The organism is Micromonospora sp. NPDC048909, from assembly GCF_040649635.1.
Classification (GTDB): domain Bacteria; phylum Actinomycetota; class Actinomycetes; order Mycobacteriales; family Micromonosporaceae; genus Micromonospora.
The window spans coordinates 55,514-284,304 of the sequence record NZ_JBEZFU010000006.1 but is presented as its reverse complement, the minus strand read 5'-3'; the positions used below and the strand labels follow the sequence as shown (position 1 = coordinate 284,304).

Sequence of the window (228,791 nt, the reverse complement as noted above, 5' to 3'; positions counted from 1 at the left end):
CCGACCTCCTCGCTGATGACCTGACCACCGGTGAGGATGGCGATGTCGGTGAGCATGGCCTTGCGGCGGTCACCGAAGCCGGGCGCCTTGACGGCGACCGACTTGAAGGTGCCACGGACCTTGTTGACCACCAGGGTGGCCAGGGCCTCGCCCTCCAGGTCCTCGGCGATGATCAGCAGCGGCTTGCCCGACTGCATGACCTTCTCCAGGATCGGAAGCAGGTCCTTCACCGACGAGATCTTGCTGTTGACGATCAGGATGTACGGGTCGTCGAAGACGGCCTCCATACGCTCCGGGTCGGTCATGAAGTACGCGGAGATGTAGCCCTTGTCGAAGCGCATACCCTCGGTGAGCTCAAGCTCCAGGCCGAAGGTGTTGCTCTCCTCGACGGTGATGACGCCTTCCTTGCCGACCTTGTCCATCGCCTCGGCGATGATCTCGCCGACGCTGGTGTCACCGGCCGAGATGGAGGCGGTGGAAGCGATCTGCTCCTTGGTCTCCACGTCCTTGGCGAGCTTCAGCAGCTCCTCCGAGACGCTGGCCACGGCGGCCTCGATGCCCCGCTTCAGGGCCATCGGGTTGGCGCCGGCGGCCACGTTGCGCAGGCCCTCACGAACCAGGGCCTGGGCCAGGACGGTCGCCGTCGTCGTGCCGTCACCGGCCACGTCGTCGGTCTTCTTGGCGACCTCCTTGACCAGCTCAGCGCCGATCTTCTCGTACGGGTCCTCGAGCTCGATCTCCTTGGCGATGCTCACACCATCGTTGGTGATGGTGGGGGCACCCCACTTCTTCTCGAGCACGACGTTGCGGCCCCTGGGGCCGAGGGTCACCTTTACGGCGTCGGCGAGCTGGTTCATGCCCCGCTCGAGGCCGCGGCGCGCCTCTTCGTCGAACGCGATCATCTTGGCCATACGGCGTTGTCCTCCTGGACACTCACGGGCCACCCGAGTGTGTGTCCCGGATGGGCCGCCTGGTGTACGCACCTTGGGGCGCCGTCGTCGTGGTGACGACGGCTCTCCTCGGCCGGGCCGGATAGCCCGCGACGACCGGCCACGTGCCCCACCGGCGGCTTGTCCCGCCGGCGTGGCCATGGCCCCACCGCCCCGACCTTTGGCACTCACAGTACGCGAGTGCCAATGACTTGTTTAGCACTCTCCCATGCCGAGTGCAAGCACGAACGCCACGGTCAGCCGAGCTCCGCGGCCAGTCCGGCGCTGTTCACCGGCCGCTCATGGACCCGCTGCTCGGCATACGTCACCAACAGCCCCACCAGCTGCACCAGGTGGGCGGGGAGGGCCAGCACCGCGGTGACGGCGATCACCGCCACCACGCCGATCGCGGACCCCGGCGCGGCGAGCGGATCGGTGCCGAACGGGGCGGTGCCGACCCCCTCGATCACACTGGCGACCACGGTGCAGACGATCACCACGGCGACGACCAGGGCCACCCGCCCCAGCAACAGCCCCAACCGGTCGTGGAACATCCGGAACGACCGGCCGATCGGGTTGTGCCGCTCGAAGAGGTAGACCGGCCCGGCCATGCTCAGCGCGAAGGCGAGGTAGATGCCGGGCAGGATGCAGAAGCAGACGCCCAGGCCGACGATCACGCTGATCAGCAGCGTCCAGCCCCAGAGCCCGAGCGCCCGGCGCAGGCCGTAGCGCAGCGCGTCGGCCAGGTTGACCGGCTCGCCGGCCGCCTGCCGGGTGATCACCCACGTCCCGGCGGCCCAGCCCAGGGCCTGCACCAACCCGATCACCAGGCTGCCGCCGACCAGCACCAGGAAGATGGTGGCCAGGTCGGTGAAGAAGGTGTCGGGCAGCGCGGCCGGGTCCTCGACGGTGGACGTCTCCCACTTCGCCGTCGGGTCCAGCCCGAGGGAGAGCACCGACAGCACCGCGGCCGGCAGCACCTGGGTGAGCAGCAGGATGGGCAGCAGCAGTCGCCAGCCGCGCCGCGCCGCCCCCACGCACCGGTCGAACCAGCCGCTCAGCCCGACGCCGGGCGGGGTGACCAGCGGGTCGGCCGGATCGAAGCCCGGTGGGCACCAGCCGGCCGGTGGACCCGGATACCAGGGCTGCCCGCCGTACGGCCCGGCGCCGAGCGGGTAGCCGCCGGTGGGCGGGAGGACCCAGCCCTGCGGCGCGCCCGGCGGCGGCTCCCAGGGAGGCGGCACGCGCGGATCCCAGCCGGCCGGCGCGGGGCCGCCGGGCGCGGTCGCGCTCGGATCCCACCCGGCCCTCGGCGGGCCGCTGGTGGTGGGCACGGCCGGATCCCAGCCCGGCGGCGGGCCCCAGCCGGACGCCGCAGTCGGGTCCGAGCCGGGCTGGACGCCTGGAGCGCCGGTGGGCGGGGCTCCGGCGGGACCGGGCACGGCCGGGTCAGCACCGGGCGCGGGCGTGGCCAGGTCAGCGCCCGGTACGGGCCTGAGCGGGTCAGCGCCCGGTGCGGGCGTGGCCGGGTCGGGCTCGCCGGGACGGGACGGGTTGTCGCCGCCCGAATGCGGACCGGACGGGTCGGGCTGGCCCGGGGGTGGGGCGGCCGGGGGCGGCTGGTCGGACATGAACCCTCCTCAGCGACGGCTGGAACGGTTCACGATCTTCCAGGGTCGGGCCCCGTGGCGCAGCCCCGGCCGGCACCGGCCGATGGTCCGGACAGGCGGAGCCCGCTCAGGCGATGACGCGCACCCGCTCAGCCTGGGGGCCCTTCTGCCCCTGGGCGATCTCGAACTCCACCCGCTGGCCGTCGTCGAGCGCCTTGTAGCCGTCCATCTCGATCGCGGAGAAATGAACGAAGACGTCCTGCCCGCCGTCGACGGCGATGAAGCCGTAGCCCTTTTCGGAGTTGAACCACTTCACGGTGCCCTGTGCCACGGTGCACTTCCTCACTCTGCGCGACGTTGCCTACCCGCGCCGCCGGGCACGGCCGGGCGCGCGGCAACCACCTTTTCCGCGATCGGCGACGGCCGCTGAAGAGGTGACCGAAATCGCACGCTACACGAGGAGTGACGGCGGCGCACGACCACAAAACAGGACATATCGCACCCGATGTCGGGCCGTCCGGCCATCGGCCGCCATCATTGTGGTAGGTATGCGGTCATGATGACCGCTCCGGCCCGACCGAGCCCGCGGCAGGCGGAGATCCGCCGGGTCCGACCGGCGGACGCCGCCCGGATGCGGGCCCTGCGGCTGGAGATGCTCGCCGACGCGCCGCTGGCCTTCCTGGAGACCGTGGCCGACGCGGCAGCCCGCCCGCACGCCGAGTACGCCGCCCGGATCGCGTACACGTCGGCCGGCTCGGAGACCGCGCAGTTCATCGCCGACCCGGGCGGCCGCCTGGTCGGGCACGCCGGTGGCACGGTCACCCCTATCGAACCCGGACTGACCGTCATCTACGCGGTCTACGTGACCCCGACCTGGCGGGGCAACGGGCTGCTCGCCGAACTGGTCGACGCGGTGGCCGCCTGGTCACGGGAGTGCGGCCGGCCGGAGCTGATGCTCGAGGTGGTGGTCGGCAACGACCGCGCCTACCGGGCGTACCAGCGGCTCGGATTCGTCGACACCGGCGTCCGGGTGCCGCACCCGACCATCCCGGCGCTGACCGAACTCCAGATGCGCCGCCCCGCCTGAGGGCGTCGCACCCACCTTCCCCCAGCGCCACCTGGACGTGGTGGCCTCCCACCGCCTGGGAGGCCACCACGTCCGGCTTCGCAGCATGATCAAGACCGGGCGGGGCCGGGGACGCTAGGCGTGCCGGCGGCTCTGCACGATCCGGAACCGGTTCGCCACGTAGGCGCCGTCGGTGAGCGCGGCGTTGGCGGCCGGGTTGGCGCCACTGCCGTGGAAGTCGGAGAAGGCCGCCGACTGGTTCACGAAGACCCCGCCGGTCAGGTTGCAGGAGAGGTGCACGCCGACCTCGACCGCCACCTTCTCGGCCGCGTCCAGCACCGCCTCGTCGGTGGAGTAGACGCCCGCGGTGAGCGCGCCCTTCTCACCCACGGTCCTGCGCATGATCTCCAGGCTGTGCGCGGTGGAGTCGGTGGCGATGGCGAACGAGATCGGCCCGAACCACTCCCGGCCGTAGGTCGCGGTGTCGTCCGCGGCGAGCTTCACGATGGTCGGCGTCCGCACCACGGCGTCGGCGAAGGCCGGGTGCTCGACCGTACGCGACTCCAGCAGCGCCTCGCCGACCTTGGTGACCTCGTCGAGGCGCTCCAGCACCCCGTCGTTGACGACGGCCCCGGTCAGCTCGACGCCCCGCGCGGGGTCGGCGGTGAGCTTGCCGACCGCGGCGGCGATCCCGCCGGCCACCTCGTCGAAGCTCTTGTGCCCCTGGTCGGTCTCGATGCCGCCGGCGGGGATCAGGATGTTCTGCGAGGTGGTGCACATCTGGCCGCTGTAGAGCGTCAGCGTGAAGCCGAGGTTGCGGCACAGGCCGGCGAAGTCGTCGGTGGAGTCGATCACCACCGTGTTCAGGCCGGCCTTCTCGGTGTAGACGGCCGCCTGCCGGGCGTTCGCCTCCAGCCAGTCGCCGTACTCGGTGGAGCCGGTGAAGTCGACGATCTTGACGCTCGGGTGCAGGGCCAGCGTCGAGGCGAGCTTCTCGCCCGGCGCCTCGGCGGCCAGCAGGATCAGGTTGGGGTCGAAGCCAGCCTCGGCGAGCACCTCACGGGCGTACTTGACGGTGACGGCCAGCGGCAGCACGGCGCGCGGGTGCGGCTTGACGATCACGGGGTTGCCGGTGACCAGCGAGGCGAAGAGCCCCGGGTAGGAGTTCCAGGTCGGGAAGGTGTTGCAGCCGATCACCAGGGCCACCCCGCGCGGCACCACGTGGAACGTCTTGGTCATCCGCAGCGGGTCACCCTTGCCGGCCGCCTTCTCCCAACCGGCCGTACCCGGGTGCCGGGTCATCTCGGCGTACGCGTAGGCGAGCGCCTCCAGCGCCCGGTCCAGCGCGTGCGCTCCGCCGGCCTGGAAGGCCATCACGAAGGCCTGGCCGCTGGTGAACTGCACCGCGTTGGCCAGCTCGAAGATGTGCTTGTGCAACCGGTCGAGGATCTCCAGGCAGACCCCGACCCGGGCCTGCGGGCCGGCGTCGCGCCAGGCCGGCAGGGCGGCGCTCGCGGCGGCCACCAGCTCGTCGGCCTCGGCATGCGGGTAGCGCACGGCCAGCTCCACCCCGAACGGGCTCGCCTCGGTGGCGACCCGGTCGCCGGCGCCCGGCTGGTCGAGCGGGAAGTCGCCGCGCAGGTACGCCTCGAAGGCGGCCTTGCCGTCGGCGGCGGCGGTCTCGCCGTACACCCGGGGGCTGGGCGACTCCGGGTAGGCGGACCAGTACCCACGCTCCGTGATCGCGGTCAGCGCACGGGTCAGGGTGTCGGCGTGCCTGTCGTACAGGGGGTGCGGGGTCTCCGTCATGCCCGCCATCATGCAACAGGACGCACCAAAATCAGTAGGGGCGTGTCACAACTCGGATCGTCTTCCCCCGCTCCTGCACCGGAATGACCGGACCGGGTCCGGGTAACCGCGCGGCCTGCGGAAGGAGGGAGCGGCCACGGTTGGGAACCACCGAGATCCGGGTGCACGGGGTCGCCGACCGCGGTCCCGAGGCGACGCTGGACCGGCCGATCGTCAGCCGGGTCGCGGGCGACCGGAACGCCGGCTTCTACCGGGTGCATCCTGGCCTCGGCGATCCGCGGGATGCCGCCGGCGCCACGCTGGAGGCGTACCGCTGGAGCAGGCTGGCCGGGGGAACGGCGACCCGGACCTTCTCGCTGGTCCTGCTCCTGCCCTTCATGCTCGCCAACACCGCCATCTGGATGCTGCCGCCGGGCCGCCGCACGGAACCGGCCGGCAAGGCGATCTGCCGGCTGCTCGCCGCGACCCTCACCGCGATGTACGTGCTGTCGATCGTGGGGGTGGCCGTCGACCTGGTCGCCTGGCAGTGCGCGGCGTACCCGCGCTGCCTGGAGGGCCGTCGGGAGATCTCCTGGCTGGGTGGCCTGCCGCCCGGGCAACGCCTGGCGCTGCTCGCCCTGCTGCCGCTCCTCGCGATCGCGCTGGTCCGGTGGCTCGGCGGCCGCACCTGGCAACTCCCCGAGGACGCCGGTGCGGGACCGGCGGCCCTGGGCGCCGAGCGGCTCGCCGACCCGGCCTTCTGGGACAACCGGGTGCTGCTGCTCCGGCTCCGCGCGCTGCACGTGGCGATCGCGTTGGCCACGCTCGACCTGGCCCTGCTCCGGGCCCTCGCCCCGCACGACCGCGGGTTCCCGGGCTACGCGCTGCTCGCCGCGTCCGCCGGCCTGCTCGCCGCCGCGCTGGTACTCCTCTGCCTGTCCCAGCTCGAACGGCAGGGTGGCGGCCGGTGGGCGCCGCGCACCGTCCGGCTGGTGGGTCGGGGCGCGGCCGTGGTGACCGGGCTGACCCTGGTGTACGCCGCCCTGCCGCGGGCACCCTGGTCCGCCGTCGGTGGCCTGCCGGCGTACGACAGGCTGGTGGCCCTGCTGTTCGCCGTCCAGATGTTCCTGCTGCTGGCGCTGACGGCCCTCGTCCTGGTCCGGGGGCCGGTGCGGGGTCGCTCGGCGCTGCTCGGTCTCGCCGCTCCGCTCGTGATCTCGGTCGCGATCGGGCTGGCCGTGTCGTACTCGTCGGGACTGAACTACGGCATCGCCGAGTACCTGGACCGGGGTTCCAGCCCCACCCCGGCTCGCCCCCTGCCGGAGGGCGCCCCGCCGCTCTCCCCGCCGGTCGCGTTTCGCTGGGCGGCCCTGGGCGTCTCGGCCGCGCTGCTGTTCGCCGGCACGGTGGCCGTGGTGGCACGTCTCTACCAGCGGTCACGGCACCGACGGGTGGCGGAGGAGATCGTCCGCCAGGAGTTTCCGGAGACACCACGAGCGGCTCCGGAACGGGCGCGGGCGGTGCGCGACAAGCTCATCCGGGCCCGGATCGCGGACCGTCTCGGCCCGCTGCTCCTGGCGACGTACGCGTTGCTGTTCGTGCTGGGTCTGGGAGCCGCCGGGTTGTCGATGTGGCATGAGGGTCCGGAGGACGTGGCCCACCTGCTGGGCGGGCCACCGCTGGCCCGCCCGGTGATCTTCGTGACCGATCTGGGCGGCCTGGTCATCGGGCTGATCGCGCTGTTCCTGTTCGGGGCGGGGCTGTTCGCGTATCGGTCGCCCGCCATGCGGGTGGTCGGTGTGCTCTGGGAGCTGGCCACGTTCTGGCCGCGCGCGGCACACCCGCTGGCCGCACCCTGCTACGCCGAGCGCGTGGTGCCGGACCTCACCCGCCGGATCACCCACCTCACCACCGGCGGGGACCGCGTGGTGCTCTCCGGGCAGAGCCACGGCAGCGTGCTCGCCGCGGCGACCATCCTCCAGCTGCCGGCGGCCGCCCGCGCCCGCGTGGCGCTGTTGACCTACGGCACCCCGCTCGGGCGGCTCTACAGCCGGGTCTTCCCTGCCTACCTCGGGACCGACGTGCTGAGGGAGGTGGGTGACCGGCTGGATTGGCGGTGGCTCAACCTGTGGCGGTGGACCGACCCGATCGGCGGGCCGATCTTCGGTACGGACGCCCGGACTCCCGACGGCGCCGCGCACGTGGATCGCCGGGTGCGCGATCCGGCGGGGCTGCTGATCCCACCCGGGGACACCGTCCCGCCGAAGATCAGTGGGCACAGGTTCGTCCCGGACGACGACTTCCACCGGGCGGTGGGGGAACTGGTACGGCGGCTGGACCCGCCGGGTCACGGCGACGGCGGACCGGCGGTCAGATCGTGAGCTGCCAGTCGGTCCAGCCGTCCACCGGGCGGAAGCCGAGCTGCTCGTTGATGACGATCATGTGGCTGTTCTCCGCCGCGTTGAAGGTGTCGATGGCCCGGACCGCCGGCTCGTGTGCGAGCAGATGGCGCAGGTTCTCGATCTTGGTGAGCAGACCGAGCCGGTGACCACGGTGCGCCGGGTCGACGATGGTGATCTGCTGGAACGCGTGCCAGTCGGCGGAGGCGCCGAGGTCGAGCAGGGTCCAGGCGACCAGTTTGCCGGACTCGTCGTGCTGCGCCGCGACGTGGTACTGCCGCCGTCCGCGTGCCGCCAGCGCCCGCTCGGTGCCCCGGATCCGCTCGGCGTCGACCTGCTCGGCCTCCCATTCCAGGTCGCCGAGGGGCGCGTCGATCGACAGCCGGCCGTCGAGGTAGGCGATGTCGGCGACGTACTCCTCGGGGACGAGGCCGTGCCAGCGGACCGTGCGGTAGCCGGCGGCGTGCGCCCGGGCGTCGGCGAGCAGCACGTCCAGCGCGCCCTGGTCGACCCGCGTGGGGTCGAGCCGGCGGCGGATCTCGACGAGCGCCGGCTGTGCCCCCAGCGCGGCGGCGAACGCGGCGCCGGCCGCCGAACGGGCCGGCCCACCGGGCAGCTCCATGACCGCCATCCCGATGACCCGCTTGCGGCTTTGCTCGCGCAGCAGCCGCAGGCAGTGCTCGTGCAGCGCCCGGCCGACTCCCCGCCGCCGGTGCTCCGGATGGACCACCAGCTCGACGGTGGCGTTCTCGGTGTTGTCCAGCTGCGGCAGGTCCAGCGCCAGGTAGCCGGCGGGCACGCCGTCCAGCCGGGCCAGCGCCCAGAGCGTGACGGTGCCCGGCATCGGGTGGGTCAGCATGGCCTCGAAGCGCTGGCGACAGAACGGCGGGAAGTCGGGCAGGTCGGCGTCGTTCGCCGCCGCCCCGACCCGGTAGGCCTCGTCGATCGCGGCCGGGTCGGCGGCGTCGAACGGCGCGATCGTGATGCTCATGCCGGAAGGGTGCGCCCTGGGAACGCGATCGGGCCAGCGAATTTTCGCTGGCCCGATCGGACGTTGGTCGGGAGGGACACTCGCACAACGCCTCCGGCGTTGGGTCGCAAGAACTTCAAAAGTCTTCGGCGAAATGCCCTCCCGCACGGAGCATCTTGCGCCGTCCGGTTCCTGCCGTCAAGTCCTTAGCGGCGGGTTTTCCGCACCCAGAGCGAAAAGCCGGTTACCCGGCGGATCGGCCTGATCCCCCGTCCGGGCGATCCGCCGCCTCCTCCGCCCGGACGATCCGCTCGATCCTGGATCTCCCCGACCAGCGGCGGGTCAGCCGAGCAGGCCGGCGTCGCGGGCGGCGCGCAGGGACGGGCGGATCCGATGGGTGGGGCCGACCTCGCCGGCGACCGCGTCGATGGTCTTCAGTCCCTCACCGGTGTTGAAGACCACGGTCTCCGCGGCCGGGTCGAGCTTGCCCGACTCGACCAGCTTGCGGAGCACCGCCACGGTGACCCCACCGGCGGTCTCCGCGAAGACGCCGGTGGTGCGAGCCAGCAGGCGGATGCCGGCGCGGATCTCGTCGTCGTCGACGTACTCCATCCAGCCCCCGGTACGGCGCACCGCCTCCAGCGCGTAGAGGCCGGCCGCCGGGTCGCCGATGTTCAGCGACTTGGCGATGCCGGTCGGCTTGACCGGGACGATCGTGTCGGTGTCGGCGTGCAGCGCGGTGGCGATCGGATTGCAGCCGGCCGACTGGGCGCCGAAGACCTTCCAGCCGCCGGCCGGCGCCTCGACCAGCCCGACCTCGACCAGCTCCGAGAACGCCTTGTCAATCTTGGTGAGCAGCTCGCCGCTGGCCATCGGGATGACCACCTGGGCGGGGATGCGCCAGCCGAGCTGCTCGGCCACCTCGTAGCCCAGGGTCTTGGAGCCCTCGGCGTAGTAGGGGCGCACGTTGACGTTGACGAACGCGGTGTCCTCGAACTCGTCGGTCTCCACCAGCTCGCCGCAGAGCCGGTTCACGTCGTCGTAGGAGCCGTCGATGGCGACCAGCTCGCCGCCGTAGACGGCGGTCGTGACCACCTTGCCCTGCTCCAGGTCGCTGGGGATGAAGACCACCGAGGGCACCCCGGCGCGGGCCGCGTGCGCGGCCACCGAGTTGGCCAGGTTGCCCGTGGAGGCACAGGCGTACCGGGTGAAGCCGAGCGCCCGGGCGGCGGTGAGCGCCACCGAGACGACCCGGTCCTTGAACGAGTGGGTGGGGTTGGCGCTGTCGTCCTTCACCCAGAGCGGGGCGGTGATGCCCAGCTCGGCGGCGAGGTGCGGGGCGGCGACCAGCGGGGTGAGCCCGGGGTTCAGGGTGACCCGGGTGGCCGGATCCTGACCGGCGGGCAGCAGCGCCGCGTAGCGCCAGATGTTGTCCGGGCCGGCCTCGATCTGCTCGCGGGTGACGGTGGCCAGCGCGGTGGCGTCGTAGTCGACCTCCAGCGGCCCGAAACACTCGTAACAGGCGTGCTGGGCGGCGAGCGGGTAGCGGGCCTCACAGGCCCGACAGACCAGGGCGCGGGCGGGGCTGGCGGTGGTGTCGATACCGGGGGCGGCGAGCGTCGACGTCATGTCGAAGATTCCTCTCATCTTTCCCCGCATCGCACGGTGCGGCGGGGACGGAATTGGCACCTGCCCCGCGGGTCGCTCAGCGATGAGCGCGCGGGGTGGTTGCCGGGGCGTCTTCGGGCCGTATCCCTCAGCCCCTCTGGATGAGGTATGCAGTTGTGCGATCGAGTCTACGGCCGGGCCGCCGGCCGTCCAGCCCGTCGTCCCACGGTGTGAGCCGCCGTCACACCCGGTGGGCGCCGGGCTGACCGTTCTCCACCACGAACTTCGCGAGCGTCGACTCTGCCGCGTTCTGCCGGCCGACCGTGTCCACCATCCGCAGCCGGCGGTCTAGCGCGCGACCATCGCCACCGGGTCGACCACCGCGACGGGGTCCGAGACCGCCGCCGGCCGGTCGGCGGGCGGTGTGGCCCGTACCCGGGCCCGGGTGACCAGGTTGGCCGCGACCAGGGACGCGATGGTCAGCGCCGCGCCGGCCAGCTCGAACGGGCCGGGTCGGTAGCCGCGGGCGATCTGCACCACGAACGTGGTCACCGGCACGAGGTTCATGAAGAGCGCGGCGTTCGCAGAGCCGAGCCGCTGCACGCCGGTGTTCCAGGCCAGCACCGCGATCACCGCGGCCACGATCACGGCGTACGCCAACTGCGGCGCGACCGCGACGAGGTCCGCGCCGGTCGGCGCGTGCTGCCACCCGGCGAGGTCGGCGACGGCGCTCGCGGCGAGCATGAAGAGCGTGCCGGCGAGCGCGGTCAGCGTGGTGTAGCGCAGCGGTGACCACGCGCCGAACCGGCCGGCCCCGTGCGTGTAGATCGCCCAACCGACGACCGCGCCGATCATCATGAGACCGCCGAGACCGAACTGACCGAGCCCGGCGAGGCTGCCGCGGGTGATCACCAGGCCGACACCGAGGAGCGCGACCAGGGAGAGGGCCAGCAGGGCGGGCCGTGGGCGTACGCCGTCGCGGACCCAGCGGACCAGCTGGGTGACCAGCGGCGTGGTGGCCACGAAGAGGGAGATCTGCTGCGGCGCGGCGTGCTCCAACGCCAGGTTGGTGAGCAGGTTGAAGCCGGCGAAGCCGACCACGCCGAGCACCGCCACCTCGACACCCCGGCCGCCGGAGCGCAGCCCGGCCACGCCCTCGCGGAGCAGCAGCAGGGCGAGCAGGATCACGGCGGCGAAGAGGTAGCGGGCGGTGGTCAGGTTGAGCGGGTCGACCCGGGTCAGCGCGCTGGCCAGGACGGGGAACATCACTCCCCAGCTCAGCACGGCGAGCAGCGGGAAGGCGGCGGCGCGAGAGCGCATGCTCAGCTCCTATGTTCGAGTATCTTCGAACCAACGATCCCGACCCTAGGAGCTTGTTCGAATATTGTCGAACAAGGGTTACACTGCTCACATGGAGCTGCACGAACCCGAGTTGCGCGAGGTGCCGGTCACCGCGGTGCTGGGGGCGCTCGCCGACGACGTACGCCTACAGATCGTGCGGGCGCTCGCCGAGGGCGGCGAGCAGGCCTGCGGCAGCTTCGAGTTCGGCGTCTCCAAGGCCACCCGCAGCCATCACCTGAAGGTGCTGCGCGAGGCCGGCCTGACCCGCACCCGGGCCGCCGGCACCAGCCGCTACGTCCGCCTGCGCCGCGACGAACTGGACCGCCTCTACCCCGGCCTGCTCGACGCCGTCCTCACCCGCGGCGTCGCACCCGACGAGCGGGCCTGAACCGGTCCGCCGCAGGCCGCAACCCGTGCCGGCGGTTGGCCCGCGAGTCCTGTCGACCTGCCCCATATCTGGGCCGGTCCATATCTGGGGCAGTTCGACAGCGTGCGACCGGACCACCGGCCGCACCCGGACGGATACCGGCCGGCTGATCTTGGGAGGATGCAGCGGTGAGACCCCGACCGGCACACCTTCGTCTCCTGCTCGCTGGCCTGCCGCTCGTCGGGGCCGTGCTGCTCGGCGCCTGCATGCCGGGGAGCGGACCGGCCAGCCGGGCCGCGGAGACCTCGCCCGCGCCGACGCCCGATGCGGCCGGCCGGTGCCCGGAGTCGGGCGTCCTGATCACCTCCACCGGGTCGGACGCCGCGATGGGCCTGCGGGCGCTCGGCCTGGATCTGACGAACTGCGGCAGCACGCCCTACCTGCTCAAGGGCTATCCGGTGCTGCGTGTGCTGGACGAGCAGCGGGCAGCGATCCCGCTCCGGACGGTCGCCGGCGCCCGGGAGATCACCACCGGCTTCGACGCGCCACCCGGGCAGCTGACCCTCAACCCGGGTGAGCGGGCCCACGCCACCGTGCTCTGGCGCAACACCGTCACCGACTCGACGGTCGACGCCAGCGACGGCGAGTACCTGGAGGTCGCGCCCGCCGCCGGCCAGCCCGCCCAGTCCGTCGACCCAGACGGCCCGATCGACCTGGGCAACACCGGCCGGATCGGGGTCAGCGCCTGGAAGGCCGCCGAGCCGACCACACCGGCGCAGCCACCGGCCCCGACCGCGCCGAGCGGAGCGCCCTCGATCGCCGCGACGCCGGACAGCCGGCTATGAGGTCACGTCCTTGCGGGTGAAGCGCCAGTAGGCCAACGCCCAGAACAGGGTCGCGTAGCTCACCGCCGAAATGGTGCCGCGGACCACGTCGTCGGTCTGCACCGGCGTGGAGAGCAGGCCCAGCCAGGCGGTGCTGAAATGGGTGGGCAGGAAGGCGCGCACCGCGCCGAGCGCGGTGATCTGGTCCAGGATGCTGGAGAGGATCCAGAGCAGCACCGCACCGCCGACCGCGCCGAGCGCGGCGTCCGTGGTGACCGAGAGCAGGAACGCCAGGCCGGCCACGACCAGCAGGACGATCGCCAGGTAGCCGAGCACGGCCAGCAGGCGCAGCAGCCCCTCCCCCGCCGGCAGCTCGGCGGCGACCGTGCTGCGCAGCGGCGACCAGCCATAGCGCAACGTCCCGGCGAGCAGCGCGGTGCCGGCGAGCAGCAGCAGCGCCAACCCCGAGTACGCGAGCGCGACCAGCAGCTTCACCGTGAGCAGCCGAGCCCGGGGCACCGGCACGGCGAGCAGATAGCGCAGGCTGCCCCAGCTCGCCTCGCTGGCCACCGTGTCGCCGAAGAAGAGCGCCACCACCACGACCAGCAGGAACGACGCCGAGACGAAGATGGTGAAGAGGGTGAAGTTCAGCCCGCCCGAGGTGGCGAGCTCGATCAGGCTGCCGAACTCGCCGCCGCCGTTGTCGTCGTCGTTCGAGTTGAACTGGAACGCGATCAGGATGATCAACGGCAGCAGCACCATGAACCCGAGCGCCAGCTGGGTACGCCGCCGGGCCGCCTGCCGACGGAACTCCGCGGCGAACGGCAGCGTCGCCGACGGCCGGTAGCCCGACGCCGCGCCCACCATGGAAGTCCCCATCACCGGTCCCCGCTTCCCCGAGAGGTCTCGCCCACCAGGGCGAGGAACGCGTCCTCCAGGCGGCGCCGCGGCACCACCCGGTCCACTCCGATCCCGGCCCGGACCAGCTCGGCCACCACCTCGCTGCGCGCGGTGCCGTTGGTGTCCACCACCAGTTGGCCATCGCCCTCCGGCAGCACCCGGACCCCGGCCAGTCGGCTCAGCACGTCCCGCGCCGCAACCGGGTCGGTGACGTCGAAGAGCACGCTCGGCGACTCGCCGACGATCTCCTCGACCGGCCCGGAGGCCACGATCCGCCCCTTGTTCACCACCACGGCGTGGGTGCAGGCCTGCTCCACCTCGGCCAGCAGGTGGCTGGAGACCAGCACCGCCCGGCCGTCGGTGGCGTACCGCTGGAGCACCCGGCGCATCTCGGCGATCTGCGGCGGGTCGAGACCGTCGGTCGGCTCGTCGAGCACCAGCAGCTCGGGCAGGCCGAGCATGGCCTGGGCGATGGCGAGCCGCTGCTTCATGCCGTGGCTGTAGGTCTTGATCTTCCGGTGCACCGAGTCGCCCAGACCGGCGATCTCCAGCGCCTCGTCGAAGTGCGCGTCGGCCAGCGGCCGCCCGGTGGCCGACCAGTACGCCCGCAGGTTCTCCAGGCCGCTCAGGTGCGGCAGGAAGCCGGGCCCCTCGACCAGCGCGCCGATCCGGGAGAGCACCGGCGAGCCGGGCACCAGTCGGTGGCCGAAGACGTAGATCTCGCCCGCGGTGGGCTGGGTGAGCCCCATCAGCACGCGCAGCGTGGTGGTCTTGCCGGCGCCGTTCGGGCCGAGCAGGCCGACCACCTGGCCGGGATGCACCTCGAAGTCCACGTTGGAGACCGCGACGAAGCCGTCCGCGTACTCCTTGCGAAGTTGGCGCACGGCGAGCGGGACGTCCGCGTACGCCGGATGCACGGAGCTGTCCTGGCGGCGGTGCCGGCGGCGGACCACGGCGACGACCACGACGAGCCCGACCACGATCGCGGCGAGCAGCCCGACCAGCACCCAGCGCCAGACGGCGGCCGCGGTGGGGATCGGGTCGCCGGCCACGGTGGGCAGGGCGACCGGCGCGTCACCGGCCGCCACGGTGTAGACGGTCGGCTCGGCCGGCGAGGTGTACGACTGGTCCGACGTGGCCACCACCACCCGCAGCCGATGCCCGGCCTCGACCCGGCGGACGATCGCCGGCAGGGTCACCGTCACCGGCTGGGCGTCGGCGATCCGGGTCGGCAGGCCGGTGAGACGCACCGGGGCGACCAGACCGTTCGGCAGGGTGGCCGCGCCGTTCGGGTCCACGTCGTAGAGCTTCACGAAGAGCACCGCCTCGCCGGTCGGCGACGCGGCACGGACCGACACGGTCGGCGCTCCGACCACGTCCACCGCCTCCGCCAGCGGCGCAGACTCGAACCGGGCGTGCTGGCCGGGCACGTCCCCGGCCACCCCGTCGAGCAGCGAGGAGAGCGCGCCGGCGAAGGGCACCGAGGAGATGGCCGCCGGGTTGCCGTTCGGCGGGTTCGCGATCTGCTGCTCCGGCCCGGTCACCGCGACAGTTGTGCGGTCGTCCCCGCCGGTGCCCGGGTAGTCGGTGGTCCGGTAGCCGGTGGCCACCAGGCCGCGGTCCAGCGCGTCGAAGCCGGCGATCCGCGACCAGGTGAAGTCGTCGCCGGGGGCCGCCCCCTCGCCCTTGACGTAGTGGTCCAGCCACTGCACGGTCAGGAACCGCACCCGGTCGGAATCGGTCTTCGGCCCCTCGCCGCCGTCGTGGCCGCCGGTGAACCAGGCGACCCGGACCGGGGTGCCGGTGGCCGCGATGCCCCGCGCGTTGGCGTCCGCCTCGGTGAGCGGGAAGAGGGTGTCCGCCTCCCCCTGCACCAGCAGGGTGGGCGCCGTGATCCGGTCGAGCACCCCGGCGGGGCTGGACCGGCTCAGCAGGTCGACGGCGGCCTGGTCGGCCCGCCCGGTGGTGGCGATCCGCAGGTACGCGGCGCAGACGTCGGCGGCGAACCGGCCGCAGGACGGATCCGCGGCGCCCGTCGGCGCGCGTCCCGGGCCGGTGCCCGGGCCCTCGCCGGGGCCGGGGCTGGGCGGCCCGGCGGACGCCGGGGCCCCCTGCGGCTGGGCCGCGGTCACCCCGGAGAGCCCGGCCGGCCCCGAACCGACGTTGCCCCCGCCGCCGAAGAACAGGCCGGCCCAGCCCTTCTTGAACACGCCCGCGGTGGCCGGGCCGCCGGTGCTCTCCGGCAGGAAGCTCCGGGCCAGGTCGTTCCACGTGATCATCGGGACGATCGCGTCGACCCGCTTGTCCTGCGCGGCGAGCAGCAGGGCGAGCCCGCCGCCGTACGAGCCTCCGACCACGCCGACCTGCGGATCCCCGTCGGCGTCGGCGCGGATCTCCGGGCGGGCGGCGAGCCAGTCCAGCAGCCGAGAAGCGTCGCGCACCTCGTAGTCGGGGTGGTCCAGGTGGATCTCGCCGCCGCTGCGGCCGAAGCCACGCGCGGTCCAGGTGAGCACGGCGTACCCGCGGCCGGCGAACTCCTCGGCGTCGGCGCGCACCGACTCCTTCGTACCGCCGAAGCCATGCGCCAGCAGCACCGCGGGGACCTGGTGCCCGGCCGAGGCGTCCGCCGGCAGGTAGAGCGTGGTGTCCAGGTCGACCGGCTGCTGGCCGTCCGGTCCGGATCGCACGGTCAGCACGGCGGCCTCGGTACGAACCTCGGGCCCGTTTGGCCGTACCGCCCAGACCACGGCGGCGACCAGCAGCACGGCAACGGCCGCCAACGCGACGGCGCGACGGCCGGTGGGGAGGGCACGCCGCATCCGGGCGACCGACAACGGCGATCTCATGCGGCACACGCTACGGGCCGGATCCTGAGCGTTGGCTGAGATCCGCCGTACGTCCGTCCGGTTGCTCCGACCGGCGTCCGGAGCGGTGCGACCGCCCATGATCCAACGGATCTCAGCGGGACGAATTCGGATCCCGTGAATTCCGAACATCCACAGTAAATCGGCTTCGATCCATGCATGTCACTCCGTCGGGCGGTACCCACCGTGCCGACGAGACGGACGAACAGTGACATCGCTCGAAGTGACGCATAGCTGACCGATCGTCGGCGGGATCGCGAGCAGGCCATTCGGTTACTTTTCCGGTCCGGTACATGGGACTGCTCCGGCCACCCCGGGCCCGACCCCGCCACCACCACCCCTCCCCGTTCCTCGCCGCAGGAGACAGACCATGACCGTCCCCGCGCCACGAGCCCGTCGCCGGTCGGCCGGCCGCGTGTTGCCGCTGCTGCTCGTCGTGGCGCTGCTGGCGCCGATGAGCGTGCTGTTCCAGCAGACCTGGCGGCTCACCGACGACGACCGGAGTCTGGCCGTCCGGGAACGACTCGGGATCGAGTACCTGCAGGCGCTCGGCCCGGTCACCGCCGCCCTGGTCGACGCCCAGTCCGCCGCGGTCGCCGGCCGGCCGGCGTCCGGCGCGGCACTGACCGGCGCGGTCGAACGGGCCGCCACGGTGGACGCCCGGATCGGTCCCGAGCTGCGCAGCCAGGAGCGTTGGGCCGGGCTGCGGGCCAAGCTGGAGGCGCTGCGCGACCGGAGTCCCACCGACCCCGAGGCCGCCTTCGCGGCGTACGGCGAGGTCACCGACCTGCTGCTGGACCTGCACCGCAAGGTCCGGGAAAGCTCCGGGCTGGTCCGCGACCCGGAGGCCGACTCGTTCTTCCTCCAGGACGCCGCCGGTCGGGAACTGCCGGCGGCGATGGTCGCGGCCGGCCGGCTCGCCGACCTCGCCACGCTCGCCACCCGCCGGGACGCCGACGACCGGAGCCGGACGCTGGCCGAGTTGGCCGCGCTGCGGGTGGGCGCGCTCGCGCCCGCCGGCGAACTGGTCGACGACCTGCGCGCGGCGGTGGACAGCTCGGAGAGCACCGACCTGGGCGGCACCGTGCTGACCCCGCTGGACACCTATCAGCGGGCCGTCGAGGCGCTGGCCGCCGCCTCCGGCCCCACCAGCACCGGCGTGATCGATCCGGCGCCGGTCGCCGGCGCCCGGCTCAACGCGCACGCCGCCGCCGAGCAGCTCCAGCCGGTCATCCTGGCGGAACTCGATGCGCTGCTCACCGACCGGGTCGACGGGATGGACCGGGACCGGTGGCTGCTGATCGGGGCGGCCGGGCTGGCCGTCCTCCTGCTGGCCGTGCTCGCCGGGGTGCTGCTCGCCGCCGCCCGTCGGGCGCGGCGGCGGGCCGTCGAGGCACGCCGGGCGCGACTGGCGGACGTGGAGCCCGCGGGCCCACCCTGGCCGCCCCGGCCCGGACCGGGCGGACCGCCGAGCGAGGAGCCGTGGCCGGCGCAGGTGACCGGTCAGGGCGGCGACCCGGAGGCCGCGCGGCGGGGACCGGTCGATGCTGCTCGCTAGGCTCCGGATCCGCGGCAAGCTCGCGCTGCTCGTGGTCATCCCGCTGATCAGCATGGTCGGCCTCGCCGTCCCGGTGGTCCTGGACCGGGTGGCCGTCGCGCAACGGGCCGGCGACATCGCCGACCGGGTCCGGCTCGCCAGCCGGATCGGCACGCTGGTGCAGGACCTCCAGCAGGAGCGGATCCTCTCGGTCGGCCTGCTGCTCGGTCAGGTGAGCCGGGCCGAACTGGTGCGCAAGGCGGCCACGGTGGACGACCGGGTGGCGGACCTGCGGGCCGGTGGGAACGAGCCGCTGCCGACGCGGGTCGCCGACGCGCTCACCGGCGTACGCGCACTGACCGACGTGCGCACCGCGGTGCTGGCCGGCACGGCGAACCCGGGCCAGGTGATGGACGCGTACGGGCCGGTCGACCTGGCGTTGATCGACTCGCTGCGGTTGGCGTTCAGCGTGGACACCGACACCGCCGCCGGTCGTCAGGTGCTGGCCCTGGACGCGCTGCTCCGCGCCGACGAGGGGCTGGGCAGCTGCGCCACCCTGATCGTGCTGGTGAAGGCGACCGACGACCAGACGGTCGACGCCGGCTTCGTCGCCTGCATGGCCGCCCTCCGGGTGGACAGCGTGCGGTTCCGCAGCCTGATCACCGCTGAGCAGCGCGAACTCACCGAGCTGAACGACGCCGCGGTGGCCGCTCGGACCAGCGCGGACTTCCTCAGCACCGGCGCGGTCAACCCGACCGGCGCGATCCGCAACGTGCCGTTGGCGGCCCTCTTCCCGTCGGCCCGCTCGATGATCACCCTCGGTCAGTTCATCGAGAAGAAGATCGTGGCGGACGTGCTCGCCGAGGTGACCGGCGAGCAGCGGCGGGCGCTCACCGCCGCATACCTGGTCGCCGGCGTGCCCGCGCTGATCCTGGCGGTGGTGCTGCTGCTCAGCGCGGCGGTGGCCCGGACGGTCGCCCGCCCGCTGACCCGGCTCACCCGCTCGGCCGACCGGGTCGCCCGGGTCGCCGAGGCCGAGCTGGTCCGGGTCGCCGACGACGAGTCGGAGAGCGCGCCGCCGGTCCGGCTCGATCCGGTCGACGTCCGGGCCCGGGACGAGATCGGCGACCTGGCCCGGGCGTTCGAGCGGGTGCAGACCACCGCGGCCCGGCTGGTCGAACGGCAGGTGGCCGGGCGGCGCAACGTCGCGCAGATGTTCGGCCATGTGGGCCGGCGGACGCAGAACCTGGTCGGCCGGCAGATCGCCCTGATCGACCGGCTGGAACAGCGGGAGACCGACCCGGGCCGGCTGGAGGACCTGTACCGGCTCGACCACGTCTCCAGCCGGTTGCGGCGCAACGCCGGCAGCCTGGTGGTGCTCTCCGGCTCGCCCGGCGCGGACGCGTACGTGGCGCCGGTGCCGCTGGCCGACGTGGTCCGCCTGGCGCTCGGCGAGATCGAGGACTACACCCGGGTGGACGTGCGGGTGCCGGCGGAGCTCGCGGCGGCGCCGGCGACCGTCGGCGACCTGGTCCTGGCGCTGGCCGAGCTGATGGAGAACGCCACTGTCTTCTCACCGCCGCACACCCGCGTGGTGGTGAGCGCCGAGCGGACCGGCGCCGGCGCCCGGATCACGGTGACCGACCAGGGCATCGGCATGACGCAGGAGCGGCTGGCCGAGGAGAACGCCCGGCTGACCCGCCGGGAACGGCTGGACCTCGCCCCGACCGAGGTGCTCGGGCTCTTCGTGGTGGGCCGACTGGCCCGGCGGCACGGGTGGGCGGTGAACCTCGCCCCGACCAGCGGCGGCGGGGTGACCGCCCGGCTGGAGGTCCCGCAGACCTCGCTGGTGCTCCGGCGCACCGAGCGGTCCGGCGCGACGGTGGCCCGGGCCACCGTCCCGGCCCGGGAACGCCGAGCCACAAGCCCGGCGGGCAGTCCCCCGGCGGCGCTACCGGCGGAGCAGCCGCCACCGTCCGGAGTCGACCCGGGCGTGCTGACCCGGGCCGCCCGGAGCATGGCGTCCGGCGAGTCGTGGGACGCCTTCGGCGCCGGCGCGGAGCCGACGCCCGCCGGTGCCATCGCGTACCTGGAGATCACCGCGCCGACCGACGCCGTGCCGGCATCCCCGCCGACGACGGGTCCGGTGCCGACGGGTCCGGTGCCGACGCCGCCGGCCGGCACCACCCCGGCCGGCCTGCCGCGCCGGCCGGTCGGACCCGCCGCCGGTGGCCGGCCGACGGTCGCCGGGGCGGGCATCCGGCAGCGGGTGCCGGGAACGAACCTGACGCCGAGCCGCCCGCCGGGCGCGCCGGCGCCCGGCGCCGAGGCCGATCCGGCCGAGGTTCGCGCCCTGGTCGAGGCGGTCGAGTCCGGGGTACGCCGGGCCGAGCTGAGCCAGCCGGGGCCCGGCCCCCGGCTCGACCCGGACGTCCTGCCGGAGCGGCCGCGGCTGAACCGGCGGGTGCCCGGAGCGAACCTCGCCAACTCGCCGGCCCGGCAGCCGGTCAGCCCGCACCCGGGCGACCCGGCCGAGGTCCGCGACCTCATCACCGAGTTCGAGGCGGGCGTCGCCCGGGCGCTGCGCGAAGTCAGTCCAGACCGTCGCAACGAAGAGGGATCAACACGGTGACCAGTTCCTTTCTGCACGACAACGTCGACCAGCCGTCCAGCCCCGCCCCCACCGGGGACCTCAGCCCCGAGGCCCGCACGTTCAACTGGCTGCTGGACTCCTTCACCTCGAGCACCGCCGGCGTGCTGGAGGCGATCGCGGTCTCCTCGGACGGGCTGCTGATGGCCATGTCCGCGATCCGGGACCGGTCGAATGCCGAGCGGCTCGCCGCGGTGGTCTCCGGCATGACCAGCCTGGCCGGCGGCGCCGCCAGCTGGTACGCGCTGGGCGGGGTGAACCGGGTGATCGTCGACATGGCCGACGGGTACCTGCTGATCAGCGCGATCAGCAGCGGTTCGGTACTCGGTGTGGTCGCCGACCGGTCGGCCAACCTGGGCACGGTCGCGTACGAGATGACCCTCTTCGCCGGGCGTGCCGGCGCCGCGCTCACCCCGCGACTCATCGCCGAGCTGAAGAACGCCGCCCAGCAATGACCGCCGAGGTCGCCGGTGCGGGGCCGGACCCGGAACCAGGGGTCCGCATCCGCCCCTACCTGCACGAACCGCCCGCACCGGGTTTGCGCACGCCGGCGGCCGACCCGCACCCCGGGGAGGACGGACCGGCCGGCCCCCGCCCGTTCGTGCTGACCGCCGGACGGGTGGACGGCACGGACCCGGCGATCAGCCTGGAGACCCAGGTGACCGCCGCCGCGGAGGTCTGGTCGGGCGCACCGGTCGCCCTGCTGGCACCGGAGCTCCAGGCGATCATCGCCCTCTGCGACGAACCGATCTCCGTGGCGGAGATCTCGGCCCGGACCCGGCTGCACTTCGGCGTCACCCGGGTCCTGGTCGGCGACCTGCGCGCCGCCGGCCACCTCGAGGTGCACCTCGAACACCGCGACGGCGCCTCCGATCCCGATCTGATCCTGCGAGTGATTGATGGACTCCGTGCGATCTCCTGAATGGCCGGTCGCCCCGCTCGGCGGGCTCGCCGCGAACAGCGCCGCCACCCGGTACGGCATGCCGGGCGGCGCCGGGGCGGCGGCGGCGCGCCCCGTGCACCCGCCGACCCCACCACCGCCCTACCGCCCGACCGACACGACGGACGCGTCAGCGGGGGCGCGCTCCGAGGCCGCGCCGGGGGCGCGCCGGACCGGGCGGGTCGACGCCCCGCCGGTGCCGGTCAAGATCCTCATCGCCGGTGGGTTCGGGGTCGGCAAGACCACCACGGTCGGTGCGATCTCCGAGATCGCACCGCTCACCACCGAGGCGGTGATGACCAGCGCCGGGATCGGCATCGACGACCCCGGGGCGCGCTCGGCGAAGACCACCACCACGGTGGCGATGGACTTCGGCTGCGTCACCATCGACCGCAGCCTGAAGCTCTACCTCTTCGGCACGCCGGGGCAGTCGCGGTTCGGCTTCATGTGGGACGACCTGGCCCGGGGTGCGCTCGGCGCGCTGGTGGTGGTGGACAGCTCCCGGCTGGACGACTGTTATCCGGCGATCGACTACTTCGAGCAGGCGGGGTTGCCCTTCGTGGTCGGGGTCAACGCCTTCGACGGACGGCTGGCGCTGGATCTCGACTCGATCCGGTGGGCGCTGGCGATCGGCGACCACGTGCCGCTGGTGCAGTTCGACGCCCGGGACCGTCTCTCGGTGCGGGACGCCCTGCTGGTCGTCCTGGACCGGGCGCTGGCGCGGGCCACCCGGAACAGGGAGGCCTGAACTCCTCGGCGGTCAGACCCGTTTCCTCGAAGGGGTGGTCGTGATGAGAGATGGGTTGGACGAGACACTGGCCCGGATGGCCCGGCGCGAGGACGCGCTGCGCCGGCGAGCCGCCGAGCCGACCGGGTCCCCCGGCCGGGAGGCGGGCGCGCACCGGCTGGAGAGCGACGCAGCCGTGGACGACGACCCGGTCCAGGAGGTCGCCGAGGCGCTGCGCCGGGTGGTGGCCGGGCATCCCGGGCTGGCGGTGAGCGTCCAGGTGGAGCTGGGCGGGCGGACGTACCCGCTGCGGGTCGCCTGGACCGGCGGCGAGGTGACCGTCGGCGCGGAGCCGGGCCTGCCCCCGCCGGCCTGGCCGATGTCGGTCAAGACCGTGCCCGGGTGGGCGCCCGGCCAGCGCGGCCCAGCCCCGGACCCGGCGGCCCGGCTGGCGGAGCTGATCCGCCGCGACCCGTCGCTGCTCAGCGACCACGACCAGCAGCGCTGACCGGACGGCGCGGGCGGCCGGAGGCTAGGGTCGGGCGGTGGCGCACCCCGAGTTGACCCTGACCGCGAGCCTGCGGCCGGCGGCGCTGGACGCCCGCCGTGGCGTCGTCCGGCTGCATCCGGAGGTGCTCACCGCGCTGGGGCTGCGCCCCGGCGACCCGGTCCGGCTGGCCGGCCGGCGGGTGACCGCCGGCATCGTGGCGGCGGCCGAGTCGGGCGCGAGCACCGCGCTGCTCTACGCCGACGACCTGGTGCTGGGCAACCTCGGCGTCCGCGACGGTGGTCAGGTGACGGTGAGCCCGGTTCCGGTGGTCGCGGCCAGCCGGGTCACCCTGGCCGGGCCGGTGGAGATCGTCGCGGCGGTGAGTCCGGAGATGCTCCGGCTGGCACTGCTCGGCAAGGTGGTCACCGCCGGCGACGACGTCTCCCTGCTGCCCCAGGACGTGCTGCCGGACGCCTCGGTCCGCAGCCTGGTCGAGGCGGCCCGGCGCAGCCTGGCGAACACGGTCGGCTACGCCTGGACCAGCACCCTGCTCACGGTGGTCGGTGCGGAGCCGGCCGGCGGGGCGCTGGTCACCATGGACACCCTGGTCGGCTGGGAGCACGGGCCGGTCACCCACGGCGCCGCGGCCGGGGTCGGCCCGACGGGCGCGGGCACCGGTTCCGGCGGCACCCTCACCCGGGCCGCACGCCGCAACGGTGGCGTCAGGGCGACGGCCGCCGACGCCGGCGCGGTCGAGGCGGCCGTGCCGGCGGATGCGCCGGCCGTCGACGAGCTGCCCGGGCTGCGGACCCAGGCCGAGGAGCTGACCGAACTGCTCGACCTGGGCTTCCACCACCGGGAGGTGCTGGGCCGGCTCGGCACCAGGGTCTCGCTCGGCGTCCTGATCGCCGGGCCGGCCGGCTCCGGAAAGTCGGCCCTGGTACGCGCGGTCTCCGCGCAGGTCGGTGCCCGGGTCTGCGCCCTCTGGGCGCCGGAGGTGGCGTCGCTGACCAACCAGGCCGCCGCGGAGCGGCTGCACGCGGCCGGCGCCGCGGTCCGGGACAACGGCCCGGCGGTGCTGCTGGTCACCGACGTCGAGGCGCTCGCGCCGGCGGACGGACCGGGCCCGGTGGCCACCGTCTTCCGCCAGCTGCTGGCCGAGACGGTGCAGGCCGGAGCGGCGGTGATCTGCACCACCGGTCGGCCGGAGGCGGTCGATCCGGCGCTGCGCGCCCCGGACCTGCTCTCCCTGCGGATCAGCATCCCACTGCCCGACCCGGCGCTGCGCCGGGACCAGCTGACCGTGCTCACCCGTCAGGTTCCGCTCGCCGAGGACGTCCGGCTCGACGAGATCTCCGGCCGGACCCCGGGGTTCGTCGCCGCCGACCTGGCCGCGCTGGTCCGCGAGGCCGGGGTACGGGCGGCGCTGCGGCAGAAGTCCGCCGAGAACCCGACCGTGGCGATGGCCGACTTCACGGCCGCGCTGGAGGTGGTCCGGCCGACCACGATGGCCGCGTCCACGCTGGAGCTGGCCACGGTGACCCTCGACGACGTGGGCGACCTGACCGAGGTGAAGCAGACGCTGACCGAGTCGGTGCTCTGGCCGCTGACCTACCCGGACACCTTCGCGCGGCTCGGCGTGCAGCCGCCGCGCGGGGTGCTGCTCTACGGCCCGCCCGGCTGCGGAAAGACCTACCTGGTCACCGCGCTGGCCGGCTCGGGGCGGGCGAACGTGCTCTCGGTGAAGGGCGCCGAGCTGCTCTCCAAGTGGGTCGGCGAGAGCGAACGCGCGGTCCGCGAGCTGTTCCGCCGGGCCCGCGAGGCCGCCCCCACCCTGATCTTCCTCGACGAGGTGGACGCCCTCGCGCCGGTCCGTGGCCAGGCCTCCGACGGCGGTACGACCGACCGGGTGGTCGCCGCGCTGCTCACCGAGCTCGACGGGGTGGAGGCGCTGCGCAACGTGGTGGTGGTCGGCGCGACCAACCGGCCTGACCTGGTCGACCCGGCGTTGCTGCGGCCGGGACGGCTGGAGCGGTTGGTCTACGTGCCGCCGCCGGACGCGGCGGCCCGGGCCGAGATCCTGCGGGCCGCCGCCCGCAACGTGCCGCTGGCGCCGGACGTGGACCTGCCCGGGCTCGGCGGCGAGCTGGACGGCTTCTCGGCGGCGGACTGCGCGGCGCTGGTCCGGGAGGCGGCGCTGGCCGCGATGCGCGAGTCGCTGACCGCCTCCACGGTCACCGCCGCCCACGTCACGGCGGCCCGCCAACGGGTCCGCCCCTCCCTCGACCCGGCCCAGGTAGCCTGGCTCGCCGCCTACGCCCAGGCCCGCCAGCCCTGACCCCTGCCCCTACCCGCGACCCCCGGTTGATCATGAAGTTACTGCCCGCCGGACGGCGTGTCGCTGGCAATAAGTCATGATCAACGGGACGAGCCCGGAGTGCGGGGTCAGTCGGTGGGTAGGAGGGGGCCGAGGGGACCGAGGTCGAGGTTCAGGTCCTCCGGGGCCAGGCCGAAGTGCTCGCGCAACCCGACCATCTGCTCCTCCAGCGCCATCAGCGTCACGCCGATCCGCTCGATCTGCTCCTCGGTGAGGTCGCCCAACTCGACCCGGCGCAGCGCTTGGCGCTCCATCAGCTGGCGGAGCAGCTCGACCACGGTGAGCACCAGGCTGGCCAGTCCCCGCTCGACGGAGTCGCGGTCCACCGTGAGCCGCCGGTCCAGCGGGGTCACCTGGGGCGGACGCCACTCTGGCGCGTCCAGCGCGGCGGCCAGCTCGGCCGCCTCGTCCCGGCCGGCTCCAGCTGCCCCGTCCCGGCCGGACCCCGCTACCTCGTCCGGGGCGGTCATGCGAGGTCCACGACCGGCTCGATCGGCGCGCCCGCCGACGGCAGGTCGCCCGGCTCGGGTGGGGCGAGCGCACCGACCGAGGCGATCAGGGCACGCAGCGAGATGCGCACCAGGTCCACGTCGGCGATGGCGAGGGTGATGTCGCCGCTGACCACCACGCCGGTGGCCAGCACCCGGTCGAGCAGGTCGACCAGGGCGACCGGCCGATAGGCCAGCGGATCGTCCGCGCTGTTCGGGGCGAGCGAGGTGGTCATCGTGCCGACCGCCGCGCCCGGCCGGTCACGCCGGCTCCCGCACGGTCAGCGCCGGCTCCGCCGACCGTTCCGCCACGAAGGAGTACGGCGGCCACGGGCCGGTCAGCTCCAGCCGCAGCTCGGGATGACGTGTGCCGAGCGCCTCCACCAGCCCGGCGAAGCCGGCCAGCGCCCCCGCGTCCACCAGGTACGCGCCGTTGAGCGCCATGGCGGTGGGTGCCCCGGAGAGCCGGCGATCCTGCGGCGCGTGTCGCCGGGCGGCCACCGCGTGCCGGGCGAGCGCCTCGTGCACCGCCGCCGCGGCGGAGTCGGCGGCCCGCTGCCCGTCCTCGCGGGCGGTGAGCTGGGCCCGGCGTCGACGCAGGTACGCCGCGCCGGCCCCACCCGGGCCGGCGGTCTGCTCGGCCCGGGGCGTCGCGCCCGGCACGACGTACCCCTTGACGCCCCACTCTCCGCGGCCACTGAGCCGGTCGAGCAGGGTGACCAGTTCGGCGCGGCGCTCGGTGAGCGAGGCGGCGACCCGCACGTCGTCGTGGTGCACGGTGGCCAGCCGGGCCGGCACCACGGCGCCGCTGCGGGTCAGGGCGTCGACCACCCGGTGGTGTGCCCGGGCCGCGCGTTCCAGCCAGACCAGATCCTCCAGGTTGCGACGCAGCGCCTCCTCGCCGTACTCGGTCAGCGGCACGTCGCTCACCACAGCCACCAGGCCCGCCGCCCGGACCGGACGGACCGGCTCGCCGGCCATCCCGGTGATCGCGCCCAGCAGTCCCAGATCGGTCTCCCGGACCACGCCGTGCAGCCAGCGGCCGGCGTCCCCGCCGGTACGCCCCGGCGGGCCGGCCGCGTCAACCGTCGAACTCATCCCACTCCTCCCGTCCCGTGTCCCGTCGCTGCGCCCGGGCGGCGACCCGGGGACGGCGTTCTGCCTCGACCTGCTCCGGATCGCGGGGGCCGGGCTCCACCGGTGGGCGGGCCCGGGAGCTGAGCCACGGATCGTGCTCCCACCAGTCGATGCCGATCTGCCGGGCGGTGTCGACCGAGGCGATGACCAGTCGCAGCTTCAGCGTCAGCAGCTCGATGTCGAGCAGGCTCACCCGGATGTCGCCGGCGATCACGATCCCCCGGTCGAGCACCCGTTCCAGGATGTCGCCGAGATTGGCCGGCTCATGTCCGGCCGGCAGCACCTGGCCGGAGTTCTGCACTACCGACGGGACACTCGTCATCTCAGCCCACCTCACCCTTCCCTCGCTGGTAGCGCCGCACCCGCCGGTAGCCGAGCAGCACACCGTCGAGGTCGAGTTCCACCTCGTAGAGGCCGAGCAGATCGGTCGACGCGGGGATCCGCCGGTCCTCGACCACTTCCACACCGACCACCCAACCGTCCTGGACCGCCCGCAGCGAGGTGGTGCCGACCGGTTCCCGGCCGGTCAGCTCGACGACCTGGCGCAGCCCCTCACGGGCCGCCTCGGCCGCCGACAAGGGCTCGACGTACTCCTCGTCGTCGGCCCAGTCGTCCTCCGGCTCGGGTTCACGCCGGCGTGTCCGGTCGCCGTCGCCGCGGATCAGATCCGTCATCGCGTACACCTCCTCCTGCTTCGCCGCGCCGCCCTCGCCCACCGGACCGCCCGTTCCGCTCCGCGTCCGGCCGTGCGGTCCGAGACCGGTCCCGTGGCTCGTCGCCACGCCGCCGGACCACCGCCCCGCGCCGCGTCCCGGCCCCGGCACGCCCGGTGCCTCCCGCCGGGCCGTCGTTCCGGGCCGGCCCGGCGTCGGCCGTGGCCGGTCCCGGTTCGGGCGAGCCGGTGGTGGCCGCCGGGCGGGCGGTACCGCCGGTCAGCCGGGCCAGCACCTGCTGCTGCCGCTGGTCCCGCTCCTCGGCGGTCAGCTCGCCCGCGGCGGCCGCCGCGTCCAACGCTTCCAGTTCCCGGCGGATGTTGGCCGGGTTGTACAGCTGCGACTCCGCCTCCCGGGCGATCACCTTGACCACCGCGGTCAGGCCGCGGACCGGGGCGTACGGCAGGGTCAGCAGCGTCCCGAGGATGTCCATCCGCCTCAGCCCGCCAGCTCGTGGGCGCTGACGAAGTCGTACGGGGCGAGCGGGCCGAGCAGCCGCATCCGGGCCAGCCCGCGGCGCTGCTCGGCGAACTCCTCGACGGTGTCCACGAACTGGTCCTCCCGGTCGGCGTCGACCAGGAAGGCGGCGTTCACCGCGTCCAGTTCGTTGCTCGGCTGCCGGGGCAGGCTCGACACGGCGAACGGCTTCAGCCGGTCGAGCAGTTCCCGGTTCTCCGCCTCCCGGCGCAGCTCCACCGCCTGGCTGATCATCTCGCCGAGCCGGATGCGCTGTTCCCGGCTCACCTCCTCCGGGCGGCCGCGTACCTGGTCGGCCAGGTCGGCGGCGGCCGGGTTCTGCTCCAGCACCGCAGCGATCAGCGCCGGCTCGTCGTAGCGACCGTGCACGACGTACTGGACCAACCCCTCCAGCTCGTCGAGGGCGGAGGCGAAGCGGTCGTGGTGCGCGTCCAGCAAGTCGCCGACCGCGTCCTCCCCGGTGACCACGGTGCCGAAGCGCACCGGCAGCACCGGGGCCACCGGGGCGGTCCCGTCGAGCAGGGCCTGGTAGGCGGTGAGGTCCGCAGGCCTGCCGAGCGCCGCCTCCAGCGGTACCTCGCTGACCAGGGCGGCCACGTCGCCGCGCCGGACGACGGTCACCTCGCCCGGCGGGTCGCCGACCCCGGAGGCATCCGGGGTCGGCTCCACGTCGGACGGCACGATGCCGTAGATGAACAATCCTGTCGTGTCGGCCATCTCAGCGCTCCTCGTCCCGACGGCGACGCCGGGGTCGGTCCCGGTCCCGCTCGCGGTCCGCGCCGAGGTCGCCGACGGCGTCGCGGACAGCGCCGCCGAGCGCCCCGACGGTCTTGCCGAGCCCGGACACCGCCTTTCCGGCGCCGAGCGCCCCGGATGCCCCCTCGACGAGGTCGGGTAGCCCCTTCTGCTTCCGGGGGGTGATGTCGAGCCGGTCCACCGCCTCGGCGAACCGCAGGTACGTCTCGACGCTCGCCACCACCACCCGAGCGTTGATCTCCAGCAGCTGGATCCCGACCACCGCGACGGAGACCTGGGCGTCGATCACCACGCCCTTGTCGAGCACGGTCTCCACCACGTCGGCCAGGCCCGACGACGACCCACTGCGCTCCAGCGCACTGCCGGCCGAACCGCCGGTGGTTGCCACGGTCATTCGTCCCGCTCCTCTCGACGACGACGTACCACCGGACGGCGCGGCGGTTCCGGCGTCCGCCGGGGCCGCGGCTCCGGCTCCTCGGTGGCACGCGGGCGACGGGCCCGCTCCGCGACCCGCCGGCGCGCCGGGCGGGGCTCCTCCGGAGCTTCCGGCTCCTCGGGCTCCTCCTCGTACGCCTCGTCGTACTCGTCCTCGTACTCGTACTCCTCGTCCGCCGGGCGGCGGCGGGCCGGCCGCCGGCGGGCCACCGGTCGGGCCCGCTCCCGGCGCGGCTGCTCCTCGGCCTGCTCCTCCTCGGCGGGCTCCTCCTCGGCGCGTTGCCTGCCGCCGCCGGGCGCCCGTCGCTCCTGCTCCTCGGGTTCCCGCCGGGCGCTCTCCTGCTCCTCCCGGACCGCGGTGTCGTGGTCCCGGACGACCTTTGAGTCCTCGATCTCACCGCGCCAGCCCTGCACCGAGTCCGGGTCGAGGACGGTCTGCGTCATCACGTGCCGGACGAAGTGCTTGAGCTCCAACCGGACCCGTCGCCCCTGAGCCCGCCAGAGGTTCCCGGTGTGCTCGAAGAGGCCCTGCGGGTGGTACTCGAGCACGACCAGGATCCGGGTCAGGTCGCCGGTCACCTCATGGAAGCTGACCGTGCCGTCGACCGAGCCCTTCTCGCCCTTGGAACGCCAGTGGATGAGCCGGTCCGGGATCTGCCGGACGATGGTCGACTCCCAGCTGCGGTGCGACCAGAAGATCTGCGCCTTCCAGTTCAGCTTCTCGTCGGACTGGGTGTCGACGTTCTCGACCTTCTTCATGAAGCTCGGGAAGTCGCCGAACTGGGTCCACTGGTTGTAGGCGACCCGGATCGGCACGCCGACCTCGATCGTCTCGACGATGTTGGTCACCTTGAGCTTCCGGCCGCCGCCGGCGCCCCCCTTTCGCCTGCCGAGCGCCGACATCACCTTCTCCTTGCTGCCGGCCACCCCGGCATGGAACATCGCTTTCACCGGGGAGTCGCCCTCGGCCAGTCGCTGCGCGCCGGTGGCGGCGGCGATCAGTCCGGGGCCACCGCCCTGCTTGGCGTACTCGCCGAGCCGGCCGGTCGCACCGGTCATCCGTTCGGTCACCGCCGCGACGGCCCGCTCACCGAGCGCTCCGGCGAGGCTCTTCACGTCGTCGGCGAGCTGGCCACGAAGCTTGTCGACCAGTTCCCGTGATCCCGCGCTGGAAGCCACGGTCACCGCCCCCGCCGCTGGCCGGCGGGCTCACCCGCGTCCGCCCGCGAGGACCGCTCGGCCTCGCCGTCGGAGTGGGGGCCGCCCGTCACCTGCTCGGTGATGTCGACGGTGCGGCGGCGCAACGAGTCCGCCGACCCGCGCAGCTTGCCGCTGAGCGCGTCGATCCCGTTGCCGGCCGCGGCCGTCGCCGCCGCCTTGCCCGCCACGGCGAGCGGGCCACCGAGGCGGCCGAGGTGGGCCAGGTGGGGGGACGACTGCAACAGGTCCGTGCCCCGCTGCCACAACCCGCCCGGCTCCCGGCTGGCCCGGCCGGCGGCAACCGCGGCGGCCAGGGCGAGTGCGGTACGCAGTTTGCGGCGTCGACCCACCAGGTAGCCGACGCCCACTGCCAGTCCAATTCGTGTTCCGCTGTTCATCAGTTCTCCTTCGCTCCCCCGCGGTCCGGACGCCTGCTGCGGTCGGGGCCGAAAGAGGGCCCGTCGATCGACGCGAGCGGGACCTTCAATCAGGCGTCCCGTAATGGCGGACCCGGCGGGCAGTACCCAGCGGCATAGCCGCGAAACCGCATTCACAATTTCCGGGGAAAGCGCGGACAGACGAATTCAGAAAGGCAGCGCCGGACGAGACAAACGGGACACGAAAGCACGTAACCGCAGTTCGGTCGCGGTGGGGAGAGAGCAGGAAAGAAAGCGCTAACCGGATCAGCGGGCGGGCGGCGTCGAATCCAGACAGATTTCCGCGCGCACCTTGTCGCCGTCCTCACGCAATTTGGCGCCGCTTTTTTCCAGCACCGAGAGGGCACCAGCGTTGTCCCGGGTGGTCTCCGCCACCACGGCGTGCATGCCGGCCGCGGCCGCCTCGTTGAGCAGTTCCCGCAGCGCGGCGCCGCCGATGCCCTGGCCGCGCGCCGACCGACCGAGCCACATCCCGGTCTCCACCGTGCCCGGCTCGTCGCAGCGGGTCATCCGGACCATGCCGACCACCTCGCCGCCGGCCAGGATCGCGTACATCTGGGTCCGGGTCGGGCCGGTCAGCCCGCCGAAGCTGGCCCGGTGGTATTCGCGGAAGGCCTCCCGGCGGGCGAGCGACCAACCGGCCGGGGCCTCCACCGGGGGCATCACGTCACCCGGCTCCGCCTCCGCGGCCGCTACGGAGAGCAACGGCTCGAGGTTCCGCTCGTCCACCGGCTCCAACCGGACCGTACCCGCCACGTGCCGCAGTCTGCCGGCCCTACCGGGAGAAGTCCACCCCATCCAGCGGTGACTGGCGGTCCGTCGACAGGTACCGGCCGGTCGGGCGGCGTGGGGGCCGCCTCACGCTCCGCTGTCGTGCGGGTCGAACTCGCAGAGCACCACCGAGGCGTCGTCCGAGCGCTTGTGCCGGCGCAGCCGATCCGGCAGGTCGCGCTCCGCGGTCCGGACCCGGTCGATCAGCGCGCCCGGCCCCTCCGTGGTCACCACGTCCAGCAGCCCAGCCCAGTCGACCAGCCCGAACTCCTCGACCGCGCTGGACGCGCCGTCGGAGAGCAGCAGTGCCCGGCGCAGCGCGCCCGGCCCGCGCACCGGCACCGAACCGGCCACCGCGTGGTACGCCGCGTCCGGGTCGGCGGCGGCCACCCAGTAACCGTGGGTCTGGTTCATCCACTCCCGCTGCACCGTCACAGCCTGCCTGAACCGGGTGGCCCGGTCGGCGGTCCCCGCCGGCAGCAACGAGGCAGTGCTTCGCAGCTCGGCCATCGCGGTGTCGAGGCGGTCGTCGGCGACGACGGTGACCTGACCGCCGGCGTCCAACACCAGAGGGCTGTCGCAGAGCACCAGGTAGTCGACCTGGTCACCGCCCTCGCGGAGCAGGCAGACCGTGCTCGACGGGGTGCCCGGATGATCCAGGTCGCACTGGCCGCCGTGGTCGGCCCGCACCCCGAGGATGGCCGCCGCGAGGTTGCTCATCAGGTTCGCCGCCGGGCGGGCCGCCTCGGCCAGCCCGATCCGGGCGGCGAGGTGCCGGACGTACCACTCCGGACCGTGCACGCAGCCGGTGTCGAAGCCCGCCGGAACGGTGGCGCCGTCCAGCACGCCGACCAGCGGGCCGAACCGGAAGACCACGTCCTCGTTCACGTCCCGCCCGGGTGCCGGGGCAGAGGCGGAGCGGACCCGCATCAGCGGAGCCCGCCCCACCGCCCGTACCGGCTCAGCGGTGCCGGAGCTCACCGACAGCCTCCTGCGCCTGCCCGCTCACCTGCTGGGCGGCGGACCGGCCCTGGCTTCCGACGTTGGCCGCACCCTTCACGGCGGTGGAACCCACCGACCGGGCTGCCTGCTGCGCCGGCTCGCGCATGTTGTCGCGAAGCTCGTGGCCGGCCCGGCTGGCCATCCCGCGCAGCTCGTCGGAGTGCTGGTTGACCATGCCCTTGGCCTGCCCGGCCCACTGCTGCTCCTGGCGGCTGGGCGGGATCAGCGCGGAGACCAGCAGCCCGGCGCCGAAGGCGATGATCCCCGCGGCCAACGGGTTGCCCTGCATCTGCTGCTGGGACTGCTGCCCCAGCGAGCGCGCCTCGTCGCGCACCGAACCGGCGGCGTGCGACATGCGCTGGCCGGCCTCGTTGCCCGCGTGCTGCACAGAGCCGGTGGCCTGGGACATCCGCTGCCCGGCCCGGTCGGTCATCTGTCCGGCCCTGTCGCTCATATGTCCTGAGGTACCCATCACCTTCTCCTTAGCCCGGGCAAGCGTCCCACGGGCCTGCCCAACGCGGTCACCGGCGATCCTCCGCGGGTTGACCTTGTCGGTCAGCGCGTCGACGTCACTGCTCAACTCGCTCCGGGTGTACTCGATCTGTTGTCGGATCCGATCCGAATCACTCGACATCGTCTGCTCCCTCGCGGCTCGGGGTCACCGGCCCCGCATCGCGTCCGGTATCTGCCGTGCGGTCTGCTGAGTCCTGGGCAGCACGCCCTTGAACTCACGCAGCCTGTTCCGCCCGGTCACGGCCAGGATCGCCGTGACCACGGCCCAGAAAGCCGCCACGATCAGCGCGGCCCAGCCCTGGTCCATCACGTTGGACAGACCCCACCAGGCGGCGTAGGAGACGAACAGCACGGTCAGGAACCCGGCCAGCGCCGCGCCACCGAACATGCCGCCGGCCTTGCCGGCCTGGGTCGCCTCCTCGCGCAGTTCCGTCTTGGCGAGTTGGATCTCCTGACGGAACAACGTGGACATGTTGCGACTCACGTCACCCATCAGGTCGCCGACCGACTGGGTGCGTTCCTTCTCCGGGGCGCTCACGGTGCCACCCCACCGGGGATGTCCGGGCCTCGCCGGCCGTCGGGCGACACGTTCCGCGCCCGGGCCGTGCCGGAGTAGGGCCCTTCCGCGGTGTACGGCGCCTCGGCCGTCCGCTCGCCGGGGCCGGCCGCCATCCGCTGGCCCTGCTGCCCCATCTGGCGCTGGTTCATCTGGGCGCCGGGGTGCTTACCGTTCCCGGTGGCCATGTTCCGGGTGAACCGTCCGAACAGCAGACCGGCCACCGCCGCACCGGCGAGGAACCTGCCCGGGTGCTGGCGAGCGTAGTCGCGCACGTCGCTCAGCATCTCGCCTGGCTCGCGTTCGTCGAGCCATCCGGCGGCCCGCTGTGCGGCGCCCGCCGCCCGACGGACGGCCTCACCGGTCAGGGCGGAGTCACTGCGGTCGGCCACCGAGCCGAGCTCGGTACCGAGGCTCCGCAGCCCGTCCGCCGCCCGGTGCTGCTGGGACCGGGCCTGCTCGCGCAGCTGCGAGGCAGCTTCGCCGGTCAGGTGCCGGGCCTGGTCGCGCGCCTGATCGGCCACCTGCCGGCCCTGTTCGGCCGCGACGTGACCCACCTGGCCACCGGCCTGTGCGGTCTGGTGCCCGACCCGGGAGGCCTGCTCACGGGCCTGCTCGGTGCCAGTCGGCGGTCTGCTCTGGTTGATCGCCGTCATCGTGCACTCCCTTCCTCAGCCCCAAGCCACGGGGTGGCCCGGGACGCCATCCGCCTACCCGCCCGGTCCCGCGACATTCGTTCGTCGCGGACCGGCGGTGCCATTCGGTGAGACCGGATCCGACCAGGCAACGCGCCTCTGACCAGCCGGGCGTCGGCGGATGGCACGGGACGACCGGCGGCGACACGGGACGAGGCCGCCGACTGTCGCCGTGGACGGCAGACCCGCCAGTGGCGGCGACACCGGACGAGGCTGCCGAGTGAGGCCGGGGGCGGCAGACCCGCCGACGGCGGCGACATCGGAAGGACCGGGCACGGGTGTGCCGGACAGCGCGGATGCGGCGCGACACCAGGACCGGTCGGGCGGCCTGCGCGGCCCTCGGACGGGGCTCTAGCGGCGGCGGTTGCGGGCGCGGGAGGAACGCAGCCGGCGTAGCCGGCCGATCAGCACCGGCTCGGCGGAGAGCGCGGCCGGGTTGTCGAGCAGTCCGTTGAGCAGTTGGTAGTAGCGGGTGGCAGAAAGGCCGAAGGCGTCCCGGATGGCCTGTTCCTTCGCGCCGGCGTGCCGCCACCACTGCTGCTCGAAGGCGAGGATCGCCTGTTCCCGCTCGGTCAACCCGGCGGCGGTGGCTGCCGGCGCGGCATCGGCCGGCGCGGCATCGCCTGAGACCGCCCGCCGAGCGTCGTCGACCTCGGCCGGGACGGTCTCCTGGGCCGGCACCGAACGGGGCGGCGGGACGGGGGCCGCGCCGGGCCGGGCGTTGCCGGCCGCGCCCAGCACCGGCGTCGCATCCGACGCGTCGGTGGGTGGCTCGGCGGCGGCCGGGGCGGCGTCGGCAGGCTGCATGGCGCTCCTCGGGCGAGCGGCCGGCACCGCGACGCCGACCGGGGGGACCCCAGCCTAACCAGGGCGGACGCCGGCCGCATCTGTCGTCGCGGCCGGCGCCCCGCCGGTCAGGAGATGTCGCGTCGGCGCATCGCCCAGAGGGCCCCGCCGAGGATCACCGCGACCCCGACCACCAGCATCACCGAGGACTGCTGCCAGGTGATGTCGAAGGTCTCCGGCTTGCATTCACCGGTGAAGGTGGCGTTGCAGGCTTCCCAGTTCTCCAGGGTCACCTTCTTCTGCATCCAGGCCGCCGCGTACGTGGGCAGCAGCCACGCCTCGACGAACGGAATCCGGGCCATGCTCAGCAGAATGCCGAGCCCGAACTGGCCGACCACCAGCAGCGCCACCACGCCGCCGAGGGCCATCGCGGTGTGCCGGCCCAGCGAGGCCAGCGCGAAGCCGATGGTGGTGGCGGCGAGCACCAGCACCAGCCCGCGCAGCCCGGTCAGGGCGAGCGACTGCCAGACACCGGAGGTCACCTTCTCGGTGCTGCCCCGGAACAGGGCGACCAGCCAGAACCCGCCGTACCAGAGCAGCCCGGCCGAGACCGTCAGCGCGAATGCCCCGGTGAGCAGCGCGGCCAGCTTGCTGAGCAGCACGGTGAGCCGCTTCGGCCGCCAGAGCAGCAGGTTCATCATTCCGCCGCTGCTCCACTCGGCGCCGATGAAGGACGCGCCGACGACGAAGCCGACCAGCCCCAGGATCGCCGCGAACGGGATCAGCATCTCGCCGAAGCTCTTCCGGAAGTCGAACGTCGACGGCAGGAACCACTCGGCCTCGAACGCCTCGCGGGGCGGGGCCGTGATCATGTCGCACTGCGGCGGGAACCGGTTGCCGTCCTTCGTGCCGGCCGCCTCGGCCTGCTCGCACGCCGCACGTTCCTGCTCGGTGTAGCGCACCTGATCCTGGTACTGCTGCTCGGCCTGGCGCTCCGCGCGGGCGTGCGCGGCGGCGTCGATCTTCTGGTTGCTGAAGAACATCCCGACCACCACCGCCGCCAGCACCAGCAGGCCGAGCAGCGTCATGTAGCGGGTGAAGCGCCGCTTGGCCAGCCGGCGCAGCTCCGTACGGTAGAGGCTCACGCGCCCCACCCCCCTCCGGCGGCACCGGACTGCTCCGGCCCACCGACCTTCGTGGACTGGTCGACCTGCCGGTGCTGGCCGGGGACCGGCGCGGTGGAGGTCAGCTCGAGGAAGACGCTCTCCAGGTCGACGGCGATCGGTGCCAGCTCGCTGACGTAGAGGCCCTGCTCGGCGAGGAGTCGGGTGACCGTGGCCGGCTTGTCGACACCGCCGAGCATCAGGTGGTCCGGCTGCCCGGTGACCCGGATCCCGGCCCGGGTGAGCGCCTCGGTGGCCGCGGGCAGGTCGGTCACCGCTTCGAGGCGTACCCGCACCGCGCCGGACGAGTGCTGGGCGAGCACCTCGTCGACCGGGCCGAAGGCGACCCGGCGGCCCAGCGAGATGATGGTGACCGAATCGCAGATGAGCTGGATCTCGCCGAGGATGTGGCTGGAGAGCACCACGGTCATCCCGGACTCGGAGAGGTTGCGCATCAGGGTGCGCATCTCCCGGATGCCGCCGGGGTCGAGACCGTTGGCCGGCTCGTCGAGGATCAGCAGCTTCGGGTTCTTGAGCAGGGCCGAGGCGACGGCGAGCCGCTGCTTCATGCCGAGCGAGTAGGTCTTGACCCGCTCGCCGGCGCGGTCGCGCAGCCCGACCAGCTCGAGCACCTCGTCGACCCGGGTGGCCGGCACCTCGCCCGCGGAGGCCAGCAGGGACAGCGTGTCCCGGGCGGTGAAGTGCGGGAAGAACTGCGGGCTCTCCACGATCGCGCCGACCTGACCGGCGACGGTCGGCAGCGCCGCGGGCACCTCGTGCCCGAGGATGCTCATCCGACCGCCGTTCGGCCGGATCAGGCCGAGCAGCGTACGCAGGGTGGTCGTCTTGCCGGACCCGTTGGGGCCGAGGAAGCCGTGCACCTGCCCCGCGTTGACCCGCATGTCGAAGCCGTCCAACGCGTTGCGGGTACCGCGCCGACGACTCTTGTACGTCTTACGTAGACCTTCGATCTCCAGGACAGCTGGCAAGCTGCACCTCCCCCGATGGGTTGGCATGACAGGCGACACCATACGCGGTATGCACGGCCATGCAATACCGGGTATGCAATGACGCGCCGAAAAACCCGATCGGGGGTCATCCGATCACGCTGCGCGACCGGCCGGGCCGGCCCGGGGAGCGGGAGCGAGGTGCGGTGGGGCGACTCAGGCGCAGACGACGTGCACACCGGCCGCGCGGAACCCCTCGACCACGTCGGGGTCGGCGCCGGAGTCGGTCACCAGGATCTCCACCCGGTCCACCGGGCAGATCCGGGCGAACGCGTGACCGCCCAGCTTGGACGAGTCGGCGATGATCACTACGCGCTTCGCCCGAGCCACCATGAGGTTGTTCATCGCCGCCTCACCCTCGTGGTGCGCGGCCGCGCCGAGCTGCGGGTCGATCGCGTCCACGCCGAGCAGGGCGATGTCCAGGGTGACCTCACGCAGCAGCGCGCCGCCGAGCGGGCCGACCAGCTCGAAGGACTTCGGCCGGACCACCCCGCCGGCCACCACCACCTTCATCCGGGACCGGACCAGCAGCTCGTTGGCGATGTTCAGCGCGTTGGTCACCACGGTCAGCTGGGCGCCCTCGGCGTTGGTGTTCAGATCCGGCCGGACGGCCAGCGCCCGGGCCACCTCGGTGCTGGTGGTGCCGCCGTTCAGGCCGACCACCGTGCCCGGCGACACCAGCGCGGCGGCAGCCGCGCCGATGCGCTGCTTCTCCGCCGAGTGCTTGGCGGTCTTGTAGCGCAGTGGCAGGTCGTAGGAGACGCCGTTGGCCACCGCGCCACCCCGGGTACGGGTGATCATCTGCTGCTGGGCCAGCTGGTCGAAGTCGCGCCGGATGGTCGCCTGGGAGACGTCCAGCCGCTCGGCGGCCTCCTCGACGCTGACCCGACCACTGTCGGTCAGCATCTCGAGCAGGGCATTCCATCTGGCGTAGCGGTCCACCGTGGGGGCCCTCCCAGCGACTGCACGATCGGTGATTGATTGCGTGCACAGTAGTGCGCGAAACTAGGAGGGCGCAAAACACCGGTCTGCGCGAACGGGCAGCCGGTTGCCACGACCACCCCCGTTCGCGCAGAATGACGCGCGAAAGACGGGTATAACGAGCCGTATTGCGCACGGCCGCCTCGTGCGAGGAGTTGTGATGGCGTACGTCGACGCGGAGATCGCGAGTCAGCCCGACTGCTGGCGGGAGGCCGCGAAGCTCGCCACCGGCGGGCACCCCGGCCTACCCGCCCCCGGCGAGCGGGTCGCCGTCGTCGGCTGCGGCACGTCGTGGTTCATGGCGATGGCGTACGCGGCGCTGCGGGAGCAGGCCGGGCAGGGTGAGACCGACGCCTTCCAGGCCTCCGAGTTCCCCGCCGGGCGGCGCTACGACCGGCTGATCGCGATCAGCCGCTCCGGCACCACCACCGAGGTGGTGGAGCTGATCGAGGCGCTGCGTGGCCAGCTGCCGACCACCGTGCTCGCCGGCGACCCGGGTTCGCCCGCGGTGCAGCTCGCCGACGCCGCGGTGACCATGCCCTTCGCCGACGAACGCTCGGTGGTGCAGACCCGCTTCGCCACCACCGCGCTGGCCCTGCTCCGCGCCCACCTGGGCGAGAACGTCGGCGCGCTGGCCGCCGACGCCGAGGTCGCGGTCCGCGCCCCGCTGCCGATCGACCCGGGCCTGATCGAGCAGGTCACCTTCCTCGGTCGCGGTTGGACGATCGGACTGGCCCAGGAGGCCGCGCTGAAGTGCCGGGAGGCCGCCACCTTCTGGGCCGAGGCGTACCCGGCGATGGACTACCGGCACGGCCCGATCTCGATCGCCGCACCGGGCCGGCTGGTCTGGGCGTTCGGCGCGCTGCCCGACGGGCTGCCGGAGGACGTCGCCGCCACCGGCGCCGCCTTCGTACACAGCCGCACCCACGGCTGCCGCACCGTGCTCGGCAGTTGGGCGGCCGGGCGGAATCCGGTGGACCCGATGGCCGACCTGATCCTGGCCCAGCGGTTCGCGGTCGCCCTCGCCACCAGCCGGGGCCTCGACCCGGACGCGCCCCGACACCTGACCCGCTCCGTGGTGCTCGCGTGAGTGAGCGTCAGTGAGCGAACCATCGACTCAGCACGACGGTGCCTCATGGCGGCACGGAGCGCAGCTGAGTGCCGGCATGAGTGACGGCGACGGCGACGTCGTCGTCGCGCTGGACGTCGGCGGTACCGGCATGAAGTGCGCCCTGGTCCGTCCGGACGGCCGCACCGTGCACACCGAACGACACCCGACAGGCGCCGACCGCGGGCCCGCGGCGGTGGTCGACACCATCCTGGAGATCGCCGAAGGGTTGGCCGGCAAGGCCCGCGCCGACGGTCGCACCCCGGTCGCGCTCGGCGTCGCCGTGCCCGGCGTGGTCGACGAGGGGCGCGGCGTCGCCGTCTGGTCGGCCAACATCGGCTTCCGGGACGTACCGCTGCGGGACCTCGCGGTGGCCCGGCTCGGCCTGCCCACGGCGCTCGGCCACGACGTGCGGGTGGGCGGTCTTGCCGAGGCTCGGCTCGGCGCCGGCCGGGGCGCCGGGCACGTGCTCTTCGTCGCGATCGGCACCGGCATCGCGGCCGCGCACGTGGTCGACGGCTCGGCCAGCGTCGGCGCGCACGGCGCCGCCGGCGAGATCGGCCACATCCTGGTGCGCCCGGACGGCCCGCGCTGCGGCTGCGGGCGACCCGGCTGCCTGGAGGCGATCGCCTCGGCCGCCGCGGTCGGCCGCCGCTACGCCGAGCTGACCGGGGTCCCGACCGACGCGGCCGAGGTGGCCGAGCGGGCCGCCGCCGGCGAGCCGGCGGCGGTGCGGATCTGGCAGGAGACCGTGGCGGCGCTCGCCGACGGGCTCGCGACCGGGCAGGCGCTCTTCGACGTGGCCACGATCGTGCTCGGCGGCGGGCTGGCGCAGGCCGGTTCGCGACTGCTCGACCCGCTCCGCGCGGCACTGCACGAGCGGATGACCTTTCACCGGGAGCCGCGGCTGGTCGCGGCGGCCCTGGGCGACGAGGCAGGCTGCCTCGGCGCCGCCCTGCTCGCCCTCGACGCCCTGGGCGTCCCGAGAACCGTGGAGAAGCGATGACCGTGCGGGTCAGCGGCAAGGTGGTGACCCCGAACGGCGTCATCCGTCAGGGCTGCGTCGAGTGGGACGGCGACCGGATCACGGCGGTGGCCGAGTACCCGGCGGTGCGGGACGGGCACTGGATCCTGCCCGGCTTCGTGGACATGCACACCCACGGCGGTGGCGGGCACACCTTCACCACCGGCGACGCCGGGCAGGCCCGCTCGGCCGCCGCCTTCCACCTGGCCCACGGCACCACGACCCTGCTGGCCAGCCTGGTCAGCTCGCCGTACGAGCTGATGCGCTCGGCCACCGTCGCGTACCGTCCGCTGGTGCAGGAGGGGGTGCTGGCCGGCGTCCACTTCGAGGGGCCGTACCTCTCGGCGGCCCGGTGCGGCGCGCAGAACCCGGAGTTCCTCCGTGACCCGTCCACCGACGAGCTGACCGAGCTGATCGAGCTGGGCGGCGACACGATCCGGATGGTGACCCTCGCCCCCGAGCGGGACGGCGCCCTGAACGCGATCAAGCTGCTCACCGCGCACCGGGTGGTCGCCGCCGTCGGTCACACCGACGCCACGTACGACGAGACCCGCGCCGCGCTCGCGGCCGGCGCCAGCGTCGGCACCCACCTGTTCAACGGGATGCGCCCGGTGCACCACCGCGAGCCGGGCCCGGTGGTGGCCCTGCTGGACGCGCCGAACGTGGTCTGCGAGCTGGTCGCCGACGGGGTGCACCTGCACGACGGGACGCTCACCTTCGCCACCTCGGTGGTCGGCCCCGAGCGGGCCGCCCTGATCACCGACGCGATGGCCGCGGCGGGGATGGCCGACGGCGAGTACGAGCTGGGCGGGCAGGCGGTGACCGTGGCCGACGGGGTGGCCCGGTTGGCGAGCGACGGTGCGATCGCCGGCAGCACCCTCACCATGGACGCGGCGCTGCGGCACGCGCTCGCCGCCGGGATCCCGATGGCCGACGCCGCCCGGATGGTCGCCACCACCCCCGCCCGGGCAATCGGGCTCGGCGACCGGGTCGGCGCTCTCCAGGTCGGCCTTCGTGCCGACCTGGTAGTGCTGGACGAGGAGCTGAACGTGGTCCGGGTGCTGCGCGGCGGCTCCTGGCAGGAGTGACCCGCGGTAGCGCCCGCAGCGGCCGGCGGCACCGGCGGCGGGCGGGCCGGGCTCAGCCGGCGGTGGGCACCTCGACGCCGAGCACGGCCTGCTCGTCGGGGCGGTGCGCCAGCACGTCGACCAGGTAGGACTGCACCGCGTGACGCATCCCGACGTCCCGGCCGGCGCGCTCGGAGAGCAGCCACTTGTGCTCGATGATCTGGGCGAAGATCTCCTGCGGCTCCAGCTTGCGGCGCAGGTGCGCCGGCACCGCCCGGACCACCGGCTCGAAGACCTCGGTCAGCCAGCGGTGCGCTGCCTGCTGCTCGTCGACGAGATCACTCTCCGCCCGGTAGGCGTCCAGGTCGTTGAGGAGCCTGCGGGCCTGGTTCTCCTCGGCGTCCAGGCCGGTCAGCCGCAGCAGCCGCCGGGTGTGGTAGCCGGCGTCGACCACCTTGGGCCGGACCAGGTAGCGCCCGTCGTCGATGGTCGACATGGCCACCTCGGCCACGTCGAAGCCCAGCTCGTTGAGGCGGCGGATCCGGCCCTCGATGTCGTGCCGGGCCTCCCGCTCGACCTGCTGCTCGTAGGTGATCTCGTGCCAGAGCCGCTCGTAACGCTGCACGACCTCCTCGCAGACCACCTCCGGGTCGATGGACTCGTGCAGCAGGCCGGCGGCCTGGAGGTCCAGCGCCTCGCCGAAGATGTTCACCCGGGCGATCTCCAGGTCCTCGCCGCGCTGGCCGTTGGAGAGCGAGGGGCGCAGCGCGCCGGTCTCCGCGTCCACCAGGTAGGCCGCGAACGCGCCCGCGTCCCGGCGGAAGAGCGTGTTGGACAGGGAGCAGTCACCCCAGAAGAACCCGGTCAGGTGCATCCGGACCAGCAGCGCGGCGAGCGCGTCGAGCAGCCGGCCCATGGTCTCCGGTCGCAGGGTGTGCGAGAAGAGCGCCCGGTAGGGCAGCGAGAACTGCAGGTGGCGGGTGATCAGCACCGACTCAAGGGGCTCTCCCTCCGGCGTCTGCCGGTCGGCGACCACCGCCACCGCCTCCACCGACGGGAAGTCGATCCGTTCCAGGGCCCGGAGCAGGTCGTACTCGCGCTCGGCGATGCGCTCGCGGGTCTCCTTGAACGCGTACACGTAGTCGCCGAGCCGGACGAACCGGACGATGTGCCGGGAGATGCCCTGCGGCAGCGCCACCAGGTGCTGGGCAGGCCACTCTTCCAGCGGTGTCGACCAGGGCAGGTCGAGCAGCGCCGGGTCCACGAGGGCAGACGTGATCCGCACGGGGACAAGCATGCCGCGTCCGCCCGGCGAAGGCTTCCCATCGTGGCTGGGCCCACAGCAGCCCGGTAGCGTGGTCGCGTGCGGGAGACCACAGCGGTACGGCGGAAGGTCCAGCTCAGACCGGTCCGTCCGGCCGGTTGGTGGTTCGACGCGCTGCTGCTCGCCGGTCTGGTCGGGCTGACGGTGGCGCTCGCCGCCGACCAGCTCTTCGGAATCGACCGGGCGGTGGCCGACTGGGCGCAGGCCCACCGGCCGACGGCGGCGTACTGGGTGGCCCGGGTGTTGAACCTGCTCGGCCAGGGCACCCCGCTGACCCTGCTCGCCGCCGGGCTCGGGGTGCTGGTGGCGGTCCGGGTCCGCTCGATCCGGCCGGTGCTGCCGCCGGTCGTCGCCTTCCTGTTCACCTACCTGACCATCGGCCCGTTGAAGGTCTGGACGGCCCGGCCGGCGCCGAGCGCCAGCGTGAAGGAGCCGTTCCTGGCGCCGGAGCAGACCCTGCCGCTCTTCCAGCAGGACGTGCCGTTCCGCTTCGCCCAGTCCTACCCGTCCGGGCACGTGGCCAACGCCATCGTCTGGTACGGGGTGCTGGCGCTGCTGGTCGGCGCGCTGCTGCGCAGCATGGACCGGCCGGTCCCGCACCGGGTGATCATCGCGGTACGGGTGCTGCCGCCGCTGATCGTGCTCTGCACCACCACCTACCTGGGCTGGCACTGGCTCACCGACTCGGTGGCCGGCCTGCTGCTCGGCCTGCTCCTGGACCGGCTGCTGCACCGGATCCCGTGGGACGACGTACCGCTGCCGGCCCGGCTGCCCGGGTCCCGCCGTACCGCGTTGTTCACCTCGGACGCCTAGCCTGCCGGCCGTGGTCCAACTCGAACGCCGGCTCGGGGTACCCGACGCGGTGCTCATCGGGCTCGGCTCGATGCTCGGTGCGGGCGTCTTCGTGGTCTTCGCCCCGGCTGCGGCGGCGGCCGGCGGCGCCGGGCTGCTGCCCGCGCTGGTGATCGCCGGCTTCATCGCCTTCTGCAACGCCACCAGCTCGGCTCGGCTGGCCGCCCGCTACCCCGAGTCCGGCGGGACCTACGTCTACGGCCGGGAGCGGCTCGGCCCGTTCGCGGGCTTCCTGGCCGGCTGGGGTTTCGTGGTCGGCAAGACCGCGAGCTGCGCGGCGATGGCGCTGACCATCGGGGCGTACCTCTGGCCGGAGCAGGCCCGGCTGGTGGCGGTCGGCGCGGTGCTCGCGGTGACCGCGGTGAACCTGCGGGGCATCGGCAGGACCGCCCTCGTGACGAAGCTGCTGGTCGGGCTGGTGCTGGCGGTGCTGGTCCTGGTGGCGGTGACCGGCGTGGTCGGCGGCCCGGTCGTCCTGGACCGGCTGACCGACCCCGGCGGCTCCGGACGCGGCGTGCTCACCGCCGCCGGCCTGCTCTTCTTCGCCTTCGCCGGCTACGCCCGCATCGCCACCCTGGGCGAGGAGGTTCGCGACCCGGAGCGGACGATCCCGCGCGCGGTGCCGCTGGCGCTCGGCGTGGTGCTGGCGATCTACCTGGTCCTCGCCGTGGTGGCGCTGGGGGTGCTCGGCGCCGATCGGCTGGCCGGCTCCGCCGCGCCGCTGGCCGATGTGGTGACCGCCGCCGGGCTGCCCGACCTGGCGTGGGTGGTCCGGGCCGGGGCCACGGTCGCGGTCACCGGCGTGCTGCTCTCTCTGCTCGCCGGGGTGGGGCGCACCCTGCTGGCGATGGCCCGCCGCCGCGACCTGCCCGGTGGGCTGGCCGCCGTGCACCCGCGGCACCGGGTGCCGCACCGGGCCGAGTTGGCGGTCGCCGCGGTGGTGGTGCTGGTGGTGGCGCTCGGCGACGTAAGGGCCGCGATCGGCTTCTCCAGCTGCACCGTGCTGGTCTACTACGCGATCACCAACGCGGCGGCGCTGACCCTCGGCCGCGACCCGGCCCGGAAGCTACCGGTTCAGGCGCTCGCCGGGCTCGGGCTGGTCGGTTGCCTGCTGCTCGCGGTCAACCTGCCGCTGAGCAGCGTCCTCGCGGGCTTCGGCGTGCTCGCCGTCGGCGCCGCGGGGTACGCCGCCCGGCGCCGGCGGGGCTGAGGGCGAGACTGCCGCCGAGCGGGGCGGCGGGGTCCCCGCCAGGGTGGGCGGCACCACGCCCCGCACGCCGAGGGCGGGCGGCGCCGCCTGGCGGGTGAGCCAGTCCAACCCGGCCCGGCGGGCGACCACGGTCAGCCGGTCACCCGCGAAGATCACCTGCCGGGGGTCGAGCTCCTTCCACCAGATCGTCTTGGCACCACCGGCCGGGGTGCGGGCGATCAGCCGCACCTGACCGTCCCGGGTGACCACGCTGAGCGGCCGGCCGTCCAGCGCGGACCCGGCGGCCACCGGCACCTCGGCGACCGGCAGCGCGTGCCGCCCGATCGGGATGGTGGCGATCACCGCCCGCTCGGTCAGCGCGCCGGTGAAGGCGGGCGCGGCCAGGTATGACACCGACCGGGAGACGCCGAGGCCGAACGCCTGCTCGACCCGCTCGGCGAAGTCACCGTCGAAGAGGCGCAGCACCACCCGCAGGTCGCGGCGGAGATCGCGGCCGGCGAGCGCCGACTCCAGGTTGGTCACGTCGTCGGTGGAGACCACCACCAGCGCCTGGCAGTCGGCCACCGAGGCGGCCTCCAGGGTCTCGGGCAGGGCGGCGTCACCGACGACCAGAGGCACCCCCAGCTGCCGGGCCAGGGTGGCACCGCGCGGTTCCGGATCCTTGTCGATCGCGACGACCTCGACGTCGTACTCGCGCAGCTGGGCCATCACCCGGGTGCCCACGTTGCCGAGCCCGACCACCACCACGTGGCCGGAGCGGGCCGGTTGCAGCCGCCCGGTGTGCAGGGCCAGCCGGGCGTTGACGATCCCGTCGACCACGACCGCGGTGATCAGCGGGATCAGCGCCAGCCCGGCCAGGTTGAGCACCACCTGCATGATCTGCGCGTCGGCGGGCTTTGTCGTGTCGGGGTCGGCGCCGCTGAGCGTGGTGACCAGGGTGAGATAGAGCGCCTCGGCCGGGGAGACGCCCTCGGCCCGGGAGATCAACGCGCCCAGCACGGCGATCACCGCGAGCAGCGCCATCACCGCGATGCCGATCTTGCGGGTGGCGAAGCCCCGGGCAGCCCGGAGCACCACCGCCACCGGCCGCCGCCGCGCCCGGACCAGCCGGCGGGCCGCCACCTCGGTGCCCGGCGGCTGCCCGGTCGCCTCGGCGAGCACCAGGTCGGCGACCGTCTGGTCGGCCGGGAGCAGCAGCGGCCGCTGCGGGTCGCTCAGGTCGGCCAGCCCGCAGGCCACGTCCTGCTCCCGCACGTCGGCGCGCCGGGCCACCCGCAGCGTGCGGTCCCGATGCTGGAAGTGCGTCGGGTCGACCTCGCCGAGCGCCGCCGCGACGAACGCCGGCGCGGCCATCTCGGCGTCGGAGAGCACCTCGACCCGGGCCTCGAGCAGCGTCCGGACGCCGTCGGCGAGGGTGCCGTTGAACATCCGCAGCACCTGGCGGACCCGGCCGTCGACCGCCTGAGCGCAGAGCGCCGCATGCAGGTTGCCCACGTCGTCCTGGTGCAGCAAGGCCACCCCCGCCGCGCCGGCCAGCCCGGCGGTTTCGAAGGTGGCCACGTCGAGCCGGTCGGAGCGGACCACCCGGACGCCGCGCAGCGTGGCCACGTCCGGCCCGTTGGAGCGGTAACGCTCCGGCACCACCACGGTCACCCGGGCGCCGCCGGCGGGCAGATCGGTGTCGAGCAGCGCCTTGGCCACGTAGTAGGCGAGCGCGTCCCGCCCACAGACGACGTAGTGCGGCCGGGGGTCACCGGCGGGGCGAAGCCGCCAGTTCCACTCGACCGCTCGGCGCGCCCGATCCCGCCACGGCTCCCCCATGCCCGGATCGTAGTCAGCACGACCACGCTGGGCGACCCCGTCCGGTTCCTGTCATGCCGGGCATGTCGGGCGGGCCGCCGGGTAGAACAGCGGTATGCAGACCTTCCTCCCGTACCCGGGCTTCCTGGCCAGCGCTCGGACGCTGGATCAGAAGCGGCTGGGCAAGCAGCGGGTGGAGACGATCCAGGTGCTGCGCGGGTTGACCTGGCCGACGTACGGCTGGCGCAACCACCCCGCGGTGAAGATGTGGGCCGGGTACGAGGAGGCGCTGACCCGGTACGGGCTGGACATGTGCGCGGTCTGGTGCGAGCCCGGGCGGGCCGACACCTGCGCCGGCACGATGAGCCTCGACCTGGCCAACGCCTGCGGCATCGACGTCATCCGCACCCAGGACGAGCTGGCCGCCGCCGGTGAGCTGCCGCCCTGGCTGGGCCGGGAGGACCTGCACCTGAGCCACCGTTCGTCGCTGGTCCGCAAGGACCCCGAGCACTATCGGCCGCTCTTCGGCGACGTGCCGACCGACCTCGAGTACGTCTGGCCGGCCTCGGATCGCGAGCGCCGCTGCCTCGCGTCCCCGCCGTGACGCGCGGCGCGGTCGCGCGCCGGCCCGGCCGGTCGGGGCAGACTGAAGGCTTCGCCCGGGCGGGAGGTCGCAATGGCACTGTCGCGAGTGGTCGGTCCGCTGCTCGGCGTACGCCCGCGCCGGGTGGACCCCGGCGGCGGTGGCGCCCCGAGGGTGCCGCACCCGGCCGCGGCGGTGGTGGTGGGCGGCGGGATCGCCGGCATGTCGGCGGCGGTGGTGCTGGCCGAGCGCGGGGTCCGGGTCACCGTGCTGGAGGCCGCGGCGACCCTCGGCGGCCGGCTCGGCGCCTGGCCGGAGGCGCTCGCCGACGGCGTCCAGCAGGTGGAGCACGGCTTCCACGCCTTCTTCCGGCAGTACTACAACTGGCGGTCGGTGCTCCGCCGGATCGACCCCGGCCTCGGCTTCCTCCGGCCGGTCCCGGGCTACCCGATCCTCTCCGCCCGGTGGCCGACCGAGGAGTTCGGCGACCTGCCCGCCGCGCCACCGCTGAACCTGCTCGCGCTGCTGGCCCGCAGCCCCAGCCTGCGCCTGCGCGACCTGCGCGGGATGGACCGCAACGCCGCGCTGCCGCTGCTCAGCTACCACCCGGTGCGCACCTACGCCGAGCTGGACGAGACCACCGCCGACGAACTGCTCGACTCGCTGCGGCTGCCGGACCGGGCCCGGGCGATGCTCTTCGAGGTCTTCTCGCACTCGTTCTTCAACCACGAGGCGGAGATGTCGGCCGCCGAGATGGTCGCGCAGTTCCACTTCTACCTGCTCGGCAACGGTGAAGGGCTGGCCTTCGACGCGCCGGACGCGGACTACGCGACGGCGATCTGGGCACCGCTGACCCGGCACATCGAGCGGCACGGCGGACGGGTGGTGACCGGGGCGGCCGCCACCGCGGTGCTCCGGGCCGGCGACGGCTGGCGGGTGGTCACCGGCGACGGCACGGCGTACGACGCCCGGCACGTCGTGCTCGCCGTCGACCCACCCGCGCTCGCCGCGCTGGTCGGGGCCTCCGCCGAGCTGGCGGAACACGCGCCGCGGCTGGTGGCGCGGATGCCCGCCTTCGGCACCCCCGGCCCGCCGTACGCGGTGGCGCGCTACTGGCTGGACGGGGACGTACGCCCCGACCGGGCGGTCTTCAGCGGTGTGTCCCGGCAGCCGACGCTGGACTCGGTGACGCTCTACCACCGGCTGGAGCGGGAGCCCCGCCACTGGGCCCAGCGCACCGGCGGAAGCGTGCTGGAGCTGCACGCGTACGCCTGCGAGCCGGGCGTGCCCGCCGCGGAGCTGGCCGAACGGATGCGCGCCGAGCTGACCACACTCTGGCCGGAGGTGGCCGGGCTACCCGTCCGTGAGCTGAGCGCCCGGGTGGCGGCGCAGGCACCGGCCTTTCCACCCGGCAGTCACGCCTGGCGGCCCGGGGTACGCACCGACGCCGACGGGCTCTATCTGGCCGGCGACGGGATCGCCACGGACTTCCCCAGCGCGTTGATGGAGCGCTCGGCGGCGACCGGGATCATCGCGGCGAACCACATCCTGCGCGCCGAGGGCGGCGCGGCCGAGCCGGTCCACTCGGTCCGGCCCCGCGGTCTGCTCGCGAAGCGGGACTGACCCCGGACCGTCCCGGCGGGCGCGGCTCGATCGAAATCCGTTGCCCGCCCGGGTCGGGCGGACCTACCGTGATCGCGCAAGGTCAACCACCGCACCGGGAGCCGTACATGTCGATGTCGCACGTCACCACCGTGCCGTCGTGGCTGCCCAGCGACGGTTGCCGAGCCGAAGGCCCCGGGAACGACCGGCCCGACTGACGCGCGCCCGACCCGCGTCGAGCCGCCCCGTCCCCAACGGACCGGGCGGCTCTTCGCTGTCCGGCCCTACGTCCGTCACCGCCAATGGAGGGAGATCCCGGTGGACGCCGTCCTCGTTGTCAACGCCGACCTCGGCCCGCTGCACCGGGTCACCGTCCAGCACGCCATCCGGATGCTCTGCCGCCGGGTGGCCGAGATCCACGAGGCCGAGCCGGACCAGGTAATCGGGGTCTTCCCGGTCCCCCGGGTGGTCCGGCTGGTCCGCTACGTGGCGACCCGCTGGCGGTTCAGCGCCGGCCCGGCCTGGTCCCGCGCCGGGGTGTTACGGCGCGACCGTCGCTGCTGCGCGTACTGCGACTCACCGGCCAGCACCATCGACCACATCCTGCCCCGCTCGCGCGGCGGCCGGAACACCTGGCGCAACACCACCGCCGCCTGCTACGCGTGCAACCAGCGCAAGGGCGACCGTACGCCGGCCGAGGCGGGGATGCCGCTGCGCCGGGAACCGGTGGTCCCGAGCTGGACGTCGCTCGCCGGGCGGTGAACGGACCGGCCGGCGGGAACGGGGGGCCGCGTCGGGGTACGCCCTGGCGCGGCACCCGCCGGCCCCTGTCAGTCGTCGGCGGGCGGGGGTGCCCAGGCGAAGGCGGGGGTGCGGCGGTCGCGGACGGCGGAAATGCCCTCCCGGGCCTCGCCGCTCTCCAGCGCCTTCCGGTGCCACCAGGCGATCCGGGACGGCGCGGCGCGGTCGTCGACGATCTCCTTCGCGGCGGCCAGACTGAGCGGCGAGCGCTGGGCGATGCTCGCGGTGATCTCCTGCACCCGGGCGGCGAGTCGCTCCTCGGGCAGCACCTCGTCGACCAGGCCGATCCGTAGCGCCCGCTGGGCGTCGATCAGCTCGGCGGTGAAGAGCAGGTACTTCGCGGCCGAGGGGCCGACCAGCCGGGCCAGCCGGCGGGTGGTCGGCGCCGGGTAGACCAGCCCGAGCCGGGCCGGCGGTACGCCGAACCGGGCGTCGTCGGCGGCGATCCGCAGGTCGCAGGCGGCGGCGAGCTGGCAGCCGCCGCCGACGCAGGCGCCGCGGATGGCCGCGATGGTCGGCTTGGCGAAGCCGGCGAGCCGCTCCTCGGCGGCCACCGCGATGCTGCCGTCCCCGGCCGCCAGCAGCTCGTCGAGATCGCCCAGGTCGGCGCCGGCGCAGAAGGTGTCGCCCGCGCCGGTGAGCACCAGGGCACGGACGGCCTCGTCGGCCTCCAGCTCGTCGAGGAGCGGCGGAAGCTGCCGCCACATCGCCGGGGTCATCGCGTTGCGCCGCGCCGGGTGGTGGATCACCACCGTCGCCACCGGCCCGGTCACCTCGACGACGATCTCCGCGTCCGCCACCGTCACCCTCCCTCGTCCGACTGCGGTGACCCTAACGACGCGGGCCCGACGACCACCCGTGAGGGTGGCCGCCGGGCCCGGCCCGACGCTGGTCAGCTCAGGAGGTGGCGATCCAGGTGTCGTCGAGCACGAAGGACGTCTTCAGGGAGGAGTCCTCGACACTGGTGAACTTGAGGGTGACGGTCTGGCCGGCGTACGACGACGGCAACTCGAAGACCCGCTGGCTGTAGCCGGTGGTCTTGTCCAGGTTCGAGTAGGTCGCCAGGGTGCCCAGCACCGCCCCGCTCGCGCTGACCACCTGCACCTTCAGCGTGTCGTACGCCCGGTCGGTGGTGGTCTCGGCCGAGTCGATGCGCAGCCAGAAGCCGACGGTGTACGACACGCAGCCGGCCGGCAGGGCCACCGACTGGGCGAGCGTGTCGGTGTGGGTGCTGCCGTACCCGCCCAGCCAGGCGTTGCGGGTGCCGGAGCGGGCCGGCTGGGCGCTGAACGACCCGACGACGCCCGAGGTGCCGGTCCACGGCGGGATGCCCGACTCGAAGCCGGGGTTGGCGAGCACCTGCGGTATCGCGGGGCACGGTCGCCCGGTGTCCTTGATGGTCAGCGTGTAGACCGCCGAGTGGCTCACCGCGCCGCTGCCGGTGATGGTGACCGGGTAGACGCCGGGCGGGGTGGTGGCCGCGGTGGCGATGCTGAGGGTGGTCAGGTTGCCGGTCTGGACCGAGCCGGGGTTGAACGTGGCCCGCCAGCCGGCCGGCATGCCGAGCGTGGAGAACGACACGGTGTGCGAGGCGCCGGCGGTGAGGGCGGTGCTGACGGCGATCGTCTTCGTGCTACCCGGGAAGACCTCACCGGAGGTCTCGTTGAGGGAGAGCGAGAAGTCGTTCCCGGTCACGCAGGCCGGGTCGTTGCCGGCCACGTTCACCGCGGTCCACGCCGCCCGGACGGCCTTGTACTCGACCGAGCACTTGCCGTACAGGTCGGTGGTCGCCTGCAGGGTGTACGCCCGCGCCGTGTTGGCCGGGTTGCTGGTGTTGACGTACGAGGTGTTGGAGGTGAAGTACACGTCCAGGGCGCGGAACCAGATCTTCTCCGCCTTGGCCCGGCCGATGCCGGCCATCGCCGGGGCGGAGCCGCAGACCGGCGAGGTGCCGTACGGCGTCGCGCCGGTGCCCTCGGCGAGGTTGAAGTAGAAGTGGTTGGCCACGCCGGACGAGAAGTGCACGTCCTTGTTCTTGGTGTTGGTCGACCAGCAGGTGTCGGACGCGCCGTCCAGCCCCGGGTTGTACATGTAGCGCAGCGGGGTGCCGTCACCGTTGATGTCGACCTTCTCGCCGACCTGGTAGTCGCCCGGGTCGGCCGGGGCGTTGGCGTAGAACTCCACCATGTTGCCGAAGATGTCGCTGGTCGCCTCGTTGATGCCGCCGGACTCACCGTCGTAGGTCAGCCCGCCGGGGACGACGTTGTCGGTGACCCCGTGGCTCATCTCGTGCGCCGCGACGTCGAGCGAGATCAGCGGCCGGTTGTCGCCGATGTTGTCGCCGTACGTCATCCGGGAGCCGTCCCAGAAGGCGTTGTCGAAGTTCCTGCCGTAGTGCACCCGGCTCGGCACACCGGCGCCGTTGCCGAAGATGCCGTTACGGCCGTGCGTGTTCTTGTAGTAGTCGAACGTCTTGGCGGCGCCGTAGTGTGCGTCCACCGCGGCGGTCTGCCGGGCGGCGCCGGTGCTGCCGTGCGCGCCGGTGCCCCAGGTGTTGTCGGCGTCGCTGACCGTGGTGCAGGTCGACGTGGTGTTGTTCATGTCGCAGGTGGAGCCGTTGCCGCGCGCCGCGTCGATCATCAGGTAGGTGCTGCCGGCGGACGTCGTGTCGATGCTCACCGAGCCCGAGTGCAGGCTGTTGCCGGTGCCGGCGACCGTCTCGATCTCGTCGTACGACCCGAGCACCGCGCCGGTCGTGGCGTCGGTGATCACGTGCAGCCGGGACGGGGTCTGCCCGTCCGGCAGCCAGCCGGAGAGGACGGTCTCCCAGGCCAGCCGGCCGGTGCCGGAGCTAGCGTCGACAAAGAGTTCCGGAGCGCGGGTCGACGTGATCTTGCCGGAGAACCGCGCCCGGGCGGCCTTCGTGGCGCTGACCGCGGAGACCCTCGCCGTCGTGCCGAGGGTCAGCGGCGCGGAGAGGCCTACCGAGGAGCCGGCGTAGCCGCCGCTCGGCGTGGTGTGGATGACGAAGTCACCGCCGTACACCCGCAGCCCCCGATAGCTGCGGGTGTAGCGGGTGTGCGCGGCGCCGCTGGCGTCCACCTTGGAGCTGTGCATCTGGTAGGACTCGGCGGCGGTGCCCTTCACCGCGCCCGGGTCGGCCCGCAGGATGGCCGCCGCGCCGGTCGGGCCTGGTGCGGGGGCGGTCGGCGCAGCCGCGTTCGCCGCGGTGGCGAGGCAGGTCAGCGCGCCACTGGCGAGCAGCGCGGCGCTCACGGCCGCGATGGATCTCTTCACGTGCCCTCCTGGTGGGGGAAGGTATGGAGCGGAAGCGGCGGATCGGCGGCGGAGAACCCGCGCCGTACCGCGACATCGACATCGACAGCGCCCGTCCGACCGAGCGGGCAGGTTGCGGGAACCGCGTGGAGGGCTGACGCGTCAGAGCCGCATGAGATCAGCCCCGCTGGCCGGTGTCAAGATCATGCTGATCATTGCCCTGGTCGGATGCACGACCACCGGCCCACGCTCCGTTCCATCGGCGCCGGCCACCGGCGGCAACACTCCTGGTGGGACGGCCACCGCGCCACCCACGGCCGGCACCGCCCCGACGGCGCCCACCCTCGACCCGACCCAGCCCGCGCCGAGCGGCTCCGGCGCCGCCACCCGGGTGGTGCTGTTCCGGTCGGGCGGGATCGCCGGTCGCGGGGACAGCATCACCGTCGAACCGGACGGTCGGTGGACGGCGGTCGACCGCGCCGGGTCCCGGCGTACCGGGCGGCTCGGCCCGGCGGATCTGGGCGGGCTGCACGGGCTCGCCGCCGACCCGCGGCTCGCCGCCGAGGCCCGCCGGCCGGCCGCGCCGAGCGGTTGCGCGGACGCGTTCAGCTACCGGTTGACCGTCGGCGCCGTCGAGACCGGCTACGTCGACTGCCCCACCGACGCCGCCCCACCTCCCGCCACCCGCTCCCTGGTGGAGCTCCTGCTCCGCGTCACCGCCTGACCCAGCCCCCGCCGAACACGCCGATCCGACGCTGGGCGGCGTCGGCTCAGCTGCGGTACTCCGTGGGAAGGCCGGTGCCGCGCAGCTCGGCGGGGAGGTGCGCGACGTCGTTGAACGCGATCAACGTGGGCGGCGTGTCAGTGCGGTAGCGGATGACGGTCAGGCCGGCGTTGTGGTGGTTCAGGCCCAGCCAACGCGACCGTGGCGCGTCCAGCGCATGCCGGACGAGCCACGCGATGAGGAACGTGTGCGTGACGACCAGCTCCTGCCGGTCGCCCTCCTCCGGCGGCGTCGCGAACCGGCGCACGGCCGCCGCCGTCAGTCGCGGCCCCTCGGCCCGCTCGGCCGCGTCGAACCCGGCCAGCAGCCGGGCGTACGCCGGCGGCAGGCCGGCCGGATCGGTCTCGTCCGGCAGGTGGTCGCCGGCCAGCTCGGTGGCGTACACCGGAATGCCGGGCAGCTGCGCGGCGACCAACGCGGCGGTCTCCGCGGTCCGGCGCAGCGGGCCGTGGTGGACGGCGTCGAACGGCACCCCGCGCAGCCGCTCGCCGAGCAGCGTCGCCTGCCGGCGTCCCCGCTCGGAGAGCCCCACCTCCGGCGGGTCGATCCCCGGCGGCGTCCCCGCCGGCCGGCCCTGCTCGCCGTGCCGGGCCAGCCAGAGCAGTCGGGTCGCCATCTCGTCACCTCACGCACGATCGGGAGGCGCGATCGTAGCCGCGCCTCCCGATCCGCGTCCGTCCCGCCGGTCCGCAGTCCCGCCGTTCTAGCTGGTCCGGCCCCGCGCCGCGCTGGCGAGGACCGCCGTCACCCAGGCCCAGCCGACAACCGCGGCCAGCCCGAAACCGATCATCGTCACCGGCCCGGGCCGGACGATCATGACGAGCCAGGCCACCGCGAAGTAACCTCCGGCGCCCAGGCTCAGCCCCGCCCGGCCCCGGTCACCGGCGCGGGCCGCCCGGCGGGCGACCAGCACGGTGGCCACGATCAGCGCGCCGAAGGCGACCGCCGCGGCGAGGAAGTGCAGCCCGCCGTGCCAGCTGATCTGCCCGGCCCCGCGCGGCGTGCCGGCGGGGAAGCCGTCCGCCGGGTCTGCGCTGAACACCCCGGCCGCCACCATCCCGGCGCCGTAGAGAGCGAGCAACCGGGGCAGCCAGGCCGACCCGCCCGGCTCGGCCCGACGCAGCGCCCAGCCGGCGGCGATGGTGAGCAGACCGGTGGCCAGGAAGGTGGCGATCTGGATCCAGCCCAGGTCGCCGGTGCTCAGCACGCTCACCGGGTGCCGGCGGAAGTCGAAGCCGTTCCGGGTGACGCCCTGCACGAGCGCGGAGCCGATGAAGATCGGGCCCGCAAGCACGCCCCCGGCCAGCAGGAGCCGGTCCCGGCCGACGGCCTGCGCCGGCCCGGCGTGGTGGAGTGGGATCGCCTCGGTCACCGGTCCGCCCCTCAGCCCTGCGGGTGCATCTGGCCGATGCGGATCTTGTTGCCGAACGGGTCCCGGATCCCGAAGTCGATCCCGTACGGCCGCTCCGTCGGCTCATCGGTGATCTCGACGCCCTTGGCGACCAGCGTCTCGTAGGTCTTGCGGGCGTCGTCGGTGGTGATGCTGAGCCAGCCGCCCATCGCGCCCTTGGTGAGCAGCTCGCGGACCTGCTCGGCGGTGGCCGGGTCCAGCGCCGGCGGCCCGGGCTTCTCCAGCAGGATCTCCCGGCTCCGGTCGCCGGGAACGTTGACCGTCAGCCAACGCATGAAGCCGAGGTCGGTGTCGGTGTTCACCTCGAGGCCGAGCTTGCCGACGTAGAAGTCGAGCGCCTCGTCCTGGTCGAGGACGTAGATCTGGGAGCGGGTGACCGCGTTCATCGTCATGGCTATGACGCTAGAGGTCGGCCCTGACCTGCTGCTTATCCAAAACTGCTGGGTCTGGTCCAGGCCTTGGTGAAGCAGGACGGCACGTCGACCGGGAGCTTGCGCCTGCGGTAGTCGGTCGGCGACTCGCCGACGATCTGCCGGAAGGTCCGGCTGAAGGTGCCGAGGCTGCCGAAGCCCACGGCGAAGCAGATGTCGGTGACGTCCCGGCCGGTCTCCACCAGCAGGTACATCGCCCGCTCGACCCGGCGGCGTTGCAGGTAGCGGTGCGGCGTCTCGCCGAACGTGGCCCGGAAGGTCCGGATGAAGTGCGCCTCGGAGACGTGCGCGATGCGGGCCAGCGCGGGGATGTCCAGCGGTTCGGCGTAGGCCCGGTCCATCGCGTCCCGGGCACGCAGCATCGCCCGGTTGGACTCCTCCACCGCACGACTCATCCGCGCCCCCTCCGCGCCGTCGCCCGCCAGGCTACCCACGCGGTTCGACTACGAGGCGGCCCCGGCCGGCGCGACACGACCCGGCAGGACCATCCGGAGCAGCTCGTCGGCGGCCGGGCCGGGTGGCGTGGCGGCTGCCACGGCCACCGAGACCTGCCAGCTCGGGCCGTCCGCCGCCGCGAGCGCGGCCACGTGCAGCCCCTTGGCCTGCGGCTTGCGGGTCACCGGGGCCGGCACCAGCGCCACCCCCAGCCCCTGGTGGACGAAGTCGAGCAGGGTGTGCACGTCGTTGACCTCGACCGAGACCCGACGCTCGGCGTCCGCGCGGGCGAAGGTCTGGTCGTTGACCCGGCGGGCGCCCCAGTCGTTGCTGAAGTCGACGAAGTCCTCGCCGAGGAGCGCCGCCACGTCGACGCTGTCCCGCTCGGCCAGCCGGTGGCCGGGGTGGCAGAGCAGGACCATCTTCTCGGTCGCCAGCGGCAGCAGGCGTACGCCGTCCGGCGGTGGGCCGGGCAGCGCCACGAAGCCCACGTTCAGTCGGCCCTGCCGGATCTGCTCGGTGACCTGCCCGGAGCCGGCGTAGCGCAGCCGGATCTCCACGCCGGGGTGGGCCCGGCGGAACGAGGACAGCAGCGGCGGCAGGTCGATGACGCCCAGGCACTGCTCGGAGCCGACGGTGAGGCTGCCGCGCAGCAGCCCGCGTACGGCGGCGACCGCGTCCCGGGCCGCCGTGGCGCTGGCCAACGTGCGATGCGCCTCCACCAGCAGCGCCCGACCCGCGTCGGTCAGCTCCACCCGCCGGGTGCTGCGGACGAAGAGCTCGGCGTTCAGGTCGCGCTCCAGCGCGCGGATGGAGGCGGATAATCCGGACTGGGCGACGCGCATCCGCTCCGCCGCCCGGGTGAAGTGGCGCTCTTCGGCCACCGCCACGAAGTACTCCAGGTGCCGCAACTCCATGACTCAGCAGTCTATGTGCTGATTCTGAGCGGTTTCTTCTGTTGGACGGGGGCCGGTGGCGGTACCAGGCTGGAAGGCCTGGTCCGCGAACGCGGGACCGTGACGAGGAGGTCTTGCCATGCAGAGCCGCCGCATCGGCGACGTGTCGGTCAGTGCGATCGGGCTCGGCGGGATGCCGATGTCGATCGAGGGCCGCCCGGACGAGGACCGCTCGATCCGTACCATCCACGCCGCGCTGGACGCCGGCATCACCTTGATCGACACCGCTGACGCCTACCACCTGCACGCCGACGAGGTCGGCCACAACGAGTCGCTGATCGCCCGCGCACTCGCCACCTACGGCGGCGACACGACGCAGGTGCTGGTCGCCACCAAGGGTGGGCACCTGCGCCCCGGCGACGGCAGCTGGACGCTCAACAGCTCCCCCGAATATCTCAAGCGGGCCTGCGAGGCCTCGCTGAAGCGCCTCGGCGTCGACGCCATCGGCCTCTACCAGCACCACCGCCCGGACCCGAGGGTCCCGTACGCCGACTCCATCGGCGCGGTCCGCGACCTGCTGGACGCCGGCAAGATCCGGATGGCCGGCATCTCCAACGCCAACCCGGAGCAGATCCGCGAGGCCCAGGAGATCCTCGGCGGGCGGCTGGTCTCGGTGCAGAACCAGTTCTCGCCGGCCTTCCGCTCCTCCGAGCCCGAGCTGGAACTCTGTGACCAGCTCGGCATCGCCTTCCTGCCCTGGTCGCCGCTGGGCGGCATCGCCCGCGCCGACCAGCTGGGCGGGCACGCCGCCGCCTTCGCCGAGATCGCCGAGCGGCACGGGGTGAGCCCGCAGCGGGTCTGCCTCGCCTGGCACCTGGCCAAGTCGCCGGTGGTCGTGCCGATCCCGGGCGCGAGCCGGCCGGAGACGATCCGCGACTCGGCGCAGGCGCCCGAGCTGACCCTCACCGCCGAGGAGCTGGCCAGCCTCGGCTGAACCACCGCGTACCCCGGGCGGTCGCGGCCCGAGCGCCGCGACCGCCCGACCATCACCTGCGAAGGAGTGCCGTGAGCACCAGTTACCGAGCCGAGCCCGACCGGTACCGCGACATGGAGTACCGCCGGTCCGGCCGCAGCGGCCTGAAGCTGCCCGCCGTGTCGCTCGGCCTGTGGCACAACTTCGGCCACGACCGCCCGCTCGACACCCAGCGCGCGATCCTGCACCGCGCCTTCGACCTGGGCATCACCCACTTCGACCTGGCCAACAACTACGGCCCGCCGTACGGCTCCGCCGAGGAGAACTTCGGCCGCGTCCTCGCCACCGACTTCCGGCCGTACCGCGACGAGTTGGTCATCTCCACCAAGGCCGGCTACGACATGTGGCCCGGCCCGTACGGCGAGTGGGGCTCCCGGAAGTACCTGACCGCGTCGCTGGACCAGTCGCTCGAGCGGATGGGTCTGGACTACGTCGACATCTTCTACTCGCACCGCTTCGACCCCGACACCCCGCTGGAAGAGACCATGGGCGCGCTGGACGCGGCGGTACGGGCCGGCAAGGCGCTCTACGTCGGCATCTCCTCCTACTCCCCGGCCCGGACGGCCGAGGCCGCGGCGATCCTCCGCGAACTCGGCACGCCGCTGCTGATCCACCAACCGTCGTACTCGATGCTGAACCGCTGGATCGAGGACGACCTGCTGGACGTGTTGGAGCGCGAGGGCGTCGGCTGCATCGGCTTCTCGCCGCTGGCCCAGGGCATGCTGACCGACCGCTACCTGAAGGGCGTGCCGGAGAACTCGCGGGCCACCGCCCAGAGCTCGCTCTCGACGGACTGGCTGACCGAGGAGAACCTGGACAAGATCCGCGCGCTCGACACGATCGCCGCGCGGCGCGGGCAGAGCCTCGCCCAACTGGCGATCGCCTGGACCCTGCGCGACCCGCGGATGACCTCGACCGTGCTCGGTGCCAGCAGCGTCGCCCAGTTGGAGGCGAACGTGGCGGCGCTGGAGAACACCGCGTTCACCGACGACGAGCTGGCCGAGATCGACCGGTACGCGACGGAGTCCGGCATCAACCTGTGGGCCCGGTCGAGCCGGGCCTGATTGGGACGGGGCCGCACCCCCGACAGTCGAGCGCCTCTGCTGATTCGCCTCCGCCCGCGGCCTCCGGACGCCGGCAGCAATTGGCGACGTGTGACGAGCGGGCGGGTCTCGTGACCCGCCCGCTCCTCGCCCACCACCGGACGCTCGGAGCGCAGGGTCATCTCCTGCTCGGCCCCGGCGATGTCGGCACGGTCCTGCCCGCGTCCTCGGCGGTGATCGGCTCCGCCCACGGTCCGCGACGCTGGTGTGCCAGGCATCCGCTTCTGCCGAGAAGGGTTCACTCGGTCGTGCGATGGACCTCCGATGCTGGGGAACCAGCCCGCGAACGCTCATGGGTTCCACGAGCGGCGGATGGGTGGGCGGGCGCTCGTCACACAGGCCGCAGCGCCCAGATCAGGGTGGTAACCCTGGTTAGTGGCCGAGAGTGCGGTAACGGAGGTGAACGACGCCGTTTTGGAATCGGCGCTCGTCGAGGAGCGCGAAGTCGGTGCGCACGCCAGTAGGCAGCCCCGGCTTGCCGCCTCCGACGGCCGTGGGCCAGACGAATAACTGGCACTCGTCAACCAGTCCAGCCCGCATGGCCTGCGCCGCCAGGTTGGCGCCTCCAACGGTGATATCACTGCCGGCCGTGGCCTTCAGCTGGTGTACGACAGCGGGGTCGAAACGGCGCTCCAAGCTGGTGACGGCCGTTGACACCGCGGTGAGAGTCGTGGAGTAGACGACCTTGTTCGCCGCTTGCCAGGCGCTCGCGAAGTCAGCCATGAGGCCGGACTGCGCGGCTAGAGCAGCGTCGGTTTCCCAGACGGCCATCGATTCATACAGGCGCCGCCCGTAAAGGAATGTACCCACGGACCGCAGGAGGTTGGTGGTGAACGTGAATACCTCGTCGTCGCGCGGGAACCAGGCGAAGACTCCGCGTTCGTCCTCGATATAGCCGTCAATCGACACATTAGTCACGTAGATCAGCTTTGCCATGCCTTTACCTCCCGGTGCACGTAGGACCCGATTGGGATGTCACCCTCGCCTGCTAGCTGGTTGAGCATCACGGGTCGGGCGGACGTCTCCGCCTCTCGCCCGTTCTACGAACGACTCGGCCCGGATCCGACGCCATCCCGAGAGAAAGTTTGGCGGGATCTTCGGCAGGGTCGCTTCCGCAGGCCACCGCCTCCACGCGCTCTACGTCGTGGCCGCCACATGGGGCTCCGGCGCGGCGAGCTCTCGCCGACGCGATGCGACAGGCGCTCGGCAAGCTCGACGGGCGGCTGTCATGACTCCGGCTGCTGTCAGCGTTGCTGTCAACCGGTCGCCTCAGGGGCATTGCCCGTCGGGAAAAGCCTGGTGGAATTGGAGCCCCCGGCCGGGATCGAACCGGCGACATCTCGCTTACAAGGCGAGTGCTCTGGCCAGCTGAGCTACAGGGGCGCGTGCGTCGTCGCCAGCATAGCGACTGACGTCCGGATATCCCGCTCGCCAGGCATCCCCAGCACGGGAAACGTCAACATCCCGACCGTCCCGGCATCGCCCGCTCACGATCACCGACGGCGATTGATGGCTGCCCGTGCCCGGATGCCCGGAATGCGTATGCCATCGCTCGCATCGAGATCGTCGCGTCTTGGCAGCGGCGGAAAAGCCGTTTACGGTGCAGTGACACGGACGACATGTCCGGCCGCCACGCGACCGCACCCGCCGCCCGTTGGCCGGCGCGGGCACGCGTCGGTCGCTCCTTCACTCGGATCGTCCGGCACGTTCCTGCCGGTGAAAGGAAGCGCTCCACCATGGCTACGGTCACCTATTCCAAGGCGTCCCGGATCTACCCGGGCACCGAGCGTCCCGCCGTCAACGAGCTGGACCTCGAGATCGGCGACGGCGAGTTCCTCGTCCTGGTCGGCCCCTCCGGTTGCGGCAAGTCCACCAGCCTGCGGATGCTCGCCGGCCTGGAGGACGTCGACGCCGGCTCGATCTACATCGACCAGCGCGACGTCACCCACCTCCCCCCGAAGGCCCGCGACATCGCGATGGTCTTCCAGAACTACGCCCTCTACCCGCACATGACGGTGTACGAGAACATGGCGTTCGCGCTCAAGCTCCGTAAGACCTCGAAGTCGGAGATCGACCGGCGGGTCAAGGAGGCGGCCGGGCTGCTCCAGCTGGAGGAGTACCTGGGCCGCAAGCCGAAGGCGCTCTCCGGTGGTCAGCGCCAGCGCGTGGCGATGGGCCGGGCGATCGTCCGCGAGCCGCAGGTCTTCCTCATGGACGAGCCGCTGTCGAACCTCGACGCCAAGCTCCGGGTGCAGACCCGTACCCAGATCGCGTCGCTCCAGGCCAAGCTGGGCGTCACCACCGTCTACGTGACCCACGACCAGGTCGAGGCCATGACCATGGGCCACCGGGTCGCGGTGCTGCTCGACGGTGAGCTCCAGCAGGTGGACACCCCGCGGGCGCTCTACGACACCCCGGCCAACGTCTTCGTCGCCGGCTTCATGGGCTCCCCCGCCATGAACATCAAGACCGTGCCGCTGGCCGAGCAGGGCGCCGAGTTCGCCGAGATGCACATCCCGCTGACCCGCGAGCAGGTCGAGGCGGCCAAGGCCGAGGGCGGCGACGGCAAGGTCACCGTCGGCTTCCGGCCGGAGGACTGCGACCTGGTCAGCCCGACCGAGGGCGGCATGCCGGTCGTGGTCGAGCTGGTCGAGGACCTCGGCTCGGACGCCAACATCTACGGCCACGCGGCGCTGGGCGGCAGCTCCGAGCGGTTCGTCGTCCGCACCGACCGGCGCAGCATGCCGAACATGGGCGACACCGTGTTCGTCAAGCCGCGTACCGGCCGCAGCCACGTCTTCCACGCCACCACCGGCAAGCGGATCTGACGTACGCAACAACGAAGGGCGGTCCGCTTCGGCGGGCCGCCCTTTCGTCGTACCCCGGGGGCTCCGACATGCGACGAGGCCCCTTCCGCCACCACGTCCGGTGGGGAAGGGGCCTCGTCGGCGTCGTTACAGTGCCGCTGCGCGGCGGCGCGCCACCTCGGCGAGCGTGACCGCGGCGGCGACACTGGCGTTCAGCGACTCGACCTCGGTGATCATCGGGATGCTCACGGTCAGGTCGCAGGTCTCGCCGACCAGCCGGGACAGCCCACGCCCCTCGGAGCCGACCACCACGACCAGCGGCCCGACCGCGGCCTCCAGGTCGTAGAGGTCGGTCTCGCCGTCGGCGTCCAGGCCGATGACCATGAAGCCCGCGTCCCGGCAGGCCTTCAGCGACCGGGTCAGGTTGGTCACCTGGGCGACCGGCACCCGCGCGGCCGCGCCGGCGCTGGTCCGCCAGGCGGTCGCAGTGATCCCGGCAGCCCGCCGCTCGGGTACGAAGACACCCTGCGCGCCGAACGCGGCGGCGGAACGGATGACCGCGCCGAGGTTGCGCGGATCGGTGACCCCGTCCAGCGCGACCAGCAGCGGGGCGGTCTGCTCCACCGCGGCGGCGACCATGTCCTCGAACGGCTGGTACGCGAACGGCGGCACCTGGAGGCCGACACCCTGGTGCAGCACCCCGCCGGTCATCCGGTCCAGCTCGGCCCGGCTCACCTCAAGGATGGCGATGCCCCGGTCGGCGGCGGTCCGCACGATCTCGTTGATCCGGTCGTCGCTCTCCATGCCCTGTGCGGTGTAGAGCGCGGTCGCCGGCACGCCGGCCCGCAGCGACTCCACCACCGGGTTCCGGCCGACCAGCAGCTCGGGCGTGTCCCGCGACGGGTTGGACTTGCGCCCCGGGGCGACCCGCGGCCCGGTACGGCCACCGGTCGGCTTGCCGCCGCGACCGGCCGCGCCGCGACCGCCGCCGGCGGGCACGCCCCGGCCGCCACCCTTGCCCCAGGTGGTGTCCTTGGAACCGGGCTGGCCGATCTTGGGGGCGCGCCCCTCCTCGGCCGCGGCCCGACGCTCCTTGTCCTGCTTCCAGGCGGTGCGCTGGGGCAGCTTCTCGGTGCCCGAGTAAGCCTTGTGCCAGGGCCGCTCGTCGGCCGGCAGGGTCTTGCCCCGCCCGGCGAGGGAATCCCGGTTCTTGCCGCCAGAGCCCTTCGGGGCGCCCGCCTTCGGCGTCAGTCGCCGGCCACGGCGCTGCGAGTTGCCGGCCATCAGTCCTGCTCTCCAATAGTCCAACGGGGGCCCTGGGGGGTGTCCTCGACCACCACGCCGGCCTGCTTGAGCTGGTCACGTACCGCGTCCGCGGCGGTCCAGTCCTTGCGGGTGCGGGCCTGCGCGCGCTGCTCCAGGGCCAGAGCGATGAGCGAGTCCACCACTCCGCGCAGGTCGTCCACCCGCCCGCCACCGGTCCACACCGGGTCGAGGGGGTCGACCCCGAGGATATCCAGCATCGTGCGGACGGCGGCCAGCGTGGTGCGGACCGTCACATCGTCGCCGCCGGTCAGCGCCGTGTTGCCGTCCCGGACCACCTCGTGCAGCACGGCCAGCGCGGCGGAGGTGTTCAGGTCGTCGTCCATCGCGGCGACGAACCCGGCCGGCAACTCGCCGAACTGCCCGGCGCCGACCCGCTCCACGGCCCGCTGCACGAACCCCTCGACCCGCCGGTAGGCGGTGGCCGCCTCGCGGAGCGCTTCCTCCGAGTAGTCGATCCGGGAGCGGTAGTGCGCGGCGGCGTAGTAGTAGCGCAGCTCCACCGGGCGCACCCCGAGCGAGTCGACGTACGCCAGGTCGAGGGTGTTGCCGAGCGACTTGCCCATCTTGGCGCCGCCGATGCTGAGCAGGCCGTGGTGCACCCAGTAGCGGGCGAACGGCAGGCCGGCGGCCTGGGACTGGGCGATCTCGTTCTCGTGGTGCGGGAAGGTCAGGTCGAGCCCGCCGCCGTGGATGTCGAACTCGGCGCCCAGGTAGCGCCAGCACATCGCCGAGCACTCGATGTGCCAGCCCGGGCGGCCCCGGCCCCACGGCGACGGCCAGTAGGCGTCCTGCGGCTCCTCGGGCTTGGCGCCCTTCCAGAGCGCGAAGTCGCGGGGGTCGCGCTTGCCCCGGTCGGGGGCGTCGCCGGCGGACTGCATGTCGTCCGGCGACTGGTTGGAGAGCGACCCGTAGGCCGGCCACGAGGCCACGTCGAAGTAGACGTCGCCGGAGCCGTCGACGGCCGGGTAGGCGTGCCCGTCGGCGATCAGCTTGGCGATCAACTCGTGCATCTCCGGGATGTGCCCGGTGGCCCGCGGCTCGTAGGTCGGCGGCAGCACGTTGAGCGCCCGGTAGGCCGCGCCCAGGATCTGCTCGTTGGCGTACGCGATCGACCAGAACGCCTGACCCCGCTCCATCGCCTTGACGAGGATCTTGTCGTCGATGTCGGTCAGGTTGCGGATGAAGGTGACCTGGTAGCCGGCGACCATCAGCCAGCGACGCAGGATGTCGTAGTTGACGCCGGAGCGAAGGTGACCGATGTGCGGCGGCGCCTGCAGGGTGAGACCACACAGGTAGACCCCCACCTTGCCGGCTTCCCGCGGGACGAAGTCCCGCACCGATCGGGTGGCGGTGTCATACAGGCGTAGCGTCACCGTACAAGGGTAGCCGTCCGTACATTTCGGGGGCGGCCGGTGCCGCGTCGTACGCTCCCTGTCATGGACACGGCGGCACGGCCCGGCGGCGCCCCGCCCGACGCGCCCACCGGCCCCGGCGGACCGCCCGGCGGCAGGCCGGCAGGCTCCGGCACCGGCGGCTCGGCAGGCACCGGCGGCGGCAGCCCGGCGGGCGCCGGCGGGTCGCCCGGCGGCGGTGGGTCGGCAGGCATCGGCGGCGGGTCGGCGGGTGAGACGGCGCAGACCCTGGAGCGCGGGCTACGCCTGCTGCACCTGGTCGCCGACGCGCCGGGCGGGCTGACCGTCACCGAGGCCGCCAACCGGCTGGGCATCGGCCGGGCGGCCGTCTACCGACTGGCCGGCCCGCTGACCGGGCACGGCATGCTCCGCCGCGACGAGGCCGGCCGGCTGCGCCTCGGCGCCGGCGTGCTGCACCTGGCCCGCCGGGCCCAGCCGCTGCTCGCCGAGGGAGCGCTGCCCGCGCTGCGCCGCCTGGCCGAGCAGGCCGGCGCCACCGCGCACCTCACCGTGGTCGAGGGCGGCGAGGGGGTCGCCCTGGCCGTGGTGGAGCCCAGTTGGACCTCGTTCCACGTGGCATACCGCACCGGGGCTCGGCACCCGTTGGACCGGGGGGCCGCCGGCCGGGCGATCCTGGCCGGCCGGGCCGGTTCCGCGGCTCCGGTGACCAGCAGCGGCGAGCTTCAGGCCGGGGCGTACGGGGTGGCCGCCCCGGTGCTCGGAGTGCCCGGCCTGGAGGCGAGCGTCGGCGTGGTCGCGCTCGCCCCGCTGGACGCCGAGGTGGTCGGCGCCCAGGTACGCGCCGCCGCCACCGCCATCACCACCGCCCTATCCTGACCACGCCCGCCTGGCCCGGCGCTTGATCAACACAATGTCGCCGACATGGCGGTCTCGATCGCGCGGTGATACCGCCATGTCGCCGACATGGAGTCGATCAGGAATACCACGCCGGCGACGGCACCGACCGGTTGTCCACAGACCTCGGGCGCGGGACGGCCGGTGTTCGTCCACAGGGCTGCCGCGGGCCACCCGACGAAGGCGAGGGTGGGCGTATGCCTCCTCGTCCCCACCTGCCAGAACCACTGGCCTGGCGGGTCTTCCGCGGCTCGGACGCCACCCGGCGGTGCCTGCTCACCCGGCATCAACTGCGCGGCGCTTCCTGGGTCCGGCTCCTGCATGACGTCTATGCGGACGCCCGCCTCGACCGTGACCACCGGCTAACCTGCCAGGCCGCCCTCCTGCGGCTGCCACCCGGAGCGGTGATCGCCGGCCCCTCGGCCGCCTACCTGCACGGAGTCGAGCACGCGGCGTCCTTCAGCGACGATGTGCACGTACTCGTGCCGAGGACGGCCCGGGTCGACTCCCACCGGGGCATCCGGGTGCACACGGCCGACCGTAGGTCGGCGATGGCCTGCGTCCGCTCGTCCTCGATCGGCGGTCCGGCTGCCTCGGCCAGCGGCAGCTTGCTCTCCACGGGCGGCCCGATGCCCCGCTCCGACCCGACCGCAGCGGCCTGGGAGACGGCCGTCTGGCTGGATCCCGTTCGGGCGGTCGGCATCGTGGACGCCCTGCTCGGGCAGAGGCTCACCGATGACGCCGCGCTGTCGGACATCGCCACCCGCCACCTCGACCGGCCCGGTGGCCGCCGCGCCGCCTGGATCTTCGGCCTCGCCGACGCGGGCGCCCAGTCACCACCCGAGTCCCACCTGCGGGTGCGACTGGTGTTGGCAGGGTTGCCACGTCCGGTCGCACAGCATCCGGTGCCCGTGGCCTCCGGCCTGATCGTGCATCCCGACCTGGCGTGGCCGGAATACCGGGTCGCCGTCGAGTACGACGGCCACTGGCACGCCGAAGCCGACCCGTTGCACGCCGACCGGCGGCGGCTCAACCAGCTGGTCGCCGGGGGTTGGCTCGTGCTGCACGTCACGAGCCGACGGCTGCACGGCGAATTTCCCACCGTGGTGCGGGAGGTGCGATCCGCGCTCCTGTCGCGCGGTTGGCGTCGCCCGTGATCGACACCAGTACGCCGATAAGCGCCGGTCGGCGGCACCCTTGGTCTTCGCGGCGGCCAGCAGGTGCTCCTGCTCGACCAGGTCGAGCTTCGGCTTGCGGCCGATGGCCTTCTGCTCGGTGGCGCCGATCAACGCCGGGGCGGCGGTCGCCTTGGCTGCGAAGTCGGTCCGGCACTGCCCACCCGGTAGAGGCCGACCTCGTCGGTCCGGGCGGTGACCGTGCCGCCGGTCGCCCGGATCGCGGCGATCGCCGCGTCCGCGCCGACGCCGTCCTCGGCGACCCCGGTGAACGTCCCGGAGCTGGTCGGGGCGGCGCCTGCGGGCACCCCCAACCCGGTGACCGTGAGGGCCAGCACCGCCGTCGTGGCGACGGCACCGGCGGTGAAGCGTCTGCTCACCACATCGAGTACTTCCGTTGCGGAAACGTGCCAGCCATCACACCGCACCGGCAGGAATTCCGCCACACGACGTTCCCACGGGGACAGTGCCACCGGATCCTCGGGCCCGATTGTCCGCGCCGGCCTCACCCATCACACCGAACAAGTTCGACCGGGGAACCGCCGTCATCCGCCGGCGGTCTCGCGTTCGTCCAGAGCGGCCAGCAGTTGCGGCAGCTCCGCCACGGTGGACACCTCGCCGTCCGGGACGAGGCCCGGCGGGCGCGGCAGGCCGAGGCGGTTGAGCCAGACGGCGCGCAGGCCGGCGCGCTGCGGCCCCCGCACATCGTGCTCGATCGAGTCGCCCACGTAGACCACCTGCGATGCCGGAGCGCCGGCCGCCGCGACCACCGCCGCGTAGAACTCCGGCGCCGGCTTCTTGGGCAGCCCGTTCTCGTGCGCGTACAACTCGAAGCTGAACTCACCGGCGAGCCCGCAGCGTTCGGCGCGGCTGTTGCCGTTGGTGGCGAAGCCCAACGTCCAGCGTCGGCGCAGTGCCGCCAGCGCGGGCAGCACGTCCGGAAACGGCCGGGTGAGCGCGAACCGCCGGGCGAAGAAGAGCGCGGCGATGTCGTCCAGGTGCGCTTCGAGCCCGGCCCGGGCCAGCGAGCGGGTCAGCGCCGCCCGGCGGATCTCCATGACGGGGGCGGCGCTCAGCTCGCCGAAGACCGCACCCCAGTCCGACTCCACGTCCGCGAGCGACACTTCGGCCGCCGCCGGAGTCAGCCGCCGCATCTCCTCGAGTACGGCCACCAGCCCGCCGGTCACCGCCGGGCGCAGGTCGAGCAGGGTCTCGTCGGCGTCGAAGACAACGGTGGTCAGCACGCCGACCAGGATCTCACCGCTCGCCGGCGAGCACCGGCTCCCGGTCGGCGTCCGCCGCCGTCCGGCCTTCGCGCAGTTCGGCGAGGCGGACCAGCGCGACGCCGGCGATGATCAGCGCACCGCCGAAGAGCTGCACCACGGTGGGCAGTTCGCCGAGCACCAGCCAGGCGATCAGGACCGCGAACATGACCTCGGTGAGCCCGACGAACGACGACAGTCGGGGGCCGAGGATGCGCGCCCCGGCGATCCCGGTCAGGTAGGCGACCACGGCCGCGACCAGGGAGAGGCCGGCGATCGGCACCAGCCAGCTGGTCTCCTGCCCGGCGAACTCGACGGTGCCGAAGCTCGCGTGCAGGGGCAGCACCCCGACCAGGCCGAGCGCGAGCAGGGCGGCGGCGCCGACAGCCATTCCGCCGCTGGCCAGGACCACCGAGGGCAGCTCGGCGTCGACCCGGCCGGCGAGCACGAAGTAGCCGGCCAGACCGACGGCGGCGCCCAGCCCCCAGATCACGCCCACCGGGTCGAGCCGGCCGGCGCCGGTGAGGTCGAGGACGAAGACCAGCCCGGCCAGGGCGGCCACCGACCCGGCCACGGTCAGCCGGCGGGGACGCTGACCGTGCGCCAGCCACGTCCAGGCCACCACCAGGATGATGCCGAGGTATTCCAGCAGCAGGGCGACGCCGACCGGCAGGTAGCGCACCGCGTTGAAGAAGCAGACCTGGGCGAGCGCCACGCCGAGCAGCCCGAAGACCCCGACGACGCTGAGGTTGCGCCGCAGCACGTGCCACTTGCCCCGCAACGAGAGCGCCGCCGGCACCGCCACCACCACGGCGGCGATCCCGACCCGGGCGATCACGGCCGACGGCGCCGACCAGCCGGCCTCGATCAGCGAACGGGCGAAGGTGCCGGAGGTGGCGAAGGTGACCGCGGAGAGCAGCGCGAGACCAAGGCCGAGCCCGGCGGCGGGTGGTTGATGCATCGGGCGCTCCTTGGCACGGCGAGGCGGTCATGAGCAAACTATGGGTATACCTATGACGCTAGGCGGCCACCCCGACAGGAGTCAAGTTGCTTTTCGCCCATGACACCGAATGTTCGCTGACCGCCGCCGCCGCGCTGGTCAACACCGACGGCAGCGACGGGGAAGGGCTGCCCGACGTCGCCGCGCTGGACGAGTTCTACCTGGCGCACGCCTACACCGGACGCCACGAGCACACCCGGGCCGAGCTGGATTCGGTACGCGAGCTGCGGCCACGGCTGCGCCGGATCTGGGCGGCCGACACCGACGAGATCGTCGCGATCGTCAACGGCCTGCTCCGGGAGAACGACGCGCTGCCCCAGCTGATCACACACGACGACGAGCCCTACCACTTCCACGCCGTGCCCCGGGACGCGCCGCTGGCCACCAGGATGGCGGTCGAGGCGGCAATGGCGGTCGCCGACCTGGTCCGCAGCGACGAGCTGAGCCGGCTGCGGATCTGCGACCACCCCGACTGCGACAACGTGCTGGTGGACCTCTCCCGGAACCGGTCCCGCCGGTTCTGCGAGGCAGGCTGCGGCAACCGGGCCGCCGTCACCGCCTACCGGGCGCGCAAGGCCGCCGGTCGGCTGTGAGCCGGCCGGCCGTCAGCGGGCCCGCCCGGTCAGCAGCCAGCGGGTGACGGTGATCCGCAACAGCAGGTAGGGGCCGTCCGGCGCGGCCGCGGTGATGTCCCAGCCGTCGTACCGCTGGCGGAAGCCCGCGACCACCTCGGCGGGGAACGGCGGGCGCAGCACGGCGGCATGCCCCTCGGCGACGACCGGGGCGTCCCCGTCCGGCAGCGCGAGCGACACCCGGGGATCGGCGGCGACGTTGCGGACCTTGCGGTTGCGCTCGGCCGTGCCCACCCACCACTGCCCGTCGAGGAAGAGGTACCAGACCGGCGTCAGGTGCGGCGACCCGTCCGGCCGCAGCGTGCACAGCCACACCACCCGCTCCCGGTCGATCCGGGCCAGCACCTCCGCGCCGGGCTGGGCGGTCACGTCAGCGCGGCGGCGCTGCCACGAAGACCCGCCAGGCGTACGCCCCGAAGGTCAGCATCGGCCCCGCCCGGGTCCAGTTCCTGGCCCCGGACCTGACAATCCAGATAGGCCAGCTCGGTGCCGTCGGGGAGGGTCGCAAGTGCGAACTGCCCGCCGAGGCCCGGGTACTCCTCGGCCGATCGCGGTACGACGTGCAGCCGCACTCGCGGATGCTCGGTGGCGATCCGCGCCAGATGGAGTGCCTGCTCGCACATGCGGGTGAAGAGGCCGCCGGTCTCCATCACCCGGTCGACCAGCTCCAGGTACTTCGCCGTCGGGGCCTGCTGGGCCAACTCGACCGCACTGACCATCGAGGCAAGTAGTTCACCGCGCGGGCCAACTCGTCCTGGCTCCACCCGCGCCGCACCCGGGCCCGGCAGCTCCGCCAGCAGGAACGCCGCCGCCGTCGTCGTCTGCCCACCCGTCATCGCCAGCCGCCCTCCAGCCGATCGGTGATCCACTCCGGCGGGTCGCCGCCTGGGAAAAGTGAATCGCAGCGTCGCTCTCGCCGCGCCCGGAAACACTTCCGACCGTAGTAGCCCCACCCACAGACTGTGAAGGAGCCAGCGGCGCGTTGATCAAGAGGTTCGCGTCAAGTTCGATCTCCGCGATGACGCGAACCTCTTGATCACTGGGCTCTCGTGGCCCGCCGGGTGATGACGCAGACGACTCAGCTCGAGAGGAGGGGCGCCCATGCCCGGCACCGATCACCGGCCGACGCCCGTGCAGCGGGACCAGCCGGCCCGGCCGCACCTGGCGCTGCGCCCGATCTGGCTCTGCCGGGCCTGCGCTGGCCGGAGGACGGCCCGCACGGCTGAGCGCCCGCCGGCTCAGGGGTGGGTCATCCGGAGCAGGTCGAGCGCCTCGTCGAGCTGGGTCTCGGAGAGCTTGCCGCTGTCCAGGTGCCCCCGGGCGATCACCACCTCGCGGATCGAGGTCTGCTTGGCCAGCGCCTCCTTGGCGATCGACGCGGCCTCGTCGTACCCCACGTAGCGGTTGAGCGGGGTGACGATCGACGGCGAGCCCTCGGCGTACGCCAGACAGACCTCGGCGTCCGCGACCAGGCCGACCACCAGCCGGTCGGCGAAGAGCCGGCTGGACGCGGAGAGCAGCCGGATCGACTCCAGCAGGTTGCGGCCCATCACCGGCAGCATGACGTTGAGCTCGAAGTCACCCTGGGAGCCGGCGAAGGCGACCGTGGCGTCGTTGCCGATGACCTGGGCGCAGACCTGCCGCATCGCCTCGGCGACCACCGGGTTGACCTTGCCCGGCATGATCGACGAGCCGGGCTGGAGGTCGGGGATGCGCAGCTCCCGCAGACCGGCCCGGGGGCCGGAGCCCATCCAGCGGATGTCATTCGCGATCTTGTAGAGCCCGACGGCGATGGTGCGTAGCTGCCCGGAGGTCTCCACCAGCGCGTCCCGCGCGCCCTGCGCCTCGAAGTGGTTACGCGCCTCGGTCAGCGGCAGCCCGGTCGACTCGCGCAGCTTCTCGATGACCGCGGCGGCGAAGCCGAGCGGGGTGTTGATGCCGGTGCCCACCGCAGTGCCGCCCAACGGCAGCTCGGCCAGCCGGGGCAGCGCCCCCTCCAACCGCTCGATCCCGTAGCGGACCTGCGCGGCGTAGCCGCCGAACTCCTGGCCGAGGGTCACCGGGGTGGCGTCCATGAGGTGGGTACGGCCGGCCTTCACCACGGTCTCGAACTCGGCCGACTTGCTCTCCAGCGCCTCGGCCAGGTGGGTCAGCGCCGGCAGCAGATCGTGCGCGACGGCCTGGGTGGCGGCCAGGTGGATCGAGGACGGGAAGACGTCGTTGCTGGACTGCGAGGCGTTCACGTCGTCGTTTGGGTGCACGTCGCGGCCCAGCTCCCTGCCGGCCAGAGTGGCGATCACCTCGTTGGTGTTCATGTTGGACGAGGTGCCCGAGCCGGTCTGGAACACATCGATCGGGAACTGGTCGTCGTAGCCGCCGTCGGCCACGTGCGCGGCGGCGGCGACGATCGACGCCGCCACGTTCGCGTCGATCACGCCCAGCTCACCGTTGACCTCGGCCGCCGCACCCTTGATCTGGGCCAGCGCCCGGATCTGGGCCGGCTCGATCCCCCGCCCGGAGATCGGGAAGTTCTGCACCGCGCGCTGCGTCTGCGCCCGCCACAGCGCGTCGGCCGGCACCTCCACCTCACCCATCGAGTCGCGTTCGATCCGGTAGCCGGTCGCCTCTGGAGTCGTCACGCGTACCATCCTGCCGCGCCGTCCGCCGACGTGCAGGTGATCGCGCGCACGCCCGGGTCAGTCCAGCTCGGCCAGGAGTCGCTCGACCTCGTCCCGATCCGGCGCCTCAACCTGCCGGAACAGCGCCAGCGCGCGGGTCCAGTGAGCCCGCGCGGCGACCGGGTCCGACGCCCGCAGACAGCGGGCGATCCCGTCCAGCGCCCGCGCCTGCTCGTGCCGGACATCCAGCCGGGTGGCGTCCGCCAGCACCCGTCGATGCAGGTCCAGCGCGCTACCGGGATCCCCCGCCGCGAGCAGCGCCCGCGCCAGCAGGTTCCGCGACGCGCACTGCCCGCCCCGGTCGCCCGCCTCGATCATCGCGACCAGCGCCTCCCGGTGCCGATCCAGCGCCACCTCCGGGTGGCCGCCCGCCCGCTCCAGGGCGCCGATCTCGTTGAGCAGTTCGCCGACGCCGTACCAGTTGCCGAGCCGACGCTTCATCGCGAGCGCGACCGTCAACCGGCGGACGGCCGGCTCGCCGTGCCCGAGCCGGGTCCGGGCGATCGCCACGTGCCCCATCGCGTTCACCGTGTCGTAGAGCGTGCCGTGGGTGCGGGACAGCAGCAGTTGCCGGTGGGCCACGGCGAGCGCCTCGGCCGGCCGGCCGGCGGTCAGCAGGATGGATGCCTGGTTGGTGAAGACCGCGACGACGCCCGCCTCGTGCCCCTCCCGGCGAAGGATGGCCAGCGCCTCGTCCAGGTGCCGCAGGGCAACCGTGGCGTTGCCGATGAGGGATCGGAGTGCCGCCAGGTTCTTGTGGGCGCCGGCCAGACCCACCCGGTCGCCCAGCCGCTCCCGCAGCCGGACGGCGATCTCCATGGACGCCACCGCGTCGCCGTAGCGGGCCTGGCGGTGATAGCCCGACGCGAGGTAGTTGTGCATCGTCGCGATCGCGGCCTCGTCGCCCAGCCGCTCCGCGGCCCGCAGCCCGGTCGAGTGGATCTCGATCAGCTCATCCAGATGGCCGTGCGAGTACCAGTAGCTCCACCCGGCGTAGGCGAGCTGCCAGCAGTAGGCCGCCCGGCCCTCCTGCTCGGCGAGCCGGACCATGGCGGCGATGCTGAAGCGGTGCTCGTCGAGCCACTCGATGCCCGGCGAGGCGCCCGTCTCGATCAGGTCCGCCCGCAGCGGCGGGGGTACCGGAAACGGCGCGGTCGTCGTCGACCGGTTGAGCTGACGCGCTGCCGCCGTGACCAGGTGCAGGTGGACGTTGAGCATCCGCTCCACCGCGGCCGACCGCTCGGCGGTGACCGCCGGATCGGCGACCAGCTGCTGGGCGTGGTCACGGACGAGGTCGTGGAATCGGAACCGTCCCGGCTCGGTCTCCTCCGCCAGATGCGCGTCGACCAGTTCGTCGAGCAGATCCTGCGCCTCGGCGAGCGACACGTCGGCCAGCGCGGCCGCCGCCCGGTTGTCGAACCGCGGCCCGGGGTGCAGCCCGAGCAGTCGGAACATCCGCTGCGCGGCCGGGGTCACCTGCGCGTACGACAGGGCGAAGGCCCGGCCGACCGAGCGCTCGCCGGCCACCAGCTCGGTGAGGGCGTCCCGCCCGCCGGCGAGCCGCGCGGCGAGGTCGGCGATGCGCCAGCGGGGCCGGTGCGCCAGCCGGGCCCCGGCGAGCCGGATCGCCAGCGGCAGGTATCCGCACCGGCGGACCACCTCGGCGGCGGCCTCCGGCTCGGCGGCCACCCGTTCGACGCCGACCACCTTCGCCAGCAGCTCCAGCCCCTCGTCCGGGTCGAGCACCGCGAGCGACGACGGCCGCCCCTCGTCCAGCCCGGTCAGCCGCCGTCGGCTGGTGATCAGTGTCAGGGTGCCCCGGCCGCTGGGCAGCAGCGGCGCCACCTGGCCGGCGCTCGCCGCGTTGTCCAGCACCACCACGGCCCGCCGATCGGCGAGCTCGCTGCGCCACAGTGCGGCCCGCTCGTCCTCGTCGACGGGGATCCGCTCACCGGGCACGCCGAGCTGGCGCAGCAGCGCGGCGAGCGCCGCTGCCGGGGACACCGGTTCACGCTCGCTGTGCCCGTGCAGGTCGATGAAGAGGTGCGCGTCGGGGTAGCGCTCGACGAGCGCGGTGGCGAGGTGGATCGCCAGGGTGGTCTTGCCGCTGCCCGCCATGCCGTCGATGAGCTGGACCGACGTGTGGTCCTCGTCGATCTCCTTCACCAGCCGGGCCAGCGTCTCCTGCCGACCGGTGAAGTCGCTGATCGCCCGGGGCAGGCAGCGGACCGGGGCGGCCGGCAGCCGGTCCGGTGCGGACCGGGCCAGGTCACCGGCGAGTACCCGCTGGTGCAGCTCCTGCAGCGCGGCGCCGGGCTCGATGCCCAGCTCGTCGGCGTAGAGCCGCCGGCCGTCGCGGTAGACGGCGAGGGCCTCGGCCTGTCGGCCGACCGCGGCGAGGGCGAGCATCAACTGGGCGCGCAGCCGTTCGCGCAGCGGGTGCCGGTCGACGCTCTCGGTCAGCTCGTCGAGCAGCTCGGCCGCGTGCCCGAGGCGCAGCTCGATGTCGACGCACTCCTCCAGCGCGGCGAGCCGGTGTTCGTCGAGGGCCTGCGCCCGGCGCCGCACGCTCCGGCTCGGAATCCCGCTGAGCGCCGGGCCACGCCAGAGGGCCAACGCTTCGCGAAAGAGCCGGCGGGCCTCGGCGAGCTGACCGGCGGCGAGCGCCGCCCGGGCGACGTCGACGCCGCGGGCGAAGACGTCGGCGTCCAACTCGTCCGGCCCGATCCGGGCCGCGTAGCCCACCGGGTCGGTGACGATGGTCTCCGGCGGCACGTCGAGCTGGACGAAGCGGCGGCGCAGGCGGGACACGCAGGTCTGCAACTGGGCGCGGGCGGTGGCCGGCGGTCGCTCCTCCCAGACCGCGTCGACCAGCTCCTCCACCGGCACGATCCGACCGGAGCGCAGCAGCAGCATGGCGAGCACGGTCCGGTCGCGGCCCGCGGTGACGGTGGCCTCGCCACCGCCGACCCGCAGGGGCCCCAGGATCCCGAACCGCATTAACTCTCCCCGCACTACAGGTGCAACTTCTCAGCAGGGTAGCCCGACGGTGACAGTTGGTCCTCGGCCGGTGATAGCGATGTGAGAGCGGTTCGGCAGCCACTGAGGCCAGACTCCTTGCGGGGCGCCAGTGCGCTGGCGTCCGACGGGGGCGGTGCGCCCGCCTGAGCCCAGAGGCGGCGGGCGCACCGACGTCGACGGTGGCGCCCAACCGGCCGAGAAGGGGTATTATTACCTCGCCAGGAGCATTAGCTCTTTGGAAGTGAACCCGGCAGCCTTCCGGACGGTGGGTGGGCCGGGTTTCGCGCTTCCAGGCTCAGACACGCTGGACGTTCCGCACCAACGGGCTCACCATCGCCCGCCACTGCCCGCCCTTCGCCCAGGACCATGCAACGGCGTCCGGGATCGCGAGGAGGCAATCATCGTGGGCACGCAGGTGGTCGTACCGTAACTGCGCGGCCAGGCCTGTTTGCCGAAGTTCCAGGTTGAGCAGCTCACGGTCGGCCTTCAGGCGGGATTCATCCAGTTCCAACACCAAACGCTCGGCTTTGCCGGCACCCGCCACGAGACTCCGTAGACATGCGTCCCGCGCCTTTTTGTGACAACGGAACGCGGTGGCGTCGTAGATGGTGACGGCCACATCGAGCCGCCTGAGCGCCGTGAGAATCAAGCGCCTTCGCTCGTCGCGTTCCTTGCAAAAGTGAACGCTGCGCTGTCCAGGCAAGGTCAGCCCGCTGACGACCCGCCGGAACCCTGCGAGGTCGTCGGACTCTATGGAAGCCGCAGCGAGTTGCAGACCACGTTCCTTCGTCTCATCCACAAAGTTGAGCGCCACCTCGTTCCGGCGGTCAGCGGCGGCCGACCGTCAGCACTGGCTTGGTGACCTCGGCGAAGAAGTCGTTGCCCTTGTCGTCGACCACGATGAAGGCCGGGAAGTCCTCCACCTCGATCTTCCAGACCGCCTCCATGCCCAGCTCGGCGTATTCGAGCACCTCGACGTGGCGGATGCAGTCCTGCGCGAGCCGGGCCGCCGGGCCGCCGATCGAGCCGAGGTAGAAGCCGCCGTGCTGCTGGCAGGAGCGGGTCACCTGGGCGGAGCGGTTCCCCTTGGCGAGCATCACCTGGGAGCCGCCCGCGGCCTGGAACTTCTCCACGTACGCGTCCATCCGCCCCGCCGTGGTCGGGCCGAACGAGCCGGAGGCGTAGCCCTCGGGGGTCTTGGCCGGGCCGGCGTAGTAGACGGCGTGGTCGCGCAGGTACTGCGGCATCGGCTCGCCCGCGTCCAGCCGCTCGGCGATCTTGGCGTGGGCGATGTCCCGGGCCACCACCAGCGGGCCGGTCAGCGAGAGTCGGGTCTTCACCGGGTACTTGGACAGCTCGGCGCGGATCTCGTCCATCGGCCGGTTCAGGTCGACCTTGACGACCGTCTCGGCGTCGAGCGTCTCGTCGGTGACGTCGGGCAGGAAGCGCGCCGGGTCGGTCTCGAGTCGCTCCAGCCAGACGCCCGACGGGGTGATCTTGGCGACCGCCTGCCGGTCGGCCGAGCAGGAGACGGCGATCGCCACCGGGCAGGACGCGCCATGCCGGGGCAGCCGGACCACCCGGACGTCGTGGCAGAAGTAGCGGCCACCGAACTGCGCGCCGATGCCGAAGTTGCGGGTCAGCTCCAGCACCTCGGCCTCCAGCTCCACGTCCCGGAAGCCGTGCGCGGTCATCGAACCGGAGGTGGGCAGCGCGTCGAGGTCCTTGGCGCTGGCGTACTTGGCGGTCTTCAGCGCGTACTCGGCGGAGGTGCCGCCGATGACGATGGCCAGGTGGTACGGCGGGCACGCGGCCGTGCCGATCAGCCGCAGCTTCTCCTCGAGGAACTGCATCATCCGCGTCGGGTTCAGCAGCGCCTTGGTCTCCTGGTAGAGGTACGACTTGTTGGCCGAGCCCCCGCCCTTGGCCATGAAGAGGAACTTGTACGCGTCCGGGTGGCCGTCCGGGTCCTCGGCGTAGATCTCCACCTGGGCGGGCAGGTTGCTGCCGGTGTTCCGCTCCTCCCACATGGTCAGTGGGGCGAGCTGCGAGTACCGCAGGTTCAGCCGGGTGTACGCCTGCCAGACGCCCCGGGAGATGGCCTCCGCGTCGGCGCCGTCGGTCAGCACGTGCCGGCCGCGCTTGCCCATCACGATCGCGGTGCCGGTGTCCTGGCACATCGGCAGCACCCCGCCGGCGGCGATGTTGGCGTTACGCAGCAGGTCGAGCGCGACGAAGCGGTCGTTCGGCGAGGCCATCGGGTCGTCGATGATCGACCGCAGCTGGGCCAGATGCGCGGGGCGCAGGTAGTGCGCGATGTCATGCATCGCCTCGGCGGTCAGCGCGGTGAGCGCGGCCGGTTCCACGGTGAGGAACCGACGACCCCCCGGACCGTGTACGACGTCGACGCCCTCGTCGGTGACCAGGCGGTACTCCGTCTGGTCGGGGCCGGTCGGCAGCAGGGGGGCGTACGAGAAGGCGGCGGCACTGCTCATGAGCGGAAAGCCTAGGGCAGACCGGTCGATCATTCCCACCCGCCGGGTGCCCGCTGGGACGCCGCTCTCATGCGGCCCAGGTGCGCGCGCATCGCGACCCGCCCCGGCCGGGCCCTCCCGCCCCGGCGCGGAACGCCGTGACCCGGTCAGCCGTCCTTGCCGCCGGCCGGATCGGGGCAGAGTTCCCGCTTCGGCCCGCAGGTGCTGTCGTCGCCGGGCGGCGGGTTCGTGCCGCCCGGGCCCGGGACACCGCCGCTGCCGGGTGGGGCGGGGGTGACCGCGGCGCCACCGAAGCGGACGTACCCGATCTCCCGCCCCTCGCCGATGATCATGCCGGTGGGGCCGACGGCCAGCGCGTTCGCGGAGGTGCGCAGCACGGCCAGCTCCCGACCGTTGCGCGGGTCGAGGGCGACCAGCCGGGACGGCTTCTCGTCGGCGATCACCGCCGCGTAGGGAGTGAGCGCCGCGCCCGCCTTGCCACCGGCCGGTCGGGTCCAGAGCACCCGGTCGGTGCCCAGCCCGCGGGCCGCCACCGACCGCTGGTCGCCCGCGCGGACCAGCGCGTACCGGTCGTCGACCGCGATCAGCTTCTGCCCCTGGTCGCCGACCCAGAGCAGCCGCCCGTCGTAGCCGTCGAGCACCGCCTCCCGGGCGTCCGGCGCGACGCCGATCAGCACGTTCCGCGCGCCCTGCGGGTCCTCCCGCTGCGGGCAGCCGGCGTTGTCGGCCGTACGCAGGTTGATCCCGGACCGCTGCCAGACCTCCTGCCCGGTCGCGGGATCCCGGCCGGAGATCGCGAAGTAGCAGCTGCCGTCCTGGGAGCGGGCGCTGATCCGCAGCAGCCGACCGCCGACCACGGAGAGCCGCTCCTCGCGGCCGGGCTCGACGTTCTGCAGCACCGCGCCGGTGGCGGTGTCCACCACGTGCACCCGGCCGTCGACCGGGAAGCCGAGCAGCGGCGGCACCGCCTCCGGGCCGGCGACGCCGTCCTCGATCCGGGGAGCGGTGAGCCGGCGGGTGCCGCGCAGCCCCGGATTGTCGGCGAAGAGGCCGCTGCCGACACCGGGCAGGAAGGCCGTCCACAGTGGCGCGGTGCCGCGCGCGTCCCAGGCGCTCAGGGTGCAGTCGGTCGGCTCGGTGCAGCGGGCGTCGAACAGCATGTTGCGGTACGTCCAGACGGCCACCGCGTCGTCGTCCCGCCGCCGGGTCACCCCGGTCGTCGGGTCGAGCACCTCGTACCCCTTGACCAGCAGCTTGCCCACGACGACGACCGAGTTGCGGTCGGCGCCGGCGACCGCCGCCCAGTCCGCCTTGCGCTCCCAGAGCTGGTCGCCGGTGGCCAGAGCGCGCGCCTCGACGCGGGTGCGCTGCTCGACCACGACGGCGTCGCCGGCGAAGGTGACGCTCTTCGGGGTGCCGCCGATACGCTGCTGCCAGACCACGTCCGGCTCGGAGATGGGCTCGCTTCGGTCCACCCAGTCCCACACGGCCGGGAAGGGGTTCCAGACCCCGGTCGCCGCGAGGACGATGACCGCGATCAACGCGAGCAGCAACACGCTACGCGTTCTCAAGGCCGCTCCCCTTCGCCACACGCACACGGTAGCCACGATCAACGACGCGTCGGGCACCCGCGCCGTCGTGTCGCCGCGCTTTCTGCGCGAAGAGGTGTTATCGGGGACCGGCCGTCACCGGCGGACGGCGGACCGGACCAGCGGAAGGGTGCGGTAGGGAATCTGCTCGGCCAGCGCGATGATCGTCGAGGCGCGGGTGATCCCCGCGGAGGAGACGATCTGGTCGATCACCCGCTGCAGGTCGGTGTTCGACCGGGCCACGATCCGGCAGAGCAGGTCGCTGGACCCGGTGATGGTGTGCGCCTCCAGCACCTCCGGGATGGCGGCCAGGTGGGCGGTGACCGGGTCGTGCCCGTGCCGCTGGCTGATCTCCAGGGTCACGAAGCTGGTCACCCCGAACCCGATCGCCGCCGGTGAGATGTCCGGCCCGAAGCCGCGTACCACCCCCCGGTCGACCAGCTTGTCCAGCCGCGCCTGGACGGTGCCCCGGGCCACGCCGAGGCGGCGCGAGCACTCCAGCACACCGATCCGGGGCTCCTCGGCGAGCAGTTCGATCAACCGCGCGTCCAGCTCGTCGAGCTGTGCATCCTGCACACCATTCACGGGTTACCACCATACCGAATGTGCAACCTGACCAGCGATTACCCGGACAGTTGCCCACCTGACCCCGGCCCGGCGATCCTCGCCACATAACCATCACGGCGGCCCACGAGGCCGGCCGGTACGCGAGGGAGGCCGCGATGACCCAGGCTATCGACCGACCGCAGTCGACCGAGGAGGTCGACGCCGACCAGCTCGTCGGCGCCGTCGACCACGACATCACCCGCGACCCGTTCCCGGTCAAGGGCCTCGACCACGTGCACTTCCTGGTCGGCAACGCGAAGCAGTCGGCGCACTACTACTCCACCGCGTTCGGCATGACGTGCGTGGCGTACCGCGGGCCGGAGCAGGGCTACCGCGACCACGCCCAGTACGTGCTGACCAGCGGTTCCGCCCGGTTCGTGCTGACCGGCGCGGTCCGCCCGGACGCCGACGGCGCCGAGCACGTCGCCCGGCACAGCGACGGCGTCAGCGACATCGCGCTGGAGGTGCCGGACGTCGACGCCGCGTACGCGCACGCCACCGCGCAGGGTGCGACCGGCCTGGTCGAGCCGCACGACGTCAGCGACGAGCACGGCACCGTCCGGATGGCCGCCATCGCCGCGTACGGGGACACCCGGCACACCCTCGTCGACCGGTCCCGCTACACCGGCCCGTTCCTGCCCGGCTTCGTCGCCCGCGGCCCGATCGTGGACCGGCAGCCGATGATCGACGCCGGCATCCAGCCGAAGCGCTTCTTCCAGGCGGTCGACCACGTGGTCGGCAACGTCGAGCTCGGCCGGATGGACGAGTGGGTGGAGTTCTACAAGCGGGTCATGGGCTTCACCAACATGGCCGAGTTCGTCGGCGACGACATCGCCACCGACTACTCGGCGCTGATGAGCAAGGTGGTCGCCAACGGCACCCGCAAGGTGAAGTTCCCGCTCAACGAGCCGGCGATCGCCCGCAAGAAGTCGCAGATCGACGAGTACCTGGAGTTCTACCAGGGCCCGGGCGCCCAGCACATCGCGGTGGCCACCAACGACATCCTGGCCAGCGTCGACGCGATGCGGGCCGCCGGCGTCGAGTTCCTGGACACCCCCGACTCGTACTACGACGACCCCGAGCTGCGCGCCCGGATCGGCCAGGTGCGGGTGCCGATCGAGGAGCTGAAGGCCCGCAAGATCCTGGTCGACCGGGACGAGGACGGCTACCTGCTGCAGATCTTCACCAAGCCGGTGCAGGACCGCCCGACGGTCTTCTTCGAGCTGATCGAGCGGCACGGCTCGCTCGGCTTCGGCAAGGGCAACTTCAAGGCGCTCTTCGAGGCCATCGAGCGGGAGCAGGAAGCCCGCGGCAACCTGTAACACTTGCCAGCGTGACGCAACCCCCGTCGTACCCGATGCCGCCGGCCGGTGGGCCCCCACCCACCGCCGGCGGCTTCGCGCCCCCTGCCGGCCCGGCCCCCCAGCCGTACGCGGTCCCGCCGCAGTACGGCCCGCCCGGGCACCCGCCGCCGCACCACCCGTATGCCGGGCCGCCGCCCCATCCCGCGCCGCCTCCGACGCTGACCCCGGCGGGGCAGCCGCTGGCCAGCTTCGCCGACCGGCTGCTGGCCTGGCTGCTGGACACCGCGATCACGGCCGGGGTGGCGATGCTGCTGTTCATGCCGGTCTTTCTGGTGATCTGGTGGAACATGTTCACCGAGATGACCCGGACCAACCCGGACGGCACGCTCGTGGAGCCCGACCCAGGCACGATCATGACCGATGTCATGGTCCCGCTGCTGCTGGCGGAGCTCGGGCTGCTGGTCGTGATGCTCGGGTTCTACTGGCTCTACCACGTCGAATACCTCAAGCGCGGCGGCCAGACGCTCGGCAAGAAGGCGATGCGGATCCGGGTGGTGCCGCTCGACCCGAGCCTGACCCTCAACCGGCGCATGGCCGGCCGGCGGTGGCTCGTGCAGTACCTGGCCGCCTCGCTCGTGCCCGGCTTCAGCTACCTGGACGGGTTGTGGCAGCTCTGGGACAAGCCCTGGCAGCAGTGCCTCCATGACAGGTTCGCCGGCACGGTCGTCGTTAAGGTGTCTGCGTGAGTGTGCAACCCGGCTGGTACGTCGATCCCGCCGATCCTGAGACCCGGCGATACTGGGACGGCGAGGGCTGGCTCGGCGCGCCCATCCCCGTCGACGCCACCCCGCCGGACGGTCCGCCGCCGGTCGAGCCGCCGCCCGTGCCGGCCGCACAGCCGGTCGCGCCCGGCCAGTCGCCGGGTTCGGCGCCGCCCGCAGCCACCGGCCCGGGCTACCCGCCGCCCGCCGCCGAGCCCGCTCCGGGTTGGCCGGCCCCACCGGGCTACGGCCAGCCGGGTGGCCCGGGCTACGGCCAACCGGGCGGTCCCGGCTACGGCCAACCGGGCGGTCCCGGCTACGGCCAGCCAGGCGCGCCCGGCTACGGCCAGCCAGGCGGTCCCGGCTACGGCCAGCAAGGTGGGCCGCCGCCCGGCTGGGCGCCGCCGGGCTGGCCCGGACGGCAGCCCGAGCCGCGGCCGCACGGGCTGCCGCTGGCCGGGTACGGCAGCCGGCTGGTCGCCCGCCTGATCGACTTCGCCATCCTCCTCGCGCTGAACGTCGTGGTGAACGGCTGGTTCGTCTGGCGGCTCTACCAGGAGCTGGCGCCGTACTGGCGGGAGATCTTCCGCCGCGCGCTGGCCGGCAACTCCTCCACCGACGGGCTGCCGCAGCCCGGTGAGCAGGCCGGCCTCCTCCAGGTGGTGATCCTGGTGATCGCCGCCGGGCTCTGGCTGGCCTACGAGGTGCCCGCCATGGCCTCGTCCGGCCAGACCTTCGGCAAGCGGGTGATGCGGATCAAGGCGGTGCCGCTCGCCGCCGACCAGCCGCTCGGCTTCGGCCCGGCGCTGCGCCGCTGGAACACCCTGGGCGGCGTGCCCACCCTGCTCTGGTACTGCTGCGGCCTCGGCCTGCTGCTCCAGCTGATCGACGCGCTCTCCCCGCTCTTCGACCACCCGCTGCGCCAGGCGCTGCACGACAAGCGGGCGCGGACCGTGGTCGTGCAGGTTCCCCGCAGCACCGGTTCCACCACCCCGGACGACCGCACCGACCCCTCGGGAGACACCCCATGACCGACGCCGGACGTCACCAGCCGGGGCCGCGACTGACCCGCGCCGACCTGGACGCGCTGCCCAGTTACGTGCCCGGTCGCAGCCCAGCCGATCTGGCCCGCGAGCTGGGCCTGCCGGAAGCGATCAAGCTGGCCAGCAACGAGGTCCCGTACGGCCCGCTGCCCGGTGTGGTGGAGGCCGTCGCCGAGGCCGCCGCCGGGGCGCACCGCTACCCGGACATGGGGGTGGTCGCCCTCCGCGACGCGCTCGCCGAGAAGTACGGGGTGGACGCCGACCGGATCGCCACCGGCTGCGGATCGGTGGCGCTCGCCGAGCACCTGGTGCGGGCCACCTGCCTCCCCGGCGACGAGGTGCTCTACGCGTGGCGCTCGTTCGAGGCGTACCCGATCATCGCGGCGACCAGCGGTGCGACCAGCGTGCGGGTGCCCAACGACGCCGACCACGGTCACGATCTCGCGGCCATGGCGGCGGCGGTGACCGACCGGACCCGGATGGTCCTGGTCTGCAACCCGAACAACCCGACAGGCACCGCCGTCCGCCGGGCGGAGCTGGACCGCTTCCTGGACGCCGTCCCCGACGACGTGCTCGTGGTGATCGACGAGGCGTACCGGGAGTTCGTCACCGACCCGGACGTGCCGGACGGGCTGACCTACCTCGACCGCCCGAACGTGGCGGTGCTGCGTACCCTCTCCAAGGCCTGGGGCCTGGCCGGGCTGCGGATCGGTTTCCTGGTGGCCCAGCCCGAGGTGGCGGCGGCGGTCCGCAAGGTGGTCACCCCGTTCTCGGCGAGCCTGGCCGCCCAGGCCGGCGCGCTCGCCGCGCTCACCCAGGCCGCCGAGGTGCAGCGCCGGTGCGCCCTCATCGTCGCCGAGCGGGACCGGGTCACCGAGGCGCTGCGCAAGTTCGTTCCGGACGTGCCGACCAGCCAGGCCAACTTCGTGTGGCTGCCGCTCGGCGACCGCGCGGTGCCGTTCGCGAAGGCGTGCGAGGCGCGCGGTGTGATCGTCCGGCCGTTCGCCGGTGACGGGGTCCGGGTCACCATCGGCACCCCGGCCGAGAACGACGCCTTCCTCGCCGCCGCCGAGGCCGCTCTGGCCTGACGCCGAATCCGGTCCGGTCCGCCTTCCCCGATGCGCGGACCGGACCAGATCAGGCGGCCAGGGCCACCTGGTACGTCCGGAGCGCCGGCGCGGCCTCGGCCGGCGCGGGGCTGAGCAGAATGACGATCACGCCCACCAGGGCTGCCACGAGTCGCACGGGTGTGACTATAAATAACTAATGTCCGATTTGTCCAGCGGGCAAGAGAGCGTGTTGCCGGTTCAGGTCGCCGCCAGCACCAGCGGCTCGGAGGTGAGGAAGAAGGCTTGGTCGTCCGCATCCGGGTCGACCGGCTCTCGCAGGCGCTCGACGGCCACGTAGCCGTCCGCGGCGTACGCCGCCCCCGGCGTGTAGCCGGTGCCGTCCTGCCCGACCGTCAACGTGAACCGGGACCGCTCGGCCCCGGTCGCGGGGTCGAGCGTGACCAGGTCCCGGGCATCGGTGAGCAGGTGCACCCGGCCCGGCTGGACCGCGATCACCCGACCCGGCCCGAGATCGGGGCGACGCCACAGCTCGGCTCCGGTCCGGACGGACCGACCGACCAGCACCCCCTCGACGATCCCGACCGCCTGCTCGCCGACGAGCTGAGTGTCGAGCCCGTCGAGCGCGGGCGCGGCCACCGGCGGCCCACTGCCGACCAGCCAACCCCGGCCCGCCGCGTCCCCCGGACCGGCCGTACGCAGCGCGGAGCAGCCGGAGCGCCCGGCTCGGCAGCCCACCGGCGTGACCACCAGCTCGTCGCCCGCGCCCGGCGGCCGCCACCGGCTGGCCACCGCGCCGGTGGCCGCGTCCCGGAATTCGACGACGGCCGCTCCGGCACAGCCGTCCACGCTCACCAACTGCCCGGTCGGCGTGCTGCCGACGTCGCTACGGCAGCCCGTCGCCACCCCGGTCCGCCAGAGTTCGCGCCCGCTCGCCAGCTCGACGCCGCGCGCATTTCCGGCACCGGTCGCCACCAGCACCTCCCGGCCGTCGGCGGCGCGGGTGAGGTAGAGCCCGGGCGGATCCCACACGATGGCCGCCCTGGTACGCCGGGTCTCCGGCTTCCGCTCGGGCACCGGGCCGTCGGCCCGCCAGGCCACCTCGCCGGTCCGCGCGTCCAACGCCACCAGCCGCCCGTCCGACCAGCGGCTCACCACGGTGGTGCCACTGGCCACCACCCCGACCAGCTCGGCCGGCCAGCGCCGGTACGACCAGTACGGGCTGGTCCGGTACCGCCCGTCGACCGGCCGGTCGGCGTAGACCTGGCGGTGCGCGGCGTACACCCGCAGCCGCCCGTCCACGATCAGCGGGGCCGCGGGCAGCCGGCCGATCACGCCGACGGCGGGCTGGGCGGCTGCCGGGTACCCGGCCCGGGCGACCGTGCTGACCTCGGCTGGGGCGAGCACCCGGTACACCGTCGCCGCGATCGCGGCGGTGACGAGCAGCACCGCGACCGCGAGCACGACGCGTCGCCGGCCGTTCGGGAACCCCATGCGCACCTCCGCCCGGCACCCTACCCAGCGGAAGCTGACCGAGCCCGGTCAGGTGTCGAGGCCTCGACGGCGCGCAGCCGACCGGGCGGGCAGCTGCCGGGGCCGCGGGCGGACGCTCAGGCGGCCTCGACGGCTCCGGCCGGCCGCTCGGCGGCGACGGCGAGGTCGGCGAGGTCGCGCCGGAGCGCGTGCTCCACCGCCCGGGCGGCGAGCCCGCCGAGGAGCAGCGCGACCACCCGGCCGTACGGCGCGGTCGGCACGGCCTCGTGGGTGACGGTCACCGAGGTGCAACCCTTGCGCCGCCGCTGCGCGGCACGCATCGTCCAGGTGATCTGGTAGTCGACACCGGCCCCGGACGAGATGAGCACCAGCAGCCGGGGCGGCACCGCCTCGACCACGCAGAACTCCTCGACCAGGATGCTGCCGTCAGGCTGGGACCGCGGCTCGCGCCAGACCGTGCCCGGCCCGAACGCGCCGGGGGTGAGCAGCTCGACCGGGCCGGCGAGGTTTCGCCCGGCCCGGCCGGGCAGGTCGGTCAGGAGACGCCAGACATCGATGGCGTGCGCCTCGATCAGCCGGGTAACCGCCACCGTCGACATGCCACCTCCCGTGGCGTCGACGGTACGCCGGGTGAGCGTGGTTCGGGGACCGCCGGGCGGAATATCCACCGGTGGGAGATCCCGGTCGGTACGCCCGGCGGCCTCGGCGGGTCCGAGCGGTCAGCGGTCGAACTGACCGCCCCGGATCGCGTCGACGAAGGCTGTCCACCCCGGCGGGCTGACCGCGAGTGTGGGGCCGGCCTGGTCCTTGGAGTCGCGTACTCCGACGACGCCGAGGATGTCGACCAGATTGTCCGCCACCTCCACGCAGAGTCCCTGGTCGTTGGAGCGGCTGCTGGTGCGCCAGACGGCACCGGCCAGATCGTGCATCGTGACTACCTCCCTGTGCGGTGACACGCCCCGTCCCGACCGGTCGCGACCGGCGGACCGGCCCGGACCGGCGCGACGGGGCGACGGAATCCGGAGCGATCAACGCGGGAGGGTACGGCCTTGATCGCACAGTTGGTGCGATCAACAGATGATCACGATCGGACATCCGGAGCTGCCCGGCGGGTCGCAGGCCGGGGCGCCCCAACAGTGTCGGGCTCCCGACTCTGCGGCCTGGTCGACTCCCCGGTTCAGCGGGCCGGACGGATGGTGCCGGTGACCTCGCCGAGGGCGATGGTGGTGCCGTCCGGGCCCGGTGCGGTCGCGGTGATGGTGACCGTGTCGCCGTCCTCGAGGAAGGTCCGGGTCTCCCCCGTGCCGAGCTTCACCGGTTCGGCGCCACCCCAGGTCAGCTCCAGGAACGAGCCGACCTGCCCGCGCTCGGGGCCGGAGACGGTCCCGGAGGCGTAGAGGTCGCCGGCGCGCAGGGACGCGCCGTTGACGGTCAGGTGGGCCAACTGCTGGGCCGGCGTCCAGTACATGGTGCCGAACGGCGGCTCGCTGACCCGCTCCCCGTTCCACTGCACCGCCAGGCGGAGGTCCAGCCCGAGGTGCGGCACGTCGCGCAGGTAGTCGGCGACCGGCGGGTCCTGCTCCGGCGCCGGCACGAACGCGTCGGCGAGGGCGTCCAGCGGGGTCACCCACGCGGAGACCGAGGTGGCGAAGGACTTGCCGAGGAACGGGCCGAGCGGCTGGTACTCCCACGCCTGGATGTCCCGGGCGGACCAGTCGTTCACCAGCACCACGCCGAAGACGTGGTCGGCGAAGTCCTCGGCGCCGACCCGGGTGCCGAGCGGGCTGGGTACGCCGACCACGAAGCCGACCTCGGCCTCGATGTCCAGCCGGACCGACGGGCCGTAGACGGGACCGGCCGCGCCGGCCCGCTGGCCGCTCGGGCGGATGACCGGGGTACCCGAGACCACCACCGTGCCGGCCCGACCGTGGTAGCCGATCGGCAGGTGCTTCCAGTTCGGCAGCAACGGCGGCTGCCCCGGCCGGAAGATCTGCCCCACATTGCCCGCGTGATGCTCCGAGGAGTAGAAGTCGACGTAGTCGGCCACCTCGAAGGGCAGCTGCATCCGCACCTCGTCCAGCGGCACCAGCAACGGCTCCACCGCCGTCCGGTGCGCCGGGTCGGTGAGCAGTTCGGTCACCCGTTGCCGCACGGCGGTCCACTGCGGACGCCCGAGCGCCAGGAAGTCGTTCAGGGTGGGCGAGCACAGGGCGCCGCCGGCCAGCACCAGGTCGGCCGCTTCGGCGCCGGCCAGGTCGAGCACGAAGTCCCCGATCCGTACGCCGATCCGAGGCTCGCGCCCGTCCTGCGCGAAGACCCCGTACGGCAGGTTGACCACCCCGTACGGCGAGCCCTCAGCACCCGTCACCCAGGTCATGCGTCCTCGCCCCCGTTCACCAGCCGCAGCTGGGTCAGATCGGTCAGTGGTTCCTCAATGCTGCACGAGCCGAAGCCGATCCACAGCGGGCGTGGGGCGTCCAGCCGGCCCTCGACGCGTTGCACCAGCGGGCGCGGGTCGGCCGCGGTGAGAAGCTCGGCGACGGCCGGCACGCCCGCGCCCTCGGCGGCGGCGAGCGTGGCGGCCAGCACGTTGGCGAACCCGTGGTGGGTGAACCCGGTCTCCGGGTCGAGGTGCCGGACCGCGTGGTGCAGCCCGGCGGTCAGCTTGAACGGCAGGTCGCGGTCGCGGCAGGCGCAGATCACCGCGGCCAGCTCGCTCGGGGTCGGGAAGAGCTCCGCGGCGAGCCCACCGGTGCGGAACTTCGCCGCGACCGGCAGACCGTCGGCGCGGGCCGCGGCGAGCGCGTCCAGCGCCCCCATCAGCCCGAAGGCGAGCGGCACCTCGGCGTAGACGGCGTCGACGCCCGCCAGCCTGCCCAGCAGACGCAGCAGGCTGCTGATCCCGGGGAGCGGATCCTCGCCTCGCCTGGCGACCGCCACCTCCACCTGACGGGCCGTCACGCCGTGCGGCGCGAGGAACGACAGCGCGAGGGGCAGGCTCTCGATGCCGGTGTCACCGACGATCCCGACCACGAAGCCCTCAGTCGGATCGACGAGACCGTTCAGCTCGCCGGCGGCGACAGCCGAGGCGGGGACCAGGAGCGGGCCGACCAGGTCGGCGTACCAGGCCGTGCGGTGCCGCCGGTGGGCGGCGACGGCGTCGGGCAGCGCGGCGCTGCCGGGTGGGAAGACGGCGGCGTCGTCCACGAGGCCGTCGAGGAGCGCGGGCACCTGCGTTGACACGGAACAAGAATGTACGCGACGCTGGCAAGGAACGGACAGCCGCGTCCGATTATCGGACGCCCTCGGGAGCGGCCGGACGGCGGCCGGGCCGGCCGGGCAACGGGACCTATCGGGAGGCGAGATGCCGTACTACCGCAGCGTCGGCGAGCTGCCGCGCAAGCGCCACACCCAGTTCCGCCAGCCCGACGGCAGCCTCTACGCCGAGGAGCTGATGGGCCAGGAGGGCTTCTCCTCCGACTCGTCCCTGCTCTACCACCGGTACGCCCCGACCGCGATCCTGGCGGCCGAGGAGTTCGCGCCGCCGACCTGGACCCGGGCGCCGAACCTGCCGCTGAAGCCCCGGCACCTGCGCACCCACAAACTCGACTCGGCCGGCGCCGATCCGGTGCTCGGCCGGCAGTACCTGTTGGCCAACGACGACGTCCGGATCGCGTACGTGCTGGCCGACCGGCCGTCACCGCTCTTCCGCGACGCCACCGGCGACCACTGCCTCTACATCGAGTCGGGCATGCTGCGGGTCGAGTCGACGTTCGGCGTGCTCGACGCGGTGGCCGGCGACTACGTCATCATCCCGACGTCGACCATCCACCGGCTGGTGCCCACCGGCGACCAGCCGGTCCGGCTGCTGACCATCGAGGCGGCCGGCCACATCGGCCCGCCCAAGCGCTACCTCTCGGTGCGGGGGCAGTTCCTGGAGCACTCGCCGTACTGCGAGCGCGACGTCCGTGGGCCGGACGCGCCGCTGCTGGTCGACGGCGAGGAGGTGGAGGTGCTGGTCCGGCACCGGCGCGGGTGGACCCGGCACGTCTACGCCCACCACCCCTTCGACGTGGTCGGCTGGGACGGGCACCTCTACCCGTGGGCGTTCTCCATCCACGACTTCGAGCCGATCACCGGCCGGATCCACCAGCCGCCGCCGGTGCACCAGACCTTCCAGGGTCCGAACTTCGTGATCTGCTCGTTCGTACCGCGCAAGGTCGACTACCACCCCGACGCGATCCCGGTGCCCTACAACCACCACAACGTCGACTCCGACGAGATGCTCTTCTACACCGGCGGCAACTACGAGGCCCGGCGCGGCTCCGGCATCGAGCAGGGCTCGATCTCGCTGCACCCGTCCGGCTTCACCCACGGCCCGCAGCCGGGCGCCGCCGAACGCTCGATCGGGGTGGACTACTTCGACGAGTTGGCCGTCATGGTCGACACCTTCCGCCCGCTCGACCTCTGCGAAGCCGCCGCCACCTGCGAGGACCCGGGCTACGCCTGGACCTGGGCGCGCCGCCCCTGAGCACCGTCGCCCTGCCCCGACCGGGCCGGCAGACCGCCGCCGACCGTGCTCAGACCGGCGTACGCAGCCAGACGACGAGTTCCGCGGTGGCGGCGGTGGCGATGGCGAGCACCAGCGGCCACGGGGTGCCGACCAGGGCGTAGACGAGGATCAGCACCGGTGCGGCGGCCGCCGCGTAGACGGCCAGGGCCAGGGCGCGGTCGGAGCGGAGCAGGCCCGGCAGGATGGTCCGGGACAGCCCCGGCATCCGGGCGGCGAAGCGCCACACCACCGCGGCCCCGCCGAGCGCCGCGAGCGCGGCGGCGAAGCGGGACAGGCCGGCGCTGCCGGGGGCAAGGCAGGCGATCAGCACGGCGGTGATCATCGACCAGCCGGCGCCGTAGACAATGAGCTGGCGCAGGCCGGCGGAGATGGTCCGGCCCGAGTCGACCCGGCCCGGGTTCATCGCGGCGGCCTCCGCCAGATGCTCCAGCGCCTCGCTCCAGCGCCGCTGCTCCAGCCGGATCACGCCGATGTCGTGCCGGGCCTTGGCGAGCTGCGGATCGAGCCGCAGCGCCTCCCGGTAGGCCCGCTCGGCGAGGTCGAACAGCTCCAGCCGGGCCGCGACCATGCCGAGCACCAGATGCGCCCGCGGCTCCTCGGGGGCCAGCTCGACCCCGCGCCAGGCCGCGTTGAGCGCCAGCTGGCCGTTGCGCGAGCCGGCCAGGATGGCCGCCGCGCTCAACTGGGCGTACGCGTCATCGGGGCCGAGGGCCAGGATCTCGTCGGCCGCCCGGGCGGACTCCGCGTACCGCTCCAGGTCGGCCAGGGCCATTCCCCGGACGACCAGGGGCGGCACGGCGCCCGGCGCGGCGGCCAGCGCGGCGTCGGCGGCGGTGAGCGCCTCTGCCGGCCGGTCGGCGGCCAGGTGCACCCGGGACAGCAGGGTGAGCGCGGCGGCGTTCTCCGGTTCGAGGGCGACCGCGTACGACACCTCGGCGGTGGCCTCGTCGTAGCGCCCGAGTTCGGCGAGGAGCTGAGCGCGCTGGAGGTAGCCGTCGGCGGCGGACTGGTCGGGGGCGGCGTCGCTGGACATCGCGGCGAGCCTAGGCGGCCGGAGCGTCGTAGACCAGAGCGACCGCGATGCCGGCGAGCCCCTCGCCCCGCCCGGTGAAGCCGAGCCCGTCGGTGGTGGCGGCGGAGACGGTGACCGGCGCACCCACGGCCGCCGAGAGCACCCGTTGGGCCTCCTCCCGGCGCGGCCCGATCTTCGGCCGGTTGCCGACCACCTGCACAGAGACGTTGCCGATCGTCAGTCCGGCGGCGCGGACCCGGCGGGCGGTCTCGGTGAGCAGCGCGACCCCGGACGCGCCGGCCCACTCGGGCTGGTCGACGCCGAAGTTGGCACCCAGGTCGCCGAGGCCGGCCGCGGAGAGCAGCGCGTTGCAGGCCGCGTGGGCGGCCACGTCGGCATCGGAGTGCCCGGCCAGGCCGTCCTGATCGGGCCAGAGCAGGCCGGCCACCCAGCACGGCCGGCCGGCGGAGAAGGCGTGCACGTCGGTGCCGATGGCGACCCGGGGAACGATCATGATCAGAGGGTACGGCGTCAGCCGGCCGCGGCCAGCAGATGCTCGGCCAGCGCCAGGTCGAACGGTCGAGTGATCTTGAGGGCGTACTCCGAGCCCGGCACGCAGAAGACCGGAACGCCCTGCTTCTCCACCAGGCCGGCGTCGTCGGTGAGCGGGTCGCCCGCTGCGGCGTGGGCGGCGGTCAGCACCGACCGGCGAAAGCCCTGTGGGGTCTGTACCGCCCGCAGTGCGGAGCGGTCCACGGTGCCGAGCACGACCTCCTCGGCGCCGACCTCCTTGATCGTGTCGACCACCGGGAGCACCGGGATCACCGCGTGCCGGCCCTCGCGGACGGCGGCGGCCACCGCCTCGACCAGCTCGGGCGGGGTGAGCGCCCGGGCCGCGTCGTGCACCAGGATGATCTCCGGACCCGACGGCACGGCGGCCAGCGCGGCGGCCACCGAGGCCTGACGCTCCGCTCCGCCGGGCACCACGGTCACCGGCGCCACCGGAGCGAGCAGTGCCCGGACCGCGTCGACCTCGGCGGCCGGGGCCGCCACCACGATGGTGTGCACGGAGCGGGCCGCGGCGAGCCGGCGCACCGCGTGCACCAGCAGCGACTCTCCGGCGAGCAGGCGCAGCGCCTTGGGCCGGCCCGGGCCGAGCCGTACGCCGGCACCCGCCGCAGGAACGAGGACCGCGACGTCACCGCGCGGATTGAGCTGCGCGGTCACGTCGCGGTCCTCGGTGGTTTGTTCGCCACGAAGTGGGTACGTCGATGCTGTGCGGACTAGGCCTCGGTCAGAACCTTGTCGAGCAGCGTCTCCGCCTCGTCCTTGGTGCTCTTCTCGGCCAGCGCGACCTCGCCGACGAGAATGTCGCGGGCCTTGGCGAGCATGCGCTTCTCGCCCGCGGAAAGACCCCGCTCCCGCTCCCGGCGCCACAGGTCACGCACGACCTCGGCCACCTTCAGCGGGTTGCCGGAGGCCAGCTTCTCCAGATTCGCCTTGTAACGCCGCGACCAGTTGGTCGGCTCCTCGGTGTGCGGAGCCCGGAGAACGTCGAAGACCTTGCCCAGGCCCTCTTCGCCAACCACCTCGCGCACACCCACGATCTCGGCGTTCTCGGCCGGCACCCGGACCGTCAGGTCACCCTGCGCGACCCTCAGGACGAGGTATTGCTTAGGCTCGCCCTTGATGACCCGAGTCTCGATTGCCTCGATGAGTGCGGCCCCGTGGTGGGGGTAAACAACGGTCTCGCCGACACTGAAAACCATAGGTTCGAAACCCCTTTCGCTGTGTCTAGGGTAACACGCTCAGGCACCGATGTCTCACCGCTGTCCTGACCGTTGGCGCAGCTCAGGGGCCCTGTGAGAGGTATTTCTTCGGCTTGACAGGCAGTCAAACCAATGGTTCGGACACGCTCCGTAACGTAGGGATGACATCCCGGTACGGGTGAACGGAACGCCGAGATCAAGGGCTACGCGCTCCTCCCATGGTATCCCGCTGGCCGCTCTCGCGCCCAGGTGTAGCGGGACCCGGCCCCGGTGCGGGAGGCTGGAAGGTGAGCCGCTGTCCGCTCTCCGAGACGGTTTCAGGGGGTCCGATGGGCATGCCGGACGCTGAAGGCCACGGGCCGCCCGAAGGGTTGCCCGACCTACCACCGGAGTGGGGCCGGGTGGTCGTCCCCGACGACGCCACCGCGCTCGCCCCCGAGGCCGCGCAGGTGCGCCGGGAACTACGCCGGGCCGCCCGCCGGGCAGCCGGGCGACCGCCGCTCGGGCTGCCGCTGCTGGTCCTGCTGGTCGCGGTCCTCACCACGCTCGCCGGGCTGGTGGCCGTCAACTGGCCCCGCTCGACGCGCACCACCGACCGCCCGAGCCCGGGCCCCTACGCCCCACCGGCGGCGCTGATCGGCCGGCCGCTGCCCGCCCTGGACCTGGTCGACGCCGGGCAGTCACCGGTGCCGCTGCGCGGGCTGGTGCCCGCGGTGATCATCCTGGTGGACTCCTGCACCTGCCCGGAGCGGATCGCCGAAGCCATCACCGCCGCACCACCGGGGGTCACCGTGGTCACCGTCACGCACCTCGGGGCCGCACCGGCCACGCCGACAGCGGGCGCAGCCGCGGTACGGGCGCTCGCCGACCCCACGGACGGCCTGCGCTCGTTCCTGCACCTGCCACCCCGGCCAGGTGCCCTCGGCGCGGTGCTGGTGGACCGCGCCGGCCTGGTGGTCTCGGTGCACCCCGACCTCGGCCCGGTCGGGTCCTACCGCGCCGACCTGGCCCGGCTCGCCGCCTGAGCCGGCGGTCGACCCTCGGCCCGCGCTCGCCGCCGTTGCCCGCGCTGCGGTCAGTCGAGCCCGACGAGCTGCGCCTCGATCCGGACCGGTTCGCTGTCCACGGTCGTCAGGGAGATCCGGATGGGCGAGCCCGCCCCGGTCACCACCTGCACCTGCAACGAGCCGTCGCAGGTCGGTTGGGAACGTTCGTCGGAGCGCGAACCGGTGATCACGAGCAGCAGCTCGCCCGGCCCCGAGCAGCGACCCTGCAGCAGGTAGCGGACGCCGTCCTCACCGGCGGACTGCCGGGTCACGCCCCGCTCCGGGCTCAGGGTCGTCCGCTCCCGCCAGAAGGTGTTCGGCGACCAGGGCAGGTCGGCGTCGGCGTCCTCGCCACGCGACTGCGGTTCGCTCGGGTCGCCGCCGTCGGGAGCCCGGTCGACCCGGAAGGCGGCGCCGGTGGACGGGTCCACGTGGAAGACCGCGCCGGTGTCGGAGTCCGAGGACACGAAGCGCTCGGCGTCCGGCGACGGGGGGCTGGCCCCGTCGGACGACGAGCCGGTGACCGGGACGTTGGCCCGCCACCACCAGCCCCCGACGACCAGGGCGAGCACGGTCGCACCGGTCAGCACGCCGGCGCTCAGCCGGTCTCCCGCCACGACCCTCACCCGGCGAGCGTACGGCCCGGCGCTCAGCTCTGTCGATCCAGCAGGACGGCGTAGAGGGTCAGCCCGGGGCCGAAGGCGAGCATGACGATCCGCTCCGGCGGCGCGGCGGCCCGGCGCAGCCGGTCCAGGATCAGCAGCACCGTCGGCGACGAGCAGTTGCCGTGCTCGTTCAGCGTCGCCCGGGACGCCGCCAGCGCCTCGGGCGGCAGCGCGAGTTCGCGCTCGACCACGTTGAGGATCCGGGGGCCGCCCGGGTGCACCGCCCAGCCGTCCACCTCGGCGACCGTGGTGCCGTGCCGGGCCAGCAGGTCGTCGACCAGGCCCCGCACGTGCGAGGAGAGCACCTGCGGCACCTTCGGCGAGAGCCCCATCCGGAAACCGGCGTCGGTGACGTCCCAGGTCATGTGGTCGGCGGTCGAGGTGTCGGTGACCGAGGTGACCTCGCGCAGCGCGTACCCGGGTCCGCCGGGCAGCACCACGGCGGCGACCGCGGCGTCCGAGAAGAGCGCGTGCGAGACGATCTGCTGGGTGTCCACCCGGGCGGTGGAGGGCTGGATGTGCAGGCTGGTCAGCTCCGCGCAGAGCAGCAGCGCGGGGCGGCCCCGGGCGGTGACGAAGTCGCTGGCCGCACCGAGCCCGGGCAGGGCCGCGTAACAGCCCATGTGCCCGACGAACATCCGCTGGGTGTGCGGGGCCATGCCGAGGTCGCGAGCGAGCAGGATGTCCAGCCCCGGGGTCGCGTAGCCGGTGCACGAGCAGACCACGAACAGGCCGATGTCGCCCGCGTCCAGGCCGGCCGCCGTCAACGCCCGGCCGACCGCCTCCTTCCCCAGCGGCAGGGCCTCCACCTGGTAGCGCCGCATCCGCCGCTCGGTCGGCCAGTCGGAGACGTCCTCCAGCAACGGGTTCACCGCGGCCTGCCGGCGGGTGACGCCCGAGTTGGCGAAGATCCGCTGAGCCAACGACCGGGTGGTACCGGAGAAGTGCCGGGAGAAGAAGCCCTCCCACAACTCGTCCTGCCGGGCGGAGGGCGGCTGCGCCGTCCCCAGGCCCGCGATCACCGGTACGGACACGATGCCCACCTCTCGTCCGACGCTGCCCTTCCGGAGCCCCTCCCCCGACCCGGGACGACCCCGGGTGGCTCCACGATCACCAACGAGGCGCCGATGCGTCACGGTCCGGGTCGCCGCCCAGCGCCGCGATGCCGAGCCAGTCGGCACAGACATCCGAGGTGGCCGGATGCAGCGAGCCGCAGCGGGCGTCCCGGTAGAGCCGCTCCAGCGGGTGGCCCCGTCGGGTGGCCGAGGTGCCTGCCGCCTCCAACATGGACGCGGCGACGTCGGCGGCGGTGGTGCCGGCGAGCAGCTTGGCCCGCCACACCCAGCGGTTGGTCTCGTCGTCGCCCGGCGCCTCGTCCACCCGACGAGCCGCCTCGGCCACCACCAGCTGCGCCGCGGCCACCGCCGCGTCGGCCCGGCCGAGCCGGGCCCGGACCGCCGGCAGGCCGGCGAGGTTGCGGGCGTTGAGGTGCTCGGCGGCCGCGTCGATCGCCGCCCGGGCCACCCCGACGTAGACCGCGGCGTAGCTGGCCACCAGCCAGTGCGGCATGAGCTGGGCGACCACCAGGGCGAGCCCCTCCACCCCGCCGAGCAGCCGGTCGGCCGGCACCGTCACGTCCAGGTGCAGGTCGTGCGAGGCGGTGGCGCGCATGCCGAGCGAGTCCCAGGTCGGCTCGACGGTGATCCCGGCCTCACCGGCGGCGGGAACCAGGAACTGGGAGACCACCGACTGGTCGGCGGCACTGCGGGCGGCCACCAGGTAGCCGTCGGCGTGCCCCGCGCCAGAGCAGAAGGTCTTGCTCCCCTTGAGGTGCCAGCCGCCCTCGACCGGCTCGTAGACCGTGCTGAGCTGGGAGAGCCGGGCACCGGCGCCGCGCTCGCTCATCGCCACCGCGTACCAGGCGCCCTGGGCCGCCGCGGCGAGCAACCGGTCCCGGGCGGCGAGGGCCTCGTCCGGGACGCCGAGCGCCTCGGCCAGCTCCTCGGTGACGGCGCCGAGCGCGCCGGTGACCGAGGCGTGCATGTTGAACACCAGCGCGGTGGCCCCGTTGCCCCGGGCCAGCTCGGTGGCGACCGCCGCGTACTCGGCGAAGGTCGCGCCCTGCCCGCCCAGCTCCCGGGGGACCATCAGGCCGAAGAGGCCGGCCTCCCGCAGATCGTGGAAGTCGTCGACCGGGAAGACCCCGTCCCGGTCGTGCTCCGCCGCCCGGGCGGCGAGTCGCGGCGCCAACCGGCGGGCCGCCTCCAGCGCGTGCACGGTCATGTCCGCCCCCTTCTCGGCGTGCCAATACCCCCGCCGGTCTCCGACTATCCTTTCCGGACCCCCCAGCCCTGGTACAGCACCGCGGTCGAGCGCGTCGGCACGATCCGCGGCGCGCGGCCGGCCGGCGCCCCGGCGTTGCGCATCCGGCGGACCAGCCAACCGAGCAGCCCGCGCACCTCCGGTCGGACGCCGCGCAGGCGCAGCTCGACGCCGTGCCGGGCGCACTCGGCGACCAGTGCCCGGGCGTCCACGAACAACCGTGGATCGTGGATGCCCCGCGGCACGGTCGGCAGCCGCTCGCCGAGGTGGACCGCCACCACCCGACTCACCGCGGTGTCGTTCAGGGTGTCCAGCACCAGCAGACCGCCCGGGCGGAGCAGCCGGCACGCCTCGGCCACCGCTCGTCGCCAGTCAGGCACATGTTCCAGCAGCTCTCCGGCGGCCACCACGTCCGCGCAGCCGTCCATCAGGGGCACCGCGGTGGCATCGCCGTTGACCGCGGTCACCCCGTGCGCGGCGGCCTGGACCAGCGCCGACCGGGTCAGATCGACGCCCACGTGCCGGTAGCCCTTGCCGACCAGGTGTGGCGCGAGCAGCCCGGCACCGCATCCGAGGTCGACGAGCAACGCGCCGGGCCGGTCGGCCGGCGGCACCAGGGCCGCCCGCGCCTCGGCGAGCCAGTGCAGCATCGCGAACACACCGTCGGGCCGCCACCACTCGCCGGCCAGGTCGTCGTACTGCCGCGGATCGTTGGGCGGCAGCACCCGATCAGGGGTGGGCGCCGCAGCCGCGTCTCGCATGGCAACGAGCGTGGCACGACTCCCCGGTAACGACCAGACTTCCCTTATGTCGACAAGGGTGTTAGGGCTGGTCAAGGCGAGCCATCCGGAGCCGGCCGCGGCGGTGACCGCGGTGACCGGCCTGCTCGCCGCCGGCGTCGGGCACCGGCCGGCCGGGATCGCCGCCGTGGTCGCCACGGTGCTGGCCAGCCAGCTCGCCACCGGCTGGGCCAACGACGCGCTGGACGCCGACCGGGACGTCGCTGTGGGGCGTACCGACAAGCCGATCCCCGCCGGCGTGGTCGGCCGGCGCACGGTGGCCCGGGCCGCGGCGGTGGCCGCGCTCGCCACCCCGCTGCTGGCGCTGGCCACCACCCCCGCCGCCGCCGTATGGATCACCGTCGCGCTGGTCTCCGCGCTGCTCTACGACTGGCCGTTGAAGTCCACCCCGGTGTCGGTGCTGCCCTACGCGGTCTCCTTCGGGGCGCTGCCCGCCTTCATCGTGCTGGCGCTGCCCGGGGCGCCGGCGCCGCCGGCCTGGTTGGTCGCCGCCGGGGCCTGCCTCGGCGCCGGCGCGCACTTCGCCAACGTCCTGCCGGACCTCGACGACGACGCCCGCACGGGGGTGCGCGGGCTGCCGCACCGGATCGGCCCGGCCGGCAGCCGGGCCGCCGCGGCGGGGCTGCTGCTCGCCGCGACCGGCATCCTGGTCTTCGGCCCGCCCGGGCCGCCGTCGGGGGTCGGGCTCGTCGCGGTGCTGGTCGCCGTCGTGGTGCCACCGCTCGGCTGGTACGGCGGGCGCGCGGCGTCCCGAGCCGGACGGCGGCCGGTCGCGGCCTTCCGGGCGGTGATGCTGGTGGCGCTCATCGACGTGGTCCTGCTGGTCACCAGTGGTCGGGTGGTCTGAGCGTCACCCCCCGAGGTGGCATCCCCGGGTCGGCGTGCGCGCCTCGATCAGCTCCAACTACCCTGGAGCGCGGTCTGCGCGGGCATGGCCAGCCGTGCCCGGCGTACGCACCGGGTGTGATCGTGACGAGGAGGACCGACGTGACGCGCTCGATCAGGGGTTCCCGGCGGGCGGCCCTGCTGCTGTCCGGCGCGGCGGCGGCGACCAGCCTGCTGCTGTCCGGGTGCGGCGCCGGCCAGATCGCCGAGACCGCCGGTAAGGAGCCGTCGGTCCAGGGCGTCAACCTCACCACGGGAAGTGGTCAGCTGTCGGTCCGCGGCCTGCTGGTGGCGTTCCCCGGCACCGAGGGCTACAAGGCGGGCGAGAACGCGCTGCTCAACGCGGTGATCTACAACGACTCGCCGAACCCGGTCACGGTCACCGTCAGCAGCGAGGACGCCCGTGAGGTCGTGATCACCGCTGCCGGCGCGTCGGCGAGCGCTTCCGCGTCCGCCTCGGCCAGCCCGTCGGAGTCGGCGTCGGCGAGCCCGTCCGCGTCGGAGTCCGGTTCGGCCACGCCGAGCGGTTCCGCCTCGGCCAGCCCGTCCGGTTCCGCCAGCCCGTCCGAGTCGGCCAGCCCGTCGGCTCCGGCCAGTCAGCCGGCGCGGATCGAGATCGCACCGCTGAGCTACGTCCAGCTGAACGAGCAGGGCGAGCACCTGCTCCAGCTGATCGGCCTCGACGAGGCGCTGCTCTCCGGGCAGAACGTCACCGTGACCTTCGACTTCGGCAACGGCAACGCGGTCACCGGCCCGGCCCCGGTCGCGGTGCCGCTCACCCCGGGCGCCCGGCCGTCGCCCATCGTCGAGCGTGAGGGCGGCCACGAGGACGCCTCCGAGGAGGGCGGCGCCGGCCACGGCGGCTGACCATCGGAACAACCGCGACTGACACCGCCGGCGTGGCGACCACCACGCCGGCGGTGTTTTCGTCGTACGACAGGACTAGCGTCCTGTTGTGACCACGCCCCGATCCACCTCCCCCCGCGGCGGCGCGGCGACCGGTCGGGGCCGCGCCACCGGCCGCGACCCCCGGCCCGCCTACGAGTGCGACGCCTGCGGCCACCAGCCGCCCAAGTGGGTGGGGCGCTGCCCGGAGTGCGGCGAGTGGGGCTCGGTGGTGGAGTGCACGGTGACCGGCCCGACGGTCTCCGGCCGGGTGGTCAGCTCGCGGATGCCGGCCGAGCCGGCCCGGCCCATCGCCACCATCAGCGCCGCGCCCGCCCGGGCCCGGCCGACCGGCGTGAGCGAGCTCGACCGGGTGCTCGGCGGCGGCCTGGTGCCGGGCGCGGTGGTGCTGCTCGCCGGCGAGCCGGGGGTGGGCAAGTCGACCCTGCTGCTCGACGTGGCCCAGCAGTGGGCCGCCGGCGCGGGCAGCCCCTCGCTGGTGGTCAGCGGCGAAGAGTCGGTCAGCCAGGTCCGGCTGCGCGCCGAGCGGATGGGCACCCTGCACGACCAGCTCTACCTGGCCGCCGAGAGCGACCTCGCCGCGGTGCTCGGCCACCTCGACGCGGTCAAGCCGGGGCTGCTGGTGCTCGACTCGGTGCAGACCATCTCGACCACCGGCACCGAAGGGGTGCCCGGCGGGGTGACCCAGGTCCGGGCGGTCACCGCCGCGCTGGTCTCGGTGGCCAAGGAGCGCGGCATCGCCACCGTGCTGGTGGGCCACGTCACCAAGGACGGCCAGGTCGCCGGGCCCCGGGTGCTCGAGCACCTGGTCGACGTGGTGCTGCACTTCGAGGGCGACAAGCACTCCTCGCTGCGGTTGGTGCGCGGCGTCAAGAACAGGTTCGGCGCCGCCGACGAGGTCGGCTGCTTCGAGATGCACGAGGGCGGCATCACCAGCCTGGCCGACCCGTCCGGGCTCTTCCTGACCCGCTACTCCGAGCCGGTGCCCGGCACCTGCGTCACGGTGGCGATGGAGGGGCGACGGGCGCTGGTCACCGAGGTACAGGCGTTGATCGGCGCGACGGTGGCCGGCTCGCCCCGGCGCACGGTCTCCGGGCTCGACTCGGCCCGGCTGGCCATGGTGCTGGCGGTGCTGCAACGGCGCACCGAGCGGCTCACCCTGCACGACCGGGAGGTCTTCGCGGCCACCGTGGGCGGCATCCGCGTGGTCGAGCCGGCCGCCGACCTCGCGGTCGCCCTGGCCGTCGCGTCCGGCGGGCTCAACCTGGCGATCGCGCCGCACCTGGTGGCGATCGGCGAGGTCGGGCTGACCGGCGAGGTCCGCCGGGTCGGGGCGGTGCCGCGCCGGCTCGCGGAGGCCGCTCGGCTGGGGTTCCGCGTCGCGCTCGTCCCGCCCGGATGCGGCCCCGAGTCGACCGGAGTGGCGTCGGAGCAGCTCCAGGTGACGGAGGTCACCGACGTCCGAGCGGCGCTGCAGTGTGCGGCGCGCGCGTCGGCGGGGTGACCGAGGGTGGCCGGCGCGGCGGGACCGCACGGGCGATACCGGACAGCATGTCGAGGGCCGGGCGGGGCATCGTGACACATCACAGTAACCGCGACAGCACCCACCGCACGTCAGTCCGTAGACTGTGCCCGTGCCGATCGACCGCGACACCACCAAGCCTGCCGGCGCGACGCCTCACGCCCGCACCGCTGCCGTGGGCTCGCCGGCCCGTCCCATCAGCGTGAACGTGACCGGGGCCGCCGGAGCCACCGGCGGTGACCCGCTGCGCGCCAACCTCGCGTTGATGGCGCCCGGCACCGCCCTGCGCGACGGCCTCGAACGGATCCTGCGGGGCCGCACCGGCGCCCTGATCGTCCTCGGCTACGACAAGGTGGTCGAAGGGCTCTGCACCGGAGGCTTCCCGCTCGACGTGGAATTCTCCGCCACCCGGGTCCGCGAGCTGTGCAAGATGGACGGCGCGGTGGTGCTCTCCAGCGACGGCACCCGCATCGTCCGGGCGGCCGTGCACCTGATGCCCGACCCGTCCATCCCCACCGAGGAGTCCGGCACCCGGCACCGCACGGCCGAGCGGGTGGCCCGGCAGACCGGCTACCCGGTCATCTCGGTCAGCCAGTCCATGCGGATCATCAGCCTCTACGTCAACGGCCAGCGGCACGTGCTGGACGACTCGGCCGCGATCCTCTCCCGGGCCAACCAGGCCCTGGCCACCCTGGAGCGCTACAAGCTCCGGCTGGACGAGGTCTCGGGCACGCTCTCCGCGCTGGAGATCGAGGATCTGGTCACCGTGCGCGACGCGGTCGCGGTGGTGCAGCGGTTGGAGATGGTCCGGCGGATCGCCGACGAGATCGCCGGCTACGTGGTCGAGCTGGGCACCGACGGCCGGCTGCTCGCGCTTCAGCTCGACGAGCTGATGGCGGGGGTCGACGCTGACCGCACACTCGTCATCCGGGACTACCTCCCGGCCGGCCGCAAGTCCCGCACCCTCGACGAGGCGCTGGTCGAGCTGGACCTGCTCGGTGCCACCGAGCTGATCGACCTGGTCTCGGTCGCCAAGGCGATCGGCTACCCGGCCGCCTCCGACGCGCTGGACGCGGCGGTCAGCCCGCGCGGCTTCCGGCTGCTGGCGAAGGTGCCGCGGCTGCCGGTGGCGGTGGTCGACCGGCTGGTCGTGCACTTCGGCAGCCTGCAGCGGCTGCTCGGCGCGACCGTGGAGGATCTCCAGGCGGTCGAGGGGGTCGGCGACGCCCGGGCGCGCGGCGTCCGGGAGGGGCTTTCCCGGCTCGCCGAGGCGTCCATCCTGGAGCGCTACGTCTGACCGGGCTCAGCCCGAGATGGTCAGCTTCACCGGGTCGCTGAGCTTGGTGCCCACCCGGGCGAAGACCTGGTAGGTCCCGGCCGGTGGGTAGGGGCCGGCGGCCAGCCCGTTCGCGCACCGGCTGGTGTCCCGGCCGTTCCAGCCCACCTGGTAGGAGCGCTCGAAGCCGGGAGTGAACGACTGCACGTCGGAGCCCTTGCCGGTGCCGCAGGTGTCGGAGGACCAGACCTTCTCGGCACCGGACTTTATGAACAGCTCCTGCAGATCGGCGCCCACGTTCCGGCTGCACGTCCGGTCCGACCGGTTCTTGATCTTCAAGTGCAGGTCGACCACGGCGCCGCGCCGTACCGAGGAGGGCAGCGCCACCGCGGTCACGCTGATCTCGGTGTCGGTGCAGCTCCCGTCGTTGGTCCCGGCGGCCGGCGCCACCGGCGGATCCTCGGTCGGGGAGGCGGGTGCCCCGGTGGACGGGTCGGCGACGTCAGGGTCGTCCGACGCCTCCGGCGGCGGCGCCCCGGTCTGCGGGGTGAGCACCGAACCCGTGGGCCCCGGGGTGGCCGTCGAGCTCGGGGACGACCCGGCCTGCGGGGTGTCGCCGCTGTTGCCCGACCCGGTGCACGAGTAGAGCAGCACAATCAGGAAGAGAAGCCCCGCTCCGAGTACGACGGCGCGACGCCGCCAGTACACGGCGGGTGCCAGGGGGCCGACCGTCAGACGCATGATGCCCCCACCGTAGCCGCGCGCCGGCCGGCACACCTGCGCGACGCGCCGGCAGCTTCACCCGCGGGTCGGCCCGTGCGTCCACTATAGACATCGGATTCGCTCGCCACGGCGAGGTGCCGACTCAACGTGCCCCTCCCCTGGCGACGCCCCACCGGTGGCGCCGCGGCCCGGCTCACGATCGACCCGGTGGCGCGGCCCGGCCGCTCAGAGGTACACCTTGCGCTGGTAGATGGCGTGCGCCCCGGCCACCCGGTCCAGGAAGAGCAGGCCGGCGCAGTGGTCGATCTCGTGTTGCAGCGCACGCGCCTCGAAACCGTCGGTGACGAGCCGGACCGTGGCGCCGCTGCCCGGCAACTCCCCCTCGACCACCAGCCGACTGGCCCGCTTGACGTCCCCGGTCAGGTCCGGCACCGACATGCAGCCCTCCCGGCCGGGCTTCCAGCGGGTCGCCTCGACCACCCGCGCGTTGCAGAGCGCGAAGGTGCCGTGCACGGTGACCGCCTTCGGATGCCCGGTCACGTCCACCGCGAAGACCCGGGCGCCCACGCCGATCTGCGGGGCGGCGAGACCTACACACCCGGGCGAGACCCGCATGGTGGCGATCAGGTCGGCGGCCAGCCGTACCGTCTCCGCCGAGGTCGGGTCCACCTCGCCGCCCGCTCGGCTGAGCGCCTGGTGCGGGGCGGCGACCACCGCACGGACCTCACCGGGCACGGTCAGCGTCTCCGGTGTCCAGTCGCCGAGCCCGGCGTACTCCGTGCCGGTGGAGCCGGCCTCCGGCTCCCGCACGTCCCCCGTCACAGCAGGTCCGGATCCGCCGGCCGGATGGTGACCTCGACGCCCAACTCGGCTGCGGCCCGGTCCAGCCGGCCGGTGAGGGCGTCGACGGTGCCGGGCGGCAGGTCCACCTCGGCGAGCACCACGTAGAGCGAGCCGACCAGTCGGGTGCTCAGATCGGTGACGTTGCCGCCGGCGTCGGTGAGCACCCGGGTCATCGCCGCGACGATGCCCATCCGGTCCGCCCCGTGCACCGCCACCACGTACGGCTCACCACCCGGCGCGACCTCGCCGTCCGGGGTCACCGCCCGTACGGTCGCCAGCAGCTGGCCGTCGGCGGCGAGCGGCGCCAGCGCGGCCTCGACATCGGCGGCGGCCGGCCCGACGCAGATCAGGGTCATCGCGAAGTGTCCCCGCAGCCGGGTCATGGTGCTGTCGGTGAGGTTCGCGCCCAGCCGGGCGAGCACCTCGGCGACGTCGGCGACGATGCCCGGCCGGTCCCGGCCGATGACGGTGATCGCGAGCTCGTTCATCCGGGCATTCTGCCCGATCCGCCACCGGTGCCCGCGCCGCCCCGCCCAGCCCGCCCATCCTCCGGGATCGGCCCGCGTGACATCATCGGCGGCACGATGACTGAACCGAACTTCGCCACCCTGGTCAGCCGCTGGTACGAGGAGAACGCCCGCGACCTGCCGTGGCGCAAGCCGGACGTCGGCCCCTGGGCGATCCTGGTCAGCGAGGTGATGCTCCAGCAGACGCCGGTGGTCCGGGTGCTGCCCGCCTTCGACGCGTGGCTCGCCCGGTGGCCGGTGCCGGCCGCGCTGGCGCAGGAGAGCCCGGCGGAGGCGATCCGGATGTGGGGGCGGCTCGGCTACCCACGCCGGGCGGTACGGCTGTACGAGTGCGCGGTGGCGATCGTGGAGCGGCACGGCGGGGAGGTCCCGGACCGGCTGGACCAGCTGTTGGCGCTGCCGGGCGTCGGCACGTACACCGCGCGGGCGGTCGCCGCGTTCGCGTACGGGCAACGGCACCCGGTGGTCGACACGAACGTCCGTCGGGTCGTCTGTCGGGCCGTCGCCGGCCAGCCGGACGCCGGGCCGACCACCCGCCCCGCCGACCTGGTCGCCACCGAGGAGCTGCTGCCCCTGGAGCCGGCCGCGGCGGCGCTGGCCAGCGCGGCCTTCATGGAGTTGGGCGCGGTGATCTGCACCGCTCGGACACCACACTGTGCCCGCTGCCCGGTGGAGTCGAGTTGCGCGTGGCGGGCGTCCGGGCAGGAGGCGCCGGCTGGGCCCACCCGCCGGCCGCAGCGGTACGCCGGCACCGACCGGCAGGTCCGCGGCCTGCTGCTCGGAATGCTGCGGGAGGCGACCGGCCCGGTGCCGCAGCAGCGGCTGGACCAGGTGTGGACGGACGACGTCCAGCGGGCCCGGGCTCTGGCCGGCCTGGTGCAGGACGGCCTGGTGGAGCCGGCCGGCGCGGACGCGTTCCGCCTCGTCGGCGACGGCCCGCCCCAGCCCGTCGCCGACCTCACCCACTGACCGCCGCCATCTCCCGCCAGCGCCGACTCTGCCGGCGCGGCGGCTGATCCACTCCATGTCGCCGACATGGGGGTGTCCGGCAGGCGCGGAAAGCGCAATGTCGCCGACATGCAGTTGATCGGGTTGGTCAACTCGGGTCCGGGATGTCGGGTTGTCCGGTCACCTGGTGGGCCCGATTTTCTGTGAACCCGAGTCGATCAGCTGGCCGGCATCCGCAGGGCGGATGCCAACGGCAGGCGCGCGGGTCGGGCTGGCATGGCAAGCGCATCAGGGCCGGCGTGGCATTCAGGCGCGAAAGCCGAGTCGGGCTGGCCTGGCACGCGCGAGAGCCGGGCCAGCTCCGGGACGGTGAGAAGCGCGGCCCGGCGCGGTGCGGGCAGGGTGGGCAGCAGCACCGCCGGAGGCCCGGGCACCGGCGTCGGGCCACCAGGCCGAGCGCGAGAGGGCGGGAGTGGCAGGGCCGGGCGGGGACAAAGGGCGGGGCCCCGGCGGCTTACGCCACCGGGGCCCCGTCACATTCGCCTAGCCTTTACGCCGCCGAGTCGTCCGCACCCGCGGTGGCCGCGCCACCGAGGTCCGCCGGCACGGCGTCCGGCACCTCCACCGGCTTGTCCGCGCCCCGGAAGACGAGCTTGGACTTGTCGATGTCGGCCGGGTCGCCCTCGCAGTCCACCACCACGATCTGACCCGGGGTCAGCTCGTTGAAGAGGATCCGCTCGGAGAGGTTGTCCTCGATGTCGCGCTGGATCGTGCGACGCAGCGGACGCGCGCCGAGAACCGGGTCGAAGCCCTTCTTCGCCAGGTACTTCTTGGCGTTGTCGGTCAGCTCCAGGCCCATGTCCTTGTTGCGCAGCTGCGTCTCGATCCGCTGGATCATGATGTCGACGATCGAGAGGATCTCGGACTCGCGCAGCTGGTGGAAGACGATGGTGTCGTCGATCCGGTTGAGGAACTCAGGCCGGAAGTGCTGCTTGAGCTCGTCGTTGACCTTCTGCTTCATCCGGTCGTAGTTGGACTCGGAGTCCTCCGACGCCTGGAAGCCCAGCGACACCGCCTTGGCCACGTCGCGCGTGCCGAGGTTGGTGGTCAGGATGATGACCGTGTTCTTGAAGTCCACGATCCGACCCTGACCGTCGGTGAGCCGACCGTCCTCCAGGATCTGGAGCAGCGTGTTGAAGACGTCCGGGTGGGCCTTCTCGATCTCGTCGAAGAGGACCACCGAGAACGGCCGACGCCGCACCTTCTCGGTCAGCTGCCCGCCCTCGTCGTAGCCGACGTAGCCGGGAGGGGCACCCACGAGCCGGGAGACCGTGTAGCGGTCGTGGAACTCGGACATGTCCAGCTGGATGAGGGCGTCCTCGCTGCCGAAGAGGAACTCGGCGAGCGCCTTGGAGAGCTCGGTCTTACCGACGCCGGACGGACCGGCGAAGATGAACGAGCCCGACGGACGCTTCGGGTCCTTCAGGCCGGCCCGGGTACGCCGGATCGCCTTCGAGACCGCCTTGACCGCGTCCTCCTGGCCGATGACGCGCTTGTGCAGCTCGTCCTCCATGCGCAGCAGGCGCGAGGTCTCCTCCTCGGTCAGCTTGTAGACCGGGATGCCGGTCCAGTTGCCGAGCACCTCGGCGATCTGCTCGTCGTCGACCTCGCTGACGACGTCCAGGTCACCGGCCTTCCACTCCTTCTCCCGCTGCGCCTTCTGGCCAAGGAGCTGCTTCTCCTTGTCGCGCAGCTGGGCGGCGCGCTCGAAGTCCTGCGCGTCGATCGCGGACTCCTTGTCGCGGCGGACCTGGGCGATCCGCTCGTCGAAGTCGCGCAGGTCTGGCGGCGCGGTCATCCGGCGGATGCGCATCCGGGCGCCGGCCTCGTCGATCAGGTCGATCGCCTTGTCCGGCAGGAAGCGGTCGGAGATGTAGCGGTCGGCCAGCGTCGCCGCCGCCACCAGGGCGGCGTCGGTGATGCTCACCCGGTGGTGCGCCTCGTAGCGGTCGCGCAGCCCCTTGAGGATCTCGATGGTGTGGGCCAGCGAGGGCTCACCCACCTGGATCGGCTGGAACCGGCGCTCGAGCGCGGCGTCCTTCTCCAGGTGCTTGCGGTATTCGTCGAGGGTGGTGGCGCCGATGGTCTGCAGCTCACCCCGGGCCAGCATCGGCTTGAGGATGCTCGCCGCGTCGATCGCGCCCTCGGCGGCACCCGCACCCACCAGGGTGTGGATCTCGTCGATGAAGAGGATGATGTCGCCCCGGGTGCGGATCTCCTTGAGCACCTTCTTGAGGCGCTCCTCGAAGTCACCGCGGTAGCGGGAACCGGCGACCAGCGCACCGAGGTCGAGCGTGTAGAGCTGCTTGTCCTTCAGCGTCTCGGGCACCTCGCCCTTGATGATCTTCTGGGACAGCCCCTCGACCACGGCGGTCTTGCCGACGCCGGGCTCACCGATCAGGACCGGGTTGTTCTTGGTACGGCGGGAGAGCACCTGCATGACCCGCTCGATTTCCTTCTCGCGCCCGATGACCGGGTCGAGCTTGCCCTCGCGGGCGGCCTGGGTCAGGTTGCGGCCGAACTGGTCCAGCACGAGGCTGGTGGACGGCGCGGCCTCACCCGGCGCGGCGCCCGCCGCGGCCGGCTCCTTGCCCTGGTAGCCGGAGAGCAGCTGGATCACCTGCTGGCGGACCCGGTTGAGGTCGGCGCCGAGCTTGACCAGCACCTGGGCGGCGACGCCCTCACCCTCGCGGATCAGACCGAGCAGGATGTGCTCCGTGCCGATGTAGTTGTGGCCGAGCTGCAGCGCCTCGCGCAGCGACAGCTCCAGCACCTTCTTGGCCCGCGGCGTGAACGGGATGTGCCCGCTCGGCGCCTGCTGGCCCTGGCCGATGATCTCCTCGACCTGCTGGCGGACGCCCTCCAGGGAGATGCCGAGGCTCTCCAGGGCCTTTGCCGCGACGCCTTCACCTTCGTGGATCAGGCCCAGCAGGATGTGTTCCGTACCGATGTAGTTGTGGTTGAGCATCCGGGCCTCTTCTTGGGCCAGGACGACAACCCGTCGCGCTCGGTCGGTGAACCGCTCGAACATGCCCTCGTGCTCCTCACGTGCCGTGCGCCTTGATGGTCAAGATCTTGGCGGGGCCGGTGCGCGAACGTCCGGGACGGGCGTCCGTGCCTCATTACTCTATCGCCGCGGACCGACTCAGCTGAGGTCGTGTGTCTCCGGGGGGAGCCGGGTTCGCGTCGTTTTGCACAACCGTGCGCGCTCAGAAGGTGTTCCGGCACCTCCGGCGCTACGCGCAGAGCGAAATTCGCCCCCGCCCGTGGAGGGGCCGTCCGGCCCCAGGAGGGGCCGAATCCGCGTCGGCGCGGCCCGCTGGGGGCCGCCCGGGAGTCATCCACAGGCTGTGGACGGAATCTCCACCGCCTGTGGACAACGTCGGCTCGCGGGGCTTTCTTCCCAACCGCCGCCGGCCCGCGGGGGTGGCTCGACACCGACCGGGCCGCGGGGGTGGTTCGGCACCGAACCGGGCCGCGGGGTGGTTCGGTGCCGATCGGGGCTCGGGGGCGGGAATACGGCGACGCCGGCCCGAAGCGGTGCTCCGGCCCGGCGTCGGGTCGCCCGTACTGTCCGCTCGGTCAGCGCCGGGCGTGGAACTCGTCGACGATCTCCTGCGGGATCCGGCCCCGGTCGGAGATGTCCTTCCCGGCCTTCTTGGCCCACTCCCGGATCGCCCGGTTCTGCTCCCGGTCGGCGGTGGCGCCGCCCCGGCCCCGCGCCGCCCGGCCGCCGACCACGACGCCGCCGCGACCGACCTTGTTGCCGGCCGCCACGTACTGCGCGAATACGTCACGCAATTTCTCGGCGTTCGCACTCGACAGGTCGATCTCGTACTGAACTCCGTCCAGCGCGAACTTGACCGTCTCGTCAGCGTCCCCGCCGTCCAGGTCATCGACCAGCTTGTGAATGATCTGCTTGGCCACGTCCCACATTCCTTTCGAGCAGGGTGCTCCTGCTAACTCAGAGCACAATAACCCGTTCGGCGCTCGTTCCGTCAATAGGATGCGGTATAACGACCGGTGGCCGGGCCGGCGACTACTCGGGGCGGACCAACGGGAACAGGATCGTTTCCCGAATTCCCAGGCCGGTCAGCGCCATCAAGAGCCGGTCGATTCCCATTCCCATACCACCGGCCGGCGGCATTCCGTACTCCATCGCCCGGAGAAAGTCCTCGTCGAGCCGCATCGCCTCGTCGTCGCCGCGGGCGGCCAGCTGCGCCTGGGCCACCAGCCGTTCCCGCTGCACCACCGGGTCGACCAGCTCGGAGTAGGCGGTGCCGAGCTCGAAGCCGAGCACGTAGAGGTCCCACTTCTCGGCCAGCCCGGGCTCACTGCGGTGGGCCCGGGTCAGCGGGCTGGTCTCCTCCGGGTAGTCCCGGACGAAGGTCGGCGCCTGCAGGCCCGGGACGACCAACTCCTCGAACAGTTCCTCGGCGAGCTTGCCCGGCCCCCACTTCGGGTCGACGGCCAATCCCACCTTGTCGGCGTACTCCACCAGGCGGGCGCGTTCGGTGCGGACCGTGACCTCCTCGCCGAGCGCCTCGGAAAGCACCCCGAACAGGGTCACCGATCGCCACTCGCCGCCCAGGTCGAACTCCTGCCCGTCGGCGTGGGTGACCACCGTCGAGCCACTCACCGCGATCGCCGCCTGTTGCACGAGATTCCGGGTCAGCTCGGCCATCGTGTCGTAGTCGCCGTAGGCCTGGTAGGTCTCCAGCATGGCGAACTCCGGCGAGTGCGAAGAGTCGACGCCCTCATTCCGGAAGTTGCGGTTGATCTCGAAGACCCGGTCGACGCCGCCGACCACGGCCCGCTTCAGAAACAGTTCCGGCGCGATTCGCAGATACAGATCGGTACTCAACGCATTGCTGTGGGTCACGAATGGGCGGGCGGCCGCGCCACCGTGCAGCAACTGCAGCATCGGGGTCTCGACCTCGATGAAACCCTGCCCGTGCAGGGAGTCGCGCAGACTGCGGACGGTCGCCGCCCGGGTGCGGACCATCTGGCGGGCCTGCGGGCGGACGATCAGGTCGACGTACCGCTGCCGGACCCGGGCCTCCTCGGAGAGCGGCTTGTGCGCCACCGGCAGCGGCCGCAGCGCCTTCGCGGTCACCGCCCACTCCTCGGCCAGCACCGACAACTCACCCCGACGGCTGGTGATCACCTCGCCGGTGACCCCGACGTGGTCACCGAGGTCCACCAGGCGCTTCCAGTCCTCCAGCCGCTCCGGGCCGACCCGGTCGAGCGAGAGCATCGCCTGGAGTTCGGTGCCGTCGCCGTCGCGCAGGGTGGCGAAGCAGAGCTTGCCGGTGTTCCGGATGAAGATCACCCGGCCGGTGACCGAGACCCGGTCCCCGGTGGCGGTGTCGGTCGGCAGGTCGCCGTAGCGCGCGCGGACCTCGGCGAGGGTGGCGGTACGGGGAAAGCCGACCGGGTACGGCTCGACGCCGTCGGCGAGCATCCGGTCCCGCTTCTCCCGGCGGACCTTCATCTGCTCGGGAAGGTCGTCGGCGGGGTCCACTGGCAGGGCGTTCTGCTCGGTCACGGCACGCTTCCTCGTCACGGAGATACGGGGGGTCAGGCCCGAGCGTACTCAAGCCCACAGAGGGCCGTTACCGGATAACCTGCCCGCCATGGGCGATCACACTCAGGCTCTCTCGTTCGGTGCCGCGGCGGCCGACTACGACCGCTTTCGGCCCCGATATCCGGAATCCGCCGTACGGTGGGCGCTCGGCGACGTGACCGGCGCGGACGCGCCGGCCCGGGTCGTCGATCTCGGCGCGGGCACGGGCATCCTGAGCCGCGCCGTGCTGGCCCTGGGCCACCGGGTCGTACCCGTGGAGCCCGATCCGGGGATGCGGGCGCAGCTGGCGAGCGCCACGCCGGGCACGACGGCGTTGGCGGGCAGCGCCGAGGCGGTGCCGCTGGCCGACGGCGCGGCGGACGCGGTGCTGGTCGGCCAGGCCTACCACTGGTTCGACCGGGAGCGCGCGCACGCCGAGATCGCGCGGGTCCTCCGTCCCGGCGGTACGTTCGCGCCGATCTGGAACACCCGGGACGAGCGGGTCGGGTGGGTGGCGGAGCTGGGCCGGATCGCCCACCTGGGCGACAACGCCGGGGACGTGACCGAGAAGTACGCCGACTTCGGCCCCGACTTCGAGCCGATCGAGGTGGGCCAGTTCGCCCACGCCACCACGCTCACGCTGGACGACCTGGTCGCCCTGATCCGGACCCGCTCCTACTGGCTCACGGCGCCGGCCGAGGCCCGGCAGCTGGTGGAGCGGGAGCTGCGGGAGCTTCTCGCCACCCACCCGGAGCTGGCCGGGCGGGAGACGGTCGAGCTGCCGTACCGCACGATCGTGCTGCGGGCCCGGCGGCGGTGAGCCCCGCGCGGCGCCCGGGGCCGGCGGCGGCCGGGGTCAGACGTTGCGCTCGTAGACCATCCGCAGGCCGATCAGCGTGATCATCGGCTCGTGGTGGGTGATCGTCCGACACTCGTTGAGCACCAGCGAGGCGAGCCCGCCGGTGGCGATCACCGCCCGCACCTCGCCCAGCTCGTCGGTCATCCGCTCGACGATCCGGTCCACCTGACCGGCGAAGCCGAAGTACAGGCCGGACTGGAGGCACTCGACGGTGTTCTTGCCGATCACCGAACGCGGCCGGGTCGCCTCGACCTTGCGCAGCTGGGCCGCGCGGGCGGCGAGCGCGTCGAAGGAGATCTCGATACCCGGGGCGAAGGCGCCGCCGAGGAACTCGCCCCGGTCGCTGATCACGTCGAAGTTGGTGGTGGTGCCGAAGTCGACCACGATCGACGGGCCGCCGTAGAGGGTGTACGCGGCGAGGGTGTTCACCACCCGGTCGGCGCCGACCTCCTTCGGGTTGTCGATCGCCAGCTGCACCCCGGTCCGCACGCCGGGCTCGACGATCACGCTCGGCAGGTCGGCGTAGTAGCGGGCGAGCATGGTACGCAGCGAGCGCAGCGCCGCCGGCACCGTGGAGCAGGCGGCCACGCCGGTGATCTCGACCGCGTCCCCGGCGAGCAGGCCGCGGAACATCAGGCCCAGCTCGTCCGCGGTCGACCGGGCGTCGGTCTTGATCCGCCAGGAGTGCACCAGCTTGTCGCCGTCGAAGGTCGCCAGCACGGTGTTGGTGTTTCCGATGTCGATGCAGAGCAGCACGACCGCAGCCTAGACAACGACCGTACGGGCGGGTGCGGACCGGCCGACGCCCCGTATCCTTGTCACATCGCGGCATGAACATGGGTCGATCCACGGCACGGCCGGACGGGGAGCGGACATGTCGGGAAAGTGGTGGGTGCGTGGGCGCAACACCCTGCGCCGGCGCCGGCGCCACGTGCTCGTGCTCATCGCCCTCGCGGGTGGGGCCGTCTGGATGGTCGTGCAGGCCTGGCACGCGTCCCGACGGGAGACCGGGAGCTTCGCCGGCGAGCTCTACCTCAACATCGGCGCCGCGCTGATCATGACGTTGCTGACCTACGTGGTACTCAACCCGCTCTTCCGGGAACTGCAGACCGCGAGCATCATCGAGCATCCCCGGCTGGATCGGGACGCGCTGATCGAGCGGGTGGCCCGGTGCCGCGAGCTGGTCGCGATCCTGGAGACCTGGACCAGCATGCTGGAGGGCCCGTACGCCCGCCGGTTCGTCACCGCGCTGCGCTCCTCACTGGCCAACGGCGCGACGGTACGGATGCTGCTGCTCGACCCGGACTCCCCCGCGGTCCGGCTACGCGGCGAGGAGCTGCGCCGCCGCGACGCCTCGGTGGCGATCCTCAACAACCTCTGGCACCTGGCCCGGCTGCACGAGGAGCTGCCCGAGTCGGCCCGGGCCCGGCTCCAGGTCCGGATCTACAGCGCGGCGCCCTCGGTGCAGATGTACCGCTGGGACAGCAAGGCGTTCATCTCGTTCTTCCCGGTGCGGGGCAGCACCTTCGACACCCAGCAGATCGAGGCGTACGTCTCGACGCCGCTCGGGGAGTTCGTCGACGACCGGTTCGCCGAACTCTGGGACACCGCGCCGACGCAGGACCTGGCCGCCTGCCTCAGCCTGCGGCTCTGCCTGCGCCAGGGCGGCCGCGACCTGGAGACCTGCGAGGCGCTCTACGTACGCTCGGACGGCGACTGGTACATCGCCGGTGCCGACCTGGTCCGCAACGTGGCCCGGCACGGCATGACCGGGCTGACCGTGGTGCTCGACCGGCCGGAGGCCGACGGCGAGGTCTTCGCCATCGGCGAGGCCGACGAGCTGGCCCCGGAGGTCTACAACCGGGTGCTCGAACTGTTCCGGGCCAAGTACGGCCTGGACAGTCGCCAGGACACCGAGAACCGGGTCATCTTCAACCTGGCCAGCACCTCGCTCACCACGGTCTGACCCGCCCGGGACGGGCCCGGTCTGTCGACCGGGCCCGGGACGGTCATTCGGTACGCAGGTCCATCGCGATGTCGAGGATCGGCGAGGAGTGGGTCAGCGCCCCCACCGAGAGGAAGTCCACTCCGGTCGCCGCGTACTCGGCGGCCACCGCCAGGGTCAGCCCACCGGTCGCCTCCAGCTCGGCCCGGTCACCGACCGCGGCCACCACCTCGACCAGTTCCTCCGGCGTCATGTTGTCGCAGAGCAGGAAGCCCGCGCCGGCCTCCACCGCCTCCATTGCCTCGGCGACGGTGGTCACCTCCACCTGCACCGGGACCTCCGGGAACGCCTGCCGGACCCGGCGGTACGCCGGCGTGATGCCGCCCGCGGCGAGCTTGTGGTTGTCCTTGATCATCGCGACGTCGTAGAGGCCGAGCCGCTTGTTGGTGCCGCCGCCGGCCCGCACCGCGTACTTGTCCAGGGCGCGCAGGCCGGGCGTGGTCTTGCGGGTGTCCAGCACCATCGCCTTCGTACCGGCCAGCGCGTCGGCCCAGGCCCGGGTGTGGGTCGCCACCCCGGACATCCGGCAGAGCAGGTTGAGCGCCGTCCGCTCGGCGGTGAGCAGCAGCCGGGTCGGGCCGGTGACCGTCGCCAGCACGTCCCCGCGGGCAACCCGCGCGCCGTCGGCCGCGACCAGGGAGACCGACACCGCGCGCTCGGCGGCGGTCACCTCGCCGACCAGCTCGAAGACCGCGGCGGCGACGGCCAGCCCGGCCACCACCCCGTCGGCGCGGGCCACCAGGTCGGCGGTGTCGGCCTGCTCTGCCGGGATGGTGGCGACGCTGGTGACGTCGAGGAAGTCCGGGCCCAGGTCCTCGGCGAGGGCGTTCTCGATCACTCGGCGCACCTCGGCAGGATCCAGGCCACCGGCCCGCAGCGCCTGCTCCGTCGACTTCCTCATGGCGTTCCCTCCCACTGCTGCGTCAACCGACCCTGCGCACCGACCACCTCGACCAGGTGGCCCAGCCACCGGTCGTCGGCCGTCGGGAAGTCCTCCCGCCAGTGACACCCACGGGTCTCCTGCCGGGCGTACGCGGCGGCGACCAGCGTCGACGCCACGGTGATCAGATTCGTCGCCTCCCAGTCGGCCAGCCGCGGCCGGCCCCGCCCCGAGCCGAGTTCGGTGAGCTCGCCGGCGGTCCCGGCGAGCGTCGCCGCCGAGCGGAGCACTCCGGCGCCCCGGGTCATCGCCCGTTGCAGGGCCGGCGTCCCCTCCGCCGGGACGACCCAGCCCGTGCCACCGACCCACGCGCCGGTCTCCGCCGGTCGGGCCTGCTCGGGCAGGCCGGCGGCGATGTCCTCGGCGATCCGGCGGGAGAAGACCAGCCCTTCCAGCAGCGAGTTGCTGGCCAGCCGGTTCGCGCCGTGCACCCCGGTGCAGGCGACCTCGCCGCAGGCGTACAGGCCCGGGATGGAGGTGCGGCCGCGCAGGTCCGTGCGGACGCCGCCGGAGGCGTAGTGGGCGGCCGGCGCCACCGGGATCAGATCGGTGGCCGGGTCGACCCCGATGGCCAGGCAGGACGCCACGATGGTCGGGAAGCGGCCGGCCAGGAACTCCCCGCCCAGGTGCCGGGCGTCGAGGAAGACGTGGTCGCTACCGGTGGCGAGCAGCACCCGGTGGATGCCCTTGGCCACCACGTCCCGCGGGGCCAGTTCGGCCAGCTCGTGCTGGCCGACCATGAACCGCTTGCCGTCGGCGTCGACCAGATGGGCGCCCTCGCCGCGCAGCGCCTCGGAGACCAGCGGCTGCTGGGCGCGCAGGGCGCCGGGCGTCCGCGCGTGCTCCGGCACGATCAGCGCGGTCGGGTGGAACTGGACGAACTCCACGTCGGTCACCGCGGCGCCGGCCCGGATCGCCAGCGCCACCCCGTCGCCGGTCGAGACGGCCGGGTTGGTGGTGGCCGCGAAGATCTGCCCCATCCCGCCGGTGGCCAGCACCACGGCCCGGGCCAGCAGCGCGCCGACGCCGTCCTCGCTGCCCTCGCCGAGCACGTGCAGGGTGATACCGCAGGCCGGGCCGAGCCCGCCCGGGCCGTCGCCGGGCGCCCGGATCAGGTCCAGCACCAGGGCGTGCTCGACCAGCCGGATCCACGGGTCGCGGCGGACCGCGTCGTGCAGCGCACGCTGCACCTCGGCGCCGGTGGCGTCGCCGCCGGCGTGCACGATCCGGTCCGCCCGGTGCCCACCCTCCCGGGTGAGCATCAGCGACCCGTCCGGGTTCCGGTCGAACTCGGCGCCGATCCGCATCAGCTCGCGAAGCCGGGTCGGCCCCTCCTCCACCAGGACGCGGACCGCCGCCGGGTCGCAGAGCCCGACCCCGGCGACCTCGGTGTCCGACGCGTGCGCGGCCGGGGTGTCCCGGGGGTCGAGCACCGCGGCGATGCCGCCCTGCGCCCAGCGGGTCGACCCGTCGTCAATGTTGACCTTGGTGACGACGGTGACGTGCAGACCCGCCTCGCGCAGGTGCAGCGCGGCGGTCAGCCCGGCCACGCCGGAACCGACCACGATCACGTCGGTGGTCTCCACCCAACCGGGCGCGGGCGCGGCCAGCAGGCTGGGCAGGGCCGGCAGGTCGACGGTCGGAAGGTCCATGCAGACAGTCAACCGCGAACGGCGCTCGCGAGAGGCGGCGGGGGCGGGACGAGTGGTTTCGGCTACCTCGTCCCGGGCCCGGTCAGCTGGTGCGCACCGGCAGGCCGGCCGGCCCGGCGCCCTTGAGCGAGCCGGTCACCGTCCGGTCGCTGAGCCACAGGTAACAGCGCACCCCCCGGTCGCCGATCCGCCAGCGGCCTGCGCCGGGCGGCCGGACGACCACCCCGCTGCGGTAGCGCAGGTCGTTGTCGTCCGGCACGCCGACGTACCGGCCGAGCACGGTGCGGCAGCCGGCGTAGAGCGGGGCCCAGTCGGCGTCCCGGGTGGGGTAGGCGCCTTCGGGCGCCGGCCACACCCCGACGAACTCGGCGTCGTGCCGGGACGCGCAGTCGACCGGGAGCAGCGTCTGCACGCCGCCTCCGCCCCGACCGGTCCGGGCCTGCTGACAGCCCAGCCGCAGCGGGGAGGGGCCCTTCAACACGTCCCGCAGACTGCCGGTACGGGTGACCACGGTCGCTGCGGCCTCGACCGTGGTCAGCTCGGACACGTCGCAGCGGAACCAGCGGGAGCCCGCCGACCAGCCCGGGCCGGAGGGCAACGCGACGGAGAGGCGCAGCCGGCCCGCCCGCCAGTCGGCACCGACGTAGCCGCTGGTCCGGGCGTCGCATTCGGCGAACGCGCCGCGCAGCTGGGCTGAACCGCCGGCTGGCGGCGTCGCCCACTCCACCGGGAAGGCACCCACGTGCACGGTCTCCACCCGGTGCGGTGCGGCGCAGTCGACCGGCTGGTAGGCGGCGAGGGTCACCACGTCGGTGAAGTCAGCCGCCTGGCAGACCCCGACGGCCGGGGTGAACGCCCCCGCGACCGGCAGGGCCGGCCAGTCGTCGGTCAGATCACCGTCGCCGTCGGCGGCGCAGCCGACCAGCAGGGCGGCCATGCTGGCGAGCGCGAGCAGGACGGTCAACGAACGGCGCATCGCGGCCTCCCCCAGCCACCGCCCGCCCCGCGACGGGTGTGACAAGGGTAACCAGGAATGACCTACCGGTGACAGACCGCACAGGCCACCCGGCGCGGGTCAGCGGCGCACCCGCGCGGCCGTCCCGCGCAAAGGGGACGAACAGCCCACGCCGGTACGGTCAGACTGCGGCGAACGGATTGGGCACCGGATCACCGGCGGTGCCGACGGCGGCGGTGGTCGGGTCCGCGTTCAGCTCGACGACCCGGTTGTCCGCGTCCACGTGCACCACCCGGGGCCGGTAGGTGCGGGCCTCGGCGTCGTCCATCTGCCCGTACGAGATCAGGATGACCAAGTCGCCGGGGTGCACCAGGTGCGCGGCGGCGCCGTTGATGCCGATCACCCCGCTGCCCCGCTCGCCCGGGATGACGTACGTCTCCAGCCGGGCGCCGTTGGTGATGTCCACGATCGCCACCTGCTCGCCGGGGAGCAGGTCGGCGGCTTCGAGCAGCTCCTCGTCGACCGTCACCGAGCCGACGTAGTGCAGATCGGCCTGGGTCACCGTGGCGCGGTGGATCTTCGACTTGAGCATGGTTCGCAACATCGGGGTGCGCCTTTCGCGGAACGGGCCGGGTTTCAGGATCGGGGGGCGAGCGGGATCGCCGCGTTGTCGATCAGACGGGTGCCGCCGACCCAGGCCGCGATGAGCAGCCGGGCGGGCCCGCTGACCGGTCCCGGCTCCAGGTCCGGGTCGGTGAGCACCAGGTAGTCCAGCCGGGCGCCCGGCGTACCCGCGCCGAACGCCTGGTGCGCCGCGGCCAGCACCTCGCCGGCGTCGCGCCCCTGCTCGGCCGCCTCGGCGCCGGCCCGCAGCGCCGCCGACAGGCTCAGCGCCGCGGCCCGCTCGGGCCCGGAGAGGTAGCGGTTACGGCTGGACAGGGCGAGCCCGTCCGGCTCCCGCACGGTCGGCACGCCGACCACCCGGACCGGCACGTCGAAGTCGCGGGCCATCCGCCGGATCAGGGTCAGCTGCTGGTAGTCCTTCTCACCGAAGAAGGCGAGATCCGGGCGGGTGAGCTGGAACAGCTTCAGCACCACGGTGAGCACCCCGTGGAAGAAGCCCGGCCGGCTCTGCCCCTCCAGCTCCTCGCCCAGCGGGCCCGGATTGACCCGGACCGTCGGCTCGCCGCCGGGGTAGATCTCGTCCCGGCCCGGCGCGAAGACCACGTCCGCGCCGGCCCGCCGGCAGATCTCCAGGTCGGCGGCGAGGGTACGCGGATAGCGGTCGAAGTCCTCGTTAGGCCCGAACTGCAGCGGGTTCACGAAGATCGTCACCAGCACGTGGTCGGCCTGTTCCCGGGCCGCCCGCAGCAGCGTCTCGTGCCCGGCGTGCAGCGCGCCCATCGTCATCACGACGCCGACCGTGCCGGTCAGCGCGGCCCGCGCCTTGGCCAGCTCCTCGCGGGTCGTCACCAGCTCGGTCACGCTCCCACCTCCCGCCCCGTGCACAGCGCCGACGGGCCTGCGGCCATTCCCGGTCCGGTCACGCGGCCACCTGCCGCTGCGTGTCGGCGAGCACACCGAGCAGCGGCGCGGCGTCGGCCGGGCGCAGCCGACCGGCGGCGATCGCCCGGTCCGCGGTGCGCCGGGCCAGCGCCAGGTAGGGGGCGACCGACTCGGGGGCGGTGGCGGCCAGTCGGGCCAGGTGCCCCCCGACGGTGCCCGCGTCGCCCCGGGAGACCGGGCCGGTCAGCGCGTCGTCGCCGAGGCGCAGCGCGTTCTCCAACGCGGCCCGCAGCAGCGGGGCGAGCACCTTCTCCGGCTGACCCACGCCGGCGTCGCGCAGCCGGTCGGCCGCCTCGTTGACCAGGGTCACCAGGTGGTTGGCGCCGTGCGCCAGCGCCGCGTGGTAGAGCGGCCGGTCGGCCTCACCGATCCACTCCGGCACGCCGCCGAGGTCGGCGACCAGCCGGGCGGCCAGCGGGCGCAGCTCCGCCGGCGCGGTCACCCCGTACGAGATGCCGGCGAGCCGGCCGAGGTCGTCGGACGTACCGGTGAAGGTCATCGCCGGGTGCAGAGCCAGCGGGCGGGCGCCGACCGCCGTCGCCGGGGCGAGCACGTCGAGACCGTGCGCACCGGAGGTGTGCGCGACCAGCTGGCCGGGGCGGAGCGCGCCGCTGTCGGCCAGGGCGGCGACGACGCCGGCCAGCGAGTCGTCCGGCACGGCGATCAGCAGCAGGTCGGTGGCGGCCCGGGCCACCGCGGTCGCGGCGCGACGCGGGACGGCGGGCAGCAGCAGCGCCGTGCGGGCTCGGCTCGCACCGGACCCGCCGGTGACGGCCACCACCCGGTGCCCGGCGGCGGCGAGCGCGGCGCCCAGCACGGCGCCGACCCGCCCGGCGCCGATCACGCCGACGGTGAGGGTACGGGGGTAGGTGACAGCAGCCGGGGCGCCCGGTCGGGCGCTGCCCACGGTCGCGGCGGCCCGCCGGGGGGCGGCCGGACGCGGGCGCAGCGGTGCGCTCATGTCGACGATCCAGTCCTCGAGAAGGGGTACCGGTCGATGGCAAGTATGCGCCGAAGTCACGCAGGGGGAACAAGGGTGTGTGAAAACCTTCACCGCCCGCGAGCGCCCCGGCGTCGGGTCGGACCCGGCCGGTGAAGCACCGCCCGGCAGGGGCCCTTACCGCAGGTCAGCGGCGGTCGGCCAGGTAGCCGGCGTCGACGAACCGGTCAGCAGCAGCGGTACGCCGACGCGCCGGGGACGAGGAGTCGTCCCACACCGGCTGACCCGTAGGGTCGGCACGGTCACGGAGCCTGGACGAGGGATGAACTGATGCCGATCCGCTGGCGGGACGCGATGGACCGGGCGCTCTACGGCCCGGGTGGCTTCTTCGTCTCCGGGCCCGGGCCGGCCGGGCACTTCCGCACCAGCGCGCACGCCTCCCCGGCCTTCGCGGCGGCCCTGCTCCGCGTGGTGGAGCAGGTGGACGCCGCCCTCGGCCATCCGGCCCGGCTCGACGTGGTCGACGTCGGGGCTGGTCGCGGGGAGCTCCTGCGCGCGTTGGCCGAGGCGGTGGGGCCGCCGCTCGCGGGGCGGCTGCGGCTCACCGCCGTCGAACTCGCGCCGCGCCCCGACGACCTGCCGGGCGGCATCGACTGGGTGGCCGAGATCCCCTCCGGGATCACGGGGCTGCTGCTGGCCACCGAGTGGTTGGACAACGTGCCGCTCGATCTTGCCGTGCACGCCTCGGATGGCTGGCGCTATCTGCTGGTCGATCCGGCAACGGGCGCGGAGGCGATCGGTGATCCGGTCAGCGCCGAGGACGGCGAGTGGCTGGCGGCCTGGTGGCCGGTGCCCGACACGGCGGTCGAGGCGCGGGCCGAGATCGGGCGGAGCCGGGACGAGGCCTGGGCCGGGGCCGTGGGCCACGTCCACCGTGGGCTCGCGCTGGCCGTCGACTACGGACACCTGCGTGGCGACCGTCCGATCGACGGCAGCCTGACCGGGTACCAGGGCGGGCGTCAGGTGCCGCCGGTGCCCGACGGGTCGTGCGACGTCACCGCGCACGTCGCCATGGACTCGGTCGCCTCCTGCGGTGAGCGGGTCGCCCGGTGCGCGTACACCCTGGGGTCGCAGCGGGAGGCGCTGCGGGCGCTCGGGGCCGACGGTGGCCGACCGCCGTTGACGCTGGCCGGCACCGACCCGGCCGGCTACCTGCGGGCGCTCGCCGCCGCGTCCACGGTGGCCGAACTGACCGACCCGGCCGGCCTCGGCGGGCACTGGTGGCTGCGGCAGCCGGTCGGCGTCGAGTTCGACCCGCTCGTGGCACGATGACGGGCATGACCACCGAGACCGGGGACCTCCGCGAGCTGACCGTCGGCACCGGAGCGGGCCTGGTGGCGGGCACCGGCGGGCGGCAGCTCGGCACCGACATGGTGCTCAACATCGGCCCGCAGCATCCGTCCACGCACGGCGTGCTGCGGCTCAAGCTCGTCCTCGACGGCGAGCGGGTGGTCTCGGCCGAACCGATCGTCGGCTACATGCACCGGGGGGCGGAGAAGCTCTTCGAGGTACGCGACTACCGGCAGATCATCGTGCTGGCCAACCGGCACGACTGGCTGTCGGCCTTCGCCAACGAACTGGGCGTCGTGCTCGCCGTCGAGCGGCTGATGGGCCTGGAGGTGCCGGAGCGGGCGACCTGGCTGCGGATGGCCCTCGCGGAGCTGAACCGGGTGCTCAACCACCTGATGTTCCTCGGCTCGTACCCGCTGGAGATCGGTGCGATCACCCCGGTGTTCTACGCGTTCCGCGAGCGGGAGACCCTCCAGGCGGTGATGGAGGAGGTCTCCGGCGGCCGGATCCACTACATGTTCAACCGGGTCGGCGGGTTGAAGGAGGAGGTGCCGGCGGGCTGGACCGTCCGGGCCCGGGCCGCCATCGGCGAGGTACGCCGTCGGATGCCCGACCTCGACAACCTCGTCCGCCGCAACGAGATCTTCATGGCCCGCACCGTCGGGGTGGGAGTGCTGTCCGCCGCCGACGCCGCCGCGTTCGGCGCGTCCGGCCCGGTCGCCCGCGCCTCCGGGCTCGACCTGGACCTGCGCCGCGACGACCCCTACCTGGCCTACGACGAGCTGGACGTGCCGGTGGTGACCAAGACCGCCGGTGACTGCCATGCCCGGTTCGAGGTGCTGCTCGACCAGGTCTACGCCTCGCTCGACCTCGCCGAGCAGTGCCTGGACCGGGTCGACCGGCTCACCGGGCCGGTGAACACCCGGCTGCCCAAGGTGGTCAAGGCGCCGGAGGGGCACACCTACGCGTGGACCGAGAATCCGCTCGGGATCAACGGCTACTACCTGGTCTCGCGCGGGGAGAAGACGCCGTGGCGGTTGAAGCTGCGCACCGCGTCGTACGCCAATGTGCAGGCGTTGGCGACCCTGCTCCCCGGCTGCCTGGTGCCGGACCTGATCGCCATCCTCGGCTCGATGTTCTTCGTGGTCGGCGACATCGACAAGTAGCGGGCCCGGGCTGCTCCGGCGGGCGGTCAGCGCCAGCGGTCGGTGCGGGCCCCACCGGCGCGCGGCACGTCGTCCTGCGGCGGATAGCCGTAGTACTCCTCCTCGCCCCGCGCGCGCCGGCCCACCCGCTCCGGCTCGACGTCGGTCGGCTGGTAGCCCCGCTGCCGCGGCGGACGCCACTCGTCCGGCACCGGCACCCCGCCGGCGGGCAGCCCCGGGCGCTCCTCCGGCTCGGCCCAGCCACCCCGCCAGCCCTCGTCACCACCCCGGTCGTAATCCCGGCGCGGCTCGTCCCGGCGCGGCTCATCCCGGCGGGGCTCCTCGCGGCGGGGCTCATCCCGGCGGACCGAGGCCCAGCGGTCGGCCACCCGGTACTCGGTGCCGGTGGCGTCGGCGTGCACCTCGGCGTGGCGCTCGCCGACCCGCAGCTCACGGCCGCGATCGTCGTCCCGGACCGCCGCCCACCGGTCCCCGGCCCGCAACTGCGCCCAGTACTGCCCGGTGTCGTCCGGCCGCTCCGGGCCGGGCCGCTCGGCCGGGACGCCCCAGCTCGGCTCGCCCGCCACGGGCTGCTCCGACCAGTCCCGCTGGTCCTCCGGGGCCGACCGGGACCGGTCGTCCCGCCGGTCGGCCCGGCCCCGCTCGCGTTGCCCCTCCCAGCCCGACTCGGCGCGCGGGTCGGACTGCCCAGCCCACCGCCGATCGTCGCCGGGGCGAGAACGCTCGTCGGGAGCGGCGTACCCGGGTCGGGACCGCTCCTCGGGCCCGGTGCCGGCCCAGGAGTGCTCGTCGGGGCGGGGCCCGCCCCACGACCGCTCCTCTGCCGGAGGCGACCAGGCGCCGGTGTATCCGCCGCCGTAGCGGCCACCCGCCGTGTCGGCCGATCCCCCGTCCACGATCGTGTGCCGGGTGGTGACGTGCACCGTCTCGGTGTGCCGGACCATGCCGACCGGGCGGTGCGGCTCCGCGGCGGCCCGCCCGTCGTGCTCGGCGGGACGCGCGGCGGCACCGTAGACGCCGGGCTGGGCGGCGGCCGGACGGTCCCCGCCGTACATCCCGGCTGAGCCGGACCGCTCGCCGTACACCCCGGCGGGGCCGGGGCGCTCGCCATAGACCCCGGCGGACTCCGGGCGCTCGCCGTAGACCCCGGCCGACTCCGGGCGCTCGCCGTAGACCCCGGCCGGCTCCGGGCGCTCGCCGTAGACCCCGGCGGACTCCGGGCGCTCGCCGTAGACCCCGGCGGACTCCGGGCGCTCGCCGTAGACCCCGGCGGACTCCGGGCGCTCGCCGTACACGGTGGCTGGCGGGCGCTCAGCGCCGTGTTGACCCGGGCCGGGCCGGTCGGCGCCGTGCCGGGTGGGCTGCGCCCGGCGGGGTTCCTCGTCGTCCTCCCAGTCGGGCCGCCCCCATCGCGGTGCGGCGTCCTCCTGGGCCGCCCGGCCTCGGCCGGACGAGGGCTCCTCGGCCGGCTCGGCGGCAGCGGACACCCGGGCCCGACCGGCGCCGGCCGCCTCCGCGCCCCCGGCGAGGGCGGCGCTGGTGGCCTCCATCCGGCGGCGCACCGCGGCGACCGCCTCCTGCGCCCGCTGGGCCTGGTCGAGCGCCTGGTTGCCGCGCTGGGCGGCGGCCACGATCTCGCCACGCAACTCCCGGCGGAGCTGCTCCATCTCGTCGAGCAGCTCCTCGGAGCGGGCCTGACCGCCCTCGCCGTCGGCGCGCAGCGCGATCGACAGGCCGATCAGCACCACGGCCAGGATGGCGAGCACGGCGGCGAAGCGCAGCGGGCCGTTGCCGTCCGCGACCAGCAGGATCAGCGCCGCCACCGGGGCCAGCGCCACGCCGATCCAGAAGAGGACGGTCAGCAGCGCCGGACTGCGCTTGGCGTCGGAGGTGACCGAGGCGGGCATGGCTGTGGAGCCTACCGAGAGTTGCCGCCCGTGGGAACGGGCCCACGACCGGCGGCGTACGCCGGCAACCGCCCGGGCGGACGGGGTGCACCCGCCGTTCACCGTGCCCCCGCCCGGCGTTCGGGGCGCAACGGCCGCGGCCGGTCGTCGGTGACCGCGAGGGCCACCGGCGACCGGCCGGCGTCGGGATGTCGGGCGCTGCCGCGCCCGGGCGGGTCAGCTGGCGGCCAGCGCCCCGTCCGAGGAGAGGACCAGGCCAACGCTGGCGGCGCCGGTCTTCAACGCGTTCTTGGTCTGCGGCCCACCGGCGTCCAGCGAGCTGAACGAACCGGCGTTGAAGTTGTAGACCTGCACCAGACCGGCCTGGCACTTCGGCCGCTGCGGGCACTCCGGCGGACCGGCGAGCACCGTCGCCTGGCCGGAGCACTTGCTGGCCAACTCGGAGAGGTTCTTGACGCCGTACTTGTCGGCGAACGCCTTGGTGACCGCGAAGGCGTTCTGGTCCTGCGCCTGCGACGGCGCACCGAAGACGATGCCCACCTTGTCACCGCTGGCCTTCAGCGCGGTGACGGTCTTGTCCAGATCGGGGGACGAGACCGGCTGGGCGTTCGCCCCGTTGGCCTTGGTGTTGAGGAACTCGGCCATGGACGCCGCGTACTCCGGGACGACCTGGATCTCGCCCTTCTCCAGGGCCGGCTCGTAGAGCTCCCGGTTACCGATCTGCTGCACCCGCACCTGGTAGCCGGCGGCGGTGAGCACGATCCGGTAGAGCTCGCCGAGCGTCTCGCTCTCGCTGAAGTTGCCGGCGCCGACCACGATCTGGCCGCCCGGCCCCTTGGCGATCCCGTTGGTCAGGTTGTTGGCCGTGGCGAACTCCTCGGCCGCCGCCTTCGGGGTCTTCCGGTCGACGTCGACCGCCTTGTTGAGCTGGATCAGCTTCGGGGTGTCCAGCGCGGCGGAGACCTTGTCCAGCGCGGCGATCAGCTGCGGGTTCGCGGCGTCCGCGTTGACCGCGGGGATGATGTTGTCACTGTTCTGAAGCTTCTTGTCGTCGTCGAGGACCACCAGCTGGTCACCGGCCACCGGGGCGCAACCGGCCCCACTCGCCCCCTGCTGGGGAGCGTCGGTGCCGGAGGAGCCGGCGCCACCGCAGCCGGTCAGCAGCCCGGCGACGGTCAGGGCCGCGGCCCCGCCGATGGCCAGTCGTGTGCGTGCGCGCATGATGCCCGCCTTCCGTGTCCCGGCGCGACCCCGTCCGGGCCGGCCGCGTGTCCGACGGGCGATCCTGCTGTCGGGTCACCCGCGATCTATCACCCAACATCTTCCACCCGGGTACGACAACCGGAGGCGACCTTTGTCACCGTATCGTCACACCCGTGACCTGGCCGTCGGCCCGGATGCGCATCCCCACCGCCGGCACGGGTCTCGCGGGCCGGTGCCGACCGCCCGGTGGCTCAGGTCGGCGACGCGGGTCGGCTCAGCCGCCGGCGACCGCGTCCGCCGCCCGGCGGTTGGCACGCCGGCGGGTGGCGCGCAGCGGGCGGGGCGTGACGACCCGCTCGACCAGCGCCAGGATCAGCTCCACCAGCACGGCGAGCCCGGCGACCAGCACCCCGCCGGCCAGGATCTGCCCGCCGCCCGCGGCGATGTCCAGCCCGAAGCCGGCCCGGATGATCTGGCCCAGCCCGCCGCCGTTGACGAACGAGGCCAACGCGGCGGTCGCCACCACCTGCACCGCGGCCGTCCGGAATCCGGCCGCCAGGTAGGGCACCGCCAGCGGCAACTCCACCCGCCGCAGTACCTGCCAGCCGGAGAGCCCCATCCCCCGCGCCGCGTCCCGGGCCTCCGGGTCGGCCTGACGCACCCCGGTGTACGCGTTGGCCAGCAGCGGCGGCACCGCGAAGACGGCCAGCGCGACGATCACCGACGGGCGGCCGAAGCCGAGGAAGGTCAGCGGAAGGATGGTCAGCAGGGCGAGCGTCGGAATGGCCAGGCTGACGTTGGACACCAGCACCACCAGGCCGCCGCCCCGCCCGGCGTGCCCGAGCCAGAGCCCGATCGGCCAGGCCACCAGGCAGCCGAGCGCCACCGCGGCGGCGGAGAGGAACAGATGCTCGCCGAGGCGGTCCAGCACACCACCGGGGTTGGTCCAGTTCAGCGGGTCGTTCAGCCAGACGACCGCCTGCTCGATCACGCTCACGACGACCTCCGGGCCAACCACGGCGTGAGGAACCGGCCGACGGTGGCCAGGATCAGGTCCAGCACCAGGGCGAGCAGGACGCAGAGCAGCGTCCCGGTCATGATCTGGGCCTTGAAGAAGTTGTTCTGGAAGCCGGCGAAGATCAGCTGCCCGAGCCCGCCCCGGCCGACCACCACGCCGACGGTGACCAACGCCACGGTCGAGACGGTCGCCAGCCGCAGGCCGGTGAGGATGCCGGGCAGGGCGAGCGGAAGATCGACCCGGAACAACCTGCCCCAACGGCCGTAGCCCATGCCCTCGGCCGCCTCGCGTACCTCGGGCGGCACCTGACTCAGCCCGGCGACGGTGTTGCGGACGATCACCAGCAGCGCGTAGAGCACCACCACGCTCAGCACCGTGACCACGCCGATGCCGAGGTAGGGCGCGACGAACGCGAACAGGGCCAGCGACGGGATGGTGTAGAGCACGCCGGTGAATGCCAGGATCGGGCCGGCCAGTGCGCGGAACCAGTACGCCGCCACGGCCAGCGGTACGGCGATCAGCGCGGCGATCAACACCGCGCGGGCGGTGAGCGAGGCGTGCTCACGCAGCGCGGCGAGGATCGTGTCAGAGTTGTCCCGCACGTACTGCCAGGAGAACCACGGGTTACCCGGGTCGGCCCGGTAGCTCAGGCGGAAGGACATACGTGGACGTTACCCCGGAGACCTCCGGCGCCGGCGGGCGCGCGACGGCCGACGCCGCACGCGCCGCGTCGATCAGCCTCGAGGGAATCCACAAGCGCTACCCGGACGGGACCGAGGCCGTACGCGAGCTGAGCCTCGAGGTCAAGGCCGGCGAGTTGGTGGTGCTGATCGGCCCGTCGGGCTGCGGCAAGTCGACCGTGCTGCGGATGATCAACCGGTTGATCGAGCCCACCGGCGGCCGGATCATGCTCGGCGACGAGGACGTCACCCGGGTCGACCCGGTGCGGCTGCGCCGCCGGATCGGCTACGTCATCCAGAACGTCGGCCTCTTTCCCCACCAGACCGTGCGGGCCAACGTGGCGACCGTCCCCCGGCTGCTCGGCTGGCCCCGGGAGCGCAGCCGGCGCCGGGTCGACGAACTGCTCGACCTGGTCGGCCTCGACCCGGGCCAGTTCGGCCGCCGCTACCCGCACGAACTCTCCGGCGGTCAGCGGCAGCGCGTCGGGGTGGCCCGGGCGCTCGCCGCCGACCCGGTGGTGCTGCTGATGGACGAGCCGTTCTCCGCCGTCGACCCGATCGTCCGGACCAGGTTGCAGGAGGAGTTCCTCCGGTTGCAGGCCGAGGTGCGCAAGACGATCGTGCTGGTGACCCACGACCTCGACGAGGCGGTCCGGCTCGGCGACCGGATCGCGGTGCTCTCCCAGGGCGGGCACCTGGAGCAGTACGACACCCCGGCGGCCCTGCTCGGCGCCCCCGCCACCCCGTTCGTCCGCGAGTTCGTGGGCGCCGACCGGGGGATCCGCCGGCTGGTGGTCACCCCGCTCGACCGGGAGACGCTGGAGCCGCTGCCCGCCGGCGGCTCGCCGGACGCGCCGACGGTGCCGCTGCGCGGTTCGGCGTACGACGCGCTGGCGGTGATGCTCACCTCGGCGGCGGACCGGGTGGTGGTCACCGACGAGGGGCGACCGGTGGGTGTGCTCGGCCGCCAGCGCGTGCTCGACCTGGGCCGACCGGAGTGATGCCGAGCTGGGCCGGCCGGGCGGTCAGGCCCGGCCGCCCAGGCTCGCGGTGGCGATGATCCAGCCGGTGAGGAAGCCGTAGCTCGCGCCGGCGGCGGCGGTCTGCAACGCGCCGAGCATCGAGGCGCCGGGCCCGAGGAGCACCCCGAGCAGCCCGGCGATCCCGCCGGCCAGCACGTACGCCGCCCAGCCGGAGAAGAACTGGCTCAGCGGCCCGGGCACCCGGGCGACCTGCGTGGCCGGCAGCAGGTAGAGCAGAGCCGCCGTGAGGATCACCAGCAGGATGGCCCGCAGGTCGGCGACGAGCACCCCGCCGGCCTGGTCACTGCCGTCGACCAGCCAGGCCGGCCAGGCGAGCAGCCGCAGGTACCAGCCGCCGGCCGCGTTCGGGTCGGTGTGACCCTGCGCCCAGCCGACGTACGCCGGGCTCCCGGTGACGGCGACGAGCACGAGCGCGGCGAGCGTGCCGGTGCCGGCCGCCGTGCCGTAGCGGCTGACCGGACCGGTCCGGTTGGTGAGCGCCATGATCCCGTCACTTTCCGGCCCGCCGAGGCGGGCAGATGCGTAGCTGCCGGCCCGTCAGTGCTTCATCAGGTAGTCGATGAAGGCGGCCCGCAGCAACGGCTCGTGCTCCTCGTAGCCGTGCCCGGTCAGCTCCCGCCAGAGCGCGTTGGCCTCGTCCACGATCGGACCGACCGAGTTGGGCGCGCCGTCGAGCGCGGCGGCCTCGTCCGCGTTGGGCAGGCGCCGCAGCACCGACCAGAAGAACCCGAAGTCACGGTGCTCCCGGGCGAGCGCGAACGCCCGCTCCCGCAGCTCCTCGGTGGGAAGCGCATCCAGCTCCGCGAACGAACGGCCGCCGGTGGGGGTCGCTGGTGTCTCGGTCATGCCGCCGAGCCTAACCGCCGAGATCACGTGCGGCCCGTTGGACCGGGGCTCACCGTTCGTCGTCGTCCCAGCGGCGCGGCTCGTCCTCCCAGCGGGGCGACCGCCACGGGTCCACCGGGCTCTCCGCGGAAGGGGTGGGCAGGGCGGGCGGCCAGTTGTCGACCGGTCGCGGTCGGGGCATCGCCCAGCCCGAGCTGATCGCGCCGTCGCTGACCGGCTCGGGCGCGTCCGCGATCACCGGCCCGGGGCGCCCGTACCGCTCGACCAGCCGGGTGACCAGCAGCCCGACGCCCAGCGCCGCACCGCCGAGCGCCCACCGGCTCACCGACCAGCCCCGCGCCTGCGCGTACGCGAGGAAGGCCGACACCAGGCCGACCGCGAAGAGGGTGCCGAAGATCCCGCCGCGCCGGCCGTACGCGCTGGTCCCGGCGAGCAGCGCCACGCCGATCGCGAGCACCGTCCAGTCCAGGCCGGCGGTGGGGGCCACCGGCGCGGTGCCGTTCGCCGCGATCAGCACCCCGGCCAGCATGGCCAGCACCGTCGAGCAGACCAGCGCGCCGGTGGTGACCACCGCGGCCACCACGCCCCGGCGCCGGGACGGGTCGGCGACCGGACGGGACCGGCCGACCAGCCGGCGGATCGCCCTGATCGCGCCGAACAGCCCGCCGAGGACGGCCACCGCGGCGAACCCGGCGAAGAGGTAGACCGCGTGCCGGCGCGGGTCGTACTCGCCCTGCACCAGCACCGGGGCGGAGCGGTGCTCGATGTAGACCACGACGCCGGCCGCGCCGGCGAGGCTCGCCGCCCAGCCCGGCACGTGCAGCACCACCACCGCCAGCCCCAGCAGCAGCCCGGCCACCGCGGCGACCGCGGCGGCCGGCGCGACCGCGTCCGCCACGCCCCGGTCGCCCTGCTCGGCGAAGTGCAGCGCGGCGGCGACCGCGACCGGCCCGACCGCCAGGTTCGGGGCGGCGGTGCGCAGGCTCAACCCGGCGGCGAGAGTGAGCAGGCCGAGGGCGACCACGTCGACCAGGAGGGTGCGCAGCCCGGAGCCGCGCAGGACGTCCGGATCCTCCCGCCAGAGCAGCCAGGCCACGGCGGCCAACCCGACCAGCAGCACGATCTCCCAGCCGATGTGGACGCCGACCCGGTCCCGGCCGGGCTCGCCGTGGCTGGGATCGTCGAAGACGTTCTCCAGGACCGCGGCGGGCACCCCCGATGAGGGCTCGATCGACCCGTCGCGGCCCGGTTCGTCGTACCCCATTGACGCCGCCTCCCTTGGCCGGTCGTCCTGGTCCGACGCGCGGGCGGACCGGCGCGGCCGTTGCTCTCCGGTCGCAGGCACGCTACCCGCGCCGCGAGCCGGACGTAACCCCTCGACCAGCACCGATCCCGCGCGGGCCGGTCAGCGCGGGCCGGGGCGGCTCTCGCGCTCGTCGGGCTCGCGCTCGTCGTCGGGGCGCTCCGGCACCCGGCAGGACCGCTCCAGCCACAGCGCGGCCGCCACCAGGGCCAGCGAGGCGAGCAGCCCACCGCCGGCGGGCGCCCGGTCCTCCATGGCGGCTCGGGTCGACTCGACGAAGAGCCATCCGGTCAGCCCGGCGTAGAAGCCGGCGAAGATGGCACCGACCAGCGAGGACGCCTTGGCCAGCACCACGAACCGGGCGACCAGCAGCGGGTTGACCGGCTCGCGGCCCGGCCGCTGCTCGATCCGGCCCCGGGTGTTGATCGCGGCGTACCCCTCGAGCACGGCGAGCGCGGCGAGCGTGACCACCGGCAACCAGGGCAGTCGGGGGATCCCGTTGTAGTAGAGGCTGCTGATCAGCAACCAGGCCGCCGCGGCGGCGGCCAGACCGGCCACCACCAGGGTGGAGATCCGGGTCGGGCCCATCCGGAACTGATCCGGGCCTCTCCCGCCGGGCCTCGGGGACCGCGACTGCGTCATGCCGGCCGCCTCCGCTGGGTCATGCCGTCGACTCTATCGCCAGATCCGGGCGAGGGCGCAGTTCCGGCGCGTCGGCGGCGGCCGGGCCGTTGGTGAGCAGGTCGGTGAGCCAGCCGTGGCCGGGCAGCCGGCCGTACGGCTGGATGTCGATCCACGGGCGCAGCACGAACGCGCGCAGGTGGGCCCGGGGGTGCGGCAGGGTCAGCTCGGGGTCGTCGCTGAGCACCGGCTCGTCGTCGTCGCCCCAGACCGCGATGACGTCCACGTCGAGGGTGCGCGGCCCGAAGGGTCGTTCCGGGTCGCGGGTCCGGCCGGCCGCGCGCTCCGCGGCCCGGGCCCGCTCCAGCCAGTCGCGTGCGGTCGCGGTGGAGTCCTGCGCGAGCAGCGCCGCGTTGAGGTACCCGGGCTGGTCCGGGTCCCCCCACGGTGGAGTCTCGTACACCCCGGAGACCACCAGCACGGTGTCGCCGAGCGCGGCGACCGCGGCGCGCAGGTGGGCCAGCCGGTCACCCAGGTTGCTGCCGATGGAGAGCACCGCGCGGCTCACCGGGCACGCGCCCGGGTCATCGTGACGGCCACGTCGGTGAAGGTGTGCGGCACCGGCGCCTCCGGTTTGTGCACGGTGATCGTCGCGCTCGCCACCCGCGGGTCGGCCAGGCAGACCGTGAGCAGCCGGTCGGCGAGCGTCTCGATCAGGTTGACCGGCTCGCCGGTCACCACGGCGACCAGGCCCTCCGCCAGCTCGCCGTAGTGGACGGTGTCCGCCACGTCGTCGGAGCGGGCGGCCGGGCCGAGGTCGAGGTCGAGCACCGCGTCGACGACGAAGTCCTGCCCCTGGGCGCGTTCGAAGTCGTACACCCCGTGCCGGCCACGCGCCCGCAGGCCGGTGAGCTGGATCCGGTCGGTCACCGCTCCCCCTGCCCGTGGGCACGGGCCGGAGCGGACCCGACGTCGGCGGTCGCCAGCAGACGCGGGCTGCCGCTGGCCCGCCAGACGGCGAGCGCGTCCGCGGTCGCGCGGACGTCGTGCACCCGCACCCCCCAGGCGCCGGCCGCCACGGCGAGCAGGCTGGTCGCCACGGTGGCCGCCTCCCGCTCGCCGGTGGGCCGTGCACGGCCGTCCGGGCCGGCCAGCAGCGCGCCCAGGTAGGACTTGCGGCTCGCCCCGAAGAGCAGTGGGTAGCCGAGGTCGAGCAGCTCGGGCAGGCGGGCCGTGAGTTGCCAGTTGTGCGTGGCGGTCTTGGCGAACCCGAGCCCCGGGTCGAGGACGATCTTCTCGGCGGCGACGCCGGCGCGCAGCGCCTCGTCGACCCGCTGCGCCAGCTCCGTCCGGACGTCGGCGACCACGTCGGCGTAGGTGGCCAGGTCGCGCATGCCGCGCGAGTGACCGCGCCAGTGCATCAGCACCCACGGGCAGCCCGCGTCGCGTACCACCCGGGCCATGTCGGAATCGGCCAGGCCACCCGAGACGTCGTTGACCACCACCGCGCCGGCGGCGAGCGCCGCCTCGGCGACCCGGGCCCGGCTGGTGTCGATGCTGACCGCCACCCCGGCCCCGGCGAGCTCGCGGATGACCGGCAGCACCCGGGCGGCCTCGGTCTCGGCGTCGATCCGGTCGGCGCCCGGCCGGGTGGACTCGCCGCCCACGTCCACCAGCTGCGCCCCGTCGTCGCGGAGTCGGACGCCGTGTCCGATGGCGGCGTCGACGTCGGCGTACCGTCCGCCGTCGGAGAAGGAGTCGGGCGTGACGTTGAGGACGCCCATCACCACCGGGGCCGGGGCCCGTACCAGATCGGTCACGACTAGACCGTACCGGTCGGCCGCAGGGCCCTCAGGGGGCCGGGTGGCGACCTCTCACACCGACCCTGACATGCGCATTGGAACAGGTGTACGATCGGTCGTCCGGGTCGGATCGGGCAGCCTCTTCGCGGCTTGTCGCATTCCGGGGCGGGCCGTACGCTTTGGAATTGCCCAGCATCGAGATGGCGAAGCTTGGAGGGAGGGCCGAAGCGGGAAGAATCCGGCCAAACCTCGCCACTCTCCGTGGTGAGTAACGAACACAGGGTCAGTCACGCTGCGCCCAGTGAGCACATTTCCCGCCAGGCTTGCCTATTGCACCGCCGCGGCTGCGCCGGCCGCGATTTGGGGAGGTTTCAGTGATCGCCATCGAGCTCATGGAGACGGCGTCCTCCGGCGTCGCCCACGCGCTCTCCACCCTGGCGTCGACTCCACTCGCCGAGCCGGCGCCGAAAGGCATCGACACCGAGGGTGTCGTCACCTTCTTCGCCAGCAAGGTAGCGCCGATCCTGCTCGCCGTCCTCGGCGTCATCTTCATCGGTCGAGCCAGCCGCGGCGAGATCTCCAAGGTGCTGACCAGCTCCGCCATCGCGATCGTCGGGTTGGCCTTCATCGCCGGCGCGGCCACGCTCTTCTTCGTCGGTGACTACCTGATCGATCTGATCTTCGAGTAGACGCGGGCAGATATGCGGCTGCGCACCGACGACGACATCTACCGGGCACGCCTGGTCTACCTCGGGCCGCCCGGCTACACCCTTCCCGTCCACCTGCCGTACGCCCAGTACGGACTCTTCATGCTGCTCGTCCCCCTCTACATGTTCATCCACTGGCTGTTCACGCTGCAGGTGGAGCTCTTCCCCGCGTGGGAGATCGCGCTCGCCATCGTGAGCACGTCGTTCATCTTCCGGTACGTCGACCCGGACCGGCCGGCGCGGATGGTCATCCGTACCGCGCTGACGGACTGGCGACGCACCCGGGAGCCGGCCGCCGAGCAGCGCGATCCGCGCCTGGTCGGCAGCGGGATCAGGATCCGGGAGGAACTGGCATGACCGGGCGTACACCGTTCGGACGGTCGCACGACGCGGGTGAGGCGGTCGCATGAGTCGCTCTACCACGCCGGGTTCCCCGGCCGGCCGTCCGGCTGTGCCGGACAGTCACCGTGCGCGTTCGCTCGATTACCCAGACGCCGAGCTGGACGAGACTGCCCTCGATCCCGCCCTGGCGACCTCGCCGGGGCATGGAGTCGGTGTCTTCCAGGCACCCCGGCCGGTCCCGCGCCGGGCTCCGGCCGCCGAGCCGGGGCCGACCGGGGAGAGCCCGGACATCGACTCCCCGTTCCTCGACCTCTTCGGCGTACCACGCCCCGGCCCGGGCCGCCCGGCCGCGCCGCACGACGGCACCGGCCACCAGCACCCGCCGATACCGCAGCAGCAGGCCGCGATCGAGTCGGCGCCCGCCGCCGGCCCGGTCCCACCGCCGCCACGGCTGCCCGCCGCCCCGCCGGACCGGTCGGCCGGGCAGCCCTACCGGGCCCCGACCGCGTCGGTCACCGAGCCGGAGCCGCCGGCCCGCCCCCGGGTGCCGCACCAGGCGGGCGACCGACTGCCGGCGGTACGCCCGCCGGTCGACGCCGAACCGCTGCCCGACCGGCCCACGCCGCTCGCGCCCGCCGCGCCGGTTCCGCCCGCCGAGCCCGAGCCGACGTCCCGGCGGTCGACGGAGATCCGGCCGGAGCGCGGTCGACCGGCCAAGCCGGCGAACGGACGTGAGGTGGCCGCGCCCCGACAGCGCTCGGCGGCGCGGAACCAGCCGATCAAGCCGGCCCGGGTCCGCGCCCCGAAAATCAAGTTCGGGGATCGCGACCCGTCGGTCGAGTTGGCGATCACCGAGATCGCCGGTCACCTCACCTTCACCCCGAACACGGTCACCGCCTGGTACTGGCTCCCCGAGGTGCGGTGGGCCTTCCGGCCGGACGCCGAACGCGAGGCACTGCTCTCGGCGATCTCCGAGCAGTACGCCGGCCTCGCCGGCTTCCGGCTGCACCTGCGCCGCACCACCCGCCCGTTCCCGGCCGACGAGTGGGCCCGCACCATCGACGCGCACACCGCCGCCCCGCTGCCCGACGTGCCCGGCACGACGAGCTGGGCCGACCACCTGGTCGCCGCGCAGCGCCACCTGATGTCGGTCAACCACGCCGAGGGACAGACCTACCTCGGGGTCACCTTCGCCCGCCGGTCGCTCGGCGACACGCTCAGCGAGCGGGTCCTGCGCGCCTTCGGCCGCGGGGTCGCCGAGGGTGAACGCCGCCGGCTGGGCCGGACGGTCGAGCAGTTCGACGAGGTGCTCGGGGCGTTCGGCATGCGCGGGCGGCGGGTCACCGCCCAGGAACTGGAGTGGCTGCTCTACCGCTCGGTGGCGCTCTGCATGGCGCCGCCCGGCGCGCTGTCACCGGTCACCGACGGGCGCTGGGAGCGGGGCGACCTGCTCGCCCTCACCGAGCAGGTCGAGCGCTACCGGACCCCCTACGGCTCCACCGTGAAGCTGGTCAACCGGATGACCGGCGAGGAGCGGCACGTGGCCGTGCTGGCCGTGGGCCGGATGGAGCCGCTGGAGATCCCCGAGCGGCACGAGCCCTGGCTGCACTTCCACGAGCGGTTGCCCTGGCCGATGGAGATCTCCACCCGGGTCGACATCCTCGGCTCCGGCGACTCCTTCCGGAACCTCGAACACCGGCTCCGCATGATCCGGTCCCAGCAGCTCGACTACGCCGAGCACGGCATCGACGCCCCGCCGGAACTGGAGCGGCTGGCCAAGCGGGCGCTGGTGATCGGCGACGAGATGACCACCGGCCTGCCGGTCGACTCGGCGCGGGCGCACGGCTGGCACCGGATCGCGGTCGGTGGCCGGACCCGCGAGGAGTGCATGGAGCGGGCCCGACGGCTGATCCAGCTCTACTCCCGCGAGCTGCGCATCTCGCTGCAACACCCGAAGAACCAGGACTGGCTCGCGCGGGAGTTCATCCCTGGCGAGCCGATCGCCAACACCGGCTACGTGCGGCGGATGCCCGTCCCGCTGCTGGCCGCGGCGCTGCCGCAGGCCGCCTCCACCGTCGGCGACCGGCGCGGCGACCTGATCGGCCGGACCGCCGGCACCTGCCGCCGGCCGGTCTTCCTCGACCTGCACTACCCGATGGAGGTGCGCGAACGCTCCGGGCTCGCGGTCTTCGTCGCCGAGCCCGGCGGCGGCAAGTCGACCCTGCTCGGCGCGCTCGGCTACCTGGCGGCCCGGCGGGGCGTCCAGGTGACCCTGCTCGACCCGTCCGGCCCGCTGGCCCGGCTCTGCGCGATGCCCGAGCTGCGGCCCTACTCCCGGGTGCTCAACCTGACCGGCTCCGAGCACGGCACCCTCGCACCGTACGCGCTGATCCCGACGCCGCTGCGTAGCGAGTTCGCGGTCGGCGCCGCCGGCGACCGGGAGTTCGAGATCGCGGTCTCCAACGCCCGGGCCGAGCGGCGGATGCTGGTACAGGACATCTGCATGATGCTGGTGCCACCGCAGGTAGCCCGGGAGGCGTCCACCGCGACCCTGTTCCGGCACGCCGTACGCCAGGTGCCGGCCGAGGAGACGTCCACCCTGGACGACGTGGTCACCTGCCTGGGCCAGCTCGACGACGACGCCGGCAAGGAGCTGGCGAACCTGCTGCTCGACACCGCCGAGATGCCCCTGGCGATGCTCTTCTTCGGCCGGCCACCGGAGGGCCTGCTCGGCCCGGACGCGGCGCTCACCGTGATCACCATGGCCGGGCTGCGGCTGCCCGACCTGAAGATCGAGCGCGAGTACTGGTCGGCCGAGGAGGCGCTCGCCCTGCCGATGCTGCATACCGCGCACCGGCTCGCGGTTCGGCGCTGCTACGGCGGGTCGATGTCGTCCCGCAAGCTGGTCGGCCTGGACGAGGCGCACTTCATGGAAGGCTGGCGCTCCGGGCGCTCCTTCCTGGTCCGGCTCGCCCGAGACTCTCGCAAGTGGAACCTCGCCGCGCTGGTCGCCTCCCAGAACCCGCGCGACATCCTCGGCCTCGACGTGCAGAACCTCGTCTCCACCGTGTTCGTCGGCCGGATCGCCGAGGACAGCGAGATCGCCTCCGAGGCGCTCCGACTGCTCCGGGTACCGGTCAACGACGGCTACGAGGCCACCCTGGCCTCGCTCTCCACCGCCGACGCCTCGTCGGCCGCCCGGCTCGGCTTCCGCGAGTTCGTCATGCGCGACGTCGACGGGCGCGTGCAGAAGGTCCGTGTGGACGTCTCGTACGTCGACGGGCTGCTGGACCACCTCGACACCACGCCCGCCGCGATCGCCTCGGCGGCCGGAGTACTGCCGAACCTCCCCCTGCCGGATCTGGAGGCGTGACATGGCGAGGGCCCGGGCAAGGATCACGGCGCTCCTGCTCGCGCTCGGCGTACTGGCCGGGGCCACCATCGGCTGGCCACTCGTAGGCGCGACCCCGGCGGTGGCCGCACCGGTCGCCACCCAGGCGGCCGCCGACCTCTGCACGACCCAGGAATGGCAAGCCGACTTCCGCGCCTGCGTCAAGAAACTCCAGCAGGTTGCCGAGTCCGAGGCCAACTGCTGGAAACCGCCGACTCCCACCGCACCGGATTCCGGGCTCGCCGGATGGTTCGCCTCGCGACCGGAGTCCTCGAAGCAACTCGGCCCGAAGGGTTACTACAGCGACTACGGGTACGCCGGCTACGGCTACACGACCTACCGGGTCGAGGGCGGCTGTGCGTCCTCGGTGCTGCACCCCGACTACAAGTTCAGCAATACCGTCGCCAACGGCGAGTTCATGGTCGCCACAGCGATCGTCGGGGCTTCGAATGCGCTACGTGAGCGCGCCTGGGACCCGCGCTCGATGTGGAGCTGGGCCGACCCGCTGGTGGACCAGGCGACCAAGGCCGTCTACCAGAAGGTGTTCAGCGTCTTCGGGATCATCACGCTCTGCGTGGTCGGCCTCTACCTACTCTGGCGGTCGCGCCAGTCCGACATGAGCAACGCCATGACCACGGCTGGCTGGGCCCTGCTGGTGATGGTGGCGGTGACGGCCTTGGCCGCGTGGCCGGTCAAGTCGGCAAACCTCGCTGACAGCACCCTGATCACCACCCTGGGCGTCGTACACGATGCGGTCGGGCCGGCATCCAAGGGCACTCCTCCTGAGAAGTGCGTAGTACCGAACCCGGACGCCTGCGTCGAAAAGCGGCCACCGGCGGTGCGAGCCAGCGACACGGCCACCGAATCGATGCTCTACCGGAACTGGGTGCGGGGTGCCCTCGGCTCGGCGGACAGCGAGACGGCGAAGAAGTATGGACCGGCGCTTTACGACGCTAAATCCTTGAACTGGGATGAAGCGGAGTCCATCCGCAGTAATCCCGCCACTCGCCCTGTGATCATCAAAGCTAAGCAGCAGCAGTGGATGACCGTCGCCGCGCAGGTCGAGCGGGAGGATCCGGAGGCCTACGAGTACCTCCAAGGGGTCCGGGACATGGATCGCATCGGCGCCGGTTTCATCGCCGTGCTCGCGTCGTTGCTCTTCGCGATGTTCGACCTGACCGCCTCGCTGCTGGTGCTGCTCGGCTTCCTGATCTTCCGGTGGGCGGTGATCGCGGCACCGATCCTCGGCACGGTGGGCCTGATGCGCCCCGCCAGCGCGGGGCTGCGCCGGCTGGCCAACGCCGTCGTCGCCGCGGTCTTCAACATCGCCATCTTCGGTACCGGCGCCGCCATCTACCTCTTCGCGGTCGACCTGATCATGAGCACCGCCACGTTGCCGGGCTGGCTCCAGGTGGTGCTGGTCTGGCTCTGCGGGGTCGTCGGCTGGCTGCTACTTCGTCCCTACCGACGGATCACCCAACTCGGCGGCAAGGACAACAGCGAGGCGGTCAGCTCGGCCGGCTCGTGGCACCGCCGGTTCTTCCGCGACATGCGTGCCGCCGCTCGACTGGACGTCGCGGAACCGGGTGGAACGGCGGAGCCGGCCATCGGTCGCCGCAGGGCGGTGGTGGCGGAACAGACCAGACTTCGCCCGGAGGCGCGACACGAGGATCCCGTACACACCGCACCCGTTGGCACCGAGCGCCAGCGACCCGACGGCCGTGAGCGCACGGACGAGTCGTCGAAGACCGAGGAACGTTCCGCCGCTTCCCGGCCGGCGGCACCCCGGCCCCGTCGTCAGCCGGCCACCTGGACCGAGCCGGACGTCCCGGACGAGAGGCCGTCGTTCGTCGTCTACCGGCCCGGCTCGGTGGAGACCACACCGGATCGGCCGACACCACGGATCCGGTCCGAGGCGCGGTGATGGCGGTGCGACGCGCTCTGGAGTTCCTGCTCACCCGGGTGCTGCGGTCCCGGCTCGGGATCGCGATCGCCCTTGCGGTCGTCGTGTTCGGCATCATCGGTGCGGCGCGGCTCGTCGCCGGCTCCGGTGATCCGGCGCTCGGCCTGAGCAATCGCCCGAGCCAGCCGATCACCACGGTCGAGCCGGACGCCGGTGACGACGGGGTGATCGGCTCCGACACACCGGCCAGCCCGACCACCCGGCCCGGTGCCCGCACTCCGGAGCAGACGGCCGACCGGTTCGTCGCCGCCTGGTTGGGCGGGCCGGGCATGACCGCCGAGCAGTGGCACGAGGGCATGCGTCCGCTGTCCACGCCCAATCTCGTCGCGAAGCTGGCCGGGGCGGACCCGGCCGGAGTTCCGGCCGGGCAGGTGACCGAGAAGGCCACGCTGCTGCCACGCACGGAGACATTCGTCGAGGCGCTAGTGCCCCTGGACACCGGGCGGCTCCGCTTGGAGCTGGTGGCACCGGACGGGCAGTGGTTCGTCGACGCGGTGGACTGGGAGCAGGGATGAGTGACCAAGGTCGTCCCCGTCGGAAGTTGCGCGTTGGCGCCGTCGCCGGCGCGCTCACGATCACGATGGCGTTGCTCTGTTGCACCGGGGGCAGCGCTGCGTTCTTCCTGACCGAACTGGGTGGCGACTCGGCCGAGGAAATGACGCCGATGAGCGCCGAGTGCACCGGTGACTTCCGGGTCGACGTGACCGGCGATATGCCCCGGCTCGCCGACTACGGCGACAAGCAGCTCCGCAACGCAGCGAAGATCATCAAGGTCGGGCAAGAGATGAAGGTCCCCGCACGCGGGTGGGTGATCGCCGTGGCGACCGCGATGCAGGAGTCCAGGTTGCTCAACCTGGCGAATAGCACGGTCAAGGAATCCGACAACCTACCCAACGAGGGTGTCGGGGCAGACCACGACTCGGTCGGCCTCTTTCAACAGCGCGCCTCGTGGGGCAGTGTCCGGCAGCGGATGACTCCTGAGTACGCCGCCCAGAAGTTCTACGAGAAGCTACTCAAGGTGTCCGGGTGGGAAGGGTTGCCGTTGACGGCCGCCGCGCAGAAGGTGCAGATCAGCGCCTTCCCGGACGCGTACGCCAAGCACGAGGCCCTGGCCGCACAGATCGTCGACGTGCTGGCCGGCGGGGCGGCCCGAACGGCGTTGGTCGGCGGTCGGCAGGTCTGCGACGCGGCCTCGGGCAAGGAGATCGCGGCGTCCGGTTGGACGGCCCCGATCGTCGGCGGCGTCGGCTCCGGGTTCCGGACCGCCAGTCGGCCGGGGCACAACGGTGTCGACATCGCCGCGTCCAAGGGCACGCGCATCCACGCGGCCGCGTCCGGCCGGGTCCTGGTCTCCCGCTGCGACCCGGACAACGGCGGCCAGTTGAGTTGCAACGTCGATGGCTACCCGGGCAAGGGCGGCTGTGGCTGGTTCGTCGACATCCTGCACGCCGGAGGCATGATCACCCGCTACTGCCACATGGTGACCAAGCCGTTCGTCGAAGTGGGGCAACGGGTCCAGGCCGGTGACGTCATCGGCGAGGTCGGCAGCAGCGGTAACTCCTCCGGCCCCCACCTGCACTTCGAGGTGCACCAGGACGGGGACCGCAGCAGCCGGGGAGCGATCGATCCCGTGCCGTTCATGCGCACCCGAGGTGCGCTGCTCAAGGACGCAGGCTGAGACAGCGGCTGCCATGAACGAACCACTGCCCGATCCGTTCGCGGACCAGCCCGACTGGGCGCCCCGGCCACCGCGACCGATCGACATAGTGCCGGCCACCGGTCGGGTCGAGTTGCGCGGGCGGCGAATACAGGTGGGACTTCCCGGTCTGGGCTGGCGCGGCGACCTCCGGGCGGATGACCGCGTCGTCCAGAACAGCCGCACCTACGTCCCGGTCATCCCGGAGCACGAGTGGTACCGCGCCGAGGCCGAGCAGGTCGAGGTCTTCGCTCCCCTGATACCGGTGGAACGGGTCTGGGTCGAGACCGTCGGCACACGCCGCGGTTCCGGCCCCCCGTCCCAGGAGGGGCCGATCCGACTGGTGTCCCTCGACGGCCCGAGCCACCGAGCCCCGACAGCGGTGATCGACGCGGACTCCGTCGTCGGGCGCCGCGTCGTGCACGTCATCGACTCGACGGAGCGGCGCGACCTCCGCGCCGTCACCGAGACCTACTCGGGTGCAGAGGGCGACATCTGCGTCCGGGTCACGCCGGAGGACGAATGGTATCGATGGGCATGGCGAGGTCAGGCACCCACCACCCTGGAGGTACCCGTCCACCTACTGTGGATTGAGTGACATCAGCTGCTCAGGCGTGCGCCTTCGCAGACTCTCCAGTCCTCCCCCAGCTGCGTGCTGAACCGCCACGGCTGTCGATCACTTTGAGTGATGCCGTCGACCATCGCAGAAATGATCAGCTCGACCTGCACGCTGGCAGCATCTCCCTGCCTCTGCACGGCAAGGGGACCCCAGCCGACCGAGATCGAAACGCCAAACCGCTCTTCCCGAGCCAGGAGATCGTCGCGCAGCGCTCGTAGCGCATCGAGCTCTCCGCCGCCCTCGCAGGTGAACTGGTCGGCTCGCACGTCGTTCCGATCGACGAAAAAGGCTTGGATGTAATTGGCTACGACCACGTCGGGGGCGCTGCGGTCTGGGGTGGTGGCGCGGTCGTACAGGATGTAGCCGGTTATGGCGCCGCCGAGACAGAGCAGCGCGAGCACCCCGCCGACGACGGTGAGCACGGTGCGCAGCCGGCTTCGTGGTGGCTGCGGCGCCGGGGCAACCGGGGCCGGCGGCAGCTGCTCCGAGGGGGTCCGCTGCGCCGGTACGCGGGAGACCTGGGAACCGGCGGGGGGCTGCACTGATTCCACCTCCTGAGGCTATCGGCTGGACGCCGCGTACCCAATGCCTCAGTTGCCGCGGATCGTGACGGACCGCTCCCATGCGGTGAGATCCACGACAACAACCGCGCACCGCCGCCGCACTTCCCGGGTAAGCGGCCTCAGCTGGGATACCGTCTCTGCTCGGGGAGGTTGCCAACCTCGGGCAGAGGGGGTGGACACGGTGACCGGTCCGAAGACCCGTACGAACCGCGCCGCTGCTCTGCACCGCCAGGCGGCGGCCACCGCGGCGGCCGCCGCCAACATCCTCGACGAGACCCGGCCGGTCCCCGCTGACCAGCGTCGCCAGTACGAGCTGGCCGATCGGCTGCGCTCGGTGGCGGCCCTGGTGGCTCCCGGCTGGTCCGGCGCTCCCCTGGAGACACTCGCTGCCGACGCGCCGCCCGGTGAGGGTCCGCCGCCGTTCGTCCGGGTCGGCACCGCTGCCCCGCTGGACGACGCCCGTTTTCCCGCCCTGGTGCCGCTGATCGGGACCGGCCACCTCAGCATCGACACCGACGCTCGGGATCCGCGGGTCGCCGGTCTGCTCCGGGCTGTCCTGCTGCGCGCGCTCGGTGCGACGCCGGCCGGTGCGCTGCTGGTCCGCGCGGTGGACGCGGAGGGTGCGACGCTCACTCCGTTCGCCGCGTTGGCCGACGCCGGGCTGCTCCCGCCGCCGGCCGTCGACGTGGCCGGCCTGCGGTCGGTGCTGACCGAGGCCGAGCAGTGGGTGGCGCCGGGGTCCAGTGGCCGGCGGCGGCACGACCGGACGCTGCTGCTGGTCGTCGCCGCGCTGCCCGAGCTGACCGGCCCGACCGACCTGGCCCGGATCGAGGCGCTGGCCGAGCAGGGCCCTGCGGCGGGGCTGCACCTGGTCGTCGCCGGCTGGGCGGCCCCCGGCCCGTACGCCAACCGTCCGCCGCTGCCCCGGGCCACCACGCTCGCCATGCGCAACGCGTACGCGCTGCTCGGCGACCCGCCGGAGGCCTCGTTCACCAGCCCGGGCGCGGATCCGCCGGGTGGGCTGAACTCCCCGGTCTTCGTCGAGGTCGAGCCGCCGGCGGAGCTGGTCGGCGCGGCCTGTCGGCGGCTCGCCCGGCAGGTGGAGGCGGGCTCCCGGCTGGCGCTGGCCGATGTGCTTCCCCCGACCGACGAGGAGCGTTGGTCAGCCAGCTCGGTCGACGGCCTGAGCACCACGGTAGGTGACGCCGGCGGACGGCCGGTGCCGCTCGGCTTCACCGAGCTGACCCCGCACTGGCTGGTCAGCGGACGTGCCGACGGCGGACGCTCGGCGTTCCTCACCACCGCCCTGCTCGGTCTGACCGCCCGGTACGGGCCGGCGGAGCTGGAGCTCTACCTGGTGGACCTGGGCGAGGGCGAGTCCTTCGTGGAGTTCCTGCAGACCGAGCGGGACCGGTCCTGGGTCCCGCAGGTCCGGGCCGCCGCGATGGCAGCCGACCGGGAGTACGTGCGGGACCTCTTCGACCGGCTGGCGACGGAGGTCCGCCAGCGCGAGGAGGCCGGCCGCCGGGCGGGCGGGCAGCGCTACGCGGAGCTTCGCGAGCACCGGTCCCTTCCCCGGATCGTCTGCGTGGTCGACAACGTGCCGATGCTCTTCGCCGAGCGGGACCGGCTCGCCGCCGACATCGCCGCGCGGCTGGAGGCGCTGGCCCGGGCCGGCCGGGCGTACGGCGTCCACCTGGTGCTGGCCGGCGCCGGCGAGCTGGGGCTGGCCGGCCGCTCGGACGGCGGGCACCGGGATTCGCTGCTCGGCCAGTTCCCGGTCCGGGTGGCGCTACCGGGTGGCAGCGCCGTGCTGGAACCGACCAACGACTCGGCCGCCGGCCTGCCCGTGGGCAGCGCGGTGGTGAACACCGCCGGTGGTCTGGGCGGCCCGCGTGGCGCGGTCCGCGGGCACGAGCGGCTGATCCGGTACCCGGACCCGCAGGACGCGCCGGAGGTGGTGGAGCGGCTGCGGCACCAGCTCTGGTCGGCCCGACCGGAGGGTTCCGCCCCGCCGGTGGTGTTCGCCGGCTACGCCCGCCCACTGCTGCGCAACGACCCGCGCCACCGGGCGGCGGTCGCCGGTCAGGTGCACGCGCCGGCCGCCCTGCTGGGCCGCGCGGTCGACGTCGGCCGGTCGACGGCGGCCGTGCCGCTCGGTCCGGCGGCCGGCCGCAACCTGGCCGTCCTGGGCCCCGGCCCGGAGGCGGCCCGCCTGCTGGTCACGGCGGCCCGGAGCACCGCCGCGCACCATCCGCCCGGCAGCGCTCGCTTCGTCGTCGCCGCCCCCGACCCCAACTGCCGGGTGCTGGCCGAGGCGTTGACCACCGAGCTGGCCGCCCGGCACACCGCGACGACGGTCGACGTCGCCGACGTGCTCGACGTGACCGGCGACGGCGAGCCGACCTACCTGGTGGTCTTCGGCCTGGACCGGGCCGGCGCGGAGGAGCTGCCCGTCGAGCGGCTGCGGGCGCTGCTGCGGGACGGGCCGCCGGCCGGGCGTCACCTGCTCGGCTGGTGGCGGGTGGTGCCGCCGTTCGCCGCGCTGCTCGAACCGGAGGGCGCCGTGGACAAGCTGGCCGCCGTCGCCGCGGTCGACGTGCCCGGCGCGCAACTCGCCGCGGTCTTCCACCGCCCGGTGGAGTGGCGACCCCGCCCGGGTCGGGCGGTGCTCTGGGACGGCCCGGACGAGCAGGGGTTGGTCCTGGTGCCGTTCGCCGAGGAGGAGGCGCCGCGATGATCGGAAACGGGGGCCGGGCGTCGGGCCGGAAGGTGGGCGGGACCGTCCGGCAGGAGCCACGGGATCCGGTCGGGCCGGGCCGGCAGCGCACCGCCGGGGAGCGGGAGGCGATTCCGCGGTCCCCGAGCCCGGACGCCGCCCTCGACGCCTGGCACGACTACCTGGCGGCCGCCCGTCAGCTGGACGGCGTGCGCCGGGGCGCCGCGGACGCCGCCGGTGAGCAGGCCCGGTCGGTGCAGGCGGCCCGGGAGGAGCTGACCGAGGTCCGGGCCCGGCTGGCCGCCCAGCAGACCCGGCTGCGCGAGCGGGGCGTACCGGCGATCTCGCTGGTGCCCTCCCCGCCGGAGTTGACCGAGTCGGCCCGGTCGATGGCCGGCGGGCCGGCGACCGTGCTGGCCGCGCTGCGTACCGCCCGGGGCCGGGCCGACGCCGCGGACGCCGCGCTGGTCGCGCGGCATCCGCTCCGGCCGGCGAGCTGGTCCGCGCGACCGCGGAACCTGCTGGTGTACGGGCCCTTGGCGCTGCTGGTGCCGCTGATCCAGGTGGTGGTGTACGTGGCGACCGGTGCCGGCCCGGCGAGCGTCGCCGCGCTGATCTTCGGGCTGCCGATGCCGGCGGTGGCCTTCGTGGCCGGCTGGGTCGGTATCGGGCGGCTGTTCCGGCCCGGTCCGAACGAGCGGCTGGACCGTACCTCGCGGTTCGGCGCCCTGGTCTGCCTGGTCCCGGCGGTGCTGGTCACCGCCGGCCTGCTCCTCGCCATGCTCGCCGGCTGACCCGGCTGCTACCCGCCGCCACCACTGCCGGAGCTGAGAAAACGGCCGGCCGCCCCGGTTACCCGGGCCGGCCAATCGCAAGCTCTTCCAGGTCGGGTCAGCGAGGCATGATCAGGGCCATCGCCTCGGCCCGCGACTTCGCGTCGTTCTGCAGGCTGCCGCGCACCGCCGACGTGATCGTCTTCGCGCCGGACTTCTGGATGCCGCGCATGGCCATGCACATGTGCTCGCACTCCAGCACGACCACCACGCCGCTCGGCGCGAGCTTGCTCATCAGCAGGTCCGCGACCTGCGAGGTGAGCCGTTCCTGCACCTGCGGGCGGCGGGCGAAGACCTCGACCAGCCGGGCCAGCTTGGAGAGCCCGGTGATCCGGCCGTCCGGGCCGGGGATGTAGCCGATGTGAGCGCTGCCCCGGAACGGGAGCAGGTGGTGCTCGCAGAGGCTCATCACGTCGATGTCCCGGACGAGCACCAGCTCCTGGTGGTTGGCCTCGAAGGTGGTGCTGAGCACCTGGGCCGGGTCGACCCGCAGGCCGGCGAAGAGCTCGGCGTACGCCCGGGCCACCCGGGCCGGGGTCGCCAGGAGCCCGTCGCGGTCAGGATCCTCGCCGACCGCGATCAGGATCTCGCGTACGGCCTTCTCGATCCGGGCCAGGTCCACGGTCTCCTCGACCGGCCCGCCCGCGAGCTTTCCGTTGATCAGGCGGGCGGCGATGTAGTCCAGCCCGTCGTCACCGTCGGGCTCGGTAGCGGAAGCGGCCAGCCCCCGGTTCCGGGAGCTGGCCGCTGGGTCCGTACTCAGTGCGTGCCGTCCGAGTTGTTGGACGAGGTACCGCCACCGACCGACGCCTGCGCGCCGTCGGCCTCGGCCTGCGCCTTGAGCTTGTCCTTCTCCGCCGGGGTGAGCACGGGCGGCTCGGTGGAGGGCTGACGCTTGCCGAACCCGTTGTAGGGCGCGAGCGGCGGACGCTTGACCACCCGGGCGCAGATCCGCGCCATGTCGGCGGTGGAGAGGGTCTCCTTCTCCATCAGCTCGAGCACGATGTTGTCCAGGACGTCCCGGTATTCCACCAGGATCTCCCAGGCCTCGTCGTGCGCCAGCTCGACCAGCGCCCGCATCTCGCCGTCGATCTCGGCGGCCACCGAATCGGAGTAGTCCCGCTCGTGGCCCATGTTGCGGCCGAGGAACGGTTCGTCCCCGCTGGTGCCGTACTTGATCGCACCGAGCTTGGAGCTCATGCCGTACTGGGTGATCATCGCGCGGGCCAACTGGGTGGCCTTCTCGATGTCGTTGCCGGCACCGGTGGTGGGCTCGTGGAAGACCAGTTCCTCAGCGGCCCGGCCGCCCAGCGCGTACGCCAGGGTGTCGATCATCTCGGCCCGGGTCTGGGTGTACTTGTCCTCCGTGGGCAGCACCAGGGTGTGGCCCAGCGAGCGGCCACGGGATAGGATCGTCACCTTGTGCACCGGCGCGGCGTGCGGCAGCGCCCAGGCGACCAGCGCGTGCCCACCCTCGTGGTACGCGGTGATCTTCTTTTCCTGGTCGCTCATCACCCGGGTCCGACGCTGCGGACCGGCGATGACCCGGTCGATCGACTCCTCGAGGGAGTCGTTGCTGATCGCCCGCTGGTCCTTACGCGCGGTGAGCAGGGCCGACTCGTTGATCACGTTGGCCAGGTCGGCGCCGCTGAACCCCGGGGTACGCCGTGCCACCGAGTCGAGGTCGACGTCGGGGGTGAACGGCTTGCCCTTGGCGTGCACCCGCAGGATGGCCTTGCGGCCCTCCATGTCGGGGGCGTCGACCGGGATCTGCCGGTCGAACCGGCCCGGGCGCAGCAGCGCCGGGTCGAGGATGTCCGGCCGGTTGGTGGCGGCGATCAGGATGACCCCGCCCTTGGTGTCGAAGCCGTCCATCTCGACGAGCAACTGGTTGAGGGTCTGCTCGCGCTCGTCGTGACCGCCGCCCATGCCGGCGCCACGGTGGCGGCCGACGGCGTCGATCTCGTCGACGAAGACGATCGCCGGAGCGTTCGCCTTCGCCTGCTCGAACAGGTCCCGGACCCGGCTGGCGCCGACACCGACGAACATCTCGACGAAGTCGGAACCGGAGATGGAGTAGAAGGGCACCCCGGCCTCGCCGGCGACCGCGCGGGCCAACAGCGTCTTACCGGTACCGGGCGGACCGAAGAGCAGCACGCCCTTCGGGATCTTCGCGCCCAGTGCCTGGTACTTGGCCGGGTTCTGGAGGAAGTCCTTGATCTCGTGGAGCTCCTCCACCGCCTCCTCGGCGCCCGCGACGTCCGCGAAGGTGGTCTTCGGCGTGTCCTTGGTGATCATTTTCGCCTTGGACTTGCCGAAGTTGAGCACCCGCGAGCCGCCGCCCTGCATCTGCGACATGAAGAACAGCAGCAGGAGCACGAGCAGCACGATGGGGAGCAGGTTGACCAGCAGGCTCACCCAGATGCTGTCGGACGACACCTTGGCGTCGGCGGGACCGGTGACCCGGTTGGCCGCCTTGGCCGCGAGGACCTCGTTCCAGACCTCGTCACCCACCTCGGCGGGGAACTGGGCCTGGATCCGGTCGGTGTTGGTGTCGCCGAACTTGGTCTTCTGCGCCAGGTCGAGCTGGAGCGTCTGCTCCTTGTCCTGGAAGACGACCTTATTGATCTTGGCGGTGTGGAGCTGGTCAAGCGCAACGGAAGTGTCCACCCGGTGGTAACTGGGACCAGAGGTGAACAACTGACTGAGCACAACGGCGCCGAGGATGACCAGGATGATCCAGACCACCGGTCGGCGGAAGAAACGCGTACGTTCCATACTGTTGTCGAGCGTCGAGACGCCCGCATCCTCCTGATCGACGTCCTGACCGTCTGATGGTGTTGCCGCCTGTAGCGGCGGCCGGAGCCGCCGTGCGGGCCGGCCTCGACCCCGAAGCGCGACAACTGCCGCGCCGCGGTCATTCGACGGTACACCGTGTGCGCACGGAGTGAGCTTGCGAGCCCCGCACTCGGCACACTCGTCGACATCGACGCAGCGCCCCGTGGGCGGAGCCCGCCAGCCCGCGCCGAGACGTACGGCGGGACCGGGCGGGACCAGCGTGGCGGGGAGTCCGACCCGGTCACCAGCGAACACCCGGTCAAGCGTTCGAGGGGCCGAGCGCGAAGGTGCCTCCGCGCCACCGGGCTCCACGGTAGCCGGAAGAGCTGAGAGTCCGCTGAACGTCGGCTTGACAGATGCCGATGCGAGTGGGGCTCAGGAGCGGGCGTAGACCTCGGGCTTGAGCACGCCGACGTAGGGCAGCTCGCGGTAGCGCTCGGAGAAGTCGAGCCCGTAGCCGACGACGAACTCGGTCGGGATGTCGAAGCCGACGTACTTCACCGGCACCTGGACCTTGACCGCGTCCGGCTTGCGGAACAGCGCGACCACCTCGACGCTCGCCGCGGACCGGGACTCCAGGTAGCGCAGCAGCCAGGAAAGGGTGAGGCCGGAGTCGACAATGTCCTCGACGACCACCACGTGCCGGCCGGCGATGTCCCGGTCCAGGTCCTTGAGGATGCGGACCACGCCCGAGGAGGTGGTGCCCTGGCCGTAGGAGGAGACGGCCATGAACTCCAGCTCGGCGGGGGGCCCTTGCCGGCCCAGCGCCCGGGCGAAGTCGGCCATGAACATCACCGCGCCCTTGAGCACGCAGACCAGCAGGAGCCCGTCGCTCACGTGGGCGTAGTCCGCCGAGACCTGCTTGGCCAGCTCCGCCGTCTTCTCGCGGATCTGCGCTTCCGAGATGATCACGTGGTCGATGTCGGCGTCGTACCAGGAGCCGTCAGCCATGACTCCTAGCCTGCCGTACGCCCACCGGCCCCCGTCGGCGGGGCCGCCCCTTTTGGCGCGGTCCCGCCCGGGATTTTCTCGGCAAAACTGGACCAAGGGTATCAGCAGGTACGGGACTGCCAGCGGCGACCTTCGTCGCTCGGCTTCCAGTCGGCCGAGTCGCGGGTGTCGGCGGTCAGACCGGCCGCCGAGGCGACGGCGAGCAGGACGAGGAACAGCAGGAAGAACAGGAACTCCATGGCGGCGCTCACTTTCGCACGATTGCTAATGGTTTCGCCGCCGGTGCGCACCGGACTTGACCCCAGTCTGCGCCGCTCCGTTCCGGGTCGACAGTGGCAGGAATGCCAATGGCCCTCGATTTCCTGCCACCGGTGGGGTTACCCTCGTCACATGCTCCGCACCGTCGCCGTCCTCGCCCTCGACCAGGTCGCCGCCTTCGAGCTCGGCGTGCTCGCCGAGGTGTTCGGCACCGACCGCACGGCCGACGGCTTTCCCGGCTACCGCTTCCACGTGTGCAGCCCGGACGGCGCCCCGGTGCGCACCGCGTCCGGCTTCCAGCTGGTCCCGCACGCCGACCTCGCCCCGCTGGAGGACGCCGACCTGGTCGCGGTGCCCGCGCACTCCCAGGGCACCACCGTCCCCGCACCGGTGCTGGAGGCGCTGCGACGGGCCGACGCCCGCGGAGCACACCTGCTCAGCGTCTGCTCCGGGGCCTTCCTGCTGGGCGCGGCCGGCCTGCTCGACGACCGGGAGTGCACCACCCACTGGCGCTATGTCGACGAGCTGCAACGGCTGCACCCGAAGGCCCGGGTCCGCTGCAACTCGCTCTACGTGGCCGACGGGCGGCTGCTCACCAGCGCCGGCACGGCCGCCGGCATCGACGCCTGCCTGCACCTGATCCGCCAGGAGCACGGCTCGGCGACGGCCACCCGGTTGGCCCGCCGGATGGTGGTTCCGCCGCACCGCGACGGCGGCCAGTCGCAGTACATCGAGGCGCCCATCCCGAGGGCGCCGGAGGCGCCGACCCTGGAGCCGGTGCTGGAGTGGCTGATGGGGCATCTGGACCGCACGGTGACCGTGGACGAGCTGGCCGCCCGGGCCGGCATGGCGCCGCGTACCTTCGCCCGCCGGTTCCGTGCCGAGACCGGCACCACCCCGCACGACTGGATGACCAACCAGCGGGTGCTGCTGGCCCGGCGGCTGCTGGAGGAAACCCGGCTGAGCGTGGAGGCGGTCGCCGACCAGGCCGGCTTCGGCGACGCGGCGGCCCTGCGCCACCACTTCACCCGTCGGGTCGGTGCCACCCCGCACAGCTACCGGACGACCTTCCGCGACCGCAGCCAGACACCGGCCTGAGCGCCGCCGCGCTGATCACCGAGCCGCTCGAGACCCGCCGTTCCGGCCGTCGCCGAAGGGCCGGGGTCAGCCGGGATCGGCGGCGAGCAGCCGGTCGGCGCGACGGAGCACCCGGAAGCCGCCGGGCAGGTGCGCGGCGCCCTGGCCGTGCCACTCGACGACCAACGCCTCCAGCGCGGCCACGTGCCGGTGGGACAGGGCGCCCGGCGGAGCGCCCAGCTCGCGCGCCCAGGCGTGCAGCACCCGGCCGCGTACGGCGGGGGCGAGGGCGGCCAGCTCCGGCACGGCGAGCCCGCCGTCGGGGTGCCGGGCCGCCGCGAGCGCCGCGTCGGCCAGGTCGTCGAGGGCGGCGGTGTCCGCGGCGACCAGCCGGGCGGTGCGGGCCAGCCCGTCGAGCACCCCCGGCCCCAGCGCGCGGACCAGCGCGGGCAACACCTCGGCCCGGACCCGCGCCCGGGCGTACGCGGGGTCGACGTTGTGCGGGTCCTGCCAGGGCTTGAGGCCGAGCGCCGCGCACGCCGCCCGGGTCTGCTCGCGGGTCACCGCCAGCAGCGGCCGCAGCAGCGGCACCCCGGCCAGCTCGCGCCGGTCGGGCATTCCGGCCAGCCCCCGGGGGCCGGCGCCCCGGGCCAGCGCGAGCAGCACCGTCTCCGCCTGGTCGTCGCGGGTGTGCCCGGTCAGCACCGCCGCCGCCCGGTGCCGCCCGGCCGCCGCCACCAGCGCCTCGTAGCGCGCCTCGCGGGCCGCCGCCTCGGGCCCGCCCGGCCGCCCGGCCGGCTTCACCCGGACCGACTCGACGGGGGTCAGGCCGACGTCGGCGGCCCAGGCCACCACCTCGGCGGCCCGATCGGCGGAGCCCTCCTGGAGGCCGTGGTCGACCGTCACCAGGCCGGCGGGCCGGCCGAGCCGTGGGGCGACGAAGGCGGTGGCGGCGGCCAGCGCGAGCGAGTCGGCCCCACCGGAGCAGGCGACCAGCACCGGCCCGTCACCGGCCAGACCGGTCAGCGCGTGACGGACCGCCAGCCGGATCGCGGCAACCGGCGGGGCGAGTACGGCCACCGGCGTGCGGTCAGCCGGCGGCCGGCACCGAGCCGGCCGGCCCGTGCACCCGGGCCACCCAGGCACCCGGGTCGCTGATCTCCTCCAGCCGGGGCAGGGTCAGCGGCGAGCCGAAGATCTTGTTGAAGCCGTCCATGCCGACCCGCTCCACCACCCCGTGCACGAACGTGCGGCCCTCGGCGTACTGGCGCATCTTGACGTCCACGCCGAGCAGCCGGCGGATCGCCTTCTCCACCGGGTTGCCGGCGGCGCGCCGGCGGTTGAACGCCGCCCGGATCCGGTCGACGCTCGGGATGACCTGCGGGCCGACGCCGTCCATCACGAACTCGGCGTGCCCTTCGAGCAGCGTCATCAACGCGGTGAGGCGGTCCAGCACGGCTCGCTGGGCGGGCGTCTGCACGAGGTCGAGCACGCTGGTCCGGCTCTCCGGGTCACGGATCGCGTCGGAGAGGGTGGTCACCCCGCGGCGCAGCCGCTCCACCACGTGCTCGTTGCCGGACGAGGCGTCCACGAAGGCCTGCACCTCGCCGAGGAAGTAGGCCCGCATCCACGGCACCGCGGTGAACTGGGTCCGGTGGGTCACCTCGTGCAGGCAGACCCAGAGCCGGAAGTCACGCGGGTCGGCACCGAGCTTCCGCTCCACCTCGACGATGTTGGGCGCGACCAGCAGCAGCTGGCCGGGGTCGGCGGAGAAGACCTCGTACTGGCCGAGCACCCGGCCGGAGAGGTAGGCGAGCACGGTGCCGGCCTGCACGCCGGTCAGCCGCGAGCCGATCGCCTCGGTCAGCGCCCCGGGCTGCTTGTCGCCGGTGAGCCGGCCGACCAGCGGGCTGATCACCTCGCGCAGGCCGGCGATGTTGGTGGCGGCCCAGTCCCGCCGGTCGACCACCCGCACCGGCGGGTGGGTCACCTGCGCCCGCAGACCGGTGTAGTCGGCCACGTGCCCGGCCGCCTCCTCGGTCAACCGCCGCAGGTCGCCGACCACGTCGGTGGCCTCTGCGTACGACACCCGGGGGCCCGACTTGCCCAGCGCCCCCGCGGTCGCGGCGGCCAGATCCCAGTCCACGAACTGCGCCATGCACCCCACCGTACCCGCGCCGGAACACCCCGACCCGGGCTCGCGGTGGGCGATCGAAGCTGGTCGCGCCCCCGGTCAGCGGCAGCCGCAGCCGGCCAGGGTGGCGGCGATCCGGTCCAGCGCCACCCGCGCCGCCGTCATTCCGTCGGCCGGCGCCCGGTCGGTGAGCACGGCGAAGGTGAGCAGCCGCCCGTCCGCGGTGGTGACCAGCCCGGCGATGGCGTGCACGCCGGTCAGCGTCCCGGTCTTGGCCCGCACCACCCCGGCGCCGGCCTTCGTCCCGGTCGTCTCGTAGCGCTCGCCCAGGGTGCCGGACCAGCCGCCGACCGGCAGACCACCGAAGATCGCGGCCAGTTCCGGATGCTTGCCGTTGCCGGCGAGCGTGATCAGGTCGGTGAGCAGGGAGGGGCTGATCCGGTCGGTGCGGGACAGGCCGCTGCCGTCGGCGAGGGCCAGCTCGTCGGCGGGTAGACCCAGCTCGCCGGCGACCGTGTCCATCGCCGCGGCGGCCCCGCTGAACGAGGCGGGCTTGTCCCGCGCGAGTGCGACCTGACGGGCCAGCGCCTCGGCGATGATGTTGTCGCTGTCGGTGATCATGATGTCGACCAGCCGGACCATCGGCAGCGACTCCACCTTGCCGAGCTCACCGCCCGGCGCGCTCGGCGTGGCGCCCTCCCCGGGGGCCTTGCCCCGGCTGACCGCACTCGTGGGCAGGCCGAGCAGCCGGGCGAACGAGCGGCCGGCGGCGAGGTCGGGCTCGGACACCCGCTCGGCGCCGTGGTTGCCGGCATCGTGGTCCTTCTTCGCCTGCGGCACGTCGCTCCGACCGGCGTCGGTCATCAGGGCGGTGATCGCCCCGCCGTAGCCGCCGGTGGGGATGTCGTCGTCCCAGCCGGGCTCGTAGACCGGCCCGGAGTAGAGCGACGAGTCGACGATCACCTTCGTCGGCGCGACGCCCCCGAGCGCCTGCTTGACCTGCGCGGCCAGGTCGTCCAGTCGGGCCGCGCCCGGGTAGAAGCCCTTCTTGTCGACCGCCAGGGTCGGGTCGCCGCCGCCGACGATGACCACCTCGCCGGGGTTCGCCCCGGCCACCGCCCGGGTGGGGATCCGGTACGCCGGCCCGCGCGCGGAGAGCACGGCCACCGCGGTCACCAGCTTGGTCACCGAGGCGGGCACGGTGCCGTCGTCGGCGCCGCGGGCGAAGAGCGACTGCCCGGTCGCCACGTCCGCCACCGACACGTTCACCCGGTCGCCGAGGGCGCCCACCCCGACCAGCGGGTCGAGTGCGGCGCGCACCCCGTCGGGGGTGGGCAGCGGGGCGTTCGGGTCGGCGCCGGCGAGCACGGCCGACGGCGCCGGCTCGGGCGCCGCGGCGGCGGCCTGCGGGTTGTCGGCCTCGCTGCCGAGCCAGCCCGCGACCGGGCCGGGGCGTACCACCGCCACGCCGGCGCCGACCAGCACGAGCAGGAGCAGGACGGCGAGCACCACCGGCAGCCGGCGTCGACGCCGGGGCGCCGGGGCCGTCGGGCCCGAAGCGCCGGGCGGCGCGTTCACCGGGCCGGCGCCGGAGGGCCCCCCGGGCGGGATCGGCCCGGCCCCGCCGACCGTCGCCCGGCCGGCCGCCGCCGGCGGGGCGGCACCCGCCGGGGCGTACCCCGGATCGGCGGGGTGGTGGTCCCGGCGCGGCCCGGCGGGCGCGGGGCTGGTGGGGATCCCGGAGGTCGGTGCGGAACCGGAGGGGTGGGCCGTCGGGAAGTTCGGCGGGGTCATCGGGCGCTCGGCGCCCAGGACGGGGAAGCGGCCCTGGCCCGGGCCGGTGGCGCGGGGGTCCGTCGGCGGCCGCCAGGCCGGCGGCGGGGTGCCGTCGGGGGCCGCTGCGGCGGGCTGCCGGGGGTGCGCGTCGGGCACCGGTACGCGCCCGGTGGCACCACCAGAAGCAGGTCGTCCGGTTTCGCGTCCAGAGCCTGCCTCCGGGCGGTAGTGTGAATCTTCCCTCCCCACGACCCCCTCCTCTCCTGCGACATCCGGCTTGGGTGACACTACTTTGGTCCGAACACTATGCGGCGGCCAGAACCGGTGGGTGGCTTTCACCTGTCCGGGCGGCAGCCGCTGGTTCCGTTAGCCAGCGTGGGCAAACGAGGGAGCGTGCAGATGGATTTCGACGTCACGGTTGAGATCCCCAAGGGTCACCGCAACAAGTACGAGGTCGACCACGCGACCGGCCGGATCCGGCTCGACCGGACCCTCTTCACCTCCACGCAGTACCCGGCGGACTACGGGTTCATCGAGGGGACCCTGGGCGAGGACGGCGATCCGCTGGACGCGCTGGTGCTGGTCCCCGAGCCGACCTTCCCCGGCTGCCTGATCCGGTGCCGCACCATCGGCATGTTCCGGATGACGGACGAGAAGGGTGGCGACGACAAGGTCCTCTGCGTCCCCTACGAGGACCCGCGCCAGGAGCACCTGCGCGACATCCACCACCTCGGTGAGTTCGACCGGCTGGAGATCCAGCACTTCTTCGAGGTCTACAAGGACCTCGAACCGGGCAAGTCGGTCGAGGGCGCGACCTGGGTCGGGCGGACCGAGGCCGAGGCCGAGATCCACGCCTCGTACCGGCGGGCCAAGGAGGCGGAGGAGCGCGGCGAAGCCACGCACTGACCCCGCCACGATTCGTACCGGGCCCGGGGGCCGCTCAGCCGAGCAGCCCCCGGGCTCGTTCGTAGAGGTCGAGGACCGCGCAGGCGACCGGCACCACGGCCACCACCAGCGCCGTGTCGGCCAGGTCGGCGACCCGGCCAAGGTACGGGGAGACCGGCCGGCGGGCGTACGTGGTGCCCGCCGTCACGGCGAGCAGGGCCAGCGCCACCCCGCCGGCGACCAGCAGGAGCCGGCCGGCGCCGCCCGCCCGCTCGGCGAGCACGGCGCCGAACACGGCGTGACCGGCCAGCCCGGCGGCCACCGGGGGCACCCGGTGCCGGACCGCCACGAAGAGCCGGGACCGCAGCAGCAGCACCGCGGCGGTGACCGCCACCAGCACCAGACCGGCGACTCCACCGGCCGCCGCGAGCACCGCCATCGCGGCGGTCGCCAGCACCGCGTGCCCGAGCAGCATCCCGGTGAGCATCTCCTCGGTACGTGCCACCGCCGCGTAGACCCGGCCGCGGTCCGGCAGGTCGCGCACCGGCGCCCCGCCGTCGGACGGGGTGGGCAGGGTGATCGGCGGCAGCGGCAGCTTGCCGAGCCGGATGGCCAGCAGCGGGATCACCCCGACCGCGAAGACCAGCGCGCAGAGCAGCACCGCCGCGGCACCCGCCGGGGCGAGCAACAGTCCGCCGAGGGCGGCCGCCACGCCGACCAGCCCGACCGTGGCGCCGGCCACGAACACCCGCAGCCGGGTGGCGACGCCGAGCAGCCCGAGCACCGAGACCAGCAGCAGGGCCGCCGCGCCGGCCAGCAGTTCGGGAGCGCCCACCCAACGCAGCGGCCCGAACAGCCCGACCGGGTCGCCTGAGCCAACCGCGAGGGCGCCGGCCGTTGCGGCGTACGGCAGCGCGTAGCCCCCGAGGGTCGCGGCGGTCGCGGCGTCGCCGTGCGCCCGCGAGGCGACGGTGGCGGCAAGGGTGAGCAGCAGCGCCACCGCCGCGGCGGCCACCCAGCCGGCCTGGTGCCGTGGTCCGCCGTCGAGCAGGGCGAGCAGCCCGACGGCGAGCGGCACGCTCACGCCGGCCAGGACCGCGACCCGGGTCGCCATCGGCGACCAGGCCCCGCCCCGACGCCGGGCGCCGTCGGCGATCGCCTCCACCACGTCGTCGTACTCCAGCTCCGGCCAGTGCGCGCGGGCCGGGACCAGGTGCAGCACCTCGCCGTCGCGGACCCCCTGCGGCAGCAGCGCCTGGGCGGTCGACAGCACCGCGCCGTCGGTGCGGCGCAGCAGCCACCCGCCGTGCCGCTCACCGTCGTCGGCCAGCCCCTCGCCGGCATGCCGGAGCACGTCGGGCAGCAGCTCGGCCAGGGGCACCTGCTCGGGCAGGGCGACGTCGACCCGCCGCTGCGGGGCGCTGATCGTGACGCGGGCCAGCCCGGTGGTCATCGAAGCATCTCCATATCGAACAGGTTCGGTGGCTGCGCGGACGACAGGACTTTACCTACGATGAGCCAGCTTCGGGTTACCGAGCGTTCCGGGAGGATCAGTGTCCACTGTCGTCATCAAGCGCCCGCCGCGCCGGCCGGCGCCGGAGATCCCGGTCGGCGAGTTGCCGGTCGAGCCGCCGCCGGAGATCCCCGCCGTGACCGGCGGGCGCTGGCAGCAGCTGCTCATGGTGCTGCCGATGCTGGGCGGCACGGTGGCGATGGCGATGATGTTCGGTCGGGGTGGCGGCGCCTACGCGTACGTGGTGGGCGGGATGTTCGGACTCTCGTCGCTGGCGATGCTGGTGACCTCCTGGGGCAGCGCCGGGGGCACCCCACGCAAGTCGGAGATGATGGCCGCCCGGCGGGAGTACCTGCGACACCTGACCGCCCTGCGCCGCCGGGTCCGGCAGACCGCCGGGCAGCAGCGGGCCGGGCTCTACTACCGGCACCCGGACCCGGGGCGGCTCTGGTCCACGGTGGCGAGCCACCGCGTCTGGGAACGCCGCCCGGGCGACCCCGACTTCGCGGTCGTCCGGGTCGCCGTCGGGCCCCAGACCCTGGCCACCCCGCTGGTCCCGCCGGTCACCCGGCCACTCGAGGAGCTGGAGCCGATGACCGCCGGCTCGCTGCGCCGGTTCCTGGACGCGTACTCGGTGGTGCCCGATCTGCCGGTGGCGCTCTCGCTGCGCAGCTTCGCCCGGGTCTTCGTCGCCGACGCCGGCGACCGTGCCGCCGGAACGCTCGCGCAGCCGGCCGGCGGCACCGGGCCGGCCGACGACGGCGGCCCGACGCGCGGAGCGGCCGGCCGGGCGCTGGTCCGGGCGGTGCTCACCCAACTGGCGGTCTTCCACGCCCCGGACGAGCTGCTGATCGCGGTCTGCGCCGGCCCGGAACGGCGGGCCGCCTGGGAGTGGGTCAAGTGGCTGCCGCACGCCCACCACCCCACCCGCACCGACGCCCTCGGCCCGGTCCGGCTGCTCACCAGCTCCGCGGTCGAGCTGGAACGGCTGCTCGACGAGGTGCTCGGCAACCGCGCCCGGTTCAGCGCGGCCGGGCCGGCGACCGACGGGCCACACGTGGTGGTGGTGCTCGACTCCGGCGACCTGACCGGGGCCACCGACCTGACCGGCGACGGCGGCATCGACGCGGTGACCGTGCTCGACCTGGACACCCCGCCGCCCCGGCTGCTCGACCGGTACGCCCTCCGGCTCGAGCTGCGCGACCAGCGGCTGCACTCGTACTCGGCCGACGGGCACGCCGAGGTGGGCGTGGCGGACCGGCTCGATCCGGCCGACGCCGAGGGGGTCGCCCGGCGGCTGGCCCCGCTGCGGCTGGCCGGCACCGCCCGTGGCCCGGACGCCCTGGTGCACGCCGAACTCGGCCTGCCGGAGCTGCTCGGCCTCGGCGATCCGCAGAGCTTCACGGTCGAGCAGGGCTGGCTACCCCGCTCGACCCGGGAGCGCCTGCGGGCGCCGATCGGGGTGGGCGCCGACGGCGGCGCCATCGAGCTGGACCTCAAGGAGTCCGCGCAGGACGGGATGGGCCCGCACGGCCTGCTGATCGGGGCGACCGGCTCGGGCAAGTCCGAGCTGCTACGGACCCTGGTGCTCGGGCTGGCCGCCACGCACAGCTCGGAGCAGCTCAACTTCGTCCTGATCGACTTCAAGGGCGGCGCCACCTTCGCGTCCTTCGACCGGCTGCCACACACCGCCGCCGTGATCACCAACCTGGCGGACGCGCTGCCGCTGGTCGACCGGATGGTCGACGCGATCAACGGGGAGCTGGTACGCCGGCAGGAGCTGCTCCGGCGGGCCGGCAACTTCGCCAGCCTGCGGGACTACGAACGGGCCCGGGCGGCCGGCAGCCCGCTCGCCCCGCTGCCGTCGCTGCTGCTGATCTGCGACGAGTTCTCCGAACTGCTCTCCGCCAAGCCCGACTTCATCGACCTCTTCGTGCAGATCGGTCGGCTGGGCCGGTCGCTCGGCGTGCACCTGCTGCTCGCCAGCCAGCGGCTGGACGAGGGGCGGCTGCGCGGGCTGGACACCCACCTGTCGTACCGGATCGGGCTGCGCACCTTCTCGGCGCTGGAGTCGCGCACGGTGCTCGGCGTCCCGGACGCCCACGAGCTGCCCCGCACCCCCGGCCACGGCTACCTGCGCTTCGGCACCGAGCCACTGGTCCGGTTCCGGGCCGCGTACGTCTCCGGCGCACTGCCCCGCCGCGGCCCGGCTGCCGGCCCCGGCACCGGCTCACCGCGCCTGCTCACCTTCACCAGCCACCTCGTGCCGGCGCCCGAGCCGGCCACCCCGGCGCTGCCCGCGACGGCGGAGGAGGAGAGCCGGGGAAGCCTGCTGGACCTCCTGGTGGACCGGCTGGCCGGGCAGGGGCCGCCGGCGCACCAGGTCTGGCTGCCGCCGCTCGACCATCCGCCGGCGCTGGACGACCTGCTCGGCCCGGTCACGGTCGACCCGACGCGCGGGCTCAGCACCGGCAACCCGGAGCTGCACGGCGCGCTCGGCGTGCCGGTCGCCGTGGTGGACAAGCCGTTCGAGCAGCGCCGCGACCTGCTCTGGCTGGCACTGGACGGGGCGGCCGGGCACGTCGCGGTGGTCGGCGCACCGCAGAGTGGAAAGTCGACGGTGCTGCGGACGCTGATCTGCGCGCTGGCGCTCAGCCACACGCCGGCGGAGGTGCAGGTCTACTGCCTCGACTTCGGCGGCGGCGGGCTGGCCGCGCTGCGCGAGCTGCCGCACGTGGGCGGGGTGACCGGCCGGGCCGACCCGACCGCGGTCCGGCGCACCGTCGGGGAGGTTGCCACCCTGCTCGCCGACCGGGAACGCCGCTTCGCCGAGCTGGGCGTGGAGTCGATCGCGGCGTACCGGCGCCGGAGGGCCGCCCTGGCCACCACCAACCAGCCCGGCGTCGACCCGTTCGGCGACGTGTTCCTGGTGGTCGACGGCTGGACCACCCTGCGCACCGAGTACGACGACCTCGAGCCGCTGATCACCGACCTGGCCACCCGCGGGCTCTCGTACGGGGTGCACGTGGTGACGACCGCGCTGCGCTGGCTCGACTTCCGCCCGGCGATCCGGGACCTGTTCGGCTCCCGGCTCGAGCTGCGCCTGGGCGACCCGGCCGACTCGCTGGTGGCCCGCCGAGCGGCGGCGAACGTGCCGGAGAAGACCCCCGGTCGGGGCGTCACGGCGGAGAGCCTGCACTTCCTCACCGCCCTGCCCCGGCTCGCCGGCGCCACGGCGGACACCGCGGACCTGGTCAAGCGGGTCGCCGAGGGCTGGGCCGGCCCGCCGGCGCCCCGGGTACGGCTGCTTCCGCCGGTGCTTCCCTACGCCGAGCTGGACCTCACCGCCACGACCGGGCTGCGGTTGCCGGTGGGGATCGCGGAGGCCGACCTGCGCCCGGTGGTGCTGGACTTCGCCACCGAGCCGCACTTCGTGGTCTTCGGCGACGGCGAATGCGGCAAGTCCTCCTTCCTGCGGGCGCTGGCCACCACCATCACCACCCGGTTCACCCCGGAGCAGGCCCGGGTGATCCTGGTCGACTACCGGCGCAGTCTGCTCGGCGCCATCGAGACGGCACACCTGATCGGCTACGGCACCGCCGCCGCGCACACCGCCGACCTGGTCGAGTCGGCCGCCGGCTACCTCGCCGGTCGGATCGCCGGTCCCGAGGTCACCCCGCGGCAGCTGCGCGACCGCTCCTGGTGGTCGGGCCCCGAGCTGTTCGTGCTGGTCGACGACTACGACCTGGTGGCGGCCGGGCCGGCCAACCCGCTGCGCGCCCTGGAGGAGTACCTGCCCCAGGCCCGGGACGTCGGCCTGCACCTGGTGCTGGCCCGCCGCTCCGGTGGCGCCGGCCGGGCCCAGTACGAGCCGATCGTGCAGCGGCTGCGGGAGCTCTCGACCGCCGGGCTGGTGATGACCGGCAGCCCCGAGGAGGGGGCGTTGGTCGGCCCGGTCCGCCCCGGGCCGCTACCACCGGGGCGTGGTCGGCTGGTCACCCGGCGCGAGGGCGTACGCCTGGTTCAGCTGGCTCACCTGCCGCCACCATGACCGGTGTCCGTGGAACGTGCCGGGATCGGGGTGGGAACCGGTAATCTCCGATCGTCGTGGTTCTGTCCCGATGAATGGCTGAGGATGTGACTGGGGTTCCGCACAGCTGTCCGGCAGCGGCGCGACGGACCGCCGGCCGGGCACTGCTCGGCGTCGCGGCGACCGTCGTCGTGGTCGCCGGCCCCGTGCTGCCCGCCGGCGCCGCGACGGCCGCCCCGCACCGCGTCGCCGGCCCGCCGGTGGTGTTCGCGCCCGCCGAGCCGAGCCGACCGGACCAGGTCCGCGACGAGCAGTGGCAGCTCGACGAGTTGCAGGCCGAGACGGCCTGGCGCAGCTCGACCGGGCGCGGGGTCACCGTCGCCGTCATCGACTCCGGAGTGGACGGTAGCCATCCCGACCTGGCCGGGCAGGTGCTGCCCGGGACGGATCTGGTCGGTCCCACCGGCGGCCCACCCGACCCGGTGGGCCACGGCACCACGGTGGCCGGCCTGATCGCCGGCCGCAACGACGACAAGCGGGGGGTGGCCGGTCTCGCGCCCGACGCGAAGATCCTGCCGGTACGCGTGCTGGACGCCGAGAATCGCTACGACGACGCGATGATCGTGGCGAGCGGGGTGCGCTGGGCCGTCGACCACGGCGCTCGGGTGATCAACCTGTCGCTCGGCGGCAGCGGCGACAGCCCGGCCCTGGCCGCCGCGCTCGACTACGCGTTCGCCCGGGACGTGGTGGTGATCGCCTGCACCGGCAACCTGGCCACCTCGACCAGCACCCGGGTCTGGTACCCGGCCCGGGAGCCGGGCGTTATCGCGGTCGCCGGCCTCGAACGCAGCAGCGACAACCTCTGGTCCGGGTCGATCACCGGGCGGGCCACCGTGCTCAGCGCGCCGGCCACCGGCCTGGTGGGCGCCCGCCCACCCGACGGGTACTGGCGGGTGCAGGGCACCAGCTTCGCGGCACCGCTGGTGTCGGCCACCGCGGCGCTGGTCCGCTCCCGCTACCCGCAGATGTCGGCCGGCGAGGTGGTCAACCGGTTGCTCACCACCGCGCGGGACATCGGCCCGACCGGCCGGGACGACCGCTTCGGCTTCGGCCTGGTGGATCCGGTGGCCGCGTTGACCACCGACGTGCCATCGGTGACCGGCAACCCGCTCGACGACAACGACTCCCCGGGCGTGGTCGGCTTCGGGCCGGCGCCGGGCGTCGGGCCGGAGGAGCCGGTGGCCGGCGCCGGCAGCGACCCGCTCAGCCTGACCGCGCCCCGGCAGCACACCCGGTGGAGCCCTCGGGCGGGCGGCAGCCAGGAGGACCCGGCGCCGGAACGGCTCTGGACCGGGGCGGCCCTCTTCGTCGCGCTGGTCACCGGCGCGGCGCTGATGGTCCGCCGGTTCCGGCAGCACGGTCGCTGACGGCCGGGCCCGCGTCTCGCCGCCCGCCGCGCTGGGTAGAACTGACGCCATGAGTACGCCCGGCCCGCCCACCCTGGATTCCGCCACCCCATCGTCCTGGCGACGTCGCCGGCTCGACCCGGAGCACTCGCTCGGCCTGCGACTGACCCTGGCCGCGGTGGGCGCCTTCCTGGTGCTCGTGCCGTTCGCGCTGCTCGCCCTGCTGGTGCTCGGCAGCTGGGCGCCCCTGCACCGGCTGGACACGACGGTGACCGACGCGCTGCACGGCTATGCGCTGACCCACCCGGGTTGGGTCCGGCTGATGAGCGTGTGGACCGACGTGTTCGCGCCGATGCCACTGCGCGTAGCCGCGCTGGTGGTGGTGATCTGGCTGGTCAGCCGGGGCGCCCGCCGGCTGGCGCTCTGGGTGGCGGTCACCATGCTGGCCGGCGGGCTGCTCGGTCCGCTGCTCAAGCTGCTCGTCGGGCGGGAACGGCCGGACCTGCTGGACCCGGTGGCCCGGGCCGCGGGCTTCTCGTTCCCGTCCGGGCACGCGCTCAACGCGACCCTGGCCGCCGGGGTGCTGCTGGTCGTCTTCCTCCCGCACGCGCGGGGTCGGGCGGGGCGGTGGGCGCTCTGGGCCGCCGCGCTGCTGCTCGCCGTGCTGACCGGCGTCAGCCGGGTGGCCCTGGGGGTGCACTTCACCAGCGACATCGTCGGCGGCTGGCTGCTCGGCACGGCCGTGGTTGCCGCCACCACCGCCGCCTTCACCACCTGGCGGCACCGGGTGGGGCTACGCCCGGTCCGCGTCGCCCGGGAGGGCGTCGCGCCGGAGACCGGGTCGCGGTCCGAGCAGGACTGACCGGCGGCGGGGTGGCCGCGCGGGCGTCGCACACCGCTCGGCCGGCAAGGCGTAGCGGGCGGACCCGACGGGTACTGGCCGGGCCATGCCCGACACCGTGCTCCAGATCGCCCGCCGCGTGGTGCTGCCGGTGGCTCTCCTGCTCGCCGTCATGCTGCTGCTGGGTGGGCTGGTCACCCGGGTCCTCGCCCGGTCCTGGCCGTTCACCGTCGAGGACGCGGTCAACCGGGAACTCGCCGGCGATCGCACCGCCGGTTGGAACGACGTCTCGCTGGTCTTCAGCACGCTCGCCAGCACCCAGCTGATCGTGCTGGTCACCGCGCTGGTCGCGCTGGCGCTGCGGCTGTGGCTGCGCCGCTGGCGGGAGCCGCTCTTCCTCTGCGCCGCGGTCAGCGCCCAGGCGCTGGTGTTCCTGCTGACCACGATGGTCATCGACCGGCAGCGGCCGGCCGTCGAGCACATGGACGTCTCCCCGCCCACGTCCAGCTTCCCGTCCGGGCACACGTCCGCTTCGGTGGCGCTCTACGTGGGCATCGCGGTGCTGCTCGCGCTGCGGTCTCGCAGCACCGCGGCCAAGGTCAGCTGGTGGACGCTACTCGTGCTGGTGCCGGTCGGTGTCGCGCTGACCCGGATGTACCGGGGCATGCACCACCCGAGCGACGTGGTCGCGTCCTTCCTCAACGGCGGCGCCTGCGTGGCCATCATGGCCCGGTCGATTCTGGACCGTGGCGTTCGCTGGGGGCGGGCGGCGCTGCCGAGCGTCACCCGCGCCGGGGGCGACGGCGTGACACCCCGCCCGAAGCCGCGCGTGTCGTGACCGCCCCCGCCGGCTGTTCCGTCAGGCGGCGGGCTCCGGCCGCGCGGGGGTCAGGTGCACTCGCCGGTGCCGACGCCGCGGGTGCGCTCGGCACCGGCCAGGGCCACCGGACGCGCCTCCGCGGCGGTGACCGCGAAACCGGTGTTCGGGTCGTCCGCTGCCGCCGCGAAGATCACGCCCAGCACCAATCCGTTGGACGAGACCAGCGGGCCGCCGGAGTTGCCGCTGCGGACCAGCGCCCGGATCGTGTAGATCTCCCGGGTCACGTCGCCCGAGGAGTAGATGTCCGGCCCGGTGATCCGGTCCACGTCGCGGACCCGGGCGGACTGGGCGTCGTACGGCCCGTCGAGCGGAAAGCCGAGCACGATCGCGTCCGCGCCGCTGCCCGCGTTGCCCGCGGCGAACCGCATCGACGGCCCGGGCAGCCCCGGCACGTGCAGCACGGCCAGGTCCCGGTCGGGGTCGTAGACGACCACATCGCCGTCGTAGCGGTCACCGCCCAGCTCCACCGCCACGGTACGGGTGCCGGCGACCACGTGGGCGTTGGTCATCACCCGGTCGTCGGCGTACACGAAGCCGGAGCCCTCGATCCGGCGCGAGCAACTGGGGGCGGAGCCGAGCACCTTGACCACCGAGCGCTGGCCGTTGACCACCACCTGGGAGCCGGCGAGCGCCGGATCGGGCGGTGAGACCTGCCGGGCCCGGGTGGGCGCGAGATCGCCGAACACGTCCGGGAAGCCGTTGGTGTCGACGGTGTCCCGCAGCGCGGTGGAGAGCTGCTGGGCCTGGTCGGGCAGGACCCGGTCGACCACGGTGAGCAGCGCGCTGTTCCGGACCGACGCGGCCAGCCAGGGCAGCGAGGACGAGCCGAGCGGCACCGCGACCAGCCAGGCCACCAGGAGCACGGCGAAGAGCGAGACGAACGCCCCGCCGACGTCGTCGACCTTGCGCAGGCCCGAGCCGGTGATCGCGGCCCGCAGGCTGGAGCCGAGCCAGCCGGCGAGCGCCTGACCGGCGACCGCGAGCCCGAAGACCGCCACCAACGAGATCAGCACCCGGGTGCCGCTGTCCACGAACTGTCGGGCGAGCAACGGCCCGATCTGGAGGCCGATCAGGGCCCCCAGGAAGAACCCGGTGAACGACAGGATTCCGATGACGAAGCCCTGACGGTATCCGCTGATCGCGAACACGAGCATGAGCAGCAGCAGGACGAGATCCACGGCGGACACGGGTCAAGCGTACGGGCAGCGGGCTCGCCGGATGACCATCGCTTGCGTAAGGGTGACCGCGCGGTCAGCGTACGGTTGCCTCGTCCACCTCGTCGGTCCCGGCGGAGGGGGCCGGCGACGCGCCGGTGGGCGGCAGCTCCACCACCCGGTCGGGCGACCACGGGCGGGCCCAGCCGCCCATCTCTAGCAGCGTGGCCAGCACTCCGGCGGTGAACCCCCAGACCACCATCCCGCGCGCGGAGAACGCCGGCCCGATCCAGCCGCTGGGGTGGCGCACCCGCATCCGGTTCTCCGGGTCGACCAGCTCCGCGATCGGCAGCCGCGCCACGTGCGCCACCTCGGCCGGCTCCCGGGGGTGCACCGGGTGCGGCGCGTGCCACCAGGCGAGCACCGGGGTCACCACGAAGTCGCTCACCGGAATCCAGAGCTTCGGCAGCTCGGCCAGAACGGTCACGCTGCGCGGGTCGAGGTCGACCTCCTCGTTCGCCTCGCGCAGCGCGGTCGCCCGGGCGTCGGCGTCCTCCGGGTCGGCCGCCCCGCCCGGGAAGGCCGGCTGGCCGGCGTGGTTGCGCAGGGTCGCCGCCCGCTGCAGGACCAGCACGTCCGGGCCGGTGTCGGGCTGCTCGCCGAGCAGCACCAGCACGGCGCTCTCCCGGCCACCGCTCGCCGGGGTGGCCAGCCGGGTGAAGTCCTCGGTGCGGGCGGTGCCGAGCCGAGCCAGCAACGGCTCGATCCACTCCGGCGGTCTCCGGGTCACGCCGGCACCGCCACCCCGAGATGCTCGCGCACCAGCGCGGCGAGGCGAGCGTCGTCCAGCGCGCCGGAGGTGTCGGTGTGCCGGATCCGCCCCTGCCCGTCGATGAAGAGGGTGAGCGGGAAGGCGTTGCGGTTCAGCGCCCGTTGCAGCGCCTCGCCCTGGTCGACCAGCATCGGGAAGCGGACGCCGAAGTCCTCGCCGATGGACTGGGCCGCGGCGCGGCTGTCCCGGCTGTTCACCCCGATCACCTGGAGCTGGCCGGCGGTCGACTGGCTGAGCCGCTGGAAGGCGGGCAACTCCTTGCGGCAGGGGCCGCACCAGGAGGCCCAGATGTTGACCACCGCCGGGCCGGGGATCTCGCGCAGGGCCACCGGCGCGCCGCCGGTGAAGCAGGAGAGGCTCAGGGCCGGCAGCGGGTCACCCGGGGCGGACGTCGGGGTGGTCGTTGAGGCGGTTGTCGGCGCGGTGGTCAGCGTGGCGCAGTCGGCGAACGGCGACGGCCGGCTGGGCGCTGGGCGCCCCGGTGCCGCCGCCTCCGGCGGGGTGGCGGTGCAGCCGGCGACCGCCAGCAGCAGCGGCAGGAGCAGCGTGGCGGCCCTGCGGTTCACGGCACCTCCGCGGCGACCGCCTGGGCCGGCACCAGCTCCGGGTCGATCCCGGCGGCCACCGCCAGGTCGCGGGCGCGGGGCCCCTTGAGCAGCTTGACCGCGACGGTCGGGTCGGTCGGCCCGGTGCCGTACGACGGGCAGAGCTTGGCCAGCGTGCAGGCGCCGCAGGCCGGCTTGCGGGCGTGGCAGACCCGCCGGCCGTGGAAGATCACCCGGTGCGAGAGCATCGTCCAGTCGCGCTTCTCGTAGAGCGCCCCGACCGCGTGCTCGATCTTGACCGGATCAGTCTCGGTGGTCAGCCGCCAGCGGTGCATCAGCCGCTGGAAGTGGGTGTCGACGGTGATGCCGGGGACGTCGAAGGCGTTGCCGAGGATCACGTTGGCCGTCTTGCGGCCGATCCCGGGCAGCGTCACCAGGTCGACCAGCTTGCCGGGCACCCGCCCGTCGTAGCGCTCGACGAGCGCCCGCCCCAGCTTGATCAGCGAGTCGGTCTTGTTCCGGTAGAAGCCGGTCGGCCGGATCAGCTCCTCCATCTCGCCCCGGTCGGCGCCAGCGTAGTCGGCGGCGCCCGGATAGCGGACGAAGAGCTTCGGGGTGACCTCGTTGACCTTCTTGTCGGTGCACTGGGCGGAGAGGATCGTCGCCACGGCCAACTCCAGGGCGTTGGAGTGGTCCAGCTCACAGTGCGCGTCCGGGTGGGTCTCGGCCAGCGCCCGGCCGATCCGCCGGGCACGGCGCTTGCGTCCGAGGTCTGTCTCGGTGGCGCCGGGAGAGCTACTGGTCACGCCGGCCAGCCTACGTCGCCCGACCGACTCCCTTGGGCGGCCCACGCCTGCACCGCTGCGCGCACGTCGGGTCTCTCGCGGAGCCGGCGGAGCGCCGGATCAGCCGGCGGCGGGCGGGCTGATCCTGCCGGCGTCGTCGAACCGGGCCGCGGTCTTCGGGAAGTCGGTGCGGCTGAGCTGCTTGACGAGCCCCAGACCGCGGTCGCCCTGATCCATCGTCGGCTTGCCGGCGCCGTTCATGTAGGTCGAGGTGAAGGAACCCCCGGCCCAGCTGCCGTCCGGCCGTAGCGACACCTTGAGCACCCCGCCCCAGCCCAGCCGGCCGGCGTTGCTGAGCGAATTGCCCCCGCCGGCGAAGTTCCCGAGGCTGTAGGCGATGAGCCGGCCCTTGTAGAACTCCATCCCGCGCAGCACGTGCGGGCCGTGCCCGACGATCAGGTCGGCCCCGGCGTCGATCATCGCCTTCGAGAACTTGACCGGGTCGCCCCGGTTCTCGCCGAGGAACATCTCGGTGCCCGGCCGGACCCGGGTCTTGTCGGACCCCTCGCCGCCCATGTGCACCTGCACCACGACCAGATCGGCCATGGTCGCCGCCTTGGCGATCACCTGCTTGGCCGCGGCGATGTCGACCAGGCTGTTGGACCAGACGTACGAGGAGAAGCCGGCGACCGCGACCTTGACGCCCTGCACCTCGACGACGGTGATCTGGTCCGGAGCGCCGGTGTGCGCCAGGTCGTACTTCTCCAGGGCCTTCTGGGTGTTCTGGTAGCCCTTCGGGCCGTAGTCGTAGCCGTGGTTGTTGGCCTGGTTGAGCAGGTCGAAGCCGGCGTCGCGCAGGTGCGCGGCGTAGTCGGGCGGGGCCCGGAACTGGAAGCAGCGGGTGGAGTTGGCCCCGCACTTGCCGGTGCCGGTGTCCACCGTCAGCGGCTCCTCCAGGTTGCCCATCACCAGGTCGGCCTTGAGCGCCTGCTCGACCGAGTCGAAGAAGCCCTTGCCGCCGTTGCCGGGCAGCCGGTTCGGCGCGTTGCCCATGATGATGTCGCCGGTCGCGGAGAGCGAGATCGCCTCGCCGCCCGCGTCGGGGCTGCCGCTCGCCGACGGGGCGGCCGTGCCGATCGGCGCGCCGGTGCCGCCGCCACCGGCCCCCGGCTGCCAGACCGGGGCCTCGCCGGTTTCGGCGCAGCCGGCCAGCAGCACGGCGAGCAGCGCGCCGAGCGCGAGGGCGGCTCGGCGACGCGGGCGCGACGCGGCGGAGGCGGGAGCGTACATCGTTGAGCGACCCTACCGGGACGGAAACGCCGCGACGAGGGCCGATCGGCTGGAAATTCAGCCGGTGAACCGCTCCGACCAGGGCACCACGGCGTCGGCGCCGCCGGCGAGGACGGCGGCGTGCACCGCCCGGGCCAGCGGTGCGCCCCAGGTCGACCGCGGCCCGCCGTAGGCGAACTCCGGACCGTCGGCGGGGCAGAGCACGGTGACCGCGTCCGTCGGGGTGCCGGTGGCCGCCAGCCCCAGTTCCATGATCGCCTGCGCCTTCGCCTCGGTGGCGGTGGCCACCGCGTTGACCAGGGCGGCGTCGCCGAGCCGTGCCGGCACGTGCACCACGATGTTGACCGTGCCGACCCGCTGGCCGGGCGCGGCCGGCTCGGGCGCGGCGGCCGGGATCAGGGTGCCGAGGCCGACCGTCGCCCAGGCCCGCACGCCGGTGTCGGTGCGGGCCACCACCTCCGCCACGTCGACCCCGGTCAGCAGGCCCACCCCGGGCCCGCCGAGGCCGAGGCCGCGGGCCAGTCCGGCCAGGTGCTCCGCGGGGTCGTCCCTGTCGTACGACATCGGCACGGTCGCGTTCAGCACCCACTGGCGTACGCCGATCCCGCCGCCGAGCGGCGCGGAGCTGACCGCGCGCAGCGGCGTCGCGGAGCGCCACACCAGCATCGGGACGTCGAGCCCGCCCTCCCGGCGGGTGGTCAGCAGCGGCTCCGTCAGCACGCCGCTGACCCTACGGCCCCCCGACCTGCGAAGGCGGCACGGGCCGGCGGGCCGGTGATCTTAGTAGCGGATCGGAACGCGTGGGTTACGCCCAACGATCAAGTTTCCAGGGGTGCAGCTCTGATTCCAGCTCACGTGCGCCTAGACTTGGCGGCGCGCGAGGGACCAGCGGACGGCGGACCCGGCCGAGGGACGGCAGCGCGCAACCGGAGGTGCGCGATGGACGAGGTACTGGCCCGCAGCGGGATCTTCCAGGGTGTCGACCCGGAGGCTGCCGAGGCGCTCGCCAAGGAGATGGAGACGATCGAGGTCCGCAAGGGCGAGATCGTCTTCAACGAGGGCGAGCCCGGCGACAGTCTCTATATCCTGCTGTCCGGCAAGATCAAGGTCGGTCGCCGGGCGGCGGACGGCCGGCAGAACCTGATCGCGGTGATGGGGCCGTCGGACATGGTCGGCGAGCTGTCGCTCTTCGACCCCGGCCCGCGGACGGCGACCGCCACCGCGGTGACCGACACCCGCCTGGTCCGGCTGCGCAAGCAGGCGCTGCGACCGTGGCTGAACAACCGGCCGGAGATCGCCGAGCAGCTGCTCCGGGTGCTGGCCCGCCGGCTGCGCCGGACGAACGACTCGCTGGCCGACCTGATCTTCACCGACGTGCCCGGCCGGGTGGCGAAGAACCTGCTCCAGATGGCTGGCCGGTTCGGCACCCGGGACGGCGGCGTGCTGCGGGTGACGCACGACCTGACCCAGGAGGAGATCGCCCAGCTCGTCGGCGCCTCCCGGGAGACCGTCAACAAGGCGCTGGCCGACTTCGCCTCGCGTGGCTGGCTGCGGCTCGACGGCAAGAGCATCATCATTCTCGACCCGGAGCGCCTGGCCCGCCGCGCGCGGGTCTGAGTCGCCCCGTCGGGCCTGTCCCGACACGGAGCATCCCCGGCCCGGGCCGCCGCTGGCGGTCCGGGCCGATCCGTGTCCGGGCCGCCGTCTGCTGCTGGCAGAAGTGCTGGACTCACCGGCGGGCCGGCGGGAGGGTGGAGCGATGCTGAACCGGGTCGCCGTTCTCTCGGACATCCACGGTGTGCTGCCCGCCCTGGAGGCGGTGCTGGCCGAGCCGGACGTGGCCGCCGCCGATCTGATCGTGCTCACCGGCGACATCGCGGCCGGCCCGCAGCCGGTGCAGGTGCTCGACCTGCTCGCCGACCTGGGCGACCGGGTCTGCTGGGTACGCGGCAACGCCGACCGGGAGCTGGTCGAGGCGCGCGCCGGGCGCCCGTCCCCCATCGAGGTGTCGAACTGGGCGGCCGGCCAGCTCCGCGACGACCAGCTCGAGCGGCTCGCCGCGCTGCCGCTGACGGTCACCCTGGAGATCGACGGCCTCGGGCCGGTGCTCTTCTGCCATGCCACCCCCCGTGACGACGAGGAGGTCGTGCTGGTCGACACCCGGATGGCCCGGTGGACGGAGGTCTTCGCCGACCTGCCGGCCGAGGTGCGCACGGTGGTCTGCGGGCACACCCACATGCCGTTCACCCGGCTGGTCGACCGGCGGCTGGTGGTCAATCCGGGCAGCATCGGCATGCCGTACGGCGGTCCGGGCGCCTACTGGGCGCTGCTCGGGCCGGGCGTGCAGCTGCGCCGCACCGACTTCGACGTGGACGCCGCCTGCGCCCGGGTGGCCGCCGAGTCGACCTTCCCGGACGCTGCCGGCTTCGCCGACGAGTACCTGCGCTCCCGGCACAGCGACGCCGACGCGCTGGCCGTCTTCGCCCCCCGCGACGGCCGCTGACCGCCCCCGGCCGTCGCTTTCTGGCGGCCCGGTCCGCAGGGTCGCGGTCCGCAGGGTCGCGGTCCGCAACGCCGCTGAGCGACCTGCCGTCCGTTCGCCGTGGTCGCGGCCCGCCCCCGCCCACCCGGCCCGGCTGCCTCGCACGCTGTCGAACTGCTCCAGATATGAACAGCGTGAGCAGGGTGCGGGCCCGCCAGGCCGGCCCATATTTGGAGCAGTTCGACAGCGTCCGCGAGTGACGTCGGCACCCGACCTGGTGGATGGCCGAGCCGGCCCAGAAAAAGTCAGGCTTGACTGTTTGTTTCGAGGGCGGCACGCTGTCCCCGTGTCCGCCGCATCGATCCGCGTCCCCCAACAGGAGCGCAGTCGGGCCACTCAGGCCCGGCTGCTGGAGGCGACCGTCGACTGCCTGATCGAGCACGGCTGGTCCGGCACCACGACCACGCTGGTCGCCGCCCGGGCCGGCGTCTCGCGCGGCGCCCAGCTGCACCATTACCCGACGAAGGCCGCGCTGGTCACCGCCGCCGTCGACCACCTCGCCGAGCGCCGGGCGGCCGAGCTGCGCACCGAGGCGGAGGCCCTGCCGGCCGGTCCGCAGCGCCTCGACCGGGTCGTCGACCTGCTCGGCGCGGCCTTCACCGGGCCGCTCTTCGTCGCCGCGATCGAGCTCTGGGTCGCCGCCCGCACCGACCCGGAGCTGCGCGCCGCCCTGGTGCCGCTGGAGGCGCGCGTCGGCCGGGAGATGCACCGGCTCACCGTCTCGCTGCTCGGCGTCGACGAGCGGCGGCCCGGCGTCCGGGAGGCGGTGCAGGCCACCCTGGACCTGCTCCGCGGGCTGGGCGTGGCCAACCTGCTCACCGACGACTCGTCCCGCCGCAGCGCCCTGCTCACCACCTGGAAGCGCCAGCTCTCCACCCTCCTCACGCCCTGACCGGCCCCGCGCAGGTGGGGCACGCCGAGACCGGAGGCACCATGGTCGACCTGACGGATCTGCTCGCGGACCTGGCCGACGAGTCCGCCGAGCTGGACTCACTGGTGCATCCGCTGCCGCCGGCCGAATGGGCCCGCCCCACCCCGGCGGCGGGTTGGACCATCGGACATCAGATCGCCCACCTCGCCTGGACCGACCACGTGGCGCTGCTCGCCGCCACCGACGCCGACGCCTTCTTCGCCTCGGTCAGCTCGACCCCGGACCCGACCCGGCTGGTCGACCGGGGCGCGGAGGAGTTCCTCGCTCCGCCGGACGAGCTGCTCGCCCGCTGGCGCGCCGGCCGGGCGGCGCTCACCGCCGCCCTGGCCGCCGTACCGCCCGGCGAAAAACTGCCCTGGTACGGGACCCGGATGTCGGCCACCTCGATGGCCACCGCCCGGATCATGGAGACCTGGGCGCACGGCGAGGACGTGGCCGACGCGCTCGGCGTACACCGGAGGGCCACCAACCGGCTCCGGCACGTCGCGCACCTCGGCGTGCGTACCCTCGGGCACGGTTTCGCCGCCCACGGCCGGGCCGTGCCGGCGGCGCCGGTGCGGGTCGAGCTGTCCGGGCCCGACGGCGACACCTGGAGCTGGGGCCCGGCCGACGCCGCGGACCGGGTGACCGGCCCGGCGCGGGACTTCTGCCTGCTGGTCACCCAGCGCCGGCACCGCGCCGACCTGGCGCTGAGCGCCGCGGGCCGGGTGGCCGACGAGTGGCTGGACGTCGCGCAGGCCTTCGCCGGCCCGCCCGGCGCCGGCCGGCCGGCGAGCGGGGTGCCGGCGTGATCCGCGTCGGCAACGCCTCCGGCTTCTACGGCGACCGCTTCACCGCCTGGCGGGAGATGCTCGACAGCGGCGAGCTGGACGTGCTGACCGGCGACTACCTGGCCGAGCTGACGATGCTGATCCTCGGCCGGGACCGGCTGCGCGACCCCGGCCTCGGCTACGCGAAGACCTTCCTCCGCCAACTCGAGGAGACTCTCGGCACCGCGCTGGACCGCGGCGTACGGATCGTGACCAATGCCGGCGGGTTGAACCCGGCCGGGCTGGCCGCCGCGATCGGCACGCTCGCCGACCGGCTCGGCCTCGACGCCCGGATCGGGTACGTCGAGGGGGACGCGTTGGGCCGCCCGGACGCGCTCACCGCCAACGCCTACCTGGGCGCGTTCGGAATCGCCGCCTGCCTGGACGGCGGGGCGGACGTGGTGGTCACCGGCCGGGTCACCGACGCCTCCCTGGTGGTCGGCCCGGCGATCGCCCGGTACGGCTGGCAGCGCGACGACCTCGACGCGCTCGCCGGGGCGACCGTCGCCGGCCACCTGATCGAGTGCGGCACGCAGGTGACCGGCGGCAACTACAGCTTCTTCACCGAGCTGCCCGACGGCGGTCACCGGCCCGGCTTTCCGATCGCCGAGGTGCACCCCGACGGCTCCGCGGTGATCACCAAGCATCCCGGCACCGGCGGCGCGGTGACCGTGGAGACGGTCACCGCGCAGCTGCTCTACGAGGTGGGCGGGCCGGAATACCTGGGACCGGACGTGGTGAGCCGGCTGGACACGGCGACGCTGCACCAGGACGGCCCGGACCGCGTCCGGGTCTCGGGCGTCCGGGGCACCCCGCCGCCGGCGACGCTCAAGGTCGGGCTCACCAACCTCGGCGGCTTCCGCAACTCGATGACCTTCGTCCTCTGCGGGCTGGACATTCCGGCGAAGGCGGCGCTGGTCCGGGGGCAGCTCGAACAGGCGGTCGGCAAGGAGGGGCTGGAGTTCACCCTGGCCCGCACCGACCATCCCGACGCGTACGACACCGAGACGGCGAGCGCGCTGCTGCACGTACACCTGCGCGACGGTGACCGGGCGCGGGCCGGGCGGGCGTTCTCGGCGGCCGCGGTGGAGCTGGCGCTCGCCTCCTACCCGGGCTGCACGCTGACCACGCCACCCGGCGACGCCACCCCGTACGGGGTGTTCACCGTCGACACCGTGCCGCAGGACGCGGTGCCGCACGTCGCGGTGCTGCCCTCCGGCGAGCGCGTGGAGATCGCCCCGCCGGCCGTCACGGCGCCGGTCGCCGACGAGCGCGTCGAACCGGCGCCGCCGAGCGGGGAGCCCGACCGGCCGACCCGGCGCGGGCCGCTCGGCGAGCTGGTCGGTGCCCGCTCCGGCGACAAGGGCGGCGACGCCAACCTGGGGGTCTGGGCCCGCACCGACGCCGGGTACGCCTGGCTGCGCAACTGGCTGACCGTGCCGCGCCTGGCCGAGCTGCTGCCGGAGACCGCGCCGCTGACCGTGCACCGGTACGAGCTGGCGAACCTGCGGGCGGTGAACTTCGTGATCAAAGGGCTGCTCGGTCCGGGGGTGGCCGGCTCGACGAGGTTCGACCCACAGGCGAAGGCTCTCGGCGAGCTGCTCCGGTCCCGCATCGTCGACCTGCCCGCCGACCTCACGCCCGGGCCGGGCGCCCCCGCCCGGCCTACGTCTGACGAGGTGACGCGATGACCATCGTGGACACCCCGGAGCGGCGGCAGTTGCGCGAGCTGACCCGGGCCTTCGTCACCCGCGAGGTGCTGCCGCACCTGGACGACTGGGAGCGCGCCGGCGAGGTCCCCCGGGAGCTGCACGCGACCGCCGCGAAGCTCGGCCTGCTCGGCATCGGTTTCCCCGAGTCGGTCGGCGGCAGCGGCGGCGACCTGCTCGATTCGATCATCGTCACCGAGGAGATCATCCGCTCAGGTGGCTCGTCCGGTCTGGTGGCCGCGCTCTTCACCCACGGCATCGCGCTGCCGCACATGGTCGCCGCCGCCGGCGGCCGGCTCGGTGGCTCGCTCGGCGGCCGGCTCGGGGGGCAGCGGAGCACCGATGACGACCTGATCGACCGGTACGTCCGCCCGACGCTCGCCGGCACGATGATCGGCGCGCTGGCGGTCACCGAACCGGACGGCGGCTCGGACGTCGCCGGGATCCGCACGACCGCCCGCCGGGACGGCGACCACTACGTGGTGAACGGGTCGAAGACCTACATCACCAGCGGAATCCGGGCCGACTTCGTGACCACCGCCGTCTGCACCGACTTTCCCGGCAGCGGCGAACTCACCCTGCTGGTGGTCGACAAGGGCACGCCCGGGTTCACCGTGGGGCGTCGGCTGGAGAAGCTCGGCTGGCACTGCTCGGACACCGCGGAGCTCTCCTTCGTGGACGTGCGGGTGCCGGTGACGCACCGGATCGGCGCGGAGGACACGGGCTTCCTGGCGATCATGCAGCACTTCGCCACCGAGCGGCTCTCCCTGGCCACGCAGGCCTACGCGACCGCGCAACGCTGCGTCGAGCTGGCGGTGCGCTGGTGCCGGGACCGTTCGACGTTCGGCCGTCCGCTGGCCAGCCGGCAGCTGATCCGGCACCGGCTGGCCGAGATGCACACCCGCGCCGAGGCCGCCCGGGCGTACGTGCACGAGGTGGCGGCTCGGGTGGCCGCCGGTGAGCCGGTGGTCGCCGAGGTGGCGATGGCGAAGAACGTCGCGGTGGCCGCCTGCGCCGAGGTGGTCGACCAGGCGCTCCAGTTGCACGGCGGCTACGGCTACCTGCGCGACGCGGAGGTGGAGCGGCACTACCGGGACGCCCGCATCCTCGGCATCGGCGGCGGCACCACCGAGATCATGAACGAGATCATCGCGAAGGGAATCGGGCTGTGACCACGTTGAGCAGCGCGATCGAGGTGTCCGCGCCGGGCTACGCGCAGAACCGGGCGGCCCTGCTGGACCGGCTGGCGGAGCTGGACGCGGCACTGGACCAGGCCCGGGCCGGGGGCGGCGAGAAGTACGTGAACCGGCACCACGCCCGGGGCAAGCTGCTTCCCCGGGAACGGATCGAGCTGCTGCTCGACCCGGACAGCCCGTTCCTGGAGCTGTCGCCGGTCGCCGGGTACGGCACCGACTTCCCGGTCGGGGCGAGCGTGGTCACCGGGATCGGCGTGGTCGAGGGCGTGGAGTGCCTTGTCGTCGCGAACGACCCGACGGTACGCGGCGGCGCGGTGAACCCGTGGTCGCTGGCGAAGACCCGGCGGGCCGGTGAGATCGCACTCGCGAACCGGCTGCCCATGGTCAACCTGGTCGAGTCGGCCGGCGCCGACCTGCCCACCCAGGCGGAGATCTTCATCCCGGGCGGACGGGTCTTCCGCGACCTGACCCGGCTCTCCGCGGCGAAGATCCCCACGGTCAGCGTGGTCTTCGGCAACGCCACCGCGGGCGGCGCGTACGTGCCGGGCATGTCCGACCACGTGATCATGATTCGGGACCGGTCGCAGGTCTACCTGGCCGGGCCGCCGCTGGTGAAGATGGCCACGGGCGAGGTCACCGACGACGAGTCGCTCGGCGGGGCCGCGATGCACGCGTCGACGTCCGGGCTCGCCGACTTCCTCGCCTCCGACGAGCGGGACGGCATCCGGCTGGCCCGGCAGTGCGTACGGCGGCTGAACTGGCGCAAGCAGGGCCCGTCGCCACGTAATCCGGTGCCGCAGCCGCCGAAGTACGACCCGGAGGAGCTGCTCGGCATCGCCAGCGCCGACCTGAAGGTGCCGTTCGACCCGCGCGAGGTGCTGGCCCGGATCCTCGACGGCAGCGAGTTCGACGAGTTCAAACCCGGCTACGGCAGCGCCCTGGTGACCGGCTGGGGCGAGCTGCACGGCTACCCGGTCGGCGTGCTGGCCAACGCCCGCGGCGTGCTCTTCAGCGAGGAGGCGCAGAAGGCGACGCAGTTCATCCAGCTCGCCAACGCCGCCGACACCCCGCTGCTCTTCCTGCAGAACACCACCGGCTACATGGTCGGCACCGAGTACGAGCAGCGCGGCATCATCAAGCACGGCGCCCTGATGATCAATGCGGTGTCGAACTCGACCGTGCCGCACCTGACGGTCAACCTGGGCGCCTCCTACGGCGCCGGCAACTACGGCATGTGCGGGCGGGCGTACGAGCCGCGCTTCCTCTTCACCTGGCCGAACGCGAAGTCGGCCGTGATGGGGCCGGCGCAGCTGGCCGGGGTGCTCTCCATCGTGGCCCGGCAGGCCGCCGCCGCCCGGGGCCGGGACTACGACGAGGAGTCCGACGCCGCGATGCGGATGATGGTCGAGCAGCAGATCGAGTCCCAGTCGGGAGCGCTCTTCCTCTCCGGCCGGCTCTACGACGACGGGGTGATCGACCCCCGGGACACCCGTACCGTCCTCGGCCTCTGCCTGTCGGCGATCCACAACGGACCGGTGAAGGGCGCCGACGGCTTCGGCGTCTTCCGGATGTAGGGGGTTGTCCTCGTGATCACTCGACTGTTGGTGGCCAACCGGGGCGAGATCGCCCGGCGGATCTTCGCCACCTGCCGCGCGCTCGGCGTCGAGACGGTGGCGGTGCACTCCGACGCGGACGCCGACGCGCCGTACGTGGCCGAGGCCGACCAGGCGGTCCGGCTGCCCGGCAACGCACCGGCCGAGACGTACCTGCGCCCGGAGCTGATCCTGGACGCGGCCCGCCGCTCCGGCGCGGACGCCGTGCATCCCGGCTACGGCTTCCTCGCCGAGAACGCCGAGTTCGCCGCCGCGGTGACCGACGCCGGGTTCACCTGGATCGGGCCGCCGGCCAAGGCGATCGCCGCGATGGGCGACAAGATGACGGCGAAGGCGCTGCTCGCCGAGGCGGGCGTGCCGATGCTCCCGACCTGGACCGAGCCGGACCAGATCAGCGACTTCCCGGTGCTGGTCAAGGCGTCCGCGGGCGGCGGCGGCCGGGGCATGCGGGTGGTCCGCGACGCCGCCGGCCTCGCCGACGCGGTCGCCTCCGCGCGCCGCGAGGCGGCGGCGGCGTTCGGCGACGGCACGGTCTTCATCGAGCGGTACGTCGAGCGCGGCCGGCACGTCGAGGTGCAGATCTTCGGCGACACCCACGGGACGGTGGCCGCGCTCGGCGTCCGGGAGTGCTCGATCCAGCGCCGGCACCAGAAGATCATCGAGGAGGCGCCCGGTGTCCTTTCAGCCGAGGTGCGGGAGCGGCTGCACGAGGCGGCGGTCGCGGCCGGCCGGGCGGTCGACTATGTGGGCGCCGGCACTGTCGAGTTCCTGCTCGCGCCCGACGGGGAGATCTACTTCCTGGAGATGAACACGCGGCTCCAGGTCGAGCACCCGGTGACGGAGCTGACCACCGCCCTCGGCGGGTTGGACCTGGTCCGCCTGCAACTGCTGGTCGCCGAGGGCGCCCCGCTGCCGGAACACACCCGGCATCCCTCCGTGCGCGGCTACGCGATCGAGGTGCGGCTCTGCGCCGAGGAGCCGGCCGAGGGCTTCCGCCCGGCGACCGGTGTCCTGCACCGCTTCGCCATCCCCGGCGTGGAGCGCGAGTTCGGTAACCTCCCACGAGCCGGGCTACGGCTCGACTCCGGCGTGGTGGACGGCTCGATGGTCGGCGTCCACTACGACTCGATGCTCGCCAAACTGATCGCCTGGGCGCCCAGCCGCGCCGAGGCGGCCCGCACCCTCGCCGGCGCGCTGGCCCGGGCCGAGCTGCACGGGGTGGCCACCAACCGGGACCTGCTGGTCCGGGTGCTGCGCAGCCCCGAGTTCGCCGCCGGCGAGATCGACACCGGCTTCCTGGAGCGGCACGCCGAGGTGTTCGCCCCGCTGGTGCCGGCGGCACGGGTACCGGTGTACGCGCTGGCCGCCGCGCTGGCCTCGGCCGCCGGCCGCCGGGCGACCGCCCCGGTGCTCGCCGGGCTGCCGTCCGGCTGGCGGAACGTACCGGCGTTTCCGCAGGTCGTACGCTTCGTCGGCCCGACCGGCGAGGTCGAGGTACGGTACCGCCTGGACCGCGCCGGCAACCTCACCGAGTGGTCGACGCACCCGGCCGACGGCGAGCCGATCGCCGCCGCTCCGGCCGGTTCCACGATCGCCGGCGCCGCCCCGGCGCACGCCGCAGTCGACGGGCCGCCCGAGGTGACGCCGGTGTCGGCCGCTGCCGACCGCGTGATGCTGGCGGTCGACGGGGTCCGGCACCCGTTCCGGGTGCACCGGGTGGGGCCGGCGGTCTTCGTCGACGGCCCGGACGGGTCGGTCAGCCTCACCGAGCTGCCGCGCTTCCCGGAGCCCACCACCGAGCTGGCCGCCGGCTCGCTGGTGGCGCCGCTGCCCGGCACGGTCACCCGGCTGCACGTCGAGCCCGGCCAGCGGGTCGCCGCCGGTGACCTCCTGCTCACCCTGGAGGCGATGAAGCTCGAGCATCCGGTGCTCGCCCCGATCGACGGCGTGGTCGCCGAACTGCCGGTGCCGGCCGGCGGCCAGGTCGACACCGGCGCCGTGCTGGCCGTGGTCAACCCCGAGGAGGACCCGCGATGAACGTCGACCTGACCGACGAGCAGGAGCAGCTCCGCGACGCCGTACGGGCGCTGGGCCGGCGCTACGGTCACGAGTACTTCGTGGCCAAGGCGAAGGCCGGCGAGCACACCACCGAGCTGTGGGCGGAGGCCGGCGGGCTCGGCTACCTCGGGGTCAACATCCCCACCGAGTACGGCGGCGGCGGTGGCGGCATCACCGAGCTGGCCATCGTCTGCGAGGAGCTGGCCGCCGCCGGTTGCCCGCTGCTGCTGCTCGTGGTCTCCCCCGCCATCGCCGCCACCGTGATCAACCGGCACGGCACCGAGGCGCAGCGCAAGCGGTTCCTGCCCGGCTTCGCCGACGGCTCGCTGAAGGTGGTCTTCGCGATCACCGAGCCGGAGGCCGGGTCGAACTTCCACCGGCTCGGCACGGTGGCCCGCCGCGACGGCGACGGCTGGCTGCTCTCCGGCCGCAAGTGCTACATCTCCGGCGTCGACGAGGCGGACCACGTCCTGGTCGTGGCCCGGGTCGCCGTGGACGACGACGGCGCGGGTGGACGGCAGCGTCTCAAGCCGGCGCTCTTCGTGGTGCCGACCGACGCGCCCGGGCTCACCCGGTCCAAGCTGGACATGGAGATCCTCTCCCCGGAGAACCAGTTCCTGCTCTACCTCGACGACGTCCGGCTACCGGCCGACGCGCTGGTCGGCGAGTCGGTGGACGCGGGGCTGCCGGCGCTCTTCGCCGGGCTCAACCCGGAGCGGATCACGGTGGCCGCGATGGGCGCCGGCACCGGCCGGTACGCGATCGAGCGCGCGTCCAGCTACGCCGCCGGCCGGAAGGTCTGGGGCGGCCGGAGCATCGGCTCACATCAGGGGGTGTCCCACCCGCTGGCGCACGCGGCGGTGCAGGTGGAGCTGGCCCGCCTGATGATCTACAAGGCGGCCGCGCTCTACGACGCCGGCCGGGACCTGGAGGCCGGGGTGGCCGGCAACATGGCCAAGTACGCGTCCGGTGAGGCGGCCGCGCTGGCCGTGGACACCGCCGTGCAGGCCCACGGCGGGGCCGGCATGACCACCGAGTACGGGGTGGCCACCCTGCTCGGCGCGGTACGGGCCGGGCGGATCGCCCCGGTCAGCCGGGAGATGATCCTGAACTTCGTCGCCCAGCACGTGCTCGGCCAGGAGAAGTCCTACTGATCGCCGCGCGCCCCCGCGCGGATCCTGGGCGTTCAGCGGCAGGCGGCGTCGATGCGGTGCACCGGTCGTACGCGGCGGCCCAGCCCCTCCAGCAGCGAGTCCTCCACGTGGAAGTCGTGGATCCGCAGCTGGTGGCGCGGCAGCTCCTCCTCGCTCGGGCAGAGCACCTGCCCGCGTACCAGCCCGACCGGCACGTACCGGACGCCGCCCTGCTCCTGGAGGATCACCATGTTCACGTCGTCGGTGGTGACCACGTGCCCGCGGACGTCCTCGGTCGGGCCGGTCTCCGCCCCGACGGTGGTCACGGTCAGCGGCAGCACAGGCGTGCTGATCACCGGCAGCGCCGCCCAGACCAGCATGGCCAGCACGGCGACCTCGGTGACCGAGGCGAGCGGTCGGATGACCGCGCCGGGCAGCGGGCCGGAGATGCCGAGCGCGAGCAGCGGCGGCACGGCGAGCAGCGCCAGGGGCAGCAGTTCGCCCTGCCGTCCGGCGTCGAGCAGGGTGGGCAGCAGCAGCCAGGCGTACCCGCCGAGCAGGGCCACCACCAGCAACACCCGAGCTCCGACCCGCTCGTGCAGGTGCGCCGGGGTCAGCTGGAGCGCGGCCACGAACGCCGGGATGAGCAGGGGCAGGTAGAGCAGCGGCCAGGTGACCAGGGCGAGCAGGAAACTCGCCAGCACCAGCCAGATCGGGGTGATCTCCGCCCAGCGGGTGAAGAGCGGGCGGCGGCGGGTGCCGGGCGGCAGCCGGTCGACGCTGGCGCCCAGCACCGCGCCGAGCGCGAAGACGGCAACCAGACCGGTGGAGAGCAGCCGGGCCGCCGTGGTCAGGAAGCCGGCGAGCAGGTTGACCGGGCCGACGTTCGCCACCAGCAGCAGGGTGGTCTGGAGTTCGCCGCCGGCCTCCACCCCGAGCCGGAGCACCGAGAAGATCGCCGGAACGCCGACCAGGGCGGTCCAGAACGACTGGCTGGCCCGGGCCCGGCGCTCGGCCGGATCCCGGCCGTCGGCGAGCGGTCGAGCGCGGTCGTACCAGGCCGCCGGCTCCGGTGGCACCGTCCGCGCCGCGCTGGCCTCGGGCCCGCCTGAATGCCCGGCATCGGGCACCGCCGAGCCGGTTTCGGGTGGGGCGGACGACGACGCGGCGCTGAGGGCGGTCTGGGCGGGAACCGGCGGGGCATCGTCACGCAGCGTCGACCCCGAGCCGCCGGCGTCCGGGGCGCCGGGGGCGGTGGTCGCCGACGCGCTCATCGTGTCGGCGCCTTGTCGTCGAAGTCGACCAGTTTCGGCACGTCCAGCGGCTGCGGTTGCCGCTTCTCGGCCGGCAGCCAGGGCCCGAGCGTCCGGTTGTACGCGGTCTGCCAGGGGCTGGCCTGCCCGTCGCGCCCCTGCCGGTAGCTCTTGTCGAGGAAGAACGCGACCAGGTCGCGCAGTGCCGGGTCGCCGATCGGCACGCCCACGCCGAGCAGTTCGCTGGTGCCGAAGGGCATGTCGACGATCTCGAACTCGGTCGGGAACCGGGCCAGGAAGCCGGCCAGGATCGCCTCGTCGGAGCTGACCGCGTCGTAGCGACCGGCCCGGATGCCGTCGACGCAGTCACCGACGTCCTTCACCACGAGCGCCCGGACCTGGTGCTTCTCCAGCTCCGCCTCGGTGGTCGAGCCGCCGCTGGTGCAGACCTTGTAGTTGGGGTCGCGGAGGTCCTCGATCGTGCGGATCTTGTCCTTGAGCCGGGTCGGCACCATCGCCTCCTGCGTGGTGACGAAGTACGGCCCGGCGAAGCTGACCAGCTTCTTGCGCTCCTCCGTGATCGAGAAGCTGGAGACCACCAGGTCGACGGTGCCGCCCTGGAGCGCGGGAATACGGTCCTCGGTGGCGACCGACACGAACTCCAACCGCTGGTCGCCCTCGTAGCCGAGGGAGGCGGCGATGTAGCGGGCGATCTCCACGTCGAAGCCGACGTGTACGCCATTGCGCAGCTCGCCCATCATCGGCTCGTTGGTCGCGACCCCGATGCGCAGTTTCGTCTGGCCGTAGATATGCGTCTCGCGGAGCTTCTCCTGTACCGACAGGAGATCCGGCTCCTGCCGGCTGTCGCAGCCGGCCGCCGCGGCGAGGGTCAGCGTCAACGCGACCGCCAGCGTGGTCGTGGCCGAGCGGAGTCGGGTGCGGAAGCGTGCGTTCATCGGCGACCTCGCTGACGTATCCAGCCTGCGGGACACCGAGAGTAGCGGCTCGGGGCCATTTTCGTGGTCGCCACGACGCGGCGCCCTCGGGGCGGAGCCGGGGTGCGGCGGGCGCCCGATCGCCCGCCGCACCCCGGGGTCCTCAGCGGACGGTCAGCCCCGCCAGTCTAGAGATCGTGGGCAATGTATGTGGCCCGAGAAACGCTTACAAGAAAGACAATCCACGTGCCGATGTAACGTTTCCGTCATGCCCGACGCTACGCGTCATCACCGCTCAGCGGTTGACAGCCGGGGCGACGGCGACATGCTGGACAGGTGAAGAGGTTGACCAGGCCCGATGCGCGTACGGTGGCAGCCGTCGCGGCGCTGGGCGCGCTCATCCTGCTGGTGACGCTCGTCGTCTGGCGGCGACAGGATCTGCTCGGCGTGGGCCTGGCCCTGCTCTTCGTCCTGCTCGCGATGATCGCCGGGGTGTCGGTGGCCGCCGCCCGGCAGGCCGACGAGCCGCCGGCGGAGCGGGCGCCGGCACCCGGGCAGCACCTGGCGGACCCGTTGGCGGTGGACGCGGACACCCTCGACGCGCTGGACAGCCGCGACGCGTTGCGCGCGGTACGCGACCGCCGGCGTGGCTCCGGCTGGCTCGACGACCCCGCCGGCCGGTTCAGCGACCGGTGAGGGTCGGCGCCGTCAGCGCGTCGACGCCGCGCCCGGCCAGGCAGCGGAACACCCGGTCGACGTTGCCCTCGACCGGCGGGAGCACCTCCAGGTGCCAGCCGGCCACCGAGCTGATCCCGGTGGTCAGTCGGAAGGTGCTGGTGCTGCACACCTTCTGGACGGCCGGATCGGCGCGCACCTCGGGGTAGCCGGCACCGACCAGCGCCACCGGCAGCAGACCCTCAACGTAGGCCTCCCAGGTGTGCGGGCCGTCGCAGGCCACCCGGGCCGCCTCGGCCCGATCACCGCGCACCCGCACCGGGCCGAAGCACTCCAGCTCAGGCAGGCATCGGGCGTCGCCGGGCAGCACGGCGGCCGCCCCGGACTCGGTGGTGCAGCCCGGCGGCATCCGGTCAGCCGCGTCCGCGGCCGCCCGGCTCACCGACGGGGACGGACTCGGCGCGGGCGGACGGTCGGCCATCCAGGCCCCGGCGGTCGCCGACCCGGCCAGCGCGAGCGCTCCGGCGCCGCCGAGGAACCAGCGCCGCCGCCACCGCCGAGCACCGGCCGGGGCGGGCAGCGTGGGGTGGTCGTCCTCGGCCGCGGGGCGGGGCAGTGGCTGGCCGCCGCGGCCGGCCGCGTACGGGCCGGCGGAACGGCCACCGGTCGGCAGCCCCGCTGCCGCCGCGCCGCCGACCGGCGCCGAGGTCGGGTCGAGCGGCAGCGCGGAGAGCATCGCGCGCAGTTCGACCGCGGTGGGTCGATGGTCCGGGTCGTTCGCCATTCCGGCGCGCAGTACGTCGATCAGCTCGTCCGGCACGCCGGGCAGCCCGGGGATCGGCTGGTTGAACATCTCCAGCACGGTGACCAGGCTCGGATTGCGTTCGGTCTGCCAGCGGGGCGGCCGGCCGTGCATCACCGCGTAGAGCGTGGCGCAGAGCGCGTAGACGTCGACGGCGGGCGACGGCGGGCTGTGACTGAACATCTCCGGCGGCGCGTAGGCCGGGGTGAGCACCTCCAGGGTGACCGACGCGTCGCGTACCTCGGCCAGCACGGCCAGCCCGAAGTCGGCCAGCACCGCCGGGTTGAAGTGCGAGTAGAGGATGTTGGCCGGCTTCACGTCCCGGTGCAGCACACCGGCCGCGTGCGAGTGGGCCAGCGCATCGGCGATCTTGATGCCGAGGTCGCGCGTCTCCGCGGCGTCCAGCGGGGAGGTACGCATCCGCTCCGCATAGGAGCCGTCGCAGAGTTCCATGATCAGGTAGGGGTGCTGGTCGACGGTGACCCCGACGTCGAAGAGGTCGACCACGTGCGGATGCGACGACATCCGGCCGGCCGCGCGCGCCTCACGCAGGAACCGCGCCTGGTCGCGCTCGCTGTCCAGGGTGCGATTCTCCACCTTGACCGCGACCTCGCGGCCGACGGAGATCTGGGTGGCCCGGTAGACGGTGGCGTAACCACCCCGGGCAAATACCCGCAAATCGGTTAGACCGGGCACGATCGGTACCGGTAGGCCGCCGGACGGAGTGTCGGTCACAGCTTCGAAAATACCCAACCGGGCAGACGTCTCAGCGCACCGCGTCGACGGCGGGTGCCGAGCCACCGGTCCCGGACCCGTCCCCGCCGCTCGAATCGGCCGCCGACGGCGCTGCGTCTCCGCCCGCCGCGACACCACCGGCCGAGGCCGCCCGGCGGGCGTCCCACCACAGGCCGACCGCGGTCGCCACCGCGCCGACGCCCTCCCAGGCCGCCACGCCGAAGAACCGGCCGGGCGCGATGTCGGACAGCACCGCGATGCTGAAGACGGTGAAGGTGACCAGCCGGAACACCACGGTGAAGCGGTAGAAGGCACGCCACTCGGTGGCGGTGGCCAGCAGGTAGTAGACCCCCATGTTGAACGAAGCCATCGAGGAGGCGAGCAGGAAGGTCCCGGTGTGGTCGCCCGGGGCCCGGCTGGCCGGCACCTCGAAACCGAGCGACCGCAGCATCGCCTCCGGCCAGAGCAGCCCGACCGCGCCCATGACCAGCGCCAACACGCCGAAGACCGCAATCGTCCAGCCCGCGGCGGAACGCGGCAGTTTCATCTCGGTCCTCCCCAGGTACCGGTGCGGCCGCCACTGTGGACCGCCGCATCAACGCCGACACGCTAACCGCCGCCGGACCGGGGCACCATCGGCGAAACCGGCAGACCCGTCCCACCACTATCCGACCGTCCGCAACCACCCGCAGCCGGGGGGGCCGGGAGGGAGCAGCCGGGGGTCAGGTGAGGAGGCGGGCGCGCAGGGCGTCGGCGGCTGGTCGCTCGCTGCGCTGCTCGGTCGCGTACGCCAGGCGGACCGCCTCCTCGGCGCTGGCCAGCGCCTCGGCCGGGCGGCCGCAGGCGGCCAACGCCTCGGCCAGCACGCCGGCCGCGATCACCTGACTGCGGACGTCCTCGGCCGGAGCGGCGGCCGCCCGCCGGGCCCAGTCCAGCGCCTGGTCCCGCTGCCCGTGGGCGAGCAGCGCCGAGGCGTACCGGGCCATCGTCTGGCGGCGGGCGAAGAGCAGCGCGGGGGTTTTCGCGGCGGCGGTGGTGGCCAGCGGGGCGAGCAGCCCCACCGCGGTCGCCGAGTCACCGGCGGCCAGCCGGGCGGTGGCCAGCAGCACCCGGGGCGCCACCTGGGCCGGCGCCTGGGGATTGTGCGGCTCGACGGCGGTCAGCACCGCCCGGGCGTCCCGCTCGGCCGCGGGCCCGTCACCCATGTCGAGCGCCACGAAGCCGCGCAGCGTGCCGGCCATCCCGGTCAGCAGCGGGTGCGCCGTACGAGCGGCGTAGGACAGCGCGTCGGTGAACAGGTCGGCCGCGTGCTCCGGCTCGCCCAGCCCGCGCGCCACCACCCCCCGCACCACCAGCGCGAATCCGCGCCCCCAGTCGTCCGAGGCGGCGGCGAACTCCCGGTACGCCCGACGCGCCTCCCGATCCGCCTCGGCCAACTCACCCAGCTCGGCGCTGGCGAACGCCTCGACCGCGCGCAGCGTGCCCACCGCCCACGCCTCACCGACCCGCTCGCCGAAGGGCAGGAAGACCCGCGCCAACCGGTCGGCCTCGCGCAGCCGCCCGGCGAGCAGGCGGGCGTAGGCGGTGGTGCCGCGCAGCCAGGCCCGACCGTACGGGTCCTTCAGCTCGGCGAAGAGGCGGGCGGCCCGGCCCAGCACCGCGTCCGTACCGGCGAAGTCGCCCCGGGTGGTGGCGACCCAGGCCAAGTTCTGCAACGACCAGGCCTGCCCGTGCCGGTCCTTCGCGCCCAGGCTGACCTGGTACGCGCCGGCCAACCGGCTGCTCGCCTGGCTCAGTCGCCCCGCCACGAAGTCGGCCATGCCCAGCCGGCGCATCGCCGAGGCGCGCTGCGTGGCCAGGCCGCCCGCGGTGGCCACCTGCAACGCCTCCTGCCACGCGGCCACCGCGCGGGTCTGGTCGCCCAACGTCTGGTGGGCCTGCCCGGCGAGGAGCAGTGCGCTGGCCCGCACGGTCTCCTCGCCCGCGTTGGCGGCGATCTTCTCGGCCGAGGCCAGCGCGTCGGCCGCCCGGCCGACTTGGAGCAGCGCGCGGGCGTGCACCACCCGGTCCGTCGCCGGCACACCGTCGGGGGCCAGCTCGGCGGCGCGCTCGGCGTACTCGACGGCCAGCGCCGGCTCGCCGGCGGCGAGCGACCGGCGGGCGGCCCGGCCGAGCGCGACGACCCCGAGCGGGACCACCGCGCGGGCCGGCGCGTCCGGGCGCAGCTTCACCGCGTCGGCGAGCGCGGCGGCCCGCTCGACGTGGGCGGCGACGAACTCGTCCCGGTCGGCGTCGGTGAAGGCCGCCGCCGGGTTCGGTGCCGCCGGCTCGTTCCCGGCGTCGCCCGGCGCCGCCCAGCGGGCCAGCGCGGCGTGCCGCTCGGCCAGCTCGGCCTTGCTCACCCCGGCGTACACGGCTTCGCGCATCAACGGCGTCGCGAAGGCGTAACCGGTGCGGGTGCGGTGCAACATGCGCCGTTGCAGCAGCTCTTCGACGGCCCGCTCCAGCTCGACCGCGACCACCGCGGCGGGGCGACCGTCCCGCCCGGCGTGCTGTTCGCGCAGCGCCTCCAGGGCGCCGGCCGGCACGGTGTCCCCGACCACCGCGGCGTCCCGCAGCGCCGACCGGGCGTCCGGCGGCAGCGCGTCGATGCGGGCCGCCAGCACTGCGGCGAGATCCCGGGAGAGCAGCCGGCTGCCCAGCGAGCCGGGGGCGAGCCGCCAGCCGACGTTGGCGCCGCGGCCCGGCCCGGCGGTCAGCGCGCCGCGCTCCAGGAGCAGGGTCACCAGCTCGGCCAGGTAGAACGGATTGCCCTGCGCGGTGGCGAGCAGCCGGTCGGCGTCGGCCTGGGGTAGCTTCCCGCCGCTGAGGTAGCTGGTCAGCAGCCGGGCCGCGTCGGCGCCGCGCAGCGGCGGCAGCGCGTGCACCTCGGCGTCGGCGACCCGGGTCAGCGCACCGGCCGTCCGGACCAGCTCGGGGCGGCCGAGCAGCAGCACCAGCACCGGGCCGGCGAGCCGGGACAGCGCCATCCCCAGCGCCCGGATGGTCTCCGGGGTCGCGTCGTGCAGGTCGTCCACGATCACCACCAGCGGCGCCTCCACCGCGAGTGCGCTGAGCAGGTCGGCGACCGCGTTCGGCACCGCCTCGGCGTCGGCCGGCAGCGCACCGGCGCCGGTCCACTCGCCGTTGTCGGTGCCGCCGTGCGCGGGCAGCTCGGCGTAGCCGAGCAGGGCGAGGAGCTGGTCGGTGGGGATCGGCGCGGGCTCAGTGCCGGCGCGGGCGAGCCGCTGGCCGAGCCGGCGCAGGCGCTCCTCGACCGCCGGGCGGGTCAGCGCGGTGGCCGCGTCGCCGGGCAGGCCGACCGCCGCACGGACCAGGTCGGCCAGCGGGGCCAGCCGGCGTCGCTCGCCGAAGGCGGCGCAGCGCACCGAGAGCACCCGAGCGCCGGTGTGCGCGGCGTACCGGCCGGCGCCCACGTCGTAACCGGCGGCGAGGCGCTCGACCTCGGCCGCGAACCGGGACTTGCCGATGCCCGCCTCGGCGGTCATCAGCAGCACCCGTGGCTCGCCCCGGTCGATCACCTCGGCGAGCCGGCCGGCGACCCGACCGATTTCCGTCTCCCGGCCGACGAACGGCGCCTCGTCGCCGAGGCCGGAGCGGGTGCCTGGCGCGTCCAGGAGGCCGAGCAGCTCGTACGCCTCGACCGGCTCGCGCTTGCCCTTCAGTCGCAGCGGCCGCAGGGCTCGCCAGGAGGCCACGTGCCGGGTCGCGGCGGCGGTCCGGCCACCGGCGTAGACCGAGCCGACCGCCCCGGCGTCGGCGAGCCGCGCGGCGGTGTTCACCGTGTCGCCGATGACCGTGTATTCGATGGCCGCCTGGATGCCGGCGATCACGTCGCCGGTGTTCAACCCCACCCGCAGGCCGAGGGGAGCGCCGCCGCCGCGCTCGTCGTCGAGGACCCGGCGCACCGCCCGCTGCATGGAGAGCGCGGCGCGGACCGCCCGCTCGGCGTCGTCCTCGTGCGCCACCGGAGCGCCGAAGACGGCCATGATCCCGTCACCGGTCAGCTTGTCGACGTGCCCGCCGAAGGTCTTGACCGCGCCCGCGAGCGCGGCGAGCACCCGGTCGGTGACCGCGCCGACCCGCTCCGGGTCGAGGTCCTCGGACCAGGAGGTGAAGTCGGAGAGGTCGCCGAAGAGCACGGTGACCACCCGGCGCTCGGCGGCCGGCAGCGTCGCGGCGGCCGGCAGCGCGGCGCCGCAGTTGTGGCAGAACCGCGCGCCGGGCACGGCGACGGTTCCGCACACCGGGCAGGTCACGGCTGCTCCAACTCCGTACCCCCGTCCCCGGATTCCCGGGTCGGCACCGCGAGGTACTCCAGCTGTGCGCGCACCGACCACTCGGCGGCCCACCAGAGCGACCGGTCCACGTCGGCGTAGACCGCCGCGACCACCTCGGCCGCGGTGCCGACACCGGCGGCGACCGCCGCCCGCACCTGGTCGAGCCGGGCCCGCCGGTGGGCGAGGTAAAAGTCGGCCGCCGCACCGCAGTCGGCCAGCGCCGGCCCGTGCCCCGGCAGTGCCGGGATCCCGCGGTACGTCGAGAGCAGCTCCAGGCTGGCCAGGTAGTCACCGAGGTGCCCGTCCGGGTGGGCGACCACGGTGGTGCCCCGCCCGAGAATGGTGTCGCCGGTGAGCACCACCCGCTCGGCGGCGTGCTCGACCAGGAAGCAGACCGAGTCGGCGGTGTGCCCGGGGGCCGGCACGAGTCGCACGGTCAGCCCCGGGACGTCCGGCGACGCGCCGGCGGCGAGTGGTGACCCGCCGAGCGTGTGCGCCGGGTCGGCGGCGAGCACCGGCACCCCGCCGAGCAGTTCGCTCAGCCGGCGGGCGCCCTCGGTGTGGTCCGGGTGGCCGTGCGTGATCAGCACCAGCCCGATCGGTCCGCGCGCCGCGACCGCGGCCAGGTGGCCCTCGTCGGCCGGCCCCGGGTCGACCACGACGCCCAACTCCTGGTCAGGGGCACGGAGCAGCCAGGTGTTCGTGCCGTCGAGCGTCATCGGCCCCGGGTTCGGGGCGCGTAGCAGCGTCACCCAGTCCGGCAGTTGGTCGGCGAGCGCCGCCGCCGGCGCGGTCACGTGCCCCGTCATGGCTGCGATCGTACGACCCCGCCCACCGCTCCCCGCGATCTTGCGGGTACCGCCCGAGGTTTGTGCCTGTTCACGGCATTCGCCGGGCGGTGACCCGCGAGATCGCGGAGAGTCGGGCGGGAACGGTCAGCTGACCTCGACGATGACCTCGATCTCGACCGGGGCGTCGAGGGGCAGCTCGGCCACGCCGACGGCGCTGCGCGCGTGCCGGCCGGCCTCCCCGAAGACGGCGCCGAACAGGTCGGAGGCACCGTTGATCACCGCCGGCTGGCCGGTGAAGCCGGGGGCCGACGCGACGAAGCCGGTCAGCTTGACGATCTTGACCACGTTCTCCAGGCCGACCAGCGAATCGACCGCGGCCAGCGCGTTGAGCGCGCAGCGTTGGGCGAGATCCTTGGCCTGCTCGGCGGAGATGCCGGCACCCACCTTGCCGGTGGCGAGCAACTTCCCCTCGGCCATGGGCAGCTGCCCGGAGACGTAGACGTGCTGGCCGGTCTGCACCGCCGGCACGTAGCTGGCCACCGGAGGCACCACCTCGGGCAGCTCGTGCCCCAGCTCGGCCAGCTTCGCGTGCGGACCGTTGCTCATGCCGCCACCTTGCCCGGGCCAGCGATGCGGGCGTCGCGCCCACTCATGCCTTGGGCCGCTTCAGGTAGGCGACCAGCTGGTCCGGATTCGGACCGGGCACCACGGCGACGAGCTCCCACCCGTCCTCTCCCCAGTTGTCCAAGATCTGCTTGGTCGCGTGGACCAGCAGCGGGACCGTGGCGTACTCCCACTTCTGCATCGGTGCAGGGCTCCCTCGAGTGCGCGGAATCTTCGAGGCACAGCCTACGGTCCGGCTGACGGCCGGGGCGCGGGACGCTGCTCCGGCGCGGCCGGCAGTTCGCCGCACGGCCCGCCGTGCTCGTAGCGCTGGGGACAGCGGGAGCGGTCCGCCAGCAGCAGGTCGCAGAAGACCCGGTGCCGGTTGTTCTGGTCGTCGGCGTTGGAGACGGTGGTCTCGCCGGCGTCCAGCTCGGGCAGGAAGCCCAGGGAGACCGCGATCCGGCTGGCGAGCACGGTGGCCGCGGCCAGGTCAGGCACCCGGATCGGCAGATGGATCACGTAACCGGGCTCCTCGTCCTCCCGGCCGGGCTCCACGGGGCGGCTCACCGTCCGCACCACCTCCACCGGTTCGGAGATCCGGCGGTAGGACCGCTCGTTGATCGGCAGGCTCCCGACCGGCCCCTCACCCTCCGCCGAGCCAGACCCGGGCCGACGCGACCGGTCGTTGGCCGGGAACTGGGCTCGAGGGATGTTGTCGGTGTCGCGCATGCACTGCCTCCGGGCGTCGTACCTGGTCAAGTCCCCGCTGTTCCGGTCCGGAGCTCCCGCCCGACCCGGTTCCCCCCGCGACGGCACGACCGTAGGCCGGGGGCGAAGTCCCGCCAACAGGACGCGCGCGCCCGACCGCCGGCCAGTCGCATATGTGACAGATGCCGGGTACGCTCCGCCGACTGGTCGCGCTCCCACCCCCGGTCGGCGCCACGGGCGACACCGACGGGGTCATCGACCGCTACCCTTCCGGTCGGACGGCACGCGACGGCGTCGCCGCGAGCTCGACTTCACGCTCGTCGCCGGCTGGCGGCGAGCGCCGCACCCCCGGGGGAAGAGATGACCCAGCCACCCAGCGGCGACCCGACCGGTTCGCCGGCCGTCCCGCCGGCACACCCCGGCGCCGCCGGACAGTCCGACGCCCCGGGCATCCCCGCCCAGCAGGCCGGCCCGAGCACCCCGACGCAGCCCACCTCCGGCGTTCCCGCGCAGCCGGCCGTCGGGCAGCCTGGTGGGCCGGCCTTCCCCGGGCAGCCTGGCGCGCCGACCTTCCCCGCACAGCCTGGTGCGCCGGCCTTCCCCGCGCAGCCTGGTGCGCCGGCCTTCCCCGGGCAGCCCGGCGACCCGGCCGCGGGCGGCGCGGCACCGTCCGGGCATCCGCCGGTGACCGACCCGTCGGCGATCCCGGCGCCCCCGGCCGGCTACCCCCCGTACGGGGCGCCCGCCCCGCCGAAGAAGAAGCGTGGGCTGCTCATCGCCGCGATCGCGCTGGTGGTGGTCCTGGTGCTCTGCGTCGGCGGTGGCGTGACCGCGTTCCTGACCCTGCGCAACGTCGAGACCGGCGAGGGCGCGAAGGAGCCGGCGGTCGCGGTGGAGCGGTTCCTCACCGCCGTCTACCGGGAGCGGGACGCCGCGAAGGCGACCGCCCTGGTCTGCTCCTCGTCCCGGGACGAGGACAAGATCGCCACGAAGGTGGCCGAGGTGGAGAAGTACGTCTCCGAGTACAAGAGCCCCCGTTTCCGCTGGACCACCCCGAAGGTGGACAACCAGACCGGGGACCGGGCCACCGTCTCCACCAAGGTCACCATGACCACCGCTGACGAGAAGGTGGCCGACCAGGAGCTGCGCTTCACTGTGGTGCAGAAGACGGGTTGGTGGGTCTGCGAGGTCGCCTGACCGCCACGGCTGGATAGGCTCGACGGGTGCGAGCAGCTGAGCGGCCGACAGACCCGGCCGGTACCGGATGGCCGGCCCGACTGCACGTGGTCACCGGCAAGGGCGGCACCGGCAAGACCAGCATCGCGGCGGCGCTGGCCCTGGCGCTGGCCCACGGCGGGCGGCGCACCCTGCTGCTCGAGGTCGAGGGACGGCAGGGCATCGCCCAGCTCTTCGGCATCGACCCGCTGCCGTACGCCGAGCGACACCTCGCCGGCGCGCCCGGCGGCGGTGAGGTGCGGGCGCTCGCGGTGGACGCCGAGGAGGCGCTCCTCGAGTACCTCGACATGTTCTACAAGCTCGGCGCGGCCGGCCGGGCGCTGCGCAAGTTCGGTGCCATCGACTTCGCCACCACCATCGCCCCGGGCCTGCGCGACGTGCTGCTCACCGGCAAGGCGAAGGAGGCGACCACCCGCACCGACGGCCAGCGGCGGGTGTACGACGCGGTGGTGCTGGATGCCCCGCCGACCGGACGGATCGGCCGATTCCTGAACGTGACGGCCGAAACCGCCCGGCTGGCCAAGGTCGGCCCGATCAAGACGCAGAGCGAGGGCGTCGCGGCGCTGCTGCGCTCGCCGATGACCGCGGTGCACGTGGTGACCCTGCTCGAGGAGATGCCGGTCCAGGAGACGGTCGACGCGATCGCGGAGCTGACCTCGCTCGGCTTCCCGGTGGGCCGGGTGATCGTCAACGGAACCCGGCCACCGCTGCCCGCCGGCCGAGTGGTCACCGCCGCCGAGCTGCGACGCGGCCTGCTCGCCGCCGGGCTGCCGACCGACCGGGAGATCGTCGCCGGGCTGACCGACGAGGCGCGTGACCAGGTGATCCGCCGGGAACTGGAGGACTCCCTCCGGACCGACCTCATCGAGCTGGGTTTGCCGCTGATCGAGCTGCCGCTGCTGCCCGACGGGGTCGACCGCTCCGGGCTGGCCACCCTGGCCGCGGCGCTGCTGAGGGCGGATTGACTCACACCTGCGGTCGGCACGGGCGCACGGACCCGGTCGGCCCGATACGCTCGATTGGTGCCTTCCGAAGACGCGGCGCCGCAGCTGGACGTCGACCAGATCCTCGCTGATCCGGGCGTCCGGATCGTGGTGTGCTGCGGCGCGGGTGGGGTGGGGAAGACGACCACGGCCGCCGCGCTGGCGCTGCGCGCCGCCGAGCAGCACGGCCGCCGGACGGTGGTGCTCACCATCGACCCGGCCCGCCGGCTGGCCCAGTCGCTCGGCCTGACCGAGCTGGACAACACCCCCCGCCAGGTGAAGGGCATCGACGTCGAGACCAGCGGCGGTGAGCTGCACGCCATGATGCTCGACATGAAGCGGACCTTCGACGACGTGGTGCTCCAGCACACCGATCCGACGAAGGCGGCCGAGATCTTCGCCAACCCCTTCTACCAGGCGATGAGTTCCACCTTCTCCGGCACGCAGGAGTACATGGCGATGGAGAAGCTCGGGCAGTTGCACGCCCGGGGCGAGTGGGACCTCATCGTGGTCGACACCCCGCCGTCGCGCTCGGCGCTGGACTTCCTGGACGCGCCGGCCCGGCTCTCCCGGTTCCTCGACGGCCGGATGCTGCGCCTGCTGCTCGCGCCGGCGCGCAGCGGTGGCCGCAGCATGTTCAGCCTGGTGACCGCCTCGTTCGGGATGTTCTCGAAGGTGGTGCAGAAGGTCCTCGGGGCACAGCTGCTGACTGATCTGTCCGGCTTCGTGGCGGCGCTCGACTCGATGTTCGGCGGCTTCCGCCAGCGGGCCGAGCAGACGTACCGCATCCTGCAGGCCGGGGAGACGGCCTTCCTGCTGGTCGCGGCGCCCGAGTCGGACGCGGTGCGGGAGGCGGCCTACTTCGCCGGGCGGCTGCGCGACGAGCGGATGCCGCTGGCGGGTCTGGTGCTCAACCGGGTGCACCGGCCGGCGGTGCCGGAGCTGGACGCGGCGCGCAGCAAGGCCGCCGCGGAGCGGCTGGCCGAGCTGGGTGGCCACGAGGGCACCGCCGACGTGCTGCGGGCACACGCCGCGCTGGCCCGGCAGGCGGTACGCGAACAGCAGGTGGCCGCCCGCTTCACCGAGGCGTTCCCGGCGGTGCCGACGGTCTCGGTGACGGCACAGCCCGCCGACGTGCACGACGTCGACGGGCTGCGGACGATCGGCGCGGCGATCAGCCGGTCGTGACCAGGATCTTGTCCTTACCGGTCTTGTCCTGGCTGTTCTTCTTCATCGCGGCCTCGAACATCTTGCGCCAGCTCGTCACCTGGGGGTGACGACGCAGCAGCGCCCGGCGTTCGCGTTCGGTCATGCCACCCCACACACCGAACTCGATCCGGTTGTCGAGCGCGTCAGCCAGGCACTCGTACCGAACTGGGCAGCTCCGGCAGATCCGCTTCGCCACGTTCTGTTCGGCGCCCTGTACGAACAACGCGTCCGGGTCCCCGTTCTGACACGCCGCCAGCGACGGCCAGTCGGCAATCATGCCCATGTGTACACGTCCCCCCTTGCAGTACCTACCGACCTCGTTACGCGTCAGCCGGCAATTCCCCCCGATCGCCCTGCCGGCCTTCCCCAAGGCGGCACGGACGACATGTGGCGCTGTCGCCGCCACCATCATGCTCTGTAGTCGACTGATTACGCAACGTTGTCGGCTAAATCCATCATTCCGGACACTCCCGGCTTCCCGGGCCATCGCTCGCCGGTTACCCCGAGGCAGAACGTGAAAACGCTGCGGAGCCCACTCCAGACGGAGGAGACTCGGCGCCAGTCACACGCAACCACGCACCAGGGGTCGTGCGTTTAACACAACGAGGGCAGCGCGCGCAGGAAATGGGGAAAGAACACCCCAGCGCCCCTCGTTCCCTGTACGCGTACCCTGTCGAGGTGACCTGGATGCGGAAACGTGACCACAACGTACTGACCAACGCCGCATCGCTACTCATCTGTGGCCTGTTGGCCGGCGTGGTGGTCGCGGCGGCGGCCTTCCCCGCGGTGGCGATGTCCGGACTTGCCGCCAAGGCCGGCGCCGAGACCTTCGGTGCACTGCCCACAGAGCTGACGGTGGCCCGCGCGCCACAGATCAGCTACCTGCTCGCCTCGGACGGCAAGACGCCGCTCGCGACGATGTACGACGAGAACCGGCGCGACGTGAAGCTCCCCGATGTCTCGCCGTACATGCAGAAAGCCATCATCGCGGCCGAGGACCACGACTTCTACAAGCACAACGGCGTCGACATCAACGGTGTCGCCCGCGCGTTCGTGAACAACCAGAACGAGGGCGCGAACGGCCGGCAGGGCGCCTCGACGCTCACCATGCAGTACGTCCGGCTCGCCATCGCCTACTCGGCCACCCACCCGGCCGACGTCGTCGCGGCGACCGAGGACACCAGCGCCCGCAAGCTGCGGGAGATGCGCTACGCGCTCCAGATCGACAAGGAGCTCTCCAAGGACGAGATCCTGGAGCGCTACCTGAACATCGCCTCCTTCGGCAACGGCGCCTACGGCATCTACGCCGCCAGCCAGGTCTACTTCGGCAAGCCGCCGAGCAAGCTCAAGATCGAGGAAGCCGCGCTGCTGGCCGGCATGGTGAAGGCTCCGACGACGAACGACCCGACCACCAAGAGCGGCTACCCGCTCGCCCTGGACCGGCGCAACTACGTCATCCAGAACATGGTCGACATCAAGGCCATCACCCAGCAGGAGGCCGACGCGGCCAAGGCCACCAAGCTGGTGGTCAAGGACAAGCGCACCCCGAACGGCTGCGTCGCCACCAACGTCAACAGCTGGGGCTTCTTCTGCGACTACTTCTACCGCTGGTGGATGCAGCAGGAGACGTTCGGCTCGACCTCGTACGACCGCGAGCGCCGGCTGAAGAGCGGCGGCTACACCGTCGTCACCTCGATCGACGTGCAGGCCCAGAAGGGCGCCGACAAGGCGGTCCGCAAGGCCAAGAGCGTGAACAGCAAGGAAGCCGTGATGGTGGCGGTGGTCGAGCCGGGCACCGGGCGGGTCCGGGCCCTCGCGGTGAACCGGAACTTCAAGCTCGACGACCCGAAGCACCCGACCAACAAGCCGCACAGCGACCCGAAGCAGCGCAACAAGGGCAAGCTCGGCAACTACCCGAACACGGTGAACCCGCTGCTCACCGGCGGTGACGGCATCACCGGCTACCAGGCCGGCTCGACCTTCAAGATGTTCACCATCGTGGCCGCGCTGGAGAAGGGCGTCCCGCTCAGCTACAGCATGAACGCGCCGCAGCAGTTCAAGTCGGAATACATCATCGACAGCAGCAGCCCGGCCGCCTGCCCCGGCACCCACTTCTACTGCCCGACCAACTCCGGCAAGAAGGCCGGCGGCGTGCAGAACATGTGGAGCGCGTTCAGCGCGTCGATCAACACCTACTTCGTGCCGCTGCAGCAGCAGGTCGGCGCGGAGAACGTGGTCGACGTCGCCAAGCGGCTCGGCATCCAGTTCCGGCAGAGCGAGGACGCCAAGTTCGCCGGCACCAAGGACGCCGCGCACCAGTGGGGCGCGTTCACCCTCGGCGTCTCGCAGACCACCCCGCTGGAACTCGCCAACGCGTACGCCACGCTGGCCGCGGACGGCAAGTACTGCGAGCCGATCCCGGTGCAGAAGATCACCGGGCCGGACGGCAAGAACCTGGACATCGCCAACCCGCGCTGCGAGAAGCGGATCAGCACCGAGGTCGCCCGGGCCGCCGTGGACGCCGCCCGCTGCCCGGTCGGCGACAACTCCGCCACCACCAAGTGCGGTGGCAGCCGGACGGCGGCGAACGTGCGCGGCATCGTCGGCAAGCCGGTGGCCGGCAAGTCCGGCACCACCGACTCGGAGAAGACCGCCGCCCTGGTGGCGATGACCAAGCAGTACGCGGTGGCGGGCATCATGGCCGACCCGGACTGGCCGCAGACCAACGTCAAGATGGGGCACAACGTCAAGAACGGCATCAACCCGCCGGTCTACGAGACGTTGCGCGACGCCATGAAGGGCAAGAAGGGCGTCAACTTCGAGCCACCCGGCAAGAAGATCTCCGAGGGTGACCAGCGCTCCATTCCGGACGTGAAGTGCCAGTCGGTCGACACCGCCCGGTCCCGGATCAAGGGCGCCGGCTTCGAGGCGGTCGTCTCCGACACCAAGGTCGCCTCCAGCTGCCCGCCGGGCACCGCCGCGGGCACCAGCCCGGACGGCCGGACCATCAAGGGCGGCGTGGTCACCATCCAGATCAGCAGCGGTGGCGGCGCCACGCCGCCGGGCAACCAGCCCGGCAACCCACCCCGCAATCAGCCCGGCCGGCCGCCCGGCCGGAACTGAGGCTGAGCTCCGGGCCCGGCGGCGACCGCCGGACGGGCCCGGGGTCGACAGCGTGAACCGCGACGGGCGGGCACCCAGCGAGGGTGCCCGCCCGTTTCGGTTACCGGTTCCGGAGCGCGGCGGGTTCGGGGCGCGCCAGCCCGGTTGGCCACCGCTCGACCCAGCGGCAGCGACCGGGTCAGACCAGCCCGGTGACCCGCGCCATGGTGATCAGAGGCCGAGCTGCCGGCGTACCTCGGCGGCCACCCGGCCTCCCTCGGCCCGGCCGGCGACCGCGGTCTGCGCCGCCTTCATCGCCGGGCCCATCTGTGCCTTGCCGGTGAAGCCGCCGGCGCTGAGCGCCCCGGTGACCAGCTCGGTCAGTTCGGCGTCGGAGAGCTGCTTCGGCAGGTAGCGCTCCAGCACCTCCTCCTCCGCCGACTCCTTCGCGGCCTGCTCGCCGCGACCGGCCTCGGCGAACGCGCTCGCCGCCTCCCGACGCTTCTTGGCCTCCTTGGTCAGCACCGCGAGCACCTCGTCGTCGGTGAGGTCGCGCTTGGCCTTCCCGGCCACCTCGGCGTTGCCCACGGCGGCCAGGGCCATCCGCAGCGTGGAGGTGGTCAGCTCGTCGCGCGCCTTCAAGGCGCTCCGCATGTCCGCGGTCAGGCGGTCCTTCAGCGTGCTCATGGACGGTCAAACTACCCTGAACGGCATGCGAAAGCGCACAGTATTCCGGCTCGCGGCCTCGGCCGCCGCGGTGGGCGCCGCCACCCTGGCGTACGCGTCGCTCATCGAACGCAACATGTTCACCCTGCGGCGGTACGACGTGCCGGTGCTACCGGCCGACGCGGAGCCGCTGCGCGTCCTGCACCTGTCGGACCTGCACATGATGCCCGACCAGGCGCGCAAGCAGCGCTGGGTGGCGTCGCTCGCCGCCCTCGACCCCGACCTGGTCGTGGTGACCGGCGACAACCTGGCACACCCCGACGCCGTGCCCGGGGTGCTGCGGGCCCTCCAGCCGCTGCTGGACCGCCCGGGCGCCTTCGTGTTCGGCTCCAACGACTACACCGGCCCGGTCCTGAAGAACCCGTTCACCTACTTCCTCCCGGACCGGGAGTACACCGAGGGCGTCGAGCTGCCGTACGAGGAGCTGCGCGAGGTGTTCACCGGGGCGGGCTGGCTCGACCTGAACAACGCCCGGGCCATGCTCAAGGCCGGCGGGCGGCTGATCGACCTGGTCGGCGTGGACGACCCGCACATCGAACGGGACGACTACCCCGCTGTCTCCGGCCAGGTCGCCGTGTCGGCCGACCTGTCGATCGCGCTCACCCACTCCCCCGAGCCGGCCGTGCTCGACCAGATGGCGGCCGACCGCTTCGGCCTGCTGCTGGCCGGGCACACCCACGGCGGGCAGGTCTGCGTGCCGGGGTACGGGGCGCTGGTGACCAACTGCGGGCTGCCCCGGTCGATGGCGCGCGGGCTGCACCGTTGGCCGGGCTCCGACTCCTGGCTGCACGTCTCGGCCGGCCTCGGCACCCACCCCACCGCCCCGGTCCGCTTCGCCTGCCCCCCGGAGGCGAGCATCCTCACCCTCATCCCCCGCTGACCCCCACGCGGGCGGCGCGCGGGCCGGGCGGGCCGGCTCAAGATCCGCGCAACTTCCCTGAAGTAGTGGCCTCGTTCGACCTGGGAGGCCCCTACTTCCCGGAAGTTGTGCGGATCTTGAGCCAGGCTCGGAGGGGTGCGCCGGCGGCGCGGGGGTACCGAGTTTGACCACCGGGGCGGGTGGGCTACTATTTGTCGGCACGCCTCGGGGTGTGGCGCAGCTTGGTAGCGCGCTTCGTTCGGGACGAAGAGGTCGTCGGTTCGAATCCGGCCACCCCGACCAGAGGTAACAGCAGGTCAAGGCCCCTCCGTGGAGGGGCCTTGATTCATTTCCGGCGATCACTGCTCGGCCGGAGGCAGCGAGAAGGCAGCAAACGACGCGAGTACCCTGCGATCCCGCTCACGGGTCGAGTGCGTGTAGCGGTCCAGAGTCGTGGACGTCTGCTCGTGACCCATAACCTTCGCCACGTCGTTGATCGGCACGCCGTCGGAGACGAGCCAGGTCGCGTACGAGTGCCGAAGATCGTGGAACCGCAGCCCGATGGGCAGGCCCGCTCGATGCAGGGATGGCTTCCAGATCCGCGCCCGGAACGTGCCGCGCTTGAGCGGTTCGCCCGTCCGGGCGACGAAGATCAAGCCTTCAGCACCCGTCTCGAAGGACTGCCGGTGGCCGGTCAGCGCCTGGACGACGAACGGCGGAAGCGGCACCGTCCGCCTGCCAGCTCGAGCCATGGAGATCGTCGGACGGGGAGCTAGCGAGGAAGGTCTGGGGCAAGTTGAGCGACAGCGCGAAGGCGCTGTTCTCTATCCTGATCGACGCGCCGGGACGGGAGTTCAGCGGCGATGAGTTGGCGGAGCGGCTGGGCATGTCCGGCAAGAACGCAGTTGCAGGCCTGTTCGGCTGGCCTGGCCGACACTGCATCGAAGCTGGACGCGAATGGCTGTGGGACTGGCGCTACCCCGACGGAAAGACCGCGGTGTACTGGCTGACTCCCGAGATGGCTGAGTTGTTCAGGTCGGCGCGTGATACCCGATGAAGCATCGCTCCCGAGCAGCCAAGGGAGCAGCCAAGCCGGCGAGCTGTAGCGGACGATCGCGGACGTAGACATCATGTCTGGCAGGGCGCCCAAGTGGCGGACCAGCACCTTGGAGCCGACTCGTAATGCGTAGGTCGATGATTCGGTTCCGTCAGGCTGCCAAGTGGGCTCACTGGCGCCTTCTTGACTGCAGGCGGGGGACGGCCCGGCAAGCAGGCGCGACATAGTTATGCCCCGACAGCCAACTACCGCGCTAGTCAGTTGGTGCCGGCCTTTCGGCATAGGAGTAGGGCAAGAACTAATGCGCCGAGGTGGAGCTACGGTGAGCGCCTCCGGTGGTCTTCTTGTGCGCGGCCAGCAGCTTGCGGGCCTCGGCCAGCAGCTCGCGCAGCTCCTCGCGGTCGCGGCGGGAGCGCAGGCGGCCGCGGTCCTGCGGGGTGGTGCGTTCCAGGCCGAGGGCGTCGGCGGTCTCCTGGGACACGCGCGCGCGCACTAGATTGCCGACGTGGTACCGGGTGGCGGTCTGGGTGACCTTCCGCTCCTCCGGGGTGTAGCCGGCCTGGGCGTACAGCCCGCGTACGGCGTACCGATACGCGCCGGTGCGGCCGGTCCAGTCAGGGTCGCCGGACGGGGTCAGGTAGTGCTCGCGCAGGTCTACCATCTGCTCGGCGAGGTCACGCAGCATCATCGTGCGGCGCTCACCCGTGGTTTGTCGCACGACACGGAGGATACGCACGATTTCGCGCTCGATGTGCTGCTTAGAAGGGGTCATACCGCAGAGGGTACGCGCACGCGTGAGCGCAAAAGACGGCGGACAATCCGACGCAGACAGCTCCCCATATCGCCTGCCCATACCCGGGCGCCGTGTGAACCGCGAGGGCGTGGGCGCGGAGCTGGCGATGTCTCGGTCGTTGTCGTTCGTGAAGTCCACCGGGTGGTCGCCAACTCGGACCGTCAGCCGCGGATCAGGTGACTAGCCAGCTGTCGACAGCAACCGGCCCGGACGAGGACGCCCGTCGGCAAGAGGATGCGGACAGTCGCCCGAGGTCGCGAACGCGGACAGACGGCGCCCGAGGATCCGCACAGAACTCGTAAGCGAGTAGTCCGGCGGTGTAGCAAGATCCGGAACATACGCGGAATGATCAAGGTCAACAGCCGGGAGGCGTTCAAAGTATGTCCTGGTAGGAGGCACGCAGCGCAGGCGGCGCTACCTCCTTCCTAAACCGTGTGTTGTGGGGCCGCCGACAGCAACGCTGACAGACAGCAACGAGCCGGGACCACGCCAACCGGCGACGGTGGCGACTTTACGAACACCGAGGTCGCGGACGGGGGTAGACGCTCGCCCAGACCGGGTTGGATCGTCGGCCCGACGGGGTGGTGCATGATCACCAGCGGTGGGATCCGTCGTGGTGGAGTCCGTTACCCTGCTCGTCTGCTGCCAGAGCGGTTCTAGTCGTTCACTCTGGTGTGGGCCGCTCGCGGCCTTCACGGTCATCCCCGAGGAGGAACCCTTGACAGAACCGCTGCCGCAGACGATCGACAGTTGGCAGAAGGCTGAGTTGAACGCTGCGGAGTGGATGCGGTTTTGGGGCTTTGGTGATGCAAGGGTTACCGAGGGCGGTGCGGACTCAGGCGTAGACGTCTGGTCACGCGGAGCGCTCGCCCAGGTGAAGTTCGAAGCGGTCCAGGTCGGGCGGCCCGTGTTGCAGCGCTTGGTCGGCGCTCGGGGGCGCAGCGTCGAGAAAGCCCTGTTTGTCTTCTCCGGCGCCGGGTTCTCCTCACCCGCCGTCGAGTACGCAAACGATATGGACATCTGTCTGTTCAAGTACACTCTCGCGGGTGCGATGACGCCCGAGAACGGCATTGCTCGCGATTTTCTACGGCGGTTTGATGCTGAGCGGCTTGCGGCCGAGCGAGCGCGCACTGCCGCCTGGCGTGGCGCCGAGTGTGGAGACTCCGCGGAGCGGGCGCTCGTGGTGGCGCAGTTGGCGACTGCGCTGAGAGCTGTGGAGGCGAAGCGGGTTGCTTCAGGGGAGGCGGAGAAGAAGCCCGACTCCCCGGGGCAAGGCCTGTTGGGGTGTGGTGTCGTACTTCTGCTGACCTGGGTTTGTTTGGCGGTCAAGCTCGGATCGCTCGGTAACAAGATCGTCATGGCGGTGTGGATCGGCGTTTCAATCGCTTTGATCGTTTCGGGAATCGTTGCTTCATCATCTGGGGCTACCGATGAGGAGAGCAGCAAGGAGGCAGCGAACGCGTCGCCTGCCGTCGACAAGTCCCGACAGCGGGCGGGGTCGGAGCCGAGCTAATAGGCACGGGATGACAACCGATGACAGCAGACGGTGCACCGCCGCCGCGTTCGGGACGAAGAGGTCGTCGGTTCGAATCCGGCCACCCCGACCAGAGGTAATCGCAGGTCAAGGCCCCTCAACAGAGGGGCCTTGATTCGTTTCCGGCAATCACCGTCCGGCGGCGCGGCGTCTATTCGTCGGCTAGCTCCGCGAGCGCGGCGCGGATCCGCCGCCCGAGCTCCGCGATCTCCTCCGGCGTCTGCCGCAGCACGCCGTCCTCGGCCATCAACGCCCGGTACTGCTGCTGCTCGTACGGGACTCCGGGTGGCAGCGGCGCGACGTGCCAGTGCACGTGGGCGTTGCCCTGCCTGCTGCCGAGCGACAGCAGGTAGGTGCGCTCCGGGCGGAGCACCTGGTTGACGGCGCGGGCGACCCGGTGCACCACCGCCTGGAGACTCAGGTACTCCGCCGGGTCGAGATCTCGTACCACGTCCTCGATGTGCCGGCGCGGCGCGACGAGGGCGGAGCCGGGGAGCGTCGGGTAGCGGTTCAGGAACGCCACCCACGAGCCGTCGTCGTAGAGCGGTTCGTGCTCGTAGCCCGCGTCGCCGGCCAGGAACGCACAGATGAAGCACCTGCCGGACCGGGCCCGCCGCTCGTAGGCCGTCAGGTCCATCGGCAGCCGCTCGCCCACCCACGGATGGTAGCCAGCGGCGTCGGGTCGCCGTCAGAGACGTTTCGGCTGGCCGCGGCGTCGTTAGCATCAGCGGCGATGGAGCTGCTGGAGCGCGCGGAGACGCTCGGTGCGATGGACGATCTGCTGGCCGCCACCGCCAGCGGCGGGCAGATCGCGCTCGTGGCCGCCGAAGCGGGCGCCGGGAAGTCCACCCTGGTCACCGCGTTCGCGGCGGCGCTCGGTCCGCGCGCCCGGGTGCTCTGGGGCTCGTGCGATCCGCTGCTCACCCCGCGGGCGCTCGGCCCGGTGCACGACGTGGCCCGCCAGGTTGGTGGGGTGCTGGCGGAGCGGCTGACCGCGCTGCATGCCGACGGCCGGCCGGACCCGCTACGCCGGGGCGCCGTCTTCGACGCGCTCCTCGACGAGCTGGCCGGTCCGCGGCACCGACCCCGGCCGGTGCTGGTGATCGAGGACGCGCACTGGGCCGACGAGGCGACCCTGGACCTGACCGCCTTCCTGGGCCGGCGGCTGGCCCGCTGCCACGCCCTGCTCGTGCTGACCTTCCGCGACGACGAGGTCGGGCCGGGGCATCCGCTGCACGCCGTGCTCGCCGGGCTGCCCCGGACGCTGGTCCGCCGGCTGCCGTTGCCGCCGCTCTCCACCGCCGCCGTCGCCGAACTCGCCCGCCGGGCGGGCCGGGCCCCCGCCGGCCTCTACCAGGCCACCGGGGGCAACCCGCTGCTGGTCACCGAGGTGCTGGCCGCGGACGGGGCGGGCGTGCCGCCGACCGTACGGGATCTCGTGCTGGCCCGGCTCGCGACGGTCTCCCCGGCCGCCCGGGCGGTGGCCGGGCTGGTCTCGGTGGTGCCGTCCCGGGCCGAGTCGTACCTGCTCGACGACCAACCCCCGGCGGCCGTGCAGGAGTGCCTGGACCGGGGGCTGCTCGTACCGGCGGGCAACGGGGTGATGTTCCGCCACGAGCTGCTCGGCCGGGCGGTGCGGGAGTCGCTGTCGCCGGTGCAGCGGGCCGCCCTGCACGTCACGGTCCTGGCGAAGCTGGCGCCCCGACCCGATGTGGACACCGCCCGGCTGGTGCACCACGCCCACCACGCCGACGACGCCGAGGCGGTGCTCGCCTGGGCCCCGATCGCTGCGCGCCGGGCCGCCACAGCGGGCGCGCACCGGCAGGCCGCAGCCCACTACGCGGTGGCGCTGCCCCGCTCACGCGCGCTGCCAGCACCGCGCCGGGCCGAGCTGCTGGAGGCGTACGCGACCGCCGGTTACCTGGCCGGGCTGGGCGTGGAGGCGCTCCACGCGTGGCGCTCCGCCCTGGCCCTGCGGGAGATCGAGGACGACCCGCTGCGGATCGGAGAGGACCTGCGGTGGGTGTCCCGGCTCTCCTGGTGGACCGGGGACAGCGTCGGGGCCCGGACGGCCGCGGCACGGGCGATCGAGGTGCTGGAGTCCGCGCCGCCCGGCGTACAGCTCGCCATGGCGTACAGCAACATGTCCCAGCTGCTCATGCTCGCCGACGACGACGAGGCGGCGATCCGCTGGGGCGGACGGGCGCTCGCGCTGGCCCGGCGCCTCGGTGACGTGGAGACCGAGGCGCATGCGCTGGTGAACGTCGGATCGGCCCGGTTGCAGCGCGGCGACGTCGACGGCACAGCCGAGTTGGAGCGCGGGCACGCGCTCGCCGCCGCGCACGGCCTGGACGACCACGCCGCCCGGGCGTTGGTCAACCTCGCCACCATGTCGATGGAGTGGCGCAGGCTGACGACGGGGGCGGACGCGCTGGACCGGGCGTTGCGCTTCACCAGGGCGCGTGACCTCGACGGGTACGTCCGGCACCTGCTCGGTCACCGGGCCCGGCTGCGGCTGGACCGTGGCGACTGGGCCGGAGCCCAGACGGACGCGGAGCTGGCGCTCGCCGGGACCGACCAGCCCGGCAGCAGCCTGATTCCCGCACTGGTCGCGCGCGGCCGGCTCGCATCGCGCCGCGGCGAACCGGCCGGGCCGGACCACCTGGCGACGGCGGCGCGGTGGGCGGAGCGGAGCCGCGAGCTGCAGTTCGTCGGGCCGGTCACGGCGGCGCTGGCCGAGCGGTACTGGCTGGCCGGAAAGCCGGGTCGGGCCGCCGGCGAGGCCCGCCGCGGCTACCGGCTCGCCGCCGAGGCGGGGCATCCGTGGTTCGCCGGTGAGCTGGCGTACTGGCTGTGGCGGGCCGGCGAGCCGGTCGGGGAGGGCACGGTGCTGGCGTCGCCGTACCGCAGGTTGGTCGAGGGCGACTGGTCCGGCGCGGCCGACGAGTGGGAGCGGCTGGGCTGCCCGTACGCCCGGGCGGAGGCGCTGGCCTGCGGCGACGAGGAGTCGGCCGGCGAGGCCCTGCGGATCCTGGACGGGCTCGGCGCGACCGGCACGGCCCAGCGGGTGCGGGCGGAGCTGCGCCGGCGGGGCATGGCCCGGGTGCCGCGCGGGCCGCGACCCGCGACCGCCGCCCACCCGGCCGGCCTGACCGGTCGGCAGCGCGAGGTGCTGGCCCTGCTCGCCGAGGGGCTGAGCGACGCCGAGATCGCCGGCCGGCTGTCGTTGTCGGCCCGTACCGTCGGCCACCACGTCTCCGCGGTGCTGGAGAAGCTGGCCGTCCCGAGCCGGGGCCAGGCGGTCGCCGCCGCCCGCCGGCAGGGCCTGCTGCCGCCAACATAGGTGGTTCTCCCCATCCCCCGGCGCACCGCCGTATCTAGCGTCGGCACGGCAACGAGCTTCGCGACCGGAGGGAAGGCACCGATGAGCACCACACTGGATCTGACCGCCGTCAAGGCACGCCAGCAGAAGACCTGGGCCAGCGGCGACTACGGCGCCGTCGCGGCCCGCATCCATCCGATGTCGGAGTGGCTGGTCGACGCGGCCGACCTGCCGGCCGGGGCCCGGGTGCTGGACGTGGCGACCGGAACCGGCAACGCCGCCATCGCGGCGGCCCGCTGCGGCTGCCTGGTGACCGGGGTCGACTACGTACCCGAGCTGCTGGAGCGCGGTCACGCGCGGGCGGCGGCGGAGGGGTTGCCGGTGACCTTCGTGACCGGCGACGCGGAGCGGTTGGCCTACCCCGACGGGGCCTTCGACGCGGTGCTATCGGTCGTCGGCGTGATGTTCGCGCCCGACCAGGAGCGGGCGGCAGCGGAGCTGGTCCGGGTCTGCCGGCCCGGCGGCACGCTGGCGCTGGCGGCCTGGACACCGGACGGCTTCATCGGCGAGCTGTTCCGGACGGTCGGCCGGCACGTACCACCGCCGGCCGGGCTGCGCGCCCCGGTCGAGTGGGGCAGCGTGGAGCGGGTGCGCGAGCTGCTCGGCGGGTCGGTGCACGACCTGCGGACGACGCGCCGGGAGTTCGTGTTCCGCTTCACCACGCCGGAGGAGTTCGCCGACTTCTTCCGGGCCAACTACGGCCCGACTCTGAAGGCGTTCGAGGCGCTGGAGGCCGACCGGCGACCGGCGCTGCACGCCGACCTGGTCGAGTTGGCTCGCCGGCACGGCGTCGGCACCGACGGCACGGTCCGGATCCCGTCCGCGTACCTGGAACTGGTCGCCCGCCGCGCGCCCGCGAGCTGACCCCGGGGGGACCGAACGGTCGGGGCCGGGAGTACCCGTCGGGGTGCTGCCGGCCCCGACCGCAGTACGCGGCGAGCTACGCCGCAGCCGCCGCCAGCCGACCGGGCGCGCGCCGCTCCACCGCCAGCTGGGCCGCCAGCGCCGCCACCAACAGCGCCAGGGCGGCCAGGGCGGGCAGCAGCCGGACCAGCGGCAGGGCGGCCAGGCTCAGTCCAATGCCGACCAACGGAGCCGGCGTGACCCGGCCCGTGGTGAGCCGCAGGAAGAGCGCCCGACCGGCGAGATACAGGGCGGCGCCGCCGTAGAGCGCGACGGCGGCGGGCATGCTGAGCGCCCCGCCCATCTCCCCGGGGGCCTCATGGATCAGCGTGGCCAGCACCTCCTGGATGCCGAGCGCGACGTACATGATCCCGGCGATGAGTGGAAAGTGGGCGAGGCTGTACGCGTCGCTGGCGAGGGTCCCCCGGCGCGACCAGGGCACCTCGGCCAGCGCCCCCTCGGCGGTCGGCGCGATTGCCTCGAAGTAGAGCCGCCACAGGTAGACCGCCGTGGCGAAACCGAGCAGCGCCGCCACCAGCACCGCCCACCTCATCAGTTCGGTGCCCGCGCCGGCACCGATCGAGATGAGCGACTCGCCGATGGCGATGATGAGCACCAGCCGGTGCCGCTCGGTGAAGTGACTGACACTGCGCAGCTGCCAGGGGCTGTACCGGGAGAGGAACCGGCCGCCGCCGACGTCGATGATGAAGGCCAGCGCCCAGAGCAGGGTCTGGGCCGTCCCGCCGACGAGCGCGCCGACCACGAGCGGAACCCAGGCCAGCACCCCCGGGACGCCGCTGAGTCGCAGCGTACGGCTCAACTGCGGGCTCCCGGAAACCCGCAGGTAGATCAGCAGGTGCAGCCCCCGGACGATGATGTACGACAGCGCCAGGACCAGGGGCGCGGGCACTCCGGCGCCGAGCGCCTCGTGCCGCCAGGAGTCGGGAATGACGACGGCGGCCAGGAACATCGCCGCCATCGCCGCGAGGGTGCCAGTGCGGACCACGCCGACGTCCGCCCGCACCTCGTTGCCCAACCAGGCGTACGCCGACCACGAGAACCAGAGCAGCAGAAAGAGCAGCAGCCCTCGGGTCATGCTGACGGCGGTGGGCTGGTCCGCCATGAACTCGATGATCCGGGTGAGCGCGAAGACGAAGACGAGATCGAAGAAGATCTCGAAGCTCGTCGTCCGGTGTGTCTCCTCGGTCCGCTCGTAGCGGGACCAGAAGGCGGGCATGCTGCCATCTTCTGCCCAGATCCGGCACAGCGCGCCCGGTTCCCCGATCAGCCGCGCCGGCGGCGTTCAGCGCGGCGGCGGTGCGCGGCGAGGATTCCCCGCCCGAGCTGGGCCGGGCGCTGCGGCTCTCAGTCCTGCCGCTCGGCGCGCTCGATCTCGGCGAAGGCCGCCGACAGGTAGCCGGCGAGTGGTCGGCCGGTGCTGGCCAGCAGGTCGGCGACGAGCAGCGGGACGTGCCGGGCGAGCGCCGACGAATCCGGCGGGGACTCGTCGCCGTCCGGGTCGTACACCCCGAGCGCGCCGGCGAGGAGCACCAGCAGCACGTGCGGGTCGACGTCGGGACGCCACTGGGCGGCGCCCCGGACGCAGCGCTCCAGCACCTGGCGGACGTCGTCACCGTCCAGGCCGTCCGGGTGGCTCTCCTCGAGCAGCAGCCGGACCACCGCGCCCAGTACCAGGCCGGACCGTTCGGCCGCGCCGAGCCGGGTCACCGCGGCGTCGTACGCCTCACCGTCGCGCTGCTGGGCGGCGGTCACCGCGTCGACGGCGGTCACCGCGATCTCACGGGCGGGGGCGGGCAACTGGCGCCAGGTCGTGGTCACCGGGTCAGCATCGCAGAACGCCCCGACGTCAACCGGACGCGTGGGCTTCGTCACGTCGGCGACGCCCGTACACCGGGAAGGCGCGGCGTTCGCGACCGCCGTGCCCGCCGGCGGCGATAAACGGGTCGCTGCTCGTCACACCCGCCGACCAGAATCGCGGCATGTTAGGTCGCGCCCTGCCCCGCCGCCCGGAAGCCCGCCGGATGCTCCTCGGCACCCTGCTGTCGGCGGTTGGGCGTGGCCTGACCCTGCCCTTCCTCTTCATCTACCTGACCGACGTACGGGGGCTCACCGACGCCCGCGCCGGCCTGGTGATCGGCTGGTACGGCGCGGTCACCCTGGCGCTGTCGCCGCTGGGCGGCACGCTGATCGACCGGTTCGGCGCCCGCCGGGTGGTGCTGCCCTGCCTGCTGATCGAGGCGGTGGGCACCGGTTCGCTGGCCCTGGTCGACTCGACCGCCTCGGCGTTCCTGGTGATGACGGTGATCGCCGTCGGCAGCTCGGCCATCTGGTCCGGGCAGAACACCATCCTCGCCTCGCTCACCGACGACGGCGAGCGGCAGCGGGTCTTCGGTCTGAACTTCGCCCTGCTCAACCTCGGCATCGGCATCGGCGGCCTGACCTCGGGCGCGATCATCGACACCAGCCGCCCGGTCACCTTCCAGACGATCTACCTGCTGGACGCGGTGAGCTACCTGATGCCGGCGCTCATCCTGCTCACCCTCCCCGGGGTCGGCCACCGGCTCGCCGCCGGGCCGGTCGGCGAGCGGCTGTCGGCGGGCGGCTACCTCACGGTGCTGCGCGACCGTCCGTTCCGGCGCCTGGTGATCTTCGGCCTGGTCCTCACCACCTGCGGCTACGCGCAGATCGAGGTGGGCTTCGCCGCGTACGCCGTCCGGGTCGTCGAGGTCAGCCCACGGGTGGTGGCCTGGGCACTGGCCGGCAACACCGTGATGATCGTGCTCGCCCAACTGCTGGTGATCCGGCGGATGGAGGGTCGCAGCCGCACCGCCGCGCTCGCCGTGGTGGGTGCCGTGTTCGCCATCGCCTGGCTGGTCCTCGGCGCCGCCGGCGTGGTGGGCACGAGCAATGCGCTGCTGGCCGCGCTCGGCGTGGTGGCCTGCTCGGCGATCTTCGGCTTCGGCGAGACCCTGCTCTCGCCGGTGATGCCGGCGCTGACCAACGCGCTCGCCACCGACGAGCTGCGCGGCCGCTACAACGCGATGAGTTCGATGATCTTCGGCATCAGCGGGGTGATCGGCCCGGTGACCGCCGGCCCGCTGATCGGCGCGGCCGACGGAAAGATCTGGGTCATCGCCGTCGTCAGTGGCTGCCTGATCGCGTCGCTGGTCGCGCTCTCCCTGCGCCGGCTGCTCAACCCGACCCAGGACGGCCGCCAGCTCCTCACCCCGTCGTCCCCCGAGCCCGCTACCACCCCGCCTGACCCCACCTCCCGCCGCCACAGTGGCGGCGGCGCGCCAAGATCGCGCTCGATCCCGGATGTAGTCCCCTCCACCCCAGCCCAACCCCGCTCTTTCCACGATCGAGCATGATCTTGCCGGCCCACCTGGGGCGGACCGGCCGGGGAGAGCGGGTGGGTACGGGTCGGGCCCCGGAGCGGGTGCTCCGGGGCCCGATGGGTTCGGGGTCTGCCGTCAGGCGGCGGAGACCTCGGTGGTGGTGCGGATCCGGTCCAGCGCCGGGGCGGAGACCGGCGACTCGGCGGTCAGGTACGCCACGAAGGCGTCCAGGTCGATCTGGCCGGTGACCAGATTCGTGCCGGCGGTGAGGGCACTGAAGCCGTCGCCGCCGCCGGCCAGGAAGTTGTTCACCGTCACCCGGTAGGTGGCGGCGGGGTCGACGGTCGCGCCGCCCAGCGTGAGGCTGCCCCGGACGACCCGGCTACCGGCGCACGGGTCGGTCGTCGGTGCGGTGGTGCCGTTCGGGTCGACCACGTAGCCCACAGTCGACGACGGGTACAGGATCCGCCCGGTGACGAACTGCTGCTCCAGCACGCAGTAGAGCTGCGCGCCGGTCAGGTCGAGCGTCACCAGGTTGTTGGCGAACGGCTGGACCGTGAACGCCTCCTCGTAGGTGACCGGGCCGGCGTCCAGGTCGGCCCGGACGCCGCCGGGGTTCATGAACGCGGCGACCGCGTTCTGCTCGTCGTCGGTGGCCGCGAGCTGCGCGTCGGCGATCAGGTTGCCCAGTGGCGACTCGCCACACGAGGCCGGCACCGCCGGCGAGCACGTGCCGAGCAGGTTCTCCTGCGTCCGGGTGATCGCCGCGGTGGTCTCGCCGACCTGCCGGTCGGCGACCGGGCCGAGGACGGTCTTGTAGCGCTCGATCAGCGCGGTCTGCTTCGGGTCCTTGGCGACGTCCCGGGTGACCACGACGTTCTCGGCCTGCGCGGTGAGCACGTCACCGGTACGCCGGTCGATCTTCAGGTCGATGTCGGTCACCAGCCGGCCGAACGAGCTGGCGCTGGTCACCAGCTTGCCGTTGATGTCGCAGTTGTACGCCTGGTGGGTGTGCCCGCTGACCACGACGTCGATCGACGGGTCCATCCGGTTGGCGATGTCCACGATCGGGCCGGTCATGCCGACGCAGTCGTTGATACCCCCGCCAGCGGCCTGCGTGCCGCCCTCGTGCAGCAGGACGACGATCGTCTGCACGCCCTTGCGCCGCAGCTCACGGGCGTACCGGTTGGCGGTCTCCGCCTCGTCGGCGAAGCTCAGGCCGGCCACACCCTGCTGGCTGACGATCTCCGGGGTGCCCTCCAGGGTCATCCCGATGAAGCCGACCTTGACGCCCTGCACCTTGTGGATGGCGTACGGGGGCAGCAGCGGCCGGCCGGTGGCGGTCTTGAACGCGTTGGCCGAGAGGTACTGGAAGCCGGCGCCCTTGAACGGGGTGCCGTCGGCGCAGCCGTCCACCGGGTGGCAGCCGCCGTTCTGAATCCGCAGCAGCTCGGCGGCGCCCTCGTCGAACTCGTGGTTGCCGACGCTGGCGTAGTCCAGCCCGGCCATCGACAGCGCCTCGATCGTCGGCTCGTCGTGGAACGCGGCCGACAGCAGCGGGGAAGCGCCGATCAGGTCACCGGCGGCCACCGTGATGCTGTTCTTCTTCTTGGCCGCCGCGCGCAGCTCGGCCAGCTGGGTGGCCAGGTACTCCATGCCGCCCGCGGTCTGCCCGGCGATGGTGCCGCTGGAACCGGTCGGCGGTTCGAGGTTGCCGTGGAAGTCGTTGAGGGCGAGCAGGGTGACGTCGACGGGCTTCGGTCCCGCCTCCGCCTGGTCGGGGGTGGTGGTGACCGCGCCGAACGCGGCCACCGCGAGTGCGGTCAGGCCGACGGCGGCCCGACGCATCCCGGGGATGGTCATGGAACTCCTCATGGGAATCGGTGCGTGCGGTGCCCGGACGATGGGTGGGCCGGGCACCGACCGACACCGTCGGAAGGATCGGTCTCGGTGGCAGCGGTTGGGGGTCACTGCCCCGTCCGGGACAGCCTCTCATCCCCGGCCCGGCCGGTCGACCGAGGAGCCCATCAGACCTGCGAATACGTCCGGCGACCCGGCCCGGTCAACCGGATGAGTCCGACCTGACCGTCGGGTCACCACGGGTCGCCCCGCCCGAGACCGGAGACCGTCCACCAGGGATGCCGGTGGCGCCGGCCGGCAGCTCCGCGGCCACCAGGGCTTCGACTTCGGCCCGCTGCCATCCGCCGGCGACGCCCGGCCGGTCGGCGAGGTAGCTCGCGATCCGGGCCGCCGGCCAGCCGTGCGCCTCGTGCAGGCCGCGGGCGATCATCCGGAGGTAGACCGGGGCCGGCGGCGTCCAGGGCATCGCCGACGCGGGCCCGGGCGCGGTGAAGGTGAGCAGCGGCATGCCGTCCCGGCGGCCGGCGCAGACCAGCGTCTCGTAGCGGCCCGGCCCGATAGTGGCCCGCCCGGTCGCCACCGCCTCGGCGATCAGGTGGAGGTCCGCGCCGGGCGGCCCGTACATCTCCTGCGCCGCGACGTCGGCGAACTGGTCGGTGGTGAGCAGGTACGCGCGGGCCGCGGCCCGGCCGGGCAGGTGCGGGTCGTAGAAGGCCATCCCGCCGGTCCAGGCCCGGGACTCACCGGCGAAGTAGACGCCGCCGGGCAGCCACACCGGCGCGGTGCGCCGGGGTGGTCGCGGGTCCCGGCAGCCGGGGTACGTCCGGCGGCCGCCGGGTGGGCAGCCGCCGGTCAGGTACCAGTTGAGCCGGGCGGCGTGCATGTTCGACCCGTACGCGACGTACCAGAGGTGCATCGGGTCAGAACCCGCAGGTCTGCCCGGCGGCGTGGCTGACCTGCACGGTGTGCGTGACACATTCTTGGCCGTCGACGAGGTGCAGCAGGAAGGCGGTCGGCTCGGCGACCCAGCCGATCTCGTCGTCGGCGCGCATGGTCAGCGAGCTCTGCCGGACGGTGCTCGGGGCAACGGTGAGCACGGTGCCGGCGAACGCCGCGGTGACCGGCCGGTGCAGGTGGCCGGCCGCCACCCGGACCACGTGCCGGTGCCGGCGGATCACCTCGGCGAACGCGTCCGCGTCGGCCAGCCGGATGGCGTCGGCGGCCGGGATGCCCACCGGGACCGGCGGGTGGTGCAGGCAGACCACGGCCGGCACCTCCGAGCGACCGGCCAGCACCCCGTCCAGCCAGCTCAGCTGCTCCTCACCGAGTTGCCCACCGTCGGCGCCGGGCACCAGGGAGTCGAGCACCACGACGGTGGCTTCCGGGTGGTCGACGTGGTAGTAGGCCGAGAAGCCCCCGCCCAGCCAGGGCGTGCCGCCGAAGGCGTCGAGCAGCGACTCCCGGTCGTCGTGGTTGCCCGCCGCCAGGTGCACCGGCAGCGGGAACTGGCCGATCAGTCCGCGCAGCGCCTGGTACTCCTCGGGGCTGCCGTGCTCGACCAGGTCGCCGGTGATCACCACGCAGTCGGGGCGGGGCCGCAGCGCGAGCACCCGGCCGAGCGCGCGGTGCAGCCCGGCGGCCGGTTCGGCGGCGAGCGGGCCGGTGGTCAGGTGCGGGTCGCTGAGTTGGGCGATGAGCATCTGCGCGCCTCCTCGCGGCGGGATGTCCACGCTATCGTCGCGCCGCCCCGTCGGCGGGCCGCTCTGTCCACCGGCTGTGTCCACAGCCTGTGGATAGCACATGTGTACGAAGCCGCTGCGCGTTCCTGAGCGGGACGGCACCGCGCCGAACGTGAGTACGCTTGATCGCACGGTTCGGCGCCGGCCGACCCCACCCCTACCTGGAACGACGTGCGAGTGGATCACCAGCGAGTCATCCGTGACGTCACGGTCCGCCTCCCCATGGCGTCGACCGCCGTGGAGGCCTGCCAGTGGACCGTCACCACGCTCGCCCGGTACGCCCCGGCCACCATCTCCGTGCTGCTCCAGGCCCACGACCGGCTGCGCTGCGTCGCCGCCACCGGCGCCTGGCAGGTCTTCGCGACCGTACCCCCGAAGACCGGCATCGTCGGGCGGGTCTACGCCTCCGGCGAGGTCGCCGTGGTGCCAGACGTCAACGCGGACCCTGACTACCTACCGGTCCGCCCGGACGTGACGGCCGAGATCTGCGTCCCGGTGCTGGACCGGGCGGGGCGGCCGATCGGCGTGCTGGACCTGCAGTGGGGCACGCCGGTCGACCTGGCGCCGTGGCGGGACACCGCGGCGCGGCTGGCCGTCCAGCTCGGCGCCCGGATCACGGCGCTCGGCGGGGTGCCGGCGGAGAGCCGCAGCGAGAAGCTGCTCCGGCACGCCGCCGCGCTCTCCACCGCCGGAAGCGAGTGGGACCTGATGAGCGCGGCCATCTGCGCCGCCCGGGACGTCTCCACCCTCTCCGCCGCCGTGCTGCTGCTCGGCGACCGGGACGAGGCCCGGCTCGGCGCGCCGCCGCGCGCGCCGGGCGAGCTGGAGTCCCGAATCCGCGCCGAGCTGACCGAGGCGGGGCCGGCGGCGCTCGGCCGCATCGTCGGCCGGGCGCACCGCTACGGTGCCGGCTACACCCTCGGCGAGGCCGACCACCCGCCGACCGAGGACTACCACCCGCTCGCCGCCGCCGGCGTACGCACCCTGGTCGCGGTCCCGGTCGGCCCGCCGGACGAGGGCGGCGTGCTCCTCGTCGCCGACGAGCGGCTGCTGCGCCCCGACCCGACCACCGTCAGCCTGATGGAGCTGCTCGCCGCGCAGGCCTGGAACGGCCTGGACCGGCTGCGCACCCTGGCCCGGTTGCGCGAGCAGGCCAGCTCGGATCCGCTCACCGGGTTGCGGCACACCGGGCCGTTCGGCCAGCGGATCGCGGCGGCCACGCCCGGCCGGACCGCCCTGCTGGCGATCGACGTGGACGGCTTCAAGACGGTCAACGACACGTACGGCCACCAGGCCGGCGACCGGCTGCTGGTCGACCTGGCCCGGGCGTTGGAGGGTGCCCTGCGCCAGGGCGACGAGCTGTACCGGATCGGCGGCGACGAGTTCGTGGCGGTGATCGAGGTGAACCGCCCGGAGGAGGCGGTCCGGATCGCCGAGCGGCTGACCGAGGCGGCCCGGCGCACCGGCCGGACCATCAGCGTCGGGGTGGCGCTCCCCCGCTTCGGCGAATCCGCCGAACTCACGCTCCGCCGCGCCGACCAGGCCCTCTACGCCGTCAAACGGCACGGCCGCGACGGCGTACGGCTGGCTCCCGCCTGACCCACCCCGGTAGGGGAGGGAGATCAGCGCGGGGTCAACTCGGTGGCCAGGACCTCGGCGATCTGGGCGGTGTTCAGGGCGGCGCCCTTGCGGAGGTTGTCGCCGGTGATGAAGAGGTCCAGGGCCCGGGGGTCGTCGAGGGCGCGCCGGATCCGGCCGACCCAGGACGGGTCGGTACCTACGGCGTCGATCGGCATCGGGAACTCACCGGCGGCCGGGTCGTCGACCAGGATCACGCCCGGTGCGTTCCGCAGCGCCTCGCGGGCCCCCTCGGCGTCGACCTCGGTGGCGAAGACGGCGTGCACGGCCACCGAGTGCCCGGTCACCACCGGCACCCGGACGCAGGTGGCGGAGACCTTGAGGTCGGGCAGGCCGAGGATCTTCCGCGACTCGTTGCGGATCTTCATCTCCTCGGACGACCAGCCGCCGTCGGCGGGCGAGCCGGCCCAGGGCACCACGTTCAGCGCCAGCGGCGCCGGGAACGGACCGAGGTCGTCGCCGACGGCCTGCCGTACGTCGCCCGTGCGCGAGCCGAGCGCCCGGTCGCCGGCGATCTTGCCGAGCTGGGCGTGCAGGGCGTCCACGCCGGCTTGGCCGGCGCCGGAGACCGCCTGGTAGGAGGCGAGTACCAGCTCGCGCAGGCCGTACTCGCGGTGCAGCGGGGCGACCGCGATGATCATCCCGAGGGTGGTGCAGTTGGCGTTGGCGATGATGCCCTTCGGCCGGTTGCGGACCTGCTCCGGGTTGATCTCGGGCACCACCAACGGCACGTCCCGATCCATCCGGAACGCACCCGAGTTGTCCACCACCACCGCGCCGCGGCCGACCGCCACCGGCGCCCACTGGGCAGAAACCTCGTCGGGCACGTCGAACATCGCCACGTCGACGCCGTCGAACGCCTCGGCGGTCAGCGCCTGGACGGTCAGCTCCTCGCCCCGGCAGCGCACCTTGCGCCCGACGGACCGCTCGGACGCGATCAGCCGGATCTCGCCCCAGACGTTGCGGCGCCCGGTGAGCAGCTCGCACATCACGGTGCCGACGGCACCGGTCGCCCCGACCACGGCAAGGGTGGGCAGCGCCCCCATCGGCGCTACCGCCCCGTCCCCGCGTAGACCACGGCTTCGGTGTCACCGCCGAGCTCGAACGCGTCGTGAATGGCGCGGACCGCCGCGTCGAGGTCGGTGTCCCGGCAGACCACGGAGACCCGGATCTCGGACGTCGAGATCATCTCGATGTTGACGCCGGCGGCGCCGAGCGCCGCGAAGAAGCCGGCCGCGACGCCCGGGTGCGAGCGCATCCCGGCGCCGATCAGCGAGACCTTGCCGACGTGGTCGTCGTAGAGCAGGCCCTTGAACTTGACCGACTCCTGGATCTTGCTCAGCGCGGCCATCGCGGTCGGACCGTCGGTCTTGGGCAGGGTGAAGGAGATGTCCGTCCGCCCGGTGCCCTCTGTGGAGACGTTCTGCACGATCATGTCGATGTTGATCTCAGCGCCCGCCACGGTGTCGAAGATGCTCGCGGCGGCGCCCGGCTCGTCGGGCACCCCGACGATCGTGATCTTCGCTTCGCTGCGGTCGTGGGCGACCCCGGTGATCAGCGCTTGCTCCACAGGAAGGTCCTCCATCGATCCGGTGACCATCGTGCCGGTGTTGGTCGAGTATGACGAACGGACGTGGATCGGCAACCCCGCCCGCCGCGCGTACTCCACGCTACGCAGGTGCAGCACCTTGGCGCCGCAGGCGGCCAGCTCCAGCATCTCCTCGTAGGTGATCTGCTTGATGTGCCGGGCGTTCGGCACGATCCGCGGATCGGCGCTGAAGATGCCGTCGACGTCGGTGTAGATCTCGCACACGTCGGCGTGCAGGGCCGCGGCGAGCGCCACGGCGGTGGTGTCCGACCCGCCCCGGCCCAGCGTGGTGACGTCCTTGGTGTCCTGGGAGACGCCCTGGAAGCCGGCGACGATCACCACCGAGCCCTCGTCGAGCGCGCCCTTGAGCCGGCCCGGGGTCACGTCGATGATCCGCGCCCGGCCGTGCACCGAGGTGGTGATCACTCCGGCCTGCGAGCCGGTGAACGAGCGGGCCTCGTAGCCGAGGTTGTGGATGGCCATGGCGAGCAGCGCCATGGAGATCCGCTCCCCGGCGGTGAGCAGCATGTCCAGCTCGCGGCCCGGGGGCAGCGGGCTGACCTGGTTGGCCAGGTCGAGCAGCTCGTCGGTGGTGTCGCCCATAGCGGAGACCACCACCACGACGTCGTCACCGGCTTTACGGGCGGCGACGATCCGCTCCGCCACCCGCTTGATCCGCTCGGCGTTGGCGACGGAGGACCCGCCGTACTTCTGCACCACGAGTGCCACGACGGTGCACTCCCTCCCGGCGACCCTGAGCGTGCCGACGCCGCCGGTCACGGGGCCGGCGGCGCGTGTCAGACCTCCTGAGCGTATCGGGCCGGCCCGACCGGCGGGTCAGGTGATCCCACCATCCGGCCCGGGCGGGCCCGTCCGGACGGCGGGCGACACGCCGACCGGCGGCGGGTCCACCGGGCCCCGCCCGGAAGCGGGGCACCGGAGAATGGGCCCGTGCCTGCCCACTCCCACCCGGCCCGACGCACCCGCCACGAGCGCCCGCTCGGCCGCCTCACGACCGGCCCGCGCCGCCTGCGCCGGCTCTCGCTCGGTGCGCTCGCGCTCACCCTGCCGGCGTTCCTCGTCGCCTGCGCCACCGACCAGCCCACGACCCCGCCGCCGGCCGAGCCCGAACCGGTGGCGGTCGACGCCGCCCGCGACGAGCTGGCCGGGTTGGCCGCGGCCGCGCAGGACCGGCACCTGGTGGCCAGCTACACGCAGACCAGGGCCGGTCAGCCCGATCGGACGATCGTGGTCACCAGCGCGAACGACGGCAGCTGGCGGGTCGACGTGCCCGGCGGCGCGCTCGGTGGGGCCGCCGACATCTCGCTGGCCGCAACCCCGGACGGGCTCTTCCAGTGCGGCCTGCCGTCGGCCGCCCGGCCCGAGCCGGCCAGCTGCGTACGCCTCGGCGACCGGGACGACAACCTCCCGCGCCGGCTGGACCCCCGGGTACAGCATCCGTTCACCGACTGGCTGGACGTGCTCACCGACCGGCGCGCCCCGCTGTCGGTCTCGCCCGCGAAGCCGCTGCCGGGCGCCGGCGGCGCCTGCTACTCGGTGGAGACCACGTCGGCCTCGCTGAACGCCCCGCTCGACGTCGGTATCTACTGCTACGAGCAGGACGGCACCCCCACGGCGGTGCGGACCGAGCACGGCACGCTGAAGCTGGCGGGCCCGCCGGGACCGGCGCCGGTCACGGTGCAGCTCGCCGGGCCGGTGGTCGAGAGCGAGCCGCTCGGCACCAGCTCTCCCCCGCCACCCGACCCGTCCGGCAGCCCGAGCCCGGGAACGTCCTGACCTTCATCCCGTTACGGGTGCTCTTGCCCACATTTACCTGGCCCGTTCGTTGGGGCGAAACGGCCATACGGGACGCTTCCCCCATGGTCGATCTCACCCCACTACTCGCCTTCCGCTGGAGCCCCCGGGCCTTCGACCCGGACGCCGAGCTGAGTCCGGACGAGGCGGCCTCGCTGCTGGAGGCGGCGCGTTGGGCGCCGTCGGCGGAGAACGGGCAGCCCTGGCGGTTCGCCCTCGGCCACCGGGACGACGAGACCTGGAAGCGAATCCTGATCAACCTCCCGGGCCACGACCAGGGCTGGGCCCGGCATGCCGCCGCCCTGGTGGTCGGCGCGCACACCGGCGGCGACGCCGAGCGGGCCGCGTACGACCTGGGGCAGGCGATCGCACACCTGACGGTGCAGGCCACCGCGCTCGGCCTGCACGTGCGCCAGCTCACCCGCTTCGACCGGGCCGGCCTCGCCACCGAACTCGACCTGCCGGGCGGGATCCGCCCGCTGGTGGTCGCCGCGGTCGGCCGGCTCGGTGACCCGTTCACCCTCCCGGCCGAGCTGCGCGACCGGGAGACCGGGCTGCGCCACCGCCGCCCCGTCGCCGACCTGCTGCTGCGCTGAGGCAGGAATGAATCCGGTCTCATAGTGCGGACCTGCCTTCCCACCCCCGATCCCATCACGTAGGGTCACCCTGTCATGTGGCGTGCGCTCCTCCTTCGCTGCCGCGACGAGGCCTGACCGGCCGGCACCTCGTCGCGGAGTCGAACCGCGCCGTCCAGCACATCCGAACTTTTCCTCGGCACCCGCACGGGCACCGTCGCCCGGCACCTCGCCGACACCTTCCGATTGCTGACGCCCACATGACCCACGGGAGCACTCCGTCATGGCTCAACCTGTCACCGACGCCGAGACCGATCCGATCGCCCGGCAGCGCCCCAGCCGGATGCCGTTCCAGCGCTACCAGCCCTACCAGCAGCAGTTCCGGATCGACCTGCCGGACCGCAGCTGGCCGACCCGGCACGTCGAGGCCGCACCCCGCTGGTGCGCAGTGGACCTGCGCGACGGCAACCAGGCGCTGATCGACCCGATGTCGCCCGAGCGCAAGCGCCGGATGTTCCAGCTGCTCGTGCAGATGGGCTACAAGGAGATCGAGGTCGGCTTCCCGTCGGCGAGCCAGACCGACTTCGACTTCGTCCGCCAGCTGATCGAGCAGGACCTGATCCCGGACGACGTGACGATCCAGGTGCTCACCCAGTGCCGGGAGCACCTGATTGAGCGGACCTTCGAGTCGCTGCGCGGCGCGAAGCGCGCGATCGTGCACTTCTACAACTCCACCTCCACGCTCCAGCGCCGGGTGGTCTTCGGTCTGGACCGGGACGGCATCACCGACATCGCCACCACCGGCGCCCGGCTCTGCCAGAAGTACGCCGAGATCCACACCCCGGACACCGACATCCACTACGAGTACTCGCCGGAGTCGTACACCGGCACCGAGCTGGAGTACGCGCTGGAGGTCTGCGCCAAGGTCATCGAGGTCATCGACCCGACGCCGGACCGGAAGCTGATCATCAACCTGCCGGCCACCGTCGAGATGGCCTCGCCGAACGTCTACGCCGACTCGATCGAGTGGATGCACCGGCACCTGCCGCGCCGCGACAGCCTGGTGCTCAGCCTGCACCCGCACAACGACCGGGGCACCGGCGTGGCCGCCGCCGAGCTGGGCCTGCTGGCCGGCGCGGACCGGATCGAGGGCTGCCTCTTCGGCAACGGTGAGCGGACCGGCAACGTCGACCTGGTCACGCTGGGCCTGAACCTCTTCTCCCAGGGCATCGACCCGATGATCGACTTCTCGAACATCGACGAGGTGAAGCGGACCGTCGAGTACTGCAACCAGCTGCCGGTGCACGAGCGCCACCCGTACGCGGGCGACCTGGTCTACACCGCCTTCTCCGGCTCGCACCAGGACGCCATCAACAAGGGCTTCGACGCGCTGGCGGCGGACGCCGCGGCCGCCGGGGTGCCGATGCACGAGCACAGCTGGGCGGTGCCCTACCTGCCGATCGACCCGAAGGATCTGGGCCGCACCTACGAGGCCGTCATCCGGGTCAACTCGCAGTCCGGCAAGGGCGGCGTCGCGTACATCATGAAGAGCGAGCACCAGCTCGACCTGCCGCGCCGGCTCCAGATCGAGTTCTCCGGCGTGGTCCAGCAGGTCACCGACCACGACGGCGGCGAGGTCGAGCCGTCGGCGATGTGGGAGATCTTCGCCCGGCACTACCTGGTCGACCACCAGCCCGACCCGGCGGTCACGCTGGCCGGCTACACGATCAGCACCGTCGAGGGCAAGGTCGAGATCGAGGCCCGGATCGGCGTCGGCGGCGAGCAGCCGTCGCTCACCGCGGTCGGCAACGGCCCGATCGACGCGTACGTCAACGCGCTCCAGTCGGTGGGCGTGGGCGTACGGGTACTCGACTACCACGAGCACGCGCTCTCCTCCGGCGGCGACGCGCAGGCCGCCGCGTACGTGGAGTGTGAGGTCGACGGCGGCACGGTCTGGGGCGTCGGGGTGGACGCGAACATCGTGACCGCCTCGATCAAGGCGGTGACCAGCGCGGTCAACCGCGCCCGCGGCTGACTCGGCGACGGGGAAGGGCGCGGTTCAGCCGGGCCCTTCCCCGCGGTCGCGCCGGCTGGCGGGCGGGGTGGACACCGGGAACGAGTGGCAGGGCTGCGAGGGTGGCGCCGACCGCGGCGGGCGGTGGATCAACAGGAGGGCCATCACCGCGCCGGCCACCAGCAGCCCGGCGCACCAGGCCAGCGCGCCCCGGAACGCGTCGGTGAGCGCGCCGCGCTGCTCGTAACCGGCGCCGGAGAGGCCGACCAGCAGCGGTAGCGCGGCGACCGCGAGCAGGCCGCCGGCCCGGGCGGCGGCGTTGTTGAAGCCGCTGGCCACCCCGGCGAACCGGTCGGCGACCGCGGCCAGCACCGAGGCGGTCAGCGGCGCCACCACCAGGGTCAGGCCGGCGCCGAAGAGCAGCACCCCGGGCAGCACGTCCGGCCAGTACGACGCCCCGGGGCTGACCTCGCGCAGCAGCAGCAGCCCGACGGCGGCGACCACCGGGCCGACGGTCAGCGGCAGCCGCGGCCCGATCCGCGCCGACAGCGCGCCGGCCCGGGCCGAGCCCACCAGCAGCAGCACGGTCATCGGCAGCAGGGCGATTCCGGTGAGCAACGCCGACCAGCCGAGCACGTTCTGCAGGTAGACGGCGAAGAAGAAGGTGAACCCGCCGAGCGCGGCGTAGACCACCACGGTGAAGATGTTCAGCACCGAGAAGAGCCGGCTGCTGAACAGCCCGGTGGGAAGCATGGCGGTGTCGCCCCGGCGCCGCTCCAGCAGCACGAAGGCGACCGCCCCGACCACCCCGGCCAGCGCCGCCCCCCACACCGGCGGGGCACCGAGGCCGCGGCCGGGGGCGTCGATCAGCGCGTAGGTGACGCCGCCGAGGGCGAGCGCGCCGAGCAGCGCGCCCGCCACGTCGAACCGCCGCCGCTGGCGGCTGCCGGCCCGGGTACGGGAGGCGTTCTCGTCCCGGCTCTCCGGCACCCAGCGCAGCGCGGCGAGCACGACCAGCACGGCGAGCGGCAGGTTCAGAAAGAAGATCCACCGCCAGGAGAGCGCGTCGATGAGCCAGCCGCCGATGAACGGGCCGAGCGCGGTGGAGACCCCGGAGAGCCCGGACCAGGCGCCGATAGCGCGCCCCCGGTCGTCCGGATGGAAGCTGGACTGGAGCACCGAGAGCGAGCCGGGGGTCAGCAGCGCCCCGCCGGCACCCTGGAGGAACCGGGCGCCGACCAGCCAACCGGTCCCCTGGGCCAGCCCGCAGAGCACGGACGCGGCGGTGAACCAGACCACCCCGATCAGGAAGATCCGGCGCCGGCCGAAGCGGTCACCGAGCGCCCCGCCGAGCAGCACGAACGCGGCGAGCATCAGCAGGTAGCCGTTCACGGTCCACTGAAGATCCGCCACGGTGGCGTTCAGGTCGCGGCCGAGCCGGGGCAGGGCTACGTTGACGACCGTACTGTCCAGGAAGACCATGCCGGAGGCGAGGACCGCGGCAAGCAGTGTGCCCCGGCCCGCGGCGGTGCCCATCCGGAGGGCGGGAGCGGGCTGGGTCACGGCTACCCATCTTTCCCGCACTATCCGGGAGACGCCACGAAACGCCGAAACCGTGTCCGGGTACTGTGCGGGATCGCCGGAAGCGCGCAAGCTGGAAGGGTGTCGTCTGTGCGTACCAGATCAGGACCGCGCGGGGTGCTCGCGGCCGCGGTGGCCGCGGCGCTGACGCTCGTCGCGGCCGGCTGTGTGCCGGTGGACGAGCCTGAGCCGGCGCCGACGAGCACCGGGGGCAACGCCGTCGAGCAGCTCGGCGAGCTGACCGTGGCCGGCGCCGGGTCGATGAAGGGCTACAGCCGGGAACGGTTCCCGCACTGGCGGGACACCGGCACCAACTGCGACGTACGGGACACCGTGCTGAAGCGGGACGGAAAGAACATCAAGCTCTCCGGCTGCAACGTGGTGGGCGGGCGCTGGGAGAGCGTCTACGACGGGCGCGCCTTCACCGATCCGTCCGACGTGGACATCGACCACATGGTGCCACTGGCCAACGCGTGGCGCTCCGGCGCCGACGAGTGGGACGACGCGAAGCGGGGCGATTTCGCCAACGACACCACGAGACCGCAGCTCATCGCGGTTTCCGCCTCCTCCAACCGGGCAAAGGGTGACCAGGACCCGTCGCAGTGGAAACCGGCGAACCGGTCGTACTGGTGCCAGTACGCCGAGCACTGGGTGACGGTCAAGCACCACTGGCGGCTGACGGTGACCAGCGCCGAGAAGGCCGCCCTGACCGACATGTTGGAGGGCTGCACATGGGCGAGCAAGCCGTGACCGGGCCGGAGACCAGCGCCGGCGGGCCAGGCACCGCCGGCATGAACGCGGACGGCGGAGCGCCGGCCGCGACGCCGGGTGCCGGCATGAACGCCGACGGGCCGTCGGGGGCCGCCGCCGCGGTGCCCGGCGCCGGCATGCAGGCGGACGCCGGCAGCGGCACCGCCCCGGCCGCCGGCCCGCAGAGCCGGACCGCCGATGTGGTGCCCGGACCGGGCGGGGTGATGACCGACGAGGTCGGCGTGGTCACCGGCGAGCTGACCCTGCGCGCCGAGTGGGCCGACGGCCGGGTCACCCTGCGGGTGCAGTACAAGGACGCCGACGAGTGGTACACGGTCACCGGTGGCAGCGCCGCCCTGCCCGACCCGGCCGGCCTGGACGCGGTGCACGGCATCGCGGTCGGCCTGCTGCACCGCCCCGAGGGCTGACCGCCGCCCCGCGCCGGGCCACACCGTCGCTGTACGTCGAAGCGCACCGCCGCTGAACGGCGACATGCCGCAGCATCACGACCATGACGCTGCGGCATGCCGCGCAGTTTCCGAGGCCGCCGCCGGAGCGGGGCCCGGATCAGACGTACGAGCCGGGCTCGCTGGGCGCGGAGACGACGCCCGGGGTCTCCCCCTCGCCCTCCGGGCGGACGATCTGGACACTGACCTTGTGCGGTCGCAGCTCGCCGCTGGCGATCTGCTCCGCCCAGTGGCAGGCCACCCGGCTGCCGCCGATGTTTCGCAGCACCGGCCGCTCGTCGGCGCACCGGGTGGGCTGCGCCCACGGGCAGCGGGTGTGGAACCGGCAGCCGGACGGCGGGTTCGCCGGCGACGGCAGGTCGCCGGCGAGCAGGATCCGTTCCCGGCGGTCCTCGACGTCCGGGTCCGGCACCGGCACCGCCGACATCAGCGCCCGGGTGTACGGGTGCAGCGGCTCGGTGTAGAGCCGGTCGCTCGGCGCCTCCTCCACCAGCGCGCCCAGGTACATCACGCCGACGGTGTCGGAGATGTGCCGCACCACCGCGAGGTCGTGCGCGATCACCAGGTAGGTCAGGCCGAGACTGTCCTGGAGTTCGTCCAGCAGGTTGACCACCTGGGCCTGGATCGACACGTCCAGCGCGGAGACCGGCTCGTCGGCGACGATCAGCTCCGGCCCGAGCACCACCGCGCGGGCGATCCCGATGCGCTGACGCTGACCGCCGGAGAACTCGTGCGGATAGCGGGACAGCGCCCAGCGGGGCAGCCCGACCGCGTCCAGCGTCTCACCGATGATCTTGCGGCGCTCGTTGCGGTCGGCGCCGATGCCGTGCGTCTGCAACCCCTCGGTCAGGATCGACTCGACGTTCTGTCGGGGGTCCAGGCTGGACATCGGGTCCTGGAAGATCATCTGCATCCGGCGGCGCATCGACCGGAGCTTGCCCGGTGCCAGCGTGGTCAGCTCGACGCCGTCGAAGCTCACCTCGCCGCCGGTGGGCGGGGTCAGCTGGAGCAGCGCCCGGCCCAACGTGGACTTGCCGCAGCCCGACTCGCCCACCAGCCCGTAGGTCTTACCCCGCGGGATGCTCAGGTCGACCCCGTCGACCGCCTTCACGTGGCCGACGGTCCGGTCGAAGAGCACCCCCCGCCGGATCGGGAAGTGCACCTTCAGGTCGCGTACCTCGACGAGGATGTCGCTGTCGCTCATGCTGATTCCTCCTCGCGCGGGGCGGGCACCTGGGCCGGTGCGGTCGTCGCGTCCGCCGGTGCGGTGGCCGGGTCGGCCGGTGCGGCGGGGGCGTCCGGGCCGAGCGTCGCCCCGGGCGGCACCGAGCCGGGCACCGGGGCCGGGTTGACGCACCGGTAGCTGCGGCCGTCGTGGGCGAGCACCAGCTCCGGCGGCTCGCCGACGCACTCGTCGATCCGCCGGGCGCAGCGCGGGGCGAAGGCGCAGCCGTCCGGCCAGGGCAGGACGTCGCGAACCGAGCCGGGGATGGGGATGAGCCGCTCGCCGCGCCCGGCGTCCAGGCGCGGCACCGAAGCGAGCAGACCCACGGTGTACGGGTGACGCGGCTCGCGGAAGAGCGGACGACGGCGGGCCGTCTCCACCACCCGCCCGGCGTAGAGCACGTTGACCGTGTCGCACATGCCGGCCACCACGCCGAGGTCGTGCGTGATCATCACCAGCGCGGTGCCCGAGTCGCGGACCAGCTCCTTGAGCAGCTCCAGGATCTGCGCCTGGATGGTGACGTCGAGCGCGGTGGTCGGCTCGTCGGCGATGAGCAGCCGGGGCTGGCAGGCCACCGCCATGGCGATCAGCGCGCGCTGTCGCATGCCGCCGGAGAGCTGGTGCGGGTATTCCTTCAGCCGGCGCTTCGGGTCCGGGATGCCGACCCGGTCGAGCAGCGCCGCCGCCTCCTTGGCCGCCGCCTCGCCCTTCATTCCCCGGTGCCGCGCCAGCACCTCGGTGACCTGCAATCCGATCGGGATCACCGGGTTCAGCGAGGAGAGCGGGTCCTGGAAGATCATGGCGATGTCCCGGCCGCGGATGTCCCGCCGGGACCGGTCGTCCAGCTGGAGCAGGTCCGTGCCGTCGAAGACCGCCTTGCCGCCGACCCGCAGGCCCGGCTGCTTCGGCAGCAGGCCCATGATCGCCAGCGAGGTGACGCTCTTGCCGCACCCGGACTCGCCGACCAGACCGACCACCTCGCCGGCGTCGACGGAGAACGAGACCCCGTCCACGGCGTTCACGGTGCGCTGACCACGTCGGGCGAACGTGACCGAGAGGTCGTCAACTTCAAGGAGTGCCATTCCGCAGACCTACTTCCGCAGCTTCGGGTCGAGGGCCTCGCGCATCGCCTCGCCGAGCAGCGTGAAGCCCAGCGCGGTGATGATGATGGCGAGGGCGGGCAGGATCGCCAGCCGGGGAGCGGTGTCGAGGTACTGCTGCGCGTCGGCGAGCATGACCCCCCACTCGGGGATCGAGGCATCGTTGTTGCCCAGGCCGAGGAAGGAGAGCGCCGCGGCCTCGATGATCGCGGTGGCCAGGGTCAGCGTGGCCTGCACGATGACCGGGGCGAGCGAGTTCGGCACCACGTGGGTCAGCGCGATCTTCGGCTTCTTCACCCCGAGCGACGTGGCGGCCAGCACGTAGTCGCTGTTCGCCTGGGCGATCATCGAACCACGCAGCAGCCGGGCGAAGACCGGCACCGAGACCACACCGACGGCGATCATCACCGTGGTGAGCCCGGCCCCGAGGATGGCGGCGATGCTGATCGCCAGGAGCAGGCTCGGCATCGCCAGCAGCATGTCGACGAAGCGCATCAGCACGTTGTCGAGGCTCCGGCCCCACCGGCCACCCAGACCGGCCGCGGCACCGGCTACCCCGCCGATGAACGAGCCGACGGCGAGGCCGATCAGCGTCGAGATCACGCCGACCAGCAGCGTCTGCCGGGCGCCCACGATCATGCGGCTGAACTCGTCCCGACCGATGTGGTCGGTCCCGAACCAGTTCTCGGCCCGCGGGCCGGGGAAGTCGCCGAGGCGGACCTCGCCCTTCCAGAGCTGGGCGTCCGCGGGGTGCGGGGCGAAGAACGGGCCGACGATGGCGACCAGCAGGAACAGCGCCAGGATGACCGCGCCGGCGATCGCCGCCGGGTTGCGGCGCAGCCGCCGGAACGCCTCCCGCCAGAGGCTGACGCCCTGCTCGTCGTCGCGGACGGCGGCCAGCTCACCGAGCCGGTCGATCTTTTCCCGCTTCTTACCGGTGGTGATGGTCATCGGACCCTCACCCTCGGGTCGATCAGGCTGTAGGAGAGGTCGACCAGGAGATTCACCAGCACGTACACCACCGCGATGATCAGGATGAAGCCCATCAGCACCGGATAGTCACGTTGGCTGATCGCTTCGTAGATGAAGGCCCCGATGCCGCCGTAGGCGAAGACGGTCTCGGTCAGTACCGCGCCGGAGAGCAGGCCGCCGGTGAGCAGGCCGATCGAGGTGACCACCGGCAGCAGCGAGTTGCGCAGCACGTGCCGGCCCCGGACGGTCCGCTCGGTGAGGCCCTTGGCCTCGGCGGTCCGGACGAAGTCCTCGTTGAGCACCTCCAGCACGCTCGCCCGGGTGATCCGGACGATGATCGCCAGCGGGATGCTGGCCAGCGCGATGCCCGGGAGCACGAGGTGCCAGAGC

205 protein-coding genes, 2 tRNA genes, 7 pseudogenes and 1 riboswitch (2 of these 215 running past the window's edge) are annotated in these 228,791 nt (G+C 73.5%); of the genes and pseudogenes, 84 read left to right on the top strand and 130 right to left on the bottom strand.

The annotated features are described in order from the left end of the window. From groL to AB0C04_RS18930, 3 genes are all read right to left on the bottom strand, one after another. Positions 1-911 carry the 5' portion of a chaperonin GroEL gene (groL, locus tag AB0C04_RS18940; RefSeq protein WP_357055989.1) on the bottom strand. 712 nt of this gene lie to the left of the window's left edge, so the window shows 911 of its 1,623 coding nt (coding positions 1-911); its start codon is at positions 909-911; the stop codon falls past the left edge of the window. A gap of 275 nt (positions 912-1,186) precedes the next feature. Then, entirely contained in the window at positions 1,187-2,173 is a 987-nt protein-coding gene (locus AB0C04_RS18935; protein WP_357055986.1) for a hypothetical protein, read from the bottom strand. Between the two features lie 493 nt (positions 2,174-2,666). Continuing rightward, positions 2,667-2,870, bottom strand: coding sequence for a cold-shock protein (locus tag AB0C04_RS18930; protein ID WP_067305333.1), 204 nt, complete (start codon positions 2,868-2,870; stop codon positions 2,667-2,669). 225 nt (positions 2,871-3,095) lie between these two features. Here AB0C04_RS18930 and AB0C04_RS18925 point away from each other — a divergent pair, with 225 nt between their 5' ends. Further along, positions 3,096-3,626, top strand: a complete 531-nt coding sequence (locus tag AB0C04_RS18925; RefSeq protein ID WP_357055983.1) for a GNAT family N-acetyltransferase — start codon at positions 3,096-3,098, stop codon at positions 3,624-3,626. Between the two features lie 114 nt (positions 3,627-3,740). Here AB0C04_RS18925 and paaN read toward each other — a convergent pair whose 3' ends face one another. After that, positions 3,741-5,414, bottom strand: coding sequence for a phenylacetic acid degradation protein PaaN (gene paaN / locus AB0C04_RS18920; protein ID WP_357055980.1), 1,674 nt, complete (start codon positions 5,412-5,414; stop codon positions 3,741-3,743). A gap of 140 nt (positions 5,415-5,554) precedes the next feature. Here paaN and AB0C04_RS18915 point away from each other — a divergent pair, with 140 nt between their 5' ends. Then, positions 5,555-7,774 (top strand): hypothetical protein, encoded by a 2,220-nt coding sequence (locus AB0C04_RS18915; protein ID WP_357055977.1) that lies wholly within the window; start codon positions 5,555-5,557, stop codon positions 7,772-7,774. Here AB0C04_RS18915 and AB0C04_RS18910 read toward each other — a convergent pair. From AB0C04_RS18910 to AB0C04_RS18900, 3 genes are all read right to left on the bottom strand, one after another. Beyond that, positions 7,764-8,783, bottom strand: a complete 1,020-nt coding sequence (locus AB0C04_RS18910; protein ID WP_357055974.1) for a GNAT family N-acetyltransferase — start codon at positions 8,781-8,783, stop codon at positions 7,764-7,766. The two genes, AB0C04_RS18915 and AB0C04_RS18910, sit on opposite strands and share 11 nt — an antisense overlap. Positions 8,784-9,104: 321 nt before the next feature. Beyond that, positions 9,105-10,391 carry a threonine synthase gene (thrC, locus tag AB0C04_RS18905; RefSeq protein ID WP_357056544.1) on the bottom strand — a complete coding sequence of 429 codons (1,287 nt, stop codon included), beginning with the start codon at positions 10,389-10,391 and terminating at the stop codon, positions 9,105-9,107. Between the two features lie 11 nt (positions 10,392-10,402). Further along, positions 10,403-10,538: riboswitch (SAM riboswitch) on the bottom strand. A 180-nt stretch (positions 10,539-10,718) separates the two neighbouring features. Further along, a complete protein-coding gene (locus AB0C04_RS18900) occupies positions 10,719-11,690 on the bottom strand; it encodes a DMT family transporter (RefSeq protein ID WP_357055971.1) in 972 nt (323 codons plus the stop codon). 91 nt (positions 11,691-11,781) lie between these two features. On the opposite strand from AB0C04_RS18900, the gene AB0C04_RS18895 reads away from it, so the two are divergent. Beyond that, positions 11,782-12,099 (top strand): metalloregulator ArsR/SmtB family transcription factor, encoded by a 318-nt coding sequence (locus AB0C04_RS18895; RefSeq protein WP_357055968.1) that lies wholly within the window; start codon positions 11,782-11,784, stop codon positions 12,097-12,099. Between the two features lie 167 nt (positions 12,100-12,266). Then, positions 12,267-12,923, top strand: a complete 657-nt coding sequence (locus tag AB0C04_RS18890; protein WP_357055965.1) for a DUF4232 domain-containing protein — start codon at positions 12,267-12,269, stop codon at positions 12,921-12,923. On the opposite strand, the gene AB0C04_RS18885 is transcribed toward AB0C04_RS18890, so the two are convergent. Both AB0C04_RS18885 and AB0C04_RS18880 read right to left on the bottom strand, forming a co-directional pair. Continuing rightward, positions 12,918-13,781, bottom strand: a complete 864-nt coding sequence (locus AB0C04_RS18885) for an ABC transporter permease subunit (protein WP_350873427.1) — start codon at positions 13,779-13,781, stop codon at positions 12,918-12,920. The genes AB0C04_RS18890 and AB0C04_RS18885 overlap by 6 nt on opposite strands. Beyond that, complete coding sequence (locus AB0C04_RS18880; RefSeq protein ID WP_357055960.1) at positions 13,781-16,648, bottom strand: alpha/beta fold hydrolase; 2,868 nt, start codon at positions 16,646-16,648, stop codon at positions 13,781-13,783. Before AB0C04_RS18880 ends, AB0C04_RS18885 begins: the two co-directional genes overlap by 1 nt. Before the next feature lie 388 nt (positions 16,649-17,036). On the opposite strand from AB0C04_RS18880, the gene AB0C04_RS18875 reads away from it, so the two are divergent. From AB0C04_RS18875 to AB0C04_RS18845, 7 genes are read left to right on the top strand one after another with little or no spacing between them, the layout of a single operon-like run. Next, positions 17,037-18,224, top strand: coding sequence for a hypothetical protein (locus tag AB0C04_RS18875; protein WP_357055957.1), 1,188 nt, complete (start codon positions 17,037-17,039; stop codon positions 18,222-18,224). Beyond that, a complete protein-coding gene (locus AB0C04_RS18870) occupies positions 18,211-20,835 on the top strand; it encodes a nitrate- and nitrite sensing domain-containing protein (protein WP_357055955.1) in 2,625 nt (874 codons plus the stop codon). The genes AB0C04_RS18875 and AB0C04_RS18870 overlap by 14 nt, the downstream gene beginning before the upstream one ends. After that, on the top strand, positions 20,832-21,308 hold the full coding sequence (locus AB0C04_RS18865; protein ID WP_350873431.1) for a roadblock/LC7 domain-containing protein: 477 nt from the start codon (positions 20,832-20,834) through the stop codon (positions 21,306-21,308). The genes AB0C04_RS18870 and AB0C04_RS18865 overlap by 4 nt, the downstream gene beginning before the upstream one ends. Next, positions 21,305-21,775, top strand: a complete 471-nt coding sequence (locus AB0C04_RS18860) for a DUF742 domain-containing protein (protein ID WP_357055951.1) — start codon at positions 21,305-21,307, stop codon at positions 21,773-21,775. The genes AB0C04_RS18865 and AB0C04_RS18860 overlap by 4 nt, the downstream gene beginning before the upstream one ends. Continuing rightward, the gene (locus tag AB0C04_RS18855; RefSeq protein ID WP_357055948.1) at positions 21,753-22,541 is read left to right on the top strand and encodes an ATP/GTP-binding protein; all 789 of its coding nucleotides are present in this window, start codon (positions 21,753-21,755) and stop codon (positions 22,539-22,541) included. Before AB0C04_RS18860 ends, AB0C04_RS18855 begins: the two co-directional genes overlap by 23 nt. Before the next feature lie 43 nt (positions 22,542-22,584). Then, the gene (locus tag AB0C04_RS18850; protein ID WP_357055945.1) at positions 22,585-23,028 is read left to right on the top strand and encodes a hypothetical protein; all 444 of its coding nucleotides are present in this window, start codon (positions 22,585-22,587) and stop codon (positions 23,026-23,028) included. A gap of 37 nt (positions 23,029-23,065) precedes the next feature. Beyond that, positions 23,066-25,348, top strand: coding sequence for an AAA family ATPase (locus tag AB0C04_RS18845; protein WP_357055942.1), 2,283 nt, complete (start codon positions 23,066-23,068; stop codon positions 25,346-25,348). 107 nt (positions 25,349-25,455) lie between these two features. Here AB0C04_RS18845 and AB0C04_RS18840 read toward each other — a convergent pair whose 3' ends face one another. From AB0C04_RS18840 to AB0C04_RS18750, 19 genes and pseudogenes are all read right to left on the bottom strand, one after another. Further along, positions 25,456-25,857 (bottom strand): gas vesicle protein K, encoded by a 402-nt coding sequence (locus AB0C04_RS18840; RefSeq protein WP_357055939.1) that lies wholly within the window; start codon positions 25,855-25,857, stop codon positions 25,456-25,458. Continuing rightward, a complete protein-coding gene (locus tag AB0C04_RS18835) occupies positions 25,854-26,111 on the bottom strand; it encodes a gas vesicle protein (RefSeq protein ID WP_357055936.1) in 258 nt (85 codons plus the stop codon). The genes AB0C04_RS18840 and AB0C04_RS18835 overlap by 4 nt, the downstream gene beginning before the upstream one ends. Positions 26,112-26,136: 25 nt before the next feature. Next, positions 26,137-26,973, bottom strand: coding sequence for a GvpL/GvpF family gas vesicle protein (locus AB0C04_RS18830; protein WP_357055933.1), 837 nt, complete (start codon positions 26,971-26,973; stop codon positions 26,137-26,139). After that, a complete protein-coding gene (locus AB0C04_RS18825) occupies positions 26,957-27,334 on the bottom strand; it encodes a gas vesicle protein (RefSeq protein WP_357055930.1) in 378 nt (125 codons plus the stop codon). Before AB0C04_RS18825 ends, AB0C04_RS18830 begins: the two co-directional genes overlap by 17 nt. 1 nt (position 27,335) lies before the next feature. Next, positions 27,336-27,686 (bottom strand): gas vesicle protein GvpO, encoded by a 351-nt coding sequence (gvpO, locus tag AB0C04_RS18820; protein ID WP_357055927.1) that lies wholly within the window; start codon positions 27,684-27,686, stop codon positions 27,336-27,338. Continuing rightward, positions 27,640-28,158, bottom strand: a complete 519-nt coding sequence (locus AB0C04_RS18815; RefSeq protein ID WP_357055924.1) for a gas vesicle protein GvpG — start codon at positions 28,156-28,158, stop codon at positions 27,640-27,642. The genes gvpO and AB0C04_RS18815 overlap by 47 nt, the downstream gene beginning before the upstream one ends. 5 nt (positions 28,159-28,163) lie before the next feature. After that, positions 28,164-28,919 (bottom strand): GvpL/GvpF family gas vesicle protein, encoded by a 756-nt coding sequence (locus AB0C04_RS18810; RefSeq protein ID WP_357055921.1) that lies wholly within the window; start codon positions 28,917-28,919, stop codon positions 28,164-28,166. Between the two features lie 217 nt (positions 28,920-29,136). After that, positions 29,137-29,352 (bottom strand): annotated as a pseudogene (gene gvpJ, locus AB0C04_RS18805) (gas vesicle protein GvpJ); the annotation flags it as partial. Beyond that, on the bottom strand, positions 29,349-30,572 hold the full coding sequence (locus AB0C04_RS18800) for an SRPBCC family protein (protein ID WP_357055918.1): 1,224 nt from the start codon (positions 30,570-30,572) through the stop codon (positions 29,349-29,351). The gene AB0C04_RS18800 and the pseudogene gvpJ, both read right to left, overlap by 4 nt. Before the next feature lie 2 nt (positions 30,573-30,574). Next, positions 30,575-30,991 carry a hypothetical protein gene (locus AB0C04_RS18795; RefSeq protein ID WP_357055914.1) on the bottom strand — a complete coding sequence of 139 codons (417 nt, stop codon included), beginning with the start codon at positions 30,989-30,991 and terminating at the stop codon, positions 30,575-30,577. Positions 30,992-31,276: 285 nt separating this feature from the next. Next, positions 31,277-31,786 carry a GNAT family N-acetyltransferase gene (locus AB0C04_RS18790; RefSeq protein ID WP_357055911.1) on the bottom strand — a complete coding sequence of 170 codons (510 nt, stop codon included), beginning with the start codon at positions 31,784-31,786 and terminating at the stop codon, positions 31,277-31,279. A 102-nt stretch (positions 31,787-31,888) separates the two neighbouring features. Continuing rightward, positions 31,889-32,782 (bottom strand): hypothetical protein, encoded by an 894-nt coding sequence (locus AB0C04_RS18785; RefSeq protein ID WP_357055908.1) that lies wholly within the window; start codon positions 32,780-32,782, stop codon positions 31,889-31,891. Then, the gene (locus tag AB0C04_RS18780) at positions 32,763-33,437 is read right to left on the bottom strand and encodes a DUF3618 domain-containing protein (RefSeq protein ID WP_357055905.1); all 675 of its coding nucleotides are present in this window, start codon (positions 33,435-33,437) and stop codon (positions 32,763-32,765) included. The genes AB0C04_RS18785 and AB0C04_RS18780 overlap by 20 nt, the downstream gene beginning before the upstream one ends. 24 nt (positions 33,438-33,461) lie before the next feature. After that, positions 33,462-33,854, bottom strand: a complete 393-nt coding sequence (locus AB0C04_RS18775; protein ID WP_357055902.1) for a phage holin family protein — start codon at positions 33,852-33,854, stop codon at positions 33,462-33,464. Continuing rightward, positions 33,851-34,528, bottom strand: a complete 678-nt coding sequence (locus tag AB0C04_RS18770; RefSeq protein WP_357055899.1) for a hypothetical protein — start codon at positions 34,526-34,528, stop codon at positions 33,851-33,853. The genes AB0C04_RS18775 and AB0C04_RS18770 overlap by 4 nt, the downstream gene beginning before the upstream one ends. Positions 34,529-34,918: 390 nt before the next feature. Then, positions 34,919-35,374, bottom strand: coding sequence for a DUF3263 domain-containing protein (locus AB0C04_RS18765; RefSeq protein ID WP_357055896.1), 456 nt, complete (start codon positions 35,372-35,374; stop codon positions 34,919-34,921). A 107-nt stretch (positions 35,375-35,481) separates the two neighbouring features. Continuing rightward, entirely contained in the window at positions 35,482-36,498 is a 1,017-nt protein-coding gene (locus tag AB0C04_RS18760) for an ABC transporter permease subunit (RefSeq protein ID WP_357055893.1), read from the bottom strand. Next, a complete protein-coding gene (locus tag AB0C04_RS18755) occupies positions 36,495-37,505 on the bottom strand; it encodes an ATP-binding cassette domain-containing protein (RefSeq protein WP_357055890.1) in 1,011 nt (336 codons plus the stop codon). Before AB0C04_RS18755 ends, AB0C04_RS18760 begins: the two co-directional genes overlap by 4 nt. Positions 37,506-37,679: 174 nt before the next feature. After that, positions 37,680-38,465: a DeoR/GlpR family DNA-binding transcription regulator gene (locus tag AB0C04_RS18750; protein ID WP_357055887.1), complete on the bottom strand. Its 786-nt coding sequence runs from the start codon at positions 38,463-38,465 to the stop codon at positions 37,680-37,682. Positions 38,466-38,664: 199 nt separating this feature from the next. Here AB0C04_RS18750 and AB0C04_RS18745 point away from each other — a divergent pair, with 199 nt between their 5' ends. The 3 genes from AB0C04_RS18745 to nagA all read left to right on the top strand — a co-directional run bounded on the left by AB0C04_RS18745 (position 38,665) and on the right by nagA (position 41,724). Beyond that, positions 38,665-39,594: an SIS domain-containing protein gene (locus AB0C04_RS18745; RefSeq protein ID WP_357055884.1), complete on the top strand. Its 930-nt coding sequence runs from the start codon at positions 38,665-38,667 to the stop codon at positions 39,592-39,594. Positions 39,595-39,670: 76 nt separating this feature from the next. Beyond that, positions 39,671-40,618, top strand: a complete 948-nt coding sequence (locus AB0C04_RS18740) for an ROK family protein (protein WP_357055881.1) — start codon at positions 39,671-39,673, stop codon at positions 40,616-40,618. Next, positions 40,615-41,724: an N-acetylglucosamine-6-phosphate deacetylase gene (gene nagA / locus AB0C04_RS18735; protein WP_357055878.1), complete on the top strand. Its 1,110-nt coding sequence runs from the start codon at positions 40,615-40,617 to the stop codon at positions 41,722-41,724. The genes AB0C04_RS18740 and nagA overlap by 4 nt, the downstream gene beginning before the upstream one ends. 52 nt (positions 41,725-41,776) lie before the next feature. On the opposite strand, the gene AB0C04_RS18730 is transcribed toward nagA, so the two are convergent. After that, positions 41,777-43,000, bottom strand: a complete 1,224-nt coding sequence (locus AB0C04_RS18730; protein ID WP_357055875.1) for a DUF4032 domain-containing protein — start codon at positions 42,998-43,000, stop codon at positions 41,777-41,779. Positions 43,001-43,066: 66 nt separating this feature from the next. Between AB0C04_RS18730 and AB0C04_RS18725 the strand changes: the two genes are divergently transcribed. Both AB0C04_RS18725 and AB0C04_RS18720 read left to right on the top strand, forming a co-directional pair. Beyond that, positions 43,067-43,840, top strand: a complete 774-nt coding sequence (locus tag AB0C04_RS18725) for a phosphatase PAP2 family protein (RefSeq protein WP_357055872.1) — start codon at positions 43,067-43,069, stop codon at positions 43,838-43,840. A 10-nt stretch (positions 43,841-43,850) separates the two neighbouring features. Continuing rightward, positions 43,851-45,089: an APC family permease gene (locus AB0C04_RS18720; RefSeq protein WP_357055869.1), complete on the top strand. Its 1,239-nt coding sequence runs from the start codon at positions 43,851-43,853 to the stop codon at positions 45,087-45,089. Positions 45,090-45,167: 78 nt separating this feature from the next. Here the strand turns inward: AB0C04_RS18720 and AB0C04_RS18715 are convergent. Next, positions 45,168-46,910, bottom strand: a pseudogene (locus AB0C04_RS18715) (NAD-binding protein); the annotation flags it as partial. A 94-nt stretch (positions 46,911-47,004) separates the two neighbouring features. Here AB0C04_RS18715 and AB0C04_RS18710 point away from each other — a divergent pair. The 3 genes from AB0C04_RS18710 to AB0C04_RS18700 all read left to right on the top strand — a co-directional run bounded on the left by AB0C04_RS18710 (position 47,005) and on the right by AB0C04_RS18700 (position 49,836). After that, positions 47,005-47,493 (top strand): MSMEG_6728 family protein, encoded by a 489-nt coding sequence (locus AB0C04_RS18710; RefSeq protein WP_357055866.1) that lies wholly within the window; start codon positions 47,005-47,007, stop codon positions 47,491-47,493. Positions 47,494-47,565: 72 nt separating this feature from the next. Next, complete coding sequence (locus AB0C04_RS18705) at positions 47,566-49,095, top strand: FAD-dependent oxidoreductase (RefSeq protein ID WP_357055863.1); 1,530 nt, start codon at positions 47,566-47,568, stop codon at positions 49,093-49,095. Between the two features lie 297 nt (positions 49,096-49,392). Beyond that, positions 49,393-49,836, top strand: a complete 444-nt coding sequence (locus tag AB0C04_RS18700; RefSeq protein ID WP_357055860.1) for an HNH endonuclease — start codon at positions 49,393-49,395, stop codon at positions 49,834-49,836. A 68-nt stretch (positions 49,837-49,904) separates the two neighbouring features. Here the strand turns inward: AB0C04_RS18700 and AB0C04_RS18695 are convergent, their stop codons facing one another. Both AB0C04_RS18695 and AB0C04_RS18690 read right to left on the bottom strand, forming a co-directional pair. Then, positions 49,905-50,681, bottom strand: coding sequence for an enoyl-CoA hydratase/isomerase family protein (locus AB0C04_RS18695; RefSeq protein WP_357055857.1), 777 nt, complete (start codon positions 50,679-50,681; stop codon positions 49,905-49,907). A gap of 91 nt (positions 50,682-50,772) precedes the next feature. Then, on the bottom strand, positions 50,773-53,172 hold the full coding sequence (locus AB0C04_RS18690; protein WP_357055854.1) for a M4 family metallopeptidase: 2,400 nt from the start codon (positions 53,170-53,172) through the stop codon (positions 50,773-50,775). A gap of 184 nt (positions 53,173-53,356) precedes the next feature. Between AB0C04_RS18690 and AB0C04_RS18685 the strand changes: the two genes are divergently transcribed. Beyond that, the gene (locus AB0C04_RS18685) at positions 53,357-53,875 is read left to right on the top strand and encodes a hypothetical protein (RefSeq protein WP_357055851.1); all 519 of its coding nucleotides are present in this window, start codon (positions 53,357-53,359) and stop codon (positions 53,873-53,875) included. 46 nt (positions 53,876-53,921) lie between these two features. Here the strand turns inward: AB0C04_RS18685 and AB0C04_RS18680 are convergent, their stop codons facing one another. The 5 genes from AB0C04_RS18680 to AB0C04_RS18660 form a co-directional block, all read right to left on the bottom strand. Continuing rightward, positions 53,922-54,551, bottom strand: coding sequence for a histidine phosphatase family protein (locus AB0C04_RS18680; RefSeq protein WP_357055848.1), 630 nt, complete (start codon positions 54,549-54,551; stop codon positions 53,922-53,924). Positions 54,552-54,638: 87 nt separating this feature from the next. After that, positions 54,639-55,307, bottom strand: coding sequence for a DUF998 domain-containing protein (locus AB0C04_RS18675; protein WP_357055845.1), 669 nt, complete (start codon positions 55,305-55,307; stop codon positions 54,639-54,641). An 11-nt stretch (positions 55,308-55,318) separates the two neighbouring features. Continuing rightward, a complete protein-coding gene (locus AB0C04_RS18670) occupies positions 55,319-55,738 on the bottom strand; it encodes a VOC family protein (protein ID WP_350873468.1) in 420 nt (139 codons plus the stop codon). A gap of 35 nt (positions 55,739-55,773) precedes the next feature. Beyond that, entirely contained in the window at positions 55,774-56,172 is a 399-nt protein-coding gene (locus AB0C04_RS18665) for an AraC family transcriptional regulator (RefSeq protein WP_357055841.1), read from the bottom strand. 48 nt (positions 56,173-56,220) lie between these two features. Further along, positions 56,221-57,129 carry a LysR family transcriptional regulator gene (locus AB0C04_RS18660; protein WP_357055838.1) on the bottom strand — a complete coding sequence of 303 codons (909 nt, stop codon included), beginning with the start codon at positions 57,127-57,129 and terminating at the stop codon, positions 56,221-56,223. Positions 57,130-57,247: 118 nt separating this feature from the next. Here AB0C04_RS18660 and AB0C04_RS18655 point away from each other — a divergent pair, with 118 nt between their 5' ends. After that, positions 57,248-58,102 (top strand): aldo/keto reductase, encoded by an 855-nt coding sequence (locus AB0C04_RS18655; protein WP_357055835.1) that lies wholly within the window; start codon positions 57,248-57,250, stop codon positions 58,100-58,102. Between the two features lie 71 nt (positions 58,103-58,173). Continuing rightward, positions 58,174-59,205 carry an L-glyceraldehyde 3-phosphate reductase gene (mgrA, locus tag AB0C04_RS18650; RefSeq protein ID WP_357055832.1) on the top strand — a complete coding sequence of 344 codons (1,032 nt, stop codon included), beginning with the start codon at positions 58,174-58,176 and terminating at the stop codon, positions 59,203-59,205. Between the two features lie 411 nt (positions 59,206-59,616). Here mgrA and AB0C04_RS18645 read toward each other — a convergent pair whose 3' ends face one another. After that, positions 59,617-60,180, bottom strand: coding sequence for a dihydrofolate reductase family protein (locus AB0C04_RS18645; RefSeq protein ID WP_357055829.1), 564 nt, complete (start codon positions 60,178-60,180; stop codon positions 59,617-59,619). A gap of 370 nt (positions 60,181-60,550) precedes the next feature. Next, a tRNA-Thr gene (locus AB0C04_RS18640) sits at positions 60,551-60,627 on the bottom strand. Between the two features lie 353 nt (positions 60,628-60,980). Between AB0C04_RS18640 and ugpC the strand changes: the two genes are divergently transcribed. Then, positions 60,981-62,072, top strand: a complete 1,092-nt coding sequence (ugpC, locus tag AB0C04_RS18635) for a sn-glycerol-3-phosphate ABC transporter ATP-binding protein UgpC (protein WP_357055826.1) — start codon at positions 60,981-60,983, stop codon at positions 62,070-62,072. A 126-nt stretch (positions 62,073-62,198) separates the two neighbouring features. Here the strand turns inward: ugpC and rlmB are convergent, their stop codons facing one another. Next, the gene (gene rlmB / locus AB0C04_RS18630) at positions 62,199-63,335 is read right to left on the bottom strand and encodes a 23S rRNA (guanosine(2251)-2'-O)-methyltransferase RlmB (protein ID WP_357055823.1); all 1,137 of its coding nucleotides are present in this window, start codon (positions 63,333-63,335) and stop codon (positions 62,199-62,201) included. Next, positions 63,335-64,750, bottom strand: a complete 1,416-nt coding sequence (gene cysS / locus AB0C04_RS18625; RefSeq protein WP_357055819.1) for a cysteine--tRNA ligase — start codon at positions 64,748-64,750, stop codon at positions 63,335-63,337. The genes rlmB and cysS overlap by 1 nt, the downstream gene beginning before the upstream one ends. A 231-nt stretch (positions 64,751-64,981) precedes the next feature. On the opposite strand from cysS, the gene AB0C04_RS18620 reads away from it, so the two are divergent. Beyond that, positions 64,982-65,626, top strand: coding sequence for a helix-turn-helix domain-containing protein (locus AB0C04_RS18620; RefSeq protein WP_357056541.1), 645 nt, complete (start codon positions 64,982-64,984; stop codon positions 65,624-65,626). Positions 65,627-65,841: 215 nt separating this feature from the next. After that, positions 65,842-66,801: a hypothetical protein gene (locus tag AB0C04_RS18615; protein WP_357055816.1), complete on the top strand. Its 960-nt coding sequence runs from the start codon at positions 65,842-65,844 to the stop codon at positions 66,799-66,801. 36 nt (positions 66,802-66,837) lie between these two features. Here AB0C04_RS18615 and AB0C04_RS18610 read toward each other — a convergent pair. The 3 genes and pseudogenes from AB0C04_RS18610 to AB0C04_RS18600 all read right to left on the bottom strand — a co-directional run. After that, positions 66,838-67,199, bottom strand: a pseudogene (locus AB0C04_RS18610) (serine protease); the annotation flags it as partial. A gap of 165 nt (positions 67,200-67,364) precedes the next feature. After that, positions 67,365-68,063 carry an HAD family hydrolase gene (locus AB0C04_RS18605; protein ID WP_357055813.1) on the bottom strand — a complete coding sequence of 233 codons (699 nt, stop codon included), beginning with the start codon at positions 68,061-68,063 and terminating at the stop codon, positions 67,365-67,367. A gap of 13 nt (positions 68,064-68,076) precedes the next feature. Continuing rightward, the gene (locus AB0C04_RS18600) at positions 68,077-69,042 is read right to left on the bottom strand and encodes an EamA family transporter (protein ID WP_357055810.1); all 966 of its coding nucleotides are present in this window, start codon (positions 69,040-69,042) and stop codon (positions 68,077-68,079) included. Between the two features lie 86 nt (positions 69,043-69,128). Here AB0C04_RS18600 and AB0C04_RS18595 point away from each other — a divergent pair, with 86 nt between their 5' ends. After that, positions 69,129-69,674: a CGNR zinc finger domain-containing protein gene (locus tag AB0C04_RS18595; protein ID WP_357055807.1), complete on the top strand. Its 546-nt coding sequence runs from the start codon at positions 69,129-69,131 to the stop codon at positions 69,672-69,674. Between the two features lie 12 nt (positions 69,675-69,686). On the opposite strand, the gene AB0C04_RS18590 is transcribed toward AB0C04_RS18595, so the two are convergent. The 8 genes and pseudogenes from AB0C04_RS18590 to AB0C04_RS18555 all read right to left on the bottom strand — a co-directional run bounded on the left by AB0C04_RS18590 (position 69,687) and on the right by AB0C04_RS18555 (position 80,081). Beyond that, positions 69,687-70,082, bottom strand: coding sequence for a pyridoxamine 5'-phosphate oxidase family protein (locus AB0C04_RS18590; RefSeq protein WP_357055804.1), 396 nt, complete (start codon positions 70,080-70,082; stop codon positions 69,687-69,689). A gap of 71 nt (positions 70,083-70,153) precedes the next feature. Next, positions 70,154-70,549: pseudogene (locus AB0C04_RS18585) on the bottom strand (Scr1 family TA system antitoxin-like transcriptional regulator); the annotation flags it as partial. Positions 70,550-70,951: 402 nt separating this feature from the next. Further along, positions 70,952-72,361 (bottom strand): class II fumarate hydratase, encoded by a 1,410-nt coding sequence (locus tag AB0C04_RS18580; RefSeq protein WP_357055801.1) that lies wholly within the window; start codon positions 72,359-72,361, stop codon positions 70,952-70,954. 48 nt (positions 72,362-72,409) lie between these two features. Further along, complete coding sequence (locus AB0C04_RS18575; RefSeq protein WP_357055798.1) at positions 72,410-75,391, bottom strand: BTAD domain-containing putative transcriptional regulator; 2,982 nt, start codon at positions 75,389-75,391, stop codon at positions 72,410-72,412. Between the two features lie 316 nt (positions 75,392-75,707). After that, positions 75,708-76,211, bottom strand: coding sequence for a hypothetical protein (locus AB0C04_RS18570; protein ID WP_357055795.1), 504 nt, complete (start codon positions 76,209-76,211; stop codon positions 75,708-75,710). Between the two features lie 28 nt (positions 76,212-76,239). Next, a complete protein-coding gene (locus tag AB0C04_RS18565) occupies positions 76,240-77,907 on the bottom strand; it encodes a fumarate hydratase (protein WP_357055792.1) in 1,668 nt (555 codons plus the stop codon). A 146-nt stretch (positions 77,908-78,053) separates the two neighbouring features. Beyond that, complete coding sequence (locus tag AB0C04_RS18560; RefSeq protein ID WP_357056538.1) at positions 78,054-79,460, bottom strand: PQQ-binding-like beta-propeller repeat protein; 1,407 nt, start codon at positions 79,458-79,460, stop codon at positions 78,054-78,056. Positions 79,461-79,592: 132 nt separating this feature from the next. After that, positions 79,593-80,081 carry an Lrp/AsnC family transcriptional regulator gene (locus AB0C04_RS18555; RefSeq protein ID WP_350873486.1) on the bottom strand — a complete coding sequence of 163 codons (489 nt, stop codon included), beginning with the start codon at positions 80,079-80,081 and terminating at the stop codon, positions 79,593-79,595. Between the two features lie 137 nt (positions 80,082-80,218). On the opposite strand from AB0C04_RS18555, the gene hppD reads away from it, so the two are divergent. Genes hppD through hisC form a run of 4 tightly spaced genes read left to right on the top strand, consistent with a single transcriptional unit; the run spans position 80,219 to position 84,298 of the window. Beyond that, complete coding sequence (hppD, locus tag AB0C04_RS18550; RefSeq protein ID WP_357055788.1) at positions 80,219-81,424, top strand: 4-hydroxyphenylpyruvate dioxygenase; 1,206 nt, start codon at positions 80,219-80,221, stop codon at positions 81,422-81,424. Between the two features lie 11 nt (positions 81,425-81,435). Next, positions 81,436-82,152 (top strand): RDD family protein, encoded by a 717-nt coding sequence (locus AB0C04_RS18545; protein WP_357055785.1) that lies wholly within the window; start codon positions 81,436-81,438, stop codon positions 82,150-82,152. Next, complete coding sequence (locus AB0C04_RS18540) at positions 82,149-83,198, top strand: RDD family protein (RefSeq protein WP_357055782.1); 1,050 nt, start codon at positions 82,149-82,151, stop codon at positions 83,196-83,198. Before AB0C04_RS18545 ends, AB0C04_RS18540 begins: the two co-directional genes overlap by 4 nt. Next, positions 83,195-84,298 (top strand): histidinol-phosphate transaminase, encoded by a 1,104-nt coding sequence (gene hisC / locus AB0C04_RS18535; RefSeq protein WP_357055779.1) that lies wholly within the window; start codon positions 83,195-83,197, stop codon positions 84,296-84,298. Before AB0C04_RS18540 ends, hisC begins: the two co-directional genes overlap by 4 nt. Before the next feature lie 219 nt (positions 84,299-84,517). Here hisC and AB0C04_RS18530 read toward each other — a convergent pair whose 3' ends face one another. From AB0C04_RS18530 to AB0C04_RS18510, 5 genes are all read right to left on the bottom strand, one after another. Continuing rightward, positions 84,518-85,771, bottom strand: a complete 1,254-nt coding sequence (locus AB0C04_RS18530; RefSeq protein ID WP_357055776.1) for a PQQ-binding-like beta-propeller repeat protein — start codon at positions 85,769-85,771, stop codon at positions 84,518-84,520. A gap of 116 nt (positions 85,772-85,887) precedes the next feature. Then, positions 85,888-86,370 (bottom strand): SRPBCC family protein, encoded by a 483-nt coding sequence (locus AB0C04_RS18525; RefSeq protein ID WP_357055773.1) that lies wholly within the window; start codon positions 86,368-86,370, stop codon positions 85,888-85,890. 120 nt (positions 86,371-86,490) lie between these two features. Beyond that, complete coding sequence (locus tag AB0C04_RS18520) at positions 86,491-86,700, bottom strand: DUF397 domain-containing protein (RefSeq protein WP_357055770.1); 210 nt, start codon at positions 86,698-86,700, stop codon at positions 86,491-86,493. Between the two features lie 248 nt (positions 86,701-86,948). Next, positions 86,949-88,148, bottom strand: coding sequence for a fumarylacetoacetase (fahA, locus tag AB0C04_RS18515; protein WP_357055767.1), 1,200 nt, complete (start codon positions 88,146-88,148; stop codon positions 86,949-86,951). Next, entirely contained in the window at positions 88,145-89,014 is an 870-nt protein-coding gene (locus AB0C04_RS18510; protein WP_357055764.1) for a hypothetical protein, read from the bottom strand. The genes fahA and AB0C04_RS18510 overlap by 4 nt, the downstream gene beginning before the upstream one ends. A 121-nt stretch (positions 89,015-89,135) precedes the next feature. On the opposite strand from AB0C04_RS18510, the gene AB0C04_RS18505 reads away from it, so the two are divergent. Continuing rightward, entirely contained in the window at positions 89,136-90,302 is a 1,167-nt protein-coding gene (locus AB0C04_RS18505; RefSeq protein WP_357055761.1) for a homogentisate 1,2-dioxygenase domain-containing protein, read from the top strand. 49 nt (positions 90,303-90,351) lie between these two features. On the opposite strand, the gene AB0C04_RS18500 is transcribed toward AB0C04_RS18505, so the two are convergent. Genes AB0C04_RS18500 through AB0C04_RS18485 form a run of 4 tightly spaced genes read right to left on the bottom strand, consistent with a single transcriptional unit; the run spans position 90,352 to position 93,125 of the window. After that, the gene (locus tag AB0C04_RS18500; RefSeq protein WP_357055758.1) at positions 90,352-91,377 is read right to left on the bottom strand and encodes a tetratricopeptide repeat protein; all 1,026 of its coding nucleotides are present in this window, start codon (positions 91,375-91,377) and stop codon (positions 90,352-90,354) included. A 10-nt stretch (positions 91,378-91,387) separates the two neighbouring features. Further along, complete coding sequence (ispF, locus tag AB0C04_RS18495) at positions 91,388-91,873, bottom strand: 2-C-methyl-D-erythritol 2,4-cyclodiphosphate synthase (protein WP_357056535.1); 486 nt, start codon at positions 91,871-91,873, stop codon at positions 91,388-91,390. Between the two features lie 14 nt (positions 91,874-91,887). Continuing rightward, positions 91,888-92,583, bottom strand: a complete 696-nt coding sequence (gene ispD, locus AB0C04_RS18490) for a 2-C-methyl-D-erythritol 4-phosphate cytidylyltransferase (RefSeq protein WP_357055755.1) — start codon at positions 92,581-92,583, stop codon at positions 91,888-91,890. A gap of 56 nt (positions 92,584-92,639) precedes the next feature. Continuing rightward, positions 92,640-93,125 carry a CarD family transcriptional regulator gene (locus AB0C04_RS18485; RefSeq protein WP_007073334.1) on the bottom strand — a complete coding sequence of 162 codons (486 nt, stop codon included), beginning with the start codon at positions 93,123-93,125 and terminating at the stop codon, positions 92,640-92,642. A gap of 329 nt (positions 93,126-93,454) precedes the next feature. On the opposite strand from AB0C04_RS18485, the gene AB0C04_RS18480 reads away from it, so the two are divergent. Beyond that, positions 93,455-94,150 (top strand): hypothetical protein, encoded by a 696-nt coding sequence (locus AB0C04_RS18480; protein ID WP_357055752.1) that lies wholly within the window; start codon positions 93,455-93,457, stop codon positions 94,148-94,150. 50 nt (positions 94,151-94,200) lie between these two features. On the opposite strand, the gene AB0C04_RS18475 is transcribed toward AB0C04_RS18480, so the two are convergent. The 4 genes from AB0C04_RS18475 to AB0C04_RS18460 form a co-directional block, all read right to left on the bottom strand. After that, positions 94,201-94,797 (bottom strand): hypothetical protein, encoded by a 597-nt coding sequence (locus tag AB0C04_RS18475; RefSeq protein WP_357055749.1) that lies wholly within the window; start codon positions 94,795-94,797, stop codon positions 94,201-94,203. A 23-nt stretch (positions 94,798-94,820) separates the two neighbouring features. Beyond that, a complete protein-coding gene (locus tag AB0C04_RS18470; RefSeq protein WP_357055746.1) occupies positions 94,821-95,879 on the bottom strand; it encodes a type III polyketide synthase in 1,059 nt (352 codons plus the stop codon). Between the two features lie 67 nt (positions 95,880-95,946). Beyond that, positions 95,947-97,119 carry an acyl-CoA dehydrogenase family protein gene (locus AB0C04_RS18465; protein ID WP_357055743.1) on the bottom strand — a complete coding sequence of 391 codons (1,173 nt, stop codon included), beginning with the start codon at positions 97,117-97,119 and terminating at the stop codon, positions 95,947-95,949. 44 nt (positions 97,120-97,163) lie between these two features. Continuing rightward, positions 97,164-97,919 carry a methyltransferase domain-containing protein gene (locus AB0C04_RS18460; RefSeq protein WP_357055740.1) on the bottom strand — a complete coding sequence of 252 codons (756 nt, stop codon included), beginning with the start codon at positions 97,917-97,919 and terminating at the stop codon, positions 97,164-97,166. 46 nt (positions 97,920-97,965) lie between these two features. Here AB0C04_RS18460 and AB0C04_RS18455 point away from each other — a divergent pair, with 46 nt between their 5' ends. The 4 genes from AB0C04_RS18455 to disA all read left to right on the top strand — a co-directional run bounded on the left by AB0C04_RS18455 (position 97,966) and on the right by disA (position 102,568). Then, positions 97,966-98,805 (top strand): UbiA family prenyltransferase, encoded by an 840-nt coding sequence (locus AB0C04_RS18455; protein ID WP_357055737.1) that lies wholly within the window; start codon positions 97,966-97,968, stop codon positions 98,803-98,805. A gap of 140 nt (positions 98,806-98,945) precedes the next feature. Continuing rightward, positions 98,946-99,710, top strand: a complete 765-nt coding sequence (locus AB0C04_RS18450) for a hypothetical protein (RefSeq protein ID WP_357055734.1) — start codon at positions 98,946-98,948, stop codon at positions 99,708-99,710. A gap of 88 nt (positions 99,711-99,798) precedes the next feature. Further along, positions 99,799-101,253, top strand: coding sequence for a DNA repair protein RadA (gene radA, locus AB0C04_RS18445; RefSeq protein WP_357055731.1), 1,455 nt, complete (start codon positions 99,799-99,801; stop codon positions 101,251-101,253). A 130-nt stretch (positions 101,254-101,383) separates the two neighbouring features. Continuing rightward, entirely contained in the window at positions 101,384-102,568 is a 1,185-nt protein-coding gene (disA, locus tag AB0C04_RS18440) for a DNA integrity scanning diadenylate cyclase DisA (protein ID WP_357055728.1), read from the top strand. A gap of 6 nt (positions 102,569-102,574) precedes the next feature. Here the strand turns inward: disA and AB0C04_RS18435 are convergent, their stop codons facing one another. From AB0C04_RS18435 to AB0C04_RS18425, 3 genes are all read right to left on the bottom strand, one after another. Further along, positions 102,575-103,288, bottom strand: coding sequence for a hypothetical protein (locus tag AB0C04_RS18435; protein WP_357055725.1), 714 nt, complete (start codon positions 103,286-103,288; stop codon positions 102,575-102,577). Between the two features lie 207 nt (positions 103,289-103,495). Then, a complete protein-coding gene (locus tag AB0C04_RS18430) occupies positions 103,496-104,092 on the bottom strand; it encodes a peptide deformylase (protein ID WP_357055722.1) in 597 nt (198 codons plus the stop codon). After that, positions 104,089-104,601, bottom strand: coding sequence for an ACT domain-containing protein (locus AB0C04_RS18425; RefSeq protein WP_357055719.1), 513 nt, complete (start codon positions 104,599-104,601; stop codon positions 104,089-104,091). Before AB0C04_RS18425 ends, AB0C04_RS18430 begins: the two co-directional genes overlap by 4 nt. Before the next feature lie 96 nt (positions 104,602-104,697). Here AB0C04_RS18425 and AB0C04_RS18420 point away from each other — a divergent pair, with 96 nt between their 5' ends. After that, positions 104,698-105,609, top strand: coding sequence for an A/G-specific adenine glycosylase (locus AB0C04_RS18420; protein ID WP_357055716.1), 912 nt, complete (start codon positions 104,698-104,700; stop codon positions 105,607-105,609). Between the two features lie 529 nt (positions 105,610-106,138). Here AB0C04_RS18420 and AB0C04_RS18415 read toward each other — a convergent pair. From AB0C04_RS18415 to lysS, 3 genes are all read right to left on the bottom strand, one after another. Continuing rightward, positions 106,139-108,679, bottom strand: coding sequence for an ATP-dependent Clp protease ATP-binding subunit (locus AB0C04_RS18415; protein WP_350873515.1), 2,541 nt, complete (start codon positions 108,677-108,679; stop codon positions 106,139-106,141). Positions 108,680-109,230: 551 nt separating this feature from the next. Beyond that, complete coding sequence (locus tag AB0C04_RS18410) at positions 109,231-109,575, bottom strand: Lsr2 family protein (RefSeq protein ID WP_357055712.1); 345 nt, start codon at positions 109,573-109,575, stop codon at positions 109,231-109,233. Between the two features lie 112 nt (positions 109,576-109,687). Further along, positions 109,688-111,196 (bottom strand): lysine--tRNA ligase, encoded by a 1,509-nt coding sequence (lysS, locus tag AB0C04_RS18405; RefSeq protein ID WP_350873517.1) that lies wholly within the window; start codon positions 111,194-111,196, stop codon positions 109,688-109,690. A gap of 88 nt (positions 111,197-111,284) precedes the next feature. On the opposite strand from lysS, the gene AB0C04_RS18400 reads away from it, so the two are divergent. Beyond that, positions 111,285-112,034: a class I SAM-dependent methyltransferase gene (locus AB0C04_RS18400; RefSeq protein ID WP_357055708.1), complete on the top strand. Its 750-nt coding sequence runs from the start codon at positions 111,285-111,287 to the stop codon at positions 112,032-112,034. Between the two features lie 36 nt (positions 112,035-112,070). Here AB0C04_RS18400 and AB0C04_RS18395 read toward each other — a convergent pair whose 3' ends face one another. Beyond that, on the bottom strand, positions 112,071-112,829 hold the full coding sequence (locus tag AB0C04_RS18395; protein WP_350873519.1) for a type III pantothenate kinase: 759 nt from the start codon (positions 112,827-112,829) through the stop codon (positions 112,071-112,073). Positions 112,830-112,947: 118 nt separating this feature from the next. Here AB0C04_RS18395 and AB0C04_RS18390 point away from each other — a divergent pair, with 118 nt between their 5' ends. Further along, entirely contained in the window at positions 112,948-114,039 is a 1,092-nt protein-coding gene (locus tag AB0C04_RS18390) for a hypothetical protein (protein ID WP_357055705.1), read from the top strand. A 43-nt stretch (positions 114,040-114,082) separates the two neighbouring features. Here AB0C04_RS18390 and nadC read toward each other — a convergent pair whose 3' ends face one another. From nadC to AB0C04_RS18360, 6 genes are all read right to left on the bottom strand, one after another. Next, positions 114,083-114,979, bottom strand: a complete 897-nt coding sequence (gene nadC / locus AB0C04_RS18385) for a carboxylating nicotinate-nucleotide diphosphorylase (RefSeq protein ID WP_357055702.1) — start codon at positions 114,977-114,979, stop codon at positions 114,083-114,085. Continuing rightward, positions 114,976-116,670, bottom strand: coding sequence for an L-aspartate oxidase (locus AB0C04_RS18380; protein WP_357055699.1), 1,695 nt, complete (start codon positions 116,668-116,670; stop codon positions 114,976-114,978). Before AB0C04_RS18380 ends, nadC begins: the two co-directional genes overlap by 4 nt. Positions 116,671-116,752: 82 nt before the next feature. Continuing rightward, positions 116,753-117,646, bottom strand: a complete 894-nt coding sequence (locus AB0C04_RS18375; RefSeq protein ID WP_357055696.1) for a septum formation family protein — start codon at positions 117,644-117,646, stop codon at positions 116,753-116,755. A 160-nt stretch (positions 117,647-117,806) separates the two neighbouring features. Further along, a complete protein-coding gene (gene panD / locus AB0C04_RS18370) occupies positions 117,807-118,229 on the bottom strand; it encodes an aspartate 1-decarboxylase (protein ID WP_357055693.1) in 423 nt (140 codons plus the stop codon). A 32-nt stretch (positions 118,230-118,261) separates the two neighbouring features. Then, positions 118,262-119,110, bottom strand: coding sequence for a pantoate--beta-alanine ligase (gene panC / locus AB0C04_RS18365; RefSeq protein WP_357055690.1), 849 nt, complete (start codon positions 119,108-119,110; stop codon positions 118,262-118,264). Positions 119,111-119,168: 58 nt separating this feature from the next. Beyond that, positions 119,169-120,152: a Rossmann-like and DUF2520 domain-containing protein gene (locus AB0C04_RS18360; RefSeq protein ID WP_357055687.1), complete on the bottom strand. Its 984-nt coding sequence runs from the start codon at positions 120,150-120,152 to the stop codon at positions 119,169-119,171. 309 nt (positions 120,153-120,461) lie between these two features. On the opposite strand from AB0C04_RS18360, the gene AB0C04_RS18355 reads away from it, so the two are divergent. Next, positions 120,462-121,463 (top strand): SAM-dependent methyltransferase, encoded by a 1,002-nt coding sequence (locus AB0C04_RS18355; protein WP_357055684.1) that lies wholly within the window; start codon positions 120,462-120,464, stop codon positions 121,461-121,463. After that, complete coding sequence (locus AB0C04_RS18350) at positions 121,460-122,647, top strand: NADH-quinone oxidoreductase subunit D (protein ID WP_357055681.1); 1,188 nt, start codon at positions 121,460-121,462, stop codon at positions 122,645-122,647. Before AB0C04_RS18355 ends, AB0C04_RS18350 begins: the two co-directional genes overlap by 4 nt. Positions 122,648-122,673: 26 nt before the next feature. Here the strand turns inward: AB0C04_RS18350 and AB0C04_RS18345 are convergent, their stop codons facing one another. The 4 genes and pseudogenes from AB0C04_RS18345 to AB0C04_RS18330 all read right to left on the bottom strand — a co-directional run bounded on the left by AB0C04_RS18345 (position 122,674) and on the right by AB0C04_RS18330 (position 127,437). Beyond that, entirely contained in the window at positions 122,674-124,554 is a 1,881-nt protein-coding gene (locus AB0C04_RS18345) for a hypothetical protein (protein ID WP_357055678.1), read from the bottom strand. A 216-nt stretch (positions 124,555-124,770) separates the two neighbouring features. After that, positions 124,771-125,895: pseudogene (locus tag AB0C04_RS18340) on the bottom strand (glycine betaine ABC transporter substrate-binding protein). Positions 125,896-126,031: 136 nt separating this feature from the next. Then, entirely contained in the window at positions 126,032-126,754 is a 723-nt protein-coding gene (locus AB0C04_RS18335; RefSeq protein ID WP_350873530.1) for an ABC transporter permease, read from the bottom strand. Continuing rightward, positions 126,751-127,437, bottom strand: a complete 687-nt coding sequence (locus AB0C04_RS18330) for an ABC transporter permease (protein ID WP_350873531.1) — start codon at positions 127,435-127,437, stop codon at positions 126,751-126,753. Before AB0C04_RS18330 ends, AB0C04_RS18335 begins: the two co-directional genes overlap by 4 nt. Positions 127,438-127,439: 2 nt before the next feature. On the opposite strand from AB0C04_RS18330, the gene AB0C04_RS18325 reads away from it, so the two are divergent. After that, a complete protein-coding gene (locus AB0C04_RS18325) occupies positions 127,440-128,456 on the top strand; it encodes an ATP-binding cassette domain-containing protein (protein ID WP_357055673.1) in 1,017 nt (338 codons plus the stop codon). 24 nt (positions 128,457-128,480) lie between these two features. On the opposite strand, the gene AB0C04_RS18320 is transcribed toward AB0C04_RS18325, so the two are convergent. The 7 genes from AB0C04_RS18320 to folP form a co-directional block, all read right to left on the bottom strand. Continuing rightward, positions 128,481-128,981, bottom strand: a complete 501-nt coding sequence (locus AB0C04_RS18320) for a hypothetical protein (RefSeq protein ID WP_357055670.1) — start codon at positions 128,979-128,981, stop codon at positions 128,481-128,483. A 54-nt stretch (positions 128,982-129,035) separates the two neighbouring features. Beyond that, positions 129,036-129,344: a hypothetical protein gene (locus AB0C04_RS18315; RefSeq protein WP_350873534.1), complete on the bottom strand. Its 309-nt coding sequence runs from the start codon at positions 129,342-129,344 to the stop codon at positions 129,036-129,038. Between the two features lie 49 nt (positions 129,345-129,393). Beyond that, a complete protein-coding gene (locus AB0C04_RS18310) occupies positions 129,394-130,608 on the bottom strand; it encodes an ABC transporter permease (protein WP_357055667.1) in 1,215 nt (404 codons plus the stop codon). 141 nt (positions 130,609-130,749) lie between these two features. Beyond that, the gene (locus AB0C04_RS18305) at positions 130,750-131,289 is read right to left on the bottom strand and encodes a DUF3180 domain-containing protein (protein ID WP_357055664.1); all 540 of its coding nucleotides are present in this window, start codon (positions 131,287-131,289) and stop codon (positions 130,750-130,752) included. 19 nt (positions 131,290-131,308) lie between these two features. Next, positions 131,309-131,836 (bottom strand): 2-amino-4-hydroxy-6-hydroxymethyldihydropteridine diphosphokinase, encoded by a 528-nt coding sequence (gene folK / locus AB0C04_RS18300; RefSeq protein ID WP_357055661.1) that lies wholly within the window; start codon positions 131,834-131,836, stop codon positions 131,309-131,311. After that, entirely contained in the window at positions 131,833-132,198 is a 366-nt protein-coding gene (gene folB / locus AB0C04_RS18295) for a dihydroneopterin aldolase (RefSeq protein ID WP_357055658.1), read from the bottom strand. The genes folK and folB overlap by 4 nt, the downstream gene beginning before the upstream one ends. Beyond that, positions 132,195-133,088, bottom strand: coding sequence for a dihydropteroate synthase (gene folP, locus AB0C04_RS18290; protein ID WP_357055655.1), 894 nt, complete (start codon positions 133,086-133,088; stop codon positions 132,195-132,197). The genes folB and folP overlap by 4 nt, the downstream gene beginning before the upstream one ends. A 356-nt stretch (positions 133,089-133,444) precedes the next feature. On the opposite strand from folP, the gene AB0C04_RS18285 reads away from it, so the two are divergent. The 7 genes from AB0C04_RS18285 to AB0C04_RS18255 are packed head-to-tail and all read left to right on the top strand — an operon-like array spanning position 133,445 to position 141,767. Continuing rightward, complete coding sequence (locus AB0C04_RS18285; protein ID WP_350873540.1) at positions 133,445-133,759, top strand: hypothetical protein; 315 nt, start codon at positions 133,445-133,447, stop codon at positions 133,757-133,759. A gap of 12 nt (positions 133,760-133,771) precedes the next feature. After that, positions 133,772-134,134, top strand: coding sequence for a hypothetical protein (locus AB0C04_RS18280; RefSeq protein ID WP_350873541.1), 363 nt, complete (start codon positions 133,772-133,774; stop codon positions 134,132-134,134). A 49-nt stretch (positions 134,135-134,183) separates the two neighbouring features. Continuing rightward, complete coding sequence (locus AB0C04_RS18275) at positions 134,184-137,492, top strand: ATP-binding protein (RefSeq protein WP_357055651.1); 3,309 nt, start codon at positions 134,184-134,186, stop codon at positions 137,490-137,492. Between the two features lies 1 nt (position 137,493). Continuing rightward, positions 137,494-139,434 carry an MFS transporter gene (locus AB0C04_RS18270; RefSeq protein WP_357055648.1) on the top strand — a complete coding sequence of 647 codons (1,941 nt, stop codon included), beginning with the start codon at positions 137,494-137,496 and terminating at the stop codon, positions 139,432-139,434. Next, on the top strand, positions 139,431-139,988 hold the full coding sequence (locus AB0C04_RS18265; protein WP_357055646.1) for a hypothetical protein: 558 nt from the start codon (positions 139,431-139,433) through the stop codon (positions 139,986-139,988). Before AB0C04_RS18270 ends, AB0C04_RS18265 begins: the two co-directional genes overlap by 4 nt. Next, positions 139,985-141,151 carry a M23 family metallopeptidase gene (locus AB0C04_RS18260; RefSeq protein WP_357055643.1) on the top strand — a complete coding sequence of 389 codons (1,167 nt, stop codon included), beginning with the start codon at positions 139,985-139,987 and terminating at the stop codon, positions 141,149-141,151. Before AB0C04_RS18265 ends, AB0C04_RS18260 begins: the two co-directional genes overlap by 4 nt. Before the next feature lie 13 nt (positions 141,152-141,164). Continuing rightward, positions 141,165-141,767, top strand: a complete 603-nt coding sequence (locus AB0C04_RS18255; protein ID WP_357055640.1) for a hypothetical protein — start codon at positions 141,165-141,167, stop codon at positions 141,765-141,767. A gap of 2 nt (positions 141,768-141,769) precedes the next feature. Here AB0C04_RS18255 and AB0C04_RS18250 read toward each other — a convergent pair whose 3' ends face one another. Further along, entirely contained in the window at positions 141,770-142,330 is a 561-nt protein-coding gene (locus AB0C04_RS18250; protein WP_357056532.1) for a hypothetical protein, read from the bottom strand. 193 nt (positions 142,331-142,523) lie between these two features. Here AB0C04_RS18250 and AB0C04_RS18245 point away from each other — a divergent pair, with 193 nt between their 5' ends. Further along, a complete protein-coding gene (locus tag AB0C04_RS18245) occupies positions 142,524-145,091 on the top strand; it encodes an FtsK/SpoIIIE domain-containing protein (RefSeq protein WP_357055637.1) in 2,568 nt (855 codons plus the stop codon). Then, on the top strand, positions 145,088-145,864 hold the full coding sequence (locus AB0C04_RS18240) for a hypothetical protein (RefSeq protein ID WP_357055634.1): 777 nt from the start codon (positions 145,088-145,090) through the stop codon (positions 145,862-145,864). The genes AB0C04_RS18245 and AB0C04_RS18240 overlap by 4 nt, the downstream gene beginning before the upstream one ends. Positions 145,865-145,961: 97 nt before the next feature. On the opposite strand, the gene folE is transcribed toward AB0C04_RS18240, so the two are convergent. From folE to AB0C04_RS18220, 4 genes are all read right to left on the bottom strand, one after another. Next, a complete protein-coding gene (gene folE / locus AB0C04_RS18235) occupies positions 145,962-146,627 on the bottom strand; it encodes a GTP cyclohydrolase I FolE (RefSeq protein ID WP_357056529.1) in 666 nt (221 codons plus the stop codon). Between the two features lie 35 nt (positions 146,628-146,662). Then, the gene (gene ftsH / locus AB0C04_RS18230) at positions 146,663-148,681 is read right to left on the bottom strand and encodes an ATP-dependent zinc metalloprotease FtsH (RefSeq protein ID WP_357055631.1); all 2,019 of its coding nucleotides are present in this window, start codon (positions 148,679-148,681) and stop codon (positions 146,663-146,665) included. 435 nt (positions 148,682-149,116) lie between these two features. After that, the gene (hpt, locus tag AB0C04_RS18225) at positions 149,117-149,692 is read right to left on the bottom strand and encodes a hypoxanthine phosphoribosyltransferase (RefSeq protein WP_357055628.1); all 576 of its coding nucleotides are present in this window, start codon (positions 149,690-149,692) and stop codon (positions 149,117-149,119) included. A 101-nt stretch (positions 149,693-149,793) separates the two neighbouring features. Beyond that, on the bottom strand, positions 149,794-149,943 hold the full coding sequence (locus AB0C04_RS18220) for a hypothetical protein (RefSeq protein WP_357056589.1): 150 nt from the start codon (positions 149,941-149,943) through the stop codon (positions 149,794-149,796). 139 nt (positions 149,944-150,082) lie between these two features. On the opposite strand from AB0C04_RS18220, the gene AB0C04_RS18215 reads away from it, so the two are divergent. Further along, a complete protein-coding gene (locus AB0C04_RS18215; protein WP_357055625.1) occupies positions 150,083-151,048 on the top strand; it encodes a helix-turn-helix domain-containing protein in 966 nt (321 codons plus the stop codon). A 66-nt stretch (positions 151,049-151,114) separates the two neighbouring features. Here AB0C04_RS18215 and tilS read toward each other — a convergent pair whose 3' ends face one another. From tilS to dacB, 3 genes are all read right to left on the bottom strand, one after another. Next, complete coding sequence (tilS, locus tag AB0C04_RS18210; RefSeq protein ID WP_357055622.1) at positions 151,115-152,107, bottom strand: tRNA lysidine(34) synthetase TilS; 993 nt, start codon at positions 152,105-152,107, stop codon at positions 151,115-151,117. A 10-nt stretch (positions 152,108-152,117) separates the two neighbouring features. Next, positions 152,118-153,185, bottom strand: coding sequence for a zinc-dependent metalloprotease (locus AB0C04_RS18205; protein WP_357055619.1), 1,068 nt, complete (start codon positions 153,183-153,185; stop codon positions 152,118-152,120). Between the two features lie 75 nt (positions 153,186-153,260). Beyond that, positions 153,261-154,739, bottom strand: coding sequence for a D-alanyl-D-alanine carboxypeptidase/D-alanyl-D-alanine-endopeptidase (dacB, locus tag AB0C04_RS18200; protein WP_357056526.1), 1,479 nt, complete (start codon positions 154,737-154,739; stop codon positions 153,261-153,263). Between the two features lie 597 nt (positions 154,740-155,336). Between dacB and AB0C04_RS18195 the strand changes: the two genes are divergently transcribed. After that, complete coding sequence (locus AB0C04_RS18195) at positions 155,337-155,843, top strand: inorganic diphosphatase (RefSeq protein WP_350873554.1); 507 nt, start codon at positions 155,337-155,339, stop codon at positions 155,841-155,843. Between the two features lie 34 nt (positions 155,844-155,877). On the opposite strand, the gene eccD is transcribed toward AB0C04_RS18195, so the two are convergent. Beyond that, on the bottom strand, positions 155,878-157,275 hold the full coding sequence (gene eccD, locus AB0C04_RS18190) for a type VII secretion integral membrane protein EccD (protein WP_357055616.1): 1,398 nt from the start codon (positions 157,273-157,275) through the stop codon (positions 155,878-155,880). 100 nt (positions 157,276-157,375) lie between these two features. Here eccD and eccCa point away from each other — a divergent pair, with 100 nt between their 5' ends. The 4 genes from eccCa to AB0C04_RS18170 all read left to right on the top strand — a co-directional run bounded on the left by eccCa (position 157,376) and on the right by AB0C04_RS18170 (position 164,450). Further along, positions 157,376-161,386 (top strand): type VII secretion protein EccCa, encoded by a 4,011-nt coding sequence (gene eccCa, locus AB0C04_RS18185; protein WP_357055613.1) that lies wholly within the window; start codon positions 157,376-157,378, stop codon positions 161,384-161,386. A 74-nt stretch (positions 161,387-161,460) separates the two neighbouring features. Continuing rightward, on the top strand, positions 161,461-162,792 hold the full coding sequence (gene mycP, locus AB0C04_RS18180; protein ID WP_357055610.1) for a type VII secretion-associated serine protease mycosin: 1,332 nt from the start codon (positions 161,461-161,463) through the stop codon (positions 162,790-162,792). Between the two features lie 49 nt (positions 162,793-162,841). Continuing rightward, positions 162,842-163,633 carry a phosphatase PAP2 family protein gene (locus AB0C04_RS18175; RefSeq protein ID WP_357055607.1) on the top strand — a complete coding sequence of 264 codons (792 nt, stop codon included), beginning with the start codon at positions 162,842-162,844 and terminating at the stop codon, positions 163,631-163,633. Between the two features lie 85 nt (positions 163,634-163,718). Then, positions 163,719-164,450 carry a phosphatase PAP2 family protein gene (locus tag AB0C04_RS18170; protein ID WP_357055604.1) on the top strand — a complete coding sequence of 244 codons (732 nt, stop codon included), beginning with the start codon at positions 163,719-163,721 and terminating at the stop codon, positions 164,448-164,450. Positions 164,451-164,500: 50 nt separating this feature from the next. Here AB0C04_RS18170 and AB0C04_RS18165 read toward each other — a convergent pair whose 3' ends face one another. The 6 genes from AB0C04_RS18165 to AB0C04_RS18140 all read right to left on the bottom strand — a co-directional run bounded on the left by AB0C04_RS18165 (position 164,501) and on the right by AB0C04_RS18140 (position 169,818). Beyond that, entirely contained in the window at positions 164,501-165,679 is a 1,179-nt protein-coding gene (locus AB0C04_RS18165; protein WP_357055601.1) for a MarP family serine protease, read from the bottom strand. A gap of 64 nt (positions 165,680-165,743) precedes the next feature. Further along, the gene (locus AB0C04_RS18160) at positions 165,744-166,436 is read right to left on the bottom strand and encodes a CoA pyrophosphatase (protein ID WP_357055598.1); all 693 of its coding nucleotides are present in this window, start codon (positions 166,434-166,436) and stop codon (positions 165,744-165,746) included. Next, entirely contained in the window at positions 166,433-167,044 is a 612-nt protein-coding gene (locus tag AB0C04_RS18155) for a TlpA disulfide reductase family protein (RefSeq protein WP_357055595.1), read from the bottom strand. The genes AB0C04_RS18160 and AB0C04_RS18155 overlap by 4 nt, the downstream gene beginning before the upstream one ends. Next, a complete protein-coding gene (gene nth, locus AB0C04_RS18150; protein ID WP_357055592.1) occupies positions 167,041-167,829 on the bottom strand; it encodes an endonuclease III in 789 nt (262 codons plus the stop codon). Before nth ends, AB0C04_RS18155 begins: the two co-directional genes overlap by 4 nt. Positions 167,830-167,928: 99 nt before the next feature. Beyond that, positions 167,929-169,098: a CapA family protein gene (locus AB0C04_RS18145; RefSeq protein ID WP_357055589.1), complete on the bottom strand. Its 1,170-nt coding sequence runs from the start codon at positions 169,096-169,098 to the stop codon at positions 167,929-167,931. A 57-nt stretch (positions 169,099-169,155) separates the two neighbouring features. Next, positions 169,156-169,818: an adenosylcobinamide amidohydrolase gene (locus AB0C04_RS18140; protein WP_357055586.1), complete on the bottom strand. Its 663-nt coding sequence runs from the start codon at positions 169,816-169,818 to the stop codon at positions 169,156-169,158. 219 nt (positions 169,819-170,037) lie between these two features. Here AB0C04_RS18140 and AB0C04_RS18135 point away from each other — a divergent pair, with 219 nt between their 5' ends. The 9 genes from AB0C04_RS18135 to AB0C04_RS18095 all read left to right on the top strand — a co-directional run bounded on the left by AB0C04_RS18135 (position 170,038) and on the right by AB0C04_RS18095 (position 181,110). After that, complete coding sequence (locus AB0C04_RS18135) at positions 170,038-170,715, top strand: Crp/Fnr family transcriptional regulator (protein ID WP_007466162.1); 678 nt, start codon at positions 170,038-170,040, stop codon at positions 170,713-170,715. Positions 170,716-170,857: 142 nt separating this feature from the next. Then, positions 170,858-171,601 carry a metallophosphoesterase family protein gene (locus tag AB0C04_RS18130; protein WP_357055583.1) on the top strand — a complete coding sequence of 248 codons (744 nt, stop codon included), beginning with the start codon at positions 170,858-170,860 and terminating at the stop codon, positions 171,599-171,601. 325 nt (positions 171,602-171,926) lie between these two features. Beyond that, positions 171,927-172,532, top strand: a complete 606-nt coding sequence (locus AB0C04_RS18125; protein ID WP_350873567.1) for a TetR/AcrR family transcriptional regulator — start codon at positions 171,927-171,929, stop codon at positions 172,530-172,532. Positions 172,533-172,573: 41 nt separating this feature from the next. Beyond that, the gene (locus AB0C04_RS18120; protein WP_357055579.1) at positions 172,574-173,362 is read left to right on the top strand and encodes a TIGR03084 family metal-binding protein; all 789 of its coding nucleotides are present in this window, start codon (positions 172,574-172,576) and stop codon (positions 173,360-173,362) included. Then, entirely contained in the window at positions 173,359-175,071 is a 1,713-nt protein-coding gene (locus tag AB0C04_RS18115) for an acyclic terpene utilization AtuA family protein (protein ID WP_357055576.1), read from the top strand. Before AB0C04_RS18120 ends, AB0C04_RS18115 begins: the two co-directional genes overlap by 4 nt. Then, entirely contained in the window at positions 175,068-176,261 is a 1,194-nt protein-coding gene (locus AB0C04_RS18110; RefSeq protein ID WP_357055573.1) for an acyl-CoA dehydrogenase family protein, read from the top strand. Before AB0C04_RS18115 ends, AB0C04_RS18110 begins: the two co-directional genes overlap by 4 nt. Next, entirely contained in the window at positions 176,258-177,859 is a 1,602-nt protein-coding gene (locus tag AB0C04_RS18105) for a carboxyl transferase domain-containing protein (RefSeq protein WP_357055570.1), read from the top strand. The genes AB0C04_RS18110 and AB0C04_RS18105 overlap by 4 nt, the downstream gene beginning before the upstream one ends. A 12-nt stretch (positions 177,860-177,871) precedes the next feature. Continuing rightward, a complete protein-coding gene (locus tag AB0C04_RS18100) occupies positions 177,872-179,935 on the top strand; it encodes a biotin carboxylase N-terminal domain-containing protein (RefSeq protein WP_357055566.1) in 2,064 nt (687 codons plus the stop codon). Further along, positions 179,932-181,110 (top strand): acyl-CoA dehydrogenase, encoded by a 1,179-nt coding sequence (locus tag AB0C04_RS18095; RefSeq protein ID WP_357055563.1) that lies wholly within the window; start codon positions 179,932-179,934, stop codon positions 181,108-181,110. Before AB0C04_RS18100 ends, AB0C04_RS18095 begins: the two co-directional genes overlap by 4 nt. Before the next feature lie 32 nt (positions 181,111-181,142). Here the strand turns inward: AB0C04_RS18095 and AB0C04_RS18090 are convergent, their stop codons facing one another. After that, on the bottom strand, positions 181,143-182,363 hold the full coding sequence (locus tag AB0C04_RS18090) for a hypothetical protein (RefSeq protein WP_357055560.1): 1,221 nt from the start codon (positions 182,361-182,363) through the stop codon (positions 181,143-181,145). Further along, positions 182,360-183,298: a transporter substrate-binding domain-containing protein gene (locus tag AB0C04_RS18085; RefSeq protein ID WP_357055557.1), complete on the bottom strand. Its 939-nt coding sequence runs from the start codon at positions 183,296-183,298 to the stop codon at positions 182,360-182,362. Before AB0C04_RS18085 ends, AB0C04_RS18090 begins: the two co-directional genes overlap by 4 nt. A 324-nt stretch (positions 183,299-183,622) precedes the next feature. Here AB0C04_RS18085 and AB0C04_RS18080 point away from each other — a divergent pair, with 324 nt between their 5' ends. Next, the gene (locus tag AB0C04_RS18080; protein WP_357055554.1) at positions 183,623-183,973 is read left to right on the top strand and encodes a hypothetical protein; all 351 of its coding nucleotides are present in this window, start codon (positions 183,623-183,625) and stop codon (positions 183,971-183,973) included. On the opposite strand, the gene AB0C04_RS18075 is transcribed toward AB0C04_RS18080, so the two are convergent. From AB0C04_RS18075 to AB0C04_RS18045, 7 genes are all read right to left on the bottom strand, one after another. After that, positions 183,960-185,489, bottom strand: a complete 1,530-nt coding sequence (locus AB0C04_RS18075; RefSeq protein ID WP_357055551.1) for a serine/threonine-protein kinase — start codon at positions 185,487-185,489, stop codon at positions 183,960-183,962. The two genes, AB0C04_RS18080 and AB0C04_RS18075, sit on opposite strands and share 14 nt — an antisense overlap. Before the next feature lie 31 nt (positions 185,490-185,520). Then, positions 185,521-186,036: a hypothetical protein gene (locus AB0C04_RS18070; RefSeq protein WP_357055548.1), complete on the bottom strand. Its 516-nt coding sequence runs from the start codon at positions 186,034-186,036 to the stop codon at positions 185,521-185,523. 175 nt (positions 186,037-186,211) lie between these two features. Beyond that, positions 186,212-189,808: an adenylate/guanylate cyclase domain-containing protein gene (locus AB0C04_RS18065; protein WP_357055545.1), complete on the bottom strand. Its 3,597-nt coding sequence runs from the start codon at positions 189,806-189,808 to the stop codon at positions 186,212-186,214. Next, positions 189,805-190,638 carry an MBL fold metallo-hydrolase gene (locus tag AB0C04_RS18060; RefSeq protein ID WP_357055542.1) on the bottom strand — a complete coding sequence of 278 codons (834 nt, stop codon included), beginning with the start codon at positions 190,636-190,638 and terminating at the stop codon, positions 189,805-189,807. The genes AB0C04_RS18065 and AB0C04_RS18060 overlap by 4 nt, the downstream gene beginning before the upstream one ends. A gap of 126 nt (positions 190,639-190,764) precedes the next feature. Next, positions 190,765-191,226 carry a RidA family protein gene (locus AB0C04_RS18055; RefSeq protein ID WP_357055539.1) on the bottom strand — a complete coding sequence of 154 codons (462 nt, stop codon included), beginning with the start codon at positions 191,224-191,226 and terminating at the stop codon, positions 190,765-190,767. Positions 191,227-191,269: 43 nt separating this feature from the next. Continuing rightward, entirely contained in the window at positions 191,270-191,425 is a 156-nt protein-coding gene (locus tag AB0C04_RS18050) for a hypothetical protein (protein WP_174242689.1), read from the bottom strand. Between the two features lie 44 nt (positions 191,426-191,469). Next, positions 191,470-191,955 carry a hypothetical protein gene (locus AB0C04_RS18045; RefSeq protein ID WP_357055535.1) on the bottom strand — a complete coding sequence of 162 codons (486 nt, stop codon included), beginning with the start codon at positions 191,953-191,955 and terminating at the stop codon, positions 191,470-191,472. A gap of 663 nt (positions 191,956-192,618) precedes the next feature. Here AB0C04_RS18045 and AB0C04_RS18040 point away from each other — a divergent pair. The 3 genes from AB0C04_RS18040 to AB0C04_RS18030 are packed head-to-tail and all read left to right on the top strand — an operon-like array spanning position 192,619 to position 195,341. Then, positions 192,619-193,131 carry a hypothetical protein gene (locus AB0C04_RS18040; protein WP_357056523.1) on the top strand — a complete coding sequence of 171 codons (513 nt, stop codon included), beginning with the start codon at positions 192,619-192,621 and terminating at the stop codon, positions 193,129-193,131. A 26-nt stretch (positions 193,132-193,157) separates the two neighbouring features. After that, the gene (locus AB0C04_RS18035; protein ID WP_357055532.1) at positions 193,158-194,135 is read left to right on the top strand and encodes an ArsA-related P-loop ATPase; all 978 of its coding nucleotides are present in this window, start codon (positions 193,158-193,160) and stop codon (positions 194,133-194,135) included. 54 nt (positions 194,136-194,189) lie between these two features. Next, entirely contained in the window at positions 194,190-195,341 is a 1,152-nt protein-coding gene (locus AB0C04_RS18030; RefSeq protein ID WP_357055529.1) for an ArsA-related P-loop ATPase, read from the top strand. Here the strand turns inward: AB0C04_RS18030 and AB0C04_RS18025 are convergent. Next, positions 195,328-195,645, bottom strand: coding sequence for a WhiB family transcriptional regulator (locus AB0C04_RS18025; protein WP_357055526.1), 318 nt, complete (start codon positions 195,643-195,645; stop codon positions 195,328-195,330). The genes AB0C04_RS18030 and AB0C04_RS18025 overlap by 14 nt on opposite strands. A gap of 404 nt (positions 195,646-196,049) precedes the next feature. Between AB0C04_RS18025 and AB0C04_RS18020 the strand changes: the two genes are divergently transcribed. Then, on the top strand, positions 196,050-198,485 hold the full coding sequence (locus AB0C04_RS18020) for a transglycosylase domain-containing protein (RefSeq protein ID WP_357055523.1): 2,436 nt from the start codon (positions 196,050-196,052) through the stop codon (positions 198,483-198,485). Between the two features lie 210 nt (positions 198,486-198,695). Here the strand turns inward: AB0C04_RS18020 and AB0C04_RS18015 are convergent, their stop codons facing one another. Then, a complete protein-coding gene (locus tag AB0C04_RS18015; protein ID WP_357055520.1) occupies positions 198,696-199,151 on the bottom strand; it encodes a GatB/YqeY domain-containing protein in 456 nt (151 codons plus the stop codon). 25 nt (positions 199,152-199,176) lie between these two features. Here AB0C04_RS18015 and AB0C04_RS18010 point away from each other — a divergent pair, with 25 nt between their 5' ends. Further along, positions 199,177-200,070 (top strand): metallophosphoesterase, encoded by an 894-nt coding sequence (locus AB0C04_RS18010; RefSeq protein ID WP_357055517.1) that lies wholly within the window; start codon positions 199,177-199,179, stop codon positions 200,068-200,070. A gap of 205 nt (positions 200,071-200,275) precedes the next feature. After that, positions 200,276-200,352, top strand: a tRNA-Pro gene (locus tag AB0C04_RS18005). Positions 200,353-200,408: 56 nt separating this feature from the next. Here AB0C04_RS18005 and AB0C04_RS18000 read toward each other — a convergent pair. Continuing rightward, the gene (locus AB0C04_RS18000) at positions 200,409-200,777 is read right to left on the bottom strand and encodes a tyrosine-type recombinase/integrase (RefSeq protein ID WP_357055514.1); all 369 of its coding nucleotides are present in this window, start codon (positions 200,775-200,777) and stop codon (positions 200,409-200,411) included. Between the two features lie 53 nt (positions 200,778-200,830). Between AB0C04_RS18000 and AB0C04_RS17995 the strand changes: the two are divergent. Further along, positions 200,831-201,106, top strand: a pseudogene (locus AB0C04_RS17995) (DUF6416 domain-containing protein); the annotation flags it as partial. Between the two features lie 298 nt (positions 201,107-201,404). Here the strand turns inward: AB0C04_RS17995 and AB0C04_RS17990 are convergent. Beyond that, positions 201,405-201,824 carry a hypothetical protein gene (locus AB0C04_RS17990; RefSeq protein WP_357055511.1) on the bottom strand — a complete coding sequence of 140 codons (420 nt, stop codon included), beginning with the start codon at positions 201,822-201,824 and terminating at the stop codon, positions 201,405-201,407. A gap of 676 nt (positions 201,825-202,500) precedes the next feature. Between AB0C04_RS17990 and AB0C04_RS17985 the strand changes: the two genes are divergently transcribed. Continuing rightward, a complete protein-coding gene (locus AB0C04_RS17985; protein WP_357055507.1) occupies positions 202,501-203,412 on the top strand; it encodes a restriction endonuclease in 912 nt (303 codons plus the stop codon). A 172-nt stretch (positions 203,413-203,584) separates the two neighbouring features. On the opposite strand, the gene AB0C04_RS17980 is transcribed toward AB0C04_RS17985, so the two are convergent. After that, positions 203,585-204,088, bottom strand: a complete 504-nt coding sequence (locus AB0C04_RS17980; protein WP_357055504.1) for an HIT family protein — start codon at positions 204,086-204,088, stop codon at positions 203,585-203,587. 78 nt (positions 204,089-204,166) lie between these two features. Between AB0C04_RS17980 and AB0C04_RS17975 the strand changes: the two genes are divergently transcribed. Both AB0C04_RS17975 and AB0C04_RS17970 read left to right on the top strand, forming a co-directional pair. After that, entirely contained in the window at positions 204,167-206,776 is a 2,610-nt protein-coding gene (locus tag AB0C04_RS17975) for an AAA family ATPase (protein ID WP_357055501.1), read from the top strand. Positions 206,777-206,857: 81 nt separating this feature from the next. After that, on the top strand, positions 206,858-207,679 hold the full coding sequence (locus tag AB0C04_RS17970) for a class I SAM-dependent methyltransferase (protein ID WP_357055498.1): 822 nt from the start codon (positions 206,858-206,860) through the stop codon (positions 207,677-207,679). A 76-nt stretch (positions 207,680-207,755) separates the two neighbouring features. Here AB0C04_RS17970 and AB0C04_RS17965 read toward each other — a convergent pair whose 3' ends face one another. Both AB0C04_RS17965 and AB0C04_RS17960 read right to left on the bottom strand, forming a co-directional pair. Then, positions 207,756-208,955, bottom strand: coding sequence for a low temperature requirement protein A (locus AB0C04_RS17965; RefSeq protein ID WP_357055495.1), 1,200 nt, complete (start codon positions 208,953-208,955; stop codon positions 207,756-207,758). A 128-nt stretch (positions 208,956-209,083) separates the two neighbouring features. After that, positions 209,084-209,557 (bottom strand): hypothetical protein, encoded by a 474-nt coding sequence (locus AB0C04_RS17960; RefSeq protein WP_357055492.1) that lies wholly within the window; start codon positions 209,555-209,557, stop codon positions 209,084-209,086. A gap of 161 nt (positions 209,558-209,718) precedes the next feature. On the opposite strand from AB0C04_RS17960, the gene AB0C04_RS17955 reads away from it, so the two are divergent. Further along, positions 209,719-211,110: an MFS transporter gene (locus AB0C04_RS17955; protein ID WP_357055489.1), complete on the top strand. Its 1,392-nt coding sequence runs from the start codon at positions 209,719-209,721 to the stop codon at positions 211,108-211,110. Between the two features lie 102 nt (positions 211,111-211,212). Here the strand turns inward: AB0C04_RS17955 and AB0C04_RS17950 are convergent, their stop codons facing one another. The 3 genes from AB0C04_RS17950 to AB0C04_RS17940 form a co-directional block, all read right to left on the bottom strand. After that, positions 211,213-212,940 carry a bifunctional metallophosphatase/5'-nucleotidase gene (locus tag AB0C04_RS17950; RefSeq protein WP_357055486.1) on the bottom strand — a complete coding sequence of 576 codons (1,728 nt, stop codon included), beginning with the start codon at positions 212,938-212,940 and terminating at the stop codon, positions 211,213-211,215. Positions 212,941-213,139: 199 nt separating this feature from the next. Continuing rightward, on the bottom strand, positions 213,140-213,853 hold the full coding sequence (locus AB0C04_RS17945) for a histone deacetylase (protein ID WP_357055483.1): 714 nt from the start codon (positions 213,851-213,853) through the stop codon (positions 213,140-213,142). Between the two features lie 4 nt (positions 213,854-213,857). Next, positions 213,858-214,637 (bottom strand): phosphodiesterase, encoded by a 780-nt coding sequence (locus tag AB0C04_RS17940; RefSeq protein ID WP_357055480.1) that lies wholly within the window; start codon positions 214,635-214,637, stop codon positions 213,858-213,860. 216 nt (positions 214,638-214,853) lie between these two features. On the opposite strand from AB0C04_RS17940, the gene AB0C04_RS17935 reads away from it, so the two are divergent. Continuing rightward, entirely contained in the window at positions 214,854-216,275 is a 1,422-nt protein-coding gene (locus tag AB0C04_RS17935) for a diguanylate cyclase (protein ID WP_357055477.1), read from the top strand. A gap of 23 nt (positions 216,276-216,298) precedes the next feature. Here AB0C04_RS17935 and AB0C04_RS17930 read toward each other — a convergent pair whose 3' ends face one another. Next, on the bottom strand, positions 216,299-217,360 hold the full coding sequence (locus AB0C04_RS17930) for an aspartate-semialdehyde dehydrogenase (RefSeq protein WP_357055474.1): 1,062 nt from the start codon (positions 217,358-217,360) through the stop codon (positions 216,299-216,301). A gap of 5 nt (positions 217,361-217,365) precedes the next feature. Then, entirely contained in the window at positions 217,366-218,631 is a 1,266-nt protein-coding gene (locus AB0C04_RS17925; RefSeq protein WP_357055471.1) for an aspartate kinase, read from the bottom strand. A gap of 222 nt (positions 218,632-218,853) precedes the next feature. On the opposite strand from AB0C04_RS17925, the gene AB0C04_RS17920 reads away from it, so the two are divergent. From AB0C04_RS17920 to leuA, 3 genes and pseudogenes are all read left to right on the top strand, one after another. Next, positions 218,854-219,699: a hypothetical protein gene (locus tag AB0C04_RS17920; RefSeq protein WP_357055468.1), complete on the top strand. Its 846-nt coding sequence runs from the start codon at positions 218,854-218,856 to the stop codon at positions 219,697-219,699. A gap of 83 nt (positions 219,700-219,782) precedes the next feature. After that, positions 219,783-220,338 (top strand): annotated as a pseudogene (locus AB0C04_RS17915) (nitroreductase family protein). Between the two features lie 237 nt (positions 220,339-220,575). Next, entirely contained in the window at positions 220,576-222,327 is a 1,752-nt protein-coding gene (leuA, locus tag AB0C04_RS17910; RefSeq protein ID WP_357055465.1) for a 2-isopropylmalate synthase, read from the top strand. A 24-nt stretch (positions 222,328-222,351) separates the two neighbouring features. On the opposite strand, the gene AB0C04_RS17905 is transcribed toward leuA, so the two are convergent. Continuing rightward, positions 222,352-223,842, bottom strand: a complete 1,491-nt coding sequence (locus AB0C04_RS17905) for an MFS transporter (RefSeq protein WP_357056520.1) — start codon at positions 223,840-223,842, stop codon at positions 222,352-222,354. Positions 223,843-223,977: 135 nt separating this feature from the next. Between AB0C04_RS17905 and AB0C04_RS17900 the strand changes: the two genes are divergently transcribed. Together AB0C04_RS17900 and AB0C04_RS17895 are read left to right on the top strand one after the other, a co-directional pair. Then, complete coding sequence (locus tag AB0C04_RS17900) at positions 223,978-224,637, top strand: HNH endonuclease family protein (RefSeq protein ID WP_357055462.1); 660 nt, start codon at positions 223,978-223,980, stop codon at positions 224,635-224,637. Then, positions 224,619-225,065, top strand: a complete 447-nt coding sequence (locus AB0C04_RS17895) for a hypothetical protein (RefSeq protein WP_357055459.1) — start codon at positions 224,619-224,621, stop codon at positions 225,063-225,065. Before AB0C04_RS17900 ends, AB0C04_RS17895 begins: the two co-directional genes overlap by 19 nt. Positions 225,066-225,204: 139 nt before the next feature. On the opposite strand, the gene AB0C04_RS17890 is transcribed toward AB0C04_RS17895, so the two are convergent. The 4 genes in view from AB0C04_RS17890 to AB0C04_RS17875 are tightly spaced (at most 9 nt apart) and all read right to left on the bottom strand, a layout consistent with a single transcriptional unit that may run on beyond the window. Further along, positions 225,205-226,308 carry an oligopeptide/dipeptide ABC transporter ATP-binding protein gene (locus AB0C04_RS17890; protein WP_357055456.1) on the bottom strand — a complete coding sequence of 368 codons (1,104 nt, stop codon included), beginning with the start codon at positions 226,306-226,308 and terminating at the stop codon, positions 225,205-225,207. Then, a complete protein-coding gene (locus AB0C04_RS17885; protein ID WP_357055453.1) occupies positions 226,305-227,411 on the bottom strand; it encodes an ABC transporter ATP-binding protein in 1,107 nt (368 codons plus the stop codon). Before AB0C04_RS17885 ends, AB0C04_RS17890 begins: the two co-directional genes overlap by 4 nt. Positions 227,412-227,420: 9 nt before the next feature. Next, entirely contained in the window at positions 227,421-228,380 is a 960-nt protein-coding gene (locus AB0C04_RS17880) for an ABC transporter permease (protein WP_350873609.1), read from the bottom strand. Further along, positions 228,377-228,791, bottom strand: partial view of an ABC transporter permease gene (locus AB0C04_RS17875; protein ID WP_350873610.1) — the final stretch only. 590 nt of this gene lie beyond the right edge of the window; 415 of the gene's 1,005 nt are visible here — the last part of the coding sequence; its start codon lies beyond the right edge, outside the window — the gene reads right to left on this strand; it ends in the stop codon at positions 228,377-228,379. Before AB0C04_RS17875 ends, AB0C04_RS17880 begins: the two co-directional genes overlap by 4 nt.

Coding starts and splice junctions, on each gene's coding strand:
- AB0C04_RS18780 (WP_357055905.1), bottom strand. CDS start 33,437: ATGTCGAGTGATTCGGATCGGATCCGACAACAGATCGAGTACACCCGG.
- nagA (WP_357055878.1), top strand. CDS start 40,615: ATGACCGTGCGGGTCAGCGGCAAGGTGGTGACCCCGAACGGCGTCATC.
- panD (WP_357055693.1), bottom strand. CDS start 118,229: ATGTTGCGAACCATGCTCAAGTCGAAGATCCACCGCGCCACGGTGACC.
- AB0C04_RS18835 (WP_357055936.1), bottom strand. CDS start 26,111: ATGACCACCTCGCTCGCCCCGAACAGCGCGGACGATCCGCTGGCCTAT.
- mycP (WP_357055610.1), top strand. CDS start 161,461: ATGGCTGAGGATGTGACTGGGGTTCCGCACAGCTGTCCGGCAGCGGCG.
- AB0C04_RS18020 (WP_357055523.1), top strand. CDS start 196,050: ATGCGGAAACGTGACCACAACGTACTGACCAACGCCGCATCGCTACTC.
- AB0C04_RS18565 (WP_357055792.1), bottom strand. CDS start 77,907: ATGAGCAGTGCCGCCGCCTTCTCGTACGCCCCCCTGCTGCCGACCGGC.
- AB0C04_RS17965 (WP_357055495.1), bottom strand. CDS start 208,955: ATGCCCGCCTTCTGGTCCCGCTACGAGCGGACCGAGGAGACACACCGG.
- AB0C04_RS18045 (WP_357055535.1), bottom strand. CDS start 191,955: ATGCGCGACACCGACAACATCCCTCGAGCCCAGTTCCCGGCCAACGAC.
- AB0C04_RS18525 (WP_357055773.1), bottom strand. CDS start 86,370: ATGTCGACGGTGGCGGTTACCCGGCTGATCGAGGCGCACGCCATCGAT.
- AB0C04_RS18810 (WP_357055921.1), bottom strand. CDS start 28,919: ATGGCCGACACGACAGGATTGTTCATCTACGGCATCGTGCCGTCCGAC.
- AB0C04_RS18680 (WP_357055848.1), bottom strand. CDS start 54,551: ATGGCGACCCGACTGCTCTGGCTGGCCCGGCACGGCGAGCAGGGCCGG.
- rlmB (WP_357055823.1), bottom strand. CDS start 63,335: ATGGCCGGCAACTCGCAGCGCCGTGGCCGGCGACTGACGCCGAAGGCG.
- AB0C04_RS18870 (WP_357055955.1), top strand. CDS start 18,211: ATGCTGCTCGCTAGGCTCCGGATCCGCGGCAAGCTCGCGCTGCTCGTG.
- hisC (WP_357055779.1), top strand. CDS start 83,195: ATGACCGACGCCGGACGTCACCAGCCGGGGCCGCGACTGACCCGCGCC.
- AB0C04_RS17975 (WP_357055501.1), top strand. CDS start 204,167: ATGGAGCTGCTGGAGCGCGCGGAGACGCTCGGTGCGATGGACGATCTG.
- AB0C04_RS18575 (WP_357055798.1), bottom strand. CDS start 75,391: ATGCGGTTCGGGATCCTGGGGCCCCTGCGGGTCGGCGGTGGCGAGGCC.
- leuA (WP_357055465.1), top strand. CDS start 220,576: ATGGCTCAACCTGTCACCGACGCCGAGACCGATCCGATCGCCCGGCAG.
- AB0C04_RS18580 (WP_357055801.1), bottom strand. CDS start 72,361: ATGGTACGCGTGACGACTCCAGAGGCGACCGGCTACCGGATCGAACGC.
- AB0C04_RS18145 (WP_357055589.1), bottom strand. CDS start 169,098: ATGTACGCTCCCGCCTCCGCCGCGTCGCGCCCGCGTCGCCGAGCCGCC.
- AB0C04_RS18645 (WP_357055829.1), bottom strand. CDS start 60,180: ATGGCAAAGCTGATCTACGTGACTAATGTGTCGATTGACGGCTATATC.
- AB0C04_RS17955 (WP_357055489.1), top strand. CDS start 209,719: ATGTTAGGTCGCGCCCTGCCCCGCCGCCCGGAAGCCCGCCGGATGCTC.
- AB0C04_RS18255 (WP_357055640.1), top strand. CDS start 141,165: ATGAACGAACCACTGCCCGATCCGTTCGCGGACCAGCCCGACTGGGCG.
- AB0C04_RS17890 (WP_357055456.1), bottom strand. CDS start 226,308: ATGAGCGACAGCGACATCCTCGTCGAGGTACGCGACCTGAAGGTGCAC.
- AB0C04_RS17905 (WP_357056520.1), bottom strand. CDS start 223,842: ATGGGCACCGCCGCGGGCCGGGGCACACTGCTTGCCGCGGTCCTCGCC.
- AB0C04_RS18015 (WP_357055520.1), bottom strand. CDS start 199,151: ATGAGCACGCTGAAGGACCGCCTGACCGCGGACATGCGGAGCGCCTTG.
- ftsH (WP_357055631.1), bottom strand. CDS start 148,681: ATGGAACGTACGCGTTTCTTCCGCCGACCGGTGGTCTGGATCATCCTG.
- AB0C04_RS18770 (WP_357055899.1), bottom strand. CDS start 34,528: ATGACGGCGATCAACCAGAGCAGACCGCCGACTGGCACCGAGCAGGCC.
- AB0C04_RS18025 (WP_357055526.1), bottom strand. CDS start 195,645: ATGGGCATGATTGCCGACTGGCCGTCGCTGGCGGCGTGTCAGAACGGG.
- AB0C04_RS18110 (WP_357055573.1), top strand. CDS start 175,068: ATGACCATCGTGGACACCCCGGAGCGGCGGCAGTTGCGCGAGCTGACC.
- AB0C04_RS18825 (WP_357055930.1), bottom strand. CDS start 27,334: ATGACGAGTGTCCCGTCGGTAGTGCAGAACTCCGGCCAGGTGCTGCCG.
- AB0C04_RS18485 (WP_007073334.1), bottom strand. CDS start 93,125: ATGGTTTTCAGTGTCGGCGAGACCGTTGTTTACCCCCACCACGGGGCC.
- AB0C04_RS18050 (WP_174242689.1), bottom strand. CDS start 191,425: ATGCAGAAGTGGGAGTACGCCACGGTCCCGCTGCTGGTCCACGCGACC.
- paaN (WP_357055980.1), bottom strand. CDS start 5,414: ATGACGGAGACCCCGCACCCCCTGTACGACAGGCACGCCGACACCCTG.
- AB0C04_RS18420 (WP_357055716.1), top strand. CDS start 104,698: ATGACTGAACCGAACTTCGCCACCCTGGTCAGCCGCTGGTACGAGGAG.
- AB0C04_RS18400 (WP_357055708.1), top strand. CDS start 111,285: ATGGGCGATCACACTCAGGCTCTCTCGTTCGGTGCCGCGGCGGCCGAC.
- AB0C04_RS18660 (WP_357055838.1), bottom strand. CDS start 57,129: ATGGAGTTGCGGCACCTGGAGTACTTCGTGGCGGTGGCCGAAGAGCGC.
- AB0C04_RS18685 (WP_357055851.1), top strand. CDS start 53,357: ATGCTGATCATTGCCCTGGTCGGATGCACGACCACCGGCCCACGCTCC.
- ugpC (WP_357055826.1), top strand. CDS start 60,981: ATGGCTACGGTCACCTATTCCAAGGCGTCCCGGATCTACCCGGGCACC.
- AB0C04_RS18615 (WP_357055816.1), top strand. CDS start 65,842: ATGCCTCCTCGTCCCCACCTGCCAGAACCACTGGCCTGGCGGGTCTTC.
- AB0C04_RS18195 (WP_350873554.1), top strand. CDS start 155,337: ATGGATTTCGACGTCACGGTTGAGATCCCCAAGGGTCACCGCAACAAG.
- AB0C04_RS18795 (WP_357055914.1), bottom strand. CDS start 30,991: ATGAACAGCGGAACACGAATTGGACTGGCAGTGGGCGTCGGCTACCTG.
- AB0C04_RS18055 (WP_357055539.1), bottom strand. CDS start 191,226: ATGAGCAACGGTCCGCACGCGAAGCTGGCCGAGCTGGGGCACGAGCTG.
- AB0C04_RS18520 (WP_357055770.1), bottom strand. CDS start 86,700: ATGCACGATCTGGCCGGTGCCGTCTGGCGCACCAGCAGCCGCTCCAAC.
- AB0C04_RS18885 (WP_350873427.1), bottom strand. CDS start 13,781: ATGGGGACTTCCATGGTGGGCGCGGCGTCGGGCTACCGGCCGTCGGCG.
- AB0C04_RS18175 (WP_357055607.1), top strand. CDS start 162,842: ATGAGTACGCCCGGCCCGCCCACCCTGGATTCCGCCACCCCATCGTCC.
- AB0C04_RS18095 (WP_357055563.1), top strand. CDS start 179,932: ATGAACGTCGACCTGACCGACGAGCAGGAGCAGCTCCGCGACGCCGTA.
- AB0C04_RS18880 (WP_357055960.1), bottom strand. CDS start 16,648: ATGAGATCGCCGTTGTCGGTCGCCCGGATGCGGCGTGCCCTCCCCACC.
- AB0C04_RS18270 (WP_357055648.1), top strand. CDS start 137,494: ATGGCGAGGGCCCGGGCAAGGATCACGGCGCTCCTGCTCGCGCTCGGC.
- AB0C04_RS18280 (WP_350873541.1), top strand. CDS start 133,772: ATGCGGCTGCGCACCGACGACGACATCTACCGGGCACGCCTGGTCTAC.
- hpt (WP_357055628.1), bottom strand. CDS start 149,692: ATGGCTGACGGCTCCTGGTACGACGCCGACATCGACCACGTGATCATC.
- AB0C04_RS18455 (WP_357055737.1), top strand. CDS start 97,966: ATGTCGACAAGGGTGTTAGGGCTGGTCAAGGCGAGCCATCCGGAGCCG.
- AB0C04_RS18320 (WP_357055670.1), bottom strand. CDS start 128,981: ATGGCGCTCACCAACCGGACCGGTCCGGTCAGCCGCTACGGCACGGCG.
- fahA (WP_357055767.1), bottom strand. CDS start 88,148: ATGACCTGGGTGACGGGTGCTGAGGGCTCGCCGTACGGGGTGGTCAAC.
- AB0C04_RS17885 (WP_357055453.1), bottom strand. CDS start 227,411: ATGGCACTCCTTGAAGTTGACGACCTCTCGGTCACGTTCGCCCGACGT.
- AB0C04_RS18170 (WP_357055604.1), top strand. CDS start 163,719: ATGCCCGACACCGTGCTCCAGATCGCCCGCCGCGTGGTGCTGCCGGTG.
- AB0C04_RS18460 (WP_357055740.1), bottom strand. CDS start 97,919: ATGCGAGACGCGGCTGCGGCGCCCACCCCTGATCGGGTGCTGCCGCCC.
- AB0C04_RS18505 (WP_357055761.1), top strand. CDS start 89,136: ATGCCGTACTACCGCAGCGTCGGCGAGCTGCCGCGCAAGCGCCACACC.
- AB0C04_RS18665 (WP_357055841.1), bottom strand. CDS start 56,172: ATGAGTCGTGCGGTGGAGGAGTCCAACCGGGCGATGCTGCGTGCCCGG.
- AB0C04_RS18070 (WP_357055548.1), bottom strand. CDS start 186,036: ATGAAACTGCCGCGTTCCGCCGCGGGCTGGACGATTGCGGTCTTCGGC.
- AB0C04_RS18910 (WP_357055974.1), bottom strand. CDS start 8,783: ATGAGCATCACGATCGCGCCGTTCGACGCCGCCGACCCGGCCGCGATC.
- AB0C04_RS17970 (WP_357055498.1), top strand. CDS start 206,858: ATGAGCACCACACTGGATCTGACCGCCGTCAAGGCACGCCAGCAGAAG.
- AB0C04_RS18380 (WP_357055699.1), bottom strand. CDS start 116,670: ATGGACCTTCCGACCGTCGACCTGCCGGCCCTGCCCAGCCTGCTGGCC.
- AB0C04_RS18500 (WP_357055758.1), bottom strand. CDS start 91,377: ATGTCCAGCGACGCCGCCCCCGACCAGTCCGCCGCCGACGGCTACCTC.
- AB0C04_RS18740 (WP_357055881.1), top strand. CDS start 39,671: ATGAGTGACGGCGACGGCGACGTCGTCGTCGCGCTGGACGTCGGCGGT.
- eccD (WP_357055616.1), bottom strand. CDS start 157,275: ATGACCACCGGGCTGGCCCGCGTCACGATCAGCGCCCCGCAGCGGCGG.
- AB0C04_RS18010 (WP_357055517.1), top strand. CDS start 199,177: ATGCGAAAGCGCACAGTATTCCGGCTCGCGGCCTCGGCCGCCGCGGTG.
- AB0C04_RS18830 (WP_357055933.1), bottom strand. CDS start 26,973: ATGAGTTCGACGGTTGACGCGGCCGGCCCGCCGGGGCGTACCGGCGGG.
- AB0C04_RS18860 (WP_357055951.1), top strand. CDS start 21,305: ATGACCGCCGAGGTCGCCGGTGCGGGGCCGGACCCGGAACCAGGGGTC.
- AB0C04_RS17930 (WP_357055474.1), bottom strand. CDS start 217,360: ATGGGGGCGCTGCCCACCCTTGCCGTGGTCGGGGCGACCGGTGCCGTC.
- AB0C04_RS18670 (WP_350873468.1), bottom strand. CDS start 55,738: ATGACGATGAACGCGGTCACCCGCTCCCAGATCTACGTCCTCGACCAG.
- AB0C04_RS18465 (WP_357055743.1), bottom strand. CDS start 97,119: ATGACCGTGCACGCGCTGGAGGCGGCCCGCCGGTTGGCGCCGCGACTC.
- AB0C04_RS18330 (WP_350873531.1), bottom strand. CDS start 127,437: ATGTCCTTCCGCCTGAGCTACCGGGCCGACCCGGGTAACCCGTGGTTC.
- hppD (WP_357055788.1), top strand. CDS start 80,219: ATGACCCAGGCTATCGACCGACCGCAGTCGACCGAGGAGGTCGACGCC.
- AB0C04_RS18415 (WP_350873515.1), bottom strand. CDS start 108,679: ATGTTCGAGCGGTTCACCGACCGAGCGCGACGGGTTGTCGTCCTGGCC.
- AB0C04_RS18530 (WP_357055776.1), bottom strand. CDS start 85,771: ATGGGGTTCCCGAACGGCCGGCGACGCGTCGTGCTCGCGGTCGCGGTG.
- AB0C04_RS18390 (WP_357055705.1), top strand. CDS start 112,948: ATGTCGGGAAAGTGGTGGGTGCGTGGGCGCAACACCCTGCGCCGGCGC.
- AB0C04_RS18060 (WP_357055542.1), bottom strand. CDS start 190,638: ATGACGGGGCACGTGACCGCGCCGGCGGCGGCGCTCGCCGACCAACTG.
- AB0C04_RS18705 (WP_357055863.1), top strand. CDS start 47,566: ATGGCACTGTCGCGAGTGGTCGGTCCGCTGCTCGGCGTACGCCCGCGC.
- AB0C04_RS18895 (WP_357055968.1), top strand. CDS start 11,782: ATGGAGCTGCACGAACCCGAGTTGCGCGAGGTGCCGGTCACCGCGGTG.
- AB0C04_RS18745 (WP_357055884.1), top strand. CDS start 38,665: ATGGCGTACGTCGACGCGGAGATCGCGAGTCAGCCCGACTGCTGGCGG.
- AB0C04_RS18710 (WP_357055866.1), top strand. CDS start 47,005: ATGCAGACCTTCCTCCCGTACCCGGGCTTCCTGGCCAGCGCTCGGACG.
- AB0C04_RS18305 (WP_357055664.1), bottom strand. CDS start 131,289: ATGACGCAGTCGCGGTCCCCGAGGCCCGGCGGGAGAGGCCCGGATCAG.
- AB0C04_RS17895 (WP_357055459.1), top strand. CDS start 224,619: ATGGGCGAGCAAGCCGTGACCGGGCCGGAGACCAGCGCCGGCGGGCCA.
- AB0C04_RS18435 (WP_357055725.1), bottom strand. CDS start 103,288: ATGCGTCTGACGGTCGGCCCCCTGGCACCCGCCGTGTACTGGCGGCGT.
- AB0C04_RS17880 (WP_350873609.1), bottom strand. CDS start 228,380: ATGACCATCACCACCGGTAAGAAGCGGGAAAAGATCGACCGGCTCGGT.
- AB0C04_RS18120 (WP_357055579.1), top strand. CDS start 172,574: ATGGTCGACCTGACGGATCTGCTCGCGGACCTGGCCGACGAGTCCGCC.
- AB0C04_RS18205 (WP_357055619.1), bottom strand. CDS start 153,185: ATGGCGCAGTTCGTGGACTGGGATCTGGCCGCCGCGACCGCGGGGGCG.
- gvpO (WP_357055927.1), bottom strand. CDS start 27,686: ATGACGGATCTGATCCGCGGCGACGGCGACCGGACACGCCGGCGTGAA.
- AB0C04_RS17945 (WP_357055483.1), bottom strand. CDS start 213,853: ATGCACCTCTGGTACGTCGCGTACGGGTCGAACATGCACGCCGCCCGG.
- AB0C04_RS17950 (WP_357055486.1), bottom strand. CDS start 212,940: ATGACCATCCCCGGGATGCGTCGGGCCGCCGTCGGCCTGACCGCACTC.
- AB0C04_RS18275 (WP_357055651.1), top strand. CDS start 134,184: ATGAGTCGCTCTACCACGCCGGGTTCCCCGGCCGGCCGTCCGGCTGTG.
- AB0C04_RS18130 (WP_357055583.1), top strand. CDS start 170,858: ATGCTGAACCGGGTCGCCGTTCTCTCGGACATCCACGGTGTGCTGCCC.
- AB0C04_RS18135 (WP_007466162.1), top strand. CDS start 170,038: ATGGACGAGGTACTGGCCCGCAGCGGGATCTTCCAGGGTGTCGACCCG.
- AB0C04_RS18355 (WP_357055684.1), top strand. CDS start 120,462: ATGCCGATCCGCTGGCGGGACGCGATGGACCGGGCGCTCTACGGCCCG.
- AB0C04_RS18480 (WP_357055752.1), top strand. CDS start 93,455: ATGGGCATGCCGGACGCTGAAGGCCACGGGCCGCCCGAAGGGTTGCCC.
- thrC (WP_357056544.1), bottom strand. CDS start 10,391: ATGACGTCGACGCTCGCCGCCCCCGGTATCGACACCACCGCCAGCCCC.
- AB0C04_RS18345 (WP_357055678.1), bottom strand. CDS start 124,554: ATGCCCGCCTCGGTCACCTCCGACGCCAAGCGCAGTCCGGCGCTGCTG.
- nadC (WP_357055702.1), bottom strand. CDS start 114,979: ATGAGGAAGTCGACGGAGCAGGCGCTGCGGGCCGGTGGCCTGGATCCT.
- AB0C04_RS18600 (WP_357055810.1), bottom strand. CDS start 69,042: ATGCATCAACCACCCGCCGCCGGGCTCGGCCTTGGTCTCGCGCTGCTC.
- AB0C04_RS18655 (WP_357055835.1), top strand. CDS start 57,248: ATGCAGAGCCGCCGCATCGGCGACGTGTCGGTCAGTGCGATCGGGCTC.
- AB0C04_RS18215 (WP_357055625.1), top strand. CDS start 150,083: ATGCTCCGCACCGTCGCCGTCCTCGCCCTCGACCAGGTCGCCGCCTTC.
- AB0C04_RS18855 (WP_357055948.1), top strand. CDS start 21,753: ATGGACTCCGTGCGATCTCCTGAATGGCCGGTCGCCCCGCTCGGCGGG.
- AB0C04_RS18260 (WP_357055643.1), top strand. CDS start 139,985: ATGAGTGACCAAGGTCGTCCCCGTCGGAAGTTGCGCGTTGGCGCCGTC.
- AB0C04_RS18425 (WP_357055719.1), bottom strand. CDS start 104,601: ATGAACGAGCTCGCGATCACCGTCATCGGCCGGGACCGGCCGGGCATC.
- AB0C04_RS18360 (WP_357055687.1), bottom strand. CDS start 120,152: ATGAGCGCACCGCTGCGCCCGCGTCCGGCCGCCCCCCGGCGGGCCGCC.
- AB0C04_RS18085 (WP_357055557.1), bottom strand. CDS start 183,298: ATGAACGCACGCTTCCGCACCCGACTCCGCTCGGCCACGACCACGCTG.
- AB0C04_RS18900 (WP_357055971.1), bottom strand. CDS start 11,690: ATGCGCTCTCGCGCCGCCGCCTTCCCGCTGCTCGCCGTGCTGAGCTGG.
- AB0C04_RS18375 (WP_357055696.1), bottom strand. CDS start 117,646: ATGCGCCGTTCGTTGACCGTCCTGCTCGCGCTCGCCAGCATGGCCGCC.
- AB0C04_RS18730 (WP_357055875.1), bottom strand. CDS start 43,000: ATGCTTGTCCCCGTGCGGATCACGTCTGCCCTCGTGGACCCGGCGCTG.
- AB0C04_RS18240 (WP_357055634.1), top strand. CDS start 145,088: ATGATCGGAAACGGGGGCCGGGCGTCGGGCCGGAAGGTGGGCGGGACC.
- AB0C04_RS18815 (WP_357055924.1), bottom strand. CDS start 28,158: ATGGACATCCTCGGGACGCTGCTGACCCTGCCGTACGCCCCGGTCCGC.
- AB0C04_RS18875 (WP_357055957.1), top strand. CDS start 17,037: ATGACCGTCCCCGCGCCACGAGCCCGTCGCCGGTCGGCCGGCCGCGTG.
- AB0C04_RS18765 (WP_357055896.1), bottom strand. CDS start 35,374: ATGCAGCCTGCCGACGCCGCCCCGGCCGCCGCCGAGCCACCCACCGAC.
- AB0C04_RS18315 (WP_350873534.1), bottom strand. CDS start 129,344: ATGACCGAGACACCAGCGACCCCCACCGGCGGCCGTTCGTTCGCGGAG.
- AB0C04_RS18310 (WP_357055667.1), bottom strand. CDS start 130,608: ATGGGGTACGACGAACCGGGCCGCGACGGGTCGATCGAGCCCTCATCG.
- AB0C04_RS18350 (WP_357055681.1), top strand. CDS start 121,460: ATGACGGGCATGACCACCGAGACCGGGGACCTCCGCGAGCTGACCGTC.
- AB0C04_RS17940 (WP_357055480.1), bottom strand. CDS start 214,637: ATGCTCATCGCCCAACTCAGCGACCCGCACCTGACCACCGGCCCGCTC.
- AB0C04_RS18090 (WP_357055560.1), bottom strand. CDS start 182,363: ATGAGCGCGTCGGCGACCACCGCCCCCGGCGCCCCGGACGCCGGCGGC.
- AB0C04_RS18850 (WP_357055945.1), top strand. CDS start 22,585: ATGAGAGATGGGTTGGACGAGACACTGGCCCGGATGGCCCGGCGCGAG.
- AB0C04_RS18925 (WP_357055983.1), top strand. CDS start 3,096: ATGATGACCGCTCCGGCCCGACCGAGCCCGCGGCAGGCGGAGATCCGC.
- AB0C04_RS18840 (WP_357055939.1), bottom strand. CDS start 25,857: ATGACCGCCCCGGACGAGGTAGCGGGGTCCGGCCGGGACGGGGCAGCT.